The 230,686-nt window shown below is 46.1% G+C and carries 190 protein-coding genes, 2 tRNA genes, 1 other RNA gene, 9 pseudogenes and 2 other annotated features (1 of these 204 cut by a window edge); of the genes and pseudogenes, 26 read left to right on the plus strand and 176 right to left on the minus strand.

Going from position 1 to position 230,686, the window contains the following annotated elements; all coding sequences use genetic code 11:
- From C400_RS0120845 to C400_RS0120885, 9 genes and pseudogenes are all read right to left on the minus strand, one after another.
- The coding region (locus C400_RS0120845) for a non-ribosomal peptide synthetase (RefSeq protein WP_017428093.1) at nt 1–22,555 on the minus strand (22,555 nt) is incomplete at its 3' end.
- Between the two features lie 232 nt (nt 22,556–22,787).
- Nucleotides 22,788–23,537 (minus strand): polyketide synthase, encoded by a 750-nt coding sequence (locus tag C400_RS0120850; RefSeq protein WP_016821481.1) that lies wholly within the window; start codon nt 23,535–23,537, stop codon nt 22,788–22,790.
- Nucleotides 23,538–23,583: 46 nt separating this feature from the next.
- Complete coding sequence (locus C400_RS0120855; protein WP_016821482.1) at nt 23,584–24,345, minus strand: enoyl-CoA hydratase/isomerase; 762 nt, start codon at nt 24,343–24,345, stop codon at nt 23,584–23,586.
- A complete protein-coding gene (locus C400_RS0120860; protein ID WP_016821483.1) occupies nt 24,342–25,604 on the minus strand; it encodes a hydroxymethylglutaryl-CoA synthase family protein in 1,263 nt (420 codons plus the stop codon). The genes C400_RS0120855 and C400_RS0120860 overlap by 4 nt, the downstream gene beginning before the upstream one ends.
- 15 nt (nt 25,605–25,619) lie before the next feature.
- Complete coding sequence (locus C400_RS0120865) at nt 25,620–26,867, minus strand: beta-ketoacyl synthase N-terminal-like domain-containing protein (RefSeq protein WP_016821484.1); 1,248 nt, start codon at nt 26,865–26,867, stop codon at nt 25,620–25,622.
- Nucleotides 26,845–27,084: an acyl carrier protein gene (locus C400_RS0120870; protein WP_016821485.1), complete on the minus strand. Its 240-nt coding sequence runs from the start codon at nt 27,082–27,084 to the stop codon at nt 26,845–26,847. Before C400_RS0120870 ends, C400_RS0120865 begins: the two co-directional genes overlap by 23 nt.
- A 25-nt stretch (nt 27,085–27,109) precedes the next feature.
- Nucleotides 27,110–27,865 (minus strand): 4'-phosphopantetheinyl transferase family protein, encoded by a 756-nt coding sequence (locus tag C400_RS0120875; protein WP_228552566.1) that lies wholly within the window; start codon nt 27,863–27,865, stop codon nt 27,110–27,112.
- A 113-nt stretch (nt 27,866–27,978) separates the two neighbouring features.
- Nucleotides 27,979–28,500, minus strand: coding sequence for an antiterminator LoaP (gene loaP / locus C400_RS0120880; RefSeq protein WP_016821487.1), 522 nt, complete (start codon nt 28,498–28,500; stop codon nt 27,979–27,981).
- Nucleotides 28,501–28,827: 327 nt separating this feature from the next.
- A pseudogene (locus C400_RS0120885) lies at nt 28,828–29,462 on the minus strand (MBL fold metallo-hydrolase).
- A 464-nt stretch (nt 29,463–29,926) separates the two neighbouring features.
- Between C400_RS0120885 and C400_RS0120890 the strand changes: the two are divergent.
- Entirely contained in the window at nt 29,927–30,487 is a 561-nt protein-coding gene (locus tag C400_RS0120890) for a carbohydrate binding domain-containing protein (protein ID WP_017428095.1), read from the plus strand.
- Nucleotides 30,488–30,709: 222 nt separating this feature from the next.
- Here the strand turns inward: C400_RS0120890 and C400_RS0120895 are convergent, their stop codons facing one another.
- Genes C400_RS0120895 through C400_RS0120905 form a run of 3 tightly spaced genes read right to left on the minus strand, consistent with a single transcriptional unit; the run spans nt 30,710 to nt 31,925 of the window.
- Nucleotides 30,710–30,982: a barstar family protein gene (locus C400_RS0120895; protein WP_016821490.1), complete on the minus strand. Its 273-nt coding sequence runs from the start codon at nt 30,980–30,982 to the stop codon at nt 30,710–30,712.
- A 13-nt stretch (nt 30,983–30,995) separates the two neighbouring features.
- A complete protein-coding gene (locus C400_RS0120900) occupies nt 30,996–31,436 on the minus strand; it encodes a ribonuclease domain-containing protein (RefSeq protein ID WP_017428096.1) in 441 nt (146 codons plus the stop codon).
- A 51-nt stretch (nt 31,437–31,487) separates the two neighbouring features.
- The gene (locus tag C400_RS0120905) at nt 31,488–31,925 is read right to left on the minus strand and encodes a GNAT family N-acetyltransferase (RefSeq protein ID WP_017428097.1); all 438 of its coding nucleotides are present in this window, start codon (nt 31,923–31,925) and stop codon (nt 31,488–31,490) included.
- A gap of 84 nt (nt 31,926–32,009) precedes the next feature.
- On the opposite strand from C400_RS0120905, the pseudogene C400_RS0120910 reads away from it, so the two are divergent.
- Both C400_RS0120910 and C400_RS28130 read left to right on the plus strand, forming a co-directional pair.
- Nucleotides 32,010–32,827, plus strand: a pseudogene (locus C400_RS0120910) (MerR family transcriptional regulator).
- Nucleotides 32,828–33,131: 304 nt separating this feature from the next.
- A complete protein-coding gene (locus C400_RS28130; protein ID WP_232795403.1) occupies nt 33,132–33,353 on the plus strand; it encodes a hypothetical protein in 222 nt (73 codons plus the stop codon).
- 276 nt (nt 33,354–33,629) lie between these two features.
- Here the strand turns inward: C400_RS28130 and C400_RS0120920 are convergent, their stop codons facing one another.
- The 7 genes from C400_RS0120920 to C400_RS0120940 form a co-directional block, all read right to left on the minus strand.
- Nucleotides 33,630–33,824 (minus strand): hypothetical protein, encoded by a 195-nt coding sequence (locus C400_RS0120920; protein ID WP_017428100.1) that lies wholly within the window; start codon nt 33,822–33,824, stop codon nt 33,630–33,632.
- A 96-nt stretch (nt 33,825–33,920) separates the two neighbouring features.
- Complete coding sequence (locus C400_RS0120925; protein WP_232795404.1) at nt 33,921–34,400, minus strand: hypothetical protein; 480 nt, start codon at nt 34,398–34,400, stop codon at nt 33,921–33,923.
- A 649-nt stretch (nt 34,401–35,049) separates the two neighbouring features.
- Entirely contained in the window at nt 35,050–35,124 is a 75-nt protein-coding gene (locus tag C400_RS28755) for a putative holin-like toxin (RefSeq protein ID WP_220124463.1), read from the minus strand.
- Between the two features lie 182 nt (nt 35,125–35,306).
- Nucleotides 35,307–35,705 carry a tyrosine-type recombinase/integrase gene (locus C400_RS28595; RefSeq protein WP_316562497.1) on the minus strand — a complete coding sequence of 133 codons (399 nt, stop codon included), beginning with the start codon at nt 35,703–35,705 and terminating at the stop codon, nt 35,307–35,309.
- Entirely contained in the window at nt 35,612–35,890 is a 279-nt protein-coding gene (locus C400_RS28485; RefSeq protein WP_026065486.1) for a tyrosine-type recombinase/integrase, read from the minus strand. Before C400_RS28485 ends, C400_RS28595 begins: the two co-directional genes overlap by 94 nt.
- Nucleotides 35,887–36,210 (minus strand): site-specific integrase, encoded by a 324-nt coding sequence (locus C400_RS28140; RefSeq protein WP_026065487.1) that lies wholly within the window; start codon nt 36,208–36,210, stop codon nt 35,887–35,889. The genes C400_RS28485 and C400_RS28140 overlap by 4 nt, the downstream gene beginning before the upstream one ends.
- A gap of 142 nt (nt 36,211–36,352) precedes the next feature.
- Nucleotides 36,353–36,438, minus strand: a tRNA-Leu gene (locus C400_RS0120940).
- A gap of 249 nt (nt 36,439–36,687) precedes the next feature.
- Between C400_RS0120940 and C400_RS0120945 the strand changes: the two genes are divergently transcribed.
- A complete protein-coding gene (locus C400_RS0120945) occupies nt 36,688–36,846 on the plus strand; it encodes a hypothetical protein (RefSeq protein ID WP_013311032.1) in 159 nt (52 codons plus the stop codon).
- A gap of 125 nt (nt 36,847–36,971) precedes the next feature.
- Entirely contained in the window at nt 36,972–37,163 is a 192-nt protein-coding gene (locus C400_RS0120950; protein ID WP_016821494.1) for a hypothetical protein, read from the plus strand.
- A 35-nt stretch (nt 37,164–37,198) separates the two neighbouring features.
- Here C400_RS0120950 and C400_RS28145 read toward each other — a convergent pair whose 3' ends face one another.
- The 3 genes from C400_RS28145 to C400_RS0120965 all read right to left on the minus strand — a co-directional run bounded on the left by C400_RS28145 (nt 37,199) and on the right by C400_RS0120965 (nt 37,999).
- Nucleotides 37,199–37,351 carry a hypothetical protein gene (locus tag C400_RS28145; protein WP_016821495.1) on the minus strand — a complete coding sequence of 51 codons (153 nt, stop codon included), beginning with the start codon at nt 37,349–37,351 and terminating at the stop codon, nt 37,199–37,201.
- Between the two features lie 95 nt (nt 37,352–37,446).
- Nucleotides 37,447–37,773 (minus strand): YnfA family protein, encoded by a 327-nt coding sequence (locus C400_RS0120960; RefSeq protein ID WP_013371956.1) that lies wholly within the window; start codon nt 37,771–37,773, stop codon nt 37,447–37,449.
- 43 nt (nt 37,774–37,816) lie between these two features.
- Nucleotides 37,817–37,999, minus strand: a complete 183-nt coding sequence (locus C400_RS0120965) for a hypothetical protein (protein ID WP_016821496.1) — start codon at nt 37,997–37,999, stop codon at nt 37,817–37,819.
- 663 nt (nt 38,000–38,662) lie between these two features.
- Between C400_RS0120965 and C400_RS0120975 the strand changes: the two genes are divergently transcribed.
- Nucleotides 38,663–39,694 carry a glycosyl hydrolase gene (locus C400_RS0120975; protein WP_017428102.1) on the plus strand — a complete coding sequence of 344 codons (1,032 nt, stop codon included), beginning with the start codon at nt 38,663–38,665 and terminating at the stop codon, nt 39,692–39,694.
- A 71-nt stretch (nt 39,695–39,765) separates the two neighbouring features.
- Here C400_RS0120975 and C400_RS0120980 read toward each other — a convergent pair whose 3' ends face one another.
- The 6 genes from C400_RS0120980 to C400_RS0121005 form a co-directional block, all read right to left on the minus strand.
- Nucleotides 39,766–39,981, minus strand: coding sequence for a hypothetical protein (locus C400_RS0120980; protein ID WP_013371960.1), 216 nt, complete (start codon nt 39,979–39,981; stop codon nt 39,766–39,768).
- Between the two features lie 189 nt (nt 39,982–40,170).
- Nucleotides 40,171–41,271 carry a glycerol dehydrogenase gene (locus C400_RS0120985; protein ID WP_016821499.1) on the minus strand — a complete coding sequence of 367 codons (1,101 nt, stop codon included), beginning with the start codon at nt 41,269–41,271 and terminating at the stop codon, nt 40,171–40,173.
- A 133-nt stretch (nt 41,272–41,404) separates the two neighbouring features.
- On the minus strand, nt 41,405–41,938 hold the full coding sequence (locus C400_RS0120990) for a GNAT family N-acetyltransferase (protein WP_016821500.1): 534 nt from the start codon (nt 41,936–41,938) through the stop codon (nt 41,405–41,407).
- 216 nt (nt 41,939–42,154) lie between these two features.
- Nucleotides 42,155–43,141, minus strand: a complete 987-nt coding sequence (locus tag C400_RS0120995; protein ID WP_017428103.1) for a ketoacyl-ACP synthase III — start codon at nt 43,139–43,141, stop codon at nt 42,155–42,157.
- A gap of 31 nt (nt 43,142–43,172) precedes the next feature.
- Nucleotides 43,173–43,523: a hypothetical protein gene (locus tag C400_RS0121000; RefSeq protein ID WP_017428104.1), complete on the minus strand. Its 351-nt coding sequence runs from the start codon at nt 43,521–43,523 to the stop codon at nt 43,173–43,175.
- A gap of 186 nt (nt 43,524–43,709) precedes the next feature.
- Nucleotides 43,710–44,363: a cell wall hydrolase gene (locus tag C400_RS0121005; protein ID WP_017428105.1), complete on the minus strand. Its 654-nt coding sequence runs from the start codon at nt 44,361–44,363 to the stop codon at nt 43,710–43,712.
- 456 nt (nt 44,364–44,819) lie between these two features.
- Between C400_RS0121005 and C400_RS0121010 the strand changes: the two genes are divergently transcribed.
- Together C400_RS0121010 and C400_RS0121015 are read left to right on the plus strand one after the other, a co-directional pair.
- Nucleotides 44,820–45,491: a cupin domain-containing protein gene (locus tag C400_RS0121010; protein WP_017428106.1), complete on the plus strand. Its 672-nt coding sequence runs from the start codon at nt 44,820–44,822 to the stop codon at nt 45,489–45,491.
- 109 nt (nt 45,492–45,600) lie between these two features.
- Nucleotides 45,601–45,828: a hypothetical protein gene (locus tag C400_RS0121015; RefSeq protein ID WP_017428107.1), complete on the plus strand. Its 228-nt coding sequence runs from the start codon at nt 45,601–45,603 to the stop codon at nt 45,826–45,828.
- A 187-nt stretch (nt 45,829–46,015) separates the two neighbouring features.
- On the opposite strand, the gene C400_RS28490 is transcribed toward C400_RS0121015, so the two are convergent.
- Nucleotides 46,016–46,144 carry a hypothetical protein gene (locus tag C400_RS28490; RefSeq protein ID WP_016821506.1) on the minus strand — a complete coding sequence of 43 codons (129 nt, stop codon included), beginning with the start codon at nt 46,142–46,144 and terminating at the stop codon, nt 46,016–46,018.
- Between the two features lie 169 nt (nt 46,145–46,313).
- Between C400_RS28490 and C400_RS0121025 the strand changes: the two genes are divergently transcribed.
- Nucleotides 46,314–46,580 carry a DUF2642 domain-containing protein gene (locus tag C400_RS0121025; RefSeq protein ID WP_016821507.1) on the plus strand — a complete coding sequence of 89 codons (267 nt, stop codon included), beginning with the start codon at nt 46,314–46,316 and terminating at the stop codon, nt 46,578–46,580.
- Nucleotides 46,581–46,650: 70 nt separating this feature from the next.
- Here the strand turns inward: C400_RS0121025 and C400_RS0121030 are convergent, their stop codons facing one another.
- Nucleotides 46,651–48,195 carry a GH25 family lysozyme gene (locus C400_RS0121030; RefSeq protein ID WP_017428108.1) on the minus strand — a complete coding sequence of 515 codons (1,545 nt, stop codon included), beginning with the start codon at nt 48,193–48,195 and terminating at the stop codon, nt 46,651–46,653.
- Nucleotides 48,196–48,431: 236 nt separating this feature from the next.
- Nucleotides 48,432–49,458: pseudogene (locus C400_RS0121035) on the minus strand (YeiH family protein).
- A 118-nt stretch (nt 49,459–49,576) separates the two neighbouring features.
- On the opposite strand from C400_RS0121035, the gene C400_RS0121040 reads away from it, so the two are divergent.
- Nucleotides 49,577–50,464, plus strand: a complete 888-nt coding sequence (locus tag C400_RS0121040) for a LysR family transcriptional regulator (protein WP_017428109.1) — start codon at nt 49,577–49,579, stop codon at nt 50,462–50,464.
- A gap of 58 nt (nt 50,465–50,522) precedes the next feature.
- Here the strand turns inward: C400_RS0121040 and C400_RS0121045 are convergent, their stop codons facing one another.
- The 7 genes from C400_RS0121045 to C400_RS0121075 all read right to left on the minus strand — a co-directional run bounded on the left by C400_RS0121045 (nt 50,523) and on the right by C400_RS0121075 (nt 58,663).
- The gene (locus C400_RS0121045; protein WP_017428110.1) at nt 50,523–52,100 is read right to left on the minus strand and encodes a glycoside hydrolase family 43 protein; all 1,578 of its coding nucleotides are present in this window, start codon (nt 52,098–52,100) and stop codon (nt 50,523–50,525) included.
- Nucleotides 52,094–53,074, minus strand: a complete 981-nt coding sequence (locus tag C400_RS0121050) for a pectinesterase family protein (protein WP_017428111.1) — start codon at nt 53,072–53,074, stop codon at nt 52,094–52,096. Before C400_RS0121050 ends, C400_RS0121045 begins: the two co-directional genes overlap by 7 nt.
- A gap of 25 nt (nt 53,075–53,099) precedes the next feature.
- Complete coding sequence (locus C400_RS0121055) at nt 53,100–53,984, minus strand: dienelactone hydrolase family protein (protein ID WP_017428112.1); 885 nt, start codon at nt 53,982–53,984, stop codon at nt 53,100–53,102.
- Nucleotides 53,985–54,008: 24 nt separating this feature from the next.
- Nucleotides 54,009–55,370: a glycoside hydrolase family 28 protein gene (locus C400_RS0121060; RefSeq protein ID WP_017428113.1), complete on the minus strand. Its 1,362-nt coding sequence runs from the start codon at nt 55,368–55,370 to the stop codon at nt 54,009–54,011.
- A 134-nt stretch (nt 55,371–55,504) separates the two neighbouring features.
- Entirely contained in the window at nt 55,505–57,025 is a 1,521-nt protein-coding gene (locus C400_RS0121065; RefSeq protein WP_017428114.1) for an extracellular solute-binding protein, read from the minus strand.
- Nucleotides 57,026–57,160: 135 nt separating this feature from the next.
- Nucleotides 57,161–57,655: a YesL family protein gene (locus tag C400_RS0121070; protein ID WP_232795405.1), complete on the minus strand. Its 495-nt coding sequence runs from the start codon at nt 57,653–57,655 to the stop codon at nt 57,161–57,163.
- 42 nt (nt 57,656–57,697) lie between these two features.
- Nucleotides 57,698–58,663: an ABC transporter permease gene (locus tag C400_RS0121075; protein WP_016821517.1), complete on the minus strand. Its 966-nt coding sequence runs from the start codon at nt 58,661–58,663 to the stop codon at nt 57,698–57,700.
- A 269-nt stretch (nt 58,664–58,932) separates the two neighbouring features.
- Here C400_RS0121075 and C400_RS0121080 point away from each other — a divergent pair, with 269 nt between their 5' ends.
- The gene (locus tag C400_RS0121080; RefSeq protein WP_016821518.1) at nt 58,933–59,832 is read left to right on the plus strand and encodes a carbohydrate ABC transporter permease; all 900 of its coding nucleotides are present in this window, start codon (nt 58,933–58,935) and stop codon (nt 59,830–59,832) included.
- Here the strand turns inward: C400_RS0121080 and C400_RS0121085 are convergent.
- The gene (locus tag C400_RS0121085) at nt 59,829–62,090 is read right to left on the minus strand and encodes a helix-turn-helix transcriptional regulator (RefSeq protein ID WP_017428116.1); all 2,262 of its coding nucleotides are present in this window, start codon (nt 62,088–62,090) and stop codon (nt 59,829–59,831) included. The two genes, C400_RS0121080 and C400_RS0121085, sit on opposite strands and share 4 nt — an antisense overlap.
- Before the next feature lie 165 nt (nt 62,091–62,255).
- Here C400_RS0121085 and C400_RS0121090 point away from each other — a divergent pair, with 165 nt between their 5' ends.
- Together C400_RS0121090 and C400_RS0121095 are read left to right on the plus strand one after the other, a co-directional pair.
- Nucleotides 62,256–63,752 (plus strand): GDSL-type esterase/lipase family protein, encoded by a 1,497-nt coding sequence (locus tag C400_RS0121090; protein ID WP_017428117.1) that lies wholly within the window; start codon nt 62,256–62,258, stop codon nt 63,750–63,752.
- A gap of 286 nt (nt 63,753–64,038) precedes the next feature.
- Nucleotides 64,039–64,371, plus strand: coding sequence for a hypothetical protein (locus tag C400_RS0121095; protein WP_017428118.1), 333 nt, complete (start codon nt 64,039–64,041; stop codon nt 64,369–64,371).
- A 246-nt stretch (nt 64,372–64,617) separates the two neighbouring features.
- Here C400_RS0121095 and C400_RS0121100 read toward each other — a convergent pair.
- The 9 genes from C400_RS0121100 to pyrR form a co-directional block, all read right to left on the minus strand.
- A tRNA-Ile gene (locus C400_RS0121100) sits at nt 64,618–64,691 on the minus strand.
- Nucleotides 64,692–64,814: 123 nt separating this feature from the next.
- On the minus strand, nt 64,815–64,979 hold the full coding sequence (locus tag C400_RS28150) for a hypothetical protein (protein WP_010345444.1): 165 nt from the start codon (nt 64,977–64,979) through the stop codon (nt 64,815–64,817).
- 150 nt (nt 64,980–65,129) lie between these two features.
- A complete protein-coding gene (gene pyrE / locus C400_RS0121110; RefSeq protein ID WP_017428119.1) occupies nt 65,130–65,771 on the minus strand; it encodes an orotate phosphoribosyltransferase in 642 nt (213 codons plus the stop codon).
- The gene (gene pyrF / locus C400_RS0121115; protein WP_017428120.1) at nt 65,768–66,562 is read right to left on the minus strand and encodes an orotidine-5'-phosphate decarboxylase; all 795 of its coding nucleotides are present in this window, start codon (nt 66,560–66,562) and stop codon (nt 65,768–65,770) included. Before pyrF ends, pyrE begins: the two co-directional genes overlap by 4 nt.
- Before the next feature lie 66 nt (nt 66,563–66,628).
- Nucleotides 66,629–69,844 carry a carbamoyl-phosphate synthase large subunit gene (carB, locus tag C400_RS0121120; protein ID WP_017428121.1) on the minus strand — a complete coding sequence of 1,072 codons (3,216 nt, stop codon included), beginning with the start codon at nt 69,842–69,844 and terminating at the stop codon, nt 66,629–66,631.
- 1 nt (nt 69,845) lies between these two features.
- Nucleotides 69,846–70,982, minus strand: coding sequence for a glutamine-hydrolyzing carbamoyl-phosphate synthase small subunit (carA, locus tag C400_RS0121125; protein WP_013372064.1), 1,137 nt, complete (start codon nt 70,980–70,982; stop codon nt 69,846–69,848).
- 61 nt (nt 70,983–71,043) lie between these two features.
- Nucleotides 71,044–72,366, minus strand: coding sequence for a dihydroorotase (locus C400_RS0121130; RefSeq protein ID WP_017428122.1), 1,323 nt, complete (start codon nt 72,364–72,366; stop codon nt 71,044–71,046).
- A 61-nt stretch (nt 72,367–72,427) separates the two neighbouring features.
- Nucleotides 72,428–73,342: an aspartate carbamoyltransferase catalytic subunit gene (locus tag C400_RS0121135; protein ID WP_016821528.1), complete on the minus strand. Its 915-nt coding sequence runs from the start codon at nt 73,340–73,342 to the stop codon at nt 72,428–72,430.
- Nucleotides 73,343–73,344: 2 nt separating this feature from the next.
- A complete protein-coding gene (gene pyrR, locus C400_RS0121140) occupies nt 73,345–73,905 on the minus strand; it encodes a bifunctional pyr operon transcriptional regulator/uracil phosphoribosyltransferase PyrR (RefSeq protein ID WP_016821529.1) in 561 nt (186 codons plus the stop codon).
- Between the two features lie 43 nt (nt 73,906–73,948).
- Here pyrR and C400_RS28495 point away from each other — a divergent pair, with 43 nt between their 5' ends.
- Nucleotides 73,949–74,077 carry a hypothetical protein gene (locus tag C400_RS28495; protein WP_269800357.1) on the plus strand — a complete coding sequence of 43 codons (129 nt, stop codon included), beginning with the start codon at nt 73,949–73,951 and terminating at the stop codon, nt 74,075–74,077.
- A 337-nt stretch (nt 74,078–74,414) separates the two neighbouring features.
- Here the strand turns inward: C400_RS28495 and C400_RS0121145 are convergent, their stop codons facing one another.
- Complete coding sequence (locus C400_RS0121145; RefSeq protein WP_017428123.1) at nt 74,415–75,386, minus strand: RluA family pseudouridine synthase; 972 nt, start codon at nt 75,384–75,386, stop codon at nt 74,415–74,417.
- Nucleotide 75,387: 1 nt separating this feature from the next.
- Nucleotides 75,388–75,879 (minus strand): signal peptidase II, encoded by a 492-nt coding sequence (gene lspA, locus C400_RS0121150; protein ID WP_013372070.1) that lies wholly within the window; start codon nt 75,877–75,879, stop codon nt 75,388–75,390.
- Nucleotides 75,880–76,114: 235 nt separating this feature from the next.
- On the opposite strand from lspA, the gene C400_RS0121155 reads away from it, so the two are divergent.
- Entirely contained in the window at nt 76,115–76,855 is a 741-nt protein-coding gene (locus C400_RS0121155; RefSeq protein WP_017428124.1) for a TraR/DksA C4-type zinc finger protein, read from the plus strand.
- A gap of 12 nt (nt 76,856–76,867) precedes the next feature.
- Here the strand turns inward: C400_RS0121155 and C400_RS0121160 are convergent, their stop codons facing one another.
- The 37 genes and pseudogenes from C400_RS0121160 to C400_RS0121345 form a co-directional block, all read right to left on the minus strand.
- A complete protein-coding gene (locus tag C400_RS0121160; protein ID WP_026065489.1) occupies nt 76,868–77,260 on the minus strand; it encodes a DUF5665 domain-containing protein in 393 nt (130 codons plus the stop codon).
- A 140-nt stretch (nt 77,261–77,400) separates the two neighbouring features.
- Nucleotides 77,401–80,490 carry an isoleucine--tRNA ligase gene (gene ileS, locus C400_RS0121165; protein ID WP_016821534.1) on the minus strand — a complete coding sequence of 1,030 codons (3,090 nt, stop codon included), beginning with the start codon at nt 80,488–80,490 and terminating at the stop codon, nt 77,401–77,403.
- Nucleotides 80,491–80,569: 79 nt separating this feature from the next.
- Nucleotides 80,570–80,848, minus strand: a binding site (T-box leader).
- 170 nt (nt 80,849–81,018) lie between these two features.
- Nucleotides 81,019–81,528 (minus strand): DivIVA domain-containing protein, encoded by a 510-nt coding sequence (locus C400_RS0121170; protein WP_013311075.1) that lies wholly within the window; start codon nt 81,526–81,528, stop codon nt 81,019–81,021.
- A 172-nt stretch (nt 81,529–81,700) separates the two neighbouring features.
- The gene (locus C400_RS0121175; RefSeq protein ID WP_017428125.1) at nt 81,701–82,483 is read right to left on the minus strand and encodes a YlmH family RNA-binding protein; all 783 of its coding nucleotides are present in this window, start codon (nt 82,481–82,483) and stop codon (nt 81,701–81,703) included.
- Nucleotides 82,484–82,491: 8 nt separating this feature from the next.
- Entirely contained in the window at nt 82,492–82,749 is a 258-nt protein-coding gene (locus tag C400_RS0121180; RefSeq protein WP_013372075.1) for a YggT family protein, read from the minus strand.
- Between the two features lie 7 nt (nt 82,750–82,756).
- Nucleotides 82,757–83,209: a cell division protein SepF gene (locus C400_RS0121185; protein WP_013372076.1), complete on the minus strand. Its 453-nt coding sequence runs from the start codon at nt 83,207–83,209 to the stop codon at nt 82,757–82,759.
- Entirely contained in the window at nt 83,200–83,901 is a 702-nt protein-coding gene (locus C400_RS0121190) for a YggS family pyridoxal phosphate-dependent enzyme (RefSeq protein ID WP_017428126.1), read from the minus strand. Before C400_RS0121190 ends, C400_RS0121185 begins: the two co-directional genes overlap by 10 nt.
- An 8-nt stretch (nt 83,902–83,909) precedes the next feature.
- Complete coding sequence (gene pgeF / locus C400_RS0121195; protein ID WP_026065490.1) at nt 83,910–84,794, minus strand: peptidoglycan editing factor PgeF; 885 nt, start codon at nt 84,792–84,794, stop codon at nt 83,910–83,912.
- 82 nt (nt 84,795–84,876) lie between these two features.
- Nucleotides 84,877–85,221, minus strand: coding sequence for a YlmC/YmxH family sporulation protein (locus C400_RS0121200; RefSeq protein WP_173426158.1), 345 nt, complete (start codon nt 85,219–85,221; stop codon nt 84,877–84,879).
- A 112-nt stretch (nt 85,222–85,333) separates the two neighbouring features.
- Entirely contained in the window at nt 85,334–86,116 is a 783-nt protein-coding gene (sigG, locus tag C400_RS0121205) for an RNA polymerase sporulation sigma factor SigG (RefSeq protein ID WP_013372080.1), read from the minus strand.
- Nucleotides 86,117–86,213: 97 nt separating this feature from the next.
- Nucleotides 86,214–86,954 (minus strand): RNA polymerase sporulation sigma factor SigE, encoded by a 741-nt coding sequence (gene sigE, locus C400_RS0121210; RefSeq protein WP_013372081.1) that lies wholly within the window; start codon nt 86,952–86,954, stop codon nt 86,214–86,216.
- 104 nt (nt 86,955–87,058) lie between these two features.
- Nucleotides 87,059–88,045 carry a sigma-E processing peptidase SpoIIGA gene (gene spoIIGA / locus C400_RS0121215; protein WP_017428128.1) on the minus strand — a complete coding sequence of 329 codons (987 nt, stop codon included), beginning with the start codon at nt 88,043–88,045 and terminating at the stop codon, nt 87,059–87,061.
- A gap of 191 nt (nt 88,046–88,236) precedes the next feature.
- The gene (gene ftsZ / locus C400_RS0121220) at nt 88,237–89,361 is read right to left on the minus strand and encodes a cell division protein FtsZ (protein WP_013372084.1); all 1,125 of its coding nucleotides are present in this window, start codon (nt 89,359–89,361) and stop codon (nt 88,237–88,239) included.
- A 67-nt stretch (nt 89,362–89,428) separates the two neighbouring features.
- Entirely contained in the window at nt 89,429–90,700 is a 1,272-nt protein-coding gene (gene ftsA / locus C400_RS0121225; RefSeq protein ID WP_016821540.1) for a cell division protein FtsA, read from the minus strand.
- 199 nt (nt 90,701–90,899) lie between these two features.
- Nucleotides 90,900–91,664: a cell division protein FtsQ/DivIB gene (locus tag C400_RS0121230; RefSeq protein ID WP_017428129.1), complete on the minus strand. Its 765-nt coding sequence runs from the start codon at nt 91,662–91,664 to the stop codon at nt 90,900–90,902.
- A 56-nt stretch (nt 91,665–91,720) separates the two neighbouring features.
- Nucleotides 91,721–93,030: pseudogene (gene murA, locus C400_RS0121235) on the minus strand (UDP-N-acetylglucosamine 1-carboxyvinyltransferase).
- Nucleotides 93,020–93,925, minus strand: a complete 906-nt coding sequence (gene murB / locus C400_RS0121240) for a UDP-N-acetylmuramate dehydrogenase (protein WP_016821542.1) — start codon at nt 93,923–93,925, stop codon at nt 93,020–93,022. Before murB ends, murA begins: the two are co-directional and overlap by 11 nt.
- A gap of 146 nt (nt 93,926–94,071) precedes the next feature.
- The gene (gene murG, locus C400_RS0121245) at nt 94,072–95,181 is read right to left on the minus strand and encodes an undecaprenyldiphospho-muramoylpentapeptide beta-N-acetylglucosaminyltransferase (protein ID WP_017428130.1); all 1,110 of its coding nucleotides are present in this window, start codon (nt 95,179–95,181) and stop codon (nt 94,072–94,074) included.
- Nucleotides 95,182–95,187: 6 nt separating this feature from the next.
- On the minus strand, nt 95,188–96,285 hold the full coding sequence (spoVE, locus tag C400_RS0121250) for a stage V sporulation protein E (protein WP_013372090.1): 1,098 nt from the start codon (nt 96,283–96,285) through the stop codon (nt 95,188–95,190).
- A 49-nt stretch (nt 96,286–96,334) separates the two neighbouring features.
- The gene (murD, locus tag C400_RS0121255) at nt 96,335–97,756 is read right to left on the minus strand and encodes a UDP-N-acetylmuramoyl-L-alanine--D-glutamate ligase (RefSeq protein WP_017428131.1); all 1,422 of its coding nucleotides are present in this window, start codon (nt 97,754–97,756) and stop codon (nt 96,335–96,337) included.
- 4 nt (nt 97,757–97,760) lie between these two features.
- Entirely contained in the window at nt 97,761–98,729 is a 969-nt protein-coding gene (gene mraY / locus C400_RS0121260; RefSeq protein ID WP_013372092.1) for a phospho-N-acetylmuramoyl-pentapeptide-transferase, read from the minus strand.
- Between the two features lie 22 nt (nt 98,730–98,751).
- Nucleotides 98,752–100,155: a UDP-N-acetylmuramoyl-tripeptide--D-alanyl-D-alanine ligase gene (locus C400_RS0121265; protein WP_017428132.1), complete on the minus strand. Its 1,404-nt coding sequence runs from the start codon at nt 100,153–100,155 to the stop codon at nt 98,752–98,754.
- Nucleotides 100,155–101,642 carry a UDP-N-acetylmuramoyl-L-alanyl-D-glutamate--2,6-diaminopimelate ligase gene (locus C400_RS0121270; protein WP_017428133.1) on the minus strand — a complete coding sequence of 496 codons (1,488 nt, stop codon included), beginning with the start codon at nt 101,640–101,642 and terminating at the stop codon, nt 100,155–100,157. The genes C400_RS0121265 and C400_RS0121270 overlap by 1 nt, the downstream gene beginning before the upstream one ends.
- Nucleotides 101,643–101,697: 55 nt before the next feature.
- On the minus strand, nt 101,698–103,614 hold the full coding sequence (locus tag C400_RS0121275) for a stage V sporulation protein D (RefSeq protein ID WP_016821547.1): 1,917 nt from the start codon (nt 103,612–103,614) through the stop codon (nt 101,698–101,700).
- 81 nt (nt 103,615–103,695) lie between these two features.
- Nucleotides 103,696–106,050 carry a penicillin-binding transpeptidase domain-containing protein gene (locus C400_RS0121280; protein ID WP_017428134.1) on the minus strand — a complete coding sequence of 785 codons (2,355 nt, stop codon included), beginning with the start codon at nt 106,048–106,050 and terminating at the stop codon, nt 103,696–103,698.
- A gap of 61 nt (nt 106,051–106,111) precedes the next feature.
- On the minus strand, nt 106,112–106,492 hold the full coding sequence (locus tag C400_RS0121285; RefSeq protein ID WP_013372097.1) for a hypothetical protein: 381 nt from the start codon (nt 106,490–106,492) through the stop codon (nt 106,112–106,114).
- Between the two features lie 24 nt (nt 106,493–106,516).
- A complete protein-coding gene (rsmH, locus tag C400_RS0121290; protein ID WP_017428135.1) occupies nt 106,517–107,467 on the minus strand; it encodes a 16S rRNA (cytosine(1402)-N(4))-methyltransferase RsmH in 951 nt (316 codons plus the stop codon).
- 17 nt (nt 107,468–107,484) lie between these two features.
- Complete coding sequence (gene mraZ / locus C400_RS0121295) at nt 107,485–107,922, minus strand: division/cell wall cluster transcriptional repressor MraZ (RefSeq protein WP_013311099.1); 438 nt, start codon at nt 107,920–107,922, stop codon at nt 107,485–107,487.
- Nucleotides 107,923–108,252: 330 nt separating this feature from the next.
- Complete coding sequence (locus tag C400_RS0121305; RefSeq protein WP_017428137.1) at nt 108,253–109,518, minus strand: adenosylhomocysteinase; 1,266 nt, start codon at nt 109,516–109,518, stop codon at nt 108,253–108,255.
- A 43-nt stretch (nt 109,519–109,561) separates the two neighbouring features.
- Nucleotides 109,562–111,193: a bacillithiol biosynthesis cysteine-adding enzyme BshC gene (gene bshC / locus C400_RS0121310; protein ID WP_017428138.1), complete on the minus strand. Its 1,632-nt coding sequence runs from the start codon at nt 111,191–111,193 to the stop codon at nt 109,562–109,564.
- 121 nt (nt 111,194–111,314) lie between these two features.
- Complete coding sequence (locus C400_RS0121315) at nt 111,315–112,253, minus strand: ABC transporter ATP-binding protein (RefSeq protein ID WP_016821552.1); 939 nt, start codon at nt 112,251–112,253, stop codon at nt 111,315–111,317.
- 11 nt (nt 112,254–112,264) lie between these two features.
- Entirely contained in the window at nt 112,265–113,215 is a 951-nt protein-coding gene (locus tag C400_RS0121320) for an ABC transporter permease (protein ID WP_016821553.1), read from the minus strand.
- Nucleotides 113,216–113,219: 4 nt separating this feature from the next.
- Entirely contained in the window at nt 113,220–114,152 is a 933-nt protein-coding gene (locus C400_RS0121325) for an ABC transporter permease (RefSeq protein WP_016821554.1), read from the minus strand.
- Between the two features lie 197 nt (nt 114,153–114,349).
- Nucleotides 114,350–116,050, minus strand: coding sequence for a peptide ABC transporter substrate-binding protein (locus C400_RS0121330; RefSeq protein WP_016821555.1), 1,701 nt, complete (start codon nt 116,048–116,050; stop codon nt 114,350–114,352).
- A gap of 154 nt (nt 116,051–116,204) precedes the next feature.
- A pseudogene (locus C400_RS0121335) lies at nt 116,205–116,595 on the minus strand (DUF3397 domain-containing protein).
- 4 nt (nt 116,596–116,599) lie between these two features.
- Entirely contained in the window at nt 116,600–117,580 is a 981-nt protein-coding gene (locus tag C400_RS0121340) for a ketopantoate reductase family protein (RefSeq protein ID WP_016821556.1), read from the minus strand.
- Between the two features lie 105 nt (nt 117,581–117,685).
- Nucleotides 117,686–118,336 (minus strand): RsfA family transcriptional regulator, encoded by a 651-nt coding sequence (locus tag C400_RS0121345; protein ID WP_016821557.1) that lies wholly within the window; start codon nt 118,334–118,336, stop codon nt 117,686–117,688.
- A gap of 296 nt (nt 118,337–118,632) precedes the next feature.
- Here C400_RS0121345 and C400_RS0121355 point away from each other — a divergent pair, with 296 nt between their 5' ends.
- Nucleotides 118,633–119,718, plus strand: a complete 1,086-nt coding sequence (locus C400_RS0121355) for a coiled-coil domain-containing protein (protein ID WP_016821559.1) — start codon at nt 118,633–118,635, stop codon at nt 119,716–119,718.
- Nucleotides 119,719–119,817: 99 nt separating this feature from the next.
- On the opposite strand, the gene C400_RS0121360 is transcribed toward C400_RS0121355, so the two are convergent.
- From C400_RS0121360 to C400_RS0121380, 5 genes and pseudogenes are all read right to left on the minus strand, one after another.
- Nucleotides 119,818–121,149, minus strand: a complete 1,332-nt coding sequence (locus C400_RS0121360) for a PhoH family protein (protein WP_017428139.1) — start codon at nt 121,147–121,149, stop codon at nt 119,818–119,820.
- 301 nt (nt 121,150–121,450) lie between these two features.
- Nucleotides 121,451–122,513 (minus strand): annotated as a pseudogene (locus C400_RS0121365) (LCP family protein).
- Nucleotides 122,514–122,638: 125 nt separating this feature from the next.
- Nucleotides 122,639–124,480 carry a translational GTPase TypA gene (gene typA / locus C400_RS0121370; RefSeq protein WP_016821562.1) on the minus strand — a complete coding sequence of 614 codons (1,842 nt, stop codon included), beginning with the start codon at nt 124,478–124,480 and terminating at the stop codon, nt 122,639–122,641.
- A gap of 293 nt (nt 124,481–124,773) precedes the next feature.
- Nucleotides 124,774–125,265: a hypothetical protein gene (locus C400_RS0121375; RefSeq protein WP_016821563.1), complete on the minus strand. Its 492-nt coding sequence runs from the start codon at nt 125,263–125,265 to the stop codon at nt 124,774–124,776.
- A 162-nt stretch (nt 125,266–125,427) separates the two neighbouring features.
- Nucleotides 125,428–126,086: pseudogene (locus tag C400_RS0121380) on the minus strand (TerC family protein).
- A 217-nt stretch (nt 126,087–126,303) separates the two neighbouring features.
- Between C400_RS0121380 and C400_RS0121385 the strand changes: the two are divergent.
- A complete protein-coding gene (locus tag C400_RS0121385; RefSeq protein WP_026065491.1) occupies nt 126,304–126,999 on the plus strand; it encodes a TerC family protein in 696 nt (231 codons plus the stop codon).
- Nucleotides 127,000–127,071: 72 nt separating this feature from the next.
- On the opposite strand, the gene thiI is transcribed toward C400_RS0121385, so the two are convergent.
- The 6 genes from thiI to C400_RS0121415 all read right to left on the minus strand — a co-directional run bounded on the left by thiI (nt 127,072) and on the right by C400_RS0121415 (nt 131,826).
- Entirely contained in the window at nt 127,072–128,298 is a 1,227-nt protein-coding gene (thiI, locus tag C400_RS0121390) for a tRNA uracil 4-sulfurtransferase ThiI (RefSeq protein WP_017428142.1), read from the minus strand.
- 1 nt (nt 128,299) lies between these two features.
- Nucleotides 128,300–129,448: a cysteine desulfurase family protein gene (locus tag C400_RS0121395; RefSeq protein ID WP_017428143.1), complete on the minus strand. Its 1,149-nt coding sequence runs from the start codon at nt 129,446–129,448 to the stop codon at nt 128,300–128,302.
- A 155-nt stretch (nt 129,449–129,603) separates the two neighbouring features.
- Nucleotides 129,604–130,302: a lytic transglycosylase domain-containing protein gene (locus C400_RS0121400; protein ID WP_017428144.1), complete on the minus strand. Its 699-nt coding sequence runs from the start codon at nt 130,300–130,302 to the stop codon at nt 129,604–129,606.
- 164 nt (nt 130,303–130,466) lie between these two features.
- The gene (locus C400_RS0121405) at nt 130,467–130,862 is read right to left on the minus strand and encodes a hypothetical protein (RefSeq protein WP_016821569.1); all 396 of its coding nucleotides are present in this window, start codon (nt 130,860–130,862) and stop codon (nt 130,467–130,469) included.
- A gap of 41 nt (nt 130,863–130,903) precedes the next feature.
- On the minus strand, nt 130,904–131,131 hold the full coding sequence (locus C400_RS0121410) for a DUF1540 domain-containing protein (RefSeq protein ID WP_025365350.1): 228 nt from the start codon (nt 131,129–131,131) through the stop codon (nt 130,904–130,906).
- Between the two features lie 188 nt (nt 131,132–131,319).
- Nucleotides 131,320–131,826, minus strand: a complete 507-nt coding sequence (locus C400_RS0121415) for a YpuI family protein (RefSeq protein ID WP_016821571.1) — start codon at nt 131,824–131,826, stop codon at nt 131,320–131,322.
- Between the two features lie 185 nt (nt 131,827–132,011).
- Here C400_RS0121415 and C400_RS0121420 point away from each other — a divergent pair, with 185 nt between their 5' ends.
- A complete protein-coding gene (locus tag C400_RS0121420; protein ID WP_017428146.1) occupies nt 132,012–133,892 on the plus strand; it encodes a S8 family peptidase in 1,881 nt (626 codons plus the stop codon).
- Nucleotides 133,893–133,945: 53 nt separating this feature from the next.
- Here the strand turns inward: C400_RS0121420 and C400_RS0121425 are convergent, their stop codons facing one another.
- Both C400_RS0121425 and pdxR read right to left on the minus strand, forming a co-directional pair.
- Nucleotides 133,946–134,176, minus strand: coding sequence for a hypothetical protein (locus tag C400_RS0121425; protein WP_013372124.1), 231 nt, complete (start codon nt 134,174–134,176; stop codon nt 133,946–133,948).
- Nucleotides 134,177–134,264: 88 nt separating this feature from the next.
- A complete protein-coding gene (gene pdxR, locus C400_RS0121430; protein WP_017428147.1) occupies nt 134,265–135,740 on the minus strand; it encodes a MocR-like pyridoxine biosynthesis transcription factor PdxR in 1,476 nt (491 codons plus the stop codon).
- 116 nt (nt 135,741–135,856) lie between these two features.
- Here pdxR and C400_RS0121435 point away from each other — a divergent pair, with 116 nt between their 5' ends.
- Entirely contained in the window at nt 135,857–137,077 is a 1,221-nt protein-coding gene (locus C400_RS0121435; RefSeq protein ID WP_017428148.1) for an aminotransferase-like domain-containing protein, read from the plus strand.
- Between the two features lie 281 nt (nt 137,078–137,358).
- On the opposite strand, the gene rnpB is transcribed toward C400_RS0121435, so the two are convergent.
- The 12 genes from rnpB to C400_RS27030 form a co-directional block, all read right to left on the minus strand.
- An RNA gene (rnpB, locus tag C400_RS26355) (RNase P RNA component class A) lies at nt 137,359–137,757 on the minus strand.
- Between the two features lie 79 nt (nt 137,758–137,836).
- Nucleotides 137,837–138,403 (minus strand): flavin reductase family protein, encoded by a 567-nt coding sequence (locus C400_RS0121440; protein ID WP_016821575.1) that lies wholly within the window; start codon nt 138,401–138,403, stop codon nt 137,837–137,839.
- Nucleotides 138,404–138,465: 62 nt separating this feature from the next.
- Nucleotides 138,466–139,581, minus strand: coding sequence for a Nif3-like dinuclear metal center hexameric protein (locus C400_RS0121445; protein WP_017428149.1), 1,116 nt, complete (start codon nt 139,579–139,581; stop codon nt 138,466–138,468).
- On the minus strand, nt 139,557–140,318 hold the full coding sequence (locus tag C400_RS0121450; protein ID WP_017428150.1) for a tRNA (adenine(22)-N(1))-methyltransferase: 762 nt from the start codon (nt 140,316–140,318) through the stop codon (nt 139,557–139,559). Before C400_RS0121450 ends, C400_RS0121445 begins: the two co-directional genes overlap by 25 nt.
- Complete coding sequence (locus C400_RS0121455) at nt 140,315–141,154, minus strand: hypothetical protein (RefSeq protein ID WP_017428151.1); 840 nt, start codon at nt 141,152–141,154, stop codon at nt 140,315–140,317. Before C400_RS0121455 ends, C400_RS0121450 begins: the two co-directional genes overlap by 4 nt.
- An 88-nt stretch (nt 141,155–141,242) precedes the next feature.
- A complete protein-coding gene (rpoD, locus tag C400_RS0121460; protein WP_007431230.1) occupies nt 141,243–142,376 on the minus strand; it encodes an RNA polymerase sigma factor RpoD in 1,134 nt (377 codons plus the stop codon).
- Between the two features lie 42 nt (nt 142,377–142,418).
- Nucleotides 142,419–144,293, minus strand: a complete 1,875-nt coding sequence (gene dnaG, locus C400_RS0121465; protein ID WP_017428152.1) for a DNA primase — start codon at nt 144,291–144,293, stop codon at nt 142,419–142,421.
- Nucleotides 144,286–144,762, minus strand: a complete 477-nt coding sequence (locus C400_RS0121470) for a YaiI/YqxD family protein (RefSeq protein WP_017428153.1) — start codon at nt 144,760–144,762, stop codon at nt 144,286–144,288. The genes dnaG and C400_RS0121470 overlap by 8 nt, the downstream gene beginning before the upstream one ends.
- Before the next feature lie 122 nt (nt 144,763–144,884).
- Complete coding sequence (gene glyS, locus C400_RS0121475) at nt 144,885–146,960, minus strand: glycine--tRNA ligase subunit beta (RefSeq protein ID WP_017428154.1); 2,076 nt, start codon at nt 146,958–146,960, stop codon at nt 144,885–144,887.
- Nucleotides 146,953–147,840, minus strand: a complete 888-nt coding sequence (glyQ, locus tag C400_RS0121480; protein WP_016821582.1) for a glycine--tRNA ligase subunit alpha — start codon at nt 147,838–147,840, stop codon at nt 146,953–146,955. The genes glyS and glyQ overlap by 8 nt, the downstream gene beginning before the upstream one ends.
- Before the next feature lie 403 nt (nt 147,841–148,243).
- Nucleotides 148,244–148,996 carry a DNA repair protein RecO gene (gene recO / locus C400_RS0121485; RefSeq protein ID WP_016821583.1) on the minus strand — a complete coding sequence of 251 codons (753 nt, stop codon included), beginning with the start codon at nt 148,994–148,996 and terminating at the stop codon, nt 148,244–148,246.
- Nucleotides 148,997–149,038: 42 nt separating this feature from the next.
- Entirely contained in the window at nt 149,039–149,176 is a 138-nt protein-coding gene (locus C400_RS27030; protein ID WP_013372137.1) for a YqzL family protein, read from the minus strand.
- Nucleotides 149,177–149,251: 75 nt separating this feature from the next.
- Here C400_RS27030 and C400_RS27035 point away from each other — a divergent pair, with 75 nt between their 5' ends.
- A complete protein-coding gene (locus tag C400_RS27035) occupies nt 149,252–149,545 on the plus strand; it encodes a hypothetical protein (protein ID WP_128574152.1) in 294 nt (97 codons plus the stop codon).
- A 145-nt stretch (nt 149,546–149,690) separates the two neighbouring features.
- Here the strand turns inward: C400_RS27035 and era are convergent, their stop codons facing one another.
- The 21 genes and pseudogenes from era to C400_RS0121595 all read right to left on the minus strand — a co-directional run bounded on the left by era (nt 149,691) and on the right by C400_RS0121595 (nt 179,418).
- Nucleotides 149,691–150,593, minus strand: coding sequence for a GTPase Era (gene era / locus C400_RS0121495; RefSeq protein WP_017428155.1), 903 nt, complete (start codon nt 150,591–150,593; stop codon nt 149,691–149,693).
- 51 nt (nt 150,594–150,644) lie between these two features.
- Complete coding sequence (locus tag C400_RS0121500) at nt 150,645–151,019, minus strand: diacylglycerol kinase family protein (RefSeq protein WP_016821585.1); 375 nt, start codon at nt 151,017–151,019, stop codon at nt 150,645–150,647.
- Nucleotides 151,019–151,516, minus strand: a complete 498-nt coding sequence (gene ybeY, locus C400_RS0121505) for an rRNA maturation RNase YbeY (protein ID WP_017428156.1) — start codon at nt 151,514–151,516, stop codon at nt 151,019–151,021. Before ybeY ends, C400_RS0121500 begins: the two co-directional genes overlap by 1 nt.
- Before the next feature lie 55 nt (nt 151,517–151,571).
- Nucleotides 151,572–153,819: pseudogene (locus tag C400_RS0121510) on the minus strand (HD family phosphohydrolase).
- 95 nt (nt 153,820–153,914) lie between these two features.
- On the minus strand, nt 153,915–154,886 hold the full coding sequence (locus C400_RS0121515; protein ID WP_016821588.1) for a PhoH family protein: 972 nt from the start codon (nt 154,884–154,886) through the stop codon (nt 153,915–153,917).
- 6 nt (nt 154,887–154,892) lie between these two features.
- Entirely contained in the window at nt 154,893–156,086 is a 1,194-nt protein-coding gene (gene yqfD, locus C400_RS0121520; protein ID WP_017428158.1) for a sporulation protein YqfD, read from the minus strand.
- On the minus strand, nt 156,083–156,376 hold the full coding sequence (gene yqfC / locus C400_RS0121525) for a sporulation protein YqfC (RefSeq protein ID WP_016821590.1): 294 nt from the start codon (nt 156,374–156,376) through the stop codon (nt 156,083–156,085). The genes yqfD and yqfC overlap by 4 nt, the downstream gene beginning before the upstream one ends.
- 402 nt (nt 156,377–156,778) lie before the next feature.
- Nucleotides 156,779–158,188, minus strand: coding sequence for an amino acid permease (locus C400_RS0121530; RefSeq protein ID WP_017428159.1), 1,410 nt, complete (start codon nt 158,186–158,188; stop codon nt 156,779–156,781).
- A 426-nt stretch (nt 158,189–158,614) separates the two neighbouring features.
- Nucleotides 158,615–159,193, minus strand: a complete 579-nt coding sequence (locus tag C400_RS0121535) for a hypothetical protein (RefSeq protein WP_017428160.1) — start codon at nt 159,191–159,193, stop codon at nt 158,615–158,617.
- 43 nt (nt 159,194–159,236) lie between these two features.
- Nucleotides 159,237–160,238 (minus strand): flotillin-like protein FloA, encoded by a 1,002-nt coding sequence (floA, locus tag C400_RS0121540; protein WP_016821594.1) that lies wholly within the window; start codon nt 160,236–160,238, stop codon nt 159,237–159,239.
- A gap of 42 nt (nt 160,239–160,280) precedes the next feature.
- Nucleotides 160,281–161,648: an NfeD family protein gene (locus C400_RS0121545; RefSeq protein WP_017428161.1), complete on the minus strand. Its 1,368-nt coding sequence runs from the start codon at nt 161,646–161,648 to the stop codon at nt 160,281–160,283.
- Nucleotides 161,649–161,928: 280 nt separating this feature from the next.
- A complete protein-coding gene (locus tag C400_RS0121550; RefSeq protein WP_013372151.1) occupies nt 161,929–162,372 on the minus strand; it encodes a GatB/YqeY domain-containing protein in 444 nt (147 codons plus the stop codon).
- A gap of 16 nt (nt 162,373–162,388) precedes the next feature.
- Nucleotides 162,389–162,562, minus strand: coding sequence for a 30S ribosomal protein S21 (gene rpsU, locus C400_RS0121555; RefSeq protein WP_005547957.1), 174 nt, complete (start codon nt 162,560–162,562; stop codon nt 162,389–162,391).
- Between the two features lie 169 nt (nt 162,563–162,731).
- Entirely contained in the window at nt 162,732–163,091 is a 360-nt protein-coding gene (locus C400_RS0121560) for a histidine triad nucleotide-binding protein (protein WP_013372152.1), read from the minus strand.
- A 162-nt stretch (nt 163,092–163,253) separates the two neighbouring features.
- A pseudogene (locus C400_RS0121565) lies at nt 163,254–164,598 on the minus strand (aminotransferase-like domain-containing protein).
- A 351-nt stretch (nt 164,599–164,949) separates the two neighbouring features.
- A complete protein-coding gene (locus tag C400_RS0121570) occupies nt 164,950–165,354 on the minus strand; it encodes a hypothetical protein (protein WP_017428162.1) in 405 nt (134 codons plus the stop codon).
- 261 nt (nt 165,355–165,615) lie between these two features.
- The gene (locus C400_RS0121575) at nt 165,616–169,005 is read right to left on the minus strand and encodes an AAA family ATPase (RefSeq protein WP_017428163.1); all 3,390 of its coding nucleotides are present in this window, start codon (nt 169,003–169,005) and stop codon (nt 165,616–165,618) included.
- The gene (locus C400_RS0121580) at nt 169,002–170,186 is read right to left on the minus strand and encodes an exonuclease SbcCD subunit D (protein ID WP_017428164.1); all 1,185 of its coding nucleotides are present in this window, start codon (nt 170,184–170,186) and stop codon (nt 169,002–169,004) included. The genes C400_RS0121575 and C400_RS0121580 overlap by 4 nt, the downstream gene beginning before the upstream one ends.
- Before the next feature lie 28 nt (nt 170,187–170,214).
- A complete protein-coding gene (addA, locus tag C400_RS0121585) occupies nt 170,215–174,234 on the minus strand; it encodes a helicase-exonuclease AddAB subunit AddA (protein ID WP_017428165.1) in 4,020 nt (1,339 codons plus the stop codon).
- Nucleotides 174,231–177,797 carry a helicase-exonuclease AddAB subunit AddB gene (addB, locus tag C400_RS0121590; protein ID WP_017428166.1) on the minus strand — a complete coding sequence of 1,189 codons (3,567 nt, stop codon included), beginning with the start codon at nt 177,795–177,797 and terminating at the stop codon, nt 174,231–174,233. The genes addA and addB overlap by 4 nt, the downstream gene beginning before the upstream one ends.
- 241 nt (nt 177,798–178,038) lie before the next feature.
- Nucleotides 178,039–179,418 (minus strand): class I SAM-dependent rRNA methyltransferase, encoded by a 1,380-nt coding sequence (locus C400_RS0121595; RefSeq protein WP_016821602.1) that lies wholly within the window; start codon nt 179,416–179,418, stop codon nt 178,039–178,041.
- A 297-nt stretch (nt 179,419–179,715) separates the two neighbouring features.
- Between C400_RS0121595 and C400_RS0121600 the strand changes: the two genes are divergently transcribed.
- The gene (locus C400_RS0121600) at nt 179,716–180,738 is read left to right on the plus strand and encodes a Na/Pi cotransporter family protein (RefSeq protein ID WP_017428167.1); all 1,023 of its coding nucleotides are present in this window, start codon (nt 179,716–179,718) and stop codon (nt 180,736–180,738) included.
- On the opposite strand, the gene C400_RS0121605 is transcribed toward C400_RS0121600, so the two are convergent.
- From C400_RS0121605 to hrcA, 15 genes are all read right to left on the minus strand, one after another.
- Nucleotides 180,728–181,162 carry an NUDIX hydrolase gene (locus tag C400_RS0121605; protein ID WP_017428168.1) on the minus strand — a complete coding sequence of 145 codons (435 nt, stop codon included), beginning with the start codon at nt 181,160–181,162 and terminating at the stop codon, nt 180,728–180,730. The genes C400_RS0121600 and C400_RS0121605 overlap by 11 nt on opposite strands.
- A 103-nt stretch (nt 181,163–181,265) precedes the next feature.
- The gene (gene mtaB / locus C400_RS0121610; RefSeq protein ID WP_016821605.1) at nt 181,266–182,609 is read right to left on the minus strand and encodes a tRNA (N(6)-L-threonylcarbamoyladenosine(37)-C(2))-methylthiotransferase MtaB; all 1,344 of its coding nucleotides are present in this window, start codon (nt 182,607–182,609) and stop codon (nt 181,266–181,268) included.
- Nucleotide 182,610: 1 nt separating this feature from the next.
- Nucleotides 182,611–183,375: a 16S rRNA (uracil(1498)-N(3))-methyltransferase gene (locus C400_RS0121615; RefSeq protein WP_017428169.1), complete on the minus strand. Its 765-nt coding sequence runs from the start codon at nt 183,373–183,375 to the stop codon at nt 182,611–182,613.
- A 159-nt stretch (nt 183,376–183,534) separates the two neighbouring features.
- The gene (locus C400_RS0121620) at nt 183,535–184,227 is read right to left on the minus strand and encodes a site-2 protease family protein (RefSeq protein WP_016821607.1); all 693 of its coding nucleotides are present in this window, start codon (nt 184,225–184,227) and stop codon (nt 183,535–183,537) included.
- A 2-nt stretch (nt 184,228–184,229) separates the two neighbouring features.
- On the minus strand, nt 184,230–185,195 hold the full coding sequence (gene prmA, locus C400_RS0121625) for a 50S ribosomal protein L11 methyltransferase (protein ID WP_017428170.1): 966 nt from the start codon (nt 185,193–185,195) through the stop codon (nt 184,230–184,232).
- 231 nt (nt 185,196–185,426) lie between these two features.
- Complete coding sequence (locus C400_RS0121630) at nt 185,427–185,612, minus strand: YfhD family protein (protein WP_016821609.1); 186 nt, start codon at nt 185,610–185,612, stop codon at nt 185,427–185,429.
- Nucleotides 185,613–185,636: 24 nt separating this feature from the next.
- On the minus strand, nt 185,637–186,011 hold the full coding sequence (locus C400_RS0121635) for a hypothetical protein (RefSeq protein ID WP_016821610.1): 375 nt from the start codon (nt 186,009–186,011) through the stop codon (nt 185,637–185,639).
- A 185-nt stretch (nt 186,012–186,196) separates the two neighbouring features.
- A complete protein-coding gene (locus C400_RS0121640; protein ID WP_016821611.1) occupies nt 186,197–187,393 on the minus strand; it encodes an NAD(P)-dependent malic enzyme in 1,197 nt (398 codons plus the stop codon).
- 62 nt (nt 187,394–187,455) lie between these two features.
- Nucleotides 187,456–188,802 carry a 2-hydroxycarboxylate transporter family protein gene (locus C400_RS0121645; RefSeq protein ID WP_017428172.1) on the minus strand — a complete coding sequence of 449 codons (1,347 nt, stop codon included), beginning with the start codon at nt 188,800–188,802 and terminating at the stop codon, nt 187,456–187,458.
- Between the two features lie 120 nt (nt 188,803–188,922).
- Nucleotides 188,923–189,630, minus strand: coding sequence for a two-component system response regulator DcuR (dcuR, locus tag C400_RS0121650; RefSeq protein WP_017428173.1), 708 nt, complete (start codon nt 189,628–189,630; stop codon nt 188,923–188,925).
- The gene (dcuS, locus tag C400_RS0121655) at nt 189,623–191,278 is read right to left on the minus strand and encodes a DcuS/MalK family sensor histidine kinase (protein ID WP_081338579.1); all 1,656 of its coding nucleotides are present in this window, start codon (nt 191,276–191,278) and stop codon (nt 189,623–189,625) included. The genes dcuR and dcuS overlap by 8 nt, the downstream gene beginning before the upstream one ends.
- Nucleotides 191,279–191,430: 152 nt before the next feature.
- Complete coding sequence (gene dnaJ / locus C400_RS0121660; protein WP_016821615.1) at nt 191,431–192,555, minus strand: molecular chaperone DnaJ; 1,125 nt, start codon at nt 192,553–192,555, stop codon at nt 191,431–191,433.
- A gap of 248 nt (nt 192,556–192,803) precedes the next feature.
- Nucleotides 192,804–194,639, minus strand: coding sequence for a molecular chaperone DnaK (gene dnaK / locus C400_RS0121665; RefSeq protein WP_013372176.1), 1,836 nt, complete (start codon nt 194,637–194,639; stop codon nt 192,804–192,806).
- An 87-nt stretch (nt 194,640–194,726) separates the two neighbouring features.
- Entirely contained in the window at nt 194,727–195,299 is a 573-nt protein-coding gene (grpE, locus tag C400_RS0121670; RefSeq protein ID WP_016821616.1) for a nucleotide exchange factor GrpE, read from the minus strand.
- A 120-nt stretch (nt 195,300–195,419) separates the two neighbouring features.
- A complete protein-coding gene (gene hrcA / locus C400_RS0121675) occupies nt 195,420–196,451 on the minus strand; it encodes a heat-inducible transcriptional repressor HrcA (protein WP_013372178.1) in 1,032 nt (343 codons plus the stop codon).
- A gap of 441 nt (nt 196,452–196,892) precedes the next feature.
- Between hrcA and C400_RS0121680 the strand changes: the two genes are divergently transcribed.
- Nucleotides 196,893–197,342, plus strand: coding sequence for a hypothetical protein (locus tag C400_RS0121680; protein WP_017428175.1), 450 nt, complete (start codon nt 196,893–196,895; stop codon nt 197,340–197,342).
- A gap of 86 nt (nt 197,343–197,428) precedes the next feature.
- On the opposite strand, the gene C400_RS0121685 is transcribed toward C400_RS0121680, so the two are convergent.
- The 6 genes from C400_RS0121685 to gpr form a co-directional block, all read right to left on the minus strand.
- Nucleotides 197,429–197,905: an N-acetyltransferase gene (locus C400_RS0121685; RefSeq protein ID WP_017428176.1), complete on the minus strand. Its 477-nt coding sequence runs from the start codon at nt 197,903–197,905 to the stop codon at nt 197,429–197,431.
- A 156-nt stretch (nt 197,906–198,061) separates the two neighbouring features.
- Entirely contained in the window at nt 198,062–199,249 is a 1,188-nt protein-coding gene (hemW, locus tag C400_RS0121690; protein ID WP_017428177.1) for a radical SAM family heme chaperone HemW, read from the minus strand.
- 412 nt (nt 199,250–199,661) lie between these two features.
- Nucleotides 199,662–201,476 (minus strand): translation elongation factor 4, encoded by a 1,815-nt coding sequence (gene lepA / locus C400_RS0121695; protein WP_016821621.1) that lies wholly within the window; start codon nt 201,474–201,476, stop codon nt 199,662–199,664.
- Between the two features lie 71 nt (nt 201,477–201,547).
- A complete protein-coding gene (locus C400_RS0121700) occupies nt 201,548–202,057 on the minus strand; it encodes a hypothetical protein (protein WP_016821622.1) in 510 nt (169 codons plus the stop codon).
- Nucleotides 202,058–202,084: 27 nt separating this feature from the next.
- Entirely contained in the window at nt 202,085–203,344 is a 1,260-nt protein-coding gene (locus tag C400_RS0121705) for a stage II sporulation protein P (protein ID WP_017428178.1), read from the minus strand.
- Nucleotides 203,345–203,577: 233 nt separating this feature from the next.
- Nucleotides 203,578–204,579, minus strand: coding sequence for a GPR endopeptidase (gene gpr, locus C400_RS0121710; protein WP_017428179.1), 1,002 nt, complete (start codon nt 204,577–204,579; stop codon nt 203,578–203,580).
- A gap of 198 nt (nt 204,580–204,777) precedes the next feature.
- On the opposite strand from gpr, the gene rpsT reads away from it, so the two are divergent.
- Complete coding sequence (gene rpsT, locus C400_RS0121715) at nt 204,778–205,050, plus strand: 30S ribosomal protein S20 (protein WP_013372187.1); 273 nt, start codon at nt 204,778–204,780, stop codon at nt 205,048–205,050.
- An 83-nt stretch (nt 205,051–205,133) separates the two neighbouring features.
- On the opposite strand, the gene holA is transcribed toward rpsT, so the two are convergent.
- The 6 genes from holA to C400_RS0121745 all read right to left on the minus strand — a co-directional run bounded on the left by holA (nt 205,134) and on the right by C400_RS0121745 (nt 212,878).
- Nucleotides 205,134–206,165: a DNA polymerase III subunit delta gene (holA, locus tag C400_RS0121720; protein WP_017428180.1), complete on the minus strand. Its 1,032-nt coding sequence runs from the start codon at nt 206,163–206,165 to the stop codon at nt 205,134–205,136.
- Nucleotides 206,166–206,378: 213 nt separating this feature from the next.
- Entirely contained in the window at nt 206,379–207,842 is a 1,464-nt protein-coding gene (locus C400_RS0121725; RefSeq protein WP_017428181.1) for an anti-sigma factor, read from the minus strand.
- Nucleotides 207,839–208,387: an RNA polymerase sigma factor gene (locus tag C400_RS0121730; RefSeq protein WP_013311184.1), complete on the minus strand. Its 549-nt coding sequence runs from the start codon at nt 208,385–208,387 to the stop codon at nt 207,839–207,841. The genes C400_RS0121725 and C400_RS0121730 overlap by 4 nt, the downstream gene beginning before the upstream one ends.
- Before the next feature lie 409 nt (nt 208,388–208,796).
- Nucleotides 208,797–211,415: a ComEC/Rec2 family competence protein gene (locus C400_RS0121735; protein WP_017428182.1), complete on the minus strand. Its 2,619-nt coding sequence runs from the start codon at nt 211,413–211,415 to the stop codon at nt 208,797–208,799.
- Between the two features lie 202 nt (nt 211,416–211,617).
- Nucleotides 211,618–212,136, minus strand: coding sequence for a deoxycytidylate deaminase (locus C400_RS0121740; RefSeq protein ID WP_016821629.1), 519 nt, complete (start codon nt 212,134–212,136; stop codon nt 211,618–211,620).
- An 85-nt stretch (nt 212,137–212,221) separates the two neighbouring features.
- Nucleotides 212,222–212,878: a ComEA family DNA-binding protein gene (locus tag C400_RS0121745; RefSeq protein WP_017428183.1), complete on the minus strand. Its 657-nt coding sequence runs from the start codon at nt 212,876–212,878 to the stop codon at nt 212,222–212,224.
- A gap of 289 nt (nt 212,879–213,167) precedes the next feature.
- Between C400_RS0121745 and comER the strand changes: the two genes are divergently transcribed.
- Nucleotides 213,168–214,013 carry a late competence protein ComER gene (gene comER / locus C400_RS0121750; RefSeq protein ID WP_016821631.1) on the plus strand — a complete coding sequence of 282 codons (846 nt, stop codon included), beginning with the start codon at nt 213,168–213,170 and terminating at the stop codon, nt 214,011–214,013.
- On the opposite strand, the gene leuS is transcribed toward comER, so the two are convergent.
- Nucleotides 213,994–216,432: a leucine--tRNA ligase gene (gene leuS, locus C400_RS0121755; RefSeq protein ID WP_016821632.1), complete on the minus strand. Its 2,439-nt coding sequence runs from the start codon at nt 216,430–216,432 to the stop codon at nt 213,994–213,996. The genes comER and leuS overlap by 20 nt on opposite strands.
- A gap of 61 nt (nt 216,433–216,493) precedes the next feature.
- Nucleotides 216,494–216,752 (minus strand) — a binding site (T-box leader).
- A 179-nt stretch (nt 216,753–216,931) separates the two neighbouring features.
- Between leuS and C400_RS0121760 the strand changes: the two genes are divergently transcribed.
- Complete coding sequence (locus C400_RS0121760; RefSeq protein ID WP_017428184.1) at nt 216,932–217,321, plus strand: tautomerase family protein; 390 nt, start codon at nt 216,932–216,934, stop codon at nt 217,319–217,321.
- Between the two features lie 72 nt (nt 217,322–217,393).
- On the opposite strand, the gene C400_RS0121765 is transcribed toward C400_RS0121760, so the two are convergent.
- The 15 genes from C400_RS0121765 to spoVAC all read right to left on the minus strand — a co-directional run bounded on the left by C400_RS0121765 (nt 217,394) and on the right by spoVAC (nt 230,285).
- Nucleotides 217,394–218,167, minus strand: coding sequence for a class I SAM-dependent DNA methyltransferase (locus C400_RS0121765; RefSeq protein WP_017428185.1), 774 nt, complete (start codon nt 218,165–218,167; stop codon nt 217,394–217,396).
- A 2-nt stretch (nt 218,168–218,169) separates the two neighbouring features.
- The gene (locus C400_RS0121770) at nt 218,170–219,078 is read right to left on the minus strand and encodes a CvfB family protein (RefSeq protein WP_017428186.1); all 909 of its coding nucleotides are present in this window, start codon (nt 219,076–219,078) and stop codon (nt 218,170–218,172) included.
- On the minus strand, nt 219,075–219,422 hold the full coding sequence (rsfS, locus tag C400_RS0121775) for a ribosome silencing factor (RefSeq protein ID WP_017428187.1): 348 nt from the start codon (nt 219,420–219,422) through the stop codon (nt 219,075–219,077). Before rsfS ends, C400_RS0121770 begins: the two co-directional genes overlap by 4 nt.
- Nucleotides 219,419–220,015: a bis(5'-nucleosyl)-tetraphosphatase (symmetrical) YqeK gene (yqeK, locus tag C400_RS0121780; protein WP_017428188.1), complete on the minus strand. Its 597-nt coding sequence runs from the start codon at nt 220,013–220,015 to the stop codon at nt 219,419–219,421. Before yqeK ends, rsfS begins: the two co-directional genes overlap by 4 nt.
- Nucleotides 219,999–220,589, minus strand: a complete 591-nt coding sequence (gene nadD / locus C400_RS0121785) for a nicotinate-nucleotide adenylyltransferase (RefSeq protein WP_017428189.1) — start codon at nt 220,587–220,589, stop codon at nt 219,999–220,001. The genes yqeK and nadD overlap by 17 nt, the downstream gene beginning before the upstream one ends.
- Nucleotides 220,590–220,606: 17 nt before the next feature.
- Nucleotides 220,607–220,903 carry a ribosome assembly RNA-binding protein YhbY gene (yhbY, locus tag C400_RS0121790; protein ID WP_013372202.1) on the minus strand — a complete coding sequence of 99 codons (297 nt, stop codon included), beginning with the start codon at nt 220,901–220,903 and terminating at the stop codon, nt 220,607–220,609.
- Between the two features lie 67 nt (nt 220,904–220,970).
- Nucleotides 220,971–221,840 carry a shikimate dehydrogenase gene (gene aroE, locus C400_RS0121795; protein WP_016821639.1) on the minus strand — a complete coding sequence of 290 codons (870 nt, stop codon included), beginning with the start codon at nt 221,838–221,840 and terminating at the stop codon, nt 220,971–220,973.
- Between the two features lie 105 nt (nt 221,841–221,945).
- On the minus strand, nt 221,946–223,073 hold the full coding sequence (gene yqeH / locus C400_RS0121800; RefSeq protein ID WP_017428190.1) for a ribosome biogenesis GTPase YqeH: 1,128 nt from the start codon (nt 223,071–223,073) through the stop codon (nt 221,946–221,948).
- Nucleotides 223,066–223,596, minus strand: coding sequence for a YqeG family HAD IIIA-type phosphatase (locus tag C400_RS0121805; RefSeq protein WP_013372205.1), 531 nt, complete (start codon nt 223,594–223,596; stop codon nt 223,066–223,068). Before C400_RS0121805 ends, yqeH begins: the two co-directional genes overlap by 8 nt.
- A gap of 141 nt (nt 223,597–223,737) precedes the next feature.
- Nucleotides 223,738–225,984 carry a transglutaminase TgpA family protein gene (locus tag C400_RS0121810; RefSeq protein WP_017428191.1) on the minus strand — a complete coding sequence of 749 codons (2,247 nt, stop codon included), beginning with the start codon at nt 225,982–225,984 and terminating at the stop codon, nt 223,738–223,740.
- Nucleotides 225,981–227,228: a DUF58 domain-containing protein gene (locus C400_RS0121815; protein WP_025365384.1), complete on the minus strand. Its 1,248-nt coding sequence runs from the start codon at nt 227,226–227,228 to the stop codon at nt 225,981–225,983. The genes C400_RS0121810 and C400_RS0121815 overlap by 4 nt, the downstream gene beginning before the upstream one ends.
- A 3-nt stretch (nt 227,229–227,231) precedes the next feature.
- Nucleotides 227,232–228,191 carry an AAA family ATPase gene (locus C400_RS0121820; protein WP_017428193.1) on the minus strand — a complete coding sequence of 320 codons (960 nt, stop codon included), beginning with the start codon at nt 228,189–228,191 and terminating at the stop codon, nt 227,232–227,234.
- Nucleotides 228,192–228,406: 215 nt separating this feature from the next.
- Nucleotides 228,407–228,763: a stage V sporulation protein AE gene (spoVAE, locus tag C400_RS0121825; protein WP_016821644.1), complete on the minus strand. Its 357-nt coding sequence runs from the start codon at nt 228,761–228,763 to the stop codon at nt 228,407–228,409.
- Complete coding sequence (gene spoVAD / locus C400_RS0121830) at nt 228,760–229,782, minus strand: stage V sporulation protein AD (protein ID WP_016821645.1); 1,023 nt, start codon at nt 229,780–229,782, stop codon at nt 228,760–228,762. The genes spoVAE and spoVAD overlap by 4 nt, the downstream gene beginning before the upstream one ends.
- Nucleotides 229,779–230,285, minus strand: a complete 507-nt coding sequence (spoVAC, locus tag C400_RS0121835; protein WP_016821646.1) for a stage V sporulation protein AC — start codon at nt 230,283–230,285, stop codon at nt 229,779–229,781. Before spoVAC ends, spoVAD begins: the two co-directional genes overlap by 4 nt.
- 184 nt (nt 230,286–230,469) lie before the next feature.
- Between spoVAC and C400_RS0121840 the strand changes: the two genes are divergently transcribed.
- Nucleotides 230,470–230,686, plus strand: the 5' portion of a protein-coding gene (locus C400_RS0121840) for a M42 family metallopeptidase (protein ID WP_016821647.1). Its footprint extends 863 nt past the window's final position; 217 of the gene's 1,080 nt are visible here — the first part of the coding sequence; its start codon is at nt 230,470–230,472; the stop codon falls past the right edge of the window.

The following is a 230,686-nucleotide window of genomic DNA, read 5'->3' on the forward strand; positions in this document are numbered from 1 at the left end:
TCCCCGCTAGGAAGCTCTCCAGCTTTCCTTCAAGCTCCGTCGTAGACTTAGCTATGACTGCTAACCGTTCCTCCATAGCTTCCCGTCCCACCTGAAGGGTAAATGCTATATCCCCCAAACTGGCATCCGCGTATTCCGGTGCTCTGAGTGCAGAAAGCAATCTTTGCACCTGCTCGTACAATCGCTCCTGATTTTTGGCTGACAGCACGACTATGGCCGAGTTTTGCAATATCATAGGAGCTTGTCTAGTCTCCTGTACCTCAGGGATGTATTCCTCAATAAGCACATGTGCGTTGGAGCCTCCAGCACCGAAAGAAGAAATACCTGCAATTCTTGGGTATTCAGCGGTCTTCCCATTTATCGTGGCGACCGGTCTTTTCCAATCTTCTAGCTCCTGCTGAACTATAAAAGGGCTATTGCTAAAGTCGATGTTCGGGTTGAGTGTGCTTGAATGCAGCGAAGGTGCGATCTGTCCGTATTTGAGCTGCAGGAGCACCTTAGTCACTCCTGCAATCCCTGCTGCACTCTCGCAATGCCCTATATTGGATTTTGCCGAACCAATGGCGCAGAACTGGGTGTCTTCCGTGTATTCCTGGAAAACCTTTTGCAATCCAGCGATTTCAATGGGATCACCTAAAGATGTCCCGGTGCCGTGTGCTTCAATGTAACTGATTGTTCTGGGGTTTATACCAACTTTCTTAAAGACCCTTCCAATTACACTAGCCTGCGCCTTAGGATTTGGAACTGAAAAGCCATTGGTCTTCCCGCCGTGATTCACAGCGGTTCCCTTGATGACCCCGTATATGTGATCGCCGTCTGCTATTGCTTTGGTCAAGGGTTTGAGCAACACGGCCCCTACGCCTTCACCCGGCACATACCCATCTCCGCCTTCTCCGAAGCTTTCGCACCGTCCCTTGCTTGATACGAATCTTCCCTGCCCAAGCATCAGGTATTTGTTCGGATGAATGGAGACATTGACACCGCCAGCAACGGCAAGCTCACACTCGTCTTGCTGTAAGCTCTGGCAGGCAAGATGTATGGTCGTCAATGAGGATGAGCACATCGTATCCACAGCCATGCTTGGTCCGTGGAAATTACAGAAATAAGAAACACGGTTTGCAATGGAGGCCGGATTCCCCGGAACGGCAATCATTTTGCCTCTAGCCTGCTCCTGCGCCCCGTAAAGCTGATATTCTTCGTACATAACGCCGACAAAAACGCCTACATTCCTTTCCAGTCCAAGCCCTTCCCGTGTATAACCTGCATCCTCGATCGTTTCATAGACGCATTTCAAAAACAAGCGCTCCTGTGGATCGATGATTTCTGCTTCCCTAGGAGAAATGTTGAAAAACTTCGGATCAAATTGATCCACGCCTTTGATAAAGCCTCCCCACTTGCTGTAAGCTTTTCCAGACTTGTTCCCTTCCTCGTCAAAGTATATGCTGTGATCCCAGCGCTCTTTAGGAATTTCTGTAATACAATCCTTCCCATCACGCAAATTACTCCAGAATTCTCTAACATTCTCGGCCTCAGGATACATGCCCGACAAGCCGATAATGGCAATATCCCCCGTACCACCTGCTGCTTCCGGCTGCGGTTGGAGTTTTTTCTGATCCAGCAATTTTGCCTGAGCCGGCATTTCACGAGCTTGTCTTCGGCTGCTGGAAAGCGGCCTTTCCGGGTTCTCTTTCACAGTGGAAGACGTAAACGCTTGGACGGCGTTGACCTCTTCTTCCATTCCAAGCAGTTGAATCAGCTGCTTCTGGTGAACTTCAAGAAAATATTGGGTGAGTTCCCGGATACTCTGATATTCAAAAAACAACGTTTTGGGTAATGTACCGAATGTTTTCTCCAATTCACGTGTCAGCTGTCTGATCATAATGGAATCAATTCCATACTTCTCCATAGGGGCATCGGCTTCAATCTGCCTTGCTGGCAGTCTAATGGATGTAGCAAGCAATTGCTTTAAATAATTTGCAGCTTTTTCGACAAGCAGGTCTTGACCGATTCCCGACTCCTTTCTGCTCTCCATGATCATAGAGGAGGCATCTTCAACCTGATTCAGGGATGGCTGCTGCAGGAGCGTTTCTCTGAGCTGGCTGGCATGCCCTTCCAATACCATGACTTGATCTTTTCCAGAAGCCAGACTCTGGTATAAAGCCCGCATTCCTGTGTCGGTCCCCATAGCGAACATCCCCATTTCCTCCATGATTTGTTCCGTTTCACTATCAATACGCATTCCGCCTTCCTTCCATAGCGGCCAGTTGATTGAAAGCGTCTGCCCATAACGTTGCTTCTGTTCTACAAGTGTATTGCGATATCTGGCATAGGCATCCATAAAGGCATTGGCAGCAGCATAGTCAGCCTGTCCTATATTCCCAAGACTGCCTGCAACAGATGAAAATAGAATGAAAAAGTCCAGCGGAATATCCTTGCAGGCCTGATCCAGATTCGTTAACCCTGTAACCTTTGGCGCCAATACTTTCTGCAATTCCTCTTCTGTTTTTTTAATCATAAAATTATCGCTGGTTACTCCTGCAGCGTGAATAATTCCGTCCAGTTTCCCAAACTCTTCCCGAATATCCCGAACCAAATCCTCAACCGCTCTGTTATCGTCGACATCGGCCTGCCGAAATACGACTCTTGCTCCTAGAGCTTCTATTTCCTCAATCCTTGCTTTGATGTGACCACGGAGCATAGATCGTCCGACGAGAATTAACGCGACATCTTTAGCCTGTCGTGCCATTTCTTCAGCCAGAATCAAACCGAGGCTGCCGGTTCCGCCAGTAATCAAATAAACCCCTTTGTCCTTCCAAGGAATACGGTTCACTTCCTGCGAGGATTTGATTTCCGTCCATGCGGCAGCATATCGTCTGCCCCATTGGTAGCGGATATGTGTATCCATGGAGTTGCGGCTATTTTCTTGCAGGATATTTATAATATCTGCTGCATTTTCCTCCACATCCACTTCGATCAGTTGGCCCACCAGTACGGGATTCTCAAGCTGCGCTGTTTGCAAGAGTCCGTAAAGTCCGGAGAATACCTGTCTGTAATCCTGTACCGGAATGACAAGCTGAACCAATGTTTTGTGTTTGGATTGGGTTTTGAGCACCTGTTGAATTTGCTCAAACACCTGTGCTGCATAAGTTCTAAAGCGTGCATCCATGCTTTCCTCTTCGGATTGCAGGATAAGACAATGCACCCCGTTCATCTGTGATTCAATCATTTCCCCGGAAATATGTGCTGGTTCACATAAAATGACCAAATGCTGCCGATATTCAGGTGCTGTTCCTCCCGAGACAAGGGCTTGTTCCTCCCATACAGGCTCAAGCATCAAAGTCTCAGATAGCGTCAATTCATCTGATCCCCCTGTTCCTCCTTCTGCAATTCGCGATGTCAAGCCCTTCATGCTTACACAAACATTCCCCTGCATATCGCACAAATCAATATCCAGCTTTTGCACTGGACCATCCTGTCTGCTGCCTTCACGATTACGGACCCAAGCCCACATCTCTGATGTGCAGCCACTAAACACCTCAAGCTCTTCCACAGCAAACGGTAAAGCCGGCTTTGACTTTATAGAAGCTTTACCGTCAGACATGGCAGCGCCGTATGTGTCCATCATCAGGCCTATGGACGCCTGCAAAGCGGAATCCATCAAGCTAGGATGCATCACAAACTGTCCCATGGTCTGGTAAACAGAGGTAGGCAAGGACAATTTGGCAAGTACCTGATCCACGCCAGTGTAGATCTTTTCAATTCCTTGATGCCCTGGCCCATAGGAAACCTGCATGGCTGCAAACGCCTCATAACACTGCTGGGATGAATAGGTACCCAGATTGCACTGCTCCAGCAGAGCTTCAATATCTATGACAGGAATCTTAGCCAACGGAGCAATTGCTACGCTGCCTTCGCTATGCACAACTAACTCTGTATCCACTGATTCAGACTTGCTGTAGATTTCATAGGCAATTTCTCCGTCGTCTTGCGGGTAGAGCCCGATATTTATAGCAATCGGCCGCTCCCCAGCTACCACAGGTCGGAGCCATAATACATCTTTTAAACGAACACAAATCCCATTTACTTCCGAAGGTGTAGTGACTTCCTCTACTGCTGCTCGCGCCATTTCAAGGCAGGCCACTCCAGGCAAAAGCTTCTGTCCCTTGATCACATGGTCAGCGAGGAAAAATTCTCTTCCCGTAAATGTGGAGCTGAACTGAAGTCCATAAATATCGGACGTATTGCGCTGAAGCAAAGGATGAATGATGGCTGACTTCTCCTGCTTTGGCCCAACATCGTTTGCTCCACTCAGGTTATTGGTATCGGTTACGCAATATCGTTCTTTGGCAAAAGGATAGGTAGGCAGGCTGATACGGTTTGGCTTATGCTTTTCGTACAGCACGTCCCAGTCAAAAAATGCGCCTTTTACCCAAAGATGTGCGATTTGGGCGTAGTCGCTTTCACTAGCCAGCGACTCAATCGTCTCGGCCGCGCCCGCTCTTGTTTCCTGTTCTCTATAGCGTTTTGCCTGCCCTACATATAAGCTAGGGATGCCTTCTCGCCCTTCAACAAATCCCTTTAGCTTCTCCTCTAACTCAGAGAGAGACACCGCAGTGAAGGCCAAACGTTCTTCCATCGCTTCGCGCCCCATCTGCAGGGTATATGCTATATCTCCCAGACTGCCGTCTGTGAACTGGCGTTCCTGGATTGCAGCCAGCAATTGCCGTGCCTGATCTTGCAGCTGTCCTTCAGTCTTGGCTGACAGTACGACAATAGCCGGCTTTTCGGTTGCGAAGGTTACCGGATCTTTCTCCTGATTTTCCGGAACATATTCCTCGATGATCAAATGAGCATTGACGCCGCCGAATCCAAAAGAGCTGACACCTGCTCTCCGAGGAATATTGTGCCCAGAAGCATCTTGCTGCTGCTTCCATTCACTCGTCTCCTGGACGATATAGAAAGGACTGTCTTCAAGTTTGATATAGGGATTAATGGCATCGCAATGAAGGCTTTTAACAAGCTTTTTATGCTTCAACTGAAGCAGAACTTTGATGACACCAGCGATTCCGGCAGCCAGCTCCAGATGTCCAACATTGGTCTTCACCGAACCTAGGCCACAATGGGGCTCTTTGATCCCGGGTCCCTTTGTACTCTCATATAGCTCTTTAAAGGCTGCTTTCAGTCCGTTGATTTCAATAGGATCACCCAACTCGGTGCCTGTCCCATGGGCCTCAATGTAAGAGACTGTTCTTGGGTCGATACCAGCCTTTGTATATGCATTTACCAGTAAATCCGCCTGTGCCCTCGGATTAGGTGCTGTCAGGGAATTAGCCCGGCCACCATGATTGACAGCTGTGCCTCGGATTACGCCGTAAATATGGTCTCCAGCCTTTTCTGCGTCCTTCAGCTTTTTCAGGAAAACCATGCCTGCCCCTTCACCACGCACATAACCGTTGGCTTGATCAGAGAAGGTTTTGCACCGGCCATCCTCACACAGCATCCCTGCTTTATTGAAACTGATATGAAGCTCAGGTGTGATAATCACATTGACACCACCTGCAATGGCCATTTCGCAGCTTCCATCCTCTATAGCCTTTACTGCCCGGTGAATGGCCACCAGCGAACTGGAGCAGGCAGTTTCGACAGGCTCGCTCGGACCATGAATATTAAGGAAATAGCTCATACGATTCGGTCCCACCGATGGCGCCATTCCGCTAGAGGAATACGCCTCCACACCCACATCTCCCTGATAGATCATTCCGCTGTAGCCGCTGTTCGCAGTTCCTGCAAAGATACCTGTACGACTTCCAGATAGCCCTGCTGCCGGAATGCCTGCATCTTCAATCGCCTTCCAAATATAGGTCATTAACAGACGCTGCTGCGGGTCCATGAGTGCAGCTTCCCTCGGTGAAATTCCAAAAAATAAAGGGTCAAACTCATAGATCCCGTCAATAAACCCGCCCCACTTGATGTTTGTTTTATTGGTCTCTTCCGCAGGGTCACCGTAGTACGCCTTCCAATCCCAGCGATCTTCAGGTATTTCAGTGATACAATCCCTGCCTTCCTCAAGATTTTTCCAAAACTCATCTACATCCCGGGCCATGGGAAAGACACCGCTTATGCCTACGATTGCAATAGGTTCAGAACCAGCCTGGGTCTGTTGCGGCATAGCTAGCACATTCTCGTTTGCAAATCGGGAACGCTGGCGTCTACTGCGGATGCTGTCTTCTCTATCATCCTCTTCATTCTGCACGGCAGGCTCAGTCCGGGTCTGGACGACAAACTGCTCACCAAGCAAGGTGGCATATTCCTCCACTAAATACCTGCAGAAGTCATGAAGTGTAGTGTATTCAAAGAATACGGCAGGAGTCAGCTCAAGCCGATACAAGTGATTGATGTTGTTGGCAAATTGCGTGAGCAAGATCGAATCGAAGCCATACTCACTCAGTTCTACATAGGCATCAATATCTTCAAGCTTGACTTTCAGCAATTTCGATACCGCCTGCATCATGGCGATCTGCACCTTGTCCAGCAGGTCCGGCGCGGCATTCCCGTCAGTCGTGGAAATGGCTGAAATACTTGCTGAAGCACCCGCCGCCTTTTCAAGCTGTCTGGTTTCGGGAATCTCTAAGCCTATTGTTCTTTTCATTTTCTCGAGATTGCCTTCCAGCACCATAACCTGATTAGCATCCGTAAGCATGGCACGGTACAAAGCCTGAATACCAGAAGAAGTTGAAATACTGCCCATACCTGTGTGCTGCTTTACCAGCTTCTCTGTCTCCTCATCAATATGCATCCCGCCTTCTTTCCATAGTGGCCAATTGATGGATAGCGTTTGCCCCTGGCGTTGCTGTGATCCTGTCAATGTGCTCCGGTATCTGGCATAAGCATCCATAAACGCATTAGCGGTAGAATAGTCTGCCTGTCCCTGATTGCCCAGCCCTCCGGCAACCGACGAAAACAAAATGAAGAAGTCAAGAGGCAGGTGCTTGCTCGCCTGATCCAAGTTCACTACTCCTAAAACTTTAGGAGCGAGAACCTCCAGCATTTCCTCGCTATTTTTTTGGAGTATGCGGTTGTCACGAATTACTCCTGCACTGTGAATGATGCCATTCAGGCTTCCGAATTCTGCCTCAATTCCCCGAATTAAATCAGCCACCACCTGCTCCCGGGTCACATCGGCCTGCTTATATGCTATTCGTGCTCCTAATGACTCCAATTTCTTTATCTCTGCCCGCTTGCCCTCATCCAGCGCGGAACGGCCCGTTAAAATCAACGCAACATTTTGTACTTGATTTACAATCTCTTTGGCAAAAATAAGTCCCAAGCCACCGGCACCGCCGGTAATGAGATATACTCCGTTCTCCTTCCACGGAATGTCCGCCGTTTCCGGAGAAAATGGAATCTCGTTCCAGCTGAAAATCCACCGTTTACCTTTCCCATACCGGATCTGGATGTCTCCAGGACTCCAGCTGTTTTCTTTTAAAATATCTATGATTGTACTCGGGGCCTCATCCTGTTCAAGTTCTATCAACTGCCCCACCAGTTTTGGATGTTCTATTCTGGAGGTTTTTAAAAGACCTGAGAGCCCTGATACAAGCTGCTGCTCCTCCTGGTCGTTAGTAACAATCTGGATTAACACCTTGCCATGGTTTTTTTCTCTAAAAATTCTTTGTATTAGCTCAAGTATCTGAACGGCGTAATACTGAAACTGTTCCCCGATTCCGTTTTGATCAGGTTGCAATATTATGCACTTTGCGCCGCTTATTTGAGCTTCTACTTGTTCACGAGAAATCTGGGACGGCTGGCAAAGGATCACGACATGGCGATCATATACAGGTAAATCGCCCTCTATGCTAACTCCCTGCTCTTTCCACACGGGTTCAAGCATCAAGGTACCAGAATTGGACTGCGCGTCTGTGGGAATAGAGTCTATATCCAGAATTCTTGATGAATAACCCTTTATCCTCACGCAGATCTCTCCGGTTTCGTCGCTCAGGTCAATATCTAGTTTCTGTGCCTTATCTCCTGCTGTACCATCTGCACTGTATCGAATCAGCGCCCACATGGTGGAGCTGCAATGTTTTATAATTTCAACTTCCTGAATGGCATACGGCAGAGCAGGCTTAATCTCACGAGAGCCCAGCGTCAAGCCTATGGATGCCTGGAAAGCTGAATCAATCATGCTTGGATGCAGGACAAATTGGCCGTGATTGTCAGAGACTGAGGAGGGCAAGGATAGCTTCGCCAGCACTTGACCCTCTCCGGCATATACCATCTCAATCCCCTGATGCCCAGGACCATAATCAATCCCCAGCTCTCTGAAAAGGTTATACAATGCTGCCGGATGGAAGCTTCTGCTGCATGTATCCTGCAAATCTTTAATATTCAATGCAGGAGCCTCCACCGCTGATCTCCGAACCGCATTGCCGTAGCTATATACCATAAGCTCTGTATCATCGGCTCCGTTATTTCCATAAATCTCATATGAAATTTCTTGATCTTCATTCTGGAAAAGCCCGATATGCAGCTGTATTGGGCCATCCTCTACGGCAATAGGCCGTGCCCAAACCACGTTTTTAAGGCACATTCCGACCAGGTCGCCCTCATCCGTCCCTAGTGATTGCTCCACTGCCGCCCGCGCCATTTCAAGGGATGCGGCCCCAGACAGCACCTTGCGCCCATTCACCACATGATCCTTCAGGAAAAACTCCTGGCCTGTAAAGCTAGAACTGAATCGCTGCTCCGAAAAATCGGAAGTGTTTTGGTGCAGCAAAGGATGAAGCGTTGTAGCCATGACAGAAGTTGTACCTTTACCAGCCTTACTGTCTAGCTCGGGCGCCCAGCACCGTTCTTTTGCAAAAGGATAGGTGGGCAGACTAATCCGACGAGGCTTGATGTTCCCATACAGCTTGTTCCAGTCCATCGTTAGCCCCTGTACCCACAGCTCTGCAATTTTCCCCAATTTTCTCTTCTTGATCCAGGTTTCAAGCAAGGATTTGGCATCTTCATCTGCCTCAAAGAGCACGATCCCGTCCTTGCCCTTTTTCACCTGAGCCGTCAGGACTCCAGCTGGCCGTTGGTGATGAACCAAGCCATCCAGCGCTTGTAGTAGATTCTCTTTTGAATCTGCCACAAAAGCCAGACGGTGGTTCATCGGCTCACGGCTTACTTGCAGCGTATACCCCATATCTGTCAAGTTAAGGTTGGGCTGAGTGGCAATAAAGTTTCTCATGTTTTCGGCATAAGTTACTAGTTGCTGCTCATTTTTGGCAGACAATACGAAAAGAACGGGACTATGTGACTCGTCGTCTGCTGGTGAAATTGCAGCCTCTGGACGATATTCTTCAATAATAAGATGGGCATTGGTACCGCTAAAACCAAAAGAGCTCACAGCGGCCCGCCTTTTGTTACCTTGAGAAGGTTGCCAGTCCTTCAATTGTGTATTTACATAAAATGGAGAATCATCGAAATCAAAATGTTCATTCGGGTTCTTGAAATTCAGTGTCGGTACCAGTTTCTTATGCTTCATGCATAACAGCACCTTTTGCATGCTTGCTACGCCTGCTGCTGCCGAAGTATGCCCGATATTACTCTTTACCGAGCCTATGGCACAGAACTTCTTCTGATCTGTTTTTTCTTTGAAAGCTGTGCATAAAGCCTCCAATTCAATAGGATCGCCCAGCTTGGTGCCTGTCCCATGCATTTCAACATAGCTAATACTTTCGGGTTCAATCTGATACTTATTGTATATCTCCTGCTCAAGCTCTATTTGGCTGTTCGTGCTTGGAGCGGTAATTCCGTTGGTTTTTCCATCCTGATTAATCCCAGTTCCGATAATAACCCCATAGATGTGATCCCGGTCAGCTTCCGCATCCTTTAGCCGCTTCAGAACCAGCACCCCTGCTCCTTCGCCTGGAACAAAGCCGTTGGCACTATTGTCAAATGTCTTACACTGACCATCTGGTGACAACATTCCGGATGCAGACATACCTATATAGGATTCAGGAGTCAGGTATAAGGACACACCGCCGACCAGCGCCATTTCAATCTCTTTATTTGATAAAGCCTGGCAAGCAAGGTGAGTTGCCACCAGCGATGAGGAGCATGCCGTATCTACGGATATGGCGGGTCCTTTCAAATTAAGGAAATAGGAAATACGAGCCGCTGCAATAGCGTTGCTGTTCCCGGTAGTATTGCTGAACTGTGCTTCATTTTTGTAGCGCATCATACTGTACTCATTATTTAAAATGCCAAGATAAACACCGCATTTTTTATTTCCCAACTGTGAGCCGCTATAACCTGCATCCTCAAAGGCTTTATAGGCTTCCTGCAAAAAGATGCGCTGCTGCGGGTCCATCCCTTCCGCCTCGGTAGGAGATATATTAAAAAATAACGGATCAAAATATTCTATATCCTTCAAGGCACCCAGCCACTTGCAATTTACTTTCCCCTCTTGTGCCGGACGCGGATCATACAACGGGTCTACGTCCCAGCGGTTCTTCGGGATTTCAACAATGGAGTTTTGACCTTGAGCGAGATTTTTCCAATATTGCTGTACATCTTCGGCACCAGGATATCTTCCCGAAATCCCAACAATTGCAATTGCATCTTGATTTTCCGAAGTTGCTGGCACTGATTCCTCTTCTGCTTTTACCCGACGCAATGGCACCGTTTCCTCCTTAGGGAGCTGCGCTGGAGAGCATTGGATCGTCTCTGGTCGCGGTAAATGGACTTCTGCTATAGGTTTGACCGTGTCCGAGACTGTGTTCAAGGGCTGCTGAACGAAGCTTTTCTTGCCCCCGTGCTTATTGATTTCTTGTGCCAAAAACTCGGTAAATTGCAGAATAGTCGGATAGTCGTAGACCTTGGTAGCTGCAATGGATGTGCCGTAGCGCTTATTCAAATTTCGAATCCATTCTACGCCTATAATCGAATCCAAACCGATATCTATAAAGTTTCTATCTGCCTCAATCTCGCTTTGCTCCATGTACAAGGCTTCAGCTAGGCTTGCCGTCAGTTCTTTCCGTAATTGCTCTGTAGAGACACCAGACAGAATCGTGCCGAATTGCGGCTGCTTTTCAGGCGATATCGGCATTAAATTAATCTGAAGTGAGGCCTCTGTCTGCTTATCCGTTTCCAATGATACGAGCGGCGGTAAATGCTTTGCAGGCGCCTGATCCAGAATAGACGCAGCAGAAGACGGCATGATTAATTGGGCTACACGATTGCCCAATTCCTTTTCTAAAAATTTGCTAAACTCCCGTATGGTTGGATAATCGTAGACTTTTGTCGCTGTTATGGATGTGTCGTAATGTTTATTAATGTTTCGAATCCACTCTACGCCTATAATGGAATCCAATCCAAGATCAACAAAGTTTTTATCCTCATCGATCTCGTCCCGATCTATATATAAAGCTTGCGCCAGACTTGTTGTCAGCTCCTCCTGCAATATTTCTGACGATATGGATAGGGCAGGACTAGCAGGCACCTGCTCTTCCGTCTCGTTGTCATTATCTGACGTGTGCATTACCCCTTCCGGGGAAGTTAAAATAATCGGTGCTGTCTGCTGATTGGCAGACTTGCTAAGCTGCGGCTGACTGTCTGACAAATTCCGTAAAGAAATCCCGCTTGGTTTTTGAGAACTACTCGAAAAACTGGATGGCATTAAAGCTTCAGGAAGAGCAGACTGCATTACTTGAGACTGAACAAGAACTGCTTTTTCCTGAGATTCCATTGGAATTTTTTCTACAGATGGGATCGTAATATCTGTGACCCAATACCGCTCCTTTGCAAAAGGATAGGCTGGCAGGCTCATTCGCTGCGGCTTGGCATCTCCGTAAAGCATGCTCCAGTCCATCGCCAGTCCCTTTACCCACAGATCCACTATCTTCGCGTATTTCCGTTTCCCGATCCAGGCAGCGATTGTTTTCCCCATGTCTTCATCTTCTACCAGTGCGGATAGCGCATCTTTGTTTCGCTTGACCTGTCCTCGATACAGCTCGGAGATCCCCGTCTGGTCTTTCATGAATCCTTCCAGCTTTTCCACCAGCGCTGGCATCGATTCGGCAATGACTGCCAGGCGTTCTTCCATCGCTTCGCGCCCAACCTGAAGCGTGTAGGCTGCATCCGCCAGATTGCTTTCTGTGACCTCTCCTTTCTCGATCACGGACAGCAATCTCTCGACCTGCTGCTTCAGCCGTTCCTCATTTTTGGCTGACAATACGATAATCACAGGATGGTGAGCTGTTACACGAATGGGCATCTTCTCTTCCGGAACGTACTCTGCGATGATGACATGAGCATTGGCGCCTCCTGCTCCAAACGATGAAATCCCCGCCATTCTCGGGTATTCCCGTGTCTCTCCATCGAGCTCAACCACTGGCCGCTTCCATTCCTCCAGCTCCTGCTGGACGACAAACGGCGTCTGCTCAAAAGGAATGTTCGGATTCAGTTCCTGGGCATGCAGACTGGGAACCAGTGTCCGGTTTTTCATCTGCAGGACAATTTTCCCAATCCCTGCGATGCCCGCTGCCGCCTCCAAATGTCCGATGTTGGACTTCACAGAGCCCACGGCGCAAAATCCCTTGTCTGCCGTGTCCTTTCTGAAGGCCTGGGTCAGACCGGTTACTTCAATCGGATCTCCCAGTTCTGTGCCAGTTCCGTGAGCTTCGATATAGCTAATGGTCCGGGCATGTACCCCGGCTCGTTCCAAAGCCGACCGGATTAGCTCCCCTTGAGCAGTCGGGTTAGGCACGGTATACCCGTTGGTCTTGCCTCCATGGTTGATGCTCGTTCCCCGGATGACCGCATGGATCGGGTCCCCATCTGCTATCGCCTTCGACAACGGCTTCAATAGCACGACCCCCACACCTTCTCCTGGGACAAAGCCGTTGCCTCCCTTTCCGAAGCTCTTGCACTGTCCGTCTACGGACAGCATCTGATTCGCACAAAGTCCGACATAACTCAGCGGATGCAGATACAGGTTCACTCCTCCTGCCATGGCCAACTCGCATTCTCCGCGGTACAGATGCTCACACGCTTCATGAATCGCGGTCAACGAGGACGAACACATCGTATCCACTGGCATGCTCGGCCCCTGCAAATTAAACAGGTACGAAATCCGGTTGGCTACCGAGCTAAAGGATATTTGGGGAAATATTTTGGCCCCCATCTTCCATAATTCCGGCCCATAAAGCTCGTAGCCCGTTTTGGTAATTCCCGCAAACACACCTACACGGCTGTTATGTCGTACCGCAAGCTGTTCTCTGGTGTAGCCTGCGTCCTCCATCGCTTCCCAGCAAGCTTCAATAAACACCCTTTCCTGAGGATCCATGCTGAGGGCTTCTCGCGGTGCAATATTGAAAAACAATGGGTCGAATTCCGCAAAGCCTTCGATAAAGCCGCCCCACTTGCTGTAGCTTTTGCCATCAGCCACCGCTTCCTGTTTGTCAGGCTGGAAGAATTCTTCCAGCTTCCAGCGTTCCTGCGGGATTTCGCTGACACAATCCTTTCCTGCCTTGAGATTTTCCCAATATTCGTTCATGTCCCTCGAACCTGGATACTTTCCTGCCATGCCAATGATGGCGATCGGTTCTCGTGTTTCCTCTGCGCCAAGTTCCGCGTAGCTTCGAATCGGCTCCACGTAGCTTCTGGACTTCGCTGTCGCCTCCTCCGCTATCGTCTGCCCCGCAATTTGCGTGCTTTCTTCTTCAGCGTACCGGGCTGTCGCAGCCGTTTCCTCTACCCGTTCCTTGTCCGTGCTCATTCCAACCCATTGCATGCACTCCGGTGCATATTCCGCCACTAAATGTTCTGCCAGGGCACGCAGGGTCTGGTACTCATAAAATAGCGTCTTGGATAGCTCGCCAAAAGACTCTGCCAGCTTGGCATTGAGCTGGGTAATCATAATCGAATCGATGCCATAGCGCTCTAGCGGTTCTTGGGCTTCAATGCTACCGACGCTCAGACGGGTCACCTCTCCCAATAGCGCCTTGAGATGATACAAGGTTTTATCGTACAGTAAACCCGCATCCAGCTTCAATCCAGCTGCCTCTACCGCTCGAACATCGGTCTGCGAGACGGCTTTCGCCAGATAGGCCTTGATTTTCTCTGGCTCTCCTTCCAGGATCATCACCTGATCCTTGCTTGAGGTCAGGCATTGGTACAACGCCTGAATGCCCGACTCGGTCTGTAGAGGCGTGAGGCCCATATTTTGTCTCATGAGCTTTTCCGTGTCCGCATCGATCCGCATTCCGCCTTCTTTCCACAGCGGCCAGCGGATGGATAGCGTCCGGCCCCGCCGTTGCTGGGCTTCCACCAGGGTATTCCGGTATGCTGCGTACGCATCCATAAAGGCGTTGGCGGTGGCATAATCGGCCTGTCCCGGATTTCCCAGACTGCCCGAGATGGAGGAAAAGAGCATGAAGAAGTCCAGATCCTGGCCGCTGCTTGCCTCATCCAGATGGACCAGCCCTTGGACCTTCGGCCCCAGCACCTCGATAAATTCTTCCCTGCTTTTCTTGAGAATGAAGTTATCGTGAATGATCCCAGCACAGTGGATAATCCCGTGAACACGCCCGAATTCTTTCTGAATGCTTTCCAGCAAGCTAGTAACCGTGTTCCTGTCAGTGATATCCCCCTGCTTATACACCACTCTGGCTCCTGAGGACTCCAGTTCCTTCAGCCGAGTTTGTCTGTTGCCGTCCAGTGTCGACCGCCCTGTCAGGATCAAGGTCGCTGCTCGGGTGCGCCGAACCAGTTCTTCGGCAACAAGCAGCCCCAGGCCGCCAGAGCCGCCGGTGATGAGATACACGCCCCCATCTCTCCATGGCAGCTCCTCATCTGACCGAGATGGCTCCAACCTGTTCCAGCAAGCGGTTTTGCGTTGACTACCCTCATAGCGAATCCATCCATCCAACGGACTGCGGCTGTTTTCTTCCAATTTCGCCAGCAGGCTTTCCGCAGATTCTCCCTGTTCCACTTCGATCAATTGCCCGATGAATTTTGGATTTTCCAGCCGGGCGGTCTTCAGCAGACCCGAAAGCCCTGAAAAGAGCTGTCCTTCTCCAGCCGCCGTCACGACAAGCTGAACCAGCACCCTTCCGGCAGGCTTGTCTTTGAGTAGGCTTTGGATGCTCTCAAAGGCCTGAACTGCATAGGTCTGAAACCGCTCATCCACCCGGCTCTTCCCAGATGAGAAGGCCAAGACCTGTGCCGCTCCGTTCACTCGCGCTTCAAGCCGTTCAGGTAAAGCCTCGTCCGGCTCACACAGTAAGATGATACGGCGGTCGTAGGCAGGGGCTTCGACCTCTGGAGGTACGTCCTGCTCCTTCCAGACTGGCTCAAACATCAGAGTTTGGCTGGCTGCAGTCGCAGGTGCTTCCGCCACTGCTCTGACCCTTGCTGCTCCAGCCTCAACCTCAGGAGCCCAGCAGCGTTGCTGAGCAAAAGGATACGTAGGCAGACTGATTCTTTTCGGTCGCATATCGTAATACAGCAATTTCCAATCGATATAGAAGCCTTTGGCCCATAGCTCTGCCAGCTTGTTCATTTCACGATTTGAGATCCATTTGCTCACTAATTCCTTGAACACTTCTTCCTGTTCAAACCATTGCATTGAATCTTGCTGGTTATTTTCTCCCCTCCAGCAATTCTCGATATGTTCTTGTCCATTCGCGAACGAATCCAATTTTTGCACCAGCTCGCTCGTATTCCTGACGATAAACGCTACCCGACTTTTCATTGCCATTCGTCCTGTTTGAAGCGTAAAAGATACATCCGACAAATTGATTTCTTGAGAAGCTGTCAAGAAAGCCGAGAGGTCCCCAGCATATGCCTTAAGGCGCTGATCATTTTTGGCAGACAAAGGAATAAGATACTCAGCAGCATCGTTCACCAAACTGGATTTAGAACGTTCGGGTTCATCATTAGCTACAAATTGTTCGAAAATAGCATGAGCATTCGTTCCGCCTATGCCAAAAGAGCTCAGCGCCGCTCGATGGGGAGCCGACGCTTGTTCCCATTTCCGCAGTTTATCAACAACATAAAAAGGCGATTCAGACAAATGGATATCGGTATTGGGTGTATCATAATTAAGCGTAGGAGGAATCTCATTATGGTATAAGCTTAAAGCGACTTTAATACACCCCGCCAAACCTGCTGCAGTGTCCAAATGTCCGATATTGGTTTTGACCGATCCAATACCACAAAACTGTTTTTTGGCTGTATACTGCCTGAATGTATCATTCAAGGCAGCAAATTCAACCGGATCGCCCAATTTGGTTCCGGTTCCATGTGTCTCAATATAACTGATCGTTTCGGGATGAATTCCGGTTGATTCGATCGTCTTCTGAATAACTTCAGATTGACCCTTAACACTTGGAGCATAAAACCCTAGTTTGTCAGTCCCATCGTTGTTCACGCTAACCCCTCGTAAAATCGTATAAATATGGTCACCGTCTCTAATGGCATCCAGCGTTTTTTTCAGTAGAACAACTCCAACCCCTTCTCCGCCAATCATTCCGTCTGCCGAATCGTCAAAAGCTCTAATATGGCCATCACTAGAAAAGTTCAAGCCAGGCTGATACACATAACCTAAGCTGTTGAAAGGAAAGATTGTTGACGCTCCAACCAAGGCGTATTTTGCTTCACCAGACAACAGGCTTTGCGAAGCTAGACGAAGTCCGACTAACGAAGAAGAACAGTTGGAATGCACAAATAAGCTAGGACCTTTAAATCCTAATTTATGAGAGATCATAGTAGGAATGGTCCCGCCTTGTGCCAAAATCCAGGTTACATATTCATCCGCATTCCTCAGGACATTAGGTGATTGCGATGCCAAATTAGGAATAAAGGCTTGATAAAAGCTGCTGCTCGCCGACATATACACACTGGTCTCAGGAATTTCCTTGGAGACATAACCAGCATCTTCGACAGCCTTCCATGCATGCTGTAGCAGTAATTTCATCTGAGGGTCCATAAATTCTGCATTTTTCTGGGATAAATTAAAAAACTCAGGGTCGAAATACTCTTTCCCCTCAATCGTGCATTGTCCGGGCACAAAGTGTGGATGCTCGACAATCTCTCTCTCCAGCCCTAACTGGGCTAGTTCTTCCTCAGAAAAGTACCGGACACTTTCCACCCCTGCCCTCAAATTGCTCCAAAACTCAACGTGGTTTTTCGCACCCGGAAAATGGGATGAAATTCCTATGATTGCGATACTATCCTCATAATAATCAGGGTAGGATGGTTTATGTTCATCTTCCTCCGAGTCTAATCCCTGTGAAATGGTATTTTTAGCGGTATCTGTTTGTTCTGTTGCAGAAGCTGGTGCCTCGCCTTTTACTTTCGTAATATAGGCACTAAGTTCCCTAACCGTTGGATACTTGAACAATGCTGTCACCGAAATATCACATTCCAGCTTGTCCTTGATCCTTCTAATCATCTCTGCGGCTGAAAAAGAATTTCCGCCCACGTCGAAAAAAGCATCATCCGTACTTAGATGATCGATATCCAGAAGCTTTTTCCATATTGTTAAAACTTGTTGTTCAACATCCGATTGCGGCAAATGGATTTTTCTTGTTGCTGTCGCCAGCTCGACCCTACGACCCATTAATTCCTTCCGATCTATTTTGCCATTCGGGGTCAATGGCAGCTTGTCCAGTTCGATAAAGAATGCTGGAATCATATAATAAGGCAAGAATGCTTTTAAATAATTTCGTACTTCTTTCGGATCAAGTGAGGATTCCCCGAACTGAGAGTTGTTGCGTAAATAGTAGGCGACAAGCTGCTTATCCCCTCCTTGTTCCTTGGCGATCACGACACATTCATCAATTCCCGGATATGTTCTGACCTGACCTTCAACTTCACTTAGCTCAATTCGAAACCCGCGGATTTTCACTTGATAATCCATCCGACCCAAATATTCAATGGAACCGTCAGAAAGCCACTTGCATAAATCTCCGGTTCTATAGAGCTTAGTTCCGGGCTTGAATGGGTTGTCAATAAACTTTTCATCCGTAAGCACCGGCTGATTCAGATAGCCTCTGGCCAAGCCATTGCCCGAAATGAAAAGTTCACCCGGAAATCCGATAGGTACAGGTCTAAGGAGCTGATCCAAAATATAAATCTGGGTGTTGGCAATAGGCTTACCGATCGAAATCGGCTTGTCGGCGGTAATCGTTTGAATTGTAGACCAAATCGTCGTCTCAGTCGGACCGAACATATTCCATGCGTCACCGTTGTTATGCACAAAATAAGATTTCAATGTTTCCGAAAGTGCTTCTCCGCCACAGAGCATTTTCATGTTCTCTTCGTTCTTCCAGCCAGCTTGAAAAAGCATGGTCCAGGTCACAGGCGTTGCCTGCATCATTGTCGGTTTTATTTTTTGAATCTCCTGCTTGAGTCTTTCGGCATCCTTAGCCTTTTCAGAACTGCAAACATAGCATTGAGCGCCTTTAATCAAAGGCAGATATAATTCCAGCCCCGCGATGTCAAAGCAATACGTTGTCACTGCAAGCAATTTATCCTGCTCTGTTATGCCTGGCTTTTCTCCCATGGAAAGAAGAAAGTTGGTCAACGCTTTGTGCGGGATCATGACCCCTTTGGGTTTCCCTGTACTTCCAGAGGTATATATCACATATGCCAAATGGCTAGGCTGCACTTCCCGTTTGAGTGTCTTTCTCCCCTTTATACTACTTGTCAGAAGATCCCATTCGTTATCAAGAACAATGCAGTTCACATGACTCCCTGCCAGCCGAGATACTTTTTCCAGCAATTCCGATTGCGTAATGACAAGGGAAGTATTGGAGTCCTGCAGCATGTATTCCAATCTGTCCTCTGGATAGTCCGGATCAAGCGGCACATAGGCTCCTCCCGCCAGAAGGATTCCCAACAGCCCAATGACCATTTCTAAAGACCGTTCCATGCAAATTCCTACCAGCGTATCAGGGGTAACGCCCTGATTTTGCAAATATAGAGCGAGCAATGTGCTCTTTTCTTTTAATTCCCTATAGGTAAGTGATTGTTCTTCATACACGACTGCAATAGCGTCAGGCGTTTTCCTTGCCTGTTTAATGAATAATTCAGGGAAGCATTTATCTGGATAACTTATTTCGGTCGCATTCCAGTCATAAAGGACGCTGTTCTTTTCCTCTTGCAAAAGTAATGAATAGTCCTGCAGGGCAGCCGTAGGATTGCTCATAAGTGCTTCCGCTAATCCGATGTAACGCTCAGCCATCTGTACGATGGTTGATTCATCGAACAAACCGGAACGGTATTTGATATTTAATGTCAGCTCTTCTTCCTGCTCCAGCAGCTCCAATACCAGCTCATATTCACCTTCCTGGTGAATTTCCTCTACCAACTCAACGGTAAAGCTATCGCTATACGGCGCACAAAGCTGCTGCAAGCTTGAAGTTTGCAGAAAATTTTGGTAAGAAAAAACTGCCTGAAAAACAGGCGAGCTCGCCTGCAAACGTGGCACATTTAATGCTCGAACCAGAGCCGGAAAAGGATAAGGAGCATGATCCATCCCATTGACTACGGTGATTTGCAATTTTTTCATAAAATCCAGGAATGTCTCTGTTTCGGACACTTGGCTGCGTATTGGAAGCATATTGACAAAATATCCGATTAATTGGTCAAAACGCTCCTCTGGTCGTATCATAACTGGCATTCCAACGATGATGTCTTCCTGTTTCGAATACTGGTTAAGCAATATCACATACATACCTAACAAGACGGTAGACAAGCTCATATATTGCGTACGGGCGAAAGATTTTACCCGATTGACCCAATCAACTGGAAGCCGCTTGGTGTATGTTTGTCCTTCCATGCTCGGAGTCAGAAAACCTGAGCGGTTATATGGAAGCTCTAGAGTCGGTAAAGCATCCGACAGTTGTTGCTTCCAATAGGAAAAATGCTTTTCCCCTTCTGCACTCGCCAGCATCGTTTGTTCCCATTCCACAAAATCGCTATAGCTCGCGGCAGGTGGTAAAACGACTGGTCTCTTTCCTTGTCCCAAGTCCTTATATGCATCTAAAAAGCTTTGAATAAAAAGGATGAAAGAACTACCATCAAAAATAATATGATGGATGACCACCAGTATGAAATGTTCTTGTTCGGACCTGGACATCAGATAAACACGCATCAAAGGGTCCTGTTCCAGCGCGAATGGCTGCTTTGCCTTGCTCCGAATAAAGGGAATGATTTCATCCGCTTTCAAGCTTGAAATATCCTCTATCTGCATATTGAACGGCTGAGCAGACTCCAGCTTTTGATAAGGTGTCCCGTTATCCTCTTCAATCACACTTTTTAGAATAGGATATTGCTCTAAAACGGTGTGGAAAGCCTGTTTAACGTTCTCTATCTCAACTTTCGTATTAAATCGGAGACATATTGGTACATTGTAAGCATTTATTTCAGGAGACATTTTATGTAATAGCCACAACCCTTTTTGAACTTCAGAAAGTGGAGTCCGTTGCAAACCATGCAGGATTGTTTCGGTCTTGATCTCTACAACCGGTTTATCTTTTTCAATCTTTTTGGCTAAATAAGCCGATAGTAGTTGAATCGTTGGGTACTCTAGAATTTCTCTTGCATTAACCTTGATCGGATAAGATTTTTCAATGCCGCGTATGAGCTTCATGATAAGCATGGAATCGATGCCATAACCGTGAATATTTTTATTCAAATCCATTGCCTCGGACTCCAAATTCAGTTCCTGTTGCAAAAATTGCACCATATATTCCTGAATCTTCAGCTGTATCAACGAAACAGCGTCTACAGTAGCATCCGTTTCTCCAATACCCGAATGCGCTGTTGAGAATGCACTCCGATATTGATAAAGTGCCCTAAGCTCTTGTTTGATGTAAGCATTACGGCAAACCTTTCTTTGAATTTTCCCGCTCCCCGTTTTGGGAATACTACCTTTTGGCAGCAAATATATATCATAAATCTCAAGTTGATGTGTCCCAGATACGGCATTTAACATCTTTTCGACCAGTCGTTTATATTCCTGCTCATGAAGGGACGTTTCAATCTCTTGTACGACGATTACCTTTTCCTGGCCTTTGACTTCAGAGGCAAATACAGCGATAGGCAAGGTCAACTCCGGCATATTCTTTTGGATGGTCCATTCAATATCGACAGGATGATGATTTTTGCCGTGAACGATAATGACTTCCTTCTCTCTGCCGATGACATAAATATGATTGTCTGCAATAAAGCCAAGGTCACCTGTACGGAAAAAACCGCCTTCTTGTGTACTGGAAAGTACCGCCTCAAAAGTGCTGTCCGTTTCTTGCTTCCTATTTAAATAACCCTCTGCCATCCGATCGGATTTAATCCAAATCTCGCCGATTTCCTCTGGCAGGCATAGCATATGACTTTCAGGATGAACAATCCGTATTTCTGTCGGAGCTTCGATCTCCCCGCAACTGACAACGGACTTCGATGGGTTCTTCTCATCTGTGTATTGGACTCTTCTTTGCTCCAAGCTAGGAATATCCAAATTAAGAAATCTCATCGACTGGCCCGGTTTTACACTGGTAACAGGACACAGCTCAGATAAGCCAAGAAGAGGACAAAATATATCTTCTTTAAGCCCCAATGCCCGGAAATGATGGACAAAATTTTCGTAACTTTCCTTCCGAATGGGCTCACCTGCACATATAATAGCTTGAAGATGGTGCAAAGAATATTCCTGTAGTGAAGCTACGTCCAAGGTGGAGCAGCAGTAATCGAATGCAAAGTTTGGCGCAGCCGTATGGGTAGCCTGATACTTGTCAATCATCTGAATCCAGTGCTCCGGATTTTTAGCAAAGCTTTCTGGCGGGAGAATAATGCTTGAGGCGCCATTCAATAGCGGTACCAAAATATTGTTTTGCAGTCCAAAAGCATGGAATTGCGGCATCCAGGAAACGATACGGCTATTTTGTTCAATTCTCCATTGCTCAGCCTTAACCTGATTCATCAAACATCTATGGCTGAGAATTACACCTTTAGGCAGTGAAGTAGAGCCTGATGTGTATAGCAAAAGGGCCATATCTTCAGGTGCTGGCATTCTCATCTTTATATCTACGTGGGCGGCGCTCTCTTGAAGAATCTCATCAATATTTAGGATACGAAACGTTCTATACTCCGGTTGTGTTTGGAGAAAAGCTTTGAAGGCAGTATTGGTTATGATACATACAGCCCCGGAATCCGTTTGAATAGGCTTTATTTTCTCAAGCATTTTTTCATCTGGCTCTGCTGGTGTAATGGGTGTAGGGATGGCTACGATGTTTGCATAAAAACATGCCAGCATGCTGCTGATATATCCCAGACCCTGAGGAAATACAAGGAGCGCTCTTTCCTGCGCAGCCAGTTCTTTCATTAGAATGTTGCCCAAAGTTTGCACTTGCAGCAAAAGCGTGGTCCCCGTAAGAACGTGAGGATGCTCTCCTTCATTCTCAAAAGTAAACAACTCTGTTTCAGGAAATTGCCGGCAAGTTTCCATAAAAGAAAGGATCGGGATATTAAAGTCTGATCTTTGATCATGTTTACGTGTCATTCATCCACCAACTCCTCAAACACAAAATTTAAATACAACATGAGCCAAATGCTTATCACGATGTCTATTTTGAGCTACTGTTTCACGCTTGAAGCGTTGCCTAACGAAAGTAGCAAAGAAAAAACGAGTGATGAGAAAGGCTATGCGCCCCTTTCACACTCGTTTCCAGATTCCCATGAAAAACCGTAAAAGCGTCCAACAAATATAAATAAATAAGGATGTGAAAAAGTTATTATTTTCCAAACAGGTTGATGATTCGTTCTTTAACCTCGGCTTGGTGAAAGGTCTTCTCATGCATAATCAGCTCTTGTTCTACGATTTTGGGAAGCTGAGCACGGAGTGGAGCAACCAGATGATCCTTTAATGTGATTAATGAAAATCTGGGTTTCTCGGCCAGCTGTCTAGCAAGATCCAATCCATAGCTCATCACTTCTTTGCGAGGCAAAACTGGAAACGGCACTCCTCGCTTCTCCAGTTCTGCGCCTCGGTAATTCCCCCCATTTAACAATAATTCTTCTCCCAGGCTGAACCCGAGTTTTTGGGGAAGAATGAACGTCGCACCCATTCCTGGTGTAAATCCGTATCTCATAAAATTAGTCGTGTACATACTTTCCTTACTCAGGATTACGAAATCAGAAAATAGCCCCATGACAAAGCCCCCACCAACCGCATGGCCCTGCATAGCAGCTATCACTGGAACTTTGCAGTTCAATGCTAGAGAGTAAATATTTTCATCAGTAAACTTTGATGTTCCTTCATGTATAGCCAATAGTCCTTCTTGCGTCCCACCCGTGGCAAAGTAGTTGTCATACCCTGTTATAATTACGACTTTGCAGGTCGAGTCATCCTGGATCGTACGGAACGCTTCTCTAAGTCCATGAGTCATTTCAAGTGTAAATGTATTTTTATGAACTCTATCTTGCATTGTTACTTGAATAATCCCTCGCTCGATCTCAAGTAACTCAACCACAGATTGTGACATGATGATCTACTTCCCCCTCAGCATCCCGTCTTGTGGCAAACGCCCATCAGTCCATCCACGGAAATTGACCTGTTTCGACATATCGGAAAATGCCCTTCAGATTTTGAGCGTCTGAAAACACCTCTTGATTGGACGCCAGCGCCAGTGATTTATACTGACGCAAATCGCTGAGTTCGTCCATAAAGCGTTTGTAGCGTAAAATACCCGTTTTGGACAATCGTCTGAGGCGTAATAAATGCTTGCGCAGCACCGTATCACTCTGGGCATCATATGCATCGACTAGTCCCCATGTAAGAGCCTGCTCAACCATAATCGGCTGTGTCATTAATGTCAAATAATTCGCTTTTTGGAATCCAATTCTGCGTACTAAAAAGGGCAAAACACAAGCAGGGAAAAGCCCAAACAACAATTCCGACAGACTGAACTGTGCTGTCTGATCTGCTATCACAATGTCGCTGGCAGCAATAAATCCAATGCCGCCAGCGTTTGCCTTTCCTCGCACATGAGAAATCGTGATATAGGGCCCTGTCGCCAGTTTTAACCACAGATCATATAGTGGTTCTGGATTCTGTGCATGCTCATGTTCATTTGCCATTTTTTCGTACATTCCTTGAAAATCCGCTCCAAGACAGAACACCTCCGGCAGGCCTTCCAAAACAACGATCGTAACCGACTCCTCACACAGTGCAAGCACATGCATGCATTCCTCAATGAGGGTGTTATTAATCGTGTTATTTGCCTCTGGTCGGTAAAACCGTAAATAACAAATCGATTCTTGAAACCGAACCTGAATTGTTTGATAATTCATGATTCCCACCGATATTTGCGGTGGAATTCATAGATTTCCTCCAGATATAATCGCTGTCTCCCTTTCCCGGAATCGATCACTCCAGGAACCAATTGAAAATCAAGTTTGGTGTTGCGGGTTCCAAAACGTACAGCGCCACTGCCTTTCAGCAAGGATTCATATTCATCCATGGATAATTGATACCGATCATTCAAATTACGCTCGATCTCAAAACGACGCAGATATTCCTGGCTTTGCGGCATCACTACCCCGCTATAAAATTCCGAGCAGCAGCCTGATCCATAGGAAAAGCAACCAATCCGCTTCGGAGAATCAAATGTGCCCTTATCAATCGTGCCTGCCAAGGACAGGTACAAGGTCGCACCCATAATATTGCCGACTCGTTGGCAATACTCCAATCCTGGCTTGACACGTTGTACATAATCCGCCTCAATCTCATTGGGCTTGGCCTGAGTAATCCTTCGCATCATCGTGCGATGCGCTCCTTTTACCATTCCACCGAATGGAGTATGGAAGGAAAGATACTGGAAGGTATCTTTATAATCCACTCCTTGTACCCGTTTCTGGTATTCCAAAAATGCTTGCTCGCAGCAGTCCAGATAGGACATTAAAGACAAGTCCGCATCTCCGGCCTCGCTATCTGGTATCGGCCGGCAAGTATCCATCACCTCATAGCCATAATATCCATTAGCGCCCGCATCGACTTGGAATATATGAGGATTTTCACTAATGAGCATGGCCACAGCCCCTGCCCCTCCGCTTGGTTCAGCGTAAGACCAATCCTCACTCAAAACATCCCCGCCTTCAGCGGCAATAAATCGTGAGATATCACTGGCAATAACAAGCGCTTTGGCCCCTGGCGAGACTTGGGATAAAATAAAATTCACCGCCATTTGGAGTCCGGCAGTACCTGAATAGCAGGCTTGCTTGAGTTCAAATAGCCTGCAATTCCGATTCAGTCCCAAATAGTGGTGAATATATGTACTGATTGATTTTCCAAAATCAATTCCTGATTCTGTACAGGTGATGAGCATTTCGATGCGGTTTTTTTCCGCTTCAGAGAGGGCGTCCACCAGCGGTTTTGCCGCATTGACTCCAAAGGTAACCGGATCTTCATAGGGTAGGGCAACAGCCTTTTCTTTCATTAATAAATTTTCAAATCTCGCAGGGTCCAACTGTCTGTGCTGCGCTAATTGCATGACATCTAGATAGGCTGAGCCCCCAAAAACATTCATTGCTTCTATTCCTACCAATACCATAATGCTCCCCCTTTCTTAAATGCCCGACTCATACTTTTGCATACAGATGGCCGTATTGATCCCGCCAAATCCCATGCTCAAATTCATAGTATTGTGAATAACCGCTGGGATGGACTCGTTTTTCACCCAGTTGCAATCCACTCTGATCGGCTCCTCCAAATTGCGGGTAGGATGAAGTTTCGACTCTTTCATTTGTAGAAGAGTAGCAATAATTTCAACCGTCCCGGCTGCGCTCAGACCATGCCCGATAATGGATTTGGTTGCATTGATGTAAGCATGTGATAATTGGCAATCCTGTATTGCCTTTATTTCGATCTCGTCCCCAATTACAGAGCCTGTCCCATGGGGATTAATATAATCAATTTTTTCCGGCGACAGTTTCGCTTTCTCCAAGGCCCTTTTAATCACTCGAACCTCGCCATCATAAGAAGGATTGGGGTTCCGGTTCCGATCCATCCCCATATCCCAGCCTGCAAGCTTTGCATAAGGTTTCCCCTGCCGCTTCATTGCAAAATCCGACCGCTCTATGACGATAACTCCGCAAGATTCCCCGTATATAAATCCATCGTGCATCTTATCAAAGGGGCGACACGCTATTGCTGGTTGGTCGGCATATCGGTCGCTTCCCATGGCTCCCAAGGATCGCAATGCCTGGCATTCCAAATACGAAATATCCATCAACGCCCCCATCGCAATGCACACATCAACCCGATTTGCTTGAATTGCCTCAATCGCTTGAATGATGGCGACTTGTCCGCTCGCGGAAGCCCCGCCGACAGTATACGCTAACCCTTGAATACCGAATTGCTCAGTGCATAATCCGCACAAATCAGTATCCATAAAGGACAGCCCATAGGTCGGAGATACAAAGTGCATTTTTTCCCGATAAGCCTCATAGGTTTGAAATAATTCCCGTTGCTGAAAATTGGAGCCTCCAATCACCAATCCTATGCGGCTAGGGTCGACGTCATCCAATTGAGCATCATCCCAGGCCTCTTGAAGGGTAACCATTGCCACCTGTCCTGAAAATGATGCGGTTCGTAACATTCGTTTGGAAATGGTCTCCGGATAAGACAGAGATGGCAGCTCCGCACCTATAAATGAAGCTTCTCCCTTTCTGCCTGGACGTTGCATAACTCCAAATGCATGTTGCCCTTTGAACAGCGCCGAAGCAAAGGCAGTCTTCCCTTGCCCAATCGACGAAGTAACACCAACTCCCGTAATAACTAACTCAGGCTCTTTATAATTTGGCATAAAGCGCATCTGCCAACTCTCCTACATTTTTAACGCCAGATAACTCAACGCGCGGAATATTAAGAGATAATGCTTCCATAGACTTCATTACAATATCGGCTCGATCTACCGAATCCGCACCCAAATCTACCAAGCGATCGTCATACTGAAACTGGTGATCGTTTAATTCTGGTAGAACTTCACAAATACAACCTTTAACGATTTCGAATACTTCTTCTTTACGCATGTATATCCTCCTAAAATTGGGTTATTTACAAACAGCTTGGATGGAAAATCGGATTAAATTGCTCATACAATTGAGACATATTGATACTCCATTCCGTCTTCCTTGGCGCTGCAATAGTAAAGATGTAGTTACCCAACCGATACGACTGGGCGGCATATTGCGGAAAATGCGAAAATGTACTCCGAAAGCATCCACTATTAAATCTGATCTCGTTAATTTCAAGCACTTGCAATGATGCGGTAAAGCCTGTGCGCAATATTTTCGAAATCGCCTCCTTTACCGTCCAAGAAACCGTCAATAAAACAGAGTATTCCTCTACTCCTCGCACGGCTGCGATTCTTTCCCTTTCTTCCGTCGTCAATTGGCTTTCCATGGTCTTATTTCGGTTAGGACTTATCCTCTCAATATCAATCCCCATAGGATGCGCTTCTGGAAAAACAACAGCGGTCCCGATATCATCACAGTGGGCAATGCTCACTTGGTAACCAGGGACTCCGGTAGTTCGAAGCAAGGGCTGGCCGAAAACACCTGTCTCCACGCTTATGTTGCGTAGGTTCTGCTCCCTTAACAGCACGGATGCTGCTTGTTTTGCACTTAGCCTGCCAAGCAGAAAGTTGGATTTTCGGCGCTGGAATAGCAGGCTCTCAAAGTAGCTACACTCATCTGAATGAAAAATCTCCGGATCGAGAGCAGCATCGTCACGGCAAACTGCATGTACAAAACTAACAGCCGCCTTCATCACGATATCTTCCCGCTTCAACATGAGCTGTTCCGTATACATGGTCACATGCATATCCCCCTATGAATAGGCAAGCACAAACCAAAAAAACCTTCAAATGCCTTAAGGGCTCTGAAAGCTTCCAAATGGAGAAGATATCCCCACGATTATTCTATTTAAACTTTACTAATAATTTCTAAAGCTACGTTCACTAGTCTGATATCACCCATAAATTCTAGCTGAATAACCGCCTGTCTTTTATGTCTGTCTATCTTCTTAACTATGCTGCTTCTTCCTTTAAGCGGCCCTTCTATGATACGTATATTGTCTCCTTCAATAATTCCAGTTGAGCATTCTATACAATATCTATCATTGCATAAACTCTCTAAAACTTGTCTCTCGCAATCTCGCATAGAAGCTTCTAACTTCGAATATCTCAATAAACGAATGATATCGCTGGAAGTATAAATCATTGAATTTGTACTTGTTACGAACTGCAAGTCAGGTAAGTTGGACTCAATAAACACATAACTGGGGAACAAAGGCGCTAATTCTTTCTTGACTGTTCCTGCTACTTTAAAAAGCCTCTCCTGGAGCGGTATAAATGGTTTGTAAACTTCAGAATCAAACCACTTATTAAAAAGTTGTTTAACCCTTTCTTCCCTACCCGTTCGCACAAAAAGCACGTACCAATTCACTCCGCTCATCTCCTAACAAAACATACTGCCAAAATCAACCCCTATAATGTCTGCTGCCAGTGTATGCATAGCTTCGCCCTTTCACTTATCCTGCTTGATAAGCTACAATCTCTCACGATATGTCCCTCATCAGTGGTTAACGTGACCCGCCAGCGATTAACCGCGAACAAGTTCCTTTATTTTTCATATAATCATATAATTGGAATAGTATATTTCCATTATAATCCTCTGCTCAAACAGTGTCAATTGCCATTTTGGCAACAACCCAGTCTATCTTTAAGGGGGTAGAGGCCCCATCATCCTTAAGAACTGCCCCCTTTTACCAACTCATTTAAAATTGAATAAACCTTTTTGGTTGGGACGCATTCTGAAATTAATAAACGGCTTCATGCTCGTAAATTGAAAATAAATATTTTCATCCATAAGGTGACTGAGTGGGAACCAGGTGCTTTACCATATGAATGAGCAGGATAAATTTGAATGGAGCTATCAACCTCTCGCTTTATTTTTTGAACGCTATGATATAAGTCTTTCGGATCTCCTCCATTCGGATCACAAAAGCCACAACCTTCAATGAAAATGGTATCCCCCGTAAACAAGTGATTGGATAAAAGATAGCATACACTTCCCACGGTATGTCCTGGGGTCAAAAGACTTCTAATTTCTGTTTCTCCAAGTTTGATAAAATCCCCATCTTTAACGGGATGTAAATTTTCACATCTAAAATGGTAATAATCGATTTCTTGTATTGACATGAATACGTGCGGTCTATACTTTTCCAGGAGCGGATTTACCAAATTAACATGATCTAAATGTGAATGGGTTAATAGTATGGCTCTGAGATTACCATTCAACTGTCGAAGATATGACTCTATTTTCGATAAATCCCATGACGGATCGACAATAGCAATGTCTCCTGTTTTCTTATCCATTACAATATATACATAGTTAATAAAATTCATAAAACAGACTCTTAACTGTTCCATATGGTATGTCAGACTCATATCAGCTTCACTGAACCCACCTTCCCATGGCCAAATCCAAATTTGTGCGTCAAATTCACAGTTCAAATGCGGCTGAATTGATCTACATCACTATGCATTTGCTATGTTGTAGTCTTTGCTAAGAGTTCCTGAATAACAAGCATTTCTGCGCTTTTCGGGATAATTCTCGTCTCCGATGTCTTTCTGTCAAAAGTTGCTGTACCAATGATTATACCAACTTATGCAATAGAAAGGCTTCGGCCCTCTGTTACAAGATTTTGCTCTATAAAGTCGTAAAACTCTTTCTTCGCTGTAATTACATAACCAAAAAAATACCGCCATACGGCGGTATTTTTGGTTTCTCTTAATATGAACACTATTATTCACACTTTCATAAACTACTAATACAAAATACATTTTTTACTGAAAGAGAGTTGGCTGAGATGAAACCTAAAAAAACTGGAAAAAGTACAGCTACTGTCCGTAGAGGGATGAATAGATCCCCTATACAATCTCAACCTCACGCATTGAAGAAGAAAAGAATATTGCCTACTCAGGCTGTTGTTAGAAACGGCGGCTTTGAAGATCAGGATTTGACACCTTGGATTGCAAACGTCAACAACGTGACAGGTCAAATCTTTATTACCAGAACCAACCCGCACAGTGGCAATCAAGCCGTCAGAATCTCAGCTAACCCGGGGCACAGCGTCTCGCTTAGACAAACGATTTCCGATCTGAGAAGAGGAAGAAGATACCGTGTGACCTTCTGGGTACGTAATTTGATCAGTCCTTTCGGTGGTCGGCTTCAAATTAGTTTAGGAGAGCAAACCTACACGATCCAGCTTAACTCGCTACCTTCATCACAATATGAGAGAGTCTCCCGTACCTTCTCAATCTCAGGGAATTCGGGGACAGTCTCTAGAGATTTAGTGTTCCGCGTTACAGCACAGGATACTTTTGCAACCATTCTTTTGGATGATGTATCTATATCCAGATTAAGATAATAAATCATTTGGTAGCAGAATTATCATTACAAAACACAAAACTAAACTGAATTTTATAGCATGTAATTTTTCCAAAATTAAAGTGCCTCCTCCGCAAATTAACGGTAAGGCGCTTCGTTGGTCCTGTGTACCTGCGAATACTGTAATCTATATAAAATACCAGAGTCTGTCCCCAATTCGTCTTTGTTCTCCTAACTAAAAGTGAAAATCTTAAAAAGATAATTATACTTTCACGTCAAAAGTAAAATTCTCCACCTCTTCTTCGGCTTCACGCATTAAATCCAACAAACGATCGGCGTATTCTCCAAGGGATTTCCTGCTTGCGTGAAAATCAAGCCATTGAATTGTAAGTGGCATCGGGATGGAGCCAGTTAAGCAATCCCATAATGCATCCAAATTTCGACCGTAAGTTTGGTCTAATCCAAGCTGGGCTTGAAGTGTGTCATGTAATTCTTCTTTTCCATGAATGTTATTTCCATTTATAATTACAACCATCATAAAGCCTCCTTCATTCTTTTAGTTGCTCAAACGTACGGTAATGATCAGTTGTTTTATAGATTAAGCCATCATTGGAGTAGAGAATTCGATCGCTCCCCCTAGTTCCGCCTGAGTAATTAATGTCTGCTTCGTACCAAATTCTCCCTTTTTTCTCAGGCAACAAGCCTTCTCGATTTCGAAATACATCACCGCCTATGCTTTTGCCTGGGGCTACTTTTTCCAAATTTCCTTCACTAGGCTCCCAGCCTAATTTTCTGGCCTCTTTCTTGGTTATATAATTCCCGGGAAGATCATTATGCTCCGAAATATATTTAGCGACTTCATCAAATTGCGTTAAAACAGAACTGCTGTGTGTCGAGTCCTTTAATGAGACCGTTTGGAGCGAACAGCCTGTAAACAGGATGGTCACTAAAATAAAAAGCAAGACACCTAAATATTTTTTAACATTCATTACATTTAATCTCCTTTGATAGTTACATCCTATGTTCAAAACTTATCAATCTCATTGATTTCTTTTATTCATTATTTTTTCTTTTGGTGTATAATAGTCACCTGTGAAAGTAAATCCAAATTGTTTATATAATTGAATTGCATGGATATTATTTTCATAAACACTTAAATAAATATGGTGGCCAGGGTACTCATTTTCTAAAAATGAAATAAGCTTTTCCATAAAATATTTGCCCAAGCCCATTCCCTGAAATCGCTCATCTATTAGAAACCGATCGAACCAGACTTCGTCTTCAAATTTACCGTACATAGCAAAACCCACTGGTATAGCATTTTTATACAGACCTACTGGTACAAAACGAGTATCCTCCCTAGCCTCTTGTAAACACTGTGAGATGGATTCTACAAACTGTCGCTGATCCTTAGCTATGCTTAAGGAAAGTACTTCTTTTTCATTCGAGCTCGTTACAACCCGAATTTCGCTAAACATAATAACAAAACCTTTCCATTTAGTTTGTTTACAAAACGATCATATGGTATATAGTAACTATACAGTCAAGGGAGGCACTCAAAAATGAATGAAAAGTACTTTACTCCGAGGGAATTTTCCGATCTATGTAAAGTTAATAAGCAGACATTACTCTATTACGATCAAATTGGCCTTTTTTCTCCGATTTACAAAAACGATAAAGGATATCGTTTTTATTCTATTCGTCAATTAGAATGGTTCAACGTGATTGAATTGTTAAAAGATCTTGGAATGTCACTCAAAGAAATCCAGCAGTATATGAAACACAAATCACCTGCCAGCTTTTTATCTTTAATGCACCAACAGAAAGAGAACATTGTTAAAAAAAGAAAAGAAATTGAAATGACGGAAAGGATCATTGACGCAAAAATAGAACTCATGGAAGAGGCATTGCGGTTAGATTTTCATCAGATTTCTCTTGAAGAACACGCAGAAGCAACACTTTATCTTAGTAAAAATATAAAAAATATTTCGGAAGAAGATTTTGTGAGAGTGGTTTCAGAATTTGTTGACGAATTATATGTATCATTTCTCGATACAGGATATCCTATTGGGGGTATTACAAAAAAAGAGCAAGTATTGAAGGGTGAATATACGAACTACAGTTATCTGTACATAAAGCAACCTAATCCTCGGGAGGACTATCCTTATTTGAAAACTAAGAAAGGATATTTTCTAACGGGCTACCATATTGGTGAAGAAAAGAGCATTCATGAAACCTATGATCGACTTTTTTCGGAAATGGATCGACTAAACTTATCTTTAGGAGATTATGTTTATGAAGAATATATATATATGCCGTGGTAAAATACCGGGAAAAAGATTATATTACCAAAATTATGATGGAAGTCATATTAGAATAAGGGTAGGCTCCTACTTTACCTCAATCTCTCCTTCATCAGGCTACGAAAAGAACTGAAAAACTATTTTGAGGAAGAAGAAGCAGCCGAGGTTATTGAATCGTTAATTAAGAATGACTCAGTTTGGAGATTTTACTTTCTCGGGGCAATAGGGGGTTACAGACACGGGGAACTGATTGCTTTGGACGAAGATGATTGCGACTTTGTAAATAATCGGTTGCGTATCGAAGAAAACATTTCACACACTGAAAATAGACAGGCAGACATAACCGACACAAAAAATGAAACCTCCGAGGAATACGTGGATATGCCAATATGGCATATAGAGGAACTATCCACCCTTGTCAAAGCTAACACAAAGGCTCGCAACATGAGTACGCAGATAACCGCAGAGGACCACGCACTCGTCCGTACATACTTATTATTACCGCAGGCACTTACCGCTTTTGAACGCGACAAACGTATACTTTCAGAATCAGCCGGATTACGCACGCAGGCCCCAATGCAGAAGTTGTCGAGCGGGCGATGAACGCAGTAAGCGCGAACTAAAGGACATACGAGCCACTATGTGCAGACGTGGCGTTAAAAAGTATACGAAGAAACGCAGGATTCCGTTCAAGTCGTCGCGCTATATCAATGTCGAGGTTACCACGGACGCTTTATGATGCTCAACTCGTTCGTTGCAGCAGAACCTAGAATACTAATGCGAAAATACCTCGGGCAGGATACTCGTAAAGTAGCACCGCTCTAAATACGCTACGTCTATAAACGAAAAAAAAGCGCCTGCCTCCGAAGAGACAAGCGCTTAGTTTATCGTTATGTTAAATACGAGACCATAACGTAATAGTCCGTACAGGAACCACAGGATGATTCCTCCGATGATTAAACCGGAAATTATCCTCGCTGCCTGTTTATCTACCGGAAACATATCCCAAAAACTCGGATCGTTATCGACTTCTTCAGTTGCCTTCGTTGCTACTGCGGATTCTTGATCTTTCACTCTGAATCTCCTCCGTATCTAGCCACATTCCCCTAAATAATACCACTGAAATTGACTACTGTCACTAATAGAAGAACGGACTATTCGTTAGATTTATTACTTTTCCCCGACAAGTTTAAACTCACCGTCAGCGTAACTACCGATATCATAGTTTTGAACGGACAAATTGACTGCTGTGGATTCCGTCCATTTCGGCATTCCCGGCGCATCACTATAGTACTTCTTGACCGCCGCTATAAGACTATCAGCCTTTGCTCTCAACTCGCGGTCTCCAACATTGTATGCACCTTTTCCTTTATACGCAAGCTCCATCGTTGGTTGATTAGTAACGTCCATAGTCACGCTATCAAGATTACCCCCATCTTGGCTGAAGTATATCCGATCCACTACGAAATCATCGGTGACTACTGAACCCTCGATAACGTGGGCTGCTTCCGTCATATACGCGACTGACTTATATGTAGCTATTTCTTGCGCGCTAGTATCCTGCGCTGCCTTAACGTCATCCACCGACTTCGCTAGGGCTGCGTTTTCCGCTTTTAGCGACGATACCTGCGCCTTTAGACTGTGGTTCACAACTAACAGTACGATCGAAGCAATAATTGCAACGCCTGCTAGTATCGTCGCGACTAATGCGAGTTTATTTAGTGGCGCTGTCTGTTTTGTCTCTACAACTTCATAACTACTTAATTCCTCCATAAAATACATCCTCTCGACTAATATAGACACATTTTACTATGTATCCAGCTCGCAATCTAGTATATTTTTCCTATATCTATAAAGAAAAAAACGGACCCACCTACGCACTATCGCGCGAATGAGTCCGTTAAGCCCGTTACTTCATACCTTCCGCCTTTTGTTCCGACTTGAACGTAGAGTACACGCCTGTCTCGATCAACGCGTACGACACAATGTCTACTCCGATTTGCCACGTTCCGAAATCGGGCGCGGCTCCGTACTTACGTGAGACCGACGACTGCTGCGATGAATAGCGGATTAGTCTTCATTAGTTAACTTTTTATATTAGCTAAATAATCTTTTTTACTATCTAACTAACTAATTAATTAGATAATGAGTAATGACAATTGGGATGAAATTGTGTAAACTAAAGATGTAACGTATTACAAAAAGAAAAAAGGTCGCTAATATCGCAAGACATAGCGCGGCCCTATTTAATCCCATCTTATTTTACGAAAAATAGCCGTTATCTTTGGTCGGAAGCGGGCTATTTTTCGCGTCTTATTACAATGACGAGAGCAGCAAACATTATCATTAAAGACAATGATTCATATACGGTCATAAGCGGTCACCTCCTGGGTAGCCGCTTTTTGCTATGCCTTGCTTGCCTAATTATACAACACATCCCCTCTCACTGCCTACTAGTTTATACTCTCCTAGAAAATAACGCCCACCTCCGAAGAGATGAGCGTTACGCACATACGTTTTATATTTTCGTATTACGTTTTGCCTACGTACTCTTAACTAGCCGATCGACCGGACTGGCCTTCTCGTGCTCCGCTTTAAATCGCTGTTTACAATCGCCACGTAACGCTGTGTCATTTCCATAGTAGCGTGGCCAAGAGTCCGCTGAGTAGCGAAGGCGTTCGCACCATTACGTAGGAACTCTAACGCAAACACATGCCGCAAATCATACGGTCGGATATGTGTTCCGATCTTTTTGCAGTATATTTCTATCCGGTCGCCCCACGTATGGCGATTAAGCGGCCGCCCTTCGTACGAACAAAATATCGGAACGTCATCGCCACATTCAGGTGCGCGTACCGATATCAGTGCGCCTTCGTTGTAGTCTCCGATATAGAAAGCGTCCGTGCCACACGACCTTTCGCCACCTTCGCCGGTACGTAAATCTCCCGCAAAGATGCGTTAAAATCCTGCGGTATTAGCTTCGTACCCTCCGACGGGCGGATGCCTGTATCAAGCGTTAAAAGGATGAGCGTATAGTCGCGTAAACCGACAAATGTGTTTTGGTTAGGCGCGGCCAACAACGCATTAAGTACGTCTACCTCGATAGAGACCGCCCGGTCTTCTGTCTCCCGTTTCTTCATAGTTGCGAGTGGGTTCGTGGATAATTCGCCTCACTTATGCAGTAGTTAAAGAACGTACGCAAGTAAACGAGTCGATTGTTAAACGTTGGTGGTGCGATGTCTTGCGCTAAATGCTCCATTACTGCGTCCCTCAAAGCTTGCTCCGAGTCCCACGCGTTAGGAAACCGCTTGAATAGCAGATTAACGGTTCGATCGTAGTCGTCCAACGTATACTGACCGACTCCGTCCTCCAGCTTCTTGTACGACAGGAACTCCGTGAGAAGCTGACGCCAGTCCGTTCGGTTGCCCGCCGTAGGTTTTATACTTCGTAATCTTGCCAAAACAAAAACGCCTCCTCCGCATGTTAACGGTGAGGCGTTTCCTTGGTCCTGTGTAGTTATAACGGAGTAGTCCGCAGGTACACAGGAACTCGCGTTATTTTCGTCCATTTAACGCTAATGTGATCGGGATAAAACGTTGATATGCCGAGGACCGGGATCGAACCGGTACGGTAGTCACCTACCGCAGGATTTTAAGTCCTGTGCGTCTGCCAATTCCGCCACCCCGGCAAGCATTTAGGAACGCTATTTTACACTTACTTGTTCTTGTCTTACAAGTATCTGAGAAGCTTACTTACTAAGAAGTGTTCTCGTTATGTAAATGTCGTTCATCTGGGCACCAACTTATAATACGATATTTTTATCAAATTGTAAAGTGTTTTTTTTTAAAAATAATAAAATTTCTCTTTTTGTATAACTTGTGCACATTTGAACTACACTAATAAACGTCTTTCCAAACCACCAGAAGGGGTGTTACGAATGCGTGAAGGTATGATTCCAGCTGTTCTTGGGACGGTAGTATCGGCTTCAGGCGCTGTGTTGCTGAGCAGTAAGTACAAACTTGCAGCTACAGGCATTCTCGGTTTCGGACTGGCTCATGTTGTTCTGGGAGCGATTGATTTGATTGAGCATCGCTAGTTGTTTGGAAAGTACCGGGCGGGATTTATCCTTCCCGGTTTATTTTATAAGCGTTTAATATGGAGCATAAGCGTTTATGTAAAGTGTAGAACTGACCATGCCTAAGAAGGAGCGTGTAATGTGCTATGAAAAAACATAATTCAAAAAAAAAGAGTCTTACTGACGATCAAATCGAATATAAACAATCTCTGGATAAGCGTGAACCAGGATTTGATCGGATTCCTGACCCTGGTGCCGATTTACCTGCAGCTACCGATATGATTGATGAAGCCGTAGGCCGTGGAATAGACAAACTACGTAATGATTTTACAAAATAAAGCATGAATTATAAGTCACAGGTTTTTGTTAAGCATCACTTGAAGATAAGCATGATCCAACCAATAATTGAGATCCACAGCACAATGCTGATCAAGAGTCCACACAAGAGACCAAAAGAGAAATTACCTTCACTCTTCGGCATAGCACTGCCAAATTTCAATCTAAGCTTCATTTGATTCCAGTTCATAGAACCCCCTCCTTAAGTTCTATTTCGGAATATGAAGCTTATTTTTGTAGACCTATAGTCATGTTTTTAAAAATAAAAAAGGGGTTTTTGTCCTATCACCCTGAGCGCGGCAACAGAATTACAGCTATACCTACCAAACAAATCAATCCACCAATGAAATCGTACAAGTCAGGTGTCTTTTTATCAATCCACCAGCCCCATGCAATGGAAAGAACAATAAAGACACCTCCGTATGCTGCATATACACGCCCAAAGGAGGAGAAAACCTGGAAGGTGGCAATGACTCCATAGACAGCTAAAATCACTCCGCCGCAAAGTCCGACATACCATGTCTTGCCTTCTCGCAGCCACTGCCAGATCAAATATCCACCTCCGATTTCGGCGATGCCAGCCAAAATAAAAAGTAAAGCTGCCTTTAACACTCCATTTCACATCCCTAATCTTTTTGACTTTTCAGTCATCTCATTAAAGTAATCGGCCTATAATAATAATCAATGCAATTACGCCAACCAGAATAAGCAGATTACTGACCTGACGCCAAAGGCTTGAAGCTCCCTCGGAGTGAAGCTTCCGCTGATTGGCATCAAAGTTTGCTTTGGTTCCCTCAGCATCTGCTGGACTAGAAAATGGTCTGTTTTCTTCATTCATATGAAAACCTCCTTTGCAATCCACTTTAATCATACCAAACTTTTCCGTCGATTTCGCGTTGCATTTATGCTTATACTTTACCACCATTTCCAAACGGAGCTTCATATGTACGTAGTGTACAAACCATATGTCGATATTTCACTGAATATAAAGTATGATGGCGAATCAAGGTAGAGTGGGTATTTAGACGCCTTTCATTGCAGGACGGTAGTTATGGTATAATTTAGTCAACTTGTTCAAGATCATAACCAGAGCACAACAGTTACTCACCCTGTCCTAAAACTTGCATCTAAGAATCCACATCTGCGGTTACAACCTGCATATTCTGTTTGTAGACCTAGGAGGAGGATACGGATGTCCCCTATTTTTATAGCTAGTTTAATGATAATGGGTATATTTTTATTTCAGGCAGCCATCATTTTGGGCATCATACATTGGGTTTCTAAACGTACCAAGCGTCCAGCACAAACCAAAATGTACCTTATAGTGGGTTTGCTTGTTTTTATATCAGGCTTCCTTGTGTGGGACAATTGGATACAATCGCAGGAACTCAATGGGTGGACTATGATTAGTCTGATAATGATCATGATTAGCGCCTACATACAACTTAGAAAACACAAAGAAAAACACTAATCCCATTACCAGCATCAAAGGAGGAGCGCCATGAAATCTCACTCAACACGCTTTTGGTTACAGAGGGTGCTACTGCTAATGCTTGTTTTACTCTTTAGCGGCTCTCAACAATCGTTCATTGTTGCCGATGCCGCCCCGCCAATTAATGCTCATGCCTCTGCCAAAGCCAGGCAATTACTTGCCTATTTAACTAATGTACCGGATGGTATGCTAATTTCTGGACAGCATGATTATTTAGAGGCACCGGATGAACAAAATAACAAGCTGCAACAAATCAGCGGACAATACGCAGGACTTCACGGCTATGAGTTTGGTGGGTTGGCTAATCAGTCCCGTACTGCTTTACGGGAGCAACGTCAGCGTGTTGTGAATAGCGCTATTCAATGGAGCCAGGACGGCGGAATCGTAGCTATCACCTTTCATCAGGCGTTACCGGGCAAGCCAAAAACGTGGAAAAACGTACAAGCAAAAATTACTCAAGCTGAATTTAATCGTTATATCACGCCGGGTACCCCGCAATATAAACAGCTCATCGCTGATTTGGACGAGGCGGCTCTGTCCCTTAAGACCTTACGGGATGCGGATGTGCCAGTTTTATGGAGACCCTATCATGAAATGAACGGCAACTGGTTTTGGTGGGGGAACAAACAAAATTACGCTAAGCTGTGGGATCTAATGTATGATCGGTTCGTACATGTCCATCATTTAGATAACCTATTGTGGGTCTGGAGTCCCAATGCCCCGAACGCATACAGCACGCCCTATAATCTGTCCTTTCCAGGCATTAACCGGGTAGATGTGCTTGCAGCCGATATCTATAATAATGATTACAAATCCTCCTACTACACTGAATTGCTAAAGCTTGCACAAGGCAAGCCTATGGGAATCGGAGAAAGCGATATTCTGCCAAGTGCGAAGGTGCTACAGAATCAGCCAGCCTGGGCCTATGCCATGACATGGGGAAAGGAACTGTCGGGAACCAATTCGCAGGCAGCCATCAGACATTTTATGAACCAAAATAATATTATCACTCGAGATCTTCTTCATGAGTCCCTCCGCTGAAAGAAAAAAGCTTGTACTTTGCTCCTAGAGCGAAATACAAGCTTTTTTCATACCCAGTCAAAAGAAACTCTCTAACTATTTCTGATTACCTCTTCAAGATCAAGATCGGCATACGCCTCTTCACCAAGATGTACGGATACAATGGTGTAGATCCGCTTGGTTAATCTAGACATCAGCCGATCACCTGGTGCTACGGAATATTCTTCCCGAAAATCCCCAATCTTGTGAAAACCGCTGGACATATGGATGTACAAGTTGCCCCTACGTGTTTTACCATGTACCAACATCAAATCTCCTCCTGCTGTGTGACCAACCTAATTTCCCTGTTATATCTATATCGGTCAGAACAAGATAGGATATAAGTCCCTGGTCCCTTCTTTCGTTTCACTCGTTAGTGCACATAAACGAAACGGGCCTGTCAGTGTTATGACAGACCCGTCTTTGTAAAATTCACTTTTCTAATTAGAAAGAAACTATTATTGATAGGATTCTGCAATCGCATTGGCTGCGATGATTGCATTATACACATCATCAGGACTAACCGGGAACGGCATGTTGATCATCGTATCATTTGCCGCACAAGCAGCTTCAGCCACCTGGCGCCATTCAGCCTCAACAAATTCCTCTACACCCAGGTCACGAAGAGTTAATGGAAGCCCTACATCCTTAACCAGCTTAATCACAGTCTCCAGCTCTTCTTTTGGCGCGTTTTCCAGCACCAGCTGAGTTAACAAGCCAAAAGTAACTTTCTCACCATGCTGTGCTTTGTGGAGCGAAGGGACAGCCGTCATACCATTATGAATAGCATGTGCCGCTGCCAATCCACCTGATTCTGCTCCGACACCACTCAGATAAATAGTTGCTTCAATCGTATCCTCAACCGCACGAGTATACACTTTACGATCCACTGCACGCTTGGCCTTCACAGCATTCTCCAGCAATGTATCATAACAAAGGCGAGCCAGTCCCAGACCTGTAGTGGAAGGCTTGTTCAGCACCAGATTGTCCCCATTGGCCTGATAGCAGGCACGAGCTTCAAAATAAGTGGCCAGTGCATCACCGATTCCTGCTGCAAAGAAACGTGCAGGCGCCGCTGCCAAAATACCTGTATCCGCAAGTACTACATCTGGATTCGTAGGCAGGAACAAATATTCGTCAAAAGAGCCATCCTTCTTGTAAATAACCGCAAGCGCGGTACAAGGAGCATCTGTAGAAGCAATCGTTGGAAAAATAACAACAGGCAGCTTTTCATAATATGCTGTTGCCTTGGCGGTATCCAGCGTTTTTCCCCCGCCAATCCCTATAATGATGTTCGAACCATGTTTACGTACTAATTCACGGTTACGATCAATCTCTTCTTTTGTACATTCATATTGGAATTTCTCGAAGACCACTTGGTTACCAGCTGCTTCAATCGAAGCACCTGCCTCCTTTTGGGCTCTTTCAAGTATAAACTCATCGCAAATAACATAGGCTTTATCGCCATAATCCTTAATGTAGTCATTTAACGACGAGAGCAGATTTTGTCCAGAAATAAATTTCTTGGGTGAAGTGACGGACCTTACAACATTTGTCATGTAAATTCCTCCTCAGCTTTGACTCATACTCAAATTAATAATGATTTGGGCATGTGACCCCTTAACTATAAACCTCTTTTAACATTATTAAAAGGCTTATTATGGAATATTTTATGAACAAATTGTGTATCTATTATTCTTGAAGAGTCGAAATCCATTCAGAGTACAGGATGCCCATCATGATGCGATCATAGCTGTTGCCATCACGGAGAACAGCGGAACGAACTCTACCCTCCAGCTGGAACCCTGCCTTTTCATAGGTACGGATCGCTTGTGTATTGTACTCAATCACATCCAAGCCGACCCGATTAAGATTCAGCTCATAAAACGCATAACGAAGAATGAGACGTATAGCTTCCGCTCCAAACCCCTTGCCACGGTAGTCTGTATTACCTATACCTACTGCCAGCTGCCCGCAGCGATTATTCCACTCAATCCCATGAATAGCAACAAATCCGATCAAGACATCGTCTGCCAATGTTCTTAACCGAAAATAGATCTCGTTAGAGCTAGGAGATCCTTCCGATTCCATCTGTTTCAACGTGTAGGGGAGTGCCAAATCCGTATCTACATTTCGCAAATACTTCGCATCCTCACCCCATTTGAACATCAGTTCAGCATCTTCTTCCCTGACTGCGGCCAGTTTTATTCGTTCCCCGTAAAACAAATTTTCGATTTTAATAACCCTTCAGCTCCTATTATGAATTGTGTACGATGTTTTCCGTCATCATTGTCATGTTATCCAATGTCCGCAATATGAGCTCTCCCTTATGAATTCAATGTTTAAATTTTACAAAATAATCCCCCCTAACACAACCAAATCATTACAATTATCATGGTGGGAAATACAAAAAGACCTTGCAGCTGCAAGGTCTTCGTATTCCTAATATTTGAACAACATAGCAACCAGTTGATATCCAGCTCCGATCGTCCAGAATAGCACATGATCGCCACGCCGGATACGACCTGATCCAATACCTTCATATAGAGCAATGAAAGGGCTGCTGGTACCTGTATAACCATAACGATCACCCACATAAATCATCTGATCATCCTCTAGCTCCAAATGATCCTGGATCTTCAACACATTGGCCAATGAAAACTGCGACAGACAATAAGCCCGCACATCCTGAGGCGTCAGCCCATTCTTTTTTATAATGCGTTCAAGCAGCTCAAATGTTGGAGGCAGGGCCATATTGGCGTCGAACGGAAGCCATTGAATATATTTTCCGGGCGCGTTCCTTTGGAGTGTCGCCGCTAACCCCTGAGCCGGGTACAAAATTTTATCTATATTGACGGGGTCCGTAAAATACAGGGAATCTATGAATCCAGTTTCCTCTTCAGTACGCTCCAAAATAACTGCGCACGCAGCATCCCCATAGTTCGCATAAGTAATCTCATCCGCAGGATCGGAAATGAGCGAATTATAATCTGAGCCGATAATAAGCGCTGTCCGCACATCGGGATTAGATAACATCGACCGACTGGCTTGATCGACGGCTACAGTCATCCCTGCACAATTTGCATTGGAATCCATCACTACCACATCATGTCTCGCTCCAATCGCCTGGTGAACAAACAAGGCATTCATCGGAAACAGCGACTCAGGAACTTGAGTGGAGAACACGATCATATCCACATCACGACCTGTCATACCGGCTTGCTCCAATGCTTTTTGCGCAGCTGCTATCCCCATAGTTAGACCGTTTTCGTTGGGGTCATCAATGATATAGCGATGTTTTCTTCCCATATGCTCCATGAAGCGTCGGATATCTTTTCCCCGCTCGTCAAAATGGCGAATATAATATTCGTTATTCAACGAGTGGGACGGATGATACACTCCCAGTGCTTTTATTCTGATATGGCTCATCAGGTTTCCCCCTTACTCATACGTCAGCGCATTATTGTACTACAATATCTACGTTGTTTAATCCTGCTTCACGTGCTACGCGACCAAGCTGCATTTTAATAATCGTTTGCTGGAGGCTGATAACAAAAATTATTTTGGCAAATCCAGTTTCTTTATAACGTACAAAAGAACCCTTCAGTTTCTCTACTTCACCCGGTCCCAAAAGTGCCATTTGGGTGCAATCTACCCTGAGTGTAAAGTTCGATGCCTGAATAGATGAAGTTTTGGCGATATAATCCTTTACAAAGCTGTCATACTCCTCTTGGCTAAAAACTCCATTCACTGCCATATGTACCGTTTTAATGACTTGATCCACTTCGATGGTATAAGGATGTTGACTCATTTTAGAAAGACTCCTTTGATTTCATTTTTTGTCTATTAAGAGTATCGGAATAATAGGTAGAATTTTTAATATAAAACGAGATACATCACCCCTAATATATTACAAATTTGTGAATACACAAAAAGCCGTCACCACTTCTAGAAGAAGCTACTGACGGCTGAAAAAATTACAAATGCTCATATGGAATTAATTCGTAAATGTATGACGACCAAGTGAGATGACAGCCGGACGGCTTTTACTCCATTTGGCTGTGGCAATCGCTGGGTTGTAATAAAACAAGGACCCATTGGTCGGATCAGCCCCATTAAGTGCCTGTCTGGCTGCTCGGTACGCAGTCTTGTTGGGCTTCAGGCGATATTGACCATCCTGTACAGCGGTGAATTGACCCGGCTGTAAAATAACGTCGGGAATCGAGCTTGGAAACTCGCCGGACTGCACACGGTTTAATACTACAGCGCCAACAGCTACTTGTCCTTCAAACGATTCCCCACGCGCCTCGGAATAAATGATCCGTGCCAGTTGATCCAACGCGGTTACGCGGACCTTTCCGAACGAATCCAGCTTGGCCTGTGTTGCCACTCCCGCTATACCATCAGGCGTCAGACCGTTATCCCTCTGAAAACGAGCCACCGCTTTGCTGGTCAAAGAGCCATAGTATCCCGTAAAACCAGCTTTGAAGTAACCGAGTGAATGAAGCTGCTGTTGAAGCTCCAGCACCCGTTCGCTTTGAATCCCTTTCTTTAAAGCTGACGATTGTGCCTGTGCTTGTCCTGGTGCGACTGATAATACAGTACCTAACATGCATGCGCAGGACAGGATTAAAATAGATAATTTTTTCATATTCCAGACAACCTCCTCTTTCATGTTCTGTCCGGTGCAACCATTCCGGCCTGTACAACTCAGGGACGTTTATCCGATGATGCTTCTTTTGCCATAACTTATGACTAGCTGCGGAAATGACGCGTGGCTACATATGGAATCGGATATTGATGCATTCACACGTCCGTTGCAGTATACCACAAGCCGCATTTACGTATCATCCGGCTCTGGTCCTAAGAATAACTAAGCTAATAAAACACCATTCCTAAGGGGCTGACGTGTATGAGAGGGCAATAGACCACATTTCGACTACACTTGAATACGTGACTTTTTTCGCTATTTTTCGATTCAATCTACCCAGGACCTGAATCTGACATTTGCTTTTTCAAACCACATTTTGTGCACATATATATAGGCGAATGCATAGGGTAGCGTACGATCATTCATTTCGAGTAGCAGAAAGGCAGGAAAGGACACGTGAATTCATATATGGATTACACCTCTCCCACTGTACAGTTCACCTATGATTTAAGCGACAATATTTTGTTTCAGAAAGATGCTCAGAACTCAATCAACGAGCTGTCGATCCAGCAGCTGAATACATTAGCAAATGTATCGCTACTGGATATCCGTCTCAGCACTGCTAATGTTGTAGAGCCTCACTACCATCAAAATGCCACAGAACTAATATACTGTATTTCTGGAGCAGTGACCGTGTCACTGATTAATCCCTTTACCCGCGAGTTACGACATTTTCCGATTACACCTGGACAGGTGGCTAACGTCCCTCAGGGATGGTGGCATTATCTAGTCGCCACGGTGGACAACACTCACTTGTTGGCGATTTTTAACGCTCCAGTCCCTGAATTCATTTTAGGCTCCGATGTTTTGCGGCTAACGCCGAGTAACATTATGGCTCATACTTACTGCCTGGATGAGAAAAAGGTTCAGGAAGCGCTCGCCCCTATTAAAAAACCTGTCATCATCGGTCCTCCCAATGACTGTAAGCAGCAGCCACCTCGAAAACCAGGGATTCATGTAAGGCTAAACGATACTTCATCACATCGTCAAATCGCCCCCAAAAGAGGTTACACCTATACTCATGAATACCCTGGCTTTTCCTTTAATCCCTATCAAGAGCAAGATTAACCCTAGTCAGACCTGAAGTACGCCGGAATCCCCCTTCCCTGTATGTTCGCCGTTACCATAAGACTTTCCCTCTCATAAAATGCCAATGTGTATAAGAGGGGGTGATTGAATGGACGCTTACTACAACTGTTTGAACTGTATGAATAAAAAGGTGCGTATTCTCACCATTGACGGAAAACAGTACGAAGGAACCATTACGGATGTGGATCGTAAAAATGTGTACTTAAAAACCGAGCGGAACGGACGTGTACAAACGTCTGCCTTTTATCCTTATGGGTATGCTGATCAAATCTTAACTTTGAGCCTATTTACCCTATTAGCGATTGCTTTAATTTAATCCTCATCCATCTCCCGTTTCGGCTTATTGATGCCAAAGCACCCCATTTGACAGCTCCCCAGCCCCGCACAGTTGTGTTGGGCTTGTGCGCTGTTATTTGGGGTGTTTTATCATACAATCCATTCTCTAAAACACTTAACCCCCCACCGGTAATATACCAATGGGGGGTTAAGCTACTCAATTGAATTTAGATCCAGAAAGACTTTGTAATGATAACGAGCAGAATGAACAATACCAGAATAGCTCCTGTCGATGTCCAAACGCCTGGGTAGCCCCCTACCGAACCGCCACCGCAACCTCTTTCACATTCACTCATGGATCATTGCCTCCTTTAATTCAAGGTACAACATAGCTTATGTATGGAGCTTTCCTATGGACCGGGCTTTTTGGCAATGTTATGAATATTTTCACGGATGGGCATTAGCCTACACCTTTCCTAGGCAGGAGCATAGGATATCACAACTAATCCTGAAGGAGTGAAGCAATTGAATTCAAATCAAATGTTTAATTATAACGTTAACCAACCTTTTCCTCACCATCCTACCTCCCACCATGTCGTGGTACACCCCGTAGATCCATATGTCGTAGAGACATTAAAATCAATGATCGGCAAGTACGTTGTACTTGAAACAACACGTGGCAGAATTGATGGATGTGTAGTAGATAGTAAGCCTGACCATGTCATCTTGGATGTATACGGAAAAAAATTCTTTGTTCGAATCAGCGAAATCGTATGGATCATGCCCAACTAAACAAATCAGACATTAAAAATCCTCGCAGATCCTATCCGGATTCGCGAGGATTAATCATGACATGAACCTTCTAATCAAGCGAGCCTGCCAATGAAGCACGAAGTTCATCTATCGTTCCATTGTACTCATCTAGATCGACTTGGCCGCTAATACCTGGAACACTGCCTGTGCTACTGTATTGCCAAGCCCACCAGCTATTCCAAGCTGGAACTGCGGTCGGCTTTTGCGTAGTGCTGTATCGCGCTACCCACAATTTATACATAGAAAACGTAGGATCAAACTTGGAAGCAAAGACATTTCCCGTGTATACGATCGGCTCACGTCCGGTAAGCTTCTCCATTTCATCCAAAAATGCATGAGCCACTTCACTGATCTGTGCGGAAGTAAGACCTTTAGGATTATTTTCATAATCCATCACAGGGGGCAGATCCAGCCTTCCTCCTGCTGAATCTAGAGCCCTGGCGAAATTAGCTGCTTCCTGGCGAGCTCCATCTACGGTAGTTGCGTTTAAAAAGTGATAAGCGCCAACCAGGATGTTAGCATCTCTGGCCCCCTGAACATTTGCTAAAAATTGATTATCTTGATACTTGGTGCCCTCTGTAGCTTTAATAAAAGCAAATGTCTTGCCTGCTGCCGCCACCTGCTGCCAATCAATATTGCCATTATGGTGCGAGACGTCAATCCCCTGCGCGTGTCCGTCAGAAGAAATCGTAGGCTCAACAGGTATAGTAGATATAACAGTATCGGTAGATGCTGACTCCTCCGAAGCCTGATCCAACGCTATGACAACTTTACCATCATCTGCATTAATAAGATGAAAGGGTGTGCTGTGATCAAGATCAACCACAATACGTGCCGAGGCTGGGTTTGTGCTAAACATGGAGTATCTTACCTTGGAAGCATCTAGATCTTCTGTGACTAGAAAGCTTCCTTGTCCACCATTGTTAATAGATTGCGAAGCTGGAAATTCCTCGCCAAACTTCGAATCAGGTATATCTATAACAATACGATCTGGTTGAGTCAATGTGGTTACTTTGGGGCTTACCTTTCCATCCACCGTTATCATCAATTCGTGATTGTTGAAGCTAATTTGGTGTATAGCTGTACGCTCACTCTCTGTAGCATCACTTGCAGCTTGAGTAGCAGAGTGATCACGGGTGGTCACGCTGTTTTCGCTTGAAGCAGACGGAGTCGTCAAAAATACAGTTTTAAGTTCGTTGTTCCAGGCCACTTCAACTCCTGTCTGTTCAGATACAAAACGAAGTGGAACATAAGTCGTTCCCCCGTTCAGCAAAGGAGCTACAGCCAACCCCATCGGTTGATTATTAACTGAGGCAATGGGATTGTTGACCTGAAGGCTCAGGTTGAGATTTTGTTTATGTATAGTTATGGTACCTGTCTTGGATTCCCAATTCACACGATAACCCAATTCCTCTACAATAAGACGGAGTGGAACCAGCACATTGCCCTTTACTTCCTGAATCTGCGCACCCTTGCTGACACTTATATCTTTACCGTCCAGCTGAATATGTGAATTTGAAGACGCAGCGTGACTTTCTCCTGGAAATGCTAATAGAAACAGAAACAAAAAAGCAAATAAACTAATTTTCTTCATATGTACCCTACCAATCTCTAATTTTTCACTATGTAAATTTTACATTCTATGCACCTCTGAAGCCTCCATTTTGATAGACGCGACTCCTATGTAAAAAGTTACGATTCATTCATTATATATTTCAGCCTTGTAATACGAAAGCACTAAAAAGCTCCGCCAGCTATACGCAAGCAGAGCTCTTTCCAGTTTTACTAATCTCATTTGCTACAATCTCATCACAAGCACATACTTCCAATTTATACAGTTACAAACGTTAGCCCTACAAGAATGATCGAAGTAACAGACAGTACAAGTAAGGGCAGCATTGCTTTCTCTCTTAAAGTCTTAAAGCTCACATTCAGCCCCATGCCTACCATAGCCATCGTTAACATAAAGGTAGTAAGCTGAGAAAGTTCGTTCATTAGATTAGGTGGAACTAAAATATATTTTCCAAAAACATAACTTCCCAAAATACTTGCCGCAATAAAGCCAATGAGGAACCAGGGGAACTCCACTTTAGTACCTGTACGAATCTTTCCGGTTCGTTTCATCCAATACATTAAAATAAAGCTAAGCGGTATGAGTAAGAAGACACGCCCCAGTTTGGCTAATAAACCCATGGCAAGAGCATCCTGTCCGGCAGGCGCTGCTGCTAAGGCCACATGTGCAATTTCATGTAAGCTGATGCCCGACCAGATTCCATATTGCATATCCGTCAGAGGAAGCCAAGGTCGAAGCACTGTAAACAAAATAGCAAATACCGTTCCGACCAAGGCAATGAGTCCAACTCCTATGGCTGTATCCTCATCGTCGGACTTTAACAAGGGAGATACAGCTGCTATTGCTGCTGCACCGCAAACTCCTGTTCCAATCCCTAGAAGTAGAGAAAGCGAAGCATCTGCCTTACATCGTTTGGCCAGCCAAACCGTAAAAAAAAATGGCGAACACCACAGTGCCTACATCACGTAAAAGCAACCCCAGCCCCTGATGAATAACAACATCCATATTCAGCTTCAGTCCATACAACACAATAGCTCCGCGCAGTATTTTCTTAGCTGAAAATTCAATTCCTGAGCGTACAGCTTCAGGATATCCCCACAACTGTCGGTATAGTATAGCGAGAAACATCGCACATGCCAATGGACCTACATAATGAAAGCCTGGTACTTCATTCAGGACGTATCCCGCCAGTGCGAAGATCATCGTTAGCACAATGCCGAATAAAAACCGAAACAATCGACCTTTGTTCAATAAAAGTTTGCTGTGTTGAATATGACTTTTCATGCTGATTCCCTCCAATTCTACATGCATACAGCTTAATATGTATTTTGTCATAAGAAAAATAAATCATTATAATAATGATAATAAGTAAATAGGCATGATTAAATTGGAGGAATAAGCTTTGGATCAATCTTTAATCGTTTTTGTTAAGGTTGCGGAGAAACAAAACTTCACACGAGCTGCTGAGGCACTACATATGACCCAACCTGCGGTAAGTCAATATATTCAAACGCTGGAACGCAGTGTAGGAACCAGGCTCTTGGAGCGAAGTAATAAATATGTGCGCTTAACTAAAGCAGGTGAAATTGTGTATCATCATGCCCAGGAGATTATCCGACTCCATACACGTATGCAGTACTTGGTGGATGAGCTAATGCATACGGCAAAGGGTAACCTGTCTATTGGTGCAAGCTACACGTATGGTGAATATGTACTACCACATGTAATTGCGCAGATGAGAATTCAGTACCCACTCATTCAGCCCTCCATTACCATCGGCAATACATTGGAAATTGAAAAGCTCGTGATCCATAATCAACTGGATGTGGGCATTATCGAAGGAGAATTTCAGCATGACCATTTGCACATTGAATCCTTCGCCGATGATGAAATGGTTATTGTCGTTCCGCAAAATCATCGTTTGGCCGGTAAATCTCAAGTGGATATAAATGAGCTGCATGAAGACATCTGGATTCTGCGGGAAGAAGGCTCTGGAACCCGAGAGGCGGCTGAAAAGATGTTTGCACAGCTTCGATTTTATCCTTCTCATATGATGAATTTTGGCAGTACACAGATCATCAAAGAGTCGGTAGAAGCAGGCTTGGGGATTTCTTTGCTGTCCCAATGGGTAATTCAAAAGGAACTTGCTTTGGGAACATTAGAAGTATTGGATATTCTCAATCTCCCGTTCATTCGGAAATTTTCTTTTCTGACCCCTTCTGCGATATTTGAGACGAAAGCAACCACTGCTTTTTTGGAGATTTTGCGAGATTATAATGTGAAAAGGTAATCTGCGAAAGAAAAAAAGCACCCATTAAGGTGCTTGCAGTATAGTCAGTATTATATTTTTATGAGGAGAGATGGTCCTTACCATGGTATAAGAAGTGGGAGAAATCAGCATGGCTTCCTTGGAATTGTTGCATATCATGAGCTGCAATACCTACAAAATTCCCTGTAAATCCTCCAGACAAAAAGCTGATATCCTGTATTTCAAAAAGTCGCGTCCAGGAAGGTTCATCTCCAACTCCATAATAAAATTGTGCATGGGATGCATGGACCTCTACAGACAAATGTACAGGAAGATCATTCTGAAGCACAATCACTTGTGGAACTAACATAAATGAATTAGCTTCACAGCGCATCATGCGCAGCACTTTTCCCACTCCCTCTTCATAGCTAACATACGCATACAAATAGTCTTCTTCATTGAGATACAGCAAAAGTCCCGCCATTTGCAAATAGCTGGTTGGCTGATACTCCAGTGCTGTTTCTACTCGGAAATGATGATCCGTTTGCCGAATGGCAAGCACGTGATGCTGGAACAGACTTTGTATGGATTCTCCAGCATGGATTCGAAGATAGCCTGGGCGTTGACTTAATGAACACCAGCTATCGTCCGACAGGATACGCAATGTGTTCCACGTTTTGTCAAGTGTGGGGCCCTCGAAAAAGTCTTCGAAAATATACTTCTGCTGCTCTTGCTGAACCAAGATTGTCCCTTGAGGCGCAGGCACCTCCAATTGGGGTGTATGGCCCCCGGCGGTTAATCGCAGCCAGCCTTCATCATTCCAATATACTTGCTGTAACGCTGTCTCGCGCCCTAAAATGGCGTATTTCCCCTCCACTGGACGTGTACATAAATGAGCCATATACCATTCTCCGTCCGGTGTTTCCACAAGACTGCCATGTCCTGCGCATTGTAAAGGGAAATTCAGCAGATCACGAGACGTAAGCATCGGGTTATGCGGGTCCACTTCATACGGGCCGGTTATCTGCTTGGAGCGTGCTACGGTAACTGCATGACCCGTACCCGTTCCACCTTCCGCTGTAACAAGATAATAATAACCGTTCTGCCTGTAGATGTGGGGCGCTTCTGTCTTCTTCAATGGAGTGCAATCAAAAATTTTAATAGGCTCACCAACAAGCCGCTGTTGACTGCTGTCATACTCCTGCATGACAATACCCGATGACTTATTGCTTTCCAACATGCGGTAATCCCACAACGCGTTCAGCAGCCATTTGCGTCCATCCTCATCATGAAATAAAGATGGATCAAATCCACTACTATTCAGATAAACGGGTTCCGACCACGGTCCGTTGATCGTGGGTGCCGTTATCACAAAATTATGAACGTCCTTGAACGGACGCTTGGTGCTTTTCACATCCGTATAGAGCAGATAAAAAAGGTTATCCGCATAGCTTAATTGCGGTGCCCAAATGCTGCAATTTTTCGGGTTCCCTCTCAAATCAACCTGGTCAGTCAAAATATCCGTGCAGTGCTCCCAATGAGCCAAATCTTTGGACTGATACACCCGTACTCCAGGCAGCCACTCAAATGATGACACTACAATATAGTAAGTATCTTCGACTCGCGTAATACACGGATCGGGATTAAAGCCTTTTAATATAGGGTTTTGGATCAACATGAGACATCACTTCTCCTTACTTTCCAAAATGTGACTCCCTCAAAAACCTGCTCCTTGCTCCATGCTTTTGTCCTCGCTTCAAAGCAATCCGCCCACGGAACACGCTGCTTACGTAATAAAGCTATTTCATCAGATCCGCCATATTCCTGATAGCAGACGGTTTTCTCATTCGCGACATTGTCCCAATTGTCCCAGCCGCGCGGGTCGATATGGTCGCCCATTTTACAATCGACAAATACGGTTTTGGCATATTCCCGCCATGGACGGCCCAAAAAAACAGGAGTAATATCAGGCTCTGCGGTTAAATAGCAATGATCGAATACATAGCCGTACGTTTGTCCTTGCGGTGTAGAGGCGGCTGTAACGTAGCTTGTATGGTTCTTATGATGACGCAAACTACGAATCTCGCAATCTTCAAAGTAAGCGGTAGCCCCGCCAAAAATGAAATCTATCGTACCCTCGATGTAACAATGCTGATAAAGCTGGCGATAGTGTGCATGCTGTTCTTTCAAAGGAATTCCACCAAACTTTAATCGTTCTTTGGGTGCAGGAGGCAGAGGGCCTGTAAATAACGTGTCCTGGTACCCTTTAAAGGTGCAGTTTCTAAAGACGGTTTGATCACAATGAGCGTATACCGCAACGGCCTGCCCAATGTGTTCTCCCTGTCCGGCCGTGTTGGAAATGATGAGATTTTCCAAGATCAGATGGCTACCGCCTATAAATAAAGTCGGTGTCGCAAAGGTTCCTATTTCCTCACCTGCTTCATTCCGCTCCTTGGCATACCGGTCCATACGAATCTCTACCTGCCCGATGCCTATGATATGTAGATTTGAACGGTAAATCCGCACTTCTTCCTCATAGGTACCCGATAAAATAGTTAACGTTTCCATTTTGTTGGAAGGCGATTGCTCCAATACATGAATCGCCTCCTGAATGGTGTGGAAATCACAAAAGGATTCTTTTCCGACTAGCATGGTTACCCCAATCCTTTCATTTGATTTACAAGTGTTCAGCTAAAAATGACTGCCAAGCCGTTCGCATTTCCAATGTCTCCATATGGCCACCGCCCGCAATCACAGGCTGCCAATGCTCAGGGTGACCTGCTTTCTGATAAGCTTCCAACAACCCCTTGGCCAAATGCTCGACTCCTTCTATAGGACACATCCGATCATTTTGACCTGTTATACTCATCCGTGGACGAGGTGCGATCCGCTTTTGAATATCCAGCGTGGTGAAATGCTTCAACAAGCCGGGGACATAGGAATAGAAGCCATGATGATCCAATCCCCTTTTAGCGATCAGCGTATGGGCATCTACCTGTCCGCAGATATCCACCGTGACCTGTATTCGTTCATCTAAAGCAGCCATCCACCATGCCATAAGTCCACCCATCGACATACCGATCGTTGCGATACGGGAAGCATCAATGTCCTCACGCTGACACATATAATCTACCAAACGACGGTTATCATACAGCATCATGCCCCACAGCACCTGACCCCGCCAGAGCATTTCTTTTACCAGCTCGCTCTCGGTTTTGCCTCCACGCTCATTGAAGCCCCACATGTCGATACAGCACACGCAATACCCCATGTCTGTCAGAGCTGTAGCAAACGAGGGCTGCTGTAGGTAAGAACTGCTATGAAGCAGTTCCTTACGTCCATTCGTATAGTTGCCTCCATGCGAATGGTTAAATACGACCAATGGGAACGGACCGCCCCCTTGTAAGGGTGTAGCTACATAAGCGGGTACAGACTCGATCCCGTTCAAGTCCAGCAGGAGACACTCCAGTCGATAACCCTCCCGCTCTTCTTGATTCAGTAGAGTCGCCGTTATAGGGCGCTCTGCCGGAAGGTCTCCCAACAATGCTTGCAACTTATCCACGTTTTATGCTCCTTTCATCCCCTCCTATTTCATAACATTTTGTTCAGAAGGTTGTATCGTTACTTGTTCTATCAGCTTTTCAGGCTGAGCTGTATTCTTCGAATGACAACGATTGATTTCAACATCTTCCCCATTTTCAATGTAAAAGGCAGGACCTTCATGATTTTCAATCGTAACCTGTTGAAAACGAATATCCCTCACATTACCTAGATAAAAACCACGGTTATTCTTATCTTCAATCCCTGTCATCATGGCCGGACGACCGGGAATCGCATTTTTAGCCATAGATATATCAATATTGGAAAATGTAATTTCAGCAATATATTGTTCTGCAAGTCCGTATAAGAAACCAGCCGCCGCATGAACCTGACGTGCCGTGATATCGGAAAAATGGATTCTTCTAAAGCACGGAGTTTCATCAGTAATTGGATAGGGATTTTTATCCCACACATATTTGTCCTTGCCCCGAGGTCCGCAGAAATAATACAGGTTTAGAATAAATGGACAAATGACCTCCTCCATCACAATGTTGCTGATACGAATATCCTCGATGATTCCACCGCGTCCCCGTCTTGATTTCAGACGTATGCCCCGATCCGTTTGCTTGAACACGCAATTGCTGATCGTAACATTACGAATATCTCCGCTCATTTCGCTTCCCAGTACGACAGCACCATGACCATGCACCATTGTACAGTTGGTAATCGTAATATTTTCACAAGGAATCCGCTCATGGGTATCTTCGGTTCCTGCTTTGATCGCAATACAATCATCGCCTACATCAATATTGCAGTTGCTAATACGAACATTGGAACAGGATTCGGGATTAATGCCATCCGTATTGGGAGAGTCGGCCGGGTTAAGAATGGACAAATTGTCAATCGTAACGTTATAGCAAGCAATGGGGTTTACAGTCCAACTGGGGGAATTTTTTAACATGAGGTCTTTAATGGTGACCCGTTGACAGCGGTCAAAGCTGATTAATTTGGGTCTTGGATACTGCAACTCTTCAGGGTGATTCCGATGCTTTTCCCACCACGGTTGACCATTTCCGTCCAGTGTTCCGCTGCCTGTAATCGAAATATTCTCAAGGTTCTCTCCATAAATGCACGATGCATGTACTTCCCGCTGAACGCCTTCCCATCTGGATTCTACTACAGGGTAATCTGCCAGTTCCGTACTGAAGGAAAGAATTGCGCCGGGGCTTAAATGCAGCTCAATGTTACTTTTCAGAATAATAGCACCCGTCAGGTATGTTCCAGACGGAACAAAAACGGTGCCTCCACCAGCATTACTTGCTGCTTCAATGGCAGCCGCAATCGCCTCTGTCGCCATCGTCGTACCATCCTGAACTGCTCCATAATCTACAATGTTATACAATTGCATTTCGTTCTCTCCTGTCTTTATTTTAAGTGAATAAAACGCAGTAGGCGGAATGGTGCTGGACAAGTGTCAGCGATGTTAAGCACCATCCGCCTGCGTAGTGACAATTCATGTACACTAATGTTCAGCCTATATCTTTATTTTTTCGTTTTCTTATACGCTTCTTCATACTCAGTGGTAATTCGTGCTCCGCCTGACTTTTTCCAGTTTTCTACAGCTGCTTTAAATCCGGCTTCATCAATTTCACCCATAATAAATTTGAAGGAGGCGTCGGTAATGATTTTCTCCAGCTCTGTTCCTTGTTCATTAGCGGTGGCTGAATCCAGTGGCACTGTCGGGTCCAGAACAGCAAATTTATTATTTTCTCGCACTAATTCATTAGCCATTTCCTTTTCCGGATTGGCATCCTTTAAGTTATAGGTCACTTCACTTGGTCTGGAGCTTGAAAATGGCTGAACGTCTGCTTGCCACAAATCTGTATTCGTAATTTTAAAGGAACCATCCTTTTCGATTTTATAATGAGTACCTTCAATACCACCGGTCATGTACATATATACATCTTTGTCAATTAAATCATCTACAAATTGCAGCAGTCTCTTCAACTCAGCTTCTGTCTTTACTTCAGATTTCGGAAATGCCAGCAAGCCTCCTACCCCGCTTCCTTCAGACCATACGTGATATTGGCCATCTCCATTCGAAATCTTGTTAACAGGTACCAGCTTCAGCCCTTTTTGTAAGCCTTGAGACAAGGTTCTAAGGTTAGAGATATCAATCATGCCTGTATAAATCCCTGCTTTACCTTGTGCAAATTGTTGTTGCTGGTCCGTTTTAGCGGTTACGGCAAAGTCTTTGGAGAGGTATCCGTTTTTGTATAATTTATTAGAATACTTTAAGGTCTCCAAATATTGAGGAGTATCAAATTCCGGCGTAAACTTGCCGTTTTCATCTACTTTCCAGCCATTAGGTGTCCCAAAGTAGGAGCTTAATGTTTTAAAGCTGCTGTAACGCAGATCCGATCTGTCAACAAACCCAGTCGTATCATTTTTTCCATTGCCATCTGGATCATCTTCTGTAAACGCTCTCGCAACTTCATACAACTCATCCAGTGTGGTCGGCACTTTCAGTCCTAAGCGATCGAGCCAATCCTGACGAATGACCAGACCCGCCCGAGCCAGATTTTTCTGGAACGGAACACCATACAGTACCCCTTCAATAGAAGCAGCTTCGCGCACTTCAGGCGGGATCTTCTTCAAATTTTCATAATCATCCAAGTATTTGCCTACATTCCAGAATAGTCCTGATTTTAATGAACTACGCACTGATGAATTTGTCATCATCGTCAAAGTCACCATGTCTGCCAATTCACCAGAAGCCAGTGCGGTGGTAATTCTCTCTTCCTTGGAAGCATCCGGCACCCAGTTGAACGTAATTTTGGAATTGGTGTATTCTTCGATTTTGCTTTTAATCGTTTCTGTAGGCGGAGAGGCTGTATGCAATACGTTTAGCCAGGTAAATTCCAGTTTGGATTTGGGATCATAGGTTTGGCTGGCTTGATCCTCAGTCCCCTTGTCACCACAAGCAGTTAGAAAAACACTCATGACCATAAGTCCGGCAAGAAGACCCGATACTCCCTTTTTCATCGCGGTTCTTTTTTTCATCGTGTTTGCTCCTTTTTCGTTTGTATATTCATGCCATATCTTCCTCTTTCACCAGAACCTCTCGTTCTATTTTGCTGAATACCTGGTGCGTCATCCACATCACGAGATAACCGATGATGCTCGCTCCGGCAAAAGTTAGAATTCCTGGGTATAAGCTAGAATTAATGCATAAAGCACGACAATGGCTACAAAAAGAACAAGTGTATATTGTAAATACGAAAATCCAATGACGATCGACATCTTGATCTTCAGCTTGATGCCTTTCCAATCATAGTGAGCCAGTAACGGAAAAATGTATGCCAAAGAGATCAGATACAAAAAGGCACCCATCAGTGTCACCACACGAACATACCAGGATGAGCTGTTGACGATATCCACGTAGAGCACGTAACCCACAAGGCTGTATAGCCCGCCAATGATGGCTGCTTCCTTAAAGCTTTCTTTAAAGTAACGTACAAACGTCGAGAAAATGGCGACTTCCTCATTGCCCCGAATCCACTGCCTTAAAATACTAAGCATAGCAACGGTTGCAGGCCCTACACCTATAAAACCCAAGCCCAGGATTGTCGCAATCGTCCACAGCAAGTTAAGGTAGACCAGGCGTAGCAGGCGCATGCACCATTTGTTCATGTTTTCTACAAACCGTACCATTTTGCATCCTTCCCGTCGTCATTAGTAAACGCCGTCTTCACCAAATTTCTTAGCGAGTCGATTGGAGAACATAATCAGAATTAAGCCTACTACACCTTTGAAAAGTCCTACCGTCGTACTGAAACTTAATTGTCCATTCTTTAAGCCCGCAGTATAAATATAGGTGTCAAAAATTTCGGCAACCTCGCGGTTTAATGAGTTCAATAGCAGATACATATGTTCAAAGCCCAAATCCAGCGTGCTACCGATTTTCAAAATTAACAAAGTAATAATAACCGGGCGGATCGCTGGCAACGTCACGTGCCATGTCTTTCTCAAACGTCCAGCACCGTCCATTTCTGCTGCCTCATACAATTGTGTATCCACCACTGTAATTGCAGATAAATAAATGATGGTAGACCAGCCAAGTTCCTTCCAAATCACTTGCCCGATATAGACCGTTCGCAGCCACTGCGGTGATGTTAAGAAGCTGATCTTCTCACCGCCTAGTGCGGCAATCAGTTCATTTAGCACACCGCCGTCCACCGTCAGGAATACATAAGAAATCGAAACGATGATAACCCATGACATAAAGTGCGGAATGTAGATGATGGTTTGAATTATATTTTTGAAAAACATCTTCCTAACCTCGTTCAGCATGAGCGCCAATATAATGGGCAATGGAAAAAAGATTACAATATTCAGTGCAAATAAAACCAGCGTATTGCGAAGCAACATAAAAAACGTAGGTTCTGTAAACAAACGAATAAAATGCTTCATTCCTACCCATGGACTGCCTGTAATTCCCTGAAAGGCTTGATAATCCTGAAATGCAATTACCAATCCTCCCATAGGGAAGTACTTGAAAATAATGAAGTACACCAACCCGGGTAAAACCATCAGATAGAGCAGCTTGTGTTTCTGCATTCGTAAAAGGCTTTCCGTCGTTCTTTTGTTCTTTTTCATTTTCATCTTCATGTTTGGTGCGGGGACACTTGAAACTTTCATTAGTTCGACCTCCTTCAAACGTTCCTGTATACGCTTTCAAGAGTACGGTATTTTCGTCATTCCGCATATAATCATCAAATGATAGCGTTTACAAAAATAGGCGAACAGCCTACTTTACAGCCTTTTCACCTTAGCTAATGATTACTACACAACTTAATGATCATCCTCTTTTTTCCACGCTTAGAGAACACCTCAAGATTTGATTATATACGGAATTCTTTCCTCTTGATAAGGTTTACATGTAAACGATTACAAGGAGGTCACCCACATTGGAACAACCATTAATCAAACCAAAATCACGAAAAAAGGAATCACTAGGCAGTCGTATTTTCAACATTGTAAACAGTACACTTTTGATTCTCATTGCCCTCACTTGTCTCTTGCCTTTTTTGAATATCATCGCCAGCTCATTTGCTTCAACTGAGGAAGTAGTGGCCAAGAAGTTCATTTTATTCCCTGTAACTTTTTCACTGGATGCTTATCGCTATATCCTATCCACTCCAACGATTTTTAGAGGACTTGGGGTTTCAGTCGGAGTAACGATCGTGGGTACAGTTGTAAGTATGATTTTTACCGCTTTTATGGCTTATGGATTATCCCGAAAATATCTGCTTGGCCGCAATACGATTAACTTCATTGTCGTGTTTTCTATGTTGTTTAGCGGGGGGATGATTCCGACATTCCTCGTTGTCAAAAGCATGGGACTGATCAATTCGTATTGGTCCTTGATTCTGCCCGTAGCTATTAATGCATTTAACCTGATTATCATGCGTAACTTTTTTCAGGCATTGCCGGATGATTTGGAGGAATCGGCCAAGATGGACGGGTGCAACGATTTTGGTATCTTCTTTAAAATTATGTTGCCATTAGCCCTGCCTTCTATTGCAACCATTTCTTTATTCTACGCTGTTGCCTACTGGAATACGTATATGCACGCCATTCTCTATATCAATGACTCTGCCAAATGGCCAATTCAAGTTTTACTTCGCCAAATTGTCATCGTCTCCAGTGGTATGCAGGCAGAAGGAACTGCGGTAGATGTCATCCCGCCTGCGCAGACGATTAAGATGGCGGTCATTGTTATAGCGACCGTTCCGATGTTAATCGTGTATCCATTTGTGCAAAAGCACTTTGTCAAAGGAGCCTTGCTGGGGGCGGTTAAAGGTTAATTGGCTTGCTTCATCTTTCGATAAGCCCCTGGTGTAACCTGTTCTTTTTTTCGAAAAGAGCGGATAAAGTTTTGCGAATTATGATATTGAAGCCGCTCGGCGATTTCTTTAATCGTCATATCTGTCTCAACGAGCCATTTCTTGCTCATTTGCAGGCGATAGCCCATCAGATATTCACTAAACGTCGTTCCGTATTCTTTTTTGAAAATACTGCTTAAATAATTTGGATTGTAATGCAGTCGATCTCCAATGAGTTCTAATGATAATTCCTGGTCATATTCAGCACGGATAATCGCGGCAATTTTCTCAGAGAGACAGCGGAATTGCTGGTTGGTCTTCTCCTTCATGCTTTTTACCATGGGGAAAATAACCTGTTCCAGCAGCATGCGTTCTATCTCCTCCGGGTTACGGATATCCAGCAAACGGTGATACAAGGCATGATTGTCTTGCGTTAGCAGTACTTCAATCCCTAATAGCTGCTCTAATTGGATGAGGTTATTGACAAAGCGTACCAGCAGCACTTCAAAGTTCATGGAGTGGTTGTTCTTTGTCATCATTTCCACCAACAAAGAGTGCACGGTATGATATACCTGCTCTTCATCTCCTATGCGGATGGCATCAAACAGTTTGGATTCCAATTCCGCAGGATAATGCAGCAGAACCGGACCTGAAATGACCATGGAAATATCCTCATAAAAAATAATCGACTCTTTACCTAGGTTTAAACGGTGATGCAATGCTTGCTTGCTCATCTCACAAGCTTCTTTACTTTCTAATAAGTTATCATACGCTGTGCTAATACCGATGCTGATGGATACATTCAAATACTCTTTTACATTCTGAATCAAAAGGGTCGCATGATCCAGCACTTGCTTTCTCATTTCCTGTGCACTCTTACCTGCCAAAATTAATATGGTAGCCTGGGTGTTATCGTTCAAAATGATCGGAAGCATACGCTGCTGCTCAGGAATCGTTTCTTCTACGATTTTGTTAATAGCCAGCAGTAAAACATCTTTATCCGAAGGTTCTCGATCTCCCAGATTATCCAGTTGAACCAACAAGGTAATATACATTTGATTCTCGATCTGCGGGTAGCCCAAGCGTGGCATTTTTCGTGCCAATTCCTCTGCGGAAACACGTTTGCGAAACAGGTTGAGAATCAATTGCGTTTCCAACTGTGGCATTTCGGACTGAATGAGACTTTCCAAGCTTTCCTTCTCTGTTACAATGTTGTCGATGGAATTAATAATCCACTCAATTTCATTTTTAGAAGGTTCATTTTTGAAAGCGAAATTGGGATTTTTCGGTAAGCTGCGTTTTATTTGCTGGAATGGCTTGGTAAAGTAAATGGCAATGATGTATGCCACCACCACCATTAAAAGCGTTAATACAAGGCCCATCATGATAATCCCAAATTTGGTCGTTTGAAACGCGTTTGCAATCTCTTTTTTATCTAATACCGTTAAGTAAGTCCAATTGTTGTAAGCAGATTTAGCATAAATGATTTGCCGCGCTGGCTGATGCTCCGTTTTCTCCAATGTCAGCATGCCCGTGTTGTTTGATTTAGCAGTAACCTCTGAAATGTGCTGAAGCTGCTGAGTAGACAATAAGGGAGTAGCAGGCTCAGTTTCGTACATTAAGTCGCCTTTTTTATTCAAAATAAACACAGGCATATGATCCTCTGTTTGAATGGTATGGCTTAACGTCTGCGACGAAATATCAGATAGCGCGATGGCCTGTTTCTTTTTGGAAAATACAGGCAAGGTATTCACAAAACGGATTCCTTTATCTGTTTTAATCCAGAATAGTCCCTTATCCTGGTGGTCGATATAGGTACTAATCAGCTTTTCTCGTTCCGTTTTCGTCAAATAAGACAGGCTTCCATTGGAGATTCTCCAATTCTGATTTAGACTTATTAGTGAATACTCGGTTCCTTCTAATCCCATCGTAGCAATATAATTGAGCTGGGTATTTACATTCCGATACGCTACAAAATCTTTTTCTGTAATGGGATTTTTGACAACTTCATTAAAGGAACTGGTCGTGCTATACGTATTAAAAGCGTATTCAATCGTTTGGATTTTCTGTTCCAGGCTATTTCTGATCTGCGCCATGTAGCTTTGCTTGGTATTGGAAACTCTCTCCACAACGGAGCTAATTGTTGTAAAATAGATATAGCTGCCAAAGCTGGCCACCAATCCTATTCCCAAAACCAGAATCGTAATAAAAATAGTGTAGAACATTCTTCCTTTTTTCATTGCGCTCCCCCTTTGGTTCTTGGTATCACACCAAATTATAGCGCTTTCATAACAAGGTTTAAATCATTTTTTTCACGTGTGCATTATTTTTTACATCCGTATCATTCCAATTTAAGTTGATTTAATTTGGTTTAAGGCAGTTAAAAAGAAATTTGGAGGTCTCTTATGTTACATGTCCTTAGTTCTAAAGAACAGATTGTAAAAGAAGAATTTCCGTTAGACACTTCCTTTCTCTCCCTCTATCCCGTAGCGGTCCGAGAAGCTCGTCCTTTTGTATTGGTATTACCTGGCGGTGGCTACGAGCATTTGGCCTCACATGAAGGAGAGCCGATCGCCCGGTGGTTGAATGATCTAGGTATTCATGCGGGTGTGCTGGAGTATCAGGTCGGCGATTTCGAGATTACCTCCTTGCTGGAGGATGTAGAACATGCCCTGCAATGGATTCGCCAAACACCGCATGACTGGCTAGTGATCCCTGATCAAGTGGGTCTCATCGGTTTTTCAGCAGGCGGTCACCTGGCCTCCATTGTCTCCACGATCGGAGCGAAAAAACCAAATCTTCTAATGTTGGGATACCCTGTCATTTCATTTCATGACCCTTATACGCATCTTGGAAGCCGTACGCACTTTTTAGGGGAACAGCCGACCCTGGAGCAGCTTCAAGCCTTTTCATCCGATCGGCAAGTGACTGCACAGACACCTCCGACTTTTATGTGGACAACGGCCAATGATGGCGCTGTACCGGTAGAAAATAGCCTGTTGTTCGCTTTCTCATTATCCAGAGAGCGTATTCCGTTTGAACTGCATGTATTTGAGGAAGGACGACACGGCTTGGGACTATCCGAGGACAACCTTCAATGCAGACAATGGCTTGACCTGGCGGAAAAATGGCTACAAAAACATGGATATGCGCAGGCAAGACAACAGATGACAACTCGACTGTTTATCGCAGGGGACTCTACTGCAGCCCAAAAAGGGGCAACCGAAAAACCGATGACAGGCTGGGGCGAACATTTGCAAGCTCATTTGGACTCTACTGTTCATGTGGATAATCGTGCCGTCAACGGACGAAGCACCAAATCTTTTATAGCAGAAGGGCGATTAGCTGATATTGAAAAAGATATTCAAGCTGGCGATTATTTGTTTATTCAATTTGGACATAACGACGAGAAAAAAGAAGACCCTGCACGCTACACCGATCCTGATGGAGAGTACCGTCTAAACTTAATTCAATACATTCAGTCCGCTCGGGAACGTGGCGGAATTCCAGTGCTGTTAACCTCTGTAAGCCGCCGCCGCTTTACCGCAAACGGTGAACCTGATCCGCTGGCCGTAGGAGCCTATCCCGCTGCCATGAGACAAGTAGCCAAGGAAACCCAGACACCGTTGCTCGATATTTTCGAAGCATCACAGCAGCTTTATCGTTCCATGGGCGAAAAAGAGTCCCAGCTTCTATTTATGCATTTGCCTGAAAAAACGCACCCTAATTACCCAGCTGGTGTAGCCGATAATACCCATTTTTCTGACGAAGGCGCAAGGAAGATCGCCCAGTTGGTGGCGGAAGCGATTCGTCAAAATACGGAGCTGTCTGCATTAAAACAACGCATGGTCGAAAGAAATCTAGATAGTAGCAAGAAGCTTGCACATCAACTTGTCAACTGATATCAAGTGCCATACATGCACATACGAAAAACGGATCTCGGACGAATCGCTCCGATGTCCGTTTTTATTTTGTTATGCAAAGATGGCCCAGCTATAGAGAATAGCTAAAAAATACAGTATATTAAATGAGTTTCTTTAATTGTCATATTTTAATTATTTTGTATCTTATAAGACTATAGAATCGTTTCATTGTATTATTTTTACAATATTTATCGAATGAAGTGAAAGCAACCATTTTACATGGTATATTTTAGGAGCTCATATCATACATAAGGAGGATTTTTTTATGAATACTAAGAAAATATTATTATCAACAGCTATGTCTTTGGGACTCATTGGGGGTATTATTATCCCTAGTGCGTCCGCAGCAGTAGGCCCTTCTCCAGAAATTACACCTGTTGTACAAGTAAACGGAGTATCCTACAGAACGGCTACGTTGCCACGTAATTATTCCTATGCGCTGTCAAACTACCCAGGGGATACTTATAAAGTGGCGAGCGGAAATGTCACCGTTTCCGCTTCCGGCGTGGTAACTACCACCACTGCAACGAATGCAAGAGTTGAGATTTACGCCGGTAACGGTAAATTGAGAATGGTGTATACCCTTAAGGTAAACTAAAAAAAGCGTTAAAAAAGCACTGTTCGTTTATTCGAGCAGTGCTTTCTTTGTTGGACCTATATTCCTACTAGCTATAGCGACGTTATCATGCTTCAAAGTTAATACACTCGGAGACTTATAAAAAACGGACGGGCTGAGGTTACCCCTCTCTTTGCTACTCAATAGGATTAAATGAGGATTAAATGAGGATTAAATGAGGATTAAAACAACAAAAAAACCCTTGCTAAGCAAGGGTTTTTGAGGAAATGGGCCCTGAGGGACTCGAACCCCCGACCAATCGGTTATGAGCCGACCGCTCTAACCAACTGAGCTAAGGGCCCTCAAAAAAATATGTATATTCACGCTACATATTCGTAACAGCAACGTTAATTAATATACAACATTTTCTTGTGTTTCGTCAATAGTTTTTAGAAATTTTCTTTTTAAAAATTATTTTTGTAAACCTATGGAATAAATCGGACACCATAACGACCTTTGCGCGAGCGGTACACCTCCACTGCGCGGGGATCATTGTAGCCATACATCCAGCCATCATGCTCCAGCCTTTTTGCCAAACATCCTGCCTGAAATTTAGTCGTGTACAGTCTGCCATAGTAAACCCAATACATCCGAACTCCCTCTTTTCACATGTATAGTAGGAGTTAGTGTAACCGGATCGAATTCGATTTACACAGCTTGATTACTAACAATCTGCACTGGATGGCAATGAGTCTGTGGCGCACTACTTATTAGCTCCGTTGTCTCTCTAATACTCAGCCTTATTTGCCAAAAGAAGCCGGATCCTGACGCCAGGAACGCAGCAGTTCCATCTCTTCCTGCTGAATGGTTCCTTCACGCAAGGCAACCTCCATCAAGGCGGTGTAATTTGACAAGGTTTGCAGCTTCACACCTGCTTCTTCAAAAGCTTGAGTGGCTTTGTCCAGCTGGTAGCTGAAAATAGCCAATACAGCTAACGGCTGAGCTCCTGCTTGCTCTACAGCCTGTGCTGCTTTAATGGAGCTTCCCCCGGTAGAGATGAGGTCTTCGATAACCATAACCTTTTGTCCGGCGCTGATACGGCCTTCGATTTGGTTTTCCTTCCCGTGTCCTTTGGCTTTGTCTCTGACATAAGCCATTGGCAGATTTAGCTTTTGTGCCACCCAAGCGGCATGAGGAATCCCTGCTGTGGCTGTGCCGGCAATAACCTCGGTTTCAGGGTATTGTTCACGGATAAGAGCCGCAAAAGAGTCTGCGATTAGTTCACGCACCTCCGGGTAGGACATGGTCAGGCGATTGTCACAGTAGATAGGGGATTTAATACCGGATGTCCATGTAAAAGGCTGCTGTGGACGCAGTGCCACTGCCTGAATGCGTAACAGATGGGATGCAATTTGCTCTGGGATATTGTTTAATGTAGTCATACTTGTATCATCTCCTCAATAATATGTTTTGCTGCGGCGCGTGGGTCTGGTGCCGCCGTGATCGGCCGTCCAACGACAATGTAGCTGCTGCCCTGGGCAATGGCTTGTCCGGGTGTAAGCACACGCGACTGATCACCTGTAGCACTGCCTGCCGGGCGTATGCCAGGGGTTATAGTTTTAAAGTCAGATCCGCATACTGCACGAATCGCAGGCACTTCTAATGGGGATGCGACCACACCGTCCAGTCCAGCCTCACGCGTCAATTGTGCATAACGAACGACAGCATCCTGTACTGTGCCAGGAATGCCTAACTCCGTATTCATAGTCGTTTGATCCGTGCTGGTCAGCTGTGTAACTGCAATAATGAGCGGCATGGCAAGTGAGCTGTCTGCTGAAATCGCTGCTTCAGCTCCAGCTCTGGCGGCCGACATCATACTGCGGCCTCCAGCAGCGTGTACGTTAAACATATCCACCCCTAGACGGGTAATGCTCTCTGCCCCTCCCCGTACCGTGTTAGGGATATCGTGCATTTTCAAATCCAGAAATACGGAGTATCCTCTTGATTTTAATTGTTCTACAAAAGCTGGCCCTGCGCTATAAAACAGCTGCATCCCCACTTTTATATAACAAGGAATTCCCTCCAGCTGCCGAATTAACTGCTCTGCTTGTTGTGCATCCGGGTAATCTAGCGCAACCATCAGCCGTCCTGCCATCTGCTGAAATGCTTCGTTCACCGTTCTACCGCCCCTTTTCACATCAATTCGGGTATATTTGCCCGTGATAAAGGACATCCGTCAGCAAATGCTGATGAATGTCCTTCCCATTACCACTTATTTTGCTTATCTATTCATAAGGCGTTAGTTGCTCAGAACTGGCATCGATTCGGATGTGAAGTTAATCGTCTCCAGCATTTTTAACAGAGCGCGCACTGTATCCAGCGAGGTCATGCAAACAATGCCGTTTTCAACTGCTTCGCGGCGGATGCGGAATCCGTCACGCTCTGGCGTTTTGCCTTTGGTGAGCGTGTTGAAGACAAAGTTGGCTTCACCTGTACGGATCATATCCAGAATATTCGGATTGCCCTCACTTAGCTTATTAACAGTGTTCACTGGAATGTGGGCCTGTTCCAAGGCTGCTGCCGTTCCACCTGTAGCAATAATTTTGTAGCCCAGTCTATAAAAGCCCTGCATCAGCTCGACCGCTTCTTCCTTATCCTTATCCGCTACTGTAATGATGATCGCCCCAGTAGATGGAATTTTCATACCTGCGCCTACGAGTCCTTTGTACAATGCTTTCGCATACTGGATATCGCGTCCCATAACTTCACCTGTAGATTTCATTTCAGGCCCCAGTGTTGGCTCTACACGACGCAGCTTGGCAAAGGAGAATACAGGAACCTTAACCGAGACATAATTACTTTCAGGCCATAGCCCTTCTGTATAGCCTGCATCTTTAAGCTTACCGCCCAAAATGGCCTGTGTCGCCAGGTTAGCCATCGGAATATTCGTTACTTTGCTTAGGAAAGGAACCGTCCGTGAGGAACGAGGGTTAACCTCGATGACATACACCTCATCTTGATGAATGACGAACTGAATGTTTACCAGACCAATCGTTTTCAATTCCTTGGCGATGCTGATCGTAATGTCCACGACTTTTTGCTTCAGCTCGTCAGACAAGTGTTGTGGCGGATACACTGCGATCGAGTCACCCGAGTGAACCCCTGCCCGTTCCACATGTTCCATAATCCCAGGTACCAAGACCGTTTCACCGTCACAGATGGCGTCAACCTCAACTTCTTTGCCCAGCATATAACGGTCGATGAGCACAGGGTGTTCTGGATTGATTTTAACCGCTTCTTCCATGTACCGCAGCAATTCCGTATCTGAGTACACAATTTCCATAGCGCGTCCGCCCAGGACGTAGGATGGACGTACCAGAACCGGATACCCCAATGCTTGGGCAGTTCCTACCGCTTCATCTACCGACGTGACCGTATTGCCTTTAGGCTGGGCGATAGCAAGGCGAGACAGCAGCTGTTCGAACTTTTTCCGGTCTTCTGCTTCATCGATACTTTCCAGACTCGTACCCAAAATATTTACGCCTGCCGCACTAAGTGGAGCTGCGAGGTTAATCGCCGTTTGACCGCCGAACTGGACGATGACACCAATCGGTTTTTCCTGCTCGATGACATTCATTACATCTTCGAAGAAAAGTGGCTCAAAGTAGAGACGGTCAGACGTGTTGAAGTCTGTAGAGACGGTCTCCGGATTGTTATTAATAATTACCGCTTCGTAACCTGCTTTTTGAATAGCCCACACCGCATGCACAGTGGAGTAGTCAAATTCAATCCCTTGCCCGATCCGAATCGGTCCTGAGCCGAGTACGATGACTTTCTCTTTGTTGGATGGAATCACTTCGTTTTCCACCTCATAAGAGGAGTAGTAGTACGGAGTTGTGGCTTCAAACTCGGCCGCACACGTATCTACCATTTTGTAGACAGGGCGCAGGTTTTGATTTAGACGGAATTCACGAACCTCAGACTCGGTTGTCATACTCTTCTGTTGACCCATACTGCGAATCTCGGCAATGGAGCGGTCGGTAAAACCTTTTCGTTTGGCCTGATAAAGTGTTTCCGAGGACAGCTCAGACTCTCCAGCGATAATGGATTCGAACTTAACAATTCCTTCTACCTTATCGAGGAACCACCAATCAATTTTGGTTACATCCTGAATGTCCTGTTGTTTCCAGCCGCGACGGAATGCCTCGGCTACCAAGAACAAGCGTTCATCATCTGCTTTAGCCAGACGCTCTTTGAGTACCTCATCAGATAGTTGATCGGCACCCTTTAGATGCAAGCGATGTACACCAATTTCCAGAGAACGAACCGCTTTATGGATTGACTCTTCAAATGTACGTCCGATGGCCATGACTTCACCGGTTGCTTTCATTTGTGTGCCAAGTTTGCGGTTGGCAGAAATGAACTTGTCAAATGGCCAGCGTGGTATTTTACTCACGATGTAATCCAATGTCGGCTCAAAGCAAGCATACGTTTGTCCCGTTACCGGATTCACAATTTCATCCAGTGTGTAGCCTAGTGCAATTTTGGCCGCCATTTTGGCAATCGGATATCCGGTCGCCTTGGAAGCCAGTGCCGAGGAACGACTCACCCGTGGGTTGACCTCAATCACATAGTATTGATAGCTGTGCGGATCCAGTGCAAACTGTACATTACAGCCGCCTTCGATATTGAGGGCGCGGATAATTTTGAGAGAAGCGGAGCGCAGCATCTGATACTCACGATCCGAGAGCGTCTGGCTCGGCGCTACGACGATACTGTCACCAGTGTGCACGCCGACCGGATCGAAGTTTTCCATATTGCAGACCACGATACAGTTGTCATTACCGTCGCGCATAACTTCATACTCAACTTCCTTCATACCTGCGATACTTTTTTCAACCAAGCATTGTCCGATTGGACTGTAACGCAAGCCAGAGCTTACGGTTTCACGCAATTCTTCTTCTGTGGCGCAGATCCCACCGCCTGTACCTCCCAGCGTATAAGCCGGGCGAACGATAATGGGATAACCGATTTCGTTAGCAAATTCCAGCGATTCTTCCAATGTCGTTACAATTACACTCTCCGGCACGGGCTGTTCCAACTCACGCATCAGGTCGCGGAACAAATCCCGGTCTTCGGCTTTTTCAATTGAATTCAGTTGAGTTCCCAGCAGCTTAACGTTTTCGCGCTCCAACACCCCTGCGCGAGCCAGTTCCACTGCCATATTCAGACCTGTCTGTCCTCCCAGTGTAGGAAGTAGACCATCTGGACGCTCCTGACGGATAATCTGTGTTACAAAATCCAGTGTAATCGGCTCGATGTATACTTTATCTGCCATATTGGTGTCCGTCATGATGGTTGCCGGGTTACTGTTGATCAGTACTACCTCGACGCCTTCTTCTTTGAGCGCTTGACAAGCTTGTGTACCAGCGTAATCGAATTCTGCTGCCTGACCAATGACGATAGGACCGGAACCGATCACTAGTATTTTTTTAAGTTCTGTATTTTTCGGCATATTAGCGCTCTCCTCTCACTGCGGCGGCGATAGCAGCCTGACGCGGTTGCTTTGGTTGATTTCTTTTGTGTTCACGGATCATTTCCAGGAAGCGGTCAAACAGGTAGCCATTATCGTAAGGACCAGGCGCAGCCTCTGGATGGTATTGCACCGAAAACGCGGGATACTTAGTATGTTTAAGACCCTCAATCGTTTTATCGTTGTTGTTAATATGCGTCACTTCAAGTTCTGTTCCTTGGATCGATTCCTCATTCACTGTGTAGCCATGATTTTGTGATGTGATGAAGCAGCGTCCGCTCTCCAGTTCTTTCACCGGGTGGTTACCACCGCGATGTCCGAATTTCAGCTTTTCCGTATCTGCTCCTGAAGCCAAGGCGAACAACTGGTGTCCCAAGCAAATTCCGAAAATCGGGTATTCCCCTAGCAATTCAGCCACCGTACGTACAGCATGCGGTACGTCTTTTGGATCTCCAGGACCGTTGGACAGCTGTATACCGTCTGGATCTAAGCGACGAATTTCTTCGGCCGTCGTATCATGCGGAACGACAACCACATCGCAGTCTCGTTTATTCAGTTCGCGCAGGATGCCGCTTTTAGCACCATAGTCAATCAATACAATCCGTTCTCCGTTGCCAGGGCTGCTGTACGGATGAGGAGTAGAAGTCAAAGGAACCTGATTACGCAGTTCTTCTATGGTCATGTCGGACATCATTTCTTTTAGTTCTTCCAACGGCTGGGAACCAGTCGTCAAAATGCCCTTCATTGTGCCGTGATGGCGAATAATCCGGGTGAGCATGCGGGTGTCGATGTCGCTAATACCAATGATGCCATATTCCTTCAGCAAATCGCCCACGCTGTATTGAGCACGCCAGTTACTTGGCGCCGGCTCGTAATGTCGAACAGCAAAGCCGTGTACATAAGGCCGTACTGATTCAAAATCATCACGAGTAATTCCGTAATTTCCAATTAGCGGGTAAGTCATGGTTACGATTTGTCCGCAATAAGAGGGATCCGTCAGCACCTCTTGATAGCCTGTAATCCCTGTGTTGAAAACGACCTCGCCTGTTTTTTCACCTTCCGCACCAAATGATGTGCCTGTAAACAGCGTGCCGTCCTGAAGTAACAATCTTGCCTGCATCCCGTCTCACTCCTCTATTTTGTTTCCTGCTATAAGGTTCTATTTTTTAAGTAGTTGTGTATTATTTTGCTTCGTCAGCAGACCATACCAGTTTGCCGTCTACCCAAGTTTTCACCGGCCAGCCTTTGAGCTTCCAGCCTGTAAAAGGAGTGTTGCGTCCTTTGCTGGCAAACGTTTGTGGATCAACTGCCTGCTCCTGCTCCAGGTCAATCATGGTCAGGTCAGCAGGTGCTCCCTCTTCCAGACGTCCCGTATCAAGGCGGAAGACACGCGCTGGGTCAGCCGTCATACGGCGCACCAGAAAGTCCAGCGTCCATTGCCCGGTAGCTACGAATTTGGTGTACAGCAGCGGAAAGGCTGTTTCAAATCCGACAATTCCAAATGGCGCCAGCTCCAACCCTTTTGCCTTCTCTTCCTCACTGTGTGCTGCATGGTCAGTTACGATGATATCAATCGTTCCGTCCTCCAGCCCCTCGATGCATGCCTGTACATCACGCGGGGAACGTAGTGGAGGATTCATTTTCCAGTTGGCATCCAGCCCAGGAATGTCCTCATCGGACAGTACCAAGTGATGCGGGCATACCTCAGCAGTGACTTTGATGCCAAAAGATTTCGCATGGCGAATCAACCGCACCGATTGTTCTGTGCTGACATGGCATACATGATAATGTGCCCCGGTTGCCTCGGATAGCAGGATGTCACGCCCAACATGGATAGCCTCGGATTCATTGGGGATACCTTTGAGTCCGTGACGCTTGGCAAATTCACCATCCGTCACCGCTGCTCCTACAACAAGTGTGTTATCTTCACAATGTGCAATGACTGGCATATCCAGCGCTTTAGCTTGTGACATGGCATCTTTCATCATCTGTGCACTCTGCACTCCGACTCCGTCATCAGTAAAGCCGATTGCACCTGCTGCTTTGAGCGCTTCAAAATCCGTCAGTTCTCGTCCCAGTTCGTTTTTCGTGATGGCTGCGTAAGGAAGTACCTTGGCCAGCCCAGCCTCTTGCCCCTTTTTCAGCACCAGCTGAACCGTGTCTACATTGTCAGTAACCGGACGTGTGTTCGGCATGCAGGCAATCGTGGTAAATCCACCTTTCACCGCAGCGCGGCTACCTGTTTCAATGGTTTCTTTATATTCAAAGCCAGGTTCTCTCAGATGCACATGCATGTCGATTAGACCGGGGATGACCAGTTTTCCCTGGGCGTCGATTTTTTCGACATCGAGCTCTTGCCCAGATGCCCCTTCTTCCACAAGTAGGCTAACTCCGGCATCCGCATTTGCGATAGCTAAAATTTTCCCATCGGCAATAAGGATGGATTTCAATTCAGCCTCGCCCTGCTCGTTCAATACGCTTGCATTCATAATTAATTGTTTCATCTGAAATATTCCTCCGCTCAGGTTTTTTGCAACTTTTTCCCTACGATCCTGCTGACAGCTTCTACAGCTTCATTGCCCGTTCCATAACCGCCATGCGGATCGGAACCCCGTTGGCCATTTGCGGAAAAATTCGCGATTGCTCGCTTTCCACAACTGCACTGTCGATCTCCACATTTCGATTCACTGGAGCCGGGTGCATGATAATTGTTCCGGACTTAAGGCTTGCTGCTCTTTCTTCTGTCAAACCGTACTGCTCTCGGTACTCATCCGCTGAGCGCAACATTCCTTCGGCATGCCGTTCCAGCTGGACCCGCAGCATCATGACTACGTCTGCCTGCAATGCTTCTTGCATCGGCACATAAGGCGCGTACGTTGCAAGATCAGATGCCTGCATATTGTCTGGTGCACAGAAGCTAACCTCGGCTCCGAATTTTTGCAAGGCCCACAGATTCGAGCGAGCTACACGGCTGTGCAAAATGTCTCCTATGATGGATACTCTCAAGCCTTTAAGCTCACCGAAAGTTTTGCGCATGGTGTAGAGGTCTAGCAAAGCCTGCGTTGGATGTTCATTGTTGCCGTCTCCCGCATTAACCAGCGGAACACTGACCTTCTCAGCAAGCTCTTGCAGCACTCCGGCTGGCTTTAAGCGAATGACTCCAGCATCAATGCCCATGGATTCAAGCGTACGCACAGTATCGTAAATGGACTCCCCTTTTTCCACACTGGAAGCCGCAGCGGAAAAGTTCAAAACCTGAGCGCCGAGTCGCTTCTCCGCCATTTCAAAAGAAAAGCGTGTGCGTGTACTATTTTCAAAAAACATGTTGGCCGCGAAGCGTGACTGTAGGACTGGAATCAGTTTTTGCGGCTGTGATTCCCAATACTGAGCACGATCCAGAATCGACTCAATTTCATTTCGGCTAAGTTCTTTTAATCCGAGCAGGCTACGTTCTCTAAGTTGACTGGCTGTTGTGATCATACCTATTCCCCCCGGTTCTGAATGATCGTCACTTCGTCCTTACCGTCCGTCTCCTGAAGTGCAACTACGATTTCCTCAGATTTGGAGGTCGGGATGTTCTTGCCGATGTAATCCGGACGAATCGGAAGCTCACGGTGTCCGCGATCTGCTAGCACAGCCAGCTGGATCATTTGCGGTCGTCCGCAGTCCATCAATGCATCCATCGCCGCGCGAATAGTGCGGCCTGTGTACAGCACATCGTCAAAGAGAATGACTTTCTTATCATGAACCGATACGTCAGCGGGATTCATCAAAAGCTCTTTTCCATTTCCTTTAGCCTCGGCAACGCTGCTCCGGTCATCGCGGTAGGCTGTGACATCTAGCTCTCCCCATGGAATTGGTGCGCCTTCAATTTCAGCAATTTTTTCAGCCAAGCGCTGCGCCAGATGAACTCCGCGTGTTCGAATACCTACGAGTACGCAATCGTCAATACCCTTGTTTTTCTCCAAAATTTCATGTGCAATCCGCGTTAATGCCCGACGAATCGCAATTTCATCCATCAGTACATGTGTTTCAATACTCATGCTTCCAGCCTCCTCAGGTGATGTTCCCTTCAGACCTGGTCCCGTGTTCGGATACAAAAAAGACTCCTTGCCCAAGTTTGGCAAGGAGTCTCGTATGAACAGTCTTCCACTGTTCTCCGATCTGTCGGACACACTGAAGACATACCGCCGCAGCGGATGCACTGATCAGTGATCCATTCACGTTACCTTGCCAGCCTCACGGGACTGATTTAAAGGTGCTATTCAGGATTTCCTTTGTCCTGTTTCTCATAGTGTGAGATGGTTAACCATCTCTCGGACAAAGTCCATCGCAACTACAAGAAGTATGACAGATTGAAAATCTCGTGTCAACACCCGTTCAACCGGAACCACCGGAAGCACTTTAATAATTATACATCCTAATTGTATAATTATCCATAGTTGTTTTTACCCATTCCTATTCAGACAATAAAAAAACCGCCATTTAGGCGGTTATACTTAATAATTTATTCAAGTTTTTGAATAGGAAAGCAGAGCAAATCATCATTATTTTAGCGACTACGCAAGGACGTTAATACGTCCTCCATATCAGGAGGGATCGGTCTGCTTAATTCTAAGTACTCTCCAGTAGTTGGATGCTTAAATCCCAGAACCGCTGCATGCAGCGCTTGGCCATCCATACGAACCCCTTTACTGCGTCCATACATAGGGTCGCCAACCAATGGATGTCCAATGAATTTCATGTGAACACGAATTTGGTGTGTCCGTCCTGTCTCCAATTGAAGTTCAAGCAGGGTATAATCACCTAACCGTTCAATGACGAGAAAATGGGTAACTGCATGCTTGCTGTTGCGTTCCGTAACCGTGAACAATTTACGGTCACCTGAATCACGACCAATCGGAGCATCTACGGTTCCCTGATCGTGACTCAAATGACCGTGGACCAATGCTATATATTTCCGAGTCACGCTATGATCCTTCAGCTGTGCTGCAAGTGATGCGTGGGCCTGATCATTTTTAGCTGCCATCAGCAGTCCTGATGTATCTTTATCAATACGGTGAACAATACCGGGACGTAATTCCCCGTTGATGCCGGAAAGGTCATGGCAGTGGTACATCAGTGCGTTGACCAGTGTTCCCGAGGAGTGTCCTGGTGCAGGATGCACAACTAGACCACGTTGCTTGTTAATGACAATAACGTCCGAATCCTCGTATACGACATCTAGCGGAATATTTTCCGGCATAATATCTACACTTTCTGGTTCAGGTACCGATAGTACGATATGATCTCCTTCAGCCAGCTTGTAGTTCGCTTTGACCGCCGCACCGTTCACCAGTACCCGACCATTCCCGATCCACAGCTGGATCTGGGAACGAGACACTTCCTTCATTTCTTCGGCGATGTATTTGTCTATACGTGTTTTGGCATCCCCTGAATCCGCTGTCCATTCCAGAGATTCACCCTCCAGTTCGTCCTCATAAGACAGACCTATGGCTTCGCCGTTTTCATTCACTTCGTTCATGCTATGACTTCCCTTCAACGCTATCATTGCCATTCCCTTTTTCCCGACGCGATTCCAGCAATGTATCCAAAATAATCAGTGCAACACCGATGACAATTGCCGAGTCTGCCACATTAAAAATCGGGAATGTGTAGCTTCCAAAATTGAACTGTGCAAAATCAACTACTTCTCCAGAAATAGCTCGATCCAAAAAATTACCAACCGCTCCCCCAAGTACCAAACTTAGCGCAACAGGAAGTAGTTTTTGCCCAGCTCTGACCGTTTTTCTCAGGTACCATACGATACCAATCACAACTACAATTGTAATCACGATAAAAAGCCAGCGTTGCCCTTCCAAAATCCCAAAAGCGGCTCCGCGATTACGATGAGAGGTGATTAAAAAGAAATTGCCGATGACTGGTATTTGCTCGTACAATTCCATCCGCGTAGCCACCAAATATTTGACACCCTGATCAATCAAAAAAATAATTAGCGCAATACCAAAATAAATCACAGTCCTTCGTCACTCCGATCCGCTTATATCCGTTGTCGAACCCATTTATTGTAGCATAAGCCTTCTCAGATCGTCCACGAGTCCTGCAGGCTATCGAGCATAGTCCTTAAATGGAATGAACTCAATCACATTTGATTAGAATTTCCTATGTAAAAGAGGTCTTCCCGGTGCACACTACAAGGAGCATACCTAACACATTGCATGCATGTAAATCTAGAACAAGGAGAGGATTCCAATGTCCCCATTGACGGAGCAACAATTGCAGGGCTTGCGTAACGAACTGCTGGAACGCAAAAAGGAAATTGAGCATCGTTTGCAAAACAACGACCATTATGGACTCGGCGATTCTCAACGCGACCAAACCGGTGAGCTTTCTCCCATCGATAACCATCCAGGCGATCTAGCTACCGAAACCTATGAGCGAGCCAAAGATATTTCCTTACTGGAGCATGACGAGTTTCAATTGGAACGTATCAAATCAGCCTTGATGGCTATGGATAAGGGAACCTATGGCATTTGCGCCGCCAGCGGCAAACCCATCCCCTATGAACGCCTGTTGGCTGTTCCCTATACCATTTATTGCAAAGAATACAGTCCTGAAACAGAAGTATCTAACAACCGTCCGGTGGAGGAAGAATTTCTCGCTCCCGCGTTCGGTAGAACAAGCCTGGATGAGCGTGAAGAACAAAACGGCTTTGACGGTGAAGATGCTTGGCAGATCGTTGAAAATTGGGGAACCTCTAACACCCCGGCCATGGCGGAAAGTGGTGAAATCCACCGCTATGATGATATGGAAATTGAAGCTGGCGATGATAATATGGGCTTCGTAGAGCCATATGAAAGCTTTGTCGCTACTGACATTTATGGCAGAAATGTATCCATTGTCCGCAGTTCTATTTATCAGCGTTATATAGAAGATGGCGAGGGTGAAGTTCTGCTGGAGCCGGATTTGCACGAGGACGAATCGGAAGCTTAAAAGTGAAACGCCCTAGTAGGTAGTAAGCTCTAATTGTCGCTGTACGATCCGTACAATATCAGCGATATAATCACCGATAATCGGCAAATTCAGCGCTCCCAGCACTTGCAGCACATAAATTATGGTAGCGGCAAAAAAAGTAAACCCTAGCGCAATGCCGATTCCACGGGAAACACCTGATATTAGGTTTAGCCAAAGTAATCGCCAAGGCTTATTCAGCAGCAAAGCGTAATCTGCAATACGTGTTCGTTCCATCTGCTCTGATACAGCTTGCACCAGCTTTTCCACACGACTTAGTTTCTCTGCCTGGTCACCTGCTATTCCCTTATCTGAGGCTATGGCGGCCCCTTCTCCGTTCATCCCTCGGAGACTCCTTCCCAGTCTGCGCCTTGACCGTGCTGTCATATGCACAATCCCCCTTTTCCCATGGCTGCCCCGAAAGCAGCAAACGAGCCGAAGCACGTAACGGAGGAAACCCGTTTCCGATGCTTAGGCTCGTTTTTATATGCTGCCTGTTATTGTATTATGGGACAGGGGGCTTGTAATTATTCCCCAATATGAACGCCGATCGTTTTGCCATTCACTTCTACATGTTCCGCTGGTTCGGCTTGACCAAATGTCACCGTGGTTACCAATACGTTCTCACGCAACACAGAGTCGAAGCTTTCGATCGCCTGACGCAAATCGTTGTCTACATCCAACGTCAATGCTACATACTTTTCAATCGGCAGATCCAGCTTTTTGCGGTAGTCTTGTACCGCACGAACCACTTCACGTACCCAGCCCTCTTGCTCAAGCTCCGGTGTAATGTCTGTGTTCAACGCTACCGTTAAGCCATAGCCAGAAGCAGAAGCGAAGCCTTCTTTCGCTTTTTTCTCCACCAGCAATTCCTCAGCTGTAACTTGCAACTCTTCTCCTTCTGGAGAAGCCACGTTCAGTACCCCTTTTTCTACAACAGAACGAGTTTCTTCAGCAGACATTCCCTTGAAAAGATTTTGTAGGAATCCGACATTTTTGCCGTATTTCTTGCCTGCCACTTTCAAATTCAGCTTCAATGTAAAATCTACAAATCCGCTATCGTCCGTCTCAACATGAATATGCTTCACATTGATCTCATCTTTGATGATTTCCTCATAGCCACCCAGGTCAAAATCCTGATCCATAGACAGAATCAACTCAGACAACGGTTGACGTGTTTTCAAACCCGTTTCGTTACGGACATTACGTGCTAATTCAACGACGCGACGTGCCGTTTCCATATCTCGCTCCAGTTCCAGATCAATTAAGGATTCATTGGCAGACGGATAGTCATCCAGATGAACACTTTCCCCATTGCTCAGGTTGAGGTAAATATCCTCAGCAAGCAGCGGTGTGAACGGTGCAAGCAGCTTCGCCGTCGTTAACAGCACCTCCGTCAGTGTGCGGTACGCATCCAGCTTATCTTCTGTAAGCCCGTTACCCCAGAATCGATCACGTGAACGACGGATATACCAGTTACTCAGTTCATCCACAAACGACTCAATCGCTTTGGCAGAGTTCAGGAAGTCATTGACAGACAATGCTTTGTCCACAACCAAAATTAAGCTGTTCAGACGGGACAAAATCCAGCGATCCAATTTGTGTGCCGATGGCTTGAACGGATGCTGTGCCGGATCAAATCCGTCAATATCTGCATACAAAGTCAGAAATGCGTGTGTATTGACAAGCGTATCTACCAGCTTCGATTTAGCTTCGCCTACGATGCCTTTGGAAAAACGTTTGCTATTCCATGGTGCGCTATCGGAGAGCAATGCCCAGCGGAAAGCGTCTGTACCGTACTCGTCAATTACTTCCCACGGATCGATAACATTGCCCTTCGATTTGGACATTTTCTGACCCTGCTCATCCAGTACATGGCCTGTTGCCATGACAGCTTTGTAAGGAGCTTTGCCAGTCAGCATAGTCGAAACCGCAAGCAAGCTATAGAACCAGCCACGAGTCTGGTCAATCCCTTCACAGATCATATCTGCTGGAAATTGCTGCTCGAACGTTTCATTATTCTCAAAAGGATAATGATGCTGTGCAAACGGCATAGAACCGCTATCGAACCATACGTCGATGACTTCCGGTGTGCGAGTCATTTCGTATTTACCGCATTGGCTACGAACCTTGATATCATCTACATATGGTTTGTGTAGCTCGATATCCGCCGGCACGTCCCCAATCGCACGTTCTCTCAACTCAGCAATACTGTGGGGTGCGAACTGTTCTCCAGTTTCCTCACAAACCCAGATATTAAGCGGTGTACCCCAATAGCGATCACGACTGATGTTCCAGTCCACCAGTTCCTCCAAAAACTTGCCAAAGCGTCCTTCGCGTACATGACCTGGGTACCATTCAACTTCGCTGTTGTTGGCAATCAGTTGATCCTTGATCGCAGTTGTTTTGATAAACCAGCTGTCCATAGCATAGTACAGTAATGGAGTATCGCAGCGCCAGCAGAACGGATAGCTATGCTCGTATTTTTCCTTGCTGTACAGCAAACCTTTTTCGGATAGCATTTTCACAATATCTACATCGCAATCTTTCACAAAACGGCCTGCAAAATCAGTGATTTCAGCTACATAGTTACCTTGAAGATCCACTACGTTGATAAACCCAACACCATTTTCACGACATACGCGATAGTCATCCTCACCATGTGCCGGAGCCATATGAACGATACCTGTACCGCTGGAGTCTGTTACGAACTTCGCACCCAGAATTTGGTTACCCTTTTCCACCTGAAAATAAGTAAATGGCGGGGTATAGGTTTGGCCTACCAGTTCAGAACCCGATAGTGTGCCAATCACTTCATGATCACCTTTAATTACGGTCTCAACCAGATTTTTAGCAACGATGTATACACCATCTTCTTGCTTCACACGTGCGTATTCCAGCTCAGGGTTGACAGCGAGCGCCACGTGGCTCGGCAAGGTCCAAGGTGTTGTCGTCCAGGCCAGTACATATTCACCACTGCTATGCAGCTTGAATTTGGCCGTGGCACTCAGATCCTTTACATCTTTGTAGCCCTGTGCTACTTCATGGGAACTTAGCGTCGTCTGACAATCCGGGCAATACGGACTCACACGATGACCACGATACAGCAGGTCTTTCTCATGAATCGTCGCCAAAATGTTCCATACGCTCTCGATATAGTTATTGTCCAAGGTAATGTACGGGTGATCAAGGTCTGTCCAGTATCCGATCGCTTCGGTTAAATCGCGCCATTGCTGCTCGTATTCAAACACGCTCGCTTTACATTTTTTAATAAATTTCTCAACACCATATTCTTCAATTTCAGGTTTGTGGGAGATCCCCAGTTGCTTTTGCACACCCAGTTCCACCGGCAGGCCATGCGTATCCCAACCCGCCTTCCGTACGACACGATATCCCTTCATAGTCTGATAGCGGCCGACGAAATCCTTAATTACGCGACCCAGCACATGACCGATGTGTGGTTTACCGTTAGCTGTTGGTGGGCCCTCATAAAACACAAAATTGGGCTTTCCTTCACGATTGGTAATGGATTTACGGAATGTGTCCTCCTGTTTCCATTTGCTCAGGATGCGTAGGTCACGTGACCGTGCTTTTTCTTTAACATCCACTCTGTTCATAACGTTATACTTCCTCTCTGCTCATCATTGATTGTTCTAGCGCACTTAAAAAAGCAACAAAAAAAAGCCCCATCCCTGTAAAAGGGACGAGACTGTGCTCGCGTTACCACCCTGATTCCGTAAATAGACCAATCTAAAAAGACGATCTTGTCACGACTCTCTGAGCCCTACTCTACTTCAGCAGGGCGCCATTATAACGCATGGCAAACGGTGATTGCTTACACACGCCCTAAGTTTAAGCGCTTCAGCTCACTTCTCCGGGAGGATCTTCAGTCATGTTCTGAACGTTGGCTTGCACCGGTAGGCCAACTCTCTGAGGGACAAATCATGACATACTCGTTCCCATCAACGAATTAAACATGTTAAATTCATCGAAATCTTAAATCAGCAACATCGTTGCCTTGAATAACAACCATCAACCGATAGACGGATAATCGTTGAATTCAGTATAGTATTTACAGTTATAGCCTGTTTAAAGATAAAAGTCAACCCTAACAAGACCTAATAAAAGCTTGTCAGAAATCAAAATTAGTAAATTTCTTTCATTTCACGCTCGCGCTCCAGCACTTCGCGTTCACGGTTTTCAAGTGCTTCCCAGCCATCTTGGCTTAACAAGTCGAGCTGCGCTTCCACCAATGTACGAAACCGTGCTCGGTAAATTGAAGCCTGTTTCTTCAGCTCTTCAACCTCCAACGCGATTTTACGGGATTTGGACAATGCTTCGTTCACAATACGATCCGCATTTTTTTCCGCTTCCTTCACGATCAGTTGAGATTCTTTCTTGGCGTTGTTGCGAACTTCATCAGCTGCTTCCTGCGCGACAATAATTGTCTTGCTCAGTGTATCCTCAATCGTCGCGAAATGATCGAGCTTCTCCTGTACGTTCAACAACTGGGTGCTCAATTCTTTATTTTCACGGATAACGCCCTCGTAGTCCTTGATCACCTGATCCAAAAATTCATTAACCTGATCCTCGTCATAACCGCGAAGCCGGCGGGCAAATTCCTTATTATGTATATCCAATGGCGTTAATGGCATGCCGTCCACCTCCTATAAGATTGACAAAAAATTAATTTTCCGCGTCACGACGCTCAATATCATCTATCGGTCATCATACCCCGTTTTGTGAATACTGTACAGAGCAAAATCGTTCCAGTTCAACGCTATAGGTTAATTCTTTCGACAGAAATCTCATGAATCCTGCCTTCAGCTATACAAACTTACCAATTTTGACACGGAATCTACCCTTTTTTGTCATCCCGTCTGTTTCAAGCACTTTAAAACGCCCAAATCCCTGCATGGAAATAACGTCCCCAACTTTAAGTGAAGTCGATGGATTCTCCTCCACCTTCCAGTTTACCCGACATCGTCCCGCTCGAATCGGTGTTAATATTTTACTGCGGCTCAATTTGTAGACGTCACTAGCAATCCCGTCCAGGCGCAAAGAAGCCACCGTCAGATCCATCGCCTCTAATGCGACTTCCTTCGTTCGGAGACTTGCTACTGGCAACAGTTCTGTCCATACATGAACACGATGTACCTGCTGCAAATGCATGGTCATAAAATCTCCAATCTCTGACGCCACCAATACATGACACCCATCATCCAGCACGTGAATGTCCCCGATTTTGCCACGCTTGATTCCAAGCCCCAAAATGGCACCTAGATAATCACCGTGCTCAAGGGTATTGATTTTATGATCATCAGAAGTGATGGAAAGGACCTGAATTCCCATTTCCTCATCGTCCAAATACGAATAATCGGGCGCAATCAGCGCCCGCTTTCGTTCCGAAGCCATGTATCCGCCATCTACCCTAATCGTGACCTTGTCTTCCTTCGAAGCAAGTGTCTCCAATATGTACTGTTGTCGCGGATCCAAAAAATCAGTCAGCTTCTGCTCATGATAAGCTCCCGCATGACTGATCCATTCGGAAGCACGATCCACATAATCCCGTTCATCCGGGTGAAAATGCTCATAAATCTCAGTCCGCATAAATCCTCCTAGACGAAATTGCCGATTAAAGAAATCAAACCGTACGATGCAAAACGCAGAGCAATCAACGCTACGATAGGTGAAATATCAATCATCCCGAAGATTGGCGGTATAAACCTGCGGAAAGGAGACAAATATGGCTCCACAAACCTGGCAAGTAAATCACCGATCACACTCTCTCTGGCATTAGGAAGCCATGACAGCAGGACATATGCAATGATCATGTACGAATAAATCTGAAATAGCCAGTAAATTACCTCGATCAAGAAAAGCTCACCTCATTCTGTTAAGTTCTTGTTCAGTGTCAGCCAGTATCTCCGTAATGGAGCCTTGAATTTCAACCGTATCCGGTGTGCACAGAAAAATATTGTTACCGACCTTCGAAATGCCGCCACTCAGTGCATACACAGTGCCACTCAAAAAATCAATGATGCGTAGCGCCTGATCCTTGCGAATTCGTTGCAAGTTAACCACGACGGTCCGGTGGGAACGGATATGGTCGGCGATTTCCTGTGCTTCATCGTAAGAACGCGGCTCATACAGAACAACTTTCACATTTTTTTGTGAATGGATGCTGACAACATTCGTGCCCTTCTGGTTCTTACGTTTATCAAAGCTTGGGGTTTCAATTTCTTGATCTTCCGGCGTATTCATAACCTCTCGCTCTATAACTTCCTCTTCTTCCTGAAGGCCCAGAAAGTTCATGAACTTATTCATTACGCCCACTGAAAATCCTCCTCTCGTCCGACCAGTACGGAACCAAGCCGCAACCAAGTCGCTCCTTCTTCAACCGCCACTTCAAAATCATTGGACATCCCCATAGACAAGTGAACGATAGGTTCTCTAGTCAAAGCTTGTCCATTTAACCGATCACGCAGTTCACGTAATCCCCGAAACACAGGTCGAGTATGTTCTGGGTTTTCCTCATGAGGAGCCATGGTCATCAGGCCGATTACATCCACATGTTCCAACTCGCGAATTTGTTCTAGGAAAGGGGCAACTGCCTCGGAGGATAAGCCGTATTTTGAAATTTCCCCAGAAATATTGACTTGCACAAAAGCTTTGACTCGCAGTCCCAAAGCGGCTGCCTTCTTGTCCAATTCCTGAGCAAGCGATAAGCGATCAAGCGAATGTATAAATTTAAATTTTCCAATTACATCTTTAACCTTATTCGTTTGGAGATGACCAATAAAATGCCACGTTCCCCGATCACCCAACTTGCTCCATTTATCCGCAGCATCCTGCCAGCGATTTTCGCCCACATGCTCCAAGTCGTTATCCAATACGGATGCCATTGCCGCCGCCGAAACATATTTCGTGACAGCGATGACATTTACTTCATCACGCGAACGTCCGCTACGGGCACATGCCGCTTCGATACGGGCGTTAACTTCTTTAATTCGTTCCTCCAAAGACACGGGAGGACTCACCTCTCTTCCAGACCAATCCAACTCGCCATTCTTCCTGTAACGCCGCCTTCCTTGCGATATGAAAAAAATAAATCGCTGCGGCTACTCGTGCACAAGGTAGTACATTCGATATGGCTCGGCAATATTCCTGCTTTCATCATAATGTGTCGATTGCATTGTTTCAAGTCGAGTAGTGTTTTTCCACCAGTTAAGGGGAAATAAACAGAACCTTCCCATTTATCATTACCCGGGCAATCATGCTCTAAAACCCGGATTTGATTCATCACATGCTCATCTACCTCATAGGATTCAGGACCAATAGAAGGACCAATAGCTGCTAGTATATCGGACGGCTGAGATCCATATTCAGTTTGCATGGTCTGTACCATTTTCAACGCAATCTCCGCAACTGTTCCCTTCCAGCCTGCATGCGCCAATCCAATCACACGATGCACGGGATCACAAAAATATAAGGGTACACAGTCCGCATAAAAGGACGTCAGCAAAATGCCTGGTATATTCGTCAGAAGTCCATCTGTGTCCTGAAAAGCTGATGCACGATCCATAAAGCCTCGCCCACGATCAGCAGCGTGGACAACAGCAACATGATTACCGTGGACCTGTTCGCCGCACGTCCACGCTTCAGCAGCAAAACCAAGCTGCTCAGCAATTAATTGGCGATTGCGAATGACTTTCTCCGGGTCATCCCCTACATGAAACGCACAGTTCAGATTATCGTATGGCGCTTCGCTGACACCGCCATGACGCCCTGTAAACCCCACTGTTAATCCCTGAACCTGCCGCTCCCAAGATTGGATATATAACAACTCTGGCACGGGACGTCCGCCATCTTGCATGGGCGTAGTCCCTCTAGCCTCGGTATTCACTATAAACGGTTCCATTTCGTTCTCACCTCTACTGCCCAGTGTACCAAAAAGCCGCCGCTGTGTCTTCACAACATACTAAATTACGTGTACCTGCTGTTCAAAAGCCCCGTCGGTCATTCCGCTCCTGACGTTCGATATAAGACTTTTCCTCCCTCTCATCCGGCGGCTCATGCAATCCCTCCAGTCGAACAAGCACAACATCCGAACCAATTTTCACAATGTTGCGCCACGGAATAACCAATTCGCTTCCCCCTCCAAACCAACCCATGAATCGGCTGCTGCCCGGAACCACAATAGCTTCAATTTTCCCTTGTCGTACATCAATCTCCAGATCACTGATTTGTCCTAGACGTCGTCCATCTACAATGTTAATGACATCCTTGGTTTGAAACTCGGAAATTTTCATGGCTCTTACTGACGTTTCCGGTGCATTCACACGCATCACATCCTTTATTTCACTATATGAGTGGGAGAGCCCAAAAAATGTCCTGCAAACGCAAAAACGATCCACACGGGATCGTTTTTATCACTGAATCATTCAAGCATTCATTTCATTAGGACTTTACATGTTTTTGCATTTGCTGTATAGCCGACTTCTCTAATCTCGAAACCTGGGCTTGAGAGATACCGATTTCGTCGGCAACCTCCATTTGCGTCTTTCCTTCATAAAAACGCATAGACAATATCATCTTTTCACGCTGGCCCAGGCGATGCATCGCTTCCCGGAGAGCGATTTCCTCAATCCATGAGACGTCTTTATTTCTGTCATCACTGATCTGATCCATCACATAGATTGGGTCGCCCCCGTCGTGATATATCGGCTCGAACAGCGAAACTGGATCCTGAATCGCATCCAATGCGAACACAACATCTTCTTTAGGCACGTTCAGCACCTCTGATATTTCAAAAATCGTTGGTTCCCGCGAGTTCAGATTTGTCAGACTGTCCCGCACCTGAAGCGCCTTATATGCAATATCCCGCAACGAACGGGACACACGGATCGGATTGTTATCCCGCAAATAACGGCGGATCTCTCCGATGATCATCGGCACCGCATAAGTGGAGAACTTTACGTTTTGCGAAAGGTCAAAATTATCAATCGCCTTCATCAGGCCGATGCATCCTACCTGAAACAAATCGTCCACAAACTCCCCCCGATTGTTAAAACGCTGAATCACACTCAGGACGAGCCGGAGATTGCCGTTGACCAATTTTTCTCTGGCTGATCGTTCATTATTTTGCTGAAGTGATGTGAACAGCTCGCGCATCTCTGCATTGGTTAATACCGGCAGTTTGGCGGTATCCACACCGCAAATTTCCACTTTGTTTCGGGTCATCGTGTCTTACCTCCCAAGGAGCAACATTAATGTACATTATCTCCTGAGGGCATTTTTTTTATTCGCCGTTTCCATCGCTTCCGGATATCCCCAAGCATTATACCATTTTATTGAATTCTTTTCGTAAGCGCTTTATAATTCGTTTTTCCAGACGCGAAATATACGATTGCGATATACCCAGCAGGTCAGCAACATCCTTCTGTGTCTTCTCTTCTCCGTCTTGTAAGCCGAAGCGCAGTTCCATAATCAAACGCTCTCGATCCGTCAACTTATCCAGTGCCTTATGCAATAATTTACGATCTACTTGCTCCTCAATATTACGGTAAATGGTATCATTTTCCGTGCCCATCACATCGGAAAGCAACAACTCATTACCATCCCAATCGATATTCAGAGGCTCATCAAAAGAAACCTCCGTTCTCGTTTTGCTATTACGACGCAAATACATTAAAATCTCATTTTCAATGCATCGAGATGCATAAGTGGCAAGTTTGATTTTCTTCTCTGGATCAAAAGTGTTCACCGCTTTGATCAGCCCAATAGCACCGATGGATACGAGATCCTCAATGTTGATTCCCGTATTTTCAAATTTACGGGCGATATACACGACTAACCGCAAGTTTCTCTCAATTAGCATCGACCTCACTGCCGCATCTCCAGAAGAAAGCTTTCCAAGCAAATACTCTTCCTCGTCTCTTGTTAATGGAGGGGGGAGCGCCTCGCTACCGCCAATATAATAAATTTCTTCACTTTTCAGCCCGAATAAAAATAAAATACGATAATATTGCAGTTGCCATGCTAGCCTAAATTTCATCTTTAAATTCATTTGTTCCCTCATATCATTCTCCCCCTTTTGGAAATAGTACAAGTCTTACTGGCTCCGTCCATTTCAGCATCGAATGTTTCTCCTCGTCTTTAAACCTTGTCCTGTACTCTTCTCCATTATCCTGATTCTGTAAAATGATCACTAGCATATGCTTCTCGTTTCAAGCTTGAATCAGCACCCCCCTCTTCGTGTGCCGTCACATCTGGATGGATGATGGCACGGTATTTGCCCTCTGCCGACAACTTTCCCCCGTCCAAGCCAATCAGCACTCGATGATGTACAAAATGAATCCCATTCATCACCACCTCTACTCGATCTGGTTTGAGTGCGAGCATAAAGGAATGACTTTTGTTAATTCCACGATAGGGAACGAGACGAACACGATCCTGCCAGTTGAACGGTTCCTCCCCCAGATCCATCACTAGTTGATCAGCATTACCCTCAGAACATTTTTGGAGCCAGGAAGCGGGTAAATACGATTCCCACAAAACCGCCTCCATCACCATTACTGGGGTTCGGGTCAAAGGATCATGCAGTTGGTTACCTGTATCCAACAAGCCTGTACACTCAATATGATCCTGCCCGATCCACACCTGTACTTGCCCCAAAAAGCCACTCATCCTTTCTGTGCGTTGCTTCGAGGACTGCACAATACGAAAGAAAAGCATCACTCCGCCAAATGCGCATAAAATAAACCAGAATGCGATTTTCAATTCAAAAGACATTCCACCTGAAGCGGTATACCAGATGCCATTAAACAATTCCCCCGTATTTTGGAGAAAATAATGCATCCCCAAAATGCCACCTGCTGCCACAAAATTGATCATGTAAAAGGCACCCATTGTACGAAGATACTTTTGCATGCTGCCAAAACCAAAGGCCACCAGCAGCATGATGACCGATAAGGCCAGCTTGATTAGAAACGTAAATAAAAATGACAGTTCCGGCACAAACATCATGACTACGTACATTGCGCCAATTCCAGCTGAAGTCATCAATCGCCACCACACTGGACGAATCTTTCTCATCCAGGCGGTGGCCATTAGCAACACAGCATCAATGAACAAATTGGCCAAGAAAATTAAATCGATATAAACAACCAAGGATTCACCCGCCCAGCATTTTGCAGGATAGGCTTAAGTATAGTAGTCATATGGTTCAAAGTCTGTCTAACGGTGGGGACGGTGTCCGACTAATTTTGTCGGAAAGAGGAGAAGCACTGGCCGTGCGGGATGCGAAGAAAACAGAAAGAAGCCCGCATCTCCAAGGAGGATGCGGGCTGTCTAGATATAAACTAGTTATCGTTATTATTATTGCGTGAACGGTTACGTAAGAATGTCGGAATATCCAATTGGTCACTGCTTTGAGTGTTACCGAATGGACGCAAGTTAGGAGAGGACTTTTCCGTTGCTTCGGAAGCCGCTGGGTTAGCTGCTGGTCTACGTCCCGGTGCTGGTTGGCTCGGCTTACCTTCAAAACCAGTGGCGATCACGGTAACCTTAATCTCTTCTTTCAAGTCTTCATCAATGATAGCACCGAAAATCATGTTCACTTCCGGATCGGAAGCTGATGTTACAATTTCAGCCGCCTCATTGACTTCGTATAGAGACAAATTGGTGCCGCCAGTGATGTTCATAATGACACCACGCGCACCTTCTATGGATGTCTCTAGCAACGGACTCATGATAGCCTTGCGCGCTGCTTCAGCCGCACGATTTTCACCCGTCGCTTCGCCAATCCCCATCAACGCGGAACCACGCTCCGTCATGATCGTTTTTACGTCAGCGAAGTCAAGATTGATCAGACCCGGTACAGCGATCAAATCCGAAATACCTTGTACGGCCTGACGCAGAACATTATCTGCTTCACGGAATGCTTCCAGCATCGGGGTTTTCTTATCCACAATCTCAAGCAAGCGATCATTCGGGATTACAATCAAGGTATCTACTTTTTCTTTCAATCCCTCAATGCCAAGTTCAGCTTGATTGGAGCGTTTACGCCCTTCAAATGTGAATGGTCGGGTTACCACGCCTACAGTCAGCGCACCGCACTCCTTAGCAATTTCAGCAATGACAGGGGCCGCTCCGGTTCCTGTACCGCCACCCATTCCCGCAGTTACGAATACCATATCCGCGCCTTTGAGCGTATTCATAATGAGCTCACGCGACTCTTCAGCCGCTTTTTTACCCACGTCAGGGTTAGCCCCGGCACCCAAACCACGAGTCAGCTTATCGCCAATTTGAAGCTTATGCTCAGACTTCGCCAAGTGAAGCGCCTGGGCATCTGTATTGACAGTAATAAACTCTACACCCTGAACTCCATTTTCGATCATTCGGTTAACTGCATTGCTGCCGCCGCCTCCGACGCCGATCACTTTAATTTGAGCCAAGCTCTCCATTTCAAAATCAAATTCCAACATACTATTCCATCTCCCCCTCAATGTGCATGGATGGCCCGTCCATGATTGGCATAATTAGCAATGAACGTTATATAAATTCACTGAACATATTTTTTAAGCGTTCAATCAACCCCTGCTTCTGCTCGCCTTCCGCAACGGGACTGCTGCTCTTGGTTCGGTTAGTCGGCTTCTTGGTACTACCGCCACTGTTGCTAACACTAGTCGATCTCCCGCGATAGTAACGAATAGCATTATGCAAGATACCAACTCCGCTCGTGTATCCCGGATCCCTTACACCGATAAAATCAGGTACAGCGATCCTTACGGAAGCGGCCAGTTCGCTTTGTGCCACCTGAAGTACACCAGGCATGGAGACGGTGCCTCCGGTAAGTATATAACCCCCCGGAAGCTCTGTGTAACCCAAGCGCTTAACTTCCGCCTGAATGAGTTGAAAAATTTCCTGTACCCTCGGCTCAATAATAGCAGCCAAATCCTGTTGGTTGAACTCCTTATCTACATTACTGCCGATACGGGTCACTTTAAAGACGACATCGGCTGCTGCATCATCATACCAAGCGCAGCCGTATTTGAGTTTAACTTTTTCGGCTTGATCGGTAAGGGTTCTCAGTCCGTAGGCAATATCATTGGTTACAAATTCTCCGCCGATTGGGAGTGTTGATGTGGCAACAATCGTTCCTTCCTGGAAAATGGCCACATTCGTAGAACCTGCACCAATATCCACCAGCACGGAACCCATCACCTTTTCATCCTTCGAAAGAGACAACTGTCCAGCTCCGAGAGGCAACAAGACGAGATCTTTAATCCTCAGGCCAGCTTTCTCAACGCAGCGCAACAGATTATGTATTGGGGTTTTGCCTCCAGTAACAATCGTAGCCTCTACTTCGAGACGAACACCGATCATACCACGAGGGTCCTGAATTCCTTCAAGGCCATCCACGACATACTGCTTGGCTACCACGTCAATGATTTCTCTCTCCGGTGGTACGGCAATTACTTCTGCTGCCTTCAGTACACGTTCAATGTCCTCCTCACCGATTTCACGGTCCTCGTTGGACACGGCTACTACGCCATGACTATTTTGCAGACCAATATGGTTGCCTGAGATCCCCACATACACTTCTGTTATTTGAATACCAACCATGCGTTCTGCGTGATCCACGGCGTTACGGATTGATTGCACGGTTTGATCAATGTCTACAATTGCACCTTTGCGAATCCCTTCCGAGTCGGCAGATCCAACTCCAATAATATTAAAGGTTCCATTATTCATTTCCCCAATAATAGCCCGAACTTTGGATGTACCGATGTCCAAACTAACAATGATGTCATTGTTGCTCAAGTCTGTGGCACCTCCTGACTCCAAAATGAATTTCGTTCTTTAAACACACTCTGTACATATTCAACATACTCCATGCTTTCCCTCTTTTTTCTACAAATTTTTTAGAAGCCAATTTATGGTTGCAGTCACATAAAAATTTGAAGAAAAAAGAAGGAGGCAAGTCTATTACCCATAAAATCAATTCTAGCATTTTTTCACATCACTGAGTAGTATCTTTTTCTTGGCCCTCTTCGCTCGTATCGGGTTTAAATGGAACGTAGGAATCCGCCTCCAGCATTGTGATCACACCAGGCTCTTCTGTTTCTAGCACCTGGTTCAGATAGCTGATTTTAGAGTTCAACAGTGAAACAGTTGTAATAACCTCAAACTGGGAACGCGTGTACATTTTTATACGGTCTGGAAAAGAAGGAATCGGCGCCGGAATGATTTCCGAAATATCAGCTGTCCATTCTCCCGGAATGCGTGATAAAGCATCACACAGCTTCGCTTTGTAGGGATCATCTGATTTCCATTTAGTCAAAATAGGCTTTTCAACCGCTATCCCACTGCTACCTACGCCCACGCTTGTCCCATTTGCTAGAATAGCACGCAGGCTACCGTCACTTTGTAACTCGTAAGCTACTGTAGCAAACTCCTTAATGTGAATCGTAATGATGCCCGGAAACTGCTTGTCCACTGTGACTTGCTGAATCGACTGAATTTCCCGCAGCTTCTCAGAGACGTCGGAAGCACTGACTCCGAAATATTGATCTCCGACAGCGAGACCACTTCGATTGAGAAGTTGCTCCCGGGTCGAAAATACATTACCATCAAAACGAATTTCAGAAACCTGACTCAACGAAGAACGGAAAAAGAGAACAGCGAGCAGTACAATAAACAACAAAATGAGAAGAATAGCAATCTTCCGGCTTGTTCTTTTTTTCGTTCTGTTCTTTTTAAGAACAGGTATTTGAGCATTTGGCATAGCTTCTCTCCACAAAAGCCCTTTGTCCCCCCGTTAACGGAGGGACATTATAGGCATTAATTTACGAAATCCAGCTGCTCGGGCACCGGAGACTGACGGCTCATTCGGGCACCCAATCCCTGGAAAAGACGTTCGATCCGGTCATATCCTCTGTCAATGTGATGAACCTGCTCGACAATGGTACGTCCCTGAGCGGCTAGACCGGCTATAACTAGTGCAGCCCCTGCCCGCAGATCGGTAGCCTCTACTGTAGCCCCGTACAGACGAGAAACCCCTCTTATAAAAGCAGCATTCGCATCGACCGTAATATCAGCACCCATTACATTCAGTTCATCTACATGTTTAAAACGGCTTTCGAAGACAGTCTCTTTCATGACACTGAAGCCGTCCGCCAAAGATAATAGAACCATGACCTGAGATTGCAAATCCGTCGGAAATGACGGATAAGGTGAGGTAACGATCCTCTCCACTGCTTTGGGACGACTCATACAACTTACGGTCATTATATCATTCAAGATGCCAATTTGAACACCAGCCGCCTGAGGACGTGAATCAGAGCAGACAAGTGGGAAGGATTGCAGTGTGTCAATGACACACTACCTCGTGTAGCTGCCGCTGCAATCATAACCGTTCCAGCTACTATGCGGTCAGGAATGACCTCATACGTACAAGGATTGAGTTGGCTGACCCCCGTGATTGTAATTGTGTCTGTTCCAGCACCGATTATATGGGCTCCCATGGCATTCAGAAAGTTTTGAAGATCCTGAATCTCTGGTTCCCTCGCTGCATTGGTAATCGTTGTTCGTCCTTCGGCCAGCGCGGCAGCCATCATAATATTTTCTGTTGCGCCTACGCTCGGAAAATCCATGTGGATGTCCGAGCCGATCAGCTTACGGGCTCGAAACGTAATTTGCTCGTCTTTCTCCTCGATCTCTGCGCCAAGAGCTTTTAAGCCCTCCAGGTGAAGATCAATTTTGCGCTCGCCTATGGCGCAGCCTCCGGGCTGATAAATGGAAACTTCTCCGTATCTAGCGAGCAACGGTCCCATTAGAAAGATAGATGACCGCATTTGCTTCATCAAATCCTCAGGAATTTGGAACGTTCGGACGGACGATGTATCCACATATACCGTTTCCTCTTCATGTCGGCATGTGCAACCAAGTCTTTCTAGGATGTGCAGCATGACCTTAATGTCTAAAAGATGGGGGACATTCCGAATTTCCACCTTACCTTGTGCAAGCAAACTTGCTGCAAGAATAGGTAGTGCCGCATTTTTTGCCCCATGGATACGTATGGTGCCTGACAGGGGACGGCCTCCCTCAATCACCAATTTGTCCAATGTATCACCTCCGAGTTTACCGCTCACCCACTACGAAAACCTCCGGAATTAGCTTGATGCCGGTTTGAGATGATATTGTACTTTGAATATGCTTCATTAGGGTAAGCACGTCCTCTGCTGTCGCTTGACCGGTATTTACAATGAAATTAGCATGCTGTACTGATACCTCAGCGCCTCCCGCCTTCAAACCTTTGAGACCTGCGCTTTCAATAAGCCGGGCAGCATAGTCTCCTGGTGGATTACGGAACACGCTTCCTGCACAAGCTAACTGTAGCGGCTGGGTCAGCCTACGGCGGTCTTTAAAAGCCGCAAGTGCTGTTGAGATTTCCTCTCGGTCCCCCCGCTTCATCTGGAACACTGCCTCTGTCACCATTCCACGTTGCTCATGCAGCACGGAGTGACGATAGCTAAAGTGCATATCCTCGGCATTGTACACAGCCAATTCCCCTGTATCCAGCACAATCTCAGCGGACTGGAATATTCGTGACACATCAGACCCGTGGGCACCGGCGTTCATGTAGACAGCCCCACCGACCGATCCTGGAATACCACCAGCAAACTCAAGGCCTGACAGACCCTGCTTGCTAGCCATAACACATAGTTTAACCAGTGAAACGCCTCCACCAGCAACGATCTGTTCATCCTCAAAACGAACATAATCAAATCCTGGTCCAAGCTTGATCACCAGTCCCCGAATCCCTTTATCAGAGACGAGCATGTTGGAGCCCCGCCCCAACTGCATCCAGGGAATTCCGTGCTCGCTAGCCAGCTTCAAAATCCTTGCCAACTGCTCTTTGGTATCCGGGATCACAAGAGCATCGGCAGGGCCTCCGATCTTCCAGGTCGTATATTTGGACAGCGGCTCATGCTCCAGCACTTTTCCGATATCATGCTCCGCTAATAATGGCATCCATTGCTGCATTGTACTGAAACCTCCTTGTTGCTTGCCCCGCATCGTTATAAGGCTCTCACCTAACAACCGGCAGCCTGGGTGATGGTCACAATCTATAGGGTATCCTATGTAAATACCGTCCAGTGTGTGACAACCGCCCAAATCTGCGCTGCGGACTACCTATTATGGGCAAGACGCTCCATTTCTTTTACTAAAATATCTGCTGAGTCAGGCTTGCCAAGCGCAGATGCCAGCTCCGCCATTTGGCTCCGCCTTGCCTCATCCTTCATAATTTCCACTATAGATTGAAACAGAGCCGGGCCACTTAATTCCTTTTCTGTGATCATGACAGAAGCCCCTGCCTTTTCAAGTGTACGAGCATTAGCCTCCTGATGGTTGTTCGTCACATTCGGTGATGGAATCAGAATGGACGGAATGCCGAGCGATGTAATCTCTGCCAAGAAGGAGGCACCTGCACGATTAACAATTAAAGAGGTACAAGCCAGCACCTCAGGCATATTGTGAATATAGGGGAGCACGTGTAGATGATTGGGCAATGAGCCGATCTGATTTCGTATGCTGTCCAGCGTTTGCTCATAATAAGATTCGCCGGTTACATATACAAAATGGACGTCTTTCAGTTGCGAAAGTTGCGGAACCATTGCAATCATGGCATCGTTAATGGCCTTTGCCCCTCTGCTGCCGCCAACCACCAGGACCACAGAGCTGTTCATCGGAACCCCTATAGTTGCAAATCCCCGATCCCGGTTAGCCAGACGAACTGTTGTAGCACGCGGGTTCCCAGTGTATAGTACATTTTTAGCTTTGGGAAAAGCTCCTTCCGAACCTTCAAAGCTAACAGCCACTGTATCCACATAGCGACTCAAAAATGCATTGGTCAACCCAGGAATTGCATTTTGTTCATGAATAATGCTGGGTATTCCCAACTTGGAAGCTGCATAAACGACAGGGCCGCATACATATCCCCCGGTGCCAATCACGATATCTGGCTTAAATTTCTTTAATAATGCTTTGGACCTGCGAACTCCTTTGAGAAAGCGCATGATCGTTTTTATATTTTCCACAGACAAGCTGCGACGAAATCCTGTGATATCAATAGCCTCAAATGGAATTTTTTCCTGAGGAACCAATTTACTCTCAAGTCCTCGTTGACCGCCAATGTATAAAAATTCAGCGTCCGGATCTATTTCTTCGCACTGTCTGGCTACGGCCAGCGCTGGATAAATATGCCCTCCAGTACCGCCGCCGCTCAACACGACGCGCATAAACGTTCACCTCGCATAACGTGATAAATTTAATAAAATGCCCAGAGCAGTTAGCATTAAGGTCAGTGAAGAACCTCCATAGCTGATTAAGGGCAGTGTTATTCCTGTCACTGGCATTAAACCGATAACAACACCAATATTAATAACGACCTGTACCGCCACCATTCCGACAATACCGACTGCAAGCAAACTGCCATAGGTGTCCGGAATGGTAATAGCGACACGCATCCCTCTCCAAACAAGGACCAAAAAAAGCCCCAGCACTGTCATTCCACCGATAAAACCAAGCTCCTCCGCCAGTATAGAGAAGATAAAGTCCGTCTGTGGCTCAGGAACGTAGCTATATTTTTGCCGACTCATGCCAAGCCCCAGGCCCGCCAATCCGCCAGGACCAATCGCATATAGCGATTGAATAATTTGATAACCCGCACCAAGCGGATCAGACCAAGGATCCAGAAACGCGGTAATACGCTGGAGTCGATAAGGAGCAGCCGCAATCAGTGCAGCAAACCCCGCTGCCCCCGACAAGGCCAGTAGACCAAGATGCTTCATACGCGCGCCTGCCGTAAATACGATCAGCATGGATGCTCCCATCATTACGGTGCCTGTACCCAAATCGGGCTGGAGCATGATGAGCCCAAAGGCCAGTCCCATGAGCCCAAGCGGAGGCAACAGCCCGCGCGTAAAAGAGCTAATATCATAGTCAGGACGACTGAGCCATTGAGAGAGAAAAAGAATCATGCCCAGCTTCATAAACTCGGAAGGCTGAATGCCAAAAGAGCTAATACCAAGCCAACTTCGTGCTCCACCTCTTACTACACCAATGCCAGGAATTAAAACAGCAACCAGTAGAGCCAAACAGATCAACAATACGACCTTGGCATATTTCTGCCAAATCCGATAGTCCGTTCTGGCCGTAAAGTACATGGCTACAAGGCCGAGCCCCGCAAACAACAATTGTCGTTTAACAAAATAGTAGGAGTCCCCGTACTCGTGAAAAGCGAGGACGGCGCCCGCGCTGTATACCATAACCATGCCGATGGCTAACAAGCTTACAATACAGACGAAAAGCCATATATCTGGCGCCGGACGAGATTGCTTCATCAGGAGGCCACCCCTTGCATAAAAGTAGGGGCTTATCCAACCCCCCTACTTACAATTTATGCGCCGCCTCTTTAAAAATACGTCCACGCTCTTCATAGGATTGGAACATATCCCAACTTGCACAGGCGGGTGAGAGTAATACCACATCTCCCGTCTCAGCAAATTCAGCTGCCTTGTTTACAGCCTCCACGAGCGTAGCGGCGGCATCCTCCCCATTATCGACGACCTTGACATGCTCTATTCCAGCCTGACGAGCCCGATCTGCCAGCTTATGCCGTGTCTCACCCAAGAGCACAACGGCTTTCACACCATCCTGCAAGGACGGTACAAGCTCCGCATAATCAGAGCCACGATCCAATCCTCCGGCAATGAGTACGATGGGTTGCTTAAAGGAAGATAAGGCCATCATGGTCGCTTTGGAGTTGGTTGCTTTGGAATTGTTGTAATAAGCTACTCCACCGTGTTCTAAAACATATTCAAGCCGATGTTCTACACCGCGAAAAGAGCTTAATGGTTCCACCAATTTTGCTGGTTCTGCGCCTGCGGCTATGGCGATTGCGCAAGCAGCTAGAGCATTTTCTACGTTAAAACGACCCGGAAGCCCAATATCGTTCACGCCTATAATGGGTTGCAGTACCCCATTTCCATCACGGTATACGATGTTTCTTTCAATATCATCCGTTACATCCGGTATGTATGGCGGGTCAGCGAACACCCCTTCCTGCAAACGTTCCGTCATTGAGAAAGGAAGCTGCTTCGCTTGAATATAGGGCACAAGTTCCCGGCAGACGGGATCATCCCAGTTCACCACCGCGGTATCCGACGCTGTTTGATTGGCAAATAGACGTGCCTTGGATGCAACATAGTCCTCCATGCCTCCGTGGTAGTCCAAATGGGTCTCAGCTACATTGAGCAAGCAGGCTACAGCGGGCTTGAAATCCTTTGTTCCTTTTAACTGAAAGCTGCTCAGCTCCACAACCATCCACTCGTCCGACTTGGCGTCCACAGCCGCCTCGCATAACGGCGTACCTATATTACCAGCCACGATCGGATTCATGCCGGATGCCTCCAACAACTTGCCCACCCAAGTGGTCGTGGTCGTCTTTCCGTTGGAGCCAGTAATTCCGATAATCGGAGCTTTACATAGATGGTAGGCGACCTCAACCTCGGTCACGACCTCAATGCCGAGCTCGACAGCTTTCTGTACGGGAGGGGCCGCGTAAGGAATTCCTGGATTTTTGACAACCAGTTTCACTCCAGGATGAATCAGTCCTTCCGGGTGACCCCCGCATAAAACGGAAATTCCCAAAGCCTCTAATTCAGAAGCTTCGGGACATTGTTCCCTATCTTTTTTATCATTGACTGTGAGCTTTGCCCCGGCCTGATGTAGCACCTTGGCCACTTGTACGCCGCTTTTGGCCAGACCGATAATGACGACTTCCTGATCTCGGTATGCGTCTGGATGATTCATTTGTCTACAACCCCTTGTTGAGATAAAGTCCGAGTCCTGCCAACAGCAGTCCTACAGCCCAGAATGTGATAACTACGCGCCATTCGGACCAGCCGGACAGCTCGAAATGATGATGAATCGGGCTCATTTTGAAAATACGCTTGCCACGGGTTTTAAAGGAAGCTACCTGCAAGACCACGGACAGCATTTCAATCACGAATACACCACCGATGATGAGGAACAAAATTTCGCTTTTCGTAACAATGGCAATGGCACCAATGGCTCCTCCGATTCCCAGCGAGCCTGTGTCACCCATAAATACCTTGGCAGGATGAGCATTATATACGAGAAAACCAAGTACAGCACCAATCATGGCCGCTGCGCAAACGGCAGCCGGAAGCGAGGTTGCTTGAATCGCCACAATGGCATAAGCAGCAAATGCAATCGCACTTGTACCGGACAGCAGCCCGTCCAGCCCATCTGTAAAATTGACAGCGTTGCTGATCGCCAACATCATGATAATAATGAACGGATAATAGAACCAGCCGCCCCAATCAAATGACCATGAGGTGCCTGGGATACCGATCGCCGTGCTGTGATCATTGCTAATCAGAAGCCAGCACATAATCGCGCCAAACAATAACTGCCCGAACAGCTTTTGACGCGCCGTTAGACCGAGCGAGCGTTTGAATACGATTTTAATATAGTCGTCCAAAAAGCCGATCAGCCCAAAACCGAGCGTAGCAACCAGTAGAACGTAAAAGTCCGTATTTTTGATAGCTGAAAACTTAAGAAAGGTCAGCGTAAAAGCCAGCAAGATTACGATACCGCCCATTGTAGGCGTACCAATCTTTTTAAGATGGCTTTGTGGCCCGTCATCCCGGACCTGCTGGCCGAATTTCATTCGCCGCAGCAGCGGAATGAGCAGTGGAGCGGCAATGACCGCCAGTATAAACGATACGACGATCGTCAGCAGTAATAATTGAATATCCATGGGAGTCTCCCTCTCGTCAACATCAGTTCTGTAGCGGACCGTTTTTCAGCGCATCCACAATTTCTTCTAATCGCATCCCTCTGGATGCCTTAACCAGCACAATATCATCGGCATGGAGATAAGACCGCAAATGCTGGATCAGCTTTTGCTTATCTGTATAAGCGTGTACGTTAGCAGTTGGCATTGTTCCTTGCGCACCCTGCGCAATCGAAGCGCCTAACGCACCATAGGTAAACAGTGCCTCTATGTTATGCTTTGCAGCAAAACGCCCAATTTCCTCATGAAATTGCGTTTCCTCAGCGCCCAGCTCCAGCATATCCCCAAGCACGGCAATTTTACGTCCACCCGTTTGATATGCAGACAACGTCTGAATTGCAGCCTTCATTGAAGCAGGACTGGCATTGTAAGCGTCATTTAGCACGGTAAGTCCATCCGAACACTTCACGACCTCAATGCGCATGCCCGTCAGCTTTAAAGACGACAATCCTTTACGTATATGGTCTACATCCACATTGAAATGACGTGCTACCGCCAGCGCTGCCAACCCGTTTACAACATTGTGCTGTCCAAGCAAGGGAAGCCGGAAAGCCTCTTGGCCGGATTGGGCTGTTATGAATGAGCTACCTTCTTCATCCGAAGTGATTTCAATTGGATAATCATCATTGTCCGCAGCTAACCCGAACGTGAATAATTTTAATCCTTCAGGCTTGACCGTTTCAGGTTCTGCCAACACTTGTGGAAGTAGTGGTTCATCCCCATTATAAATAAGCAATCCACCAGGTTTAATCCCACTTGCAATTTCCAGCTTTGCACGAGCAATTTCAGTGCGAGAACCAAGCTGAAGTAAATGCGATTCGCCAATGTTAGTTATGACAGCTACATCTGGTTGGGCAATATTAGCCAACAGACGGATTTCCCCGCGTCCACTCATGCCCATCTCCAGAATCAGGATATCTGTATCCTGCGGCATGGACAGTACTGTTAAAGGCAACCCGATATGATTGTTATAATTTCCTTCGGTTTTGTGTACTTTAAAAGTCGTGCCCAATAGAGCATTTACAATATCTTTCGTCGTCGTCTTACCGTTGCTTCCCGTGATTCCGACGACAGAAACGTCAGTTTCGCGCAAGTATGCGGCCGCTAGATGCTGAAGGGCTTCTAACGTATCCTCGACCTCAATAGCATTTACGGACGGAGGTGTTCCATGATCCTTTTGCCATAAATATGCTGTTGCCCCTCCCTCGCTTACGATCTGCTGAACATAATGATGTCCATCAAATCGTTCACCCGCGAGTGGAACGAACAGTCCCAGACTCTGCGGCCTGCGTGAGTCTGTAAAAACGCCCTCAACCATCCGTTCAGCGTCCGCCTGTGCGTGAAGTGTTCCTCCACACATGGATGCAATCTGACCGATTGTTCTTTTCATCACTTGGATAAACCCCTTATCGCTTCTTTGGCTACGATGCGATCATCGAATTCATGCACCGTTTTTCCGATTAACTGGTAAGTCTCGTGACCTTTTCCCGCAATCAATACTACATCGTCAGGGCTTGCCATTTCAACAGCTTTATGAATTGCAGTTCTGCGATCCACGATCAGTTCATAACGTTCGGCAGGTACACCTTCATCAATCAACCCTTGTTCGATGTCTTTCAAAATCAATATCGGGTCTTCTGTTCGCGGATTGTCGGATGTAATAAACGAATGATCGCTGTATCGTGCAGCAATTTTCCCCATCAACGGACGTTTCGTACGATCCCGATCTCCGCCGCATCCAAATACACACCATACTTTACCAATCGCAAATTCCTTTACGGTACGAAGGACATTTTCCAATCCGTCTGGCGTATGGGCATAATCAACGATTACAGCAAAGGGTTGACCCGCATCAACAGGCTCTACGCGCCCATCTACGCCTGCGATAGATTCCAGACTCCGCTTGATATCCACCAACGAGATTCCTTCCAGCAAAGCAGCTGAAATGGCCGCTAGTGCGTTGTACACATTAAACTTGCCTACCATCCGAAGCTCAATATCAGTATCTCCTTTAAAAGTGGAGACATGGAAGGAGGTTCCCTTGGCACTTATAGTGATACGAGACGCTTGCACATCCGAATCCTTTTCCACGCCGTAGGTAATCACTTGGGCCGCTGTTTGAGCCTGCAAATAGGAAGAGGCCGGATCGTCTGCATTCAGAACAGCATATTTACTATTGGATGCATCACGCGAGAAGGCATTTCCCAATCTGGAAAACAAAAGTCCCTTGGCAGCGCGATACTCCTCCATCGTGTTGTGGTAGTCCAGATGATCCTGCGTCAGGTTTGTAAATATAGCGGTACGAAAATCTGTTCCTTTGACGCGACCCTGCTCCAACGCATGTGAGGATACCTCCATGACACAGCATTGAACCCCCTGCTCTGCCATATTCCCGAGATAACGTTGCAGTTCTACTGCTTCGGGCGTAGTGCCGGACATAGGGTAAGACTGGCCGTTATAACGCATTTGAATCGTACCAATCAGTCCGGTGTTCACCCCGGCGTCCTTCATAATTTTTTCAAGCAGGTATGTTATCGTTGTTTTCCCGTTCGTTCCGGTTATGCCGATCATACGCATACGGCGGCTTGGCGAATCAAACATATAATCCGCCAAAACCGCCATGGCATGTCGCGCATCCTTGACAATAAGCTGCGGAACAGGCACATCCAGTTCCCTCTCTACGACCAAAGCCGCCGCCCCGGACGCAACGGCCTGCCCAGCATAATCATGTCCGTCCACTGTAAAACCAGGCAAGCATAGAAATAAGTCTCCTGGCTGGACACGACGTGAATCCGCCCCGATTCCTCGGCAATCCACTGTACCGTCACCCACCACTCGGGAAACGGCCAGCAGTGAAGCCAATTGTTGAAGCTGCATCTTACATTCCTCCATTGCTCTCTCGTTATTCATAGTATGGTATAAAAAGAACCTATCAATCCCCCATATATATACGGATCGTTGATCCTCGTTCCAATCGAGAGCCTGGCTTCGGTGCCTGACTTACGACCGTCTTGCCTGACCCAGATTTCACGAGCATAAAGTTCATATTCATATCTTCATATAAATCAGCTGCAGTGGCACCTACCAGATCAGGTACCGTTTCAATCGGATTTTCGCCATACTTGTACTCTTTGGCAATTTGATTGGTACGAGGTGGTATTTTCAAGGCAATCAGTGCATCCTTTAAAATATTTTGCACGATTGGCGCAGCAACCACACCGCCGAATTGAATCCCTTTCGGATTATCGACAGCAGTATAGACGACGATTTGCGGATCATCCGCCGGAGCAAAACCAATAAAGGATACAATATGCTCCGAGGAAGAATAACGTCCGTTAATCACCTTTTGTGCTGTCCCCGTTTTACCTCCAACCCGGTAACCCTCAATAAAGGCAGGGCGACCTGTACCTTTAGCGACGACACTTTCCAGAGCTTCCCTTACCTGTCGAGAGGTATCCTCTGAAACAACTCTACGCACCAGTTCCGGCTCCACTTTTTCGAGAACCTTTCCAGTTCCGGGCTGAATCCAGCCTTTTGTAATGTGAGGCTTATAAAGATTTCCGCCATTGATTGCTGCCGATACAGCCGTAACCTGCTGAATCGGAGTGACAGATACCCCTTGACCAAAGGCCGTAGTAGCCAGCTCTACAGGTCCGACCTGAGGTAGCTTGAACAAAATGCCATTGCCCTCACCAATCATGTCAATTCCTGTTTTGCTGCCAAAGCCGAAATTGCGAATGTACTTGAACAGTGTTTCTTTGCCCAGACGTTGTCCCAATGTTACAAAACCGGGATTGCATGAATTTTCCACCACTTGAAGAAAGGTTTGGCTGCCATGCCCGCCTTTTTTCCAACAACGCAGACGTGCTCCACCAACTTCAATATATCCCGGATCAAAGAAACGGTCATTTTTGAGATTGACCTTCTTTTCTTCCAAGGCAGCGGCAAGTGTAATAATTTTAAAAGTAGACCCAGGTTCATATGTCATCCAAATCGGCAGATTGCGATTATAAATTTCAGGCGCATATTGCTTGTAAAGCGCTGGCTCATAGCTTGGCCGTCCAGCCATGCCTAATATTTCACCCGTCTTCGGGTTCATCGCAATAGACAGCGCGGACTTCGCCTGAAATTTGACCATGGCTTGGTCAAGCTCTCGTTCCATAATGGATTGCACCGATTTATCAATGGTTAATTGTAAATTCAGTCCATCCTTCGGTTCAATGTACTTTTCAGAAGAACCAGGCATCAGACGGCCACCTGCGTCTGATAAATACGCGATGCTTCCATCGATTCCCCGAAGCTTACTGTTTTGCTGCTTCTCTACGCCTGTCAGCCCTTGATTATCGATTCCGGTAAATCCAAGAATATGAGCCGCTAGATCACCATAAGGATAATAACGTTTGTTGTCTTCAGCAACAACGATACCCGGCAGCTTCAAATCACGAATTTTCTGGGCTTTCTCCATCGTAATTTTTCGTCCACCGGGCTGAAGTTTTTGGCTTGCTGTTCGTTTGGTAATCAGCTTGAGCACTTTATCCTCACTCATATCTAGCAACGGCGCCAGCCTGCGAGCCGTTTCTTCCGGCTCCTTAATCTGTACTGGTATCGCCATGACAGTCGGCGAACTGACATTATAGGTCAGCGCAGTACCCTGTCGATCCAAAATTTCGCCACGCTTGGCGGCAAAAGGAATATTGCGGCGCCACGAATCCTCAGCCTTGGCTGAGAGCTCGCCTCCTTTACCCAATTGAACATAGGCGAGCCGGATCGACAAGGCCGCAAACAGTACAAACAATCCCAGTAGCCCCCATACCAGCCTACGCCGCATGGTCACGTTAGATTTTTTCAAACGCGCCCCCTCCGTTCCTCAAATACTCATGACATGTCTTACCTCATGAATATTCAAAAGAACGGACATTAGAACAAGCTATCAGTTATCTTCGCCTTTAATCGCGGCAGCACTTTTCTCATCTGCTACAGCAGATATTCCTCCCTTTGGAGTTCCCGCATTTGTTTCAGTATTCGCAGTAGTATCGGCTTTGGTTTTAGTATCGGCTTCCGTTTTCGTTGCATTGCCTGTCTCGTTAGCTGCAACTCCAGTAGTCGAGTCCTGTGTTTCCTCCTGCTTCACTCCGGTCACTGTTTCTTTGGCCGGCTGAAGCGTCACACTGACGACCCGCTTGCCATTTACCATTTGTGCCTTTTGAGAGACAACATACCCTTCCCCGCTTACCTGAACACCAACCTTCATAAGCGTCAGAACTTGAAGTGTGTCACGCAACGAGACACCTGTAAAATCGGGAATAGTCATGTTGGCACTATCCTCTGTCAGCAAATAGATGCGCTGTCCCGGTTTCATTTTGACGCCTGCTTCAGGATACTGACGAACAATTTTGGAGCCTTTACCTACCGTTTCGTAAGCAATCCCCTGTTTGAGCAATGCGTTTTGCGCATCCTTCTTCACTTGGCCTGTTAATTGTGGTACCGTTGGCAAATTCACCGTTTTCGCTGCAGCCCCACCTGATTTATTCGTTTTGGTTCCCGTTTTGGGAACCCCCATATATTGCAGCGATTGGGACACGATTTTTTTAAACACAGGTGCTGCTGCTGTACCGCCGCCTACCGATTTGTTAGGTTCATCCATAACTACCAAGACAGCTATTTTCGGATCATTTACTGGTGCAAAACCGATAAAAGACACGACATCCTTCGAATGATCGTAAACTTTTCCGACGACTTTCGTCGCTGTCCCTGTTTTACCAGCAACACGATATCCGTCAATATAAGCTAGACGTCCCGTACCAATTTCCTGGTCAGAGACGACCTGCTCCAGATAGCTGCTTGTCTGAGTTGCAGATTCCTGAGTAATCACTTGGCGGACTTCCTTCGGTTGAATCGTCTGCACTTCGCCTGTATCTGGGTTTATAATTTCCTTCACCAGATGAGGCTGCATCAACTTCCCACCGTTAGCAATCGCCGAGATCGCTGCCACCTGCTGAATTGGCGTTACCTGAACCCGTCCGTGTCCATATGAAGCCGTCGCGACTTCGGATTTGTACTGGGTATGGAATGTAATAGCTCCGGTAGACTCACTCGGAAGGTCAATACCTGTTTTGACACCAAATCCAAAGTTATTGATATATCTCTTCAGCCTCTCGCCACCCAGCTTATCCAGCCCCAAATGAACAAAACCGACGTTACTTGAACGCTTGACCCCTTGAAGATAGGTTAACGTTCCCCAGCTACGGCTTACGTCACGAATATCCCAGCCTCCGACGCGAATCATACCAGATTGATAGGTCTCATTCGGATTAAATACCTTTTCTTGAACCGCAGCAGCCAAGGTTACTATCTTAAACGTGGAGCCCGGTTCGTAGATAGACTGAGTAGCATTATTACGGAAATTTTCCAAAGGTGTACTCCCATATGTATTGGGATTAAAATTCGGATAAGTCGCCAAACCGAGAACATCCATCGTTTTGGGATCAGCTGCTACGACAGTCATCGTTTTGGGATTATACTTTGCGATAGCTTCCTGCATGGCATCCTCTATATAATACTGAATCGTATCATCAATCGTCAGCTTTAAATTTTTACCATTTTGTGCCGGCTCATAGACACTTTCCGATCCCTGAAGAGGAACTCCCTTTCGGTCCCGCTGATATAGAAGCTTTCCAGCCGTGCCGGAGAGCTCTTTATTGTAATAAGCTTCCAACCCCATACCTGCTGTACCATCTTTTCGCAAATAGCCAAGGACATGAGAAGCCAGCTTATTTTCTGGATAATAGCGTTTGGATTCCTGAACAGTGTCCACAGCTCCAACTACCTCATACTTATCCTTCAAATACTCTTTGAATGTATCCACCTGTGCCTTCACCTCAGGGTCTACCTTCCAGCCTCCATTACGAATCTCACGGTTTTTTAAATAGTTACCCTTTTTATCCTTTGCAGATAGATGTCTTCTCAGTTCATCCTCAGGCGTTTTGAGAAGCTGATGCAGCTTGGCTACAACCTCATTCTCCAGATCATACTCCTGAATGATGCTAGGGTTGACAACCACCGTGTAAGCCGGTGCATCCGTAGCTAGTACATTCCCTTTACGGTCCATTATAGTTCCACGCTTGGGCTGAATCACCTGGTCTCTTTCTATCTGTGCAACTACCTGATTATGCCAGTATTCCCCACTCACAACTTGAATCCAAAATACTTTAAGTAGCAGAACAAGAAAAAAGAGGGTAATACATCCCCCTATCAGCAGTGTGCGAAGCTTTATTCTTTTGACCATAGCTCAAACCTCTCTGCAAAAAAAATATACGTCAGAGCATAGCTTGATGCTATGCTCTTAACTATTTGGCAGCCTGCTTTTCCACACGAATGGGCTCTCTTGTTGGTTCGATATATCCCTGTTCCTTTGCAGTAGGCACAATCTGATTCTCCAGACGTTCCTTCTGAATCTTCAATTGGGCGATATTGGTCTGTAATTTGGAAATGTCCTTGCTGGCTGTATTAATCGCATAATTAATTTGATAAATGTGCGCATATCTGCCAATCAACGTCCCCGCAATGACAATGCATGCTACAAGTGTCAATAGATACAGCAGCTTTTCTCGAATCGGCAGCTCTCTGCGGCGTGTAACGACTTTAGTGGTCTCACGATACCGTTGTTGCTGAACCTGTTCCTGACGGGCTCTTTCTTTTACAGCCAAATTACCGCGTGTATAAGCCATGTCGCCTCTCCTTCTCCATTAAATTTACAATTTTTCGGCAACTCTCAGCTTGGCTGACCGGGATCGTGGATTAAGCTCTAACTCTTCTTCTGATGCCACAATCGGCTTACGATTCACCAGCTTTAGATCGCCTACCATTTTGTCATCCAGAATCGGCAAGTCAGACGGATAGATGCTTTTCGCCAAATACTCCTTGAAAATATGCTTGCATATCCGATCCTCCAAGGAATGAAACGTAATAACCGAAATTCTGCCCCCTGGAGCCAGACATTTTACTGCCTGATGCAAAGTATCTTCCAGTGCACCCAGCTCATCATTCACAGCAATCCGCAAAGCCTGAAAACTGCGTTTAGCCGGATGTCCCCCGGTTCTGCGTGCCGCAGCCGGAATTCCTTCTTTGATAATATCGACAAGTTCCCCCGTTGTGTGAATAGGCTTGTTCATTCTACGTTCAACCATGATCTTCGCGATCCGCCTGGAGAACTTCTCTTCTCCATATTGAAACAGAATACGCGCAATCTCCGCTTCCGGCCATTCATTAACAATTTCATATGCCGTAAGCGAACTGCTCTGATCCATCCGCATATCTAGCGGTGCATCATGATTGTAACTGAATCCCCGCTCCCCCTCATCGAACTGGGGCGAGGATACACCCAGGTCGAACAAAATACCCTGGACCTGCGGGACGCCGTCTTTTTCGGGCAATCCCAGTTCGGCCAGCTTGTCCTGCAAGTGGCGGAAGTTGGATTTCACTAATGAAATCTTTCCTTCATAGGCTGACAGCTTCTCTCGTGCATTGTTCAATGCCCAGTCGTCCTGATCAAAGGCAATAAGCCTCCCCTCAGGGCCAAGCTGTGATGCAATGACGGAACTGTGTCCTGCCCCTCCCAACGTGCAGTCCACATAAATCCCGTCCTGCCTGATGTTTAGTGCCTGTGTTGCTTCTTCCTTGAGTACGGTAATGTGGTGAAACAAACGGCTGACCTCCTAAATTACAATTCAAAGTTGAAATCAACCAATTTCTCAGCAATGTCGTTAAATGCTTCTTCTGATTGGTTGAAATATTGCTCCCAAGTGTGCTTACTCCAAATCTCTACCCGGGTGGACACTCCCAATACGACGCACTCTTTTGTAAGCTTGGCGTATTCGCACAAATTCCCCGGTAAATTTACCCTGCCCTGTTTGTCCAATTCGCATTCAGTCGCTCCCGAGAAAAAAAACCGGGTAAACGCACGCGCATCAGCCTTCATCAAAGGCAGTGCTTTAAGTTTTTTCTCCATGACAGCCCACTCATCCATAGGATACACGAAGAGGCATTGGTCCAGCCCGCGGGTAACCACGAACGAGGCACCGAGAAGTTCACGAAACTTGGCCGGGACAGTAAGCCGACCCTTCTCATCAATGCTATGTTGGAACTCCCCCATAAACATTGGTTTCGTCACCCCTTACCCCATTCTCCCACTTTGGCCCACTTTCCACCACCTAAGCATAATAGATTCGCTTTAAAAAAATCAAAGACCTCTTTTTCATTACGAAAAAGTGATAAACCTAGAATTCGGGCATAATGTCTGTTATTGTTGCCCTGCGTCATAAGATGCCAAAAAGCCCCTTATCCCATGAAGTCGAACCCCCGACAATATGCATCAGGTTTCGAAACAACACGGAATAAAGGGCTTATTCTCTATCCATCATGTCAACCTATACAAGCACTTGCTTAAAAATGCACCATTTCTGCAGCGGACATCGTGACCGAAAATAGATTAGGCGTTCCAGCTGTCCAGATAGACCTTTTGGTCTTCTGTTAATGTATCAATCTTGATTCCCAGACTATCAAGCTTGAATCGAGCCACTTGCTCATCAATTTCATAAGGTACATTAATCACAGCTTTACCCAGTTCGTTGTAACGATCATTCACATATTTCAAGCCAAGTGCCTGAAGAGCAAATGTCGTATCCATAATCTCTGCTGGATGACCGTCAGCGGCAGCTAGATTCACGAGGCGCCCTTCTGCGAGCAAATACATTTTACGTCCATCTTTAAAGCGGTATTCTTCGATATTGCGACGCACTGTGCGAATGGATTCGGAGCGTTTAGCGAGCTCAGGCTTGCTAACCTCCACATCAAAATGCCCTGCGTTACACAGCACAGCTCCATCCTTCATAACATCAAAGTGTTCCCCTGTAATTACAGCTTTATTTCCAGTTACTGTAATGAAGAAGTCGCCCAGTTTGGCAGCTTCCACCATTGGCAATACATGAAAACCATCCATATGGGCTTCTACAGCCTTGATTGGATCAACTTCCGTTACAACCACGTTGGCTCCCAGCCCTTTCGCACGCATTGCAACCCCCTTGCCGCACCATCCATAACCCACCACAACCACTGTACTTCCTGCCACAACCAGATTAGTCGTACGAATAATACCGTCGAAAGCTGACTGGCCTGTACCATAGCGATTGTCGAACAAATATTTACAGTAAGCATCATTTACAGCTACCATCGGAAAGTGAAGTTGCCCTTCTTTTTCCAAGGCCTTCAAACGAATAATCCCTGTAGTGGTCTCCTCTGCTCCTCCACGGATCGTAGAAATCAGATCAGGCCGTTCAGATTGCAACAGAGTAACCAGGTCACCACCGTCATCTATAATGAGATCTGGCTTAGTTTCCAGAGCCTTGATTTGCAAATTCTTGAATTCCTCTGGATCTGGATTGTATTTAGCTAATACCGTAACGCCATCTTCTACTAATGCGGCGCAAACATCATCTTGTGTCGACAAAGGATTACTACCCGTAATGGTGACCTGTGCTCCACCTGCTTGTACCACTTTAGCTAGGTAAGCCGTTTTGGCCTCCAGATGTAAACAAATCGTTACCTTCAGACCAGCAAAAGGCTGCTCTTGCTCGAATTGTTGACGTATACGGTTCAATACCGGCATATGGGCTTCTACCCAATCAATTTTCAAATGACCTTCAGGGGCCAAGTTAAGATCGTGAATAATGCTATTTTGCAGAGAATGGGAAGTCATATGTTATTTCCTCCTAAATATTAGTTAAATTCGTTTATGATCATTATACATAAATCACACGATGCGTTCCCGACAGATCCAATGGTACGTTCATAATCATATCCATCAGGTCGAGACCATAACGATTCAGAAAATGATAGATCGTAAATGCACGCTCCTGCGGCTGTCCAAATGGGAAAAGCGACCACTCGATATGATCCCAGTGGCGAAGTGCTGTTCCATTTTGCCGAAGCAGCGCTTCCTCCACCTTTGCCTCCAGATAGGAAATCTGCCCCAGAATTTTCTCGCAGTTGGTTTCTCCGAGCTGTAGCAAACCTTTCTCTATCATCCCTGTCTGCTGTATAAGCGGTTTATAGATGCGGACAAAAGCATCCTTAGCCTCGGAAAACTGATCCTGCATTCCAAGCTGATCTTGAGTGGCGATCCATTGCTTTTTTCGTTCCTCAAGCCCGTCTCTAACTTGGCCAAAAGTTAGTTCGTACTTAAGCATATGCTTTTCCACGCCCGGCTCCAGTAATGTAAAAGACATACGCGGCAGCAGTATCGGCATCTGCATCCCGAGCACTTCGAAAGCGTCCCGTGTAATTGCCCAGTAGGCAATTTCTCCTAGACCCAGCACAGACCCCAGTACCGGGAACAGCGAATCCTGCATGAGCGGACGAGTTAGTACATTGTTACTAAAACGTTCGGGGTGTCTATCTATCTCTTCAAGCAGTTCAACCGCTGTAAATGCCACCAAACCGCGTCGATCTGTGAATAATCCAGCTTTTTTGAAAAGCAGTAGGCGTTCCTCTTCATGAATGTAAAAAAGGTTCGCACCACCTTCATGCACATCCGCTTGTAAGTGATAACCATAGTCCACGATCCGCGTAGCGGTTGTCCTATACGCTGTCTCCAACTCATCATTGTGCTGAACCAACTGTCTAAAAACGGATGCCTCTAGCTTGCGCAGCAAAGGATCTGCAGAATCCATGAGCACCAATCCATAGGTACCAAACAAACGACCCATCAGCTTGGCAAAGGCATCACTTAGTCCATATGACTCTGTCAAACCCTGCTCAATCATGTGCATAATATCGGTCTTATGTTCTGAATCTGGCAAGCATTGCTCTATATCCGCCATCGCTTGCTTCCACTCAACCGTATCGACTTTAATAGCACTAACTGAAGAACGACGTTCAGGCTGCTTATTCAGCTTGATTTTAACTGCTTGCGGGTCTTTTGCCATTACGTATGTATGATTGACCTCGTCCCAGTCATGATCTTCACCAGCAATCCAGAAAATTGGAATAACCGGACGTCCAAGCCGTTCTTCAGCTTCTCTAGCTGCTTTAATAATCGTAGCGGCTTTATAAATGACCAGCATCGGGCCTGTGAACAGTCCACTTTGCTGTCCGCCAACTACTACTAAAGCATCTGGGCTTTCCAAACGGTCCAATGAAGTATGAACCGCCTCATGCGAATTGTGTTGCTCATTGTATATACGAAGACATGCTACGACATCCTTACGGTTTAATCGCAGATGCTCCGTCTTATCCAGCCACTTCGCCCGTTGGGCATAAGCATCGGCGTGCAGAATATCATATTCATACAAATCGCTTGCGCGTCCTGTACCCTGTATATAGTCTTCTGCCAAAGCCGACCCTCCGCGAAGCGTTTCCGGAACTATTTTCATGGGTCTGCCTCCTGTCTCCACCAAAACCTTACTGCTTGATTGTACCGAAAGCCCATGTCCACGTCAAAGCTTCCTACAAAAAAACCGCCGAATAACTCGGCGGTTGGTGTATAGAACAAAATCAAGCGTAAGGTTCAGCTACAAAATGTCCTTTAGACACTTCGATAAGCGTGGCATTTTCCAGATTATAAGCCCCTGCCTTATTATCGGACGCGTTATGAATCGGTCCGCCTTGATCATCAGGCATAATAATTCGCTTTTTGTTGGCTTCAACTTCCGGATCAGGAAGTGGAATCGCCGACAAAAGCATTTTCGTATACGGATGAATCGGATTGGCATATAATTCAGAGCTTTCAGCAAGCTCCACCATTCTGCCTCTATACATTACAGCTACCCGATCACTGATGTGCTTGACCATCGACAGATCATGCGCAATGAACAGGTACGTCAGACCAAGACGTTCTTGAAGCTCTTTCAACAGGTTGACAACTTGAGCCTGAATAGATACGTCAAGCGCTGAAATCGGCTCATCACAAATGATGAACTTAGGATTAACAGCCAATGCACGGGCAATACCAATCCGCTGACGTTGACCACCAGAAAACTCATGCGGATAGCGTGTTGCATGGTCAGGGTTCAAACCAACCAGATCGAGTAATTCCTCAATCCGTTTCTTACGTTCTGCACGGCTACCTGCCATATTGTGAATATCCAGTGCCTCACCAATAATATCAGACACGGTAAAACGTGGGTTCAATGATGCATACGGATCTTGAAAGATCATCTGCATATCACGACGCATTGCTTTCATTTTCCCCGGTGATAATTTGTAAATATCTGTGCCGTTAAAACGTACGCTACCTGCTGTAGGCTCATACAAGCGCAAAATAGTACGACCCGCTGTAGACTTACCACAACCGGATTCGCCAACCATACCCAGCGTTTCACCCTCACGAATATAGAAATTCAGGTTATCCACCGCTTTGAGCACACGGTTTTTGCCAACATTAAAATACTTTTTAAGGCCTTCAACTTCAATTAAATTGTTGCTACTCACCATGATCTCACCTCCTATTTCTTCAACTTCGGATCAAGCGCATCACGCAAGCCGTCGCCAAAAAGGTTGAACGCAAGCATAATCAAACTGATCAAACCTGCTGGGAAAAGCATCCGCCAAGGGTAATACATCCACCCTGTCAGAGCTGATTCAATCATTGAACCCAGCGATGCCTGAGGAGCCTGTACCCCTAATCCAAGGAAGCTCAGGAATGCCTCGGAGAAAATAGCACTTGGAACCGTCAAGGTCAATGTGACAATGATTGGTCCTACCGCGTTAGGCAACAAGTGACGGAACAACAAACGACCTGCACCAGCACCCATTGAACGGGAAGCAAGTACGAATTCTCGGTTTTTAAGTTGCAGCATTTCACCACGTACAATCCACGACATGTTAATCCACCCTGTTACACAGAGCGCAATAATAATGGTGGTGATACTTGGCTCCAGTACAACCAGCAACAGAATTGTAACAAGCAAGTAAGGAATGGAATACAAGATTTCAGAAAATTTATTCATGATTTCATCAACGCGGCCACCAAAGTAACCCATAATTCCACCATAAATTACACCAATCATCAAGTCAATCATTGCAGCAGCCAAACCAATAATCAATGAAATCCGAGCGCCCATCCAAGTACGTACAAACATATCACGCCCCAGATCATCTGTTCCGAACCAATGTTCCGCCGATGGAGGAAGATTGGTGCTCAACAAATCATTCGTGCGGTCATCGTATGGCGACAGCATCGGACCAATAATTGAAGCAAGCACTATGAGAACCAAAACGCTTAAGCTCGTCATAGCCAATTTATTTTTACGAAGACGCTCCCAAGCATCTCGCCAAGCGGATAAGCTTTCACGCTGAATAACTTCAGACTGCTTTTCATCCGCTCCGACCCTCTGGAAATCTTCCGGTTTCACCTGAAGTTTATCCAAGTTCACAGCATTATCTTTAACAGACATAAAGTTATCCCTCCTTCCCGCCAGTAAGCTTAATCCGCGGATCAATAAATCCATATGCAATATCCGTAATAAAACGTGCCACCATCAACAAGATACCGTAAAAAATAGTAACTCCCATAATCATCGTATAATCACGGGTTGTAATACTATCTACGAACACCTTACCGATACCGCCAATCCCGAAGATTCGTTCAATAACAACCGAACCCGTAATAATATTGGCTGTCATTGGTCCTACATAGGTAACAACCGGCAGAATGGCATTACGTATAACGTGTTTGAACATAATTGTAATAGATTTCAAACCTTTAGCCTTGGCAGTCTTAATGTAATCTGCATGAAGCACTTCCAGCATGCTGGAACGCGTTAGTCGAGCGATAAACGCAATCGGTGAAGCAGATAGAGCCGCAACGGGCAAGAAGTAATCCATCGGGCCTTCAAAGCCCATAACATTAAACCAGCCTAACTGTTGAGCAAAGAAAAATTGAATTAACGATGCCAGAACGAAGCTGGGAACCGCAATCCCCATGATAGCTAATACCATAGCGACGTTATCTATGAGCCTACGATGATACAAAGCTGCTAGCATTCCTAGCAAGATACCGACAATTATCGACACGATTATGGCAACAAAACCGAGTTTGAGGGAAACCGTAAACGTTTGTCCGATAATGTCAGTTACACTTTGATTCAGCTTTTTCATAGAAATACCAAAATCACCTGAAGCAATATCACCTAAGTATTTAAAATATTGGACATATACAGGCTTATCCAGCCCATATTGCTCCATTAACCGGGCTTGAATCTCAGGAGAAGTCGCTTTTTCACTCATGAAGGGGTTACCCGGAATTGCTTTCATGAGAAAAAACGTCGCAGAGATCAGAATGAACAAAGACAGCAACATATAGAAAAATTTACTGATCAAATAACGCGTCATTGCCCGTTTACACCCCCCATAAATTATTTTCGACACCATTCGATTTTATCGAAATAGAATTGGACTGTCCAATCTACTTATTTGCATGGTTACATGATGATGGAAAAGACTAGGACACACAAAAAAAACGGGATATATATGGTTCAATCCACATATATATCCCGAAGTAACTATCAAACTTCAGAATTAAGCTTCAGTTACTGTGTAATATACGCTCTTGTGAAATCAATTGCTCCACTAAAGTCAAGTCCAATGTCTTTAACATTCGGTTTCGTTAAAGAAACATTTGAATAGTAATAGATCGGAAGCATTACCATATCATCTTGAACCAAAATTTTCTCTGCTTTCGCAAAATCTTCCATGCGTTTAGCTGGATCAGTTTCTGTTTTAGCAGCTTTAATCAATTCATCATACGCAGGGTTAGCATAACCTGAGTTGTTGTTACCATTGCCTGTTGTCCACATATCCAGGAATGTCATTGGATCATTATAGTCAGCAGACCAACCACCACGAGCGATTTGGAAATTCAGCTTGTTACGTGTTTGGATAAATACGCCCCACTCTTGGTTTTGAGTTTTAACATCTACACCAAGATTTTTCTTCCACATATCAGCTACTGCCAAAGCAATCTTTTGGTGACTTTCACTGGAGTTGTACAGCATAGTTATTGTAGGAAGCGTAGTCATGCCTTCTTCTTTCATACCTTCTTGAAGCAATTTTTTCGCTTCAGTGAAATCTTCTTTGAAGAAATCATCTTTATGCTCACTACGGAATTCTTGAGAAACTCCTTTGATACCTGGAGGTACAAAGCCGTAAGCAGGAATTTGACCGCCCATTGTTACACGTTCAACGATCGGTTGGCGTTGAATAGCCATCGCAAACGCTTTACGGATTTTAGCATTGTTAAATGGTTTTTCTGTTACATTAAACAGATAGTAGTACGTACTTGCAATTCCTTTAGCCTTAAATTCATTAGGCAATTCGTTTTTCACAGCCGTAATTTGGTCAGTAGGAATTTCACCTGTTGGCATACCTGAATAATCAAGTTGTCCACTTCTGTAAGAAGCCAGTTCAGTTGCACCACTGTTTACAAGGGACATTGTGATTTTGCTCAACTTGATCTCGTCTTTACCCCAGTAGTTTTCGTTCTTGGAAACTTCGATCTTTTGACCGCTATCCCAAGCCGTTAATGTGAAAGGTCCGTTAGTAATCATGCTATCTTTCTGAACTGCCCACTTGTCATTACCTTTAATAGAAGGGTTTACAGGATAGAAAGTGTAGAAAGAAGTCAATCCCAAGAAGTAAGGAGTTGGGTGTTCCAGCTCTACTTGCAATGTATGGTCATCAACAGCTTTGACACCTACATCTTTAAAGTCTGTAATTTTTGTTCCTTTATAAGATTTCGAAGTGCTCAGGTTGTAGCCCTCAGCATTCTTGATATAGTACAATTGGTAAGCATATGGAGGTGCAGGAGCCGTCGAAGGGTCCAATACCCGTTGCCAAGCGAATACGAAGTCACTTGCTTTGACTGGGTCGCCATTACTCCATTTTGCAGTATCACGAAGCTTGAACGTGTAGGTTTTGCCGTCATCGGAGATTTTCCAAGATTCAGCAACGCCAGGGATTTCTTTGCCGTCAGGACCCATACGTACGAGACCTTCATACAAAGTTTTCAGAACCGCGTTGGTTTGACTATCCTGAGCTTGTGCCGGATCGAAGGTTGGCGGCTCGGAAGAAAGGTTAACGCGCAAAATTTGCTTGTCGGCCGGGGCCGGCGTAGTCGAGGTGTTTTCTTGTGCGCCCTTACCATTGGTATCATTCTTGCCGCCGCAACCTGCGAGCAGTGCGCCAACTGCAAGAACGAGTGTCAAAAGGACTAAAAAGCTTTTCCTTTTCATCTAGCGTTTTCCCCCTAGTTCTAAAGTGGTATATGTTTATAGATTATACAACCAGCGGTCAAAAAAATCTACATTACATTTCTTCAAATTGAGCTTTTTTTTCAAAAAAAACATGATTAATTCATATTTTTTCATCATTTCATGTCATATTTCATCACATAGAGTTGAATATATTTTTAAATATACCAACAACAGTCAACAAAGTATACGCTAATGTCATCGCCATAAAAGTTAATCTCCAGACCGCTCTACATAATCTTTTGCCATCAACCTTTCCTTTTATTCGGTTTTGAGCTCCTCCAATTAAACCCATTGCCAGTAACAAGAGCAGTAGAATCAAATAAAAACCGAATCGGGATGTAAATAGGACATTAAAGAGTGCTGCGACGGAAAATATCAGAAAAAAAAGTGGTAATATCCATAGAAGTAAGCAATGATTTCTTCTTTTCCATTTTAAGAATGTAGCGACAAACCGCAAACACGATCAAAAACGGAAAAAAGGGAAGAATACTGAAAGTGATAATAGTACCTTGTATAAGACTCAACTGATCACCCCTCTTTTAGCCGCATTCCTTCAATTAATTGCCACAATACCTCATGAGTTGGCGCACTAATCCCAGCTCGCTTTGCCATCTGCACCAGTTGCCCGTTAATGGAAGCAACTTCGGTCATGGAATGTGCAAGTACATCAGCTAGCATAGACGAGTGATTCTCTGCCGTTGCCCGGCAAACATCCATAATTTGATCCCACCATGCGCTTTCCCAGCGGATACCATGAGCTTCATATACTTGAATGCCTTCATCATACAGCTTACGCATCATATGTATTCGAACAGGCTCCGATAGCAGCTCGCCATTCCGAACTCGCCATACGGCTGTCAGTGGATTGATCACAGCGTTAATCAACAACTTGCGATAAATCCCTTTCTCGATTTCTTTCGACAAGCAAACGTCAAATCCTGCTGCAAGCAGCCGATTTAACACATATTGTTTGAAATCAGTGTTGTGCTCTCCCTCTACTTCCTCCGAATATCCAATTTCAGTCACGCCCGATCCTGCATGCACAATGGATGCTGCGCCTTGTTTCTTGGCTCCTTCGGTTGTCACAGCAGGATATACTACAGCTTTAGGCCACGCCTGCCTGATGCGTTCTATATGACCGATTCCATTCTGCAAACAAATAATCCCTGTACCTGTTTCCGTTTGAGCTACAGGCTGGATCTGCTCCAATACTTCTTCTATCGCCCCCTGTTTGGTCAAAAACATGATCCACCGTGCCGAAGTCTGTGAATTTAACCGTTGCCAATCTGCCAATGGCGCTACCTTTAATTGGTCCCCCGATACATGAACAGCCACCTGTCCCTCCTTATCAAGCACAGTAATCCCTTCACGAGCAATGATGTGTGCCTGCTCAAGTGTTCGTGTCCACAGCCTTACTGTAGCACCCGAGGCCGATAATCTCCCGGCAAACAGCAATCCCAGCGAACCCGCTCCAATAATATCAATCACTTTGTATCGTCTCGCTTCCATCTTTTTTTCTACTATATCATATGCACTCCAATGTAATAACAAAAAAAACGCCAACTACGGCCAAGCGATAGTTGACGTTTTATTTAGATAGCTATTGTAATCTTGCTACTCAATGCGCTCCAGATTCCCATTAGCGTCCATTTTGAACCTGGATTTAAGCTCTTCCTCATCTTCAGTGATTAAAGCCAAACGCCGGGCACGGTCCATAATCTGAATCAGAGCTTTATAATCATCATTTACAACACGATAGTCGGTCTGCACATCATTCACTTCTTTGGACAGCCGGTCATTAATGGAGCGAAGCTGATTTAATTCTTCTTCCTTTTCCCGCAAATCTTTCTCCAGCATCTTAATCTGCCGATTAGTCTCCTGCACAGATCCCTTCCATTGACGCAAGAAGCGAATTACAGCATCAATAGATAACGTATCTTCACTCGTGCCATCGGTTCTGTATCCCCCTTCGACTGTATCGAGCGTGGCAAAGGCCGCTACCTGCGATACACCTACTGGGCTCTGCTTGCGAATATAACTGCGCTTCTGGCGCTGCGCTTTGGCAATGCTAATCGCTTCATCGTAACGTTTGCGCACGCAGCTATTCCAACGAAAGCCGCATGCCGCAGAGGTTCTACCTATTTTTTGTCCAACCTCCTCAAACGCAGCGAGCTGTGTTCCACCTTCCCGGATATGCCGCAATGTCACCTCCGCCAATATCAAGTCATCTTCCGCACTCCATGCATCTTGTCTTATTGCAGTCATGCCTCTAGCCCTCCTAACAACATCCTGAAATAACCGTCTTCATGAACCGATCTTGCCGGTATTTGAATAGGGTATAAAAGCTGTTTATTCATTCCTATGCCTCTCGTAGAGTTCATAGAATCTATTTGATACTAAATTGTATTTCCATTTCTGCCAGAACTCATACGTGAAGTAAACAGTTTCGGGTTTCACGCATGCTCTGACTGCTGTACAATAAAATGAATGGTTAAAGAATAAAAAAGGATCATATACATTACCAATAGTCTTTTTCTGGAATACATAAAAGGGGAAACTAAATGAATAAACGAATAAAAATCGCGATCTGCACCCTGCTGGTCCTCATGATGATGCTGACTTCCATATATGTACGTCCTACTTTGGCCGCTCCCTCTCCTGAAGAAAAACAGATTTTACAAGATAGCCTGTCTATCGTGGAGATCGACCATGAAATCGAGCGGATTAGTCAGGAGCAGCAGGCTCTTTTACAGCGTCAGCAGGAACTGCGTAGTAGTCTAGCTGATCAACAGGAGCAAATAAATCTACAACGTAAGCGTGCAGGTTCTGTGCTGCGATCTTACTATATGGGAGAAAGGGACAAGCTGCTGAGTGTAGTGCTAGGGGCTAAAAGTATAAAGCAACTTCTCTCTTTGTACGATTATTACTTATTATTGATTAGTCACGATCAGGATGTGCTTCAGGAATACGAATCCAATTATCAATTTATGCGAAAAACAGAGCAGCAAGTCGCCCAAGCCACGACGGAATTGGGGACGGTTAAAACAAACCTACTGGCACAACGTAAACGGATTCTCCAACTCCAGTCGCGTGTAGATAACGGCGTTAACGCCAGCGATAACCCTGATACTCTACGCAAGTTAATTGGCGAAATGACAGCTTATTGGGAGAATGTAGGGGTATACGAGGTAAATAAACACTTTAAAGCATTAGCTCAAGCAATGCAGGATTTACCCCAATTCATTCAACAACAGCAAGGTGCTATGATTACAAATGGAAAAATCATTACTATAAGCATTCGTGAAGAAGAATTTAACCGTTTTTTAAAGTCAGAGAATGAATTGTTTAATCACTTCAACTTTTCCTTCGTGCAGAATCAGATTGTGGTAGAAGGTCAGCAAGGAACGATGAGATTGAGGGTAGAAGGTCACTATACAGTAGAGAATGAACCCAAAAATGCCATTCTATTTCATGTAGATCGACTGGTATTTAACGGACTGGAATTGCCGGACACGACTCGCAACAAACTGGAAGAAGATTTTGATCTCGGCTTCTATCCACAGCAGCTTATATCATACGTCAAAGCTACAGAAGTACATGCTTTAAAAGGTATTCTTGAAGTTAAGCTCGAATTAAGTTTTAAGTAAGTTTTTGCTCACCTACATTGTTCTGATTTTTGATATGAACAAAACAAAAGACCTCGGGATGTTCCCGAGGTCTTCATTATTTGTAATAACGATCAGGGGTTATAACAGATCAGCTGCCAACTGCGCGAGCTTGGAGCGTTCTCCTTTTTCCAACATAATATGTCCGCTAATCCCTTCTTGCTTAAACCGCTCCACCACATAGGTCAAGCCATTACTGGCTGCATCTAGGTAAGGATGATCAATTTGCTCCGGATCTCCCATCAGAATGATTTTACTTCCCTCACCTACCCGAGACACAATCGTTTTGATCTCATGTCGGGATAAATTTTGCGCCTCATCGATAATAATAAATTGCCCAGGTATCGAACGTCCGCGAATATAAGTGAGCGCCTCAACCTGAATACTGCCCAAGCCCATCAAAATTTTGTCGATATCCCCAGATTTTTTGGCATCAAACAGATACTCCAGATTGTCGTAGATTGGCTGCATCCAGGGGCGAAGCTTTTCTTCCTTTTCTCCCGGTAAATAACCGATATCCTTGCCCATAGGAACAACAGGCCGAGCAATTAACAGTTTCTTGAAGCGATGCTCATCCTCTACTTTAAGCAGCCCCGCCGCCAGTGCCAGTAGCGTTTTGCCTGTACCTGCTTTTCCAGTAATCGTCACAAGAGGGATATCATCATTAAGCAAAAGCTCCAATGCCATCCGTTGTTGAGCATTACGCGCGCTGATTCCCCACACCGATTCGTTACTTAAGTACAAAGGTTCTAATCGCTCTGCCTCCTGGTTTACTTTCAGCAATGCTGATTTTCCAGTGCCCATTTCATCTTTCAAAATAACAAATTCATGTGGATACAGTGTATAAGGTAGTTTCAGTGGTTTGATTGGTAAGAAACGGTTAGAGTAAAATTCATCTATGATGGACGGATGCACCTGTATCGCTGAGTATCCGGGGTACAACTCACTTGGATCGCCCGTTCTATCGGATAGGTAGTCTTCAGTCAGCAGCCCCAATACATCTGCCTTGATTCTGACTAATACGTCTTTACTAACCAACACCACCGAACGCGGATCAGATCGCTCCTGTTCTTCCAAATGATAATTTAAGGCAACTGCCAAAATCCGGTTATCGTTCGAAACCTCCCCGAACATCTCCTGAACTTTCAAAAAACTCCGGTGGTTTAACTCAACCTTAAGCCTTCCCCCTTGGGGAAGTGGAACGCCACTGTGAAGATGCCCCACTTCTCTCAACCCGTCCAACAATCGCGATACATTACGGGCATTCCGTCCAATCTCATCCGCGTTGCGTTTTTTGGAGTCGATTTCTTCCAGAACAACAGCTGGAATAACAACTTCATGTTCTTTGAAGGTAAAAATGGCTTTCGGATCATGCAGTAGCACATTCGTATCCAGCACAAAAATTTTCTTCATTAAATCCCCTCCAAAGCGGCGTGGACAATCTCATGTTTCATACCTATACCTATTCACTGGCTACCCAATACTTGCTGATTCCCTGAAAAAAGAACCCCAAAACAGCATAATGCAACGAAAAGTGTAGCTGAAGATAGCCTCAGAGCCTGTACATTTTTAAAATTAGACACAAAAGGCCCAGTGATTGCTCACTGGACCTAGACTGGGTTCACTTTAAATTTAGTCATACCTCAACCCCCTTATGCTATATAAGAGCTTTACTCGCTGCGAGTATAACATAAGCGGGGAAAAAGATACATACTCAGGAATTGGAAGAAGCTTCAGTGCTGTCGCTTGCTTTTTTGGCTAATTCCTCTTGTAGCGCTTGTTTGGCCAAATCGAGCTGTTGCTCATCAATGTACACATAAGGGCTACGCCACGTTCCTGATACAGGATTGTATTTTACATTTTGCTTGGAAATATTCCAATAGGTTTGTACGATATTTTTCATTTGCTGTGACTCGATATCAGTCATCATATTCTTATCAACCGATTTAATAATTGCACTAAACTTGGTCAAAGCATTAAAGGATTGCATTTGGTCAATTAGGGAATGAAGCACCTGATTTTGTCGACGATTGCGATCAAAGTCGTCAGATTCAGCCGTTCTCGGACGACAATTCGACTTGCGGTAGCGAACAAAATCAAGAGCTTGGTCACCGTTCAAATGCTTGGCCCCAGCTGTCAAGTTAATATCGGTGCCATCAGCACGGTCTCGATAACACATATTTTTGTCAACCGTTACATCTACGCCACCTAGATTATCTACAACATCTCTAAAGCCCTGGAAGTTAATAACCGTTACATAATCAATATTAATGTTTAAATATTTGCCGATCATCTTCTTCATTTGCTCTTCAGCAACTTCACCAGAGTCTTTCTCTCTAGCCTTAAACACCGGATAATACTCATTCAGCTTGCGTGGTTTATACCCATCCATTTCTAGACGCGTATCACGAGGCAAGGACACAATGGTAGACGATTTTGTACTAGGGTTCAATGTAGCTACCATAATAACATCTGACAAATACGTCGGATGGTCAGGGCGATAGTCGGTTCCAAGCAATAAAATAGTCAAAGGCTTAGCCTCAGCCAGTTGCGTTTTGGGCACTTCCTTGTTGATTCCAGTATCCAAAACTTCCTCTACCTGATTGTAAATATAGTAGGTATAACCACCTGCTGCCAAGATACCTATAATGAGTAGAAATAAGACAAACTTCATAAACGATCTGAAAAAGCTTTTTTTTCTTTTTCGTTTTTTTCGGTTTGGCGGATTTTTTCCCGCTTTGTGTCCGGGGAGGCAATCCATTCGAAAGATTACTCATGCTTCAACACCTTTTCCTGCGTTTTGAGAAATATAGCTTTCTCCAAGTTTACAATCCTAAAACACATACAGCGGCGCATCCCATTTCCGGGCGTCGCCGCTGTGGCCAAAGACCAATCCTATGAATTAACTATTTGCTTGTGCTGTTTTACGTTGTTTCTCCGCACGCTCGCGCTCACCTTTGTTCAAGATCTTTTTACGCAAACGAATGGATTTAGGAGTGATTTCACAATACTCATCATCATTCAGGTATTCAAGCGCCTGCTCCAGAGAGAAGATAACAGGTGTTTTCAATTTAACTGTATCATCTTTTGTTGCGGAGCGAACGTTTGTCAATTGTTTTTCCTTACAGATGTTAACGACAATGTCGTTATCACGGGTGTGCTCACCAACGATCATACCTTCATAAATTTCAGTCCCTGGCTCCAAGAACAAAATACCACGATCTTCTACGCCCAGCATACCATAAAATGTAGAGGTGCCGTTTTCCGTGGATACGAGTACACCTTGATGACGTCCACCTACTTGACCGCCAACAAATGGTCCATAGCTGTCAAATGCATGGTTCATTACACCGTAGCCACGAGTCAAAGTAAGGAAGTTTGTAGTGTAACCGATCAAACCACGTGCAGGGATCAGGAATTCCAAGCGAACCTGTCCAGTACCGTTATTAATCATGTTGACCATTTCGGCTTTACGGGAGCCCAGGCTTTCCATAACTGCACCCATGCTTTCTTCCGGAATATCAATGAGGAGACGTTCGATTGGCTCCATTTTTTTACCGTCAATTTCCTTAACGATAACTTCCGGTTTGGACACTTGCAGTTCGTAACCTTCACGACGCATGTTTTCAATCAGGATTCCCAAATGCAATTCACCACGTCCAGATACAATAAAGGCATCCGGGCTATCGGTTTCATCAACACGCAAGCTGACATCTGTTTCGAGTTCTTTCAGAAGACGCTCACGCAATTTACGAGATGTTACCCACTTACCATCGCGACCTGCGAATGGACTGTTGTTAACCAAGAAGGTCATTTGCAGTGTAGGTTCATCAATTTTCAGTACAGGCAACGCTTCAGGATGATTTGGATCGGCAATGGTTTCACCAATGTTGATGTCCTTAATCCCCGCGATCGCCACAATGTCACCAGCGCCTGCTTGATCGGTTTCAATCCGTTTCAGTCCTTGGAAGCCGAACAACTTCTCAATACGCGCTGATTTACTGCTGCCATCACGTTGGATAACTGTGACCGCTTGTCCCTGCTTGATAATACCGCGGTTCACCCGACCTACTGCAATTCGGCCCAGGTATTCGTTATAGTCCATCAGTGTTACGAGGAATTGAAGAGGCTCATCTACTTTCTCAGTTGGAGATGGAATATGCTCTACCACTGTTTCGTACAATGCTTGCATGTTGTCATCTTGCTTTTCAGCATCCAAGCTGGAGGTTCCGTTCAGTGCCGAAGCGTACACAACAGGGAATTCTAATTGATCATCATTTGCACCCAGCTCGATGAACAGATCCAGTACTTCGTCAATGACTTCTGCTGGACGAGCTGCCGGACGGTCAATTTTATTGACTACAACGATAGGCGTCAGATTTTGTTCCAGCGCTTTACGCAGTACGAATTTCGTTTGCGGCATGCAGCCTTCGTAAGCATCAACGACGAGCAAAACGCCGTCAACCATTTTCATGATCCGTTCCACTTCACCACCAAAGTCGGCGTGTCCCGGTGTATCTACAATGTTAATCAGGTAATCTTTGTAAGTGATAGCTGTATTTTTAGCCAAAATCGTAATACCGCGTTCACGTTCCAGATCGTTGGAGTCCATGGCGCGCTCCTGAACAGCCTCGTGTTCTCTAAATGTTCCAGACTGTTGAAGCAACTTATCGACAAGTGTCGTTTTTCCGTGGTCGACGTGGGCAATAATCGCAATATTGCGAATGTTCTCTCTTGCATGCATGGTTTGTATCCATATCCTTTCCGTATATCAAAATAGTGTCTCTATCCTGAAGCAATGCTCATTCAAGGCTAACAATCGTTCTTTAGGCCCACTCCCTGCCAGCCTTCTATATGTTTCAGGCTTTATACAGACAGCTTCTCTCTCCGATTCGCGTGAAAACCTTAAAATAAGCGTCAGAAATCATTCCGACGCTCTTTTCATATCCATTATATTATAGTAGAAATATGTCATAAAGCAAGACATTATTGCCTGTTCCGTAATTTACCGCCATGAAATCTGCACAGCTTGTCGGTTTACCAGTTGCGTTTGCTACGGTTGTTTATGACCAACCAGATTCCAGCTCCAATCAGCAAAACGGCAATAATATACATGATGCCTGTACTTAGCAAGGTAATAATTAATAATAGCACCGATATCAAGCCTAATAGCACGCTCCCTGTGTATACATTGCGAGATAGCGAAATATCATTAATGGCATACTCCCATAATCCAATCGCCACACCCAGAAGGAACATAGGCCATAAGTAGACCATTAAATGCCATCCCCAAGTATTGCAGAGAAAAAAGAGGAAGCCGTATACCGACAAAATCCCTGCCGGCAGCAACATAAAGGGTGATACCTTGCGCATCATATACATTGCATGCAGCACGATTCCAGGTATTAAAATCAGCAAGGGCCAAAGGTTGCGTCCCAAGAAGGAGAACGTCCCCAATTTCCCCAACAAAATAATCAGTCCTACGGCAACAATGCCTACTCCGATCATACGCTCTTTTCCGGAATTCATCGTGGTCTCCTTTGTTTGCTGGATTTGTTTTTGAGTCATTAAATGTAGTTATTTTTAAGTACACTTTTATGAATATAGAGTTTTTACAAAAACCGAGCAAACTCCCCGGCATCTGCAAAACCCTATGTCTAGTTTAGCCGATGTTTTCCAAAAAAACCACGTTCAAATATGACGGGTCCGTAGCTGTCGATATATTCCTGCAATGACAACTGCTACGGCCAGCAAGAGCGGTAACCATGCATGTATAACCTCACCCATGTCTGCTAACCATATGCCAATTTGGGATCACGCAGTAGCATTTCTCCTGCCGTAAAGGCCAGAATGGCAGATCCCAGCAGAACAAGGATCGGGAATCGATGAAGCCAGATTGCTATCACATTGCTGCCCCAGACGACAATCGGAATACTAATTGCAATACCAATGACTATAATAGCAATGTCCCCATTGGCTAGAGCTGCAATAGCTAACACGTTATCTAGACTCATCACAAAGTCTGCTACTAGTATCACTTGTATTGCCTTCCAAATGGTTGTTTCCGCTCTTACTCCTACATGATCATCATTCTCATACAGCAACTTGAATGCAATCCATAACAGAAGTAAACCGCCCGCCGCCTGAATAAAAGGTATGCCCAGCAAAATAACAGCTACAAAAGTCAACACACAGCGCAGAAGGACCGCACCGACTGCCCCCCACCATATTGCTTGACTTCGCTGCCTTGCAGGCAAGTTTTTGCTCGCCATGGCTATAACAACTGCATTATCACCGCTTAGCACCAAATTAATCATTAATATTTTCAATAGCAAAATGATATGCTCCATATGTACAAACACCCCCATCCTACATGTATGCGAAATCGGACGAGGCTATGCTTGCAGGCATTTCAAATAAGTCATCATTTATTAATAACTGATATCCAATTTGTTGATTATATACCTTGAATTCAATAACAAACAGCAATATAATGAATCGTATTTCCGAAAAACGGGTATTAACATAAACAACATGCAATGTTTTTGATGATGTTTAATCAGGGAGATGAGAACGATTGACATGTCTGTACTTCAGTTCTTTTGGCTATTGCTTAATGTAATATTTATTGACCTTCTACTCGCAGGAGATAACGCGATTGTAATTGGGCTTGCCGCCAGAAAGCTGCCTCCTGCAATGCAAAAAAAAGCGATTCTATACGGCACCGGGGGTGCCCTGCTCATCCGCATAGCAGCCACTATTGTGGTACTCTGGTTGCTCCAAGTACCGTGGTTGTTACTCATTGGGGGTATGATGCTAGTCTGGATCGCGTATAAGTTGCTTGTGGACCAAGAGGATCATGCTGAAGTTAAAGCAGGCACAACGCTATGGGGTGCTATCCGCACCATTATTGTCGCCGATGCGGCAATGGGTCTGGACAACGTGATTGCTGTTGCTGGCGCGGCCCAGCAACATTTGATACTTGTAGTGCTGGGCCTGTTAATCAGTGTGCCGATCGTTGTATGGGGAAGCACTCTTTTTATCAAGCTGATCAACAAATTCCCCTGGATCATCTATTTAGGATCGGCTGTGCTTGGTTATACGGCCTCTAATATGATCACTGAAGAACGTAAGCTGGCACCATACTTTACAGAGCATCCGGCGCTGCGTATCTTGTTTATTGCCACCGTTATGGCTGGCATTTTGCTCACAGGGTATCTTCAAAATCGCAGAGCAGTATCCCGTCGAGAAAAAGCCATCTAAAAGAGGTTTCAAAAGGACCCCACCCAAATAAAAAGGCAGACCCCAACATTGTTGCGGGTCTGCCTTTTTTTATTAAAACCAATCTTCCTGTATAACTTCCTCTTTACGCCCCTCTACAGCTCCACCTGCCTCAAGGACAACCGTCTCCGTTGTAGCTACAGCCTGATCGATCAAAGCATTTAAATCCCGAATAGAGGCTTCAATCTTCTGCACTACCCACAAATTCGGATTGGTCGTGGGAGATTTGGGAACAAACAATGTACAGCAATCCTCATACGGGAGAATGGATAAATCGTAGGTGCCAATTTGCTTAGCGATTTCTGTGATCTCCTGCTTATCCATCATGACGAGAGGTCGCAGCAAGGGGAGTTCCGTCGAACGACCAATCACATTCATGCTGGATAGCGTTTGACTAGCAACTTGACCCAGACTGTCGCCCGTCACGAGTGCCAATGCTCCTTCACGCTCTGCCAGCATTGTTGCAATTCGCAGCATAGACCGCCTCATTAGCGTAATAATCAAATTATCCTGCCCAGTGCGAGTAAAGGCCGTCTGCACTTCTGTAAACGGCACAAGGTGGATTTTGATTCGGCCCGCGTAGCCTGCTAATACTTTTGCCAAATCAATAACCTTTTCTTTCGCACGCTCACTTGTAAATGGATAGCTATAAAAATGTACACATTCGATTTCCAAGCCTCTACGCATGGATGACCATCCTGCTACCGGACTGTCAATTCCACCGGACAGCAGCAGCATAGCTTTGCCGTTCGTCCCTAACGGAAAGCCCCCGACAGCCATAATGACATCACTAAAAATATATGCCGCCTGCTCTCTTACCTCCACACGCAGCTCAATATTAGGTTGACGTACATCGACCCTCAGCGCCGGAAAATTCCGCAATATAGGAGAACCAATTAAATGATTCATCTCTTGTGAAGAATGGGGAAACCCCTTCCATACTCTGCGGGCATTTACCTTGAATGTCGTTCCCTCGTCTACGTTCAGCTCATGCATTAGAGCTACAGCCGTCTCAATGATAGCATCTAACTCAACAGGCGCCATTTTGACAGGACTAATCGTCGTGATGCCAAACACCTTTTGCAATACTTGAATGATCTGTTCATAAGGCTCTCCCCCGAGAACCACATAAATCCGTCCAAATTCCTTGCGCAAAGAAGCACCTGGAAAAGGCTTAAGCAGCAGTTTTACGTGTTTCAGTACAGCCTTTTCAAAACGAGCACGATTCTTCCCTTTTAATGTAAATTCGCCGAAGCGAAGTAACAGCATATCATAGTGCATTTTAACGTTTCCACCTTTCAAGGGATTCCAGCTTGGCTACAGCCTGTCGAAGTGCGAGTATGAGCTCGTCGATATCCTGTTCCGTATGTTCATCACCAAAGCTGATACGAATGCCGCCGGCTGCTTCTGCCTCATTGCGGCCCATCGCCAGCAGTACCCGGCTGGGCTCGGCTAATTTTGAAGAGCAAGCCGATTTGGTGGACACTGCCACTCCCAATTGCTCCAGCGTATGCAGCAGTACCTCGGCCTTCATGCCCGGATACGAAAAGTGGACAATATGCGGCGCTTCTTTCCCACTGTTCAGCCGCAGTTGAGGGATTGTTTTCACTTCTGCGACCACCCGTTCTCTCCACTCGATCATGCGCCGTGCAGTCTCTGCTTGTCGTTCGCCCGCCAGCCGTACCGCCTTAGACATACCGACAAGCGATGGTACATTTTCGGTACCCGCACGAACCCCTTGCTCCTGAGAGCCGCCACTAAGCAGTGGGAAAAGCTCTACACCTTCTCGAACGAATAGCAACCCCACACCTTTGGGTCCACGTAGCTTATGCGCTGAAAGGCTATACAGATCAGCTTGCCACCCCCGGATATCAACCGGCAGCTTTCCAAACCCCTGTACACCGTCAATATGAAATAGGACACGAGGGAACTGTTTCTTCAGCGCAGCTCCGATATCATGCAACGGTTGCACTCTTCCCGTCTCATTATTGACATGCATGATACTAACTAAAATCGTATCTTTACGAACAGCTGCACAAACCTGTTCGGCAGTCACATGACCTTCCTCATCCACAGGTAAAAAAGTAACCTCAAAACCCAAATTTGTTAGCTGTTTGCATGCTTCATACACAGACGGATGCTCTGTCGATACAGTAACGATATGTTTGCCTCTAGTCTGATACTGCAAAGCTGCTCCCTTAACGGCAAGATTATTACTTTCCGTTGCCCCGGATGTGAAGACAATCTCCGAAGGAGATACTCCCAAAGCTGCAGCGCATACTTCGCGCGAGCGCTTAATCAACTTATCCGCGTCCTCTCCATACCGATGCATGGAAGATGGATTGCCATAATGGCGTCTCATTACCTCGGCAACGGTTGTAATCACCTCTTCAAAAGGCGGAGTTGTCGCGGCATAATCAAAATATTTCATCAAACTCCCCTTTCTGCCCCACAACTGCTACAACAAAAAAAGACCAAAACAGGGAAAGGCCGCTTCATTACAGCGACACCCTTTCCCCATATTGATCCTGTCTGCGGACCTAATCGAATTGAAATTACGCACTTTTATGCTATAAGCTATAGGGCTTAGATGGTATATTTTTCACGTGCATTCTGAATTTTGGAAATATATCTTTGCGTTTCTACCGGAAGCTTGTTCAGTACAGACATCAACTGCTCATCACTACTTACTCCAAGCCGCTGCACCCGTCCAGGACCTGCATTGTACGCAGCCAGCGCCATATTTTCCTGTCCGTTAAAACGTTTAATCTGGTAAGACAAATAGCGTACGCCAGCATCAATATTTTGTGCAGGATCATAGGGGTCACTAACTCCCAGACCTTGAGCTGTAGCATCCATCAACTGCATAAGTCCTTTGGCTCCGGCCGAAGAAGTAACCGATGGATTAAATGAAGATTCCGTATCAATAACTGCTTTAATCAAAGCTACCGGAACGCCGTATTTCTGACTTGCCTCATTAATCAAACTATCATACGCTGTAGCTTTTGTAGGTCCGTCCGTTGCTGCATTGGAAGAAGCCGGATAGACTTCCAGTGGCGAAGCCGTTCCCCTCGAAGGTCCCAGTTGAAGCCAGAGTAAGCCGTTTTCATCTCTGGTAACATCGCCTGAATTTTCTTGAGTGACAGCATCATCTGTTTCCAGCTGACCTACTTGTTCCAGCAATCCAGAAAAAGCATCCGCTGTACCCGTCTGGGTCGTAGCACTCATATTATTTAACAGCTGCATGTCTAACATGGATTTGGACACGCGCGGATCAATTTGCATGTGGTGTTCCCAACTTTCTATAGTTGTTATATCCCAAATAGCTTGTCGTTATTGCTATGATACAACTTTTTACTATGTACTTCCATACTTTTTAATGAAAAAAAAGCTCCGTTTCTGTCGAAAAGACAGCGGAGCTAAGATATCGGAACCTTTACCCAACAGGGTTAGCGCACAAACGGGATAAACGCAAAATAACTCAAGGTTGCCAATGCGCCAAGACCAATCGACCAAATACCGGTTGTTTTACTGCCATTTACATAAGCAAAAAATCCTAAAACTGCCGCAATGGGTCCCAGCACAATAGACCACATAAACAATGATGCGATACCAGCAGCCAGCCCAATATAGCCGGAAATACGACCACTATTGTTTATAACCTGCTCTTCACCCTTGTTCTCATGTTTGGTCACAACTGGCGAGCCAGGAGCAACCTCTGCGGCATATTCCTCACGATGATGGCGGCGCTTGGCAGAGCGCTCCTGAACGTGACGAGGATAATCTACACGTTCACGGCTAACATGCTCTTCATTCTTATGCTTATCGTTTTCATGATCTTCCATAATTCCTGCACCTCCAAATGGAAATGAATCGCGTAATAAATCTACAGAGACTTCGGCTTAAAGGTGTGGCAACAGGTTGCAGCAGACGTTGCAGCCTTATCACGTTCTTCTGAACTAAAGCTTTCCCCCGCATATTCTTCTTTAAATTTTTTCCCGGCATGACCATCTACTTCAATCATGATCAAATCTGCCTTGCAAAAGTTGTTTTCTCCCCAATAATGGCAATTGGCTACACTGCACTTTACGATTGGCTTGGCCTCTTGGCTCATGATCATCACCTCGGATTCATTGTCCCCCCGCTCGTCTGCACCTATGCGTTCATGGCATATGGCAGTTGGTGACATACGAAAAAAGCCGCTTCCCTTCGTCTCCTCCAAACTGGCAGGAAACAAGTAGAAAACGGCTTGCTTGTCTTGTTTTAGTTTTTGATTAGAAATGAATTTCTGGATTGAATGCTTTAGGCATGAGTACGACGAGTCTGCATCCGGCGCTGTGTCAAATAATCACTTTCATAATAAGTCAGATCATCACGCAATTCTTCAAAGTTTTTCGTAATGTCCATGATCACTTCGCGTGCGGCTGGCACTGGCGTTTTACGGAAGCGGATAGCATCTTGTCCCGTATAAGCATAGCGTCCGTCCTCTGCGTAAGATTCATTTTTGGGATAAAAAAAGCTGTTCACGCAGTCATGGTATACGTTATACAATGCCTTTTCCGCAAAATCGACGTCAAAGTTGGCACGGCGCAAAGCCACACCCAACTTTTCATAGGATACTTCGGAAAAAACAAGGACATGGCGGAGATCCGACAAAAAACCTTTGTAAAAAAGTACGGACTCCTCATTGCCATCCACAGCCAGTTGCGGCAGAGCATGCTCATTGAGGAATGTTTCCACACGTTTTACGGCAGTTTTCAGTCTCTCCTGCGCCGACTCACATAATTTTTGTACGTTGACTGCTGACATCAAGGCAGCTCCCCCTTATTTGTTGCTTGTTCATCAATTTGGTTACCCGAAAATAGTCCCTTCTAACCGAAAGAGCTGTAATTTTCAGTATTTATCCTACCACAAATAAGCATTGAAAGGTATAAAAACATGCCAACCTCCTCACGCTAAACCATAAATTTATGAATACTTAAGGAGGACGGTTCATGTCTCGGCGAAAATGGTTAAAACCCCTGCTTGGAGCAGCTGCCGGGGTGCTTCTGATCACACTGATGCTGCCTTCACGCGATCACCGCCACACACCACAGCCCGAATATACGACCAAGATGGTACCACAGCAGGAGAAGCAGCTTAAAAAAGGAATGTTGGCTTTGGACCTGTCCGCTACAGATACCCTCACACGGATGGACGCAAGACAGGATATTCAATACGTAATGCGGGAGCTGAATGGTAAAACTGCCGATCAGAAAAGACAGTTCACCCACACATTGCAGCAATCACACAGTCATCTTCATACGCTCCAGTGGATTCACATTAGGGACGGAAAGACTAACACCTATACAGGTAGCAAAGCACAGACAAGTCTGCTAAGCCATCCTCAAATTCAAAGCAGCTTGGCTGCAGCTCGTCGTTCTGTCACGCAAAATAAATCCTATGAATCGGCTGCTTTTCAGGTTGAAGGCGGTAAATATTTCGTCATGGCTGAACCATCGGCTGATGGAACATGCGGCGTTGCTGCTCTAGTCAGTCAGCAAGTATTACGTGATGTGGAGAAGCATCAGCGCAAAAATTTGCGTTTGATTCCCTATCCAAAAGAAGGTAGCTACAAAATCGAATCCGTACACCCTGACACACTGCACGATATCACGGTCAAAACGGGTCACGACAATGAAAATGCAAGCCATTATTTTGAAAACGAAATTGTCGTTCGCTTCCGTCACAATCCCGATTCACGACAACTGCAGGAAATTGCAGCAGACTTACACTGTGAGCCAGGTCGTAAGCTTGGTTATACTTATGTATTTCATTCGGATAAGATGAACTTTAAAGAGCTAAAGCAATACTTTTCACGAAAGTGGAATCCACTTTATGCTGAGCCTCACTATATGTATCTGACTAATGAGAAAGCACCTATCAAAGCGGACAGCTCTATTCCTAATGATCTGCTTTTTTCTCGCTATCAATGGAACCTGCCTGCTACCGAAACCAACAGAGGTTGGAAACTAAGCAAAGGCAGCAAAGATGTAATTGTCGCGGTTGTAGATACAGGAGTGGATTTGGATCATCCTGATCTAAAAGGTCAAATTCTTTCAGGGCATAACGTGGTCAACCCGTCTGAAAAGCCTTATGATGACGTCGGTCATGGAACGCATGTCGCTGGCATCATTTCTGCGCTCGTAAATAACGGTGAGGGAGTCGCCGGTATGACGTGGTACAACAAGGTCATGCCGATCAAGGTACTTGACCAATCTGGCTCCGGTACGACTTACTCGGTTGCAGAAGGTATTATATGGGCAGCTGATCACGGGGCCAAGGTCATCAATTTGAGTCTCGGCAACTATGCACAAGCTTCATTTTTGCATGATGCAATCAAATACGCTTATGACAAAGATGTTGTATTAGTTGCAGCCACAGGCAATGATAATACGGAGCGACCTGGTTATCCAGCAGCATACCCTGAAGTATTTGCCGTTTCTGCTACAGATTCTTCTATGCACCGCGCATCCTTTTCTAACTACGGCGATTACGTGGACGTCATGGCTCCAGGTGCAAGTATTGCCAGTACGTATCCAGGGAATCAATATGCTGCGCTGTCGGGTACTTCAATGGCCAGTCCACATGTATCAGCGCTAGCTGCCCTGATTCGATCCATTAACCCTGATCTAACCAATAAAGAGGTAATGGATTTAATGAGAGACAGCGTAATTGATTTGGGCACACCAGGACATGACAAATATTTTGGGTATGGTCAAATCGACGTGTATAAAGCATTGAAAGCAGCACAACGTCCGTATGTTCCCCTGCAATTCTATCCACAGCATTTCAGTGACAAGTTAAAATCCCTATTGAGGAAATTGGAAGCCTAGGATCCCCCAGAAAAAGCAGCCATGTTGCTCCATGGCTGCCTTTTTAGGCTTTCTTAACGCTTAGAACTGGTACGGACAGGCCGCTTTCCATGACTGCGAGTATGACAGCATGGGTCACCAGGATCCTTGACAACCACCGGAAATACGTGGTGGGGCACAGGTATAACATGCGCCTGATTAATAATTTCAATCGGATGAACAACAGGCACCACCTGTGGGTAAAATTGATGATTTACAAATTGGATCGGCGGGCACACAACCGGGTCGTAATGGCAATGACTCATAATGTGCAACTCCTTTCGGTGAATTAGTACAGCATATTAAGAAGGCGTATGCTGTGCTTGGATGTTTACCCCCTAATACATTTATCCCTTATAAAATAGGCTTTCGTTCCACAATGACCGAATGATCAAGAATTTCGCCTAACAAAGTACATAACTTGCGCAGACCTGATTTAAGTGTTTCCTTGTCCACATACGAAAAAGAAATACGGATATGATTACTATCCATACCACCTGCATAGCACACCGCACCAGGCAAAAAGGAAATGCCTTCACGGTCAGCTACCCGCTCCAATTCTGCAATATCCACCATAGAGGGAAGTTTAATCCATAGATTGAGACCACCTTCAGGAGCATACCAGGCAACCTCTGGCGGAGCATAGCGCTGGAGCGTATTCAATGCGACAGTTAGACGATCACGAATTTGTTCTCGCAATGAAACAAAATGCTGATCAAGTCGATTTCTGATAAAGGGTAGCAGTGCTTTTTGCGTTAATAGAGGGCTTCCCAAATCCGTAGTTGACTTGGCAGCCACTAAACGATCCATTACGCTCCCAGTTGCCGCTACACAAGCTATACGGCAACCGGGAGCAACAGTTTTGCTGAAGCTTTTGATATAGACAACATGCCCGGATTGATCATGCGCCTTGATAGAAAGCGGTGGTTTTGCTTTGTAATACAGGTCGGAAAATGGATCATCCTCAACAATGAGGCAGTGATAACTTTGAGCCAGATCTAGTAATTGTGTGCGTCTGGCCATGGTCAAAGTTACACCGGTAGGATTATGAAAGGTAGGTATCGTATAGATCAATTTTGGGGGATGGGTATCACAGAGACGTGTCAAAATATCAATCCGCATCCCCTCCTCGTCCATCGGAATCATAATTACTTTAGCACCACGACTAGTGAACACATCAATGGCCCCAGTGTAGGTAGGAGCTTCCATGTAGACCACATCTCCCGGGCCAACAAACGTACGCGCCACCAGGTCAATCCCCTGTTGAGCTCCGCTGGTCACAAGCAGTTGCTCTGCCACTGTAGGTATACCACGTTCACTCAAGTGGTCTGCGAACACTTCTCTTAGTTCTAAATCACCTTCAAAAGTCCCATATGCAGCCATTACATTGGAATTTTCAGAGGATAAACGTTGAGTATCTGCGATGATTTCGCGCGTGGGAAGAAGCTCCGGTTGTATTGCGGCTATATGAAAAGAATAGGTAGCCTTTCGGCTGTGGTTAAAGTTTCTCCATAATTGTGCGCGCGGCAAATAATCGATGAGCGACATCTGCCATGACAAATCCTGCGCCCCCTCACGATAAATCGGTACTGAAGCTTCCGCCACATAGCAACCTTTTCCCTGTGTGCACGTAACCAAATTCATGGACTCTAGCTCGGCATACGCCTTGCTTACAGTTACAGGACTCACTGCAAGCAGACTGGACAGATGACGGATAGAGGGAAGCTTCGTACCCTGAGGTAGTAGCCCTGACTGAATGCGATCCGCTAATGTTTTGGTAATCTGTAAATATAATTTGACACTGCTGTTGCGGCTGAGATCAATATGCATCGGAACCCTTCCCTCCAAAAATCAACTGTTACATTTAGACGTTTACTGTTATACTTCATTATCGATATAATACAACAAATTTCTTAGCACAGTATAGAACACAGGAGATGATTGGATTGGAATACAAATTTTCGGGTATGGCTCGTACTCAGGGCTCGTCCATGGTAAGGGACATTTTGAAGCTGACACAGGGAACAGATGTATTATCTCTCGCAGGTGGCCTTCCGGCCGATGCCTTCTTTCCCGTCGAAGCGGTTGCTAAAGCCTATGAGCGGGTATTCCGCCTCGGCGGTACTACCGCACTTCAATACGGCCTAACCGAGGGATACATTCCTCTACGGGAACGTCTGGCAGCAATCATGTCATCCCAAGGCATCTCCGTCACCAGAGATAACATCCTCATGACAACAGGCTCGCAGCAGACCATTGATCTAGTTTCACGTGTGTTGCTTGATCCGCAGGATACTGTATTGGTGGAGTCCCCTACTTATTTAGCAGCTCTTCAGGTATTCAATTCCTATGGTGCTAACATTGTAAGTGTAAATACAGACGCTAACGGTATGCAATTAGATGATCTTGAGTCCAAAATCAAACTGCATCAGCCAAAATTTGTGTATGTCATCCCTACCTTCTCCAACCCAGCAGGAAGTGTATGGAGTATGGAACGCAGAACAGGCGTTGTTGAGCTATGCCGTAAATACGGAACTTTAATTTTTGAAGACGATCCTTACGGGCGACTCAAATTTGATGAGAACCTTAACTTCCCATCCCTATTTTCTATTGATCAACAGCTAGGTGGCGACGGTCATGTAATGTACACTTCTACATTCTCTAAAACTGTCGCTCCAGGTGTTCGCTCTGGATGGTTGGTGGCCGATCAAGCGATCGTCGTTAAGACCGCAAATGCCAAACAATCTGCTGATTTGCACTCCAGCAGTATTGACCAGCGTGCTTTGAATGAACTGTTGGACTTCTTTGATTTGGAGGGACATATACGTACCGTGTCCGCTGAGTATCACACTCGTATGCTGCGTCTTACATCGTTAATGAAAGAACGCCAATGGGAAGGAATCACTTGGAATGATGCACTTGGTGGCATGTTTATGTGGGTTACCTTACCTGAAGGCTTCCGTTCTGAGCAGTTGCTGCAACTCGCGATTCAGGAAGGAGTCGCATTTGTGCCTGGACAAGTTTTCTATGCTGACCTGAGCGGCAGCAACCATATGCGAATCAACTTCACGCATACCGATCCAAGCCTGCTTCCAAAAGCAGTTGACCGATTGGATCGGGCGTTGAAGATGTATATGGAGGAAAATGTAGTAAGAAACGCGCGTTAATAGAGTGCTGATTGCACACCTCATCCTCGCACGTTTTTACGACAGAGAAATTATAAGTCAAAAAAAACAGAATGAAGCCTCCAGTGCTATGCTGGGGGCTTCATTCTATAAATGTACGGATTTTGCATAATCCGGCTGCACATTAAAAAGGGTGCTTCATCATTCCCACAGGAATATGAAGCACCCTTTTTAATGTAATAAATACATTTGGATTAAAGATTTCTCATGCAAACAGGTCATTCATTAATAAAATAGATTCATACATTTTAAGGTGTTGCAGTGGGGAAAGTTTTCCGTAAGCCGGGTTCTGTGCTATTCGTGGTACAGACGGGAACTACCCTCCCACTAAAAGCGACAATCATCTATCTAGGCCGAACATTGCTATCCAGCTCCAGCGACCAACCTAGACACGCCTCGGGCTAAGGCTGCTTCGCGAAGAAGCTGTGTCCCTTTAGGTCTTGCTCCAGATGGGGTTTACCAGGAACGAAGTCACCAGCGTTCCTCGGGGTCTCTTACACCTCGGTTCCATCCTTGCCTGTGCCGCAAGCGGCCATCGGCGGTCCATTTCTGTGGCACTATCCTTCAACTCGCGCTGACTGGACGTTATCCAGCATCCTGCCCTATGGAGCCCGGACTTTCCTCTCGTGGCTTACGCCACCAGCGATTGTCTGTTAAACTTTCCGAACAACATTACATAGTATACAGGGAACGCGTGCATGATACAACCCTGTAAATATTGTAAATTATAGAGCACTCTTTTTACTTGCTCAAATAAAACGGATGTACCTTTCTCTGTAATGAATCATCTGCCACGTAATAAGCAGACCTTCCCACGTATAACGGAATTGAAAGCTTACTAAAATCAGGAACGTCCTCATCTAGGAATAGTTCATCATCCCGGTAGGTCTGCTGTATTTCGCCGACAATCCAGTCATGATCTCCGTAGGTATGAATATCCACTACTTTACACTCATAAGCGAGATACGCTTCCAACAATATAGGCACATCCACTGAAATTCCGTCTTCATATGCAATCCCAAACTGCTGAAACTTATCTACATCTCTACCACTAAAGGTACCTACAGCCTGAATCCATTCCGATCTGTGCGCAGGCAGAAACTGAACACCAAAGCCTCCGCTTTTCTTAATCAGTCCGTAAGAATACGTTTCCTTCCTCAATGAAATGCCATACATGCCCGGTGATGATCCGATATATGTATGCCAGCCTGAGGCCATTACATTATTTACTCCCTCATAACGGGAAGTAACAATTGCAACCATGCCTGGATAGGCATGAATCGCAGAATCGGCTATCATCGTCCGCATACAACCTCTCCCTACGAAAAAATGTAATAGTACGCCTTTATTTTCTCATAGATGTGAAGGTTTTACAAAAATTGAAAAGGATCGGTGTCTACTTCAGATACATATACTTCCGTTGAGTATCGACCTTCTGCCAAGCGTTTGCGCATCCATTCTGCGGTTTTAGGCTTCATAATCTTTTCTGCGTTATGTCCAGGGTCAATAATAGCAATGCCGGCCATTAGGGCATCGTGAGCCGTGTGATAGTCGATATCCCCCGTCACTAATACGTCAGCGCCTTTAAAAAGCGACTTATTTACATAGCGACTGCCAGAGCCTCCAAGCACGGCTGCTTTTTTGATCCTACGGTCCAAGTCACCCACCACACGTACATGCTCAACGTTGAGACCGTTTTTCACAACATCTACAAACTCCCGCAACGTGCGGGCTTCCTTGAGCTTGCCCACTCGTCCCAATCCAAAGGTACGGCCTTTCAAATCCATAGAGTAAAGGTCATAAGCCACCTCTTCATAAGGATGAGCCTTCAGCATCGCTTGGACAACTTTATTGCGTACACCCTGCGGTACAATAGTCTCAATACGAACCTCTTCACTACGTTCCATTTTACCTGGCTCACCCAAAAACGGCTGTGTGCCTTTACCCGGTACAAAAGTTCCATAACCATCGATGTTAAAGCTGCAATGGCTGTAGTTACCGATATGTCCAGCTCCCGCATTCAGTACGGCATCCAGTACACGTTGATGATGTGTTTTGGGCACGAAAACGACAAGCTTAAATAATTGCTCGGTGTGAACATCCTCCAGCGTACCTTCACTTTGAATACCCAGTGCTTCTGCCATCCAATCATTCATGCCATTCTCTGCCGTATCCAGATTCGTATGACTGATGTAGACAGCAATATCATTCTTGATCAGCTTTTCATACAATCTGCCTGCAGGCTGGTCCGTGTTCAAAGCTTTAAGTGGGCGGAATATAATCGCATGATGCGCAATAATGAGATCAGCTTTTATGCGGATCGCCTCTTCAACAACCTCATCATTGACATCCAGGGCTACTAATATGCTTTTGATTTCCTTTTGCAGGCTACCCAGTTGAAGACCAATTTTATCGTCTGGAACTGCCAAGTATTTCGGAGCCAGCTGCTCCATATAGCTAATTACTGTTTGTCCTTTGGCAAACATGCAAGTACCTCCTTCAGCTGTTCAATTTGCTTGCGCAATTGCTCCTGCTTATGCTGCGCGGATGCCTGATCTGACCGTGCCACTTGCGCCAGCACATCCTGAAGCTTGCGAATCTCCAATTGCCATTTAGAAAAAAAGATTTCATTGGGTGCTTTGACCAATAACGGTCCAAGTAGCATCAACAAATCCTCTGTCAGTACCAGCGAACTACCAGGAAGTTCCCATGGTCGATACAACTCGTCCTGTTTCAGTGTGCTTTCGGAAGCAGGTACTGCTGTCAGAACTTCATATATTTTACCATCCTCTTCCATAATATGTTCGTTTATTAATACCCATTGATGCTTGATTAGCCAGCGTCGTAAAATATCCTCGCCTACGTTGGGCTGTAAAACAAGCTGTTTCACTGAATCAAGCTTGTCTTTCCCTTGCTCCAAAATGGAAGCGATCAAGGCACCACCCATGCCCGCTATCGTAATAACATCTACCTCATTGACCTTAACTACAGCCAAGCCATCCCCTTTTCTAACCGCAATGCGATCTGTAAGGCCTGCTTCAGCTACCTGCTTTTGAGCCGCACGCAATGGTCCATCGTTGACCTCACCCGCTACGGCTTGTGATACTCTGCCAGAGCGCACTGCAGCCACAGGGAGTAATCCGTGATCCGAGCCAATATCAGCCAGTCTGCTACCGGCAGGAATTTGTTCCAAAATATATTGTAATCGCTGAGAAAGTTTCATAACGTCACCCACGTAATCCATTTTTTTCGAGTCAAAAATAAAATCCCTACGACAAAAGCCAACTTCAGTATGCTAAAAAACATCACTTCCCCTGCTGCTTGATGGCGCAGGACGACCGTGTCTGCTTCCGCCATAAACACAAGGGTCAGTCCTATAGTAAAATAAACCAACGCGAGACGGGGAAAGCGGCGATGTACCCACCAGCTTAATCCAATCAACAATACTGCGTGTAAAATCCAAAATACCTCAAGCATCACTAAAGTAGCTGTAGGCCAATAGCGGCCTATAAGCACCGCATACACTAAAAGCAGCCCAGCAAGACCACAGTAATGAAGCAAGCTGATGCGCAAAGTTAATCCTACGAGACACCATATCAAACCGCACAGGCCCACCAGCACTAGAAACCAAACCTTAGCTTCACCCTGATGAAGCTGAATGATCCATACACCTGAACCCAGCATAATTGCACTGCCTAAAGTGCTCAACATTGCACTCATACTCTTTTCGGAAGACCGCCAAACCGCGGCCATTCCATAGCAAATGGCAGTAACTGCACTTGCCAAGCATATTTGCATTGCCAACGGAAAAGCGGTAAAATAAAAACCGATCAAACAAATGCAGGAAATAATGACAAAACCAAGAAGCCAGGCGATCCCATGCCCGTGTCTAAGATATGTAAGCAGCCCAGTGTTGTTACGGTTCTGGCTTTGTGCCGGATTTTCATCGTCTCGATACAGGTTGGATAGAAAATCGCAATATTGCTCAGGGAGCAGTCGACTCTGCCGCCAATGCTCAATTTCATGTAACAGTATTGTCCGTTTTTTCTCCTGGTCCAAGCTTCTTCCCCTCCACCAAGGCTGCCATGAGATAAAAAAAAGACCTTCTGCGCGCTTCAAGCCGCAGAAGGTCCGCAATGTTACGCTTCTATTCGAGGAAATCCTTCAGTCGCTTACTGCGGCTTGGATGGCGCAACTTACGCAGCGCTTTGGCCTCAATCTGACGAATACGTTCACGTGTAACACCGAACACTTTACCCACTTCTTCAAGAGTTCTGGTTCTTCCGTCGTCCAAACCAAAACGGAGACGCAAAACATTCTCTTCCCGTTCGGTCAACGTATCCAGTACATCCTCGAGTTGTTCCTTCAGAAGCTCATAGGCAGCTGCGTCTGCAGGCGCCAATGCTTCCTGATCCTCAATGAAATCCCCCAGATGTGAGTCATCCTCTTCACCAATTGGTGTTTCCAATGAAACCGGTTCTTGGGCAATTTTCATGATTTCCCGTACTTTTTCCACGCTTAGCTCCATCTCGGCAGCCACTTCTTCCGGCGTAGGTTCGCGCCCCAGCTCTTGCAACAGTTGACGCGATACACGAATTAGCTTGTTGATCGTTTCCACCATATGCACCGGAATACGGATCGTTCTAGCCTGATCGGCAATTGCGCGCGTAATCGCCTGACGAATCCACCAGGTTGCGTACGTACTGAATTTAAAGCCTTTTTCGTAATCAAATTTTTCTACTGCCTTAATCAAACCCATATTACCTTCTTGAATTAGATCCAGGAAAAGCATGCCACGACCAACATAACGTTTGGCAATACTTACAACCAGACGCAAGTTTGCTTCAGCCAACCGACGCTTAGCTTCTTCATCGCCGTTATTGATCCGTTTGGCAAGCTCCACCTCATCATCAGCAGAAAGCAGCGGTACACGACCGATTTCCTTCAAGTACATCCGGACTGGGTCATTAATTTTAATACCGGGAGGCAGGCTCAGATCGTCATCGAAATTAAAATCATCCCCGTCATTGTTTTCCGGGTCGTCATTTTGACGCAATCTGGTAACTTCTTCGTCGTTGTCATTTACAACCTCAATCCCCAAGTCACCCAGCTGCTCATAAAACTCATCCATTTGCTCGGGGTCCTGATCAAACGGCGACAGTTTTTCCATGATATCTTTGTAGTTCAGAGAGGAACTTTTTTTACCCAACTCAATCAGTTGATCTTTGACCTGATCCAGTGTTAATTCCGTCTCCAGTTCAGTATGCTGATCATTCGCCATCTTTCGACTCCCTCCTCCTAGAAACATCCGACCTCTGTGTGTTCATTGTCTCTCTAGGGCTATAATCTCACTTGCAATTTGTGCTGCACGCAAAAAATCACCTAAGCGCTCAGCGGTTCTCATTTCTTCCCTTTTCAAATCCAGTTGCTCCTGCAATGGAAATTTTCGCACTTGACGAATATAATCATCCAAAATGTGCGGTGCCCATACGCCTGGAGCATCCATCATCATGATCGAACTTACGTTCTTCTCCAGTCGGTCGTCTTGCAAAGATGAAATAAAACGGCTTGTATCCGGTAACTTCCCTTGCGCGTAATAGGCATATAGATAAGCAGCAATTGCTGCATGATCCTCAATATTAAAGGCGTCCCCCAGATGCTTCTCTACATACTCTGCAGCTTCTAAATCCTGCATCATCCAGTGAAGCAGCCTACGTTCAGCCACATGGTAAGCCGGCAACAGATTGGGCGTAGAAACCTGCCCTTTTTTATGCCTACCATTATTCCACCCATTTTCGTTATTATCCCCAAAGTTCTGTTTTTTTTGCAGGGTTTGGCGGAGTAAATTGCATTCTTGCTTTAAGGTTTCAAAATCAACCTTGACTTCGGCTGAAACTTCGCGCAGATACACTTCCCGCTCAGTCGGGGATGACAGAGGTGCAATGACATTTAATGCTTCGCGGGAATACGCGATTCTTCCTTCTTCCTCTTGCAGTATATGGTTTTTTTTCAGATATATAAGCTTAAATTTCACCGTTGAAACAGCACTTTCGATAATTTGGCGCTGAAATCGTTCGGCGCCGTATTGCCGGATAAAATCATCCGGGTCCATACCGTCGCTGACCAACGCTACTTTTACGTGAAGTCCCGCATTTTCCAACAGCGGAAAATTTTTAAGCGCTGCCGCTTGTCCTGCCCGGTCACCATCATAACAAATAATAACCTCGTCGCACAGTCCCTTTAACATCGTAGCATGATGCTCCGTTAGAGCAGTCCCCATGGCGGCCACTCCATTTTGTACGCCAGCTTCCCATGCCGAGATCACATCGCCATAACCTTCAAAAAGAACACTTTGACGAAGCTTGCGAATTGAGGTTTTAGCATGATGGAGATTGTACAGCGTTCGGCTTTTGTTAAATAGCTTGGTCTCCGGTGAGTTCAAATACTTCGGCTGCCCCTCGCCAAGTATACGGCCAGCAAAGGCAATAACTTTTCCGTTTCGATTCCAAATGGGAAACATGATACGATCTCTGAATCGATCTACATATCCGTCACCCTCATGTCGGGGAGAAATAAGCCCTCCCTTCTCCATCTCGACAGGATCAAAAGAACGCTTCTCAAGAAACTGAACGATCGTATCCCATCGGTTGGGTGCATAGCCAATTTGGAATTGGTCAATGATCTTGTCACTGAATCCCCGTGAACGCAAATATTCCATGGCTGGTTTGCCGTGCTCCGTATTTTTAAGCAAAAAATGGTACATCTTAGATGTTAGTTCATACGCTTGCAACAGCCTGTCCAACTCAGGATGCTGATGCGATGAATCTCGTCCCTGCCATTCGCCGAGCGGAATATGACTTTCTTCTGCCATTGTCCTGACAGCTTCGGGAAAGGATAGTCCTTCGATTTCCATCATGAACTTGATGGCATTGCCTCCCGCGCCGCAGCCGTAGCAGTAAAAAATCTGACGATCCGGTGTCACGGTGAATGAAGGGGTTTTTTCGGAATGAAAAGGACAGAGGCCTTTCATATATTTCCCCTGTTTGGTCAAATGCACGTACTTGCTTACCGTATCTACAATATCATGATGTTGTAAAACTGACTCGATGATATCGTCCGGTATGTTACCTTGTCCGGCACTCATATTAACCACCTTCATCTCTTTAGCACGTAAATATAATTCGATACCGTTATTCATTCTCCTGCAAGCGAAGTAAAAGTTTTGTCAGTTTATGTTGAAAAACTTCACGATCCTCTAATGTAAACGGTTTAGGACCTTTTCCATAACGTCCTTTTTTCCGTTCTTTGGCAGAAGTGTGGCGTCGGTCCAGCATGAAGTCTATCGAATCGTTTCGATACATCGTTCCGCGAAAAGACATCACTTCACACCCTTTTGCCAAGGCAAGTGCAGCAAGACCATAGTCGTTAGTTGTTACAATATCTCCGCGGCGGATATGATTGGCAATATAGAGATCGGCACTCTGGTCGCTTCGGTCTACTTTAACAACGCTTACGCCCTTGCTGCCCTGAATGAGATGATCATATGAAGATACCATAATAACGTCAATATGAAAACGGGAAGCTGTCTCTGCTATTTCACTTTTAACCGGACAAGCGTCCCCGTCAACAACGATCCGTATATCCGGGAAATTTCCGGACCCTCCCATGAACATCCCCCATCTCGCATCCGCATTCGAGTAAAATACGGAACGGCTGCAAGATCACTCTTACACCGTTCCGTATATTTATACCCATTTTTTCAAGTTGTTCATACTACCACAACCGACGTTTAAACTACAAGCTTGGAAAAATCAGCAAAACGCTTCAATTCTGAGTCAATAGCAGCCAGCAATGCCAAACGATTATTACGTACAGCATCATCCTCAGCCATAACCATAACGGAATCAAAGAACGCCGTCACCGCAGGAGTAATGGATGAAGCAAGCGTCAATGCTTGTGTCGCATCACCTTCCTGTAAAGCTGTACAATAAGACTCATAGGCGCCATACCATGCTTCATATAGGTTTTTCTCGCCCTGTTCCGTAAATTCACCCGTATTCACTGACTTATGAACTGCTTTAGCAGCCAAATTACCTACGCGATTAAAAGACTCGACTGTTGCCTTGAAGGCATCCCCTGTTTGTACAGCAGTCATTAACGCAGCTCCGCGGTTAACAACGGAAGCAACATCGTCATATCCAGCTGAAAGCACAGCATCCACAACGTCATAACGAAGTGTCTCGGACAATAGTTTCTTCACGCGTAATCCGAAAAACTCATGTAATTCTTTACGTATTTCATCTGCGGAACGTTTCATATTTCCAAAGTTGCTGTGCACATCAAGCGCGATATTGAACACATCAGACAACGTAGCCGAAAGCTTACGATCTAACAGGATCTGCACGATACCCGCTGCCTGGCGACGAAGTGCGTAAGGGTCCTGTGAACCTGTCGGAATAATACCGATGGAGAAGCAGCCTGTAATGGTATCTATCTTGTCTGCGATACTTACAATCGCTCCAGCGTTCGTTGAAGGAACCGTTTCACCTGCGAATCGCGGCTGGTAATGCTCAAACACCGCTCTTGCCACTTCTTCCTTCTCTCCAGCCTTACGAGCATAATCTTCGCCCATAACCCCTTGCAGTTCCGGAAATTCATAGACCATTTGTGTTACAAGGTCAAATTTACAAATATCTGCTGCTCGGCTAACCGATTCCTGTGTATCTTGGGAAACGCGTAGCTTCTCTGCCAGAGCATCGGCAATGCGGCGAATTCGGCGCACTTTGTCTCCAACCGTTCCCAGCTCTTCGTGGAAAACGATGCTTTCCAGCTTGGAGAGTGCATCCTTAATTTCCAGCTTCTGATCTTCTTCATAGAAGAATTTGGCATCAGACAGCCGCGCACGCAATACTTTTTCGTTTCCTTTTGCAATGACTTCCAGCGATTGACTGCCACCATTACGTACCGTAACAAAGTATGGCAGCAGCTTTCCTGTGCGATCCAGCACTGGGAAATAGCGTTGATGTTCACGCATGGAAGTAATCAATACATCCTTCGGAATGTTCAGGAACGCAGGGTCAAAGCCTCCGAACAGCACTGTTGGAGTTTCCACCAGATACAGCACTTCTTCCAGCAAATCGTCCTTGACCGCAATCGTCCAGTCTTTTTCGGCTGCAAGTGCTTCAATCTGCTTCACAATAAGCGATTGACGTTCCTCAATGTCCACAATGACATGCTGCTTGCGAAGTACTTCGACATAGTCAGCTGGACTTTCTACAACGGCCTCCTGTCCAAGGAAGCGATGTCCTCTTGTCACATTCCCTGACTGTACGCCAGCAATCTCCAAATTAACAATATCGCTACCAAACAAGGCTACCAACCAGCGGATTGGACGAACAAATTTAAAGTCATAACTCGCCCAGCGCATAAATTTAGGGAATGTCATGGCATGTAAAATGTGTAGTAAACCTTCAGACAGCACATCTGCCGTCGGTACACCTATGCTGCTCTTGGTCGCGTAAATATATTCCACGCCTCCAAGCTCTTTGAACGTGAACTGTTCAGGATCAACACCTTGGCTACGGGCAAAGCCTAGAGCAGCCTTACTCCAGTTACCGGCTTCATCAAGTGCGATTTTGCGGGAAGGTCCTTTAACTTCTTCGTTAATATCTTCTTGCTTCTCTGCCACTTCCTTAACAAGTACTGCCAAACGACGAGGTGTAGCATAAGCCTCTACAGCACTGTAAGCAATACGCGAGCTGTCGAGCCACGCTGTCATACGTTCCTTCAACTGCTGAATCGCATTCGGGATAAACCGTGCAGGCACTTCTTCCAGCCCGATTTCAAACAATAAATCCTTAGACATTTGCCGCACCTCCTTTCTTCAACAGCGGGAAGCCCAGCTTCTCGCGCTCCTCTAGATAGGTCGCAGCGACCTGACGCGCCAAATTGCGTACTCGTATAATAAAGCCAGTCCGTTCCGTTACACTGATTGCTCCGCGAGCGTCCAGCAAGTTGAACGTGTGAGAACATTTCAGCACATAATCATAGGCTGGGAATACAAGATGCTGCGCCATCGCTTTATTCGCCTCTTCTTCATACATATTAAAAAGAGTAAATAGCATTTTGACATCAGATACTTCAAACGTATACTTGGAATGTTCGAATTCTGGTTGATGGAAAACATCACCGTACGAGATTCCATTGACCCATTCCAAATCGAACACATTTTCCTTGTCCTGGATGTAGGAAGCAAGACGCTCCATACCGTAGGTAATTTCAACCGCAACCGGACTGGCATCAATACCACCCACTTGCTGGAAGTAGGTGAATTGGGTAATTTCCATACCGTCCAGCCATACTTCCCAACCTAACCCCCAGGCTCCCAGCGTCGGTGCTTCCCAGTTGTCTTCCACGAAACGAATATCATGCTCCAGTGGGTTAATCCCCAAACGGTTCAAACTCTCCAAATACAATTCCTGAATATTATCAGGTGAAGGCTTTAAAACCACTTGAAACTGATGATGCTGATACAGGCGGTTCGGGTTCTCACCATAACGTCCGTCAGACGGACGGCGAGAAGGCTCAACGTAAGCTACGTTCCACGGCTCAGGTCCAATTGAACGTAAATACGTCATCGGGTTCATCGTACCTGCCCCTTTTTCCGTATCATAAGGCTGTACAATAATACAGTTGTGTTCAGACCAAAATTGTTGCAGCGTTAAAATCATCTGCTGAAAATTCATGGGCACACGCTTCCTTTCCAATTCCCTAAAATGTTGGTGATTTCTAAACATTAAGCTCATATGTACAGGGCTAATTTATCCCATAAGCCTTGCTAGAGACAGCAAAAAGCCCCCGCCTCTACGCCTGTACAGACGTAGGGACGAGAGCTGACTCCCGCGGTTCCACCCTACTTGATTGCGATCCTACATCACCAGTCAGATCGTAATCCTCTTTTCCGTGTCCATTCAGACGCTCCCGAGTGCCATGTTCACGAACAATTCCCGCTGGGCTTACACCGTCCCCAACTCGCTAACTACAGAGAATACGTATCGTTACTTTCTCGTTCAATGCATCTGCTCCCAAAGGAGATATATAGTAGGATATTACACTTTTTCAGGGATACAGTCAAGAGAACGCCGTATTTCACATATCGTACTTATCAAGCTGATCCAGGAAATTACGGGATTTCAGCTTAACCTCCAACTGCATATCCATGAACTGACGCATGACATGTTTGATCTCCAGCTTGGTGGAGTCCTTCACGTCGATATTGCCGAGTCGATTTAAATCCATTTGAGCGAACAAGCGCAGCAACTTCAACGTACGTGGAGCAACACTCAACGCAGCTGGATCAAAATGCTTGTAGCCCCGACACAAAACCCCACCTAACCTCGGACTGATAAACATATCTTCATCAGCACATTGTTGACCGCTTGAAATACAAGCATCAAGCTGAGGTGCATATCCGGCCGCCTGCAATATTTTAAATTCATAAATACTCATGACGATCAGCGGATCCTTGCCACTCTCCAATGCCTCCAAACAGGCTTTAAGCTGCTTAAACCAAAATGCACCTGTTTCCTCATCCTGTAATACCCGATCAAGCAGTTCACAAGCATAGGAAGCGTAAGCAGCCTTTGTAATATCCTCGCGCAGTGTATGGTGGGATTGGATAATTTCACCGGCATTCAGTGTGCCTAAGCCTGTGTTACGAAAAAAAACAAATTCACCGTACGTAAACGGCTGCGTTAAAGCAGCATGACGGCTTTTGGATTTTTTCGCGCCTCTGACCAGCACACCTACTTTGCCTCCGCTTTCGGTGCAAAGCGTAATAATTTTGTTCCCCTCACCGTAATCCATGCTGCGGATGACGATTCCTTCCATCCTGTAAAGCATGCTTCTTCCCCCAAACATTCGCGAAGAAGCCAGTGGTTCGCTCTATTCACGGGCTTCTTCATGCTCGTCCGACTCTCCTTCATCCGTGTCTTGCTCCCTTGTCACGGCGCTCTCCCTGTATAACAGATACGCACCGACATCTCCAGTCATCGCAAAATACTTCCACGAAAAATCTCGCATTCGTATTCATCCTTTCTTCGGAAATGACGTCTGCATCTCAAAAATAGGATGATGCGAAGAGGGAAGTAGTATGCGATGAAATTAATGGATTACGTTGAAAAAGGCTACTGTGTACGGTCTGGACACCGCTTCGCGAATGATTTGATCTTACGATCGCTGTTACCCCTGAATTTATTTTATCCAATGAGAAAAGGAGTAAATTCAGGGGTAAAGGCGAACGCTGACGCTTCTTCAGATTCAAATTCTTCGCTCCGCTACAACGTGCATACAGTTACAATAACTCTTTTAAAAAGCACTCCTTATTTCATCGCTGGAAGAAAGGGTAAGAGCAAGAAGTTAAGCGCCGCTTATGCGCGGCGCTTGGGATGATTAGAAGACTGATACTTATCTCCGTCGTAGAGATCGGTACGGCTTTTTTATGATACTTACAACAACTATACATATTATTTAACATCAATCTTAGCCTCAATAGACCTTTGATGACCAAAGTGATGGTAGATATCGATATCTGCTTTTAAGCGTCGCGATGGAAGCCCAGGTCACGAAGGACACGTTCCTGGTTACGCCAGTCTTTTTTGACTTTAACCCAAAGTTCCAAGAAAATTTTGGAGCCTAGCAAATTTTGGATATCCTGGCGAGCTTGTTTGCCCACCTCTTTGAGCATGGCTCCCTGTTTGCCGATAATGATCCCCTTCTGGGAATCACGCTCTACAAAAATAACCGCCATAATATGCACTACACCATTATCCTGTACTTTCATGTCTTCAATCATAACCGCAATAGAATGGGGTACTTCCTCACGTGTCATGTGCAAAATCTTTTCCCGAACCAGCTCGGCAATGACAAACTGCTCTGGATGGTCGGTAATTTGGTCATCAGGATAATATTGCGGACCTTCTGGCAAGTATTTTTGAATCTGGTCCAACAGAGTGTTAACATTATTGCCCATTTTGGCCGAAATCGGCACAATTTCCGCAAAGTCATACAACTTGCGATACTGCTCAATCAGGGGCAACAATGCCTCCGGCTCAATGCGGTCAATTTTATTCAACACCAATATAACTGGTGTTTTGACTTGTTTAAGCTGTTCCGCAATAAAACGGTCGCCTCCGCCCAAACCTTCAGCAGCGTCAATAAGAAAAAGTACCGCTTCTACCTCACCCAATGTATTAAAAGCGGTCTGATTCATATAATCGCCCAGTTTTGACTGCCGCTTGTGAATCCCCGGTGTATCCAAAAATACAATTTGTGTGTCCTCTGTGGTGTATACACCGTGAATTTTATTCCGTGTCGTTTGGGGTTTGTCTGACATGATGGCAATCTTCTGCCCAATGACATGGTTCATCAATGTTGATTTTCCGACATTGGGTCTGCCCACAATAGCAACAAAGCCGGATTTAAAGTGTTTCTTAGCCATTTTATTTCCTCCAGCGCGATTAAGCACCTAATTTTTATTTTGCTCTTTTCATTAAAGCAGCTGACTCATTAACGTCAACAAAGGTCTATAAAATACAAATATGCCAATAATTACAGCAAAAACCGCTGCCAGGAGCACGGCTCCGGCGGCGGTGTCTTTAGCCGCTTTGGCCAGCGGATGAATATCAGGTGAGATTAGATCCACCGCTGCTTCAACAGCGGTGTTGATCAGTTCGGCTACCATGACTATGGCAATGGCCATGCACACGAATAACCAGTCGAGCCGGGAGATGCGCAGAGTTAACCCTGCCACAATGACAAGGAGCGCCACGACCGCATGTATCCGCATATTTACTTGCGTACGCAGAGCGTATACCACGCCTTCTGCGGCATAGCGAAAGGTCATTCTCCAAGGCTGACGTCTCATTACCGTGTCAACCCCACTTGAGCCAGCACAGCTTCCTGCTTACCCATCATTTCCGCTTCACTTGCATCGTCCTGATGATCATAGCCTAACAGATGCAGAAAACCGTGAACAAACAAAAAACCGATTTCACGCTCAATTGAATGTCCATATTCTTCGCTTTGAGCTTGGGCTGTCTGTACAGAAATAATAATATCTCCTAGAACATCCGGTACATCGTTTAAAGGATTTTCTTCCGTCGGTTCGTAAATAATTTCAAGCTCTTCATCTAGTGTTTCCTTCATAGCAAAAGACAACACATCAGTAGGACGATCAATTCCGCGATAATCCCTGTTCAACTCATGTATTTGATCATCATTCACGAAAGTAAGGGCAACCTCACCGTCTATAACCCCTTCCGCTTTGCCAGCCTCCTCTAATAAGGTGTTCAGCATCGTAATCAACGATTCGTTAATTACCATATCGTTTTGTTCATTATTCCAAGCTAATTGAAGGCCCATGCCAACCGCTCCTTTTAATTCTAATGCTTTACCTGTGCTTCATGCACAAGTAATATTAAGCTTTTCCACTTTCGGGCTTAGGTCTTTCCTCTGGATATTCAATACGGGAATGAAAAATTCCCATTACTGTTTCCTTGAGCGTTTGGGCCACGATATCAAGCTCCCTCATGGTCAGTTCACAGTCGTTAAACTGGTGATCATCAAGACGGCTCTTAATAATTTTTTCAATCATGGATTCTACCTGCTCCACCGTAGGTTTTCGCAAGGATCGAACTGCTGCTTCCACACTATCAGCAATTCCTACTACAGCAGCCTCTTTCGACTGAGCCTTCGGTCCCGGATAACGGAAATCATCCTCTGTGAAGTCAGGCTCCACCCCCCGTTCTTCCGCCTCACGCAATGCCTTGTGGTAAAAATAGTGCAGAAATGTCGTTCCGTGGTGTTGTTCGGCTATATCACGAATCGGCTTGGGTAGCTTGTAATCCAATTGCATTTCCACACCATCACGGGCATGGGCTATAATGATGGATTTACTAAGCTTGGGCTCTATTGTATCATGCGGATTTTCCATCCCATTTTGATTTTCAATGAAGTACGAAGGCCTTTTGGTTTTACCAATGTCATGATAATACGAACCAACCCGGCACAACAACCCATTTGCTCCTATAGCCTCCGCTGCGGCCTCCGACAGATTACCTACCATTACACTATGATGATATGTTCCGGGAGTCTCGGTAAGTAGCTTGCGAAGCAATGGATGATTAGGATTTGACAATTCGACAAGCTTCAGTGCCGACAAGATGCCAAAGGTGGATTCAAAAAATGGCATTAGCCCTATAACAAGGATCGCTGTAACCAGACCACCTGCAAAAGCAAAGGCTACCCCATAGAGTGTCGTTGTTTGAGTCCAGTTCCCTTGGTCAATCAGCGCCAAAGAAAAAACAGCCAGAGCCCCGAACAGGCATACCATAATAGATCCCTTGAACAGCGTTGAACGCTGGCTGGCCCGGTGGGTAGAAAAAATCGACGCCAGACAGACCACAAGGGCAAAAAAACCAAAATTAAAATCAAAAATTTGTCCCTGACGAACATTCAAAATAACACTTGCCAATATACTGAATATAACGGCACATACGAATGCCAGCGACATATCAAGCAACAACGTTACAAGCATAGCTCCAAGTGCGATAGGTGCCAGATAGCCGAGGTAGGATCGTTCACTAGTCTGCAGTATAGAAATTAACATCATAGCTCCCACTGTAATCACAAAGATTAACACCAGCATGAGCAACTGTGCATTATTATACTTGAAGTTTCGTGTTCGTGATTGAAATTGACGAATATACATAAACAGACCCAATGCCAGCATCATAGACAGCAACAGCAGGCCAAATTGTGGCCAATAGTTGATTTTATCCTTGAGCAGCTCATTCTCATCAAGCAGTGTATAGATTTCCTGGGTAATAATCTCACCCTTTTTAACAAGTACTTCACCCTGTTTAATGTAAACTGTAGGTGTATCTTCACGAGCCTGTACTTTAGCGTCCTTCGTAGCTGTATCATCATAAAACTTGTTGGCTGTAATCACAAGCCTTGCAAGTTCCTGAACAACCTCCCGGGAGGTACGTTTAGTAAGAGAGCTTGTACTCACCCGTTCAGCTACCTTGGCTCGAGCCGTCTGGGCATCCGTAATTTGATCATTCATCAATCCTGTTACAATCTCACGGGCTACGGGCCGCATTTCGGCAATATCCTCAGATGTAAGTCGCGGAATTTTGATGTATGTCTCCTCTGGGATTCGGTACGTTTGCTCTTTCGTTTTTTCCAGCACCTCATCCAGCAATTTATCTGGGTAGGCATCCGCATTACGGCTGTTGTTCACAAAATTTTGCACGAATTCCCGTGCACGTTGAGGAATCTCATCCTTATAAATCGAAATCTTATCTGCTCTGGAGACCTGATCATCCTGATTGAGCCGTTCAATTCGATCCAAAATACCGGTAATCAGGTTATCGTTGCGGATCGGTACAATGGTATACATGGGCTGCACGCGCTCAGCAGATTCCTCTTGGGCCTTCAAAGTCGCCTTACTGTTAGGAAGCTGCATTGGAGCGACAATTTCCTTTTCACTCGGTTGATTCACCCGGATGTCATAGCGTTCGGGGAGCAGCTTGGACGCAAAACCCACATAAAAAAAGAACCACCAAAAATAAAAACAGAAGATAGCGTGTCGCCACGCTATACTTCCATCCATTCATTCTATGCTGGAACGTTTTTCCTTTAGATAATTCCTTCGAGGTCATCTAAAACAATCCCTCTCCATCATCTTTTTCAAGGCAGCTATGCTGCTCATTTTGTTCGTTTTCTGATCATACCCACTATACTCGTGCTCAAGGGCTTATGCTTGATTTTCAGCAACACGGTCATAAGCGACGATGATTTTTTGAACCAGGGAATGACGGACAACATCCTCTTCCGCAAACTGGACAAAGCCTATTTCCTCAATCCCTTTTAAAATCGCATTTGCTTCAATTAGACCGGATTTTTTGCCACGAGGTAAATCAATTTGTGTAACATCGCCGGTAATAACCATTTTGGAACCGAAGCCAAGTCGAGTCAAAAACATTTTCATTTGTTCTGGTGTGGTATTTTGGGCTTCATCCAAAATAATAAATGAGTCATCCAGCGTACGACCCCGCATATAAGCCAGTGGCGCAATTTCTATCAACCCGCGCTCCAACGCTTTTGCCGTCTGCTCAGGACCCATCACATCGTATAGGGCATCATACAACGGGCGTAAATACGGATCAACCTTTTCCTGTAAATCCCCGGGCAAAAAGCCCAAGTTTTCACCCGCTTCTACCGCAGGACGAGTCAGTACAATACGCTTGACTGAACCTTCCTTTAGAGCAGCTACGGCCAGCACTACAGCCAGATAGGTTTTACCAGTACCCGCTGGGCCAATCCCAAATACAATATCGCGTTTTTTAATCGTGGTTACATAGTGCTTCTGTCCAATCGTTTTGACACGAATCGGTTTGCCCCGAAACGTTGTCGTAATTTCTCCCTTGAACAAATCAAGCAACTGATCGGCGCGCAGATCTTTTGCCAGCTCAATCGCATAATGGACATCCCTTTCGGTCAGTATATACCCATTACGAATTAACTGGAGCAAAACATCGAACAATTGTTCGAGCACTTCCACTTCGTGAGCATCTCCAAAAACATTAATTTCCGCCTCACGAGATGCTATTTTTGCAGGAATAGCTGCTTCGATCAATTTTAAAAAGGAATCCTGCGGGCCGAATAACGCCTGACCTTCTCCCGCACTGTTCAATGCAATTTGTATGCTGCGTTGTTGTTCTGCCAAATAGCCTCATTCTCCTTGGTTATGAACTAACGGAAGTTCTTCCGCAATATCCTGTTCCACTTCAAAAAGTACTTTCATATAAACTTTACCATTCTCTCTCTTCTCATGCAAAATTTTTTGGCTCATTATTTTCGTTCCTTTGCCGTATTTAGCTAAAATATCCGCGCGTGCGCCTTCTATTCCTGACATTTTGGCTTCTGTTTCCGTTAACTTCTGCTCTTGTATCTTGGTCTCCCTCACACTTTCATTCATCCAACCCATCGGAAGTTTGTAAGAACGCCATGTTAGCGGATCATGTTCAACGGTCGTTTTATGTGTAGAATAAGGTATTTTCCCATATCCCCACAATTGTATCGCACGGTTGCCTAGCACCAGATACAAGCGATCGTGGCTATTCCCCGTATATGTGCTGCTGCGTCGTACCATGGGACTACTAATTTCATATTCATGCCACACAAGCCCCTTAATCTCTCCTTTGGCTACGACCTGTTGCTGATTCTCCTCATCTCCAAGCGTTCCTGAAATGAGAATAGCTCCTTTTTTGACCCGTGTATTTTTATGCACAACAGGACGTCCCTGCTCGGCAAAAATTTCAGTGACTACCGCGTCCGCCTTACTGATGAGATGACGTGGACTGTAGAGCGGCGGGGGAGTAGGCTGTGAAGCTTCAACGACCTGAATTGTCACCAAGGTTCCCTGCCTTTCCACACCGATCCAGGATGCCTCTGGAAGCTTCTGCATGAGTGCGCGCGAAAGCTTGTCCTGGCTGGAAAGGCGAAAACTCCATTGAAACGGATAAAGCCCCTCCTGTCGGGCTGCTTTGAGAACAGCTTCCGTTGGGAGCTTGTCATTCCCCTTCACTTCAATGTCCCAGATGAGCGATGACATCAGCAGGAGTCCTATCCAGAACAAGGCCAGTCCTGCGAGAAAAAATTTACGTTTGGCGAGTCGTACAGCAGTAAAAGGAAGTCCTTGACGTTTGAGAACATGCATTTTGCAGCCTGTCCTTCTCAAAAGCGGACGCAACAGGAAGACGTGCGGCAGCAGAAGGTTCATTTCTGCAAGTCTAGTACCCATCGGCCGCACGTTCCAAACAGGTATATGGTGATCAGTGAGTAAATTAATGAAAGCTTCCACACTTTCGCCCTCGACAGCTAGGGTAACCGTGCCACGCAGCTTTGCTAAAGCGGGATGTTTCACGAGCCTTCCTCCGTTCCTTCCAATTGAATATCCGTAATATGTCCCTCTACACTTACCTGGTCTGGCAGGATAGACGTAATGATTAGATCATGGCCTGACACTCTTAGCCTGCCTTGCGCAAGTGCAAGTACGAGCTGGTCTGGTGTAAAATCCACCACACCCCGGTGATTTTCTACATAAAGCTGGCGGCTGCCGATGAGGGTTAACCGCGGCAGATCAAATAGAATATCCTGCGGAAGCTCCAACGTCTCGCTGGCCCACTTTCGCAGTTTGCGGCTCATCCGGCTCATACGGCGAAATCTCCTTTCCTGTCATCAGAACAACTGTTATCCAACGGCTAATAGTTGTTTTGATGGCAGCTATGCTGCTTTTTTTATAATCTTTTGTTATTACCATTAGCACTCCACAGTTGTTTGACGGCAGCTATGCTGCTTTTTTAATCGCTTGTTATGACTATTCGGTTTATCCTATGTCTCAATCATCACTGGACACTGTTACACCAGCGTCACAGATATCTGTACTGTACATTTTATGATCCAGTCATCGCATTTATGAGGCTAAACTTACAATTCGTAGCAACTGCAATATTAAAGAGGAAAAAGACCATGCTTTATAAAAATTCACATAAAAAAAGACAACCTCGTTTTCATATCAAAACAAGGCTGTCTTTTTAGTTTCACAGTATGAAATGGTTAGTTTTCAGAATCCTGATTCAAAAGAGAGTTTTTTCGGGAGTATAAAAAGTAAATAACCATACCAATAACAAGCCAAATGATAAAACGAATAAACGTTTGACCATTCAGATTAAGAATAAGCACCCCACATGAAATGATAGCCAGAATAGGAATAAATGGAACCCCAGGACATCGGAAGGCTCTTGGCAAATCAGGTTGTGTTTTTCTCATCACTATGACAGCGACTGAAATCAGAATAAATGCTGATAAGGTTCCAATGTTCACCAAGCTTGCTAACTCATCCAGCGGGATCAACCCACCCATTAATGCAGATAAAGTACCAAAAAACAACGTGTTAATATAGGGTGTTTTATATTTGGAATGAACCTTTGACAATACTTTAGGTACTAAGCCATCACGTGACATCGCAAACATAATACGGGTTTGACCATATAACATTACCAGCATGACCGTTGTCATCCCCAAGATGGCTCCGATATCCACAATACCCGCCACCCAATTCTGACCGGCAACCTGCAAAACTAATGACACCGGATGGGAGATACCTTCAAATTGCATAAACGGCACAATACCTGTCATAATCGCGCTAACGATCACATACAAAAGCGTACAAATAGCAAGCGAGAAAATAATGCCACGTGGTAAATCACGAGCTGGATTTTTGGTTTCTTCAGCAGCTGATGAAACAGCATCAAAGCCAATGAAAGCAAAAAACACAAGGGCTGCGGCTCCAAACACCCCACTGAACCCAAACGGCATAAATGGTGTCCAGTTGTCTGGCTTCACATATTTAACAGCAACAATAATAAACAATAAAACGACAACAATTTTTACAATAACCATGATGTTGTTAATTCGTTTGGATTCTTTTATTCCAAAATAAAGCAAGAATGTGATAGCCATCAAAATTAAAAAAGCTGGAAGGTTAAAATAAGTAGTTTGGTCTTTTAAAGCTCCTGGCGCAGCAGTGAATTCAACCGGGATATGAAGACCAATTCCTTTCAAAAAGGATACAAAATAACCCGACCAACCTGCTGAAACAGCGCTGGCAGCCAACATATATTCCAAAATTAAATCCCATCCGATAATAAAAGCCAATAGCTCTCCCATCGTAGCATATGTAAAAGTGTAAACAGAACCGGATACTGGAACGGTGGAAGCAAACTCAGCATAAGCCAATGCTGCGAACAAACAAGCGAGCCCCGCAATCACAAAAGACATAACCAAACCCGGACCAGCCGTAACTGCTCCCGTACCTGTCAAAACAAAAATTCCCGTTCCGATAATGGCTCCAATCCCAAGCATTGTTAAATCAAACGCACCCAATTCCCTTTTAAGTGCTTTTTCCCCACGTGTAGCAGCGATCAGTTGATCAATGTTCTTCTTTCTGAACAAGCTATTCCCCATCCATCCCATCCTCCTAAACATAAATTTTTACTTTTTGTATAACCCTGTGACATCACCTCGATATAAATCAAATTTTAGCTAAATATGGGGTAAATTTTCATAAGTTCTATCGTTGAGAACATTATATATAAAAAAAGAAAAAATGAAAACGACTTTTGGAAGGCTTCGTTCATATTGTTACATTTGATCATTTTTTACATAAGTATTTTCACAAATGAGATTCTAAATTAGACAAAATGCCGTCTTTTTAGATGACGGTAAATGTGAGAAGAATGTAGCATATATGAGATCATCACATTCGTTGTTAGGTAATTTGAGCATTTGTCGTTAGGTCTTTTTTTTATTCCAGCAAGTTTATGTATTGCTAAAAACATCGCAAAAAAAAAAGATCCGCCACAGCCAAAGCCGTGACGGATCACTATCATTTTAACGTCTTCCTCCACCCATGTAACGCTTGGAACGCGGAGGGCCTAATATCTCTGCCCAAATTACACCTCTGCGTAGGTCAGCTGCATTCACGGTACCCCGCTCTTGAGAAGTTTGCTCTAGCCCATCTGTAATTTCCTCCGAATCACTCGCATTGGATATACGATCGAGTCGGGCTAAAACCATCCTTCGCTCTTCTTCCATAATACGAATCCGATCCTCTAAAGTCGTACCGTTATCTAATGAATCTTGGTCCATCTGTTCTTCCTTTTTCAGCCCGTCTCCCACTTCTTCTATAGGACGAGCTTCCATCACCGCCCGTCGCTCATTAGGAAATTGACGTTGCAGCTCTCCAGTAACATCTTGCTGACGTCGCTCTATCTCAGGTTCCGTTGTGAAAGGTCTGGACGACGTCGAGGACCCGCGCGAACCATGATCACCACCAAAGGTAGGCATACCTTGCCGCGGGGAAGATTTCCGATCTCCACCTTGAATGCTTTTCCCCAAAAAGGACACCAGTGCAAAGCCAATCACGATCAAGATATACAAATGGTCAAAGATCCAGCTGATAAAATTCATTACTCACCGCCTAACTGCTATAGTTCATCGGCCCGTCCGTTAGTTAATCCCGGTTCTTGTTATCATTCCCCGAGTTCTCATTCGGTTTGCCTAAGGAACTACGCATTTGCGTATCTGCCTCAATATTTTTTAAATTCATATAGTCCATGACGCCAAGTTTACCGCTACGTAGCGCTTCAGCCATTGCCAGAGGCACTTCGGATTCGGATTCCACCACGCGTGCTCTCATTTCTACAACACGCGCCTTCATTTCCTGCTCCTGCGCTACAGCCATCGCACGCCGCTCTTCGGCTTTTGCCTGCGCAATACGTTTGTCTGCTTCCGCCTGCTCTGTTTGCAGGAAGGCACCGATATTTTTACCTACATCAACATCTGCAATATCAATCGACAGAATCTCAAATGCTGTCCCTGCATCCAAACCTTTGGACAATACGGTTCTCGAAATGGAATCTGGATTTTCCAGCACGTCTTTATGCGAGTTACTTGAACCAACCGTTGTTACGATACCTTCACCAACCCGAGCAATAATCGTTTCTTCTCCGGCACCGCCGACGAGTCGATCAATGTTGGCACGCACCGTAACACGAGCTTTAACCTTCACTTCGATACCATCCTTGGCGACCGCAGCAACAATAGGCGTCTCAATAACACGCGGATTAACGCTCATTTGGACCGCTTGCAGAACATCCCGTCCCGCAAGATCAATCGCAGCCGCACGTTCAAATTCAAGCGGAATGTTAGCGCGCTGCGCGGCAATCAACGCATTGATCACTCGGTCTACATTCCCCCCTGCGAGAAAATGACTTTCCAGCTGATTGATATTCAAGCCCAGACCAGCTTTGGTAGCCTTAATGAGGGGATTGACAATTCGGCTTGGCGTGACGCGCCGCAACCGCATAGCTACTAGCGTAATGATACCGATCCGCACACCCGAAGCCAGCGCCGAAATCCACAGCATCACCGGGAAGAAACTAAAAAACACACTCAATACAATAATCACTACTACGGCAATCAGCAAAATACTGACAATACCCGATTCGAACACTCGCATCATCCTCCATTAATCTAATTCTTCGTTGTTAGCTTGCTAGACGCTCGCGTCTGCCTTGACTACAATTCGCCCTCCTTCTACTTTGGATACGATAATCGGCATATCCGGAGCGATAAACTCCCCATTCGTTACGACATCCACTCGCTCATCAGCGATTAGCACCGTTCCAGCTGGACGTAATGGGGTCAGACTGACACCCCTCTGACCTAATAACGTTTCCCGATTCACAACCGAAGAAAACCCTTGGTCAGCCGTTAAACGTTCCTGAAGTATAAAACGGTTCCATATCCCTCGGTCCTTAAAGACAACCGCGATGATCGCCACCACAGCAACAGCCGCTGCAAAAGCAATCCCCAAAGATATAAACGCATGCTGCATGTTGTATGCTGCACGGACTACACCCGCGACAAGGCTGATGGAACCCAAAATACCCAGAATGCCAAAGCTTGGAATGAACATTTCAAGTATAAGCAGTGCCAGACCGATAATGAACAACAGCCACGTCTCCGAACCTGCAAAGCCAGCGATATAATTACCAAAGAAATACAAACCAAATCCAAGTACACCTAAAATTCCCGGTACACCAAAGCCAGGTACAAGCAGTTCAATAACTACACCCGCGATACCAACAAATAAAAGCAATGTCTGCACGATCGGGTTAGTCAATATCTCGGCTGCTTTTTCAGCCCATGTGCGCTCCACATGGATTACATCATCTGTACTGTAGCCCATCCACTGGATAACTTCTTGTTCCGAAGACGCGATGTGATCCGCGTACCCCAATTTCAGCGCTTCCTCACTGGTTAGAGAAATGATCTGACCATTTTCCTTATTAAAGTTCATCTCCGGGATAGATAAAGTCGATTTGGAGTCGACCATGCCTCTAGCAATATCGGGATTGCGCCCGCCCGCTTCTGCGGCAGATGCCATGCTGCTCTTCCACCAAGCTATCGTTTTTGGGTCTGTAATAGCATTCCCCCTGCCGTCTACTAACGCTGCTGCTCCGATAATACTCCCCGGTTTCATAGCAATCTTGTTAGCACTCAACGCAATATAGCTACCCGCTGAGGCCGCTTCTCCCTTTATATAGGCTACGGTCGGTATGGGACTGTCTTTAATCAGTTTGCCCAGCTTCTCCGCTGTATCTACCCGTCCGCCGGGAGTGTTAATATCCAGTAAAATCAGACCTGCTTTGGAATCAACCGCTTCTGCAAATCCACGCTCCATAAATTTGCCCAGACCCTGTTCAATTTCCTGATCAACTGGTATAACAAACACAGCTCCACCCTTTGTTTGAGCTGCCGCTGATCCAGAATGAACTAAGGGTAACAACAGAACGGATATCATAATCCACAACGTTAAAAAGACCAATTTGCGGCTGGAGTGGTGATGCTCTCTATGCATTTCTTTCCCCCCTTTCGATCTTTCCTTGTTACAGCATACCAAACTTTGTTAGACAAACTAAACAGTTTTCAGGATTTAATGTGAAATTATTGGGTATATTGCTAATCCTGACGCCTGTCAAATACTTTACGCCCCTAATGGACATCACGTTTCACACAATTACGGGAAGCGCTTTCATAAAGGCGTTTTCCACCATTCTCTTTTATGGCAGGCATCACACATATAGAAATAACACCCTCTGTAAACAGAGGGTGTTGTGTTTTCCTGTTTGTCGCAGGGTTTATTGCAGAAATTGCTGAACCGCCTGGTTCACGAGCTTACCGTCAGCACGACCTTTTACCTTAGGCATTAAGGCCGTCATTACTTTCCCCATCTCGGCTTTCGAAGAAGCACCGGTTTCCTGGATGGTCTGCTGTACAATAACTTTAATTTCTTCTTCAGAAAGTTGTTCAGGAAGGTACTGAGCGATGATCTCTATTTCTGCTTTAGTGCTTGTCGCAAGTTCATCACGACCGGCTTTTTCAAACTCATGGAGGGCATCTTTTCGCTGTTTGATCTCACGACTCAGAATATCAAGCACTTCGTTGTCGTCCAAATTCCGTTTCAAATCTATTTCAAGATTTTTAATCGTAGAACGAACCATTCGAATGGTGGAGAGTTTGAACTTGTCCTTACTCTTCATTGCTTGCTTCATATCTTCGTTCAATCGTTCGCTCAAATTCATGATTACTTAGATCCTCCTAGAACTTTCTCTTACGAGCAGCCTCGGACTTTTTCTTGCGCTTTACGCTTGGCTTTTCATAATGCTTGCGTTTCTTCACCTCAGCCAATACGCCATCCTTAGCAATGGAGCGTTTAAAGCGACGAAGTGCAGCATCAATTGTCTCGTTTTTGCGAACTTTAGTTTCAGACACCAGTTTTCCCTCCCTCCGACCAGACCGTCCAAGAGCAATAACACGGTTCATCAAATTTTATTATAGGTGAAACGGAAACCAGGTGTCAACCTATAAGAAAAAATGAGTACATAGAAGGAACTTTTTTCCCGTTACTTCCGCATTACTGAAAAGACTAGCTCTGTCATTTTTAAGAATGCGAGTCCGAAATACCTGTCAGGGCACCTAATTTGGCGCCGCCCAGCAAGTGATAATGCAGATGGCCTACCGCTTGTCCACTATCCGGTCCACAGTTGTTAATCAACCGATAACCAGACTCAGCGATTCCCAACTTTTTCGCAACCTCAACCGCAACACGATGAATCTCCGCGATAAGAGGAAGATCCTCCTCCGTTACAGCATTCATTGAAGGAATGTATTTTTTTGGAATAATGAGCACGTGTACTGGCGCCGCAGGCTGGATGTCATGAAATGCGAGCACATTGTCGGTTTCCAACACCTTTTTGCTGGGGATGCTTCCATCCACAATTTTCAAAAACAGATCGTCCATTCAAAACCCTCCTTTGGCAGTGAGCCGATCATAAGCAATTAAACATCAGCAGTCCTTGCTCTCGGCATTCAAAGTTATGTATTTTCCACACCAAACAGAAACATAACCAATCATGATTGGTTATGCCTATGTTTCTATATGTATCATAACGGAAAATGGGGCTTAATACCAGTTTCCCTTACTAACTTCCTCTATTATAGATTTAACTCCTTTATCAATTAGATCCGGCTGTGCACGCGAAATACTTATACGCAAAAATTTTTCTTGTTCCCTGTAGCTTGATAAATAAAAACCTTTGCCAGCTACAACTTGGATGCTTCTCGCGTTAAGACTGTGTACCAAACGTTCCAAATTCACCGTCCTCGGCAGCTTAAACTGCGTATAAACACCTGAGGTTACAGCTGGAGTTTGAATGTACCCGGACTGATTGTATCGTTCCACCGCCTTGTTCAGAATACGAACGCGCTCCGAATACAGTTTGGATATCGTGTGTTTATGGCGTTCATACATTCCATTTTTAATATAGATATCAAGTGCTGCCTGAGACAAAATGGATGTGTCAACATATCTTTTATAGGTACTGAACGTCTTTAATAAGTTTTCTGGCAGTACCGCAACCCCTAATCGCAAGCCAGGGAAAATGATTTTTGAGAAGCTTTTCAAGTAAATAGTGTGCTCTGTCTGATCGTATGCATAAATGGGATCAACAAGATGATCAACTCCCAAATCAGCCATATAGTCATCTTCTACGATGTACACATCATATTTGGCAGCCAAGGCAGCTATCGTTTTTCGTTCTTCCGTGTTATATGAGATACCGAGAGGATTATGATGCCTTGACATGGTATAAAAAAAATTTGATGTTACCCTGCTTAAATTGGTTCTCCAACTCATAAAAATCCAGACCTTCCGCTGTCCGCGCAATCGCATTGACGGGTATGCTTTCTTCCTCCAAAAAACGCAAATAAATATCGTAGCTGGGCTGCTCGACCAAAATCTTTTCTTTGCCATTGGGAAACGGCATTTTCGCGAGTATTTCTAATGCTTGTTGAACACCTGAAGTAACGATAATCCGATCTGTTTTTGCAAACACCTGAGTATCAGCCAAATGAGAGACGAGCGTATGTCGCAATGTTTCCAATCCTTGCGAATCCCCATATGTGAACAGATGATATTTGTAAGTGTCAATAGCCTGATTTAGACAATGCTGAAAATCTAGATATGGAAATACATTTAAATCCGGGGATGCTGAAGCAAAATCAACGTAGTCGGAAATATGGCTATGGTGTACGTCACTGGGGTTTTCCACTACATAGTATCCGCTTTGCGGTATGGAATAAATGGCATGCTTCCTTTCAAGTTCAGCATAGGCTCGCAGAATTGTGCTTTTGCTGCACTTGTATAGCTCCGAAGCATCACGGACCGATGGCAGCTTGTAACCAGATCTATATTGTCCCTCGCGAATTTTAAGCTCTATATCTAATAAAACCGAAACATATTTTTTCACGATATCCTCCTGCCTGTTCAGTACATCCTCTTTATATGCTTATTCCTTCTTATGTTTCTGTACACGCTTGATGTTAACATGGTTTTTAGATAAACAGGATACCTCTTTTCACTAAACTGTACCCATACAGTCTCCATTCATAAATCATTGTAACCTCGATAAAGGCTGTAAGCGTTATAGCTCATTAACATATTGAGACGGTAGATGTGAAAAAGAGGCTGTTTCTTCATGCTGGAAGAAACAGCCTTACTTAGTGATGATGTATGGATATGCCTATATAGCCACTTATACTGTACAAGGGCTGTAGGCGGGAGAGAGTAGAACGATGGTCAGGCAACGAAGAAGATCGGATTAGTAGTAAGGCAGTAAACTAATCGCTGTCAACGCAGCAAGTGGCAGAATCAAGCGATTAAAGCGGCGACGTCCGTATGGGAATCCATACGCATAGGCGGGTACTGGGACCGGGTAAGGGTACGGATAAGGGTACGGAGGATAAGATGCATAGCCGCCATAAGCACGGGAGCCGCATCCACAATTGTTGGGCGGATAGGGGAGATTAACATTCTCCATTTCTTCTCCACCCATAGGAACGGCTAAGTATATCTTTTCATCATCCACATGCTCTACAATTCCGTCATACATTGTCCCGTCCTTCACCCATACGCATACATAACGATGCATATGCTGTTGACATAGTGTTTTAGCATCCATCTGTTGCGATGCTGTAACATTTTCGGTTATCATGCTTTTTTCCATGGTTGTTTCCTCCTAGACTCTTGCATGTATACCGTATGTTATTCAAAAACGGGCTTTGTGCTACATCAAATTGGGCGAATTCCGGCTACAAAAAAAAAGAAGCACCCCGGGAGCTCTTGGCAGAGCCCCTCTGAACGGACGTATGACGGGAAGACTTCTTCCGCAGCATACGTCCGCCGGGGTGCTGTATGATTAACTTGTCGGCTTAGCTGTATTATAACAACAGTTTGAAACTGTATCTGTGATCCGTATCACATTGTTTCAAAATGTTTCCATAACTACACGAGAGCCTCCACCAGCCTGCTCTGCGGGAAGAACAACCAGCTTGCGTGGGAGCCGGGCCCGCAATTCAGGCACATGGCTAATCACACCAACAGATAATTGATCGTGATGCAGCTTTTCTAGCGAGGTAATCACTGTGTCAAGCAGTTCGGGGTCCAACGTTCCAAATCCTTCATCCAGAAAGAAAAATTGTAGAGGGTATTGGCCCCGCAATTGAATTTGAGCCGACAGCGCAAGCGCAAGCGACAAAGAGGTCAGGAACGTTTCGCCGCCGGACAAGGTCGATACCGGACGTTTGACCCCACCGTTGGCATCATCACTAATGACAAAACCACCGCTGGAATCTACTTCTAGCGCATAACGCTGCTTAGTCAGAAAACGCAGGCGGCGTGAAGCGGATTGGCTGACCTGCATGAGCTGCTCTTCGGCAATATATTCAACGAAGGCATTGCCTCGAAAAACAGACTGGAGCTTGGACATTTTTTCCGCCTCGCTACGCAGATGTAAACGATTGGACTCCAGCTCCATCCAGCGGACGTGCCGACGCTGCAAGTCCTCTAAATCACGTTCAGCCTTGGCGCGATTCTGAAGCGCCTCTTCGTCGCGTGCACGGCAATCACGCAGCCTCGCAGTGGTCGTTTCCCACTGTTCCTCTGTTACTGTTGCTCCATTCAACTGCTCTTCGACATGTTTTAAGCGGGAAGACAGCTCCTTCTCCCGTTCTCGGTGCAAATTCACTTCACGCTCATAGCGTGTGGCTTCTTCCGGTCCCAAGCAGCATTCCAAGACCTCTGCTTCCGTAGCAAAAGAGGAAGCTTCCAGACGGATGCCCCAACGGGATGCTGCCGTCTGCCGTCTTTCTTCTGCCGAGTCGGAGGCCTGCCGCGCTATCAGTGAAGCATGAACAGCCTGCTGCTTGCGTTCTTCCGCTTCGGTACGGCGGCGGGCAGCGGCTTCGGCTCCGTTTTTCAGTCCCAACAAGCGTGAGGTCGCTTCTTCCAGCAATGAGGCTGCTTGGCCTTCTCCAACCCACTTTCGGAGCTGTTCTTGCTTTTCACGCAGCAAATCATCTTTACTTTGCAGCCCTGTACGACGGGCAATAATGATTTTGTCCTCCTCGATGATGCTTTGCTGTATCTGCTGTACACGCGCTGCCTTTTCTTCGAGGAAAGTCACGCTCGTCTCCAGTCGAGATCGCAGCTCCTCCGCACGCCGGTCGCGCTCCTGCATGGCGCGATAACGCTCCGCAGCTTGGTCGGGGCCGACATCCGGCAGCTGCGCTGCCCATTCGGCGCGCAGCCCCTCGCTGCGCGTGGTACATGCCTCACGCTTGCTCCGCGCCTGCGCCAGGGCTGCAACCGCCGCTTCCTGCTCGGCGGCCGCACGGATACGCCGCTGCTGTCCGGCGGTGTCCGCCTCACGCAGTGCCTGTGCCTCGGCAGGCAGCGTATGCGCACGCGCTGCCAGCTCAGCCGCTGTACGCTCCAGCGCTGCACAGCGCTCCGCCCATACGGCGACACCACGAGGCACAGCAGCCGCAGGCGTAAAAGGCTCGCCCGTGGCGGCAGCGCCGCTGTCTGCGGCGGCGGGCTGCGTCAGCAGGCTGCGCTGCTCGTGCAACTGCTGGCGCAGTGTGAGACGCAGCTCCTGTAAGCCGAGCCGCAGGCGGTGCAGCTCATCCGGCGCAGCGGAATCCGCGCCATGGGCCGCAACAGCGGCAGGCGCGGGGTGATGCAGAGAGCCACACACTGCGCATGGCTCTCCTTCGCGCAGCTCGGCAGCGAGATGTTGCGCGAGACGCGCTAGCTCCTCGGCACGGAGCTCGTGACGCAGCTGCTCCTCCTCGGTAACCAGTGCCGACACATCGGCTGTAATTTCCGCATCCAGCGCCAGCAACGCCTCAATGCCTTCAGCCACCTGTGCAGCAAGGACAGAACGCCGTGCCTCCGTCTCCTGTGTCTCCTGCTCCATTAGCTTTAGACGTTCGTCTGCTAGTGTAAGCCGTTTCTCCTGAGCTAAATACTCCTGTTCAGCTTCACGCCATTGCTCATGCGCTGTCTCCAGCTGTTGTAGCCGCTGCACAGCCTCTTGCAGCATACGCCGCTCATCTGCCCGCACTTCATTTTGCTTCAACTCCTGCTGAAGCTCCTGCTGCCGCTTTAAACCTCGTGTCTGTAACTCTTGTTCCTTTGCGAGACCTGCAGCATGCTCCGCAAGGGTTTGTTCGCTATGCACCAATTCGGCTGCCAAACGTTCTCTTTCGGTCCGCAGCACCTCCGTATCACGTTCCAGTTGAAGCGCCTGCTCCAGTTGGTCGATCCGAAGCAATAGCTTTGGTTCTTCGGCACTAAGTGCTTGTCGCGCCTGCTCATCTGCTTGCACAGATACAAGCGCTGTCTCCGCTGCGGAGGCAGCCTGGACTGCCATCTGTTCAGCATTCTTTTGCCGTTTTTCTGCTTCGGCAACGGCTTCCTTCCAATCTGTCAGTGCAGGCAGCAACGCCTCCGCTGCAGATGCTTGTCGCAGCTTGCGCTCCAGCAAAGCAATGCCTGGTTCCTGTCTTGCCATATCCTCCAACTCATTCACTCTTTGGCTAAGCTCCATGACCAGTTCCCGTGTTTTGTTCAGCACCTCCGCTTCCCGTGAAACACGCTCTAGCTCGCGGCGCGAGGCCTCTGCATGGTCCATCGCTTCTTGGAGGCGCAGCTTTACAAGCTCAAGCGCTTCAGCACTCGCATCCCCCAGCCCTTGCTGCTCCGCTTCCAACGACTTCAAGGCGATGTCGTTATCCTTCACACGACGGCTCAGCTTCTGAGCAAGTTGATCTCCGTACTTCTCCAGATGGAACAAACGCTGAAGCATCTGTCTACGTTCACTGCCCTTTAAGGATAAAAATTCCGCAAACTTCCCCTGCGGTAATACGACAGCGCGCGTAAAATCGTCCATTTTCAGGCCGATGTACTCCTCCACACAGCGCGTCACATCCTGTACTTTGTCAGCAAGTACTTCCTCGCCGTCTTCTGTATATGCAATAAAACGGCTAAGCGTATTATTAACCGATACGCCTCCTGCACGTTTGAAACGTCGTTCTACACGGTAACGGCGAGGTCCTTGAGCTGACATTAATTCAAATGTAAATGCTACAGACAGCGTATCCTCGGCATGATTCATGATGCCTTGTGTACCATTCACCGCCCGCTCCACCTTACCGTACATGGCCAACGTAATGGCATCCAGCAATGTTGATTTACCACTACCCGTTGGACCAAAAATTCCGAACAGTCCCGTTTCGGTCAAATCGTCAAAGCGAATTTCCTGCGACTCCCGGTAGCTTTGCAACCCCGCCAGTTTCAGAAGGATCGGTTTCATACTTCATCCTCCTCAGCGTGGTCTCTTGCATCATCCTGTTCTACCAGTTCCAAAAACAACTGTACTAATCCGTCATCCGGCTGTGCTCCGCCCGTCTGTCTTTGGTAAAACGCCCGGAACAACTCATGAACCGGCAGTTCTGAACGTTGCTGTTCCAACTGTGCCGCCGCCATTTCTGGGTACACGGGCCGAATATGAATGATGCCTTCACGGCTTTTGCGCAACCGTTGAATATCTCCCATTGACATCGCTTCATCCAGCGTAATTTCCAGGTCAATAAAGGCATCAGCATCCAGTCCTTCATCCAGCCAGCGATATACTTCCTCCAGACCTCCCCGTGCTCGCCACCTCACTAATGGGCGTCCACTGGTAATATACAGTTCCTCAACCTGTGCTGGCTTGCCGGCAATCACGTCAATTAACGTAACTGATTTGGCTTGTCCAGCTTCGGAAAAGCTATAAGCCAGCGGAGAACCACTATAACGCATCAGCCCATCGCCCTTCACATATTGGGGACGATGCAAATGCCCCAGAGCCGTATACTGCGCTCCAATGCTCAAAGCAGACGGATCTACGGTATAGGCTCCCCCGACCTGAATCGGACGTTCCGAATCCGACTCCAGCCCGCCAAGCACATATATATGGCTCATCGACAAATTAACAGTATCGGGCCGAAACGCTGTACCCAGCTGTGACATCAGCATCCCTACACGACGGCTATATGCCTCGCGTAATATGGTTTCATCCCCGTCTTCAGACAATAGCTCATTCAGACGAGACTCAGACGGATATGGCAAGGCCGCAATACATGCCATTTCGCCCGTTCGCGGTGTACGAACGCGCACTGCTTCCCCATGAGGCAGTCCCAGCAATGTAATTCCACGCCCGCTCACCAGCGGGGTGACCGAGGATACTCTTTCCGGCTGATCATGATTGCCGGCAATGACGACTAGCGGTCTTCCTCCAGCCGTAAGACGAGCAGATGCTTCATAAAACAATTGCTCTGCGGCGGCCGAAGGATTGACTGAGTCGTACACATCCCCAGCCATCATAATCAAATCAGCCTGCTGGTCGTCAGCCATTTTCACCAATTCTTCCAAAAACGCCTCCTGCTCCTTCAGACGGCTTCGACCTTCCAATGTGCGACCCAAATGCCAATCCCCTGTATGCAAAATCCGCATGCTATTCCCCCTCTCCCTATCTATATCACTACAGCTGCACACTCTCTCCAGCTTCTATAAAATACAACCATTTCTCAGCAACCTTTTTGCCTGTAATCTCTTCAATCACACGGGCATACAGCTCCAATTGAAAACGATATTGGTCTGTTAAATGTGACAGCGTACGATATTTGGTTATCCGGTCTGTTTTATAATCCAGCAGCACAAGCCCTTCGGGAGTTTCAAACAAACAGTCAATGATCCCGTTCATCAGCACTTTATCGTCCCGCCCGCTTTCCGTAACTGTCTTCTGTTCTGGCAACACCGCAGGCAAACTGTGGTTCCAGTAATCGGTTGCCCGCATGGTATAAGTAAACGGAAGCTCACGCTGAATACGGGATGAACCCAGCATTCTCTCCCCTAGCTCACTAGAGAAAAACCGTAATATTTTATTCGTATCCAGCGCCTTTGCATGAACATCCAGTAAGATACGTTGATTCAGCAAACGAGCTTTGGTTTCCTCAATAACCTCAGCGCTCAAGACTCCATCTAGGGGCACATGCAGCATCAACGTATGATAGACCGTCCCTCGTTCTGTAGGAGTCAGTCGCTGATTTCCCATAAACTTAGGTCTGCGCAAGTGTAATTGACTGCCCCTAGTGTCAGAATCTTCGCGATCCTCTGGTAAGTCTGCTTGTTGGGAGATAGAAGATAGATTCAGCCAATCATCAGATCCTATCTCCTGCATCTCCAGCCATCTTTTCATCTCTGTGACCGATGTATTGGCTGCTGTCTTGCCCGCCCGTTCATACGGGTAGGTCCAGGAAAGAGCCGCAGCAATATCCGTTTCACTTTCTTCGTCTAATTCGATTAGCTCAACATTTCTCAGTGCTTCTGTTTTCTTTTGGCGTTCTTCGGCCGATACCTCTTCTCCACGATCCGAGTTCACACGAGAGCCAGAAAGTGTTTCTGAGGCTACGATTTTAAATAACCAGTCTGCCCCCGGCATGTGTTCCAGTCTGTGATAATACCCCTCCTGATCCCCTGCCGCTTCCCTCAGCGAAGTTGCAGAAGGATGACGAATCAATGCAGGACCTACCCAGTCCAGATAGCTGCGACCTGCCGCCAGCATATAGTCTGGTAGTACTGTTTCCGCATGTTCCTTGGCACGTGCCCAACCTGCTGCGCGGGAAGCGAGATCCTTCACGGTTCCGGTCATAATCAGCTTTTCACGCGGACGCGTAAGCGCTACGTATAGCACACGCATTTCTTCAGCCAAAAGCTCCAGCTGTGAGCGTCGACGGATCGCTAAATTAGGCAGCGTAGGGTAGCTAACGCGGTTTTGTTCCTCCACATATTTAGGACCAAATCCCAACTCCTTGTGCATAAGAAACGGCGCATTCAGATCCTGCTGATTGAACATTTTTGCCGTCCCGGCAATAAACACGACAGGAAATTCAAGTCCTTTACTTTTATGAATAGTCATAATGCGGACAGCCTGATCGGGTTCAGTCCCCCCGCTGATGGATCCTAAATCACCGCCTCGCTCCCGCAGACGGGAAATAAAGGTCAGGAATCGAAACAAGCCTCGGTTGGACGTAGAAGTCTCATACTGTCTCGCTCGGTCATATAAAGCCCGTAGGTTGCTTTGACGCTGTGAGCCGCCAGGGAGTCCACCCACCCAATCCAGATATCCTGTTTCCTCCAGCACATTCCAAATCAATACACTTAAGCTTCCTTGTCTGGCTTCCTGCCGCCATGCGTCCAAATTACGCAAAAATGAACGTAGTCGGGTAGACAACGTATTCCCGTCATTCCTATGGACTGGGTCAGGTGGAGATAGCGGGTCCTCAGTGAAAAGATCCATCTCCATAACATCAGCAGAGGTCTCTTTTAAACTCTCCTCAACTTGTTCAGTCTCTGCCGCCGCCAGCAATGCATCATAAAACATTCCATCCGGCTTCTCTAGACGAATTTGTGCCAGTTCATCTTCGGTCAAGCCGACAATTGGCGAACGAAGCACGGATGCAAGCGGGATGTCCTGCTGCGGATTATCAATAATGTGCAGCAGGGACAACATTACCTCAACTTCCGTTGCTTTAAAAAAGCCTGTCGTCTGCTCTCCAGAGGCTGGGATGCCCTCAAGCCGCAATTCTTCCACAATTAAGGGAGCCCATACGCTTGCTGAACGAAGCAATATGACAATATCACCGTAGACTGCTGGACGCATCGCTTTTAATCCCTTGTCATAAATCAACAGTGGCTGTCCAGTATCTCCAGTCAGCTCCTTGATCCGTTGAGCGATTGCACGAGCCTCCAACTGAGCCGTTTCAAGCTCCGCAAGCTCGGCCAGCTCACTTTCCTGTAAAGCCGATTCGTCCCCCGTTTCAGACAACTCCGAAACCTCAGAAAGACCACGCCCGCCTTTATCAACTAACATCAGTTCAGGCGCGTATGCAGAAGCAGCGTCCTTCTCTGTCTTCTCTGGGTAGGACGCGCCGTGTACGAGCCAGGCTCGTTCATCGTACTCAATTTCCGCCACACCCACACTCATAATCTGGCGGAACACCAAATTAACCGCATCGACAACTTCCTCCCGACTGCGGAAATTACGCGCCAGATCAATCAAAAAGCCATCTTCCTGTTCCTGCATGCCGTATCGTTGATACTTATTCAAAAACAGCCCTGGCTCTGCCAGCCGAAACCGATAAATACTCTGTTTCACGTCTCCCACCATAAAACGGTTACCCGGTTCCTCGCGCGATACCAGTCTAACGATATCTTCCTGTACGGTATTCGTATCTTGATACTCATCCAGCAGTACCTCGTCGAACTGCGCCTTGTATTCAAGTGCAGCATCGGAAGGTAACAGCTTGTACGGAGTAGATTCGGGGTGTCTTAATATTTTCAAACAATAATGCTCCAAATCCCCGAAATCCACCAGTCCTTTTGACTGCTTGTGCTGTTGAAATCGTTCCCCGAAAGCAATCACAGTCTCCACCAGTTCGTCCATCAGAGGAGCGGTCGCATGCAGTTCCTCCAAATAAGCTTCTGCTCTCCGACCGAACAGGGAAGCCTTCATATCCGTAATCATTTTTTTGGCAGCCTCGCGCAGCGTCTTAACCCGTTCCTGCAATGCAGGCTCGGTTTGATCTTTTTTAACTGGCTTGAGCTTGCCAAAGGATGCTGCTTGAAATTGATCATACAAGGATGCCCACGGCTGTGTCTCGAGCTCTTGCAGTAATTCCTTCACCATCGCCGTATCCTCTTGCAGTGTCATGGCATAGGGTGCAGGACCGCCAGGCTGCATAGCTGTTTCATGCGCCTGTTCCAGCAAACTCGCTGCTCCGCGCAACGAAAGGGCAGCATCCGTCAAAATACTACGAACCCAAGGAGTCTCCCCCAAAGCTGCTACATCCTGTACACGAAATGCTGCTGCCGTCTCGCGCAGCCAATGCTCCGGCCAAGGATGACTTTGAGAAAAATCATACAAACGCTGAACAAGCACATACATGGCATCATCGGTGCGTTCTCCACTAAACCAGTCGACCAGTCTGCGGAATGTGCTGCCTTCATCATGAAGCTCATATTTCTCCTCAAACAGTTCTTCTAAAAGCTCTTGGCGCAGCAATTCTGTTTCATGCTCATTCATAATCCGAAAGCCGGGATCAAGAGGAATGGCCTGATAATGCCTGCGGATGACCTCCATACAAAAAGAGTGAAGCGTCGTAATCGAGGCTCGATTCAACAACGATAGCTGGCGACGTACATGTTCACTTTCCGGTTCCTGTTCCAGCACACGTTCCAGCGCTTCGCGTATCCGTTGACGCATTTCTGCGGCTGCAGCCTTCGTAAAGGTCGCCACCAGTAACCGATCTACACTGAAGCCGAGCTGAGGATCAACAATTTTGCGAATAATACGCTCTACGAGCACCGCTGTTTTACCAGACCCTGCCGCTGCCGCAACCAGCATGTTGTTACCGGATTCCGAAATGGCACGCCACTGATCATCGCTCCACATGCTTCCTTCCGGCTTCGGCAAGCCTTTAGCATTTGACGTGCTTATCATTGCTTCATTCCTCCTTTCCCTTCCTGTGTATGACCCAGCAGATCCCAGACCTGATCCTTACCCGGTTTCCCCCATTGGTTGTAACCACTGCCTTCCAAACTGTCGTCAAATTGACAAACAGGCTTAAAAGAACAGAAGGTACATGCCGTTTCTTGCTGGATGCGATAAGGTTCAATGGCAACATCGCCTTCCGTCATCCGTGTGCCAATCGTCCGAATATTGTTGCGCACCGACGCTAACAGGCTATCCCATTGTTCAGGCGAAGCAACGGAAGCACTGCTATAAAAACTGCCGTCTGCTTTCACTGCAACAGGTAAAATAGAAGAATATCCTTTGTCCAATGCTGTATCCATTTGCCCAACTACATCCCGATCCGCGAGCAATAATCCCTTCATCTTAAAACGTTTCAAGAGCTCCTGACGCGCCTGTTCTGCGCTAAGACCGTTAGGCGATTGCAGCATCGGATTGTGGACGTGAAAATACAGTGTACCCGCTGGATAAGCAGTCTCGCCCAACCATTCCTCCGCCGCATTCAGCAGCACGTCCAGATATGTGAGCATTTGCAGGGATAAGCCATAATACACCTCATGCAGCTTAAGATCCTTTTGGCTAGACTTGTAATCAATGACACGCAAAAGCAATCCTTTTTCTCCTTCTGCCACATCCACACGGTCAATCCGTCCGACAATTTCCATCACCACGCCGTTATCTAACCGGAAGCTTAAGGGAGGAAGCGGCTGACCCGGTCCGAAGTCCAACTCCAGCCCAATCGGCTCAAAGCTACCTCTCCGTGCATGTTCACCCAAAATTAATGAAGCACGGCTCACAATGTCTTTTAACTTGCGCAAAATATAGCCATACCGCTTGGAGCTCATTAAAATCTCGCCTTGCAGGCGAGGAGCAAGACGCTCCACCGTACTTTCCGCCTCTTGGCGACATTCCTCGGTAGTGAGGCTTCCCCAACTGACATTACGTTCACGCAGATTGATCGCCATCTCACCAAGCGCTGCATGGAATAATTGTCCGATATCCGGAGCCTTCAGACGATACATTTGACGTTCCTTCAAACGAAGACCATGAGAGGCAAAGTGAGAAAATGGACATGCGACAAAACGTTCCATCCGAGATACACTGGTACGCAGCTTGCTGCCATACAGACGGCGGCTCGTTTCCTTCTGCATTTCTGCATGATTCTCGTAAAAAAGTGAGGTCAACAGCTGACGCAACTTGTCCTTCTCACCTCCCTGCTGGCTGGCATACCAGTTATATACCTCCCACCAGGGAGATAAAATATCACCGCCACGCCGCCAATGCCGTAATTGCGCAATGAGCTGCGGCAATGCCTCAGACGGATGGGAAGCATACTCCCATTGCGTCGTCCAAGCGTCTTCAGGCAGAGGGTATCCAGCCAGTGGACGTTCATCCAGACCAGGAAGCAGTTGCCGCACATGTCGCACTAACTCTGACGGCAGCAATGGCTTGCCTTCTTCATCAGTCACCGCATAGCTCATCCATAGGCTTTTACCAGCAGAGGTCAGGGCCGTATAAGCGAGAAACCGTTCGTCCAACAGACGTCTTGTCATATCTGGCGCCAGCTCTACACCTTGTTCATTTAATGCCGTACGTTCCTGCTCATTGAGCACCCCATCCTCATGGAACACAGCCGGCATTACACCTTCGTTCATACCTATCACAAAGGCATGTTGAATACCGGATACACGCGTACGGTCCGTGTTTCCGACCAGTACCTGATCCAGAGCCGGTGGAACAAGCCCCATACGGAACTCAGCCAATCCCGTTTCCAGCACACCCGCAAACAAAGCAGTATCCAGTCTCTCATCACCCATCATTTCGACGATTTGATCCAGCAGTTCAAGCACCGCATCCCATACCTGACGGTGCTCCTTCGCCTGCTCAGGCTTTCCTGCTTCTTCTGCCTGATGAATGAAAGCATCCAGCTTGTGACCGATTTCTGCGTCCTCCAGCAACAGATACACGGCTTCGCTCTTCTCAAGCGCCGTTCGAGCCTTCCCTATACGCTTCTCAAACGCATGCAAAGGCGTCACAATCACATCTCGGCACAACTCCATCAAATCCAGCGTTTCATCCCGTTGACGGTTACGTTCCTGTTCCTCCAGCTCGAGCGATAAACTGGGCACAGCCTGCCACGCCCGACCATCTGTCCAACGGCTACCTTGTATTCCGCAGGCCAGCACATAGTTTTCCAGACGGTCCATCTGCTCGCGGCTCACTCGACCGTCCAGCGGCAATAGAAGGTCTGTTTTGACCGCACGAAATACATCCTCGTATCGCCAGCGTCGCTGCACGATATCCAGTGAAGCCCGAATCAATTCCACCAAGGGATGATGAAGTATACTTCTCCGCTGGTCCAAAAATACTGGAACCTGATACTGCTTGAATATCGGTTCCACCCATGGCTCATAATCTTCAATATGACGCACAAACAGGGCCATTTCCCGATAACGCGCACCTTCATCGCGGGCCAGGCGGCGCATTTCGCGTACGGCTCCTTCCAGCTCGGCGCGGCGATTTGCCGCAGCATACAGTTTTATGCCCTCCGGTTGTGTATCTGTCCATTGTTCTCGCAGTTGCTGTAGCCGCAACCGTTGTTCCTGATTCCGCAGCCCTGTGCGATGTTCGAAATTAGCCTCCAAATACGCCAACGCTGGACGTTCTTTAAACCTAGGCATTGGATCGGGGCGTAATAACTGTGTCTGCGTTTCAATCATCAGCTCCTCTGCCATTCCTTTAAGCTTGACGTAGGTAGCCGCTGAAGGATGAAACAAATCCAGCTCATGCGGAAGCTGTCCACTTTCGTAGCTTCGGTTACAGGTCAGCGCCACTGTCAGCGAAGAGGCGTGCAGCATAAGCTGCTCCACCACCTTGTATTCATGTGGTGTAAACCTCCGGTAGCCATCCATCCAAATGTCTGCTCCGCGCACGAGGGAAGACTGTGCAATCTGTTCTGTCAGCATGCGAAGTGTATCTTCACCATCGATATATTTAAGCGTCAGCTCCCGTTCAAAATCCTCATAGATTAGACTGATATCCTTGAGCTTGCCTCTTAAAATCGGAGTGGACTCCCCCGCAGCATGCATTCTATCCAGTTGCTCCGGTACAGACCGAGCATCATTTCCGTACTGCTTTAGCTCTGTGAACAACGTATTCAACCGATCCACAAAACCGAGTTGGTCTCCCGAATCTTTAAATAAACTCAGTTCATCCTTGCGACGACGAATAATTTTATATAAAAGCATCTTCTTGCCTTCTTCTGTTACAGGCATCAGTGCTGAACCCCCTGTTTCCTGCATGACTAAATAGGCAAGACGATGGAATCCCATCACTTGGGCGCGCACCGACCCCTGAATACCGTTTCCGACTTCGGTGAGCAACGCATGCTCTGAAGCAAATGACGATTGCTCAGGCACAAGTAACAGCATAGGCTTACCTAGCGGCTCCTCGCGTAACATAGAGGTCATTTCATTACGGATTAACGTGCTTTTACCACTACCAGAGCGGCCAATCAATAAGCGGACCGACATGATGCCGCCTCCTTTCCAACCAACAACATTCTATTAAACAGTATAGCATATCAGGCAAAGGAGAAAAGAACGTACGTTTGCCATGTTGTAGCAATTGGGCTCTTCTCAAAAACAAACAGTCCCGCAGGATGGCTTGGTGCAAGCCTTCTCTACAGGACTGATGTATACTAAAAATGAGTTTGTTTTCACCTATTTATCTTTATCGCCTAATAGTAGATTAACTTTGACAAGGGTATGGAATCTACAGCTGTGTCCGGCTGCGCACCTCAAAAATGGCAAATTTCAAATAATGACCTTCCTCCACACCCAAAATTTGGGGATGGTCCTTCCCTGCCGCTCTCCAATCTACCAGTCGGAGGATTTTGCCAGCATCTGCAGCCGCTTCCTTAATCGTGTCCAAAAACAGCTCCGGCCGCATATGGAACGAACAACTCGCCGTTACCAAATAACCGCCCTCATTGACGAGCTTCATTCCGTGAAGGTTGATATCTTTATATCCACGTGTAGCTCCTTTGACAGCACTCTTCGTTTTGGCAAAAGCCGGCGGATCCAGAATAACTACGTCAAAGGTACGTCCGCCACCCGCAGTCAGCGGCTTAGATGTATCTCCTTTGCCGCCCGCTCGCGCGGTGCGTTCCTCTACACCTTTAACCTGATTACGTAAATATTGAAAAGCATCGTCGACGACAAACTCGACGCGATCCTCAAAACCGTTCAGCTTCACATTATCCCGAGCACTTTCAATCGCATGTTCAGAAATATCAAGACAAGTTACTTTTTTCGCACCATGTTTACACGCATTGAGTGTAAAGCTACCAGTATGTGAAAAACATTCCAATACAGTTGCACCGTCCCAGAATGGGAATTCAACAACCTTACCACTTTTATTCACAGGCTTTATGACCGTTGTGCCGTCATCCCCTGGGTTTGCAGCTACTTCTTGCAACGTAATTCCGCTACGCGCTCCCCAACCTGTCATCAACGGCGCGATGGCCGCACGATTTTCACGCTGGTCAAAGAAATACCCGGTCTTTTGTCCCTCTTCGATATCGACCTTGATTTGTAAGCCATTTTCCGTCACCACCACATGGCGCGGGCAATCGCCGTACAAAGGACCCTTCGTCTGTTCCAACCCTTCCAGCTCACGGATGGATACATCACTACGCTCATATATACCAACTGGTCCCATTACTTCAACAAGTGCATCTCTGATTTCTTCCCTGCGCCGATCCATGCCAAGCGTTAACAGCTGAACGACCAATACATCACCAAAACGGTCTACAATCAGCCCAGGCAAAAAATCAGCCTCGCCGTACACCAAACGATAAGCGTTTCCTCCGGTCACAAAGCGTTCGCGGTGCTCCAAGCAATTGCGGAAACGTTGGGCAAAGAAGCTTTGGTCCATCACTTCTAGCGGCTCATAGGACATCACACGCACTGTAATTTGTGAAGCAGGATTATAGTAACCTGTCGCCAAATAACGCCCCTGATGGTTCAGGATGCTGACCAAATCACCGGCTTCTGGATCACCCTCAATCTTGGCTATTTCATTTTTAAACACCCAAGGGTGTGCTTGCTCCAGCCTTTTTTTACGGCTACGCTCTAATATTACTGAAGGCAAAATCCTTCACTCCTATTCTTGGATTACTCAAAGTGTTAAAACATTTTGTTCGATAGGGGCGCGGCTCCGCCGATTCATTTGGTCTTACGATCGCTGGCGCTTCTCCAGCTTCAAATGAACCGCTTCGCTACTGCCCGCCTGTATGTCGACGTCACGCTTTAAAAGCTTGTGAAGATACTACAAAATGTTCGTTCCATAAAAAACTGCTCGGCCATGCTTGTCATGGCTGTCCTAGGTAGATCATAGGCTGTTACATAAGTATTCTCATTTTCACCTAGAAAAGGGGGGGCTAAAGCCGTGTTTATACATGTAATATTGCCGCTGTGCGGTGGGCTGCTTATTTTTTTAGGTGGAATGAAGCTGATGGAAGCTGCCCTCCGGCATTTGGCCGGCCCCTTCCTTACTCGCTGGCTAAACCGGGCTACGGTTTCCCCTTGGCGGGGTATGTTGTTTAGCTCAGGCATTACCGCCCTACTGCAAAGCAGCACCGCCGTAACGGTGCTGACGATCGGACTGGTCAATGCCGGGCTGTTGACCTACGGCCGCACGCTCGGCATCATTCTTGGCACCAATATCGGCACCTGCCTGACGACCGAGCTGATGGGCCTCCAGCTCGGCAAGCTGGCTGCTCCACTGCTATGTGGATCACTGCTATGCTGGGGCACTGCTGTTCTGTGGGGGGAAACGGTCGCTGGCCGTCAGTATGCAGCTGCCGGAGCTTCAGCCACCTCCAATGGGCTTAGCCGCCCACAGGCTGTACAATTTATCAGCCTCGTCTTTGCCGGATTTTCGCTGATTCTCGCAGGTATCCGCGTGATGCAAGCCGTTGGCCCCTGGATTGAGCAAGCCGGACTATTCCGCTGGTTTCTTGATCATGCTGCAGCCAACATGTGGTGGGCCTTCGCTGCTGGAGCCTGCCTAACCGCACTGGTTCACAGCAGCGCAGCTGTCATTGGTATGGCGATTAGCCTGGCTGCTGCGGGTGCCCTGCCAGTTGATGTAGGGATCGCCATGGTCATCGGCTCCAATGTGGGCACCTGCGTGACTGCCCTGATTGCCGCTGTTGGCGGCAGCGTGTCCGGCAAATTTGTGGCCTGGTCCCACGTGCTGCTGAACGTAGGCGGGGCATTGCTCTTTATGCCGTTAATCCCCGGGCTGGATATGGCCGCTTCTTGGATATCTACTGAGCCCGGAGCCAAGGTAGCGCATGCCCAAACCCTGTTTAACGTCATCAGTTCTCTGCTTGCCTTGCCCCTCTGCTATTTACCTGCATGGACTCGTATAGAGGAGCAAGTGTCTTCCCATAGGATTAAACGTTAACTCCTAGCATAGACAGCGCCTTGCTCAGAATGACATCATTGTTGTCATATCCACCCTGACGCTGGAGACGCCATGCTTCTTCGGGCGTATGCCACGCGACGCCTTTGATTTCTTCTATCTGTGCCTGCAAATTCCCATCCAGTGCCTCTACGAGATAATAATGAACTTCCTTGTCCACTTCCCCATATTCAGGGTGCTGGTACGTATAAGCAATCATATCCACATGCTGAATAATCCGCCCGTTCAGCCCTGTTTCCTCACGAATTTCACGTAGAGCTGTTTGTTCGATTGTTTCACCTGGTTCCATTTTGCCTTTAGCCAAAGATATCTTGCCATATCGGTCAGTAATCAGCTGAATTTCAAGTTGCTCCTCCTGTTTGCGGAACACTACGCCACCTGCGGAAATTTCCTTTTTTGCTGCCATCCTGTAATCTCCTTTCCTTGCGCAACAAGGATTCCGTCCTCTCTGTAGGGAAAGGCGAAATCCTTGTTGGCCATCGCTATTGCCTGTTCAGGCTCTTTTTATTTTACAAAGCTGTTTGCAGCCCGTTCTCCAATACGCGGACCAATTGGCCTTCACTTTCATTAACGCCCGCCTTCGTCAGCTTCACGCGGCACACCTTGCCAACTAGATCCTTATTACCTTCAAACACCAGTTGAATGTAATTGTCACTATAACCATAAAGTATACCGCTATCTTCCGTCCCTTTAGGGGCTACTTCAGGAATAACCTCCAGCACCTGACCAACAAACTTTTCAGCATATGCCAGCTGCATTTGCTCTGACAATGCAATCAGGTCACGCACACGCGCATTTTTCACGTCCTCGTCCACCTGATCCTCCATACGTGCCGCAGGCGTGCCAGTACGCTTGGAATACGGAAACACGTGCATTTCCGAGAAGCCGATTTTTTTCATCAGCTCATAGCCATTACGGAACATTTCGTCCGTTTCTCCAGGGAAGCCGACAATTACGTCTGTTGTAATTGCTACATCTGGCATCGCTTTACGAATCATGAGCATTTTGTTATAAAACTCTTCTGTCGTGTACTTGCGGCGCATCCGTTTCAGCACGGTATCGTCCCCTGCTTGAAGCGGTATGTGGAAATGGCGAACCAGCTTATTGGAGCGTTTCAGTACATCCAGCATTTTTTCATCAATCTGACTGGCTTCAATCGAGCTGATACGGATACGTTCCAGCCCTTCCACTTTCTCCAGATCCCACAGCAGATCGGACAGGTCATAATTATCCATATCGTCGCCATAACCACCAGTATGGATACCCGTGAGTACGATTTCCTTGTAGCCTGCGTGCACCAGTTGACGCGCCTGTGTAATAATGCTCGCGGCATCACGGCTGCGGGATAAGCCCCGCGACCACGGGATAATGCAGAAGGTACAGAAGTTATTGCAGCCATCCTGAATTTTTAGAAACGCACGGGTATGATGAGCAAAATCAGGCACATCCATTTCCTCAAACACACGGGTCTTCATTATATTACGCACAGCGTTTACAGGTTGACGCGACTCTTGGATCTCCTTCACAAACGGAATAATCTTATCTCGATCCTGCGTACCAATAACAAGATCAACACCTGGAATATCCATAATTTCGGCCGGAGAAGTTTGAGCGTAACAGCCCGTCACTGCCACAATGGCATCTGGATTTCGGCGAATCGCACGACGAATGATCTGACGGCTCTTCTTATCACCGGTATTCGTAACCGTACATGTATTAATTAAATAGACATCAGCAGTCTGCTCGTCAAAATCCACCTGCTCATAACCTTCTTTTTTGAACAGCTGCCAGATCGCTTCTGTATCATAAAAGTTTACTTTACAACCTAATGTGTAAAATGCCACTGATGGCATATTAAACCCCTCCCATTTCTCCTGTCTCATATAAAATGCATGCCAATGCAACCATACCTGCGGTTTCCGCACGTAAAATACGTCTTCCCAGTCCTGTAGACTGTGCCCCGGCCTGCTCAGCCTCTAGGCTTTCCGCTTCAGTAAAGCCGCCTTCCGGGCCCACCACCACCAGCACACGCGGCTTGTCTGTGGACACCCATTGTCCTGCGAAAGGCTGGATTACATCCCGTAGCTGCCGCCCCTGCTCTTTTTCATAACAATAACATATCAAATCATACCCAGCAAAAGAAGCCAGAAGTTCTTTCCACGTCAGGGGTGCGCTAATTTCCGGAATCCGATTGCGATGGCTTTGCTCAGCCGCTTCCTTCACAATCTTGCGCCAACGCTCCAGTCGCTTGCCTTCCTTTTTGGCATCATACTGTACGACCGTACGCTCGGATAAAAACGGTACGAACCCGGTGGCTCCGATTTCCGTACATTTTTGCATCACCGTCTCCATCTTGTCCCCTTTAGGAAGACTCTGCGCGATGGTGATCTGAACATGCGGTTCAGAGGTCATCTCCAGCGGTTCGATAATCGTCGCCTTCACATGGTCCTGCTCAATCGTATCCAATGCAGCTAGCGCTTCCCTGGATACCCCGTCACTGACTATAATTTTGTCACCACTACGGCCTCGCATGACTTTGGCGATATGTCGCGCGTCCTCACCCGTAACAATTGCGTGATCTTCTAGAAATTGCTCTGCCGGAATAAAATAACGCTGCATTCTCTCACACCTATTCTAAAAATAACTATTATCCACTAACGTTCCGTACAAAATCCGATGAAATCACCAAGCACCATCATATCATCTTTTGCGCCTGTATGACCAGTCTGTTCCCTTTTCCGTTTATGTTATACCAATTCTCGTAAAAAAAAGGAGCCCTTAGGCTCCAAACAATCCGGTAATGTAAAAAGAGAACTGTAAAAACTGTATATAAATCATCTGAGACAGCGTGTAAAGAGGTTCAATCGTTACAGCTCGTACTTGCGGAATTACCAGTATAAGCAGAAAAATAAAGATCGACCATTGCTCAAAGTGCTGAAGCTTGCGGCGCACAGGAGTCGGAGCCACGTCCTCCACAATCCGGTAGCCATCGAGTGGAGGCAGTGGGATCAGATTAAAGATAAACAAAAACAAATTTAAATTGATTAGCGCATTGATAAACAAATAGATTGCCTGAGCCACCCGCTGGTTCTCCATTCCCGGCAATACCTGAAAATGAAGAAGCACAGCATAGATCAGTGTAGTCACAAATGCAAGCAGCAGATTGCTCAGCGGACCAGCAGCCGATACAATAATGCCCATAAGGCGCGGGCGGCTAAAATTGTCACGATTGACCGGGACTGGCTTGGCCCAGCCAAAGCCTCCGATCAACAGTAACAGCGTACCCAGCAGATCAATATGCACTGCCGGATTTAAAGTCACGCGCCCCAGTAGCTTGGCCGTAGGATCACCAAATTTATTGGCATAATACGCATGCGCAAATTCATGCACCGTAAACGATATGATCACAGCCAACAAGTAAAATGGAAGGACATTTAAATTTACACGAAAAATACTTTGTAAAAAATCCATGCTTACCTCTTTCTCGCCACAAACGCCAGCCAATCTTCATCCCGGTTGATTTCGGTAATCTCAAAGCCAGCTGCTTTCAATGCGGTTTCGACAGCCTCTTCTTTGTTCTTCCAAATTCCTGATGCAATATAAATACCGCCTGGCTGCAGGGCATTATATACATCATCAATGAACAGCAAAATGATCTCAGCTAAAATATTAGCTACCACCAGCTTGACTGGCAGTTGAATACCCAGCGTTGGATCGCTTGCATTAAGCACGGAGAGCAAATCGCTTTCTTTAATGGTGATGCGCTCCTCCAGTTCGTTCAAACGCGTATTTTCACGCGCACTGGATACCGCTACCGGGTCAAGATCCAAGGCAAGTACATGCTTTGCTCCCAGCTTGACCGCTCCAATCGCTAAGATACCGGAGCCCGTACCAACATCAATCACTTCTTCTCCACCCTGAATCACGGATTCCAGCGTTCTCAGACAAAGGGACGTCGTCGGATGTGTTCCAGTGCCGAAGGCCATACCCGGATCAAGCTCAATAATTTTTTCATCTTCACTCGCAGGCTCATACTCTTCCCAAGTCGGTTTGATGGTCAAACGATCCGATACACGTAAAGACTTAAAATATTGCTTCCAGGCATTAGCCCAATCATCCTCGTTGACCGTTTTCAGCTCATACTGAACCTCGCCAGGGTCAATATCAAAAGTTCTCAATTGTTCAACCCGCGGCTCAATTTGTGCACGCACGCTGTCCATGTCTACTTCTTCGGCAAAATAGCCCTTGATGATCGCTTGTCCTTCAGGAATGTCGTTCAAAGGACGATCGTACCATTGTCCATAAGACGTGTCCCGGGGCTTATTAAGCGAACCGGATTCTTCAATGGAAACCCCTCCCGCACCTGCTTCGTGCAGAAAATTCGAAATCATTTCGACGGCTTCTTCACTTGTATGTATTGTAATTTCATTCCACAACATGGTTTACATTTCCTCCTCATTTCACATGCATACATTACATTGTACTATATACTCGCATAGGAGTTCAAAAAAGCCAGTATGACAAAGACAATATTAGATTATAATGCTAGTTATTGTTACACCTATCATCTGGTATAAGTCCACTAATGAATAGAACAAAGGAGAAACATAAATAAGACGGGCTATCCCACAAATCACCTTTAATAGGTGGGATACCCGCCTTATTGTATTCTACTCGTTGTCGTTTATGATCCGTTGCTGACGGCGGTCAGCTACTTCACTACGTCGGATCGCTTCCAGATCCTCAGCATCTGCCTGCTCTGCGGAGAACTCAACATCTTCGTTTTTGGCAGATTGCATGCGTTTGATTTTCTCGGTTTTGGTCAGCACTTTATCGAACCGTTTGTTTTTAGACATCGGCCACTGCTCCTTCCAAACTTGTCACAGCATTCCACCCGCTTGTTCCACAATCGACATCGCCTGATGATGAATGGATTCGTCCACCACCGCAGTCAACAAAATATCGCGGCCTGTCGGTCCACCTTGTCCTCCATCACTCATGCCACTGGCAGCAGGATCAGCCGCAGCCAATATCGCTGGAGAAGCATCTGTAAAATCCACGCCCTGTGTGAGTGAGGACAAGCTGCTAATCTGTCCCGAAAACACAGGCAATCCGGCGTTGCCTGTAGACTGCCGCGGATACCGGCTAAAACGATCTATCGACATATCCGTTACCCGGAGAGCTTCCAGTTTTCTCGCGGCTCCCTGTGCTTCCTCAGGACTTTTGAAATACGCCAAAATATTTTTTTCGCCCATCCCAAAATCTCCCTGTGTAGTATTGAGCGCAACTCGTGTTTGAGAACATAGATCGTTACGCTTTGTTATATCCTGCTCATTGGCAAGACTTTATATTCTCCACGAAAGCTTAACGGATACAGACATTGCATTGTCATGAACAGCAGGGCAAGACGGTGAACTAAAGTTTGTGAAGAACATAACTTTTACGGACGTAAAGTAGCAGCCGGAGCTTCACCTGACATGGCTACTCCTGTCTCCCAGGCTGCGTGAATAACAGCATCCCGTACCTTTTGCACCACCTTTGGATTAAAAACATCCGGTATGATATAAGTTTCACTTAGCTCCTCAGGGCAAATTGCATCAGCGATGGCAAGCCCGGCAGCCAGTTTCATCTCCTCGTTAATCGTCTTCGCATGGCAATCCAGAGCGCCCCGGAAAATTCCCGGAAAGCACAACACGTTATTAATCTGATTAGGAAAATCGGAGCGACCGGTAGCAAGCACACGAACATAAGGTGAAGCTATTGCCGGATCAATTTCTGGCTTCGGATTCGCCATGGCGAACACTATAGGATCAGTTGCCATGCTCTGTATGTCTTCCACAGTCAGTATATCTGGACCCGACACACCGATGAACACATCAGCTCCCACAATTACCTCAGATAAGCTTCCACTTAGATTATGCGGGTTAGTCATGTTCGCATACTCTGTCCAATGCGGGTTACTGTATTCCACATTGCGGTGAATGGCTCCTTGCCGATCGACCCCAATCAGATTGCGTACTCCTGCCTTGAGCAGCATGCGCGAGCAAGCCATACCCGCCGCACCGATACCGGCAAAAACTACTTTGACATCTTCCATTTTTTTGCCGCATACCTTTAATGCATTGACCAAACCCGCTAATACCACGACTGCCGTACCATGCTGATCATCATGAAATACTGGAATGTCGAGTTCCTGCTTCAACCGTCTCTCGATCTCAAAACAGCGTGGTGAAGATATATCTTCCAAGTTAATGCCGCCAAAGGCAGGAGCGATCATTTTGACAATTTGAACAATCTCATCAGGGTCCTTCGTATTGAGACAGATTGGGAATGCGTCGACACCTGCAAATTGTTTGAACAGTACTGCCTTCCCCTCCATCACAGGCATAGCTGCCTCCGGCCCGATATCTCCTAATCCAAGTACCGCTGTTCCATCTGAAACGACTGCTACTGTATTTTTTTTGATCGTTAATTGAAACGCTTTGGCTGGATCATTGGCAATTTCCATGCAAATTTGAGCCACACCTGGCGTATAAACTTTGGACAACCCCTCCATCGTTTCAATTCGCTTCTTGGGTAAGGTCTCCATTTTGCCACCTTCGTGTAATTCTCTGATTTCATCTCTTAAACTGCCCATATATTTCTCCACCCTTTCATGACTGTATATGATATGAATTTTATAGCTTGGTCTAAAACTCATCAGCTCCATAATTGTAGTAACAAGGTGGCTAAAATGACGGTGCCTGCTCCACCAATCCGTGTTGCAATTTGGGCAAAAGGCATCAGTTCCATCCGATTGGATGCAGACAGAATGGCTACATCGCCCGTGCCCCCCAATCCGCCGCGACAACTGGTCACCAAGGCAGCTTCTACGGGATACATATGAATCCATTTTCCTGTGAAGTATCCAGTAACAATCAATGCAACCACTACAGATGCACAGGTGATCGCATAAGGAACCGTTAGAATCCCAACTACACTATCTAATGGCACATACAAAATGCCTAACCCCACCATCAAGGGCCACGTCAAACTAGCGGTTATACATTTGTACAAATGAAAAGCTCCCTGCTCCAATGTGTTCGGCATGATCTGAATGCACTTTATTAATGCGGCCGCCAGAATCATGAGAATCGGCCCTGGAATATGGAGATACGGCTCTAGCAGCTTACCCACAATAAAGAAAGTACAGGCCAACAGCAGACCACCACCCATTAATGGAAAAGAAACGGATTGCCCCAAATTTACCGGAGCTAACTTGTCTTCGTCCTTTTCTAGTTTTAACAACCTTCCGTTACCAGAAGTTTTTGGTTTTTTCTCCGCTAATCTCTTCAAGACGCCTGCACCTATAATTGCAACAATGTTACCGATAATGGCAGCCGGGATAAACTGGGATACGAATTCCGCAGAATCCTTGCCCAGTACCATTCCATACGAAATGGACAACGGTAAAATACCTTCTCCAATCCCACCGGAAATAATCGGAATGATGATGAAAAAAAATGTATGATAAGCACTGTAGCCAAAAGCCATACCCACCACCATACCGACAGCAACAGCAGCAATAGATCCTATGATAATGGGGGCAAAAATTTTGACAATTCCATTCATCAGCATTTTGCGATCCATGCCAAGAATGCTTCCTGTTACTAGACATGCGATGTAAAAATAAAGAAAATTTGAGGTTTTCATAAGCGTGTGCACAGCCCCCATTGCAGATGGACTGAACATATTCCAAAATACCATTAACGATGGAACCATAAGGGATAAAATGGCTGGCCCGCCTATATGTTTGAGCAGTGGAAGTTTGGCCCCTAGATCACTGAGCAGTATACCTAAAATCATGATGACGGCAAACCCGCCCAATAGATCGTTCGGAAGTCTTTCTGTAATTGCAGCCGCATAAACAATTAGCGCAATCACGGCATATAGTGGAAGAGGAATAACTCCCACCTTTATCCTGCCCAGCATCCTAAACCCATCTACAGTATTTTTACTCCATCTTTGCCCCTTTTGCATGACAGGCTGGTTCGTAGCATTTTCCATAAATCTCCCTCCATAAAGTGAAGAATGATGATCATGTTCCCATTCTACACCTTGGAAAACGCTTTATTTGGTTTTAAAACTAAGAACTAACTTTAGTAACTAAAGTAATCAGAAATAGGGCTAAATATAACTATTCATGATTCCTTCTGCCTGCGGCAACACCCGGTATTGGTAAACAGGACGTCCAATGGTACCATATATAGTTTCCATAGAAAGCACTTCAATCTCTGTCATAAAAGCCAGATACTTGCGCATAGACACCCTGGAGATCCCTGCACTCTCCGCAATATCCTCGGTGGAAAACAGAACCTTATGATGCTGCTGGATACAATTCCATATCATAGCCAGCGTGGATTTCGTTATCCCCTTAGGCAACCGTGCCAAGTCTTTAGTCAAGCTTTTATGATAAATCAGTCGGTCCAGCTCCTCCTGCGACAGTAGACTACGCTCACGAACAATACTAATGTGCTCTCGGTACCCGGTAAGGGCCTCTAAAAAACGGTTAAAGTGGAAAGGCTTGATTAAATAATCCACCGCGCCAAAGTTCATCGCTTTTTTGATGCTGCTCATGTCACTTGCAGCTGAGATGACAATAACATCCACATTTACCCCAGCCTCCCGTATAAATGACAGTAAATCGAGGCCATTACTTTCTTGCATATACACATCCAGCAATATCAGATCAATGGCTTGTTCAGCTATATATTTCTTAGCCTCTTCCACCGAAGAAGCCCAACCACCACATAGGAAACCCTCTACCTGCTCCGTATATTTGCGGTTGAATTCCGCAACCATCGGATCATCTTCTACAATCAGGACATTAATCATGTTCATCATTCCCCGCTATAATGTATGGAATCTTAATCTGAAAACAGCACCCCTGCTCGACTGGGATCAACTTTACACTACCTTGTAGCCTTTTCACGCTTTGCGACACTAGGTAAAGTCCCATCCCTCGCGACTCTCCCTTGGTCGAAAAACCTTTTTCAAAAATGGCCTTCCCAAGGCCCTCCGGTATACCTGGACCATTGTCGCACATGATACAGGTCAGACAGCCATTTTTCTGGTTTTCTTCATAATAAAGTGAAAGGGTAATCCGCTTGTGCTCCAGAGATTCCATCGCCTCCACTGCATTATCAAACAGATTGCCAAGAATAGTAATCAGTTCATGAGTCGTTTGAGTTTGACTGGATTCAGGCAAGTAACTACCCGGAGTCAGTTCAAAATTTACCCCTGCCTCTCTGGCCCGGCTTAATTTCCCTAACACAAACCCCGCCATCACTGGGTCCTTAAGCTGCCGAGTAATGGAGCCAATCTCTACTTGATGATGCTCGACAGCATCCATAATATAGTGCTCCAGTTTATCATACATTCGCAAATGCACCATCCCCATAATGACATGCAACTTGTTCATAAATTCATGAGCCTGCGCGCGTAGTGCTTCCGTGTACAGAGAAACTCCTGTCAAACGTTCAGCAAGCTGTTTCATCTCCGTCTTATCCCGAAAGGTTACAATGGCTCCGACAATTTTTCCTTTGACCCGTATCGGAACACTGGTGGTCAGCAAGGTGATCCCACCCAGCTCCATTTCCTCATCCATCAGTGGAGTGCTTACTTCCAAGACCTCTTGTAATCGGAAAGCAGATAAATACACAGTAATTTCCTGTCCAGAGAATGAGAAATCTTCAATCCCCGCTTGCCTCAGTAGACGGATCGCTTCTGCATTCATCAGCATGATACGACCGCATTCATCCACCGCAATGACGCCTTCCTTGATGGACTGTAACATCGCGCTGCGTTCCTCCAGCAAACGTGCGATTTCCGGCGGCTCCAGACCGACCAGCATATTTTTGATTTTACGAGCCAGCACAACCGCTCCTCCTGTGCCAATCAACATTCCGATCCCAATGGCGATAGCAATAAGACGGGTGTTGCCTTCCTGGGCCCGCTGTACATCCTGCATGGATATACCGACAACAATCGCACCTACCTGTTTTCCCGTCACACTAAACACGGGGGAGAAGGCCCGCATGGACATGCCCAATGTCCCCTTTGCAACGGACACGCTCTCCTGACCATGAAGTGCAGTATACTCGTCCCCTCCGACAAAGGCTTTGCCGATCTTCCTAGCATCCGGGTGGGTTTTACGAATTCCCTTCATATCCATAACCACGACAAATTGGATATGATTCGCCGTTGAGACCTTCTTCACATACTCCTGCATGGAAGGAGAAGAACCTGTCTGTTGCAATTGCTCAATAATAAGCGGTGTATGGGCGAGTGTACGCGCAATGGACATTGCCTTTTCCTCGAGCCCCTTCTCCGTTTCATGCTCAACTCTCTCGGCAAATAACAGTGTTACTGGCAGGAGCACAAGTGCCATAACCAGACATACGAGCAGCGTTATTAGACCTCTAAGCTTTAATAGCGGCTTACCTCGACGCAGACTTGTCCGTATTTTTTCGATGGAACTCACCCCTTTCTAGTTGATAGAAGCTCAATTGTTAACTCTGGTTATACAAAAATGGCTATGTATGTGTTTACGTGAATATAAAAAAAGGGACTATCCCGCAATTGCGGAATAGTCCCTCGGATTCATAATTGAAGCTCCGCGATTTCGACTTTGGCTTAGTCGCCTCGGAAAGCCCGCTTCACACGGTCAAAAAAGGACTGCTCATTCTCATGTGTCTGCTCTCCACTAAGCGAAGAGAACTGACGCAGCAAATCCTTCTGTTCCTCACTCAGCTTGCTAGGCGTTACCACAACTACCTTAATATGCTGGTCACCTTGACCTACGCCGCGCAGTTTTGGCACACCCTTTCCTTTAAGACGGAAATAAGTCCCTGTTTGCGTGCCTGCTGGAACTTTCAGCTTCACTTTCTCGGTCAACGTTGGGATCTCAACTTCATCTCCCAAGGCTGCCTGTGAGAACGTCAGCGGAATTTCACAGTAGATATCGTCTCCCTCACGCTCAAAGAAGTCGTGCGACTTCACGCGGAATACGACGTACAGGTCACCTGCCGGTCCTCCGTTGACACCGCCTTCGCCTTCACCGTTGATACGCATTTGTGCGCCGTCATCCACACCCGCCGGAATGCGAATATGAATTTTACGTTTCTTGCGGACACGGCCTGATCCGCTACAAGTCGTACATTTTTCTTTGATGATTTTACCGGAACCGCCGCAATTGGAGCAGGCGCGTCGGTTAACCATGCGGCCAAACGGTGTATTCTGCACCACTTCTTCCTGTCCACTGCCGTGGCAGACGGAACAGGTCTGTGGTTGAGTGCCCGCTTTGGCTCCTGTACCATGACACGTATCACATGTTTCCGTACGTTCAATTTGAATGTCGGTTTCTTTACCAAACACCGCTTCTTTGAATTCGATTGTCATCGTATATTGAAGATCGTTCCCTCGTTGCGGTGCATTCGGGTCACGTCGACCATTACCGCCACCAAAGAACATATCAAAAATATCACCAAATCCGCCACCGAAGTCGGCACCACCGAAGCCGCCTCCCATGCCCTGATTCGGGTCTACATGACCGTATTGGTCGTATCTTGCCCGCTTCTGACCATCACTGAGGACATCGTAAGCTTCTTTAACTTCTTTGAATTTAGTTTCTGCGTCCGCAGCCTTGTTCACGTCCGGATGATACTGACGCGCAAGCTTACGGTAAGCCTTTTTGACTTCTTCATCCGAAGCGCCTTTTGCGACACCCAGCACCTCATAATAATCACGCTTATCAGCCAATGTTCCACCCCCATGCCTACAACGTGTCTGCACTACATATAAAAGGAAAGCCAAAGGCGCGGGATGACCCGGCTTTGACCTTCCCATCATTTCAAGGCAGTACAACCCGTAATATGCTTATTTATCTTGGAAATAACAGTTACCCTTAGGCTAATTGCTATTTATCAAGGCAGCTACGCTGCTAATTATTGTTCAGTATATCATAACGTACCGGTATACCGTAAAGTTGCCACTACCCGATTCGTTGCTTAGTCTTTCTTCTGATCTTCGTCAACAACTTCATAGTCCGCATCAACTACATTGTCACGGCCTTTGCTGTCTGCTGCTCCGTCTTGAGCTTGCGCTGCTTGAGCAGCTTGCTCATACAATTTCACAGACAATTGCTGAACAATCTCAGTCAGCTCTTCAGTAGCTTTTTTGATGTCTTCCAGGTTATCGGATTCCAGCGTTTTTTGCAGATTTTCTTTAGCTGCATTTGCTTTTTCGACTTCACCTGCATCCGCTTTTTCGCCCAGATCTTTAATCGTTTTGTCTACGGAGTAGATCAGTTGGTCTGCAGCGTTTTTCGCTTCTACCAACTCTTTACGTTTCTTATCTTCTTCCGCATGCAACTCGGCATCCTTCATCATACGTTCTACTTCTTCGTCACTCAAGCCGCTAGAAGAAGTGATCGTAATTTTTTGGCTTTTGCCTGTGCCTTTATCTGTAGCAGATACGTTCACGATACCGTTCGCATCCAGATCGAAAGTAACTTCGATTTGCGGTACACCACGTGGTGCTGGAGGGATATCTCCCAATTGGAAACGGCCCAGTGTTTTGTTGCCTGCTGCCATTTCGCGTTCACCTTGCAGCACGTGAATTTCTACGCTAGGCTGATTGTCGGCATACGTCGAGAATACCTGCGATTTGCTCGTAGGGATTGTCGTGTTACGATCAATCATTTTAGTGAATACGCCACCTGCGGTTTCAATACCGAGGGACAGTGGAGTTACGTCAAGGAGAACGACGTCTTTCACATCACCTGTCAATACACCTGCTTGAACTGCCGCGCCCAAAGCTACCACTTCATCAGGGTTTACGCCTTTGTGAGGCTCTTTACCTGTCAGTTTTTTGATTGCTTCTTGTACAGCTGGAATACGTGTGGAGCCGCCGACCAGAACGATTTTATCGATGTCGCTAGCACTCATGCCTGCATCTTTCATCGCTTGACGAGTAGGTCCCAAAGTACGTTCTACCAGACCTGCGGACAATTCTTCAAACTTCGCACGAGTCAGGTTCAACTCCAAATGCTGTGGAACGCCATCAGCTACTGTGATAAACGGCAAGGAAATTGTCGTTGTCAGCACGCCGGACAGTTCTTTTTTCGCTTTTTCTGCTGCATCTTTCAGACGTTGTACAGCTGCTTTATCTTTGCTCAGGTCAATACCTTGATCTTTCTTGAACTCATTTACGAGGTAATCAATAATCACTTGGTCAAAGTCATCGCCACCCAGCTTGTTGTCGCCGCTTGTTGCTTTAACTTCGAAGAAACCATCGCCCAGTTCCAAAATGGATACGTCGAATGTACCGCCGCCCAAGTCATATACGAGGATGGTTTGGTCTTCGGATTTTTCCATACCATATGCTAATGCAGCTGCTGTTGGCTCATTGACAATCCGCAGAACTTCCAGACCGGCAATTTTACCTGCATCCTTAGTTGCTTGACGTTGACCATCATTGAAGTATGCTGGAACAGTGATAACCGCTTGAGAAACCGTTTGGCCCAGGTAAGCTTCAGCGTCAGCTTTCAGCTTTTGCAAAATCATAGCGGAAATTTCCTGTGCGGAATATTCCTTACCGTCGATGTTTTCTTTATGATTTGTACCCATGTGGCGCTTGATGGACATGATTGTACGATCCGGGTTCGTAATTGCTTGGCGTTTTGCCGTTTCCCCTACAGTACGCTCCCCATCTTTTTTGAAACCGACAACGGAAGGGGTTGTGCGCGCGCCTTCCGGATTTGGAATAACGACGGCTTCGCCGCCCTCCATAACAGCCACACAAGAGTTGGTTGTACCTAAGTCAATACCGATTACTTTGCTCATCGGACAATTCCTCCTTCTGTATATACGAGGCCCTCTGGCCAGAATGGTTGAATCAAAATGATGTAATTCTAATGTATATAGAAAAAGTTACATGCTAACTTTTACCATCGCTGGACGAAGCACCTTGTCCTTCAGCATGTATCCTTTTTGTACCTCTTCAACGACGATGCCTTCATCATGCTCTTCGCTCTCCACCTGCATAATAGCCTGATGGAAATCAGGATTAAACGGTTGTCCCACTGCATTCATGGCCGTCACTCCCTCTGCCTGAAGCACACTCTCAAACTGGCGGAAAATCATTTCCACGCCTTTGGTGAATGACTCAGACTCCGCTCCTTGCGTTGCTGTTGCCAGCGCTCGCTCGAAGTTATCCAGAACAGGCACCAACTCGGTAACAAGCTTCATAGACGCATATTTAGCAAGGTCTTCCTTTTCTTTCAGCGTACGGCGACGAAAATTATCAAAATCCGCCTGTGCGCGCAAAAACCGTTGCTGATGCTCCTCCGCCTCTGCACGAAGTTTTGCCACCTCTGTGTTTTCTTCCTCGGCTTCCAGTGCTGCCGCTTCATTCACCAGCTCGTCCTGCTGGCTCGTTTCGGCGGCTTCCTCTGTGCTTACATTTTGTTGTTTGTCATCTTGGAACGCTTGTTCTTCCTTCAAAATGTTTCACCTCCTTCAAGTTGTAACTCCCCTATAAAAGCACGCAACAATGCACCCGCGCAGGATACAAACCGTATCCCAGCGCGGAACATGTAGGACCGCAACCTATGCGATCTTATTTTATTTAAACCGTTGCGTTAGCATTGCGGTCAAATCCTTAGACAGGATACCCAAAATATTAATAACTCTCGCATACTCCATCCGCGTCGGACCCAATATACCTATAGTACCCAACGCTTCTCCGTCTACTGCATATGTAGCAGTAATCAGGCTGCAATTGGCAAATGCTTCATGATCATTTTCTGTGCCGATGCGGACTTGAATTTCAGGTGCTCCGGCTACAGGAGTCATCAGTTTAAGTAGCGTTGGTGTTTCCTCCAGCAGATCGAGAATATGTTTAACCTTTTCTACATCTTTAAATTCAGGCTGATTCAGCATGTTCGTCGCACCGCTTAAATATAGGCGCTGATCTGATTCATTATCGAGTGCTTTATCCAGCACCTTCATAGCGTCCTCAAAATGAGATACATGCTTCTCCATTTCCTGACCCAGCGCGGTGTAAAGGCGTGATTTAAGCTGATAAATCGGTACACCGACCAGCTTGCTGTTCAGTAAATTCACAACCTTTTCCATCTCGGAGATTGAAATTCCAGGCGGAATATCCACCGTTTTATTCTCCACCTGACCGGTATTGGTCACGATAATCGCCACAGCCGTCGTTTCGTTGAGCGGCAACAGCTGAAAATGACGCAACGAAGTATGAAAAACCTCCGGCCCAAGCAGGATGGAAGTATAATTGGTCATATGGGACAAAATGCCTGATGCATGCTGGATCACTTGCTCCATTACATTCAGCTTTTCGGCGTAAAAGGCTTTTAGTTCCCGCATTTCCATAGGCTTCAGTGTATTTAGTGGCACCAAATGGTCCACATAATAACGATAGCCTTTATGAGACGGGATGCGTCCCGCAGAAGTATGGGGTTGCTCCAGATAGCCCTGTTCCTCCAAATCCGACATTTCATTACGGATTGTGGCTGGGCTGAATCCGACATCCTGCCTTTTGGATATGCTGCGGGAACCCACTGGCTCAGCCGAACGAATGTAGTCATCAATAATCGCATTCAAAATGAGTCTCTGACGTTCGGTTAACAAGCGAATCCCCCCTTGTCATTTATCCATAATAGCATGATTGTTAAATGGAATCATTAGCACTCGTTCGCGATGAGTGCTAACTGATAATACAAAAATACCAAACCGACCTGATCATTGTCAAGTCAGATCAGTATTTTCAATAAACCAGATTTATTACATCCATTTGGATGACTACAATGAAACAGACTATTTGCAATTTTTCACGGAAAACCTCATTTTTCATCATATCCAAACCGTATTTATGTATAGGCAACAGAAAACTGAAAAATTTGAGACTGTGTCTACAAACTGTATAACTTTATTGCCTTTAAGGAGGAATGGGATCTGAGAAGCAAGCGCCGCAACCTTTTATACGCATTAATCGCTCTTTTAACTACAATTTGTATGTTTTACATTTTAATCGAATTGTTTCCGTACACAGGACTAGGAAGAATACTTGCTTTGCCACTAGTTTTTATTCTGAACGCTGCCCTTATCATTTCGGTGATCCACTTAATTCGTAAATTAAGACCCCTATGGTGTGCCTTAATTTTGGTCCCTACCATTCTGTTAAGCATGTGGAATACCATTTTATTTTACCCACAAGAATTCAGTCCAAGCATTCCCAAGCAAATCAAATATAGTGTGGCAGCTATACTGCATTATGATGATGTAACACCAGCCGACTGGGAAGGATACACATATCGTCCAAGCCGAACCGGAGAGTCTGAAAAATATGTTGTCGCCTTGTATAAATACAAACGTCAGGTTCCGTTAGATGGCACTACATACTTTTATAATGATACGGATTACCATAAGGACCATCCCATAAGAAGCTTGAATGATATACCTTCGGAACTGGAGCCTCATCATCAATTCATTTGGTGGTTACTCCAAACATTTGAGAAATAAACAGGGGCATAATAATGTAAGCTGTAACACATACACACGGCTACGTCCTGATAAAAAAACACTGAACTGACCTCATTATTGACAGGTCAGTTCAGTACTTTCAACACTGCGATTTCATCGCAATTGTTTTGCTTACTGCAGTGAATGCAGTCGGTCCATACCTTCTCAGGGAAAATCTCTTTGCTAACTACATCAAAACCGTTCTTTATAAAAAAGGATACCTCGTAGGTCAGTGCCATAATTTTAGGAATACGTTGCCGCCGTGCTTCTATAATAAGGCCTTCCACAAGCTTGGAGCCTATTCCCATTCCTTTATGCCCCTCAGAGATGCCAAGGGAGCGAATCTCTACCAAATCAGCCCCCAATTTGCATAAAGAACCACAGCCAACGACTTGGCCGTCCACCTCTGCAACAATAAACAGCTCCAGTTGGCGCGTAAGCACTTCCCTTGAACGTGGCAGCATAATCCCCCGCTCTGCATAGCCACTAATCATTTGATATAAAGGCTCCACATCCTCAGGAACCGCACTTCTGCACAATACATCTTTACACACTGAAGCCATCTTGCTCTCCTCCTGCCGCTTGCCGCATATAATGAATAAATATACAACACAACGCATAGAATCGCAATACTCCATTTACCCTGCTGTGGCAGAATGGTGTAATAAAATGATAGCCCAGCTTACGATGTCAAAATGTATTGTATTGAAACCTGCAACTTATGAATTTACCGTGATAGAACCGATGAACTCTGCAAATACGTCATTTCCGAATAAAATACCACGTTCGCTCAAACGATACCCATCCTCGATTGATTCAATTAATCCCGCATTCAGCATTTTTCTGAGAGGAACTGTAAACGTGTCTTCCAATGTCTGACCAAATTGAGCTTCAAAACGGGATTTAGACACACCTTCCAGCATTCTCAAACCGACCATGAGGAAATCCTCCATGGCTTCCGTCGTCGGCACCTCAAAACTGTCCAAACGCGGTAAACCATTCCGAGTAGCCTCCACATAAGGGTTAATGCCCTTAATGTTCATATGACGCTCTCTGCCAACATAACCATGTGCCCCAGCGCCAAGACCGTAATAATCCTCATTACGCCAATAAGTCATATTGTGCTTACTTCCCAAACCTGGTTTTGCGAAATTGCTAATTTCATACTGTTCATAACCCGCTTCTTTCATGCGACGCATGAGGAGCAAATACATTTCCAGCTCGTCATCTTCATGTGGAAGCGGCAGCTGATTTTTCTGGTACAACGTATGGAAGAGCGTATTCTCTTCAACCTTCAAACTGTAGATAGAGTAATGAGGAAGTCCCAACTCTAGGGCTCTACTGACGCTTTCATCCAGCATGTCCACCGTTTGGTTCGGCAAACCGAACATCAGGTCAATCGACAGATTGTCCAAGCCGGCCTTACGTGCGTTTTCCAAACTACGATAGACGTCATCTGTACTATGAATACGACCTATGCCTGTAAGCAGCTCATTCTGGAAAGCCTGCACACCAAAGCTGAGTCGATTGACGCCGCCTTCTTTCATCACAGAAAGTTTTTCAAAATCAGTTGTGCCTGGATTGGCTTCCATGGAAAACTCAATATCTTCCGCCCAATTTGGAAAATAGGTACGAACGCTCTTTAGAAAGTATTCCATTTCCTTCGGATTGAGGGTTGTTGGTGTTCCGCCCCCGACAAAAATGGTCTTTATCTGTCCTGGCGGGTGAAGTTTGACCGTATGTTCCATCTCCCGTTCCAAGGCATACAGATATTCCATAACAGGCTGATCCTTGAGCACATAAGAGTTAAAGTCACAGTAAAAGCATTTATTCGTGCAAAAAGGTATATGCAGATAAACCGCTTGAGGCGCGGATGAATATTCATGTTTTTGTATGGATGCGGTCATACCGATCCTCCTTGTCGATTCAGGGTTTAGTGAGAAAATGAGCCGAGGTCGAGACCAACCGCTTCGTGTTCCATTTGATCTTCTGATCGCTGTTACTCTCCAATTTTCCATTATATAAGCACTCTTAGGGATAAAATTGGGGAGTAAAGGCGAACGCTACGCTTCTCCAGATTCAAATGGCCCACTCCGCTGCTGCCCACCACGAGTCGGCCCATTTTTGTGGTGTAGGTGTTGCAGTAAAAGAGACACTGCTTTAAGAAATACTCTAAAGTTTTAATGATACTATGCTTTGTTACGCTGATTGTAACTTGAACGAACTCTCTGTCCTGAATAGCTTGCTCAAATAAAGAACGTCCATTCTCCATGCATGGCAAATGCCCCATGAAAGAATGGACGAATACTTCAAACTGCTTTACTCATCTATCTTCAGTACCGCCATAAATGCTTCCTGTGGTACTTCTACGTTACCGACCTGCTTCATACGCTTCTTGCCTTCTTTTTGCTTCTCAAGCAGCTTCCGTTTACGGGAAATATCGCCGCCATAACATTTGGCCAAGACGTTTTTACGCATAGCCTTAACGGTTTCACGCGCAACAACCTTTGTTCCTACAGATGCCTGGATTGGCACCTCGAACATTTGCCGCGGGATCAACTCGCGCAGCTTCTCACAAATGATACGTCCGCGGTGGTAAGCTCGATCTCTATGCACGATGAACGACAGCGCATCGACCTGCTCACCATTCAACAGAATATCCATCTTCACCAGATTTGATTGGCGATAGCCTGAAATCTCATAGTCAAAGGAAGCATAGCCTTTGGTGCTGGATTTAAGCTGATCAAAGAAATCATATACGATTTCAGACAAAGGAATCTGGTACGTAATTGTTACCCGTGTTGTGTCTAGGTACTCCATGTTCACGTACTCACCACGCTTGTTCTGACAAAGCTCCATAACTGTACCTACGTAATCATTGGGCACGATGATGCCCGCCTTAACATATGGCTCTTGTACATGTTCAATACGTCCCACTTCCGGGTAGTTGGATGGGTTATCGATTTCGATCGTTTCCCCATTAGTCAATTGTACACGGTAAATTACGCTTGGTGCCGTTGTAATCAACGGAATATTGAATTCACGTTCAATACGTTCCTGAATAACGTCCATATGCAGCAGACCAAGGAAACCGCAACGGAAACCGAAGCCCAGCGCACTGGATGTTTCCGGTTCAAAGCTGAGCGAAGCATCGTTCAGCTGCAGCTTTTCAAGCGCCTCACGCAGATCGTTGTATTCCGATGTTTCAATCGGATACAGACCGCAATACACCATCGGATTAATTTTCCGATAGCCTGGCATCGGTTCTGGTGTTGGATTTTTGGCATCCGTTACCGTATCCCCGACACGAGTGTCGCCCACATGCTTGATTCCGGCCACGATAAAACCAACATCACCGATATTTAGCTCATCCACGATCGTCATACGTGGCATGAAAGCTCCAACCTCGATAACCTCAAACGTTTTGTCAGTCGCCATCATTTTAATTTTCGAACCCGCACGGATACTGCCGTCCACAACACGTACATATACGATTACGCCTTTATAAGGATCATAATGCGAATCGAAAATAAGCGCCTTAAGCGGATTATCCGGATTTCCTTGCGGAGCAGGCACACTTCTGACCACCTGTTCCAAAATTTCCTTGATACCGATTCCAGCTTTGGCTGAAGCATGTACAGTTTCACTCGTGTCCAAACCGATAACATCCTCGATTTCCTGCTTTACCCGTTCAGGATCAGCACTTGGCAAATCAATCTTGTTAAGCACTGGCAAAATCTCCAGATTGTTGTCGAGCGCCAAATAAACATTAGCCAATGTCTGCGCCTCAATCCCCTGCGCTGCGTCTACTACCAGCAAAGCACCTTCGCAGGCTGCCAAACTACGAGATACCTCATAGGTAAAATCGACGTGTCCCGGTGTATCAATCAAATTCAAAATGTACTCTTCGCCGTCATCGGCCTTATAGGTGAGTCGCACTGCCTGGAGCTTAATTGTAATCCCGCGCTCCCGCTCCAGTTCCATCTGGTCAAGCACTTGCTCCTGCATTTCGCGGGAAGTGAGTGCACCGGTGTACTCCAAGATCCGGTCAGCCAGCGTGGATTTACCATGGTCTATATGTGCAATGATACTAAAGTTCCGAATTTTACGTTGTCTTGCCAAAATGTCAGTCATGCCTTACCCCCACAAAATGCCTAGTATCAATCAGCTTATTATAGCAGTTGTAAGGGGGGGCAGCAATATTTCTATTCTGTTACCCCGTCAAATACAGATACAACCCAGCGAATACCTTGTCTTGACAGGTTTTGAAGCAGCCCAGCCGTTTTATCGGCCATGGTATCCACCGAAGCCTGCTGCGCCTTTACGGCTAGCAGCTCACGAGGCGTCTCTAGGCCCTGCCGAATATTGTCATTCTGAGCAGTCTTCGTATCCCATTCATGTGTCCAGCGTGCGGTCTGCTCCTCACTTCGTTCGTTTGTTTTTCCTTCATTCGTGTCCGTTTGTGGCTCAAACTCGACCTTTCCACTTGTATTATACGTACGATTATACGCTCGGGCATTAGCTGCCGGGGTATCTTCAATCACCGTCTGCTCATAATCAACTTTCTGTTGATTCACCGATGAAACTGGATTCTCGTCCCATTCCGGGCCATAGACTGAGCGCAGGCCAGAGCCTGCCAGCTGCATGCCAAGTAATACGCCTGCTCCGATCAGAAGCACAAATCCAAGCGCTTTTTTACGAAAATGTCCGGTCATTATATCCCCCCCTAACTGCTGCCTTATTTAATTACCGCTGTTGTTCTTTTTGGTGTCAGATACGTTGGTACCCGCCTTCTGTGCTTTCTGATCCTCCCAATACACTTCACTGATCATGTCCGCCAAAACGTCAGAAGTTCGTTTTAACTCCTCCTCGGTGTTGTCAATCCCTCCGATTTCGATCAAAATGCTATGAGAAGACAAGCTTTGATTGTATTCACCATTGTTTCCTTTGCCGCCATCTTTTCCCCATACACCGCGCGATACGCCGTGATATGATTTTTCCAGCTTTTCATGAATGCGAGCAGCAAAAGCTTCATTTTTGCGCCAATTTTTGTTGTCATGTCCGATAATAAAATACACTTTGGCATAAGAAAGTCCATTAATCGTGGCTGTTGTTTTTCCATGACGTTGGGAATCACGATGAATATCGAGCAGATAAGTTAAACCTTTATTTTGAGCCAAAGCCTCCTTGACTGTTGTGCGTGAATATTTATAGGAGTAGTTCCAATTGTAATTTTGAACTGTGGTGGCATAATCCTTGTTTACATGCAGTGTAGATATCCCTTGCTTTTCCAGTCTCTTCTTTACAAAGTCTCCTACCCTTGATACATTAGCTGACTTAGAGCCTGAATTGGGGTTGGAACTGGTTTTGCTCAGTAATGGGTTATATGCTTCTCTGGGATGAGAATGGTAGATTAATATACGCTTCTCCCCTTTGGCGGCATCACCTGGATCATCCTCACGTGCAGGGTCTGTTTCCGGTGTTGTCGGAATATCCGGCGTAGTAGACGGCGGGTTCTCAGCTGCGTTTGAGCTCCCAGGGGTATCTGTCGTTCCCTGATCAGGCTGATAATCCGTAGGACCCTCTACCTTGATGTTCCCCGAACCCTTGCGCAGCAAGACAGGCGCTCCAGCAGCCATGCCAGGAATTTCACGAGAAATGAGACTTTTGGGATCTTGCGGATTAATACCTGTAAGCATCTGAAAAACAAATGGCAACCATTGTTCACCCGACAACGAAGAATGCTGTTTCTTTTGTGCCAAATGAGGTACCTCCATACCTAGCATATCCGCGAAAAAACCGCTGGACACCGAGCCTGCCAATCCTTTCATCGAAGAAACAGGAGAAGTTTGCAAACGATTTTCTGCCAGCCCTCCTAGTCCCAAAACGACAAATAAAAGCGCCGAGCCCATGATGAGCAGCACAAGCGTATGTCCCATTGCCAAAATTTCGATACCTTTTCTTCTCCATCTTCCGACGTTCCAGGTCTGAATTTTTTTCATGTGAGCCTTGTCCTCCTTCGTCCCGTCGAAACCCGCTTATTACATTCAGAACACAGGGTTCCTATCTGTTTCGGAAATCTCTTATACTTCAACTCTATGAACGGAGAACAATTACTAGAACACAAAAATCTCTATCTACAGGACAAGCCCATCCCTTTTTGAAAGAGATAGGCTACCTGTTAAATAGAGATTTTTGTGCCGTGTCTTAGAAAGATGGTTTTGCTAGCCTTTCATTAATGCGTATAAGCGGCGACATTGTCGGGATCAACAGCTTCATGTAGAGCTGCGTTCAAACCGGTCGCAATGATATTCGCGATATCTTCAATAAATTCATCGATCTCTTTTGGAGTCACAATCAAATCATGCCCCAGCGGTTGAAGTACCTCTCTCACCAGCCCGAGTCTCTCAGGTTCAGAAATATCATCCAACATTCCCAGAATTACTTTGGTAGAAGCCTTTTCTTTGGTAAAATGCGTTTTCATCAGTTCGATTACATTATTGACGATGGTCGAAGCATAGCATACCGTTGGAACGCCGATAGCAATACACGGAACCCCCATAATATCCTTGGTGATACCGCGGCGCTTGTTGCCAATACCTGAACCCGGATGTATTCCGATATCCGCCACCTGGATGGTCGTATTGACACGCTCCAGTGAACGTGACGCCAAAGCATCAATAGCAATAATAAGCTCTGGTTTTGTGCGGTCCACAATGCCTTGAACGATCTCACTGGATTCGATTCCCGTGATACCAAGAACACCCGGCGCAATCGCACTCACATCCCGATATCCAGGGTTGATCTGATCAGGTGTCAGTTCAAAATATTGACGGGTGACCATTAAATTTTCAACGACAAGCGGACCCAGCGAATCAGGAGTAACGTTCCAATTCCCCAGCCCTACCACCAGCACCCTTGCCACCTTAGGGATCCCTATTTTTTGTATAAAATGCTCCATTTCTTTTGCAAAGGCAATGGCTACCCGTTGTTGGAGTCCAGTGTCGCCTTCACGCAAGCCAGGTACTTCGAGCGTAACGTAATGCCCTTGTACCCGCCCAATACGGTTGGCTCCTTCCTCATTTAATACATCCAGCCGCGTAATTTTAATCCCGTTATCTTCCTCCACATTCTCATTTATACCCGTCAGCGGGACAGGCTGATTCCGTTCTGCCAGCTCTCTTGCCTCTAATGCCAAATCCGTGCGTACCGCATACTTCTGCAAATCCAGATCCATCTGTTAAACCTCCTTATATACCATCTCTGGCTATAGTGTGCGAGACACCCAACAGGTTTATGCACATCCATTTTCATCCTGTAATTTGCATCGTCTTAGAATGTTTTCTTATTGCAATTTGGGGTGTGGCATGCTAAAATATTTTAAGTTGTGAAACGTTTGTGTTCATAAGTAATGCCTTTACAGGAGGTGAATGTAATGCCAAACATCAAATCCGCTATCAAACGCGTTAAAACTAGCGACAAACGCCGTGCGTTGAACGCTTCCCAAAAATCCGCGCTTCGTACAGCAGTTAAAGCTGCCGATACAGCGTTGGTAGGTAACGAAGCTGAAGCTGCTGCTGCTGCTTTCAAAGTGGCTTCCCAAAAGCTGGACAAGGCTGTAACTAAAGGTCTGATCCACAAAAATGCAGCTGCTCGCAAGAAATCTCGCTTGGCGAAAAAACTTAACGCTCTTACAGCTCAAGCGTAAGCACGAGCTACTTTTATACGTTAATGAAAAAATCCTGACCAGCCTTGGCTGATCAGGATTTTTTAGTTTATAACTTTATGAGATTAGATTGAAGCGCCTGCCCCCATTTTCATTAAAAACAGTTCCAGTCCCAGCACCTTGTCAACGACACCTGTCTTCATATGATAGTCCAGTTCGCCCAGTTCATAGAGAAGCTGGCGCAGCTGCTCAGAACGGAAGCGTCGTGCTTGATCCCCTGCAACTTTCACCCCATAAGGATGCAAGCTGAGCTGACTCGCAATTTGTTGCTGAGAATAGCTTTGACCTGCCAGCTCTTTGACCTGCAACATAATACGAAACTGCCGTGTGATCAAAGCTGCTATCTTGATGGGTTCTTCTTTTTGCTTAAGCAATTCATAAAAAATACTGAGCGCCTTATCCAGCCGCAAATTAGCCAGATCCTCGACCATCGCAAATACGTTCTGCTCTGTATTACGAGGCACAAGGGATTCAATGTCAGCGGATGAGATCGTTCCCTGCGCTCCTGCGTACAAGCACAGCTTATCTATCTCGGCTGCCAAGGATTGAAGCCCGACACCCGTGTATTGAATGAGTCTCTCAGCCGCTCCTGCTGCCAACTGCACTTCTCTTTCTGCTGCACGCTTATGGACCCAAGCCACAAGATCATCTCCACCCATAGGGGCGAAAGCAATAACTGAGGCATCACTTTTCAGTTTCTTGACGATCTTTTTCCGTTCATCCAACTTTTCAGCCTGAACCGTAAAAACGATGACGCTATAGTCAGTCGGGTTATCCATGTAAGTCAACAGCGTCTCAAGACGGTGCTCTATTTTGCCGTTATCTTTGCCTGCTGCAAATACACTGGTATCCCGTACAATAATTAGCTTCTTTGGCACCAGAAAAGGCGCTGTTTCTGCGTCCTCTACAACCACCTCAATTGGCGTCTCGGTTAAATCATAAGAACTAATGGCGAAGTCACGATGCTCCTCCTCGACCACCTTCTCTTTTAGCATCTCAACAAACTGCTTCATTTGATACTTTTCATTGCCATATAACAGATACACTGGCGAAATATCACCTTTACGAATAGCCTTAGAGGCTGTTTTTACATCCATTTTCCGTTCCCCCCACCCACTGATCGTACCTGACATCCGACCGGAAGGCAAGTCATGACACAAACAAAGGGACCCCACCTTTAGGCAGAATCCCTTCACCACCATCTATATCAACACGGCAGCAGAAAGCTCTAGAAACTTTCGGCCGTCGGGATACGACGTCGGTTCATATAGTTTATTCTCTGTTTCTAAAAAGTGTGCCACTTACGAAAACTATTTTCCAGTGCCACGCGGAACGGTGTACGTATATTTACTTGCAGTCCCATCCTGCTCTGTCTCATACATAAAGGTCTGGCTGTCATCTGACCAGCTTCCTTTGACCCAAGCACCCTTCAGGGTACGGACTTCCAGTGTTGTTCGGTCTACACCGTTATCGGAAAGCTTATACACTTTCAGCTTTTTGCCCTCAATAGCCACCGCATAGCTACCATCAGGCGAGTTGAACTGATCTGTAGAGGCCGACTGGGCACCATAGGTGGAAGCATTATTACTGTCCGGAGAGACCAGCGAATTAGATACAAAGCCTTCTCTACGAACCGGGTCTTGTGACACCGATGATTGCTGATCATTAGAATCGGCATTGCTGCTATCCGCCCCTAAAGAGTTCCCCGCATCCTTGGTGACACTTTTGGATGTCGCATCTTTCGACGTTTCATTTGAGGCAATTCGACTCTGTACCTTTAATTCCTGGCTAAGCGACGAAGATGCATCATTTGTACTTGTATCATCGCTATTATCCTCCTGAGCGGTACTCGTACCCGCTAAAGGTGCCTTTTCCATTTTCGGATCCAGCTGTTCATCAGGAGCAATCGTGGGTTGATCAGATTTTTTCTGTCTTAGCTGTTTGTCATCGGATGTAGGAGCATCTGCAGGCGAGTCATCCTTTGTCGCCTGACGATCGACGTTCGGCTGTCCCTGCTTTTCATCCTGATGGGATGAATGCTTAGTCGGTGCAGACTTTGTTGAAGGTTCCTCGCCAGCTTGCTGGTCATCGACCTTCCCAGCATCCTGTTTGGAAGGATTCTTTTCGCTATCTGAACTGTCTGTTCCCTGGTTGCCCAGGTCAGGTTCCTTATCTGCAGGTGTCAGAGAGGAATCAGCACCTTGTCCCTGTTCAGATGGCTGCTTGGTCGATTCCGCTCCAATGGCTGCATCACGTCCTCCACTCCCATTGGTCGTACCTGGAATTTCCGTCTGAGTCTGCTGGCTTGTCACCTCGGGTGACTGGGATGTAAGTATACCTTCCGCATCCTGCACTGTTTTAGGCTCAAAGTTGAATACTACAATCCCCAGTACAACGGCAGCGGCAGCCACGCCCATGGCAGCACGCCCTCCCACCCTGTTCCACCAAGGTATAGGCTGAGTACGTTGTCTAGGCCCTGCTCCAGACTCTGGATCAGCAGCCACAGGCTGCATTTCCTGAAGCGCGCTTCCCTGCTCTTCACGTGCGCGGTCAATGGCATCAAGCTGAGGCATGATGGAATCCACCAGGCTGAACGCCGGGGAAACCGCAGGCAATTCCTCCAGCTCGCGAGAGAGTGTCTGAAGAATATGGAATTTTTCCGCACAGTCCGGGCAAGTCGCAATATGGTTCATTAATTGGGACGTCTCTTCTTCGCCCAGTTCATGATCCACATAACGCTGCATCCAATCCATCACCTCTTCTCCACACTTCATCCTGATACACCACCTTTCTGATATTCCTGAAGTAGCCCTTGCAATTGCTGTCTTGCACGATACAAGTATGACTTGACCGTATTTAGCGGCAAATCCAGAGAATCGGCAATCTCGTTATAAGAGAAATCCTGCAAATATCTCAGGACAATTACCGTCCGGTGGTGTTCCGGGAGCTGTTGTATAGCCTCACGAACATCCTGTGCCATGTAAGAGGTTAACACCTCAACCTCCACGTTTTGGGGGTCGTTAAATATCATGTCATGCTCGTCAATGGAAACCGAAGGCTTTGTTCTTCTGAATTTGTCGATGCATATGTTCGTTACAATGCGCTGGACCCAGGTTTTAAACTGTGCTTTTTCCTCATAAGAGTTAATTTTGGAATATATTCGTATGAGGGCTTCTTGTGAAGCATCCATGGCGTCCTGCTCATTATTTAGAATGTAATATGCCGTACGGTACACATGCTGTTCTATCTCTCTTAATAGGGTAATGAGAGCGTCGCGATCGCCCGATTGAGCGGCTCGGATGAGTCCCTGCTCTACCACAAAGGATCCCCCTCTCCCTGCAATATTACAGACGTATCCCTTTTGCAAATTGTTGCAGGATAGACGTCTGACGCTAATTTTTATTTTTTTAATAAAAAAAAATTATAACAAAATGCCCAGAATCCCCATTGTATCCTCCCTTAGAATAACAGAAAAAGGGAAGGTAGTCACCTTCCCTCAGCCCCTACATACATCTAAATACTAGACCTATTAAACTGCATGAAACATTTTGTCACTTCTTAGAAATCAGAAAATTAGATATGAGTTGTAATCGATAAGATAGAGCAATCGGATCTTGAAAATAAAAATCGTCGATTAAGAATTGATATACCTTATCTGATTTAACGGCAGGCAGGTTCTTGGCTGTTACAAGCCTGCTTTTTTGTAGTTGAAGATGATTTTAACAAAATCATTTTGAATTCGTCTGTTCACGTCTGCGTTGATACCGAACACTCAGCTTACCTTGCTGCGCACGAATCTGCACCTCTCCCATTGTATCTGTTCGATATATGGCAGAATCAACCTCCGCCAAACGTTCCAATACTGCTTGATTCGGATGTCCATAAGTGTTGCTTGCACCAACTGAAATGACGGATACTTTCGGCTGCCAATAGGACAACCACTCTTCCGAGGTGGAATACTTACTTCCGTGATGTGCCACTTTCATAACGTCTACAGCTTTCCTTGCAGCTCCTATTGCTCCCTGAGCTTTCACATGGGATGAAGAATGGGTTAATTCAGAAATCAACAGCGACTCTGCGGCATCATCCATATCTCCTGTGAATAAAAACGAGACCCCCTCCATCTCTAAAATCATGGCAACGGAATAATGATTCTGTTCCTTCATAACAGGCAACTGCCCAGATTCGTTCTCCTCCAGCTTAAACGGATAGAGAAAGCGAATTGTCGTATCCCGGTCTGGTTCCCACTCCATGCTATGATGTGCACCGTACAGCTTGATCTGCTTGTTCAATGCCGTGTTTAACAACTTTCGAAATGGAGCTTTGTCTGTTAGGGTACCGTTAAAAAACAAGGTGGTTACGGGAATCTGGTCAAATATAGCCTGTAGTCCTCCGGCATGATCATGGTCTCCATGCGTTAAAATGACAGCGTCCAGCCGATGCACCCCACGTTGCTTTAGCAAAGGGACAATCGTATCCGCGCCAACCTCGTAGGGATCTGTACGCTTGCGCCAAGCATTTTTCCCTGTTGCAAAGTCCATCGTACCCCCACCATCTACCAAAATATGTTTTCCTCCCGGCGTTGTAATTAAAATGCTATCACCTTGGCCCACATCCAGATATTGAACAACTCCCGTGTTTCTTTCACTAGGAGATTGGTACCCTATACATAGTATGCCAAGCCAGGCAATACCACTTAAAGCCAGTGCCACATGACGATATCCATCCCACTGTCGATGCGCAAATTTCCCTGCACCCTTCGGTTCATGATCCTTTTGCAAAATAGCCGCCCACTCGGCAGAAGCCGCTAGTCCTGTATGCACAGGTGAAGCTATGGGATTAGATTTCACATCGGAAATGTCGCCTGTTTGCCTTCGAGATATCAACCATGTTTTGAGCCAGTACAGAACGCTGTACAAAGCTGCGTAATATGCCAGAACCCACAGAATAGAAGAAGACGGCCAAATACTCACATAAGCATCATCCACATTCATCCATTTCACAAGCGAAAAGGTTAGATCGTTTAATTGCTCCGCTGGCCACGCAAGGATGCGAGCCCCCTCCCCCCATAAAAAGGCCATTCCCATTGCCACCGTACCTAGTGGAAGCACGATATATGTAATTAGGGGGACAAGTAAAAAATTAGCCGCAAATGATAATATCGAAAATTGATTAAAGTAGAACACCGTCATTGGAAACGAAACAAGCTGTGCCGTAATTGTGATCGCAACTTCACCACCGATCAGGAGGGGCCATTTGGCGAAAAACGGCTTCATAAGCGGCATATATATGAGCAACCCACCTGTCACCAAAAAGGAAAGCTGAAAGCTGATGCTAAGCAGGTAGTATGGATTCCATAGCAGCATAAGCAACGCAGATACACTTAAAATATTAAGTCCGTCTTTGAGCAACCCTCGCCGAGCTGCAAACAGTCCGATCATCGCCATAATCCCTGCTCTTACAACAGAGGGAGAAGCACCTGTTAGCAGCACATAAGCCGGAATCAGTACCATCACAATCGTAAGGGAGGTTTCACGGCTAACTCGTAACAGCTTGAGTAAATATAATAATGTGGCCGCATATACCGCCACATGCATACCTGATATCGCCAAAATATGCGTTAAACCAAGCTGCGTAAATTCATTATACGTTGCTGGGTCCAGCTCATCTGTAACCCCAAGTATCAGACCTTTCATATATCCTGCGTGAAGAAGTGAAGTAAAAGCAGATTCCATTTTTTGACCTAGCTGCTCTCTAAGCTGATCATTCCATCTCAATAATGTGTAGCGGTTCCACAGTGAAGCCTTCTGCCTCTGTAACGAGACGGCTCCAGCCCCCTTGATAAGCCAGTGAATTTCCTGCGTGTGCAGGTACTCACTGTAATCAAAGCTACCAAAGTTCCCCGCTTTTGCTGGTGCCTTTATGCTGCCACGCAGCAGGATTGCATCCCCACGCTGCCACGCTGCCGCAAGTTGCTGTTCCTGCTTCGCCGCCAACTTGATATGAACAATGACCTGTTCAGAAATAGACCCCCGATGTTCATCCTTATTGGAATGACTGGCAAAGTGATGAATTGAAGTAACTCTCATCTCAAACTGCGCACGATCACCATCAATCTCAACTTCTGAAGCAATAAACCCTGCTGCTTGAACAGGCATGTCTTCTATGACAGAAGAAGATACATGAAGTGCACCAGGAATACTGCTCACGTTATGCGTATCATGCCAAAACCAATGAAATCCACCACCACTCAATGCAATCCATAGCAATACCATATGTCGGCTAGGAATTTTCATCAATAAAGCTATAAGCGGGAAAACCAGAGTAATTCCCGCCCACAGCACCAAAAGTATACGTCCCGAATACAGACACGCTCCCGCACTTCCTATAATCCAACAAACAGTGAGGCTTAATATAGGCCTAGTAAACACAAGTTGGGCTTGAATACAATCACCTTCCCATTAGCAAACATTGCTTTCTGTCAACACACAAAACAAAAAAAGAACCCCTGACAAAATAACATTGTCAGAGGTTCTTCCTCGTTATTATTTAATCCTTAACATCCATCAGCGTTTCCTGCGGTGGATGATAAGTCTCCAGCATGCGAAAGGCGATTCCCTTTTCCTCCATCATAGCTCGAACCTTGTCGGCATCTTTTGGATAAGGTCGGTGATATACAATCTCCACAATGCCGCTGTTCGCCAGCATATTGGCACACGTCCAGCACGGCTGGTCGGTGACATATACTGAGGAGCCTTCACGGTCAATCCGGTCAGTAAACAGCAGCAGGTTCTGCTCCGCATGAATAGTGCGAATACAACGCTGCTTCTTAACCATTTCCTCCCGTCCATCACGGTGAACGACCTCATATTCCTCCGAGATCATACAGCCTGCCTCAGAACAGTCAGGCACCCCGGATGGTGCTCCATTATAGGCCGTCCCCAATAGCTTCTTACCTTGCACAAGTACGGCTCCAACATGACGCCGCGAGCAGCGCGAGCGGGTGGATACCATATAAGCGATATCCATGAAATAGGTGTCCCAGTCCTTGCGTACATCTGCACTCATTTCCATCTCTCCCGTATAAACAAGTTAAACGTAAAACATATCCGTTACAGCCACTCTCAAAGCCTACACCGTAAACTTAAATAAGTTATAAGCTAACATACGGCTTCATTTTCGCTAACATTTTAGCTCCGATTCCCTTTACATGATCCAAATCGTTCACACGTTTGAACAGCCCGTGCTGATTACGATAGTTCAAAATAGCCTCGGCCTTTTTAGCCCCAACTCCCGGCAGCTCCATTAACTCGGCAGCAGTCGCTGTGTTAATGTTCACCTTTTTTTCACCGGAAACGGATGGAGTAGCCGAATCATTCACCGTATTTGTCCTACTCGTCGTTGCAGCATTCGAACTGGCAACAGCTGTGTCTGATCTCGAGTCCGCAACATCTGACTGCTTTACGGTACTTGAATTCCCCGCCATGGAGTGTTCAGAGTTTTCACTCATATCAGCAGATACACCCGTAGAACTCTGCTTAGTATTATGCTTCACATTGTCAACAGCTTCGTCATTCGCACTGCGTTCAGCTTGGTCTGAAGCCTCTTTTACAGCATGCTTTCCTTCGGCATACTCACTGCTGCGCTGTGACTCAATTGGCTGCGACTCTATCGCCAAAGCCTGCTCCACCTTATGGTTAAGCAAACTCCACTTTTCTTGTGGCTCAGTTCGCTGCCCTCCAGCAAACAAAATAAGTCCACTCCCGATTACAGCAAGCGTTATTGCCGTTCCTGTCCATACGCGTTTCATTTTTCGTATCGTCCCCTACTCCACATGGATTTCGAGAATTTTGAGCCGACTGAAAACACCGTCTCAATTAAACAGAGCAAGTCTGTTCAATTCCCGTCAAACCGGAGGTTGTAAACACCTCCATACGGTATCGCTGTGAGTATTTATACATAAGGGTGGTACGACCCCAGGCACGATCTAATGTGCTCAGACATAAAATTCGTCATGTCGGCCAAGACCAAGTGCATACACTAAGAAGAATGACAGCACAGCGTCTATACCGCAAAGTATGAAAGGAGGACGTTGAACAATGAAAGTCGGATTTATCGGGACTGGCAGCATGGGAAGTCTGCTAATCGAATCTTTTATTCATTCGGACGCACTCAAACCGCAGCAAATATTAGCAAGCAACCGAACGTATTCCAAGGTAACAGAGCTAGCCCGTCGTTATCCAGGTTTGCATGCAGCCCAAAGCAACCGTGAGACGGCAGCGGAAAGCGATATCCTATTTATCTGCGTGAAGCCGCTGGAATCAAAAACCGTAACGGATGAAATACGCAACGTCATTACAGAAGAGCAGATCGTCGTTTCTATCACAAGTCCAGTACAGATCCGTATTTTAGAGCATGCACTGAAAGCCAAGGTGTCCAAAATTATTCCGAGTATCACTCACCAGATTGGAAGCGGAGCCTCACTGTGCATCCATGGAAACCGGATTACAGAGGAGGATCGCTCCCTTCTGGAAGAGCTTATGTCCCACATCAGCAGGCCAATTCGGGTTAAAGAGTCTCATACACGGATCACATCGGATTTTTCGAGCTGCGGCCCTGCTTTCTTGGCCTTTTTTATGGACCAGTGGATTCAAGCCGCAGTTCAAGCTACGGGTATAGACCGTACAGAACTATGCGCATTGGCCGGTGAAATGATCATCGGCACTGGAAAGCTGCTCACGGAAGGCGGGATGACACCAGCCGAGTTACAAGCAAGAGTAGCGGTTCCCGGAGGTATAACCGCTGAAGCTCTTGCGTTGTTAGACATCAGCCTGCATAGTGTCTTCCCTGAGCTAATACGGGTCACGCACAACAAGTATGAAGAGGACATGCAAAAGATAGATGCCTCCTTCGGCTTAAAGCCGATTAACCGGCAACAATATTAACCAGCTTACCCGGAACAGCAATTACCTTGCGAACCGTTTTACCAGCCAGTGCTTCCTGAACGCTGTCCAGCGACAATGCAAAAGTTTCCATCGCTTTGGCATCAAGATCTTTGGCAATCGTTGCACGCTGTACGATTTTACCATTCATCTGAATGACAATTTCCACTTCAGCGTCTACTGTCCATGCTTCATCATAGGCAGGCCAAGCCGCGTAGGTAATGCTCTCGTTGTGTCCCAGCAGCTGCCACAGTTCCTCAGCTAGATGCGGTGCAAGCGGCGACAGCATTTGCACGAAGTTTTCCATCGCTGCACGCGGCAGAAGGTCTGCTTTGTATGCATCATTGGTGAAGATCATCAGCTGACTGATCGCTGTATTGAAACGCAATGCATCCAGGTCCTCGGTTACCTTTTTCAGCGTTTTATGCCAGGTCCGTTTGAACTCGTCGCTACCGCCGTCATTTTTAATTTTTTCGTTCAGGCTACCATCCTCGGAAACAAACAGGCGCCATACGCGGGACAGAAAACGATGCGCTCCCTCTACCCCATTCTCATTCCATGGCTTGGTCGCTTCCAGCGGCCCCATAAACATCTCATAAATACGCAGCGTATCGGCGCCAAACGTATTAACAATATCATCTGGATTGATGACATTACCGCGTGATTTACTCATTTTTTCATTATTGTTGCCTAGAATCATACCCTGGTTGACCAGCTTATAGAAAGGCTCTTTAGTTTCCACTACGCCGATATCATACAGCACTTTGTGCCAGAAACGGGCATACAGCAAGTGAAGAACCGCATGTTCTGCTCCGCCAATATACAGATCAACAGGCATCCATTCGCGCTGTTTCTCTTTGGACACAAGCTCTTTATCATTTTTTGGATCAATAAAGCGCAGGTAGTACCAGCAGCTTCCTGCCCATTGCGGCATCGTATTTGTCTCGCGACGTGCTTTCATACCTGTTTCAGGATCAACGGTTTCTACCCAATCTGTCGCATTCGCCAGTGGGGATTCACCTGTACCTGAAGGCTTGATATTGTCCATCTCTGGCAGTACGAGCGGCAGTTGATCCTCAGGAACTGTTTTAATCGTTCCATCTTCTAGATGAATTACTGGAATCGGCTCGCCCCAATAGCGTTGGCGGCTGAACAGCCAGTCACGCAGACGATAGGTTACTTTGCCCTGCCCCTTACCCTCAGCTTCGAGCCATTCAATCATTTTCGGAATAGCTTCCTCATTGGTCAGTCCATTCAGCAGGCCTGAATTGACATGCGGACCATCCTCGGTGTATGGCTCTTTGTCCACGTCTCCACCTTGAACGACCTCAGTGATTTTCAATCCGAACTTCTTGGCAAATTCCCAGTCACGTGTATCATGGCCCGGTACTGCCATAATTGCACCTGTTCCGTAGCCTGCCAGTACATAGTCGGCAATCCAGATTGGCAGCTTTTCGCCGTTCACCGGGTTCACTGCATAAGCTCCTGTGAATACGCCTGTTTTATCTTTGGCCAGATCCGTACGCTCCAGATCGCTTTTCCGAGCAGCTTGTTCACGATACTGTTGTACAGCGTCCTTTTGCTCAGGTGTAGTGATCATATCCACCAATTCCTGCTCTGGGGCCAGCACACAGTAGCTTGCACCGAACAATGTATCTGGACGGGTTGTAAATACTGTGAGTTGTTCGTCATAGCCTTCAATTGGAAAATGAACCTCTGCCCCGGTAGACTTACCAATCCAGTTCCGCTGCATATCCTTAATGCTTTCGGACCAGTCCAGTTCCTCCAGATCGTCAAGCAAACGATCGGCGTATTCCGTAATTTTCAGCATCCATTGACGCATTGGTTTGCGGATAACCGGATGACCGCCACGCTCACTCTTACCATCAATTACTTCTTCATTCGCCAGTACCGTTCCCAGTGCTGGGCACCAGTTCACGGGCACTTCAGCTACATAAGCGAGGCCACGCTTGTACAGCTGGATGAAAATCCACTGTGTCCATTTGTAATAATCAGGATCAGTTGTGCTGATTTCACGATCCCAGTCATATGAAAAGCCAAGTGATTTGATTTGACGGCGGAAGTTATTTACGTTCTTCACCGTAATTTCGCGTGGGTGCTCGCCTGTATCCAGCGCATGCTGTTCGGCAGGCAGACCAAAGGCGTCCCAACCCATCGGATGCAGTACGTTGTAGCCACGCATTCTTTTATAACGTGAAACAATATCTGTAGCTGTATATCCCTCCGGGTGGCCTACATGCAGACCAGCTCCAGACGGATACGGAAACATATCCAAAGCATAAAACTTCGGTTTACCCGGTTCTTCCCCAGTGCGGAACGTTTTGTTCTCATCCCAATATTTCTGCCATTTTGGTTCAATACTTTGCGGTTGATAGCCGTGCTTCGGCTGTGTGTCTGTCATTGTCTTTTCCTCCTCAAACGGTATGCAACAAAAAAACCTCTGCATCCCGTAGCGTGTCAGCGCTAGGGACGAGAGGTTATATTCCCGTGGTACCACCCTAGTTAGCAGAAAGCGTTCTTCGCATTCTACTCCCTTTGCACCTGATAACGGAGGTGATCCGATGCGTATTAATAACAGGATACTGACCCCTATATAGGTGCTTTCCTGCGTTGGACGCATATCTCCGAGGTGAGTTCGCTTTGCACTGTCAACCGGCTTGCACCACCCGCCGGCTCTCTACATGTCCAGACAAAACTACTATTCCTCATCAGCGATTATTTAACCGTTAATAATGGCACTATTATATTGAAAACCGCGAAAAAAGTCAAATAAGGACTACATTTGATACGAAGCGCCATCTTCATACTAGTTGTCCATGACACATGAATACGAATGTTTTATAATAACTCCAAGTTGCAATGGTTCAAGTTGAGATGAGATAAGAAAGGTGAGTGGAGACATGGCACAGATTAAAATTTTCGGGACAAAAGAAAAGCTAAATCCGATCAAAAAGCAACTTTCAGAGGTGATTCACTCTGCCGTGGTGGATGCGTTCAATTATCCTCCAGACAAGAGGCTTCATCGTTTTTTTCCTATGAATCATGAAGATTTTATATATGCAGATGGTCGCTCCGACGCATACACCATTATTGAAATCAGTATCTTCGAAGGCAGAACGACAGAAGCTAAGAAGCAACTCATCAATCTGTTATTTCAAAGAATTAACGATCTTTTGGGTATTTCTCCACAGGATCTTGAAATTACTATATTTGAAACCTCGAAACAGAATTGGGGCATTCGGGGTGTACCGGGTGATGAACTTCAGCTGAACTATAAAGTGAATATATGAGAGCAAAAAGACGCCCTTCATGACTTCATGAAAAGCGTCTTTCTTTTTCTATATTAGCTCAATGAATCCTAGCTATTTTACAGCGACATAAAAAAGTCTCGCCGCGTCATCTGCTGCTTCTACCCATTCAAAATCTGCATATACCTTCACATCACGAAAACCCACTTTGGACAATTCTGCCTTCATCCAGTCTGGATCATAAGCACGCTGTACATGAATTTCCTCAAAACGCTGGTACAGATCGCGTCCTTCATGTTCTGCTTTCGCAAAGATACTGAGATGATGCTCAATTTCACAACGGGGAGTGTCCAATGCGCATGTCCAGATATACGAAATAGAGCGTTCATCCAGTACGAATGGTTGTTCTTCATCATAACGCAAAAATGTCTGGGGATGATGTACATCAAACAGAAAGGTTCCACCAGGCTTCAGACCAGCATACGTTCTGCGAAAAGTAGAAATGATATCTTCTTCCTCAAGTAAATAATTCAGGCAATCGCAAAAAGAAATGACAGAATCCACGGGCTCCGGTAAAATCCATTCTCGCATATCCTGCTGTATCCAGCGAACGCTCCCCTCACGAAACAATCGCTGCCCTTGAGGAGTAGTTTCCATTTTGCGACGGGCTACTGCCAGCATGTCAGAGGACAAATCGATGCCAGCCACCTCGAAGCCTGAGTTAACCAGTGGAATCGTAATTGAGCCCGTTCCGCAGCCCAGCTCGGCCACTGTATGTGGCATACCGTATCGATCCCAAGCTTGCCGTGCAAAGCGCAACCAGTCCGGGTACGGCATGTCCTGCATTAGCTCATCATACACATAGGCAAACTTGCGGTAAGAAGCCATCTTTATTCCCCATTCCCGTCCTTCGGTTTAGGCATCTTCTCCACCAGGTAGGTCCAGTTTTCTTTTTGTGTAACCAGCCCTTCCTTCATCAGCTTGCCCATCGCACGCTTGAAGGCGGATTTACTGATACCAAACCGTTGCTTGATAATATCCGGCGGCGTTGCGTCAGAATATGGCATACCGCCACCCGGACGTTCCTTCAGAAATGCAATCAACCGATCCGCATCCTCATCACGGCCTACTTCCTTGCGTGGCGACATCGCCAGATTGACCCGACCGTCTTCACGAACAAGCGTGACCCGTACCTTAACTTCCTCGCCCAAGCGAAGCATGCGGTTACGTTCCGACGAATGAATCATTCCTATTGCACCAAAACCAAGCACACCCCCGTCCACCAGGACGAATGTGCCCATCTGAAGCGGCTTGTACACCGTCGCCTGCACCCATGTATTAAGCCACGAACTAGGAGCATGGAAACACAATGGAGCCAGTTCCTGCTCCCCTGCCAGCTTAGCTCGCAGTCTGCCTTGTTTGTCATGCTCCATAATGGCATACACGTAGTCACCCACCCGAGGATGCAGATCACGGTTTTCTGGCAACTCACGAATCGGCAGCAAAAGTTGGCGCCCCAATCCCATCTCCAGGAAGCATCCCAACCGCGGATGCACATCGGCCACCTCAAGCTTTGCCATTTCTCCCAGAGACAAGAACGGCCTTTTCATAGTTGCAGCCAAACGGTCCTCTGTATCGTGGAAGATAAATACCTCCAGCCGTTCACCCACCTCGATTTCCCGAGTCAGCTCCGTATAATGCAGCAGAACATCCTGCTCACCGACGGTAAGAAAGTAGCCGAAAGGAGATACCTCACGATCCACCATAATGGTGACATAAGTACCAGCGATCAAACTCATACCTTCTCCACAACCTTAGCATCCGACCAAAGCCGTTCAATGTTATAATATTCGCGTTCGTCGCGATGGAAGACATGCACTACAACATCTCCCAAATCCATTAGAACCCAGCGAGCAGAATCCATTCCTTCGATTCCTTTGATGGTTACACCTTCATCATGAGCGCGTTTGCGAATTTCTGTTACAATCGCCTGTACTTGTGTATCCGAATTACCGTGACAGATTACAAAATAATCCGCAACTAGCGATACTCCACGCAAATCCAGTGCGACAATATTCATTGCCTTTTTATCATTAGCGGCCTCAACCGCCGTTTGCATTAATTTCTCATTCGTTAGGGTCATTCATGAACCTCCGTTTTTTTCTGTTTTAGCTGTCGAATCAAGTCATTGCGCGACAAGACCGTCAGCGGAAAAATAACCTTTTGCTTTTCCAGCAACAAAGAAATCGTAGAATCAAATCCAGCGATAAGGCCCTGCTCCAAACTTTTCTTTGCGTGTTTACGAATATGTTCAACCCCGGGAAAATCCCGCCCCGGTTCGATGTAATCAGCCAGACACACGACTTTATCCAGCAGGCTCATACCTACGCGGCCTGACGTATGCCAGCGGATCGCATTCCTTATTTCCGGGTCATCCACTCCGTAATCTCTTGCCGCAACGCAGTACCCTACCTCTGAATGCCAGAGCTGCTTGTCATGCTCCAATAGCGCCTGATCACATTCGGGATAGTTACGAATCACTTCCTCCATCTGCTGAACAGGCCAATATTTCGCTACATCATGCAAAATAGCCGCCAGTTCTGCCTTATCCGGGTCTGCTCCATAACGCTTCGCAAGCTCAACAGAGGTATGCATAACACCCAGCGTGTGCTTCCAGCGTTTTTCAGGCATCTGGCCAGATACGACTTCCATTAGCTGCTCACGGCTGTACTTCATACAAACCGCCCCTTGTAATATAGTCATGAACACGATCAGGCACAAGATAACGAATAGTGCGGCCTTCTGCCACACGCTCCCGTATATCCGTCGAAGAAATGTCTACCACTGGCATATCCGCCAGCAGTACCTTGTCCTGCAAATAATATGGCAACTCATCCAGCGCAAGCTGGAAGCCCGGTCGCCGCACCCCAATAAAACAAATCCGCTGCGCCAATTCCTCAATCCCCTGCCAATGAGGCAAGTAGTTCACCATATCTGCACCAATAATAAAATAAAAATCTACAGCAGGATGCAGCTCCTGAAGCTTCTTGATCGTGTCAATGGTATAGGATACCCCCCCGCGAAGCACTTCAATATCCAGCACTTCAAAAGCAGGATGACTCGCTACCGCTTCACTCGTCATCTCCAGACGCTCCTTGCCGCTTGCCCCCGCTTGATGCTTGTGCGGAGGAATATGAGAAGGCATAAACCATACTTGATCCAGCCCATAGGCATCTCTTGCCGCTTCTCCAGCCAGCAGATGTCCAATATGAATGGGATCAAATGTACCACCCATAATACCGATTTTCATAATTTTCTCCCCGCGTATTATCCTCTAGGCAACTCGATTTGCTTATGATCACGAGATTCCTTGTACAAAATAATGGTGCTCCCAATAAGCTGTACAAGCTCGGAACCCGTCTCTGCTGCCAGTTCTTCCGCAATTTCATGTTTGTCGTCTAAACAGTTGTTCAAAATTTGTACTTTCATCAGCTCACGCTTTTCAATCGCATCATTGATGTGACGCATAAGATGCTCATTCGTACCGTTTTTACCTACTTGAAAAACTGGGTCCAAATGATGCGCCATGGAGCGCAGATATCTTTTTTGTTTACCTGTTAACATGTATATTTAACCCCTTCGTCGCCACATATACAATGCGGCATTTCCATAATTTTAATGTATATCCGACTTACGTTAGGCTTCTCAGCACAGCCGCTCTCATTTGGTCTACTGCAGGGGCCACTCCCGTAAAATACTCAAAAGCCACTGCCCCTTGGTACACAAACATGCCTAAACCTCCATGTACAGTGCAGCCACGCTGTTCACGACTTTCGCGTAAAAGCCTCGTTTCCAGCGGGTTGTAGATCAAATCGCTCACAATGATTCCCTGCGGAATAAGATTCGTTTCCAGTGGAAGCTCATCAGATAAAGGAGACATTCCCACCGAGGTTGTATTAATCAATACATCCACTGTCATGAGTACATTCTTGGCTTCCTCGTTGGAATAGCCCATTACTGGAATTGCTTCTGTCGTCCACTCCAATGCCAGTTGTTCAGCTTTGTCACGTGTTCGGTTCAGAATAATGACCGATTCAGGTCGCTCCTCCAACAAAGCATGAATCACGCCCCGAGCAGCCCCACCGGCTCCTAGAACAGCAATTCTTGCACCCTTTAACTCAACAGAAGTCTCTTCTTTAAGGGAACGCACATAGCCAATTCCGTCCGTATTATAGCCCTTGAGCCGTCCATTGTCATTCACTATCGTATTGACAGCGCCGATGAGCCGGGCCCCTTCATCAATCTCATCCAGATATTTCATAACCTCAACCTTATGGGGAATCGTCACATTGACTCCGCGGAAATGCAAAGCCCGAATCCCCTTCACAGCATCCTCCAGCTGATCCGGTGTGACATGAAGAGGTACAAAATCTCCCTCAATCCCCGCTGCCTGTAAAGCTATTTTATGCATAAGAGGCGATTTGGAGTGCTTGATCGGATCACCCAATACGCCCAATAGTACAAGATCTCGTTCGGTCGCTCCAGACTCCCCGCTGTTCATCGTTGCTCTCCCCCATATTGCAAAATATTAGGCCGCTCAAATACATGAATGGCGGCAGGAACCCGTATGTGTTCCTTGCCGCCCTATAGCTTGGTTACAGCATTGTTAAATCAACGCAGGCCGCAAAAGCACACGGACTCCCCGAGGAGCATGAACCGCTACCAGAGCTCCGTTCTCACTATTCACCCTAATCCATCCCAAACCGGATATATAGATGTCCGATGGAGATTTGCGTGGAACGCGGAACTCATGTCTGGTCCATTCTGGCATCTCTGCCAATTGATCGCGTGTTGGTGGAGACAATAGCTCCCCGGCATGATCAACGAACAACTGATCAGCTCGCTCCAGCTTCGTGCGATGTATTTTAAGACCACCGTTAATGTAGCAGGTAAAAGATTGGTGCTGACCGTCTACAAAATCAAATCGGGCCATACCGCCGAAAAACAATGTTTGTCCGGCATCAAGCTGATATGCAGCAGGCTTCAGCGGCTTGTCCGGCATAATAGCACTCAAGTCCTGACGGGAGACAATTTCACTGAACCGCCAAGGGTACACAATACCCGGAGTATCAATAATGTGCTTGCCGTCGTCGAGCGGAATATTCACCATATCGAGTGTAGTTCCTGGGTAACGGGATGTTGTGAGTTCCTGCTCCATATCGCTATAATCACGAATCAAGCGGTTAATGAGCGTGGATTTACCCACATTTGTGGCTCCGACTACATATACATCACGGTTACCACGCAGTTCAGATACCACATCCAGCAGACGGTCAAAGCCCTGATTTTTTTTAGCAGAGCACAGTACGATTTCTTCCGTGCGTAGCCCTTGCTCCTTCGCTTGCTTTTGTACCCAGTTACGTACCTTGTTCCAGTTTGTGACCTTAGGCAACAAATCAGTCTTATTGACTGCCAGTACAACCGGATTCGAACCTACAAAACGCTGTAGGCCGGAAATCAAGCTACCTTCAAAATCAAAAATATCTACAATGTGGATGACGAGCGCGTCCTTGTCCCCAATCTGACTAAGCAGCTTCAAGAATTCATCTTGATCTACCGTCACCGAAGAGGTTTCATTATAGTTTTTGATCCGGAAGCAACGCTGACAGATGACCGGTTCACGAGTTAATAATTTTTCCGGAATATATCCCGGAAAGTCCGGGCTAGTGGTCTGCATGGCGATACCGCAACCACTACATTTGACGGCAGTTCCACCGTCAGGTCTTTCAGTCATTCTTCTTTTCCTCCTCAAGCCATAAGCCTTTCTTACGTAACCTTGTGAGCGCGATTCGCTCCAACCGTCGATTAAATCGGGTCATGACTCCTTCATCATGAATGGATATCGGCAGCACCAAAACGGTATGCAAACCCATTCGGTTGCCTCCCAATACGTCCGTCAACATTTGATCCCCGACCATAATAGTCTCTTCCGGAGTAAGCCCCATCATACGAATGGCTCTACGAAAGGACGAGTTGGATGGCTTCCGGGCGGCATGTATAAATTCAATGTCCAAAGGCGTAGCAAACACGGATACACGGTCCATATTGTTATTAGACACGATGACAAGCTTAAAACCCGCCTGTTTGACCTTTTCAAACCAGGCCACCAGCTCGGGAGTTGCGTTCGGCGCTTTTGCACCGACCAGCGTGTTATCCAGATCCGTAATAATGCCGCGATATCCTTGAGCATACAAGCCTTCAAGATCAATATCAAAGACGGTATTCACCCGTAATTTGGGCATCAGCATTTCAAACAACGTCGGTCACCTCAGTTTCATACGACAAACTATACCATATTACTATGGCTTAGTAAAAAGCTATCCGCAACAAACGGACAGCTTTTTACTAAGCATATAGATTAAGATTAAAAATTGCGACACCAAACCTAGTCAAAATGACTAGCCTTCATCCTTCTGGTCAGACTTGGCTCTTCGCCCAGCCCATCGTTTTATCCATGGTTCCTTTTGCAACAGGGAAGCTTGCTGGCGAACACTGCGCCAATCCTCGGCGGTTACCGACGAAGGACTATAACGTGCTTGTTCAAAGCGTCCTAGTAACTGATGTAAAATCGCAGCGCGTTCCGGTGCTTCTTGTGACCATCTGTCGACTGATTCCCTCAGTGTCTCATGGCTTGCGCGGACAAAGCCTTTCCTTCGCATGTACCGTAACCAGTGTTCCGTTTCGACGACCACCTTTTCATCTGGGGTCAGCGGTTTACCTGTGCGTAAACGCAGCAGGTAAAAGTGAATGTCTGCCCGATTACGCCAAATGATATAAGCAGCCCACAGCAGAAGAATGGCAACAGCAGAGCCTATGATTACAGGATGAACCTCTAAGCCTTCCCCTGGATCCGTCTGCGGAGTCTGCTCAGGCTGCTCTGATTCTGGCTGATCCTTGACCTCTGGGGCGTCTGGAGTCTTTGAATCCTCCTGCTCTGTAAGTAACGGCATATCAAAGCCAGGCGTAGCTTCTACCGGAACCCAGCCATATTCGCCTAAATATACCTCTGCCCAGGAATGAGCGTCCGCGTTTGTCACGGAATAAGAGGACATGTTTCCGTCACCATCGCCCGTGGTTGCATCATCTGAAAACGTCTGCTGGCCAGGAGCGTACCCTTTGACCCAACGGGCTGGAACCCCAACGGAGCGAGCCATCATGACTAATGAAGTGGAATAATAATCGCAATAGCCCTCCCGAATCTCAAACAGAAAGGCATCCACGAAATCCCTGCTTCTTTTCCGTGAGAGATCCGGATTGTTCGTATATGCATAATTTTGCTGTAGATACTGCTGTAGCAATCCGACTTTTTCATACGGCGTTTTGGCCGTCGCCGTTACATTGCGAGCCAAATCACGAACCCGCTGCGGCAATTCCTTTGGAATTTGTAAGTAGGCTTCCTGTTTGTTTTTTCCATACAACTCATTAAAACTTTTTCTACGCAGTTCTTTCTCAGGGATCACTGGAACATGCGATACCAAAGTATACGTTTTAGGATAAGCAGTTCTTCGAGATGATGGATTCCAAAGCAGCTCTGCCTGTTCCGGATTCCAACGCAACCCGTTTGCCCGTGAATCTCTGTCCACCGATTGAACACGATGCACCGAATAGGCGCCAAACAGAACGGGATAGCTCTGATCATTTTGCATGGTAACGGTCTGCACGACCTGCTCAGTAGAGTGTCTCGTTTCTTGTGCGTTTTCAAGCTCTGCGGTCATCGACACCTCATTTGGTGCTGGATCATCGTTGCCCACGTCGACCCAACCTGTACCGGAATAGGTTCGTTTCGTTTCTCCTCGCCAATAGCTTCGCTGATTAGTTGTGATGGTCATGACAGGCGAATAATCAAAATTAAAACCTCCACCCAATCGATTATCCTGGCGACTATAACCAGATGCGGTGTTCATGCGCTGATTCAGTGCCCCAGATCCATTGGTGGTTCCTGCGGTGGTTGAGCTAATGCGCTGGGTCCACGCTGTATAGGGGTCCGTCAAAGCTGGCTGTACCTCGGGCATATTCACACCCGCCATAATTATAAGCGCAAAAATGACAGCAATATTGGCCGCAATTTTATACGGATAACGCCGAATATGCTTCCATCCTTGAGGATAATGCTGACGAAAATACTGCAGATGCTGTGTCACTAGCCATCCCATACCAGCAAAGACGATCCAGGCAACCTCCTCCCACAGCACAGTTGGTGTGAAGGAATCAAGCACCGCCAGAGCTGCAACGTTGATGCCCACAAAAACTAGAATCCGCTGCTTCGTGGTAACGATGAGCGGCACCATTTCAATGACTAGCCAAGCAATGAGGGAAAACCAAACATAAGGAGACATATTAGATATAAACTGATCCAGACGATTGGCTGCCCCGCCAAAGGGGATAATGATGGAGTAAGACACTAATGTCCGATACAAAATAAAGAACAGCGTTACCGCCTTAACGACAAATTCAATCCATGGACGGAATGGTAGTAAAATCTTCACCAGCGCCAGCATTGTAATGGTCATCAGTACAAGTGCCCTCGTCTCTTCCAGCCATAATTCAGAAGCAAAAGACACCCATTGCATAGCAATAATAATAATCCACAAGAACGTAAAGGCGGGAGCCCAGGAGCTCTTTAACGATTGTAACCAGCTTTTCATTGTGTCCCTCCCCCCATTACAGCCGGGAGCTCTTCGAGGCTCTCAACATCGTAGCCCTTAATTCCCCTTGCACGAAGCATACTCATCCACTTTTCAGCTTCTCCCTCGGCAGAGCCTTCGCCGATATAGACATGGCACGGAGTCATCCCCCGGGTATCGGCCCAGCGAAGAAGTTCCAGCGCCTGATGATCCTTCAGCGGACTAATCAGTATAAAATAACAGCCTTGCGGAAACTGGCGCACACAGCTTTCTACAGCAGTCATCAAGCTGCCTTGCGAAGTGGTGTGGATGTCTACCAAGTGATGCATCATTCGTTGTCGTTCCATCATCTGCTCACTTGGCTGAAAAACAGTCCCCTTCCCTCCAGCTGTACACAGTCCGACTCCCATCCGCTCCCGTCCACCATATTCCAGCAATGAAGCGGTAGAAGATACAGCTAGCTCAAACTGGTCGGCGTTTACATAATGCTTTGTTTGTACGTCCAGCACAAGCATCGTTTTGGGAACCGTTTCATGTTCAAATTCCTTGGATTTCCAACTACCTGTACGAGCCGTCGCATTCCAGTGGATGCGTGAAAACCGATCTCCATATACATAATCTCGTACACCGTTGATTTGTGTCGTTTCACGGCGCGTTCGAGTTTGAACGGTCTGCGGTCCAGACATTCTTGAGCGGCGATCATTGATCTGCCAATATGGAATGAATGCCGTGCGAGGAAGCACCCGAAATTCACCGCGTGCATTCAACCTGCCCTTGTGCTCCAACAGGCCAAAGATGTCCTCACTCACACATTCGGTTTCCTCAAAATAGTAGCTTCCTCGTTCTAAAGCAGGGGTTTGAAATGTAAGCTGGCCGCCACCTTTCATACTAGGGATAACACTGTCTTCAAACGACCAGGATTCCCCCGTATGTCGCTTGAGCACCTCGCGAACAATGACATAGGGTAACGGAAGAAAGCCAGGAATGCTCAGACTGAGCTTTACGTGTACCTGATCTCCCGCATGCAGCAGCTCGCCAAACTCCGAGCCTTGCGAAAGCTGACGATGGCCCTGGACGCGACGAACTCCACTCAGACCAACCATCCATAAATAAACGATTAACAACGTAACCATAGAAAACAGCATGACCGATGTCTTTCCACCCTGAAACAACAAATAAAGCAGGCACACTACCCATATACATAGCATAAGCCAGATGCGACTTGATAGCCGGGGAAGCCTGCGCTTCCTTTTGACCATGTTCATTCCCTAAGAACGCTCCATTCGTACGGGTACATGAACCTGTCGGAGCACAGACTGCAGCACGGACTGGGCGTTGGAACTATCGAGGCGTGCTTCGGGACGCAGCAGCAAACGGTGCGTCAGCACATAAGGTGCTAGCGCCTTCACATCATCAGGCAACACATAGTCACGGTTATCCTGAAAAGCGAATGCCTTGGCAGCCATGACAAAAGCAAGTGCGGCCCGTGGACTAGCTCCCAGCAGCACAGATGGATGTTCTCTCGTCGCACGCACGATATCGAGTAAATAGGACGTCACCGCTTCATCCATATAGATATTTCTGATTTCCTGCTGGATGTCAGCAATCTGTTCCATATGCGCTACAGCCTCCAGACGGTCTGCTGGCTGGCTGGCCTGATGATGAAGCAGCATGTTTCGCTCTGTCTCCAAATCAGGATAACCCAAGCTGATTTTGAGCATAAAACGATCTAATTGTGCTTCCGGCAGCATATAAGTACCTTCAAAATCAATCGGGTTTTGAGTGGCACACAACATAAAAGGATGAGGCAACATATGAGTGTCCCCATCCACCGTCACACTTCGTTCCTCCATAACCTCCAGCAGAGCTGACTGGGTTTTCGTCGTCGCTCGGTTAATTTCGTCTGCCAGTAAAATGTTAGTCATAACCGGACCCGGACGGAAATAAAAACGCTCATCCCGTGGATGAAATATAGATACCCCTGTAATATCACTCGGTAGAATATCAGGATTACATTGAACACGGCGATAATCACCACGCATGGATTTTGCAAGAGCCTTGATCATTTGCGTTTTCCCCGTACCCGGAACGTCTTCGATCAGAATGTGTCCACCCGCCAGCATAGCCGTAAGCAATAATTTTATTTCAAAGGATTTCCCTAATATGCAGGATTCCAGATTAGAACGGATTGCAGATACAATCTGCACAGATTCTTGACGCACGGGCATAACTCTGTAAACCTCCTAGATAGCAACATGTTTCCTATTATTGTACATGAAGGTGGACATAGAGTACACTTAACTCCTTGCCCATATTATTCAAGCTCCATCTTCTCTTATAGGTACATATTTTTTGGAACAGTCAAAAACCCTTCGGTTATCAAATCCGAAGGGTTCACGTATACAATTTATTTTACTTTTTTTATCCCATTTAAAGCACCCTGCTATATGCTTCCTTTTGGACGAACAAACAAGCATGCCAGAAAAGAGAAAATAATCGCCGAGGAAATCCCTGCGCTTGTCAGACTAAAGATCCCTGTAATAACACCAAGCCATCCGTCCTTTTCCAATTCGGTTAGTGCACCATGTACGAGTGAGTTACCAAAGCTGGTAATTGGAATCGTCGCACCCGCTCCAGCAAATTTGATAAGGGGATCATATATTCCGACAGCGTCGGCAATTGCACCTGCTACCACCAACGTACTCATTGTGTGTGCCGGGGTCAATTTGATTACATCCATCATCAACTGACCCACGACACAAATGGCACCGCCCACTAAAAAAGCCCATAGAAATATCATACTTTTCCTCCCGCTTCAAAAGCTACAGCATGTGCAACACATGGAATGCTTTCACCCTGCTGTGTAGTCAAAGGAGACAATAACGCTCCGGTCGCCACGACCAGCACCTTTTGTAGTTCTCCCTTTTCGATCCGCTTTAACAGATGTCCATAGGTTACAACAGCTGAGCATCCGCAACCACTTCCACCTGCAATGACCTTCTTTTGCTTATTGATGTCGTAAATCAGTAAACCGCAATCATTAAATTCCGTTTGATTCATATCGAATCCATCTTTTTTAAGCAGCTCCTTGGCAATCGGCAGCCCTACGGAGGCTAAATCCCCTGTTACAATAAGATCATAGTAGCCTGGGTCCCTGCCTGTATCTCGAAAATGAGACAAAAGCGTGTCCGCCGCCGCTGGAGCCATGGCTCCGCCCATATTAAAGGGGTCTTTAATGCCCATATCCATTACACGCCCAATAGTAGCACAATCTACCACCGTCCCTGACTTCGCATGTCCCACAATGGCCGCACCGGAACCGGTAACAGTATACTGAGCTGTGGGGGGCTTCTGTGCTCCGTATTCATTAGGATAGCGGAATTGTTTTTCCACAGTACAGTTATGGCTGGTTGTACCCGCCATCACGTAGTCGCCCGCCTCTGAATCCACGATAAGTGCTGCTAAAGCCAAGCTTTCCATCGACGTTGAGCAGGCTCCGAAAACACCTAAATAAGGAATAGCAAGCTTGCTAGCCGAAAATGAGCTGCTGATAATCTGATTCATCAGATCACCACTTATGAAAAATTGCACTTCCTCTTTGTTTAAATTTGAATTAATTAACGCAAGCTCTGTAGAATGCTCAATTAATCTTCGTTCCGCTTTTTCCCATGTTTTCTCGTTTATTTCGATATTGTCATAAATATAATCGAAATCTGTGGACAACGGCCCCTCTCCTTCATCCGGGCCTACAACAGTTGCACTCCCAATGATGCGCGGTCTCGACTCGAACTTCCAGGTTTGTCCTCCCTGTCTTCTCATAAGTGATTGCCCCCCACACCGAGGATTGCGTATATAACGCCCACGATAAATGCGGCCACAACACCAAATACGACAACGGAGCCTGCCAGCTTGAACATATTTGCACCCACTCCAAGTACCAATCCCTCGGAACGATACTCCAATGCAGCTGAACACATTGAGTTCGCAAAACCTGTGATGGGTACAGCGGTTCCCGCTCCTGCCCATTGGGCAATCTTATCGTAGACCCCGATGCAGGTTAATATAACAGACAAGAGGATCATCATGGATGCAGTTGGTGCCGCAGCTTCTTTGGCTGGAATATGCATCCCTGCCATAAAGGCTTCCTGAATCGCCTGCCCAATCACACAGATGACGCCACCAACCAGAAAAGCACGCACACAATTGGCAAATACTTTTCTGGAAGGTTCATGCTTTTGGGAAACACTTTGATAGTCTTTCTCATTTATGGACAACGGCGACGAATTGGTACGAAAACCGCGCTGTCCTGACTTAGCTGGCATCATTCACCACCCCTTATTCAAAAGTTCCGCGCTTGGCGGTTCAGATTGCTTGGCTCCTTAACATTATGAGCTTTTTGGGGAAATGTTATGTCAGGAAAATGATATCGTGGACATTCCGTACAAATCCATTCATACTGAATACATGACGACCACTGGTTAATTAATAAGGAGTGAGGTATACATCATGGAAGCAAAAACATTGGAATTGTTTAAAACCTTAACAGAGTTCCCTTCCATTCCTGGACATGAGCGTGAGCTGCGGGCATGGGTTAAAGAACGAATATCCGGTTATACGGATGAAATCGTGCAGGACCGTTTGGGCAGTCTTTTTGGTGTACTGCGCGGGCAAGAAAGTGGCCCACGTGTAATGGTGGCAGGACATCTGGATGAAGTTGGTTTTA

Source organism: Paenibacillus sp. ICGEB2008 (assembly GCF_000307675.1).
Classification (GTDB): domain Bacteria; phylum Bacillota; class Bacilli; order Paenibacillales; family Paenibacillaceae; genus Paenibacillus; species Paenibacillus polymyxa.

What these genes read in the sequence shown, in the direction of transcription:
- C400_RS0120875 (WP_228552566.1), bottom strand. Translation starts at nt 27,865, where the DNA reads ATGTATACGGAACAGCTCATGTTGAAGCGGGAAGATATCGTGATGAAG.
- C400_RS0121130 (WP_017428122.1), bottom strand. Translation starts at nt 72,366, where the DNA reads ATGAAACAATTAATTATGAATGCAAGCGTATTGAACGAGCAGGGCGAG.
- dnaG (WP_017428152.1), bottom strand. Translation starts at nt 144,293, where the DNA reads ATGAATAACGGTATCGAATTATATTTACGTGCTAAAGAGATGAAGGTG.
- C400_RS0121090 (WP_017428117.1), top strand. Translation starts at nt 62,256, where the DNA reads ATGTTACATGTCCTTAGTTCTAAAGAACAGATTGTAAAAGAAGAATTT.
- C400_RS0121550 (WP_013372151.1), bottom strand. Translation starts at nt 162,372, where the DNA reads ATGAATTTGAGCGAACGATTGAACGAAGATATGAAGCAAGCAATGAAG.
- spoVAC (WP_016821646.1), bottom strand. Translation starts at nt 230,285, where the DNA reads ATGCCAGCTAAGTCAGGACAGCGCGGTTTTCGTACCAATTCGTCGCCG.
- yqeH (WP_017428190.1), bottom strand. Translation starts at nt 223,073, where the DNA reads ATGACTGAAAGACCTGACGGTGGAACTGCCGTCAAATGTAGTGGTTGC.
- rpoD (WP_007431230.1), bottom strand. Translation starts at nt 142,376, where the DNA reads ATGGCGAATGATCAGCATACTGAACTGGAGACGGAATTAACACTGGAT.
- C400_RS0120995 (WP_017428103.1), bottom strand. Translation starts at nt 43,141, where the DNA reads ATGAGCCATATCAGAATAAAAGCACTGGGAGTGTATCATCCGTCCCAC.
- C400_RS0121285 (WP_013372097.1), bottom strand. Translation starts at nt 106,492, where the DNA reads ATGGCTTATACACGCGGTAATTTGGCTGTAAAAGAAAGAGCCCGTCAG.
- C400_RS0121155 (WP_017428124.1), top strand. Translation starts at nt 76,115, where the DNA reads ATGTCCCCATTGACGGAGCAACAATTGCAGGGCTTGCGTAACGAACTG.
- C400_RS0121740 (WP_016821629.1), bottom strand. Translation starts at nt 212,136, where the DNA reads ATGAGTGCAGATGTACGCAAGGACTGGGACACCTATTTCATGGATATC.
- pyrE (WP_017428119.1), bottom strand. Translation starts at nt 65,771, where the DNA reads ATGACTACATTAAACAATATCCCAGAGCAAATTGCATCCCATCTGTTA.
- C400_RS0121560 (WP_013372152.1), bottom strand. Translation starts at nt 163,091, where the DNA reads ATGGACGATCTGTTTTTGAAAATTGTGGATGGAAGCATCCCCAGCAAA.
- C400_RS0121725 (WP_017428181.1), bottom strand. Translation starts at nt 207,842, where the DNA reads ATGAAGTGTGGAGAAGAGGTGATGGATTGGATGCAGCGTTATGTGGAT.
- spoVAE (WP_016821644.1), bottom strand. Translation starts at nt 228,763, where the DNA reads ATGATATTTCTATGGGCTTTTTTAGTGGGCGGTGCCATTTGTGTCGTG.
- mtaB (WP_016821605.1), bottom strand. Translation starts at nt 182,609, where the DNA reads ATGCCATCAGTGGCATTTTACACATTAGGTTGTAAAGTAAACTTTTAT.
- C400_RS0121615 (WP_017428169.1), bottom strand. Translation starts at nt 183,375, where the DNA reads ATGCAGCGTTATTTTATTCCGGCAGAGCAATTTCTAGAAGATCACGCA.
- aroE (WP_016821639.1), bottom strand. Translation starts at nt 221,840, where the DNA reads ATGAACAGCGGGGAGTCTGGAGCGACCGAACGAGATCTTGTACTATTG.
- comER (WP_016821631.1), top strand. Translation starts at nt 213,168, where the DNA reads ATGAAAGTCGGATTTATCGGGACTGGCAGCATGGGAAGTCTGCTAATC.
- C400_RS0121145 (WP_017428123.1), bottom strand. Translation starts at nt 75,386, where the DNA reads ATGAACGAAGTGAATGAAAACGGCGAAGCCATAGGTCTGTCTTATGAG.
- holA (WP_017428180.1), bottom strand. Translation starts at nt 206,165, where the DNA reads ATGGATGTAAAAACAGCCTCTAAGGCTATTCGTAAAGGTGATATTTCG.
- C400_RS0121315 (WP_016821552.1), bottom strand. Translation starts at nt 112,253, where the DNA reads ATGGTGAGTAGCAACAATTTAATTGAAGTTGAAGGCCTTAAAAAGTAT.
- C400_RS0121425 (WP_013372124.1), bottom strand. Translation starts at nt 134,176, where the DNA reads ATGAGTCATTGCCATTACGACCCGGTTGTGTGCCCGCCGATCCAATTT.
- C400_RS0121745 (WP_017428183.1), bottom strand. Translation starts at nt 212,878, where the DNA reads ATGAAACGCGTATGGACAGGAACGGCAATAACGCTTGCTGTAATCGGG.
- C400_RS0121685 (WP_017428176.1), bottom strand. Translation starts at nt 197,905, where the DNA reads ATGGCTTCAGTGTGTAAAGATGTATTGTGCAGAAGTGCGGTTCCTGAG.
- C400_RS0121575 (WP_017428163.1), bottom strand. Translation starts at nt 169,005, where the DNA reads ATGAAACCGATCCTTCTGAAACTGGCGGGGTTGCAAAGCTACCGGGAG.
- C400_RS0121085 (WP_017428116.1), bottom strand. Translation starts at nt 62,090, where the DNA reads ATGAAAAAAGGAAGAATGTTCTACACTATTTTTATTACGATTCTGGTT.
- C400_RS0120870 (WP_016821485.1), bottom strand. Translation starts at nt 27,084, where the DNA reads ATGCGTAAAGAAGAAGTATTCGAAATCGTTAAAGGTTGTATTTGTGAA.
- yqeK (WP_017428188.1), bottom strand. Translation starts at nt 220,015, where the DNA reads ATGAAGTACAGCCGTGAGCAGCTAATGGAAGTCGTATCTGGCCAGATG.
- pgeF (WP_026065490.1), bottom strand. Translation starts at nt 84,794, where the DNA reads ATGGAACCGTTTATAGTGAATACCGAGGCTAGAGGGACTACGCCCATG.
- nadD (WP_017428189.1), bottom strand. Translation starts at nt 220,589, where the DNA reads ATGAAAATCGGTATTATGGGTGGTACATTTGATCCCATTCATATTGGA.
- C400_RS28490 (WP_016821506.1), bottom strand. Translation starts at nt 46,144, where the DNA reads ATGAGTGAATGTGAAAGAGGTTGCGGTGGCGGTTCGGTAGGGGGCTAC.
- C400_RS0121325 (WP_016821554.1), bottom strand. Translation starts at nt 114,152, where the DNA reads ATGACGCGTTATTTGATCAGTAAATTTTTCTATATGTTGCTGTCTTTG.
- C400_RS0121230 (WP_017428129.1), bottom strand. Translation starts at nt 91,664, where the DNA reads ATGCCAAATGCTCAAATACCTGTTCTTAAAAAGAACAGAACGAAAAAA.
- C400_RS0121135 (WP_016821528.1), bottom strand. Translation starts at nt 73,342, where the DNA reads ATGATCACAACAGCCAGTCAACTTAGAGAACGTAGCCTGCTCGGATTA.
- C400_RS0120965 (WP_016821496.1), bottom strand. Translation starts at nt 37,999, where the DNA reads ATGAATGAAGAAAACAGACCATTTTCTAGTCCAGCAGATGCTGAGGGA.
- C400_RS0121605 (WP_017428168.1), bottom strand. Translation starts at nt 181,162, where the DNA reads ATGGCAGCAAAAAAGGAAATTTCCGCAGGTGGCGTAGTGTTCCGCAAA.
- dcuR (WP_017428173.1), bottom strand. Translation starts at nt 189,630, where the DNA reads ATGATTAATGTCCTGATTGTAGAAGATGATCCGATGGTTGCGGAATTC.
- C400_RS0121265 (WP_017428132.1), bottom strand. Translation starts at nt 100,155, where the DNA reads ATGAAAAGAACAATCGGTCAGATTGCATCCATGTGTGGAGGAACACTT.
- C400_RS0121050 (WP_017428111.1), bottom strand. Translation starts at nt 53,074, where the DNA reads ATGCTAGTCGGAAAAGAATCCTTTTGTGATTTCCACACCATTCAGGAG.
- gpr (WP_017428179.1), bottom strand. Translation starts at nt 204,579, where the DNA reads ATGGATCTGGATTTGCAGAAGTATGCGGTACGCACGGATTTGGCATTA.
- addA (WP_017428165.1), bottom strand. Translation starts at nt 174,234, where the DNA reads ATGATAAGCACGTCAAATGCTAAAGGCTTGCCGAAGCCGGAAGGAAGC.
- mraZ (WP_013311099.1), bottom strand. Translation starts at nt 107,922, where the DNA reads ATGTTTATGGGGGAGTTCCAACATAGCATTGATGAGAAGGGTCGGCTT.
- recO (WP_016821583.1), bottom strand. Translation starts at nt 148,996, where the DNA reads ATGCTTTACAGGATGGAAGGAATCGTCATCCGCAGCATGGATTACGGT.
- C400_RS0121470 (WP_017428153.1), bottom strand. Translation starts at nt 144,762, where the DNA reads ATGGGAGGGTCCGGAAATTTCCCGGATATACGGATCGTTGTTGACGGG.
- C400_RS0121200 (WP_173426158.1), bottom strand. Translation starts at nt 85,221, where the DNA reads ATGCGTGTGAATGCACCGGAAACGTCAGTAAGAGCCATGAAAATTTCC.
- murG (WP_017428130.1), bottom strand. Translation starts at nt 95,181, where the DNA reads ATGCGCGTCGTGTTGAGCGGCGGCGGTACTGGAGGGCATATTTATCCA.
- C400_RS0121440 (WP_016821575.1), bottom strand. Translation starts at nt 138,403, where the DNA reads ATGCGGACGATGATAGCCGATTCTGCGATTCATGCCTATCCAGGCATG.
- C400_RS0121450 (WP_017428150.1), bottom strand. Translation starts at nt 140,318, where the DNA reads ATGAAACTTTCTCAGCGATTACAATATATTTTGGAACAAATTCCTGCC.
- dnaK (WP_013372176.1), bottom strand. Translation starts at nt 194,639, where the DNA reads ATGAGCAAAGTAATCGGTATTGACTTAGGTACAACCAACTCTTGTGTG.
- C400_RS0121765 (WP_017428185.1), bottom strand. Translation starts at nt 218,167, where the DNA reads ATGGCTTCTTACCGCAAGTTTGCCTATGTGTATGATGAGCTAATGCAG.
- C400_RS0120855 (WP_016821482.1), bottom strand. Translation starts at nt 24,345, where the DNA reads ATGAATTATCAAACAATTCAGGTTCGGTTTCAAGAATCGATTTGTTAT.
- C400_RS0120865 (WP_016821484.1), bottom strand. Translation starts at nt 26,867, where the DNA reads ATGCGCTTTATGCCAAATTATAAAGAGCCTGAGTTAGTTATTACGGGA.
- C400_RS0121030 (WP_017428108.1), bottom strand. Translation starts at nt 48,195, where the DNA reads ATGAAGAAAATTAGTTTATTTGCTTTTTTGTTTCTGTTTCTATTAGCA.
- glyS (WP_017428154.1), bottom strand. Translation starts at nt 146,960, where the DNA reads ATGTCTAAGGATTTATTGTTTGAAATCGGGCTGGAAGAAGTGCCTGCA.
- pyrF (WP_017428120.1), bottom strand. Translation starts at nt 66,562, where the DNA reads ATGTCCTTTATCACGGGCAAATATACCCGAATTGATGTGAAAAGGGGC.
- C400_RS0120975 (WP_017428102.1), top strand. Translation starts at nt 38,663, where the DNA reads ATGAAATCTCACTCAACACGCTTTTGGTTACAGAGGGTGCTACTGCTA.
- C400_RS0121445 (WP_017428149.1), bottom strand. Translation starts at nt 139,581, where the DNA reads ATGTTTGCCAAAGGACAAACAGTAATTAGCTATATGGAGCAGCTGGCT.
- C400_RS0121095 (WP_017428118.1), top strand. Translation starts at nt 64,039, where the DNA reads ATGAATACTAAGAAAATATTATTATCAACAGCTATGTCTTTGGGACTC.
- ftsZ (WP_013372084.1), bottom strand. Translation starts at nt 89,361, where the DNA reads ATGTTGGAATTTGATTTTGAAATGGAGAGCTTGGCTCAAATTAAAGTG.
- thiI (WP_017428142.1), bottom strand. Translation starts at nt 128,298, where the DNA reads ATGCACTATGATATGCTGTTACTTCGCTTCGGCGAATTTACATTAAAA.
- C400_RS0120950 (WP_016821494.1), top strand. Translation starts at nt 36,972, where the DNA reads ATGAAAAAACATAATTCAAAAAAAAAGAGTCTTACTGACGATCAAATC.
- C400_RS0121815 (WP_025365384.1), bottom strand. Translation starts at nt 227,228, where the DNA reads ATGAACATGGTCAAAAGGAAGCGCAGGCTTCCCCGGCTATCAAGTCGC.
- C400_RS0121375 (WP_016821563.1), bottom strand. Translation starts at nt 125,265, where the DNA reads ATGAATTCCGGAAAAGAGCGTATGATCGGAGTAGGCATTGTTGCCGTA.
- C400_RS0121545 (WP_017428161.1), bottom strand. Translation starts at nt 161,648, where the DNA reads ATGCATAGAGAGCATCACCACTCCAGCCGCAAATTGGTCTTTTTAACG.
- rsfS (WP_017428187.1), bottom strand. Translation starts at nt 219,422, where the DNA reads ATGACCCTAACGAATGAGAAATTAATGCAAACGGCGGTTGAGGCCGCT.
- C400_RS0121810 (WP_017428191.1), bottom strand. Translation starts at nt 225,984, where the DNA reads ATGAAAAGCTGGTTACAATCGTTAAAGAGCTCCTGGGCTCCCGCCTTT.
- C400_RS0121005 (WP_017428105.1), bottom strand. Translation starts at nt 44,363, where the DNA reads ATGAAAAAATTATCTATTTTAATCCTGTCCTGCGCATGCATGTTAGGT.
- spoVE (WP_013372090.1), bottom strand. Translation starts at nt 96,285, where the DNA reads ATGAAGCAATCTCGTCCGGCGCCAGATATATGGCTTTTCGTCTGTATT.
- mraY (WP_013372092.1), bottom strand. Translation starts at nt 98,729, where the DNA reads ATGGATATTCAATTATTACTGCTGACGATCGTCGTATCGTTTATACTG.
- rpsT (WP_013372187.1), top strand. Translation starts at nt 204,778, where the DNA reads ATGCCAAACATCAAATCCGCTATCAAACGCGTTAAAACTAGCGACAAA.
- C400_RS0121500 (WP_016821585.1), bottom strand. Translation starts at nt 151,019, where the DNA reads ATGAGACGTCAGCCTTGGAGAATGACCTTTCGCTATGCCGCAGAAGGC.
- C400_RS28145 (WP_016821495.1), bottom strand. Translation starts at nt 37,351, where the DNA reads ATGAACTGGAATCAAATGAAGCTTAGATTGAAATTTGGCAGTGCTATG.
- C400_RS0121075 (WP_016821517.1), bottom strand. Translation starts at nt 58,663, where the DNA reads ATGAAAGTTTCAAGTGTCCCCGCACCAAACATGAAGATGAAAATGAAA.
- C400_RS0120905 (WP_017428097.1), bottom strand. Translation starts at nt 31,925, where the DNA reads ATGTTTAGCGAAATTCGGGTTGTAACGAGCTCGAATGAAAAAGAAGTA.
- C400_RS0121635 (WP_016821610.1), bottom strand. Translation starts at nt 186,011, where the DNA reads ATGGGCGAAAAAAATATTTTGGCGTATTTCAAAAGTCCTGAGGAAGCA.
- murD (WP_017428131.1), bottom strand. Translation starts at nt 97,756, where the DNA reads ATGAATCATCCAGACGCATACCGAGATCAGGAAGTCGTCATTATCGGT.
- C400_RS0120980 (WP_013371960.1), bottom strand. Translation starts at nt 39,981, where the DNA reads ATGTTGGTACATGGTAAAACACGTAGGGGCAACTTGTACATCCATATG.
- carA (WP_013372064.1), bottom strand. Translation starts at nt 70,982, where the DNA reads ATGCAGGCAAGATTGTTACTTCAGGACGGCACGCTGTTTACAGGCACA.
- C400_RS0121700 (WP_016821622.1), bottom strand. Translation starts at nt 202,057, where the DNA reads ATGACCGGACATTTTCGTAAAAAAGCGCTTGGATTTGTGCTTCTGATC.
- C400_RS0121580 (WP_017428164.1), bottom strand. Translation starts at nt 170,186, where the DNA reads ATGCGGATTTTGCATACAGGGGATTGGCATTTGGGTCGCACATTGGAA.
- C400_RS0121070 (WP_232795405.1), bottom strand. Translation starts at nt 57,655, where the DNA reads ATGAACAAATGGTGCATGCGCCTGCTACGCCTGGTCTACCTTAACTTG.
- era (WP_017428155.1), bottom strand. Translation starts at nt 150,593, where the DNA reads ATGGCTAAGAAACACTTTAAATCCGGCTTTGTTGCTATTGTGGGCAGA.
- C400_RS0121345 (WP_016821557.1), bottom strand. Translation starts at nt 118,336, where the DNA reads ATGACTGCAATAAGACAAGATGCATGGAGTGCGGAAGATGACTTGATA.
- C400_RS0121360 (WP_017428139.1), bottom strand. Translation starts at nt 121,149, where the DNA reads ATGAAGAAAATTTTTGTGCTGGATACGAATGTGCTACTGCATGATCCG.
- C400_RS0120900 (WP_017428096.1), bottom strand. Translation starts at nt 31,436, where the DNA reads ATGAATGTTAAAAAATATTTAGGTGTCTTGCTTTTTATTTTAGTGACC.
- murB (WP_016821542.1), bottom strand. Translation starts at nt 93,925, where the DNA reads ATGCAGCAATGGATGCCATTATTAGCGGAGCATGATATCGGAAAAGTG.
- C400_RS0121065 (WP_017428114.1), bottom strand. Translation starts at nt 57,025, where the DNA reads ATGAAAAAAAGAACCGCGATGAAAAAGGGAGTATCGGGTCTTCTTGCC.
- lepA (WP_016821621.1), bottom strand. Translation starts at nt 201,476, where the DNA reads ATGACTGACATTTTGGCAAGACAACGTAAAATTCGGAACTTTAGTATC.
- C400_RS0121270 (WP_017428133.1), bottom strand. Translation starts at nt 101,642, where the DNA reads ATGCAGCTTCAACAATTGGCTTCACTGCTGGCCGTTTCCCGAGTGGTG.
- C400_RS0121330 (WP_016821555.1), bottom strand. Translation starts at nt 116,050, where the DNA reads ATGAAAAGGAAAAGCTTTTTAGTCCTTTTGACACTCGTTCTTGCAGTT.
- sigG (WP_013372080.1), bottom strand. Translation starts at nt 86,116, where the DNA reads ATGACCCGAAACAAAGTGGAAATTTGCGGTGTGGATACCGCCAAACTG.
- hemW (WP_017428177.1), bottom strand. Translation starts at nt 199,249, where the DNA reads ATGACCGCATCCATACAAAAACATGAATATTCATCCGCGCCTCAAGCG.
- C400_RS0121305 (WP_017428137.1), bottom strand. Translation starts at nt 109,518, where the DNA reads ATGACTTCCCATTCTCTGCAAAATAGCATTATTCACGATCTTAACTTG.
- C400_RS0121160 (WP_026065489.1), bottom strand. Translation starts at nt 77,260, where the DNA reads ATGACAGCACGGTCAAGGCGCAGACTGGGAAGGAGTCTCCGAGGGATG.
- leuS (WP_016821632.1), bottom strand. Translation starts at nt 216,432, where the DNA reads ATGACAGACACACAGCCGAAGCACGGCTATCAACCGCAAAGTATTGAA.
- yhbY (WP_013372202.1), bottom strand. Translation starts at nt 220,903, where the DNA reads ATGTTAACAGGTAAACAAAAAAGATATCTGCGCTCCATGGCGCATCAT.
- C400_RS27030 (WP_013372137.1), bottom strand. Translation starts at nt 149,176, where the DNA reads ATGCGAGATTTTTCGTGGAAGTATTTTGCGATGACTGGAGATGTCGGT.
- C400_RS0121410 (WP_025365350.1), bottom strand. Translation starts at nt 131,131, where the DNA reads ATGAGCCAAGAGGCCAAGCCAATCGTAAAGTGCAGTGTAGCCAATTGC.
- carB (WP_017428121.1), bottom strand. Translation starts at nt 69,844, where the DNA reads ATGCCGAAAAATACAGAACTTAAAAAAATACTAGTGATCGGTTCCGGT.
- C400_RS0121705 (WP_017428178.1), bottom strand. Translation starts at nt 203,344, where the DNA reads ATGAAAAAAATTCAGACCTGGAACGTCGGAAGATGGAGAAGAAAAGGT.
- C400_RS0120985 (WP_016821499.1), bottom strand. Translation starts at nt 41,271, where the DNA reads ATGACAAATGTTGTAAGGTCCGTCACTTCACCCAAGAAATTTATTTCT.
- C400_RS0121340 (WP_016821556.1), bottom strand. Translation starts at nt 117,580, where the DNA reads ATGGAAGCGAGACGATACAAAGTGATTGATATTATTGGAGCGGGTTCG.
- C400_RS0120890 (WP_017428095.1), top strand. Translation starts at nt 29,927, where the DNA reads ATGAAACCTAAAAAAACTGGAAAAAGTACAGCTACTGTCCGTAGAGGG.
- sigE (WP_013372081.1), bottom strand. Translation starts at nt 86,954, where the DNA reads ATGAGGGAACAAATGAATTTAAAGATGAAATTTAGGCTAGCATGGCAA.
- C400_RS0120860 (WP_016821483.1), bottom strand. Translation starts at nt 25,604, where the DNA reads ATGGTATTGGTAGGAATAGAAGCAATGAATGTTTTTGGGGGCTCAGCC.
- C400_RS0121535 (WP_017428160.1), bottom strand. Translation starts at nt 159,193, where the DNA reads ATGAATTTTATCAGCTGGATCTTTGACCATTTGTATATCTTGATCGTG.
- C400_RS0121405 (WP_016821569.1), bottom strand. Translation starts at nt 130,862, where the DNA reads ATGGAAGATCATGAAAACGATAAGCATAAGAATGAAGAGCATGTTAGC.
- prmA (WP_017428170.1), bottom strand. Translation starts at nt 185,195, where the DNA reads ATGTTGTGGAATGAAATTACAATACATACAAGTGAAGAAGCCGTCGAA.
- C400_RS0121015 (WP_017428107.1), top strand. Translation starts at nt 45,601, where the DNA reads ATGGACGCTTACTACAACTGTTTGAACTGTATGAATAAAAAGGTGCGT.
- yqfC (WP_016821590.1), bottom strand. Translation starts at nt 156,376, where the DNA reads ATGAGCCGGATGAGCCGCAAACTGCGAAAGTGGGCCAGCGAGACGTTG.
- C400_RS0121570 (WP_017428162.1), bottom strand. Translation starts at nt 165,354, where the DNA reads ATGGAAAAAAGCATGATAACCGAAAATGTTACAGCATCGCAACAGATG.
- C400_RS0121630 (WP_016821609.1), bottom strand. Translation starts at nt 185,612, where the DNA reads ATGTCTAAAAACAAACGGTTCGATAAAGTGCTGACCAAAACCGAGAAA.
- C400_RS0121415 (WP_016821571.1), bottom strand. Translation starts at nt 131,826, where the DNA reads ATGTCAGCAGTCAACGTACAAAAATTATGTGAGTCGGCGCAGGAGAGA.
- ileS (WP_016821534.1), bottom strand. Translation starts at nt 80,490, where the DNA reads ATGAACAGAGTGGATGTTAAAGAAAAAGCACGGTCACGTGACCTACGC.
- C400_RS0121320 (WP_016821553.1), bottom strand. Translation starts at nt 113,215, where the DNA reads ATGTCTGTTAAAGATAATGCTGTGAACTTGGATAAACTTCAGGTGAAA.
- spoVAD (WP_016821645.1), bottom strand. Translation starts at nt 229,782, where the DNA reads ATGAGAAGACAGGGAGGACAAACCTGGAAGTTCGAGTCGAGACCGCGC.
- C400_RS0121060 (WP_017428113.1), bottom strand. Translation starts at nt 55,370, where the DNA reads ATGCAATTGTATAACATTGTAGATTATGGAGCAGTTCAGGATGGTACG.
- addB (WP_017428166.1), bottom strand. Translation starts at nt 177,797, where the DNA reads ATGTCGGTCCGCTTATTGATTGGCCGCTCTGGTAGTGGTAAAAGCACG.
- C400_RS0120945 (WP_013311032.1), top strand. Translation starts at nt 36,688, where the DNA reads ATGCGTGAAGGTATGATTCCAGCTGTTCTTGGGACGGTAGTATCGGCT.
- glyQ (WP_016821582.1), bottom strand. Translation starts at nt 147,840, where the DNA reads ATGAATTTTCAGCAGATGATTTTAACGCTGCAACAATTTTGGTCTGAA.
- C400_RS0121530 (WP_017428159.1), bottom strand. Translation starts at nt 158,188, where the DNA reads ATGGGGAATAGCTTGTTCAGAAAGAAGAACATTGATCAACTGATCGCT.
- pyrR (WP_016821529.1), bottom strand. Translation starts at nt 73,905, where the DNA reads ATGAGTATTGAAACACATGTACTGATGGATGAAATTGCGATTCGTCGG.
- C400_RS0121420 (WP_017428146.1), top strand. Translation starts at nt 132,012, where the DNA reads ATGTCTCGGCGAAAATGGTTAAAACCCCTGCTTGGAGCAGCTGCCGGG.
- C400_RS0121770 (WP_017428186.1), bottom strand. Translation starts at nt 219,078, where the DNA reads ATGAGTTTGATCGCTGGTACTTATGTCACCATTATGGTGGATCGTGAG.
- C400_RS0121170 (WP_013311075.1), bottom strand. Translation starts at nt 81,528, where the DNA reads ATGCCATTAACGCCATTGGATATACATAATAAGGAATTTGCCCGCCGG.
- pdxR (WP_017428147.1), bottom strand. Translation starts at nt 135,740, where the DNA reads ATGCATATTGATCTCAGCCGCAACAGCAGTGTCAAATTATATTTACAG.
- C400_RS0121395 (WP_017428143.1), bottom strand. Translation starts at nt 129,448, where the DNA reads ATGAAATATTTTGATTATGCCGCGACAACTCCGCCTTTTGAAGAGGTG.
- C400_RS0121355 (WP_016821559.1), top strand. Translation starts at nt 118,633, where the DNA reads ATGAATAAACGAATAAAAATCGCGATCTGCACCCTGCTGGTCCTCATG.
- C400_RS0121640 (WP_016821611.1), bottom strand. Translation starts at nt 187,393, where the DNA reads ATGGGCAGTTTAAGAGATGAAATCAGAGAATTACACGAAGGTGGCAAA.
- C400_RS0121280 (WP_017428134.1), bottom strand. Translation starts at nt 106,050, where the DNA reads ATGGTCAAAAGAATAAAGCTTCGCACACTGCTGATAGGGGGATGTATT.
- C400_RS0121620 (WP_016821607.1), bottom strand. Translation starts at nt 184,227, where the DNA reads ATGGATTTTTTACAAAGTATTTTTCGTGTAAATTTAAATGTCCTTCCA.
- C400_RS0121820 (WP_017428193.1), bottom strand. Translation starts at nt 228,191, where the DNA reads ATGCCCGTGCGTCAAGAATCTGTGCAGATTGTATCTGCAATCCGTTCT.
- ybeY (WP_017428156.1), bottom strand. Translation starts at nt 151,516, where the DNA reads ATGGGCCTTCAATTAGCTTGGAATAATGAACAAAACGATATGGTAATT.
- C400_RS0121045 (WP_017428110.1), bottom strand. Translation starts at nt 52,100, where the DNA reads ATGTTGATCCAAAACCCTATATTAAAAGGCTTTAATCCCGATCCGTGT.
- C400_RS0120850 (WP_016821481.1), bottom strand. Translation starts at nt 23,537, where the DNA reads ATGTCACAATCTGTGGTTGAGTTACTTGAGATCGAGCGAGGGATTATT.
- C400_RS0121385 (WP_026065491.1), top strand. Translation starts at nt 126,304, where the DNA reads ATGAGAACGATTGACATGTCTGTACTTCAGTTCTTTTGGCTATTGCTT.
- C400_RS0121760 (WP_017428184.1), top strand. Translation starts at nt 216,932, where the DNA reads ATGGCACAGATTAAAATTTTCGGGACAAAAGAAAAGCTAAATCCGATC.
- C400_RS0120895 (WP_016821490.1), bottom strand. Translation starts at nt 30,982, where the DNA reads ATGGTTGTAATTATAAATGGAAATAACATTCATGGAAAAGAAGAATTA.
- typA (WP_016821562.1), bottom strand. Translation starts at nt 124,480, where the DNA reads ATGCATGCAAGAGAGAACATTCGCAATATTGCGATTATTGCCCACGTC.
- C400_RS27035 (WP_128574152.1), top strand. Translation starts at nt 149,252, where the DNA reads ATGAAATTAATGGATTACGTTGAAAAAGGCTACTGTGTACGGTCTGGA.
- C400_RS0121400 (WP_017428144.1), bottom strand. Translation starts at nt 130,302, where the DNA reads ATGCAAATTGATCCGCGCGTGTCCAAATCCATGTTAGACATGCAGCTG.
- C400_RS28130 (WP_232795403.1), top strand. Translation starts at nt 33,132, where the DNA reads ATGCCAATATGGCATATAGAGGAACTATCCACCCTTGTCAAAGCTAAC.
- C400_RS0121175 (WP_017428125.1), bottom strand. Translation starts at nt 82,483, where the DNA reads ATGCGGACTGAGATTTATGAGCATTTTCACCCGGATGAACGGGATTAT.
- C400_RS28485 (WP_026065486.1), bottom strand. Translation starts at nt 35,890, where the DNA reads ATGAAGAAACGGGAGACAGAAGACCGGGCGGTCTCTATCGAGGTAGAC.
- C400_RS0121000 (WP_017428104.1), bottom strand. Translation starts at nt 43,523, where the DNA reads ATGAGTCAACATCCTTATACCATCGAAGTGGATCAAGTCATTAAAACG.
- bshC (WP_017428138.1), bottom strand. Translation starts at nt 111,193, where the DNA reads ATGAAAATAGTTCCGGAAACGCTTCGCGGAGGGTCGGCTTTGGCAGAA.
- C400_RS0121645 (WP_017428172.1), bottom strand. Translation starts at nt 188,802, where the DNA reads ATGGAAAATGCTACGAACCAGCCTGTCATGCAAAAGGGGCAAAGATGG.
- C400_RS28150 (WP_010345444.1), bottom strand. Translation starts at nt 64,979, where the DNA reads ATGTATTGGGTTTACTATGGCAGACTGTACACGACTAAATTTCAGGCA.